The sequence below is a fragment of the Shimia sp. R11_0 genome, assembly GCF_017744035.1.
Classification (GTDB): domain Bacteria; phylum Pseudomonadota; class Alphaproteobacteria; order Rhodobacterales; family Rhodobacteraceae; genus Shimia; species Shimia marina.
The window spans coordinates 115,343-346,028 of record NZ_JAGHQY010000001.1 but is presented as its reverse complement, the minus strand read 5'-3'; the positions used below and the strand labels follow the sequence as shown (position 1 = coordinate 346,028).

Below are 230,686 nucleotides of genomic sequence, written 5' to 3'. Positions count from 1 at the left end.
TGTGACAACGCTGATTTACCTCAACACCATCACGCAGCTTGAATTGGTGCACACCCGCTTTTCAGAGCGCTCAGACTCGCTTGGCATCCTCATTCAGGAAGTGACGCTGCCCTACCTGTTTGACAACCGCCCTGCGGAACTCGACATCATCTATCAGGAGTTGATGCGCCAGCCGGATATCCTGAGCCTGAAGTTTGTGGATCCTCAAGGCTACCTTCTTGTGAACGGAGCCTCCGACGGCAACGCTCTTTTTCTGGGGCGCACCGAAGACCCGCTTGTCGAACTGGCTCTGGCCTCTGAAACCACTCAGATCGTTTCTGAAGATGATCGCATTCAGGTGGCCGTGCCCGCGCTTTATGGCAATGTGAATTACGGCACGATCCGCTTTGATCTGGATGGCAGCGCCGCCAATCGCGAAGTCGATCTGGTGCTGCGCAGAAACCTCATGTTTGGCGTTTTCTTCACGCTCACGGGCATTCTTCTCAGCGTCTGGATCTCGCGCCGCCTGACAGAGCCGCTGGCCCGCCTGAACTCCGCCACCGAACGTGCTGCCAAAGGCAACCTGAACCAATCCATCGTCATCCGCACCAATGACGAAGTGGAAAGCCTCGCAGAAAGCTTCAACCTGATGCTCGGCAACCTGCGCGCCTGGGTGAAATCTCTCGAAGACACGCAAACCAAACTCGAAGTGTCTGGGCGCGACCTGAATGCCAAGAACACAGAGCTGCAGGTGGCCGTCGAACAGGCAAAAGCCGCCGAAAAGGCAAAATCTCAGTTCCTTGCCCGCATGAGCCATGAAATCCGCACGCCGATGAATGGTGTCCTTGGCATGTCGGAACTTCTGGCCGACACAGATCTGTCCCCCAATCAGCACAGCCTGCTGGAATCCATCCACTCCTCCGGCTCAACGCTGCTGCACATCATCAATGACATTCTCGATTTTTCCAAAATCGACAGCGGCCATATGACGATCCGCGAAACCCGCTTTCGTCCCATTGACGTGATCGAAGGCCCGGCTCAGATGCTCGCTTTTCAGGCCGCACAAGCAGGCGTGGACATCCTGACACGGGTGGAACCAAATCTGCCGCTGACATTGCTTGGGGATGACGCACGTATTCAGCAGGTGATCATCAATCTGGTGGGCAATGCGCTCAAATTCACCGATGACGGCTATGTGCTGATCAATGCCACCCGCAAGCAGGAGGTCGAGGGCGAAATGCTTCAGATCGACGTCTGTGACACCGGTGTGGGCATCCCCGAAGAAAGCCTCAGCACGGTGTTTGATCAGTTCACCCAAGTCGATGGCTCCTACAGCCGCAAGCATCAGGGCACTGGCCTTGGTCTCGCAATCGCCAAAGGCTTCGTCGAACTTATGGGCGGCCGTATCTGGGTGAAATCAGAATTGGGGACAGGCACCACCTTCTCATTCAATATTCCGATCCGTACGCCTGACAGCAAGCTGCCAGAGCAACGCATTCACACGGCCGATCTGCACAACGCCAAAGTTCTGGTGCTACAGCCTGAACCGACCGCCCTGTTTGTCATGAACGAGGTGCTCTCAGAATGGAACGCACAGGTCGCCACATTCTCATCACCGCAGGATGCGTGTGCCGCCCTGCAAACCGCTCAGAGCGATGGTGCGCCTTTTGATGTCGTCCTGACGGAGACCAAATTCACCGGCTTTGAGGAAAAGAAACTGCGAACCGATCTGGATACAGCCATCGCAGGCGCGGCCACCCGCGTGATCGCCATCCGCCCAATCGAAGATGCTCTGGTAACAGAACACCACGGCGTCTGCACTTATGATGGCGAGCTGCTCAAACCTGTCCAGACAAGCAAGCTCCTTCAGGCCGTTCAGCCAGAGAATCCGGCCATCCACAACGACGCACAATCCGCAGCTGAAAACAAACGCACATCTCCTAATACCAACGCCCGTGAGACAATTGCAGAAGAATTGTCGATTGCTGGCTCAAACAAGACCATCCTGATTGTGGATGACAACAAGACAAACCGCAGGCTGATTGAAATCTTCCTCTCACGGCTGGGCATTCCTTTCCTCTCTGCCAATGACGGGCAAGAAGCTGTGGCCCAGTTTGAAAAAGCGCAGCCCGATCTGGTTTTGATGGATGTTTCCATGCCCGTCATGAACGGTTTGGATGCGACACGCGAAATCCGAAAGCTGGAAACACATTCCGGCGCGCAGCCCAGTCATATCATCGGCTTGACCGCGCATTCCGCCCCTGAGGATCGACAAGCCTGTCTCGACAGCGGGATGAATGCGCATATGGCCAAACCGATCAAACTCAATCAGTTGCGTGAGGTGCTGCGCGGCATCTGACCCAAAGTCCGGAATTTTGTTTGAAACCTCCCTCAGGTAGCGTCACTACTGTGTCAATCAAGGGGAGCGGGTGCATGTCACAGACACAGAAAACCGTCGTCGTGGTCGGCGCAGGCGTCAATGGGGCGGCCACCGCTTTGTGGCTACAGCGCGCGGGCTGTGCCGTCACCCTGATTGATCGGGACCAACCCGGCATGGCTGCCTCCTTTGGCAACGCCTGCCTGCTGGCCAGTGCGGCCATCGTGCCCAATGCCACACCCGGCCTCGCGCGCAAAGCACCCGGCTATCTGATGGATCCGAATTTCCCTCTGTTTCTGAAACCACAGCACCTGCCCCGCCTGCTGCCTTGGTTTGTGAAATTTCTCGGCCACGCCAATGACCAGGACGCCCGTCGGGTCAGTCGCGCCCTGGCGGATCTCATCGGCGACGGCGTGGACCAACACAAGTCACTTGCCCATAACACCGCCGCCGCGCGGTTCATCGTCGAAACGGACTATCTCTTTGCCTATAAAGACCGCGCCGCTTTTGAGGCAGACAGTTACGGCTGGGGCCTGCGCGCCGAAGCGGGTTTTGTGCCCGACATCGTCGAAGGCCCTGCCGTTCAGGAAATTGAACCGATCCTAAGTGCCCAAACACAGCTTCTCGCGGTGCTCAAGAACCACGGGTTCATCCTCAATCCGGCCTCCTATGTGCAGGCGTTGGTTGAAACCTTCACCGATATGGGCGGCACCTTTGTGCAGGATGAGGTGCGCGATTTTGATCTGTCTGGCGGCCGTGTCTCTGCGGTAAAAACCAAGACCGCACAATTTGGGTGTGATCACGCCGTTCTCAGCTCCGGCATCTGGTCCAAGCCTCTGATGCGCAAACTGGGCCTGACCGTCCCGCTTGAGGCTGAACGCGGCTATCACATCACCTTCAAAAACCCCTCTGTGCGCACCAACCATCCCGTCATGATCAATGCCGCCAAATTTGTGGCCACCCCGATGGATCAGGGCCTGCGCTGTGCCGGCATTGTAGAATTTGCCGATCTGTCAGAGAAAAAATCCAAGGCCCCTCTGGCCTTGCTGCGCCGCAAAGTGGCTGAAGTCTTCCCCACGCTCACAGCCGAAAGCGAAAGCGAATGGCTCGGCTTCCGCCCCACGCTGCCAGACAGCCTGCCCATGGTCGGAGAGATTGGTGAAAGTGGCGTGTTTGCCGCCTTCGGCCATCAACATATCGGCCTTACCGGCGGAGCAAAAACCGGGCGTCTGGTGGCGGATCTGATCACAGGGCGCAGCCCCAATACAGATCTCTCTCCCTTTGATCCAATGCGGTTTTCCCAAGCTTAGGCCCAAAGAAAAACGGCCCTGACCAAAGTCAGAGCCGCTTGATTTTCTGGGTAATAGAGGCCGCGCTTCAGACGGGTTTGGCCTCCGCGCTTTCAGGGGCCTCGCTGGCGTCCCCCTCCACAACATCCGCCGCTTCCGGCATCTCCTCTTCGGAGTGGTCTTCCAGTGCCCCAATGATCAGCGGCAACATGGCTGCGCTGGTCACGTTGAGCGCTTCACTCTCCGGTGGCGTGGTCCAGACCAACGTGTCAAAGCCGCCGCAATTGTCACAGACCGGCGTCCATTCCGCATAGATTGCATTACAGTTGCTGCACACCCATTGCGGCCCACGCGGCGCGCTCAGCGCCTTGGCAAGGAAGCCTTTGACCACAGCGTCATTGGCCCCTTCACCGCGCTCAATCGCCGCCATGATCGTCAACGCACGCTGTGTCGGGTCACTTTCATGCAGACCGCCCAGCGCCCGACGGGCCTCCGGGAAGTCCTCTGCCGCAATGTAAAGCTCCGCCATCAGCATCTTGGTTTCAGAATGCTCCGGCGTGTTTTTAACCAACGCTTTGAACCGTTTGATGCGCGCCTCTGGGGTTTCCTCTGGCGCGATCTCCGCAAAGGCCGCCGCCAGATCCGGATGCGGCTGCGCATCCCAGGCCTTTTTGATCAGGCGGGTCGCATTGCGCGGCTTGCCCTTTTCGATATAGCCTTTGGCGGCAATCACCGCCGCCGGGATCAAATCCGGAGACAGGCGGTTGGCTTCAATGGCCTGCTCGCGCATCTCCACTGTGGCCCCTTCGGCAATCACATCCTTGGCCTCAGACAGAGCCAGCACCGCATCCCGGCGCCGGTGCACATCGCGTGGCAAGGTGCCGTGGCGCAGCTTCGCATTGAGTGTCCCACGCGCGCCTTTCCAGTCCTTGCTCTCCGTCTGCAACCGCAGCAGCGTGTCCTGCACCTCTTCATGGCGCGGCTTGAGGGCAAAAGCCTTCTCTGCCAGCTTCAGCGCCACATCCGTCTGACCAGCCACCAGCTTCTGCTTCATCAGCCCCCGCACACCCACAAAGCGCGTGCTCTCATCCTTGAGCAGCTTTTTGTAGGTCTCTTCGGCCTTCTTGCTGTCGCCGCTCATCTCCGCAGCCTGCGCCACAATCAGATTGGTCAGCTCCGGCTTGCCCAGCTTCTTCTCGGCAATCCGGGCCTTCTCCATGGCCGCGCGCCCCTCACCAGAGGCCAGCGCCATCACACTGTCAGACAGCGCCTGATAACCCCGCTTTTCACGGTTGCGGTCAAAATACCGGCTGATCGCCGTCTCATCGCCGTTGAGAAATTTGAGCACAGCCACGAGAAAGCCAAACAGCAGGATGCCAAGCCAGACCGCCGTCACCAGCGCAATCAGCGCCAGCGCGGTCTGAAACGGGCCAAGGCTGTATTCCACACCCGCCACGGTGACCATGACACCGCCATCACTTTCCAGCAGATAAATCGAGCCATATGTCAGCCCGGCGACAATGGCGATAAACGCAATAATTTTGATCAGGGACCAGAGCATAAAACGACCCTCAGTTGTTGTTCAGGGTTTGCGCCAGATCTTCGGCGGCTTGCGCAACATCGCGACGGGTCTGCGCTTGCGCGGCCCATTCTGACATCACAGATTTTGGCCCCTCGGCCAGCGTGTCCAATTCGGCCAGTGCCGCGTCCAGATCCCCCGCTTTCAGCGCCGCTTCCGCGCGGCTGAGGATCGCATCCGTATCACTGCCTTCCCGCGCTTCCACAGAGCGCGCGCCAAATTGTGTTTTCAGGAAATTGCCCAGCTTGTTGCCGGTGCCCGCATCGACCTTATCGGCCCGCGCCTGCGCCAAGGCGGCCCGTGCCGCATCCGGATAGCTCTCAATCAGAGCCGCAAGCGTCACAATGCCCTCATCCGCGTGACTGTCTAAAACGGGGGCAACACTGCCACCCGTCACAGAGGTCAGATCCACAATCGCCGCGCGATACGGCGCGCCGCTGTCCAGCGCGGCCACGATACGCGTCACCGCTGTGCGCGCCAAAGCCACCTGTGCAGAGTGATCCGCCTTCTCCTTCAGCGCCGCAGCCGTGTCTGCCTGCTCTGCCACAAGCTCCCTAAGTGCGGCCACTTCGCGCCCATAGGCCGCCAGCGCCGCAGCACTGGCCCCTTCATCCAGCGGACGTGCCTCAATCGCGGTCAGGCGCGCTTCCAGCGCTGCCACAGCCTCTGACATGGCACTGATCTCTGCCCCAAGCCCCGTCAAAGCTGCGCCTTGCTGCGCCCCTTCGCTGCGGGCTGTCTCAGCGGCCTCCACCTGCGCGGCTTGGGCCGCCTCAAGCGCCTTCAAGGTCTCAGACATCTCGGCCATGGCTGCTTTGGTATCGGCCCCAAGGCCAAGCTGATCACCAAAATAGACAGCCCCGCCAAATCCAATGGCCGCAGCCACCACACCACCCAGCACAAGCGGCACAAAGCCGCCTTTGCGCGGTGCTGGCGTCACAGGCGCCTCCGTGCTTGGCGCAGATACCTCTAGCTCCGTTGCGACCTCAGCTTCCGGCACTGAATCGCTCTCCGGCGCATCTGTTGCGTCCTCCGGCGCCTCATCTGTCTCAACGGACAGCGCATCTTCCGCAGGTTCCGCGATTTCCAACGGATCCTCTGCAGTGGGCTCCGCCCCCTCAAGGTCTGGATCCTCCGCCTCCGCCGCGATGTCTTCTAAAATCTCGGCGTCTTCGACCTGATCGGCCTCCTCTGTCAGCTCCGCTGCCTGAACGTCAGGCTGATCCTTGAGATCTTCGCTTGGCTTGTCCGACTTATCCGTGGTCCCCACAGGTCACCCTTTCGAATCCGTTTTTTTTGCAAATGCAGCACCAATCTAGGCGAGCATCTCTTTTGTCTCAATGCGTCACCCTGCGTCTAACAGTCCCGTGATGGCATTTGTCATACTCTCTGCATCCTTCTGCGCTGCCACAATCACCTGATCACAGGGCAATCCCCCCAAAGCCTCTTTCACAGCCTCACTCATGGTAACCACAGTCAGCGGCGCGTCAAACGGGCCTTGCGCCCCAAAGAGGGCAGCAGCTCTGGGTGAGAAAAGCGGCACTATTACAGGGGATTTTTGTGATAATATTCGCAAAGCAGGTTCCGAAAGCCCGCGCGCTTCTTGTCGATAGACCACAATTTCCCGTGTATTCAGCCCCGCCGCAGTCAGGCGCTGTGCCACCGCGCCCCGTGTCACTGCACCGCAGAGATGTATCAGCGGACCTTTGGGCGCATCGGCCAGAATTCGCGCAACCAACTGATCCGCATCCCCCTTTGCCGCCACCGCAGACCAGCCTTTGGCACGCGCGGCCTCCGCCGTCGCTGGGCCAACACACCACGCAGACTGCCCAGCGCCCTCAGGTGCCACCGCCACCGCGTTACGGGATGTAAAGATCACGCCGCTGGCCCCGCTGACCTCCGCCATAAGCGCGCTTTGATTGGGCATCGGCACAATCTCCACAATCGGAGAGATCACAATGCGCGCCGTCACACCCTGTTTCCTCAGATTGGCAGCAAACCCCTCCGCATCGGCCCGTGGCCGCGTCAGCAAAATCAAAGGGGTCTCATCCACCATCAGGCCCGCCGGGATTGTTTGAACCGCCTTCTGGTGTTACCTGCCACAGAACCCCGGCGCAACGGCAAGGACATGTGGCACATGGACAGACCCCTCACCATTCTCGGCATCGAAAGCAGCTGTGACGACACCGCCGCCGCAATTCTGCGCCAACCTGAGGAAGGCCCCGCCGAGATCCTCGCCTCTGTGGTCTATGGCCAAACTGATCTGCATGCGCCCTATGGCGGCGTGGTGCCAGAGATCGCCGCCCGCGCCCATGCCGAAAAGATTGACCTCAGCATCGAGGAAGCGCTCGCCAGCTCCGGCGTGCCCCTCAAAGAGGTTGATGCCATCGCCGTGACCTCCGGGCCGGGTCTGATCGGCGGTGTGATTTCTGGCGTGATGTGCGCCAAAGGCCTTTCTGCCAGCCTCGGTGTGCCGCTGATTGGCGTAAACCATCTGGCCGGCCACGCCCTGACCCCGCGCCTCACAGATCAGGTGGCCTTTCCTTATCTGATGCTTCTGGTGTCGGGCGGACATTGTCAGTTTCTCATCGCCCATAGCGCCGAAAAATTCACCCGACTGGGCGGCACAATTGACGATGCCCCCGGCGAAGCCTTTGACAAAACCGCCCGCCTGCTGGGTCTGCCACAGCCCGGAGGCCCCTCCGTACAGTCCGAAGCGACCAAAGGGGATCCCAAACGCTTCCGCTTCCCCCGGCCGCTTCTGGATCGTCCGGGATGTGACATGTCCTTCTCCGGCCTCAAAACCGCACTCTTGCGTCAACGCGATGCTCTGATCGCCGAACAGGGCGGCCTGACCCTTCAGGATCGCGCCGATCTCTGCGCCGGATTTCAAGCCGCTGTCGTGGATGTTCTGGCCGAAAAAACCCGCCGCGCACTGGCACTCTATCTAGAGGAAGCTCCCTCAGAGCCCCTGCTTGCCGTGGCCGGAGGCGTGGCGGCAAATACCGCCATTCGTGCCGCGTTAGAGACTGTTTGTGCGCAAAACAATGTGACCTTCACCGCACCACCTTTGGCGCTCTGCACCGACAATGCCGCCATGATTGCCTATGCCGGTCTGGAGAAATACGTCGCTGGACAGATCGATGATATGTCGCTTGCCGCGCGCCCACGTTGGCCGCTGGATCAAACTGCCCCAGCCTTGCTTGGCTCTGGCAAAAAAGGAGCCAAAGCATGATTTCCGTTCTCGGCGCTGGCGCCTTTGGCACAGCACTCGCCGTGGCTTTTGCCCGTGGCGGTGATCAGGTCACGCTTTGGGCCCGCGATGCACAGGCCGCCCAAGACATGCAGAGCAAGCGTGAAAATCCCCGCCTGCCGGGGGTCACATTGCCCAAAACAGTCTCTGTTACAGCTGATTTTACCGCTTCTCTTTCCGATGTGATCCTGCTGGCCGTGCCGATGCAAAAACTGCGCGGCCTGCTGCAATCCCATCCAGAGCTGTCAGGCCGCACCCTGATCGCCTGTTGCAAGGGGGTCGAACTTGGCACACAACTTGGCCCTGTGGCAGTGATCCGCGATGTGTTGCCAAAGGCGACACCGGCCATTCTCACCGGCCCCAGTTTTGCCGCCGACATCGCCCGTGGCCTGCCCACCGCGCTGACCTTGGCCACGCCTGAAGAACATACCGGAAAAGCCCTGCAACAGAGACTGCTATCCCCTAATTTACGCATCTACCGCACCACAGATACAGTGGGGGCCGAGCTGGGCGGGGCGCTCAAAAACGTGATCGCCATCGCCTGTGGCATCGCCATTGGTGCCGGTCTCGGCGACAGCGCCCGCGCCGCACTGATGACACGCGGCTACGCCGAAATGCAGCGTATGGCGCAAGCACTTGGCGCCCAGCCAGACACGCTTGCCGGATTATCCGGTTTTGGCGACCTGACCCTGACATGTTCATCTGACCAATCGCGCAACTATCGCTTTGGCCTGTCTCTGGGGCGGGGAGAAGACTTTGACCCATCGGTGACTGTTGAAGGAGCGGCAACCGCCCGCGCCGCCCATGCCCGCGCAAAAGTGATAAATATCGACATGCCTATCACCGCAGCCGTGGTCGCAATCCTCGATGGGGGCTTGCAAATCCGCGACGCCATGGAAATGTTGCTAGCAAGACCCCCCAAGGAGGAATGACCGATGCTGATCGCCCTGATGGCCAAAGACAAACCCGGCGCGCTGGATGTGCGCAAAGCCAACCGTGACGCCCATGTTGCCTATCTGAAAGGCTCCGGCGACACCATCATGATGGCGGGCCCCTTTCTGGATGAGGCCGGAGAGATGTGCGGCTCCCTGATCATTCTCAACGTCGCAGATATGGCCGAAGCGGAGGCTTGGGCCGCAAATGACCCTTACAAAGCCGCCGGTCTGTTTGAGAGCGTCAAGCTTCAGGCTTGGAACAAGGTTCTGGGCTGATGCGCTATTGGCTGTTCAAATCCGAACCCTCCACCTGGAGCTGGGACCAGCAGGTTGCCAAAGGCGAAGTCGGGGAGGAATGGGACGGCGTGCGCAACTATCAGGCGCGCAACTTCATGCGGGACATGGCCGTGGGAGACCGCGGCTTTTTCTACCATTCTCAGAAAGAGAAATCCGTGGTGGGTGTTGTGGAGGTCTGCGCCGCAGCCCACCCCGACAGCACCACAGAGGATGATCGCTGGGACTGTGTGGATATCAAAGCCGTCGCGCCACTCAAACGCCCGGTGTCGCTGGAAATGATCAAAGCCGATCCTCGGCTCAGCGAGATGGTTCTGGTCAAAAGCGCCCGCCTCTCGGTGCAACCAGTCACCGCGGAAGAATGGCAGATCATTCTCGAACTCAGCGGTTCTCAAATCTGAAAATTCAGGCATAATTTCCCCTGCGTCATTTTAGCGGAGGGGAGAACACTTCATGGAATTTCTAGCAGTCTTTGCCGCGGCTCTGGCCTCATATGTGCTGGGCTCCATCTGGTACATGACACTTGCCAAACCCTGGATGGCGGCCTCCGGCGTGCCCACAACAGAGGATGGCAAACCCGCCAACGCCAACAATCCAATGCTCTATATCGGGGCTTTTGTCTGTGCCCTGATCGTCTCCGGCATGATGCGCCATGTCTTTGCCCTCTCTGGCTTTGACAACATTGGCGAAGGGCTCATCGCAGGCTTGGGGATTGGGCTTTTTCTGGCCACCCCCTGGATCATCACCAATTACAGCTTCGCCGGCCGTCCGCGCGCGCTCATGCTGATTGATGGGGGCTATGCCACATTGGGCTGCACAGCCATGGGTGCCGTGCACATGCTGTTCTGAGAACCGACATCTCACACAAAACGCCTTAAAAGCACAAAACGCGCCACTTACATTGGCGCGCTTGCGTCTAGGATCCATAGAGAAACATCTCCGTGATCCATATTCGGAAGGGATTTCTAATTTAACATAGGGGGCCTGTCTCCGCTCCAGCCAGACCCCCTATGCACCCCGCGTGTATCCCATACCACCACACGCGACTTTGATTCTTAGGGTCCGGCCATCCTAGCCCGACATATTATTTCTAACCGAGCCGCAGCCGATCTTGCAAATATCAAGTATCTACAATCTGACTCGAACCCGCTGCACTCTGTCAAGAAATGAAAAAAACGCCCAAGGCCAACAGGCCTCAGGCGCGCATTCTAATCCCGAAATATTTCAGAGATACTGGCCTTCTTTGCCGAAATGTTTGGTCAGCATATAATACACCACGGCCCGGTATTTGTTGCGCTCCGATTTGCCATAGGTCTCAATCACCGCATCAATCGCGCTCATCAGCTCTGGCCCGTCGCTCAAGCCCAACTTCTTGATCAGAAAATTGTTTTTGACCGTCTCAAGCTCTTCGGGCTGGGAACTCGCCACAGTTGACGCATCATCATTGTAGATCGCCGGACCACAGCCAATGGTCACTTTGGTCAACAGATCCATATCCGGCTCAATACCGCATTTGTTTTTCAGATCTTCCGCATATTTCGCGATCAGCGCGTCCCGTTTGCCCATGATTTTCTCCCAGAGTGGTGATGAAAGCATCTGATCTGTGGATCAGACCCCAGTATGACGCATAAATGAGCCATGGCAGCAAATAGCACAAAGGGAAAACCACCCCCGCTTTCCCCGCACAGCCCTATAGGCCTTCGCACATATAAAAACGGCGCCCCAATCCGGGACACCGTTTCTTTTTTCAGTCTCTAAACCAGCTTAGTAGCGGTAATGCTCTGGCTTGAACGGGCCTTCGGTGCCGACACCGATGTAGTCTGCCTGCTCTTTGCTGAGCTTGGAGAGCTTCGCGCCCACTTTCGCAAGGTGCAGAGCGGCCACTTTCTCATCCAGATGCTTGGGCAGGATGTAGACTTCGTTGTTGTACTGCTCGCCCTTGGTGAACAGCTCAATCTGCGCCAGCACCTGGTTGGTAAAGGAGGCAGACATCACAAATGAGGGGTGACCCGTAGCGTTGCCGAGGTTCAGCAGACGGCCTTCAGAGAGCAGGATCAAGCGATTGCCGGAGGGCATCTCGATCATGTCGACCTGTTCTTTGATGTTGGTCCACTTGTGGTTTTTCAGGTTGGCCACCTGAATTTCGTTGTCGAAGTGGCCGATGTTGCCAACAATCGCCATGTCCTTCATCTCGCGCATATGCTCGATGCGGATCACGTCTTTGTTGCCGGTGGTGGTGATGAAAATATCCGCGGTGGCGGCTTCATCTTCCAGCGTGGTCACTTCAAAGCCGTCCATGGCCGCCTGCAGGGCACAGATTGGGTCCACTTCGGTGACTTTCACACGGGCACCCGCGCCGCGCAGGGAGGCGGCGGAGCCTTTGCCCACATCGCCATAGCCGCAAACCACGGCCACTTTGCCTGCCATCATGGTGTCGGTGGCGCGGCGGATGCCGTCCACAAGGCTCTCTTTACAGCCGTATTTGTTGTCGAACTTCGATTTGGTGACGGAGTCATTCACGTTGATCGCCGGGAACGGCAACTCGCCACGTTTCACCAGATCATAGAGACGGTGCACACCGGTGGTGGTTTCCTCAGAAACACCTTGGATCGCGTCGCGGGTCTTGGTGAACCAGCCAGGGCTTTCCGCCATCCGCTTGGCGATCTGCTTGTGGATCACTTCCTCTTCTTCAGAGGTTGGCACGCCCAGATCTTCACCCGCTTCGGCCTTGGCACCCAGCAGAATATACAATGTGGCGTCACCACCATCATCGAGGATCATGTTGGGGCCTTCCGGGAACAGGAAGGATTTATCCAGATAATCCCAATGCTCTTCCAGAGACTGGCCCTTAATGGCAAATACAGGCACACCCGCTTTGGCAATTGCCGCCGCTGCGTGATCCTGCGTGGAGAAGATGTTGCAACTCGCCCAGCGCACATCCGCGCCCAGCGCCACCAGCGTTTCAATCAGAACAGCGGTCTGAATGGTCATATGTAGCGAGCCCACAATGCGTGCGCCCGTCAGGGGCTTGGCGTCACCGTACTCTTCACGCAGCGCCATCAGGCCCGGCATCTCAGTTTCGGCAATGTCCAGCTCTTTGCGGCCAAAATCGGCCAGAGAGATATCTTTAACGGTGTAATCGGTCGCCATAGCGCCCAGCTCCTTTGCAGGGTTTCCTTGGCGACCAGATAACACTCACACAGGGTTTCTACAACGTTGCTACCCGTCAATACCTGCTGGCCGCAGGTCCGGCGCGTGCTGAAACCAATCCGTGCCCGCCGCAAGAATACAAGACATCCCCTCCGCATTGGTCAGGATCACCGTGAACGTGCCTGTGGTATCAGAGGAAAAGATCTCCAGAATGGCCACTTTATTCCCGGAATTGCCCTGCAGCCCGGCGGCACTGCGCCCTTCTGAATAGTGGTTCTCCAGACGCTCGACCACAATCTCTCGTGGTCCACATCCATTGGCAAACGCAGGCGGCGCGGCCGCAGCCATGCCAAACAACAACGCGGTTCCTACAAGTCTCTTAAACATAGCGCTCTCCTTTCTCGCGCTGGCTCAGCCAACGAGGCCAAACCGTTGAGGTTGGAGAGGAGGACACGCGGGAGGAAGCCGTGATTACGTGCCCCCCTCGCTAAACATGTCGGTGCCCCGGCGCGCTTTTACAAAACACAGCAGATCACGTTGAATTGTGGCAGCACGTGATCCCGGCACCGCTTCAGGCTGTGCGGTGATTGTGGCGATTTTGCGGCTTCGCCCACAGGTCAGGCACAATTGCCTAATTTTTAGTCAGGCTCCCCTGACTGTTAGGTCTTTGGAAACCAATCTATAAGAAACCTTTAATTGTTAGGTTTTTGGTTATGAATTTTCCGTCACTAAGAAGCATGTTTAAATCAGCTCTTCTTGTCCCAACCGTCTTGCTTCTGGCCACGTTGATCGTTCTTGTGAACGTGATGATGTCCTCCGGTGTTGCCACCGGCTAAGCTGACTATTTTTCACCTTGGCCGAAGTCTGCGCCTGACTTGCGGCCACAGGCCATGCCTGCATTTTCAGCAAGGTCCAGCATCTTCAACAAGGCAAAGACAGCTGCCTTTTGCGCGCCACCCAAGCGCAAAAAGCCTCCCATGGCACGCTTTGGTCCGGGTATTCGCAGAACAAATCCCCGATTGTGACCATCTGCGTGCGCGGATCATACTCCAAAACAATCACATTCCCCGCCCAGGACGTCACCCCCTCCTGCCTGAACGCATGAGTGAGAAAGGCAATCAAATGTGCTGCGGTTTCCTCTGAAAATTCGATGAGCACATAATCTTCGGTAACTTTCGAAAGCATGTTCAAATTCCTTTCCATAGCCCAGCAAAGTCATTGCTCCCCACCGTTTCAATGCAGTAGCTACGACAGAGAAACATTGAAAGGCTTTCGCGTGACAAGAGCTTGGCAACGTATGCTGTCCGGGCGCAGGCTCGACCTGCTGGACCCGACCCCGGTGGACATCGAAATCGAAGACATCGCCCACGGTCTCGCCTTTGTCGCCCGCTGGAATGGGCAAACCAAGGGCGATTTCCCTTACTCTGTGGCAGAACACTCTCTCCTGGTCGAAGAAATCTACGGGCGCATGTTTAAATCCGCCACCCCGAAAACCCGGCTCACCGCGCTGCTGCATGACGCGCCGGAATATGTCATCGGCGATATGATTTCACCGGTCAAAGCCGCTGTCGGTCCCGATTACGGCAAGCTCGACGACCGGCTCACTGCGGCCATTCACATCCGCTTTGGCCTCCCCGCAGAAACCCCAAAGCGTCTGAAGTCTCAGATCAAAAAAGCCGATAAGATCTCCGCCTGGATGGAGGCCACACAGATCGCTGGCTTCTCCGTGAGCGAGGCCAACAAACTCTTTGGCACCCCAGACCCCAAAATCATCGACGGTCTCTCCATCCATCTGCGTCCACCGGTTGAGGTGCGCAAAGACTTCACCACACGTCACATCACGCTTCTTTCAAGCCTCTGAATGCCACCCCAAGGTCAGGTGCCCCTTAATGTCTCATGTCATCATTCAACAAGGCACGTCCGCAGACCTGCGTCAAACCGCTGACCTGCTCAATGACATCATTGAAATCGGCGGCACCACCGCTCTGACCACGCCCCTGTCGCGAGAGGCATTGGCAGATTGGCTGATGGCCGATCCCGATCGTGCGATCTGGCATGTTGCCATGAATGATGCGGGAGATGTCCTTGGCTTTCAATGGATTGACCGCTTCGCAGGCCTGCCACCGGAGGCCTGTGAAATCGGCACATTTGTAAAGACCGGGCGCACCGGGCTTGGCATCGGCTCCAAACTTTTTGATGCCACCAAAGCCGCCGCCCGCACCATGGGGTACCGCTGGATCAACGCTGAAATCCGCGCAGATAACGCCGGAGGTCTGGCCTATTATCAAAGCCGCAGTTTTGAAACCTATGGTCGCAAAGACGGCATTCAGCTGGAGGACGGCACAGAAGTGTCCAAAATTCTAAAACGCTACGATCTCTAGTCTCACATCGCGGGCAACACATCGCGCCGCACCAGCGCGCGCAGGGCAAAATGCGATCCAATGTTGCGCACTCCTTTGACCCGCATCAGCCGGTGTTCCAGAAACGCATCAAAAGCCTCCAGATCCGCCGCCACAACACGCAGCAGAAAATCTCGCGACCCCGTCATCAGGTAACATTCCATCACCTCCTCAAAGGCCCGCACAGCCCGCTCAAAATCGCGCACGGCTTCTGCGGATTGCTGTTCCAGCTCAACATTCACAAAAATCGTCACAGGCAGCCCAATTTTGCGCGGATCCACGCGAGCGCCATACCCCGTGATCACGCCATCATTTTGCAGCCGCTCAAGCCGCCGTGCACAGGGCGTTGGCGAGAGGCCAACTTTCTCAGCAAGGTCGCCAATCTTCATGCGCCCATCAAGCTGCAGCGCACGCACAATCTTAAGATCAATGGCATCCATAGAGATTTTCTCCAAAAATTAACCCTATTTAGGGGCTTATCTCTAAAAATAACCCATTTGGGTAGGGGTATTTGGGGAAAACCTCTCTTTGTGATGTGCCATTTTCTGCGCCACTTCACTCAGCGATTCTAAGAAGAGACCATAGGAAGAGCCATGCAAATCTCCCGCTTGCCGATCAGCAGTCACGAAACCGTATTGCGCGTTTGCGACGACACCATCGGCCTAACGGGCTTTATCGCGGTGCATTCCACCAAACTTGGGCCTGCTGCGGGCGGTCTGCGCATGCGCCGCTACACGTCAGAAGACGCGGCTCTGACCGACGCACTGCGCCTGTCTGAAGGCATGACCTATAAAAACGCCGCCGCGGGCCTGCCGCTTGGCGGTGGCAAAGCTGTGATCATGGGGGACGCAACTCAGAAGACGTCTGCCCAGCTGCTGACCTTCGCGCGCGCCATCAACACGCTTGAGGGCACATACTGGACAGCAGAAGACATGGGCATGAGCCCGGACGACATGGCTTTGCTGGCCACCGAGACCAAATTTGTCGCCGGTCTGCCCAAGGGCCCCCACGCCAGCGGAGACCCATCTCCAATCACCGCGCGCGGCATTTTCCAATCCCTCAAAATCACGGCGCAGCACCGCTTTGGATCTGCGGATCTGAAAGGGCGCAAGGTCGCCGTGCAAGGGCTCGGCCATGTCGGCACCTATCTCTGCGATCTTCTGCATAACGCTGGTGCTAAACTGATCATTGCCGACATCGAGCCCAAACGTGTCGCCAAACTGGCTAAAAAGTACGGCGCCACCATCGCCGGCCCCAATGAAATCCTTACCGTAGAAGCGGACATCTTCGCGCCCTGTGCTATTGGCGCCATCCTCAACGAAGACAGTATCGCAAAACTTCGGGTCGCTGCCATCTGTGGTGGGGCGAACAATCAATTGGCCACCCCGGAAGACGGCGCACGGTTGCACGTCCGTGGTATTCTCTATGCTCCCGATTTTGTCGCAAACGCCGGTGGCATCATCAACGTCGCCACCGAAGTGCTGGGCATCGCTGACCGCGCCGCTTACGTGGACGAAAAACTCGCCGCTGTTGAGCTCACTCTGGGGCGGATTTTTGAGCGTGCCGCCTCCCTTGACTGCAGCCCGGCCGAAGTGGCGGTGTCCATTGTAGATGAGATGCTGACGGACCGCGCAGCCTAGGCCGGCCCGATAAATGAAATGCGCCGGAGCTTCACAGCCCCGGCACAATGTTTCACGTGGAACATTACGCGATCTCAGGCACTTACTTAAGAAAGAGCTTCAACCAAGAGATCCGCCACGGCGACAGAAGAATTGGGGTTTTGTCCCGTCAGCAGGTGATCGTCCTTCTGGACAAAAGATCCCCAGTCTTCGCCTTTTTCATAAAGACCACCGCGCGCAATCAGCGTGTCTTCCAACAGCTGTGGCACCACATTGGTCAGACCAACCGCCTCTTCTTCTGAATTGGTGAAGCCGGTGACTTTGCGCCCCTTCACAATGTACTCACCGGCGGCATCCTTGGCATTTACCAAAACGATGGGACCATGACACACCGCGCCCACAGGCTTGCCTGCAGCAAAGAAGTCTTCGATCAGCCTGATCGAGTTGGCATCCTCAACAAGATCCCACATCGGGCCATGACCGCCGGGATAGAAAATCGCATCAAAGTCGCCCGCGTCCACATCTGACAGTTTCGCAGTGGTGTTCAGCGCGGCATTTGCAGCAGCGTCTGCCTCAAACCGATGTGTGTGCTCTGTCTGGAAATCCGGCACATTGCTCTTGGGGTCCAGCGGCGGCAATCCACCTTTTGGCGAAGCCAGCGTGACCTCATATCCTGCGTCCACAAATACAAAATACGGCGCCGCCAGCTCTTCCAGCCAGAAACCGGTCTTCTCTCCAGTGTCGCCCAATTGGTCATGCGAGGTCAGTGCCACAAGAATTTTCTTGGTCATTGGATGTTCCTGTCACTTTCGGAGACAACCCCTGTTGCCTCATCTGAACTGCATCTAGGGATCATTGCCCTTCTGCCTCAAGTCATGTAATCAGAAAGACATCTTTGCACAGTAGCAACAATAATCGGGAAAACTGCCTTGTCCGATTGGGATGGCATAGATGAATTTGCCATGGTGGCGCAGACCGGTAGCTTCACCACAGCGGCACAGCGCATGAAAGTCTCCACCTCGCATGTGTCGCGACGCGTGCAGGCTCTGGAAGAGCGGCTTGGCGTGAAACTTCTTGCGCGCACAACCCGCACCGTGCGTGTCACAGAGCAGGGCCGCGAATACCTCTCCCAAATTGAACATGTTCTATCGGCGTTGCAGGAGGCCAACCAAACCCTTCGTGGTGACATCGCCGAACTGTCAGGCCCGCTTCGGATCTCTGCCGCCGGCCCCTTTGCCGAACGCGAGGTCGCTCCCGTTCTACTGGATTTTGTTGAACAGCATCCCCGGATCACACTGGATATGGATTTCAACAATCGCAACGTGGATCTGGTGGCAGACGGCTATGATTTTGCACTGCGCTACGGCGTGCTCACCAACAGCAGCCTGATCGCCCGCAAGCTGGTGAACCATCGCCTCGCCTGCGTCGCATCTCCCGCCTATCTGAAGCGCCATGGCATCCCCAAGACACCGCAGGATCTCAGGCAACATTCCTGTCTGGTGACCAGCAATGACACCTGGCTGTTTCAGGATCCCGACACCAAAGCCGCCCTACCGGTCAAAGTTTCCGGACGCCTGCGCACCAATGACATCCCTATGCTGCAAGAAGCGGTCCGGCGCGGTTTTGGCATTGCCTACTCACCTATTGGAAATTTGCAGGGGTTGATTGATGCCGGCGAGGCCGAGCTTATCCTGCAACCCTACGAAGACCACAGCCGCTCTCATTGGATTGTCTATGCCGACCGTCATCTGATGCCGCGTCATGTACGCGCCGCGATTGACCATCTGCTCACGATTTTTGCTGCTCAAAGATGACAGCCCTTATAGGACTGTTGCGCAAAAGGTTAATGCAAACGGGGAAAAAGCGGCACCTCCGCGAAACAGCCGCAATGCCGACGGGATACAGACACGCCGTTTTGACCGTTTTAGAAGAGCTTAACGCGGGGAACGTTTCGCCAGAATGCGCTGCAACGTCCGCCGGTGCATGTTCAGCCGACGCGCCGTTTCACTGACATTGCGATCACAGAGTTCATAGACTCGCTGAATATGTTCCCAGCGCACACGATCGGCACTCATCGGGTTTTCAGGCGGCGGCGGGAGTTCATCTCCTGAGCTCAGAAGCGCGTTCATCACATCCGTCGCATCCGCCGGTTTGCTCAGATAATCGGTCGCCCCGATCTTCACCGCAGCCACCGCAGTGGCAATCGCACCATACCCAGTCAGAACCACCACTCGGCTGTCTGCCCGCTTCTCGCGGAGCACTTCGACAACATCCAGACCGTTGCCATCCCCCAGACGCAGATCGACCACCGCATAGGCAGGTGGGCGGGCTGTGGCAATAGCTTGACCGGCGACAACAGAACTTGCGGTTTCAACCTCAAAGCCCCGTTTTTCCATAGCTTTTGCAAGCTGTCTCAAAAACGGCTCATCATCATCAACCAAGAGAAGTGATTTATCCGGCCCAATCTCCGGCAGCGCGTTGTCCACCATATGCGTGTGTCCCATGCCAATTTTCCAAGTATTAGCGGCACAGCCTATCCGGGTCAAACCATCACCGCCTTTACATGTTTTCTACGAAGCAACCGACCCTTTGGGCCATATCTTCTGCAGAAATGTCACGACGGAAGTACTCTACAAACCCATGCCCCGGCAAAGTGAGGTAGGTGAAGGTGGAATGATCCACGAGGTAATATTCCTCATCCCCATCTTCCGGTGCCTGCTTCTTGTAGTAGGTGCGATAGGCCTGACTGGCCGCCTTGATCTGTTCCGCAGAACCTGAAAGACCAACCATCCGCGGATGCAGATAATCCGTGAATTCTTTCAATACATCTGGCGTGTCGCGCTCAGGATCGATTGTGATGAAGACTGGTGTCACCAAATCCCCTTTTCCCTCAAGAATTTCAACAGCTTCAGCATTTCGCGTCGCATCCAGAGGACACACGTCCGGACAGTATGTATATCCAAAATAAATCAAAGATGGCTCCGTCAGCACATCTTTATCCGTCACCGTCTGACCATCCTCATGCACCAGTTCAAACGCGCCCCCAATAGCGCTGGTGCCTCCGGCGACCTGACTGGTGCGGCATTGCGCAAACTGATCACCGCCGCCCGTTTCACGTCCCACAAACCACATGGCCGCAAGAGCCAAAACCGCTACGAAGGCAGCCACTGCTGCAACCATACGAACCATGTCAGACCTCATCTGTCATATTGCGAGATATCGTCCAGAGACGTATCAACTGAGGGCGAGGGTTCAAGCGGAAAGGCCTGAAAATGACGGATTTGTCAGACGCGCTGATGTTCTCAAATCGTAGAAGCAACTGGATTCGCCTGCGTACATTCATCATGCTGCGCTGGATCGCCATTGCCGGGCAAATTGTCGCGCTGCTGGTCGCGCAGTTCGGTTTCCACCTGCAGTTGGAATACGGGCTTTGCTATCTTGTTGTTGGTGTGTCCGTTATTGGCAACCTCATCGCAGTTTTTGTGTTTCCCGAAAACAAGCTTCTGACAGAGTCTGAAAACCGCTTCATGCTCTTGTTTGATGTGCTGCAACTCTGCGCACTTCTGTTTTTGACAGGAGGATTGAACAATCCGTTTTCCTTCCTTGTGGTTGCGCCTGTCACCATCGCCGCCTCTGCGCTTTCTATCCGTTCTGCCGTTACCTTGGCGGGCCTGACCGTGATGTTGATGACCATTCTGCTGGAATTTCATATTCCATTGCGCACCAGCAGCTTAGACCTGCTTCAGGTGCCAATGGTCTTCTTATTCGGCAATTGGGCCGCCATCGTCATCGCGATCTTCTTCTCCTCATTCTACTCACGCCAGGTGGTGTCCGAAATGTCCTCCATGGCCGAAGCGCTTGCCGCCACGCAGATGGCTTTGGCCCGCGAACAGAAGCTCACCGATCTGGGCGGTGTGGTGGCCGCCGCCGCGCATGAGTTGGGCACCCCGCTGGCAACGATAAAACTGACCAGCGCAGAGCTGATGGAAGAGCTCGATGACCGCCCGGAGTTGCGCGAGGATGCTGCCCTGATCCGCCAACAGGCAGATCGATGCCGAGACATCCTGCGATCTATGGGCCGCGCAGGCAAAGACGACCTTCATCTACGCAAAGCGCCCCTCTCTACAGTGGTCGAAGAAGCGGCAGAACCGCATATTGGCCGTGGTAAGCACATTATCTTTGACCATTTTGACCTGCTCGACGGGCCAGAAATACTTCGTAGACCCGAAATAATTCATGGACTGCGGAATCTTATTCAAAATGCCGTAGATTTTTCAAAGTCTACGGTCTGGGTGGAAACCGAATGGTCAGATGAGTCGATCTATCTCCGCATTATGGACGACGGTCCCGGATATCCGACACATCTCATTGGCCGAATTGGCGACCCTTTCATGCGCTATCGCAAGAGCGAAAGAGATCGCAAACGTCGTCCCGGCTATGAAGGCATGGGCCTGGGTCTCTTCATCGCCAAGACACTCTTGGAGCGTTCCGGCGCTGAGATCAGCTTTGCAAATGGTGTCAATAGCTTAGGAGAAGACTTAAGTGGCCCCAGACAACGTGGTGCGGTTGTGGAGGTGATCTGGCCAAGACAGAAAATCGATGCAGAATTCAACCCTGAGGCGCTCGGCTCCGGCGAGAACCCGTTGCACATCACTTAACCCAAAAGCGCAATATTCTTGCAAATTAAATCAAATTACTACATATAATGATCTGAGAAATTCTGAAGAACTTAATACCGTTTATTACGAATTTGGGGTCTTCCATGGTGTTTTCTTTCACCCAGCTTTTGTTTCTATTTGTTTTAGCGGGCTTGGCACTTGCAACCATTTGGCACGCATTTTTTATTTCTAATCGCATGCCCAACGCGTCGCAGAGACCGTCTGCGGCCCAAGGCAACGCACGGTTTCTGTTTCGTGCAGGCGAATTGATCGATGCCAATGCTACAGCGTTAAAAATATGCGCAGAGTTCCCTTCACCTGCTTTTGACTGGTCAGACCTCAATCAGTATCTCTCTGCCCGCTTCCCTGAATTTCCGCGCGCGCAGGGCAGCCTGCACCAACGTGATGTGACCGTATTGCAATCACAAGATCCCAGCGATGCCAGCATACTCACTCTGGATCAGTGGGACGATGTCGCTCGCGTGACGCTCAAGCAGGATGACACACCTGATGCCATAAGACGCACAGCAATCCTGCAAGCCATGTTTCAGGCCCCCAATCCGGTCTGGAAATCTGATGCCGATGGCATGGCCGTCTGGCGTAATGCTGCTTACAAGGATCTCGTTGCACATCTTGGCTACTCCCCAAAGTTGCGCCGCTTGTTTGACGTGACCAATCTGCTTCCGGGTGACCCACCAAAGCGATTGTGTGTCTCTAGTCAAAACGGCACCAAAGACCGCTGGTTCGATGTGACTGCGGTGCAGGCCGGATCGAATGTGATGTACTACGCCACAGAGGCAGATGCTCTGGTGTCTGCCTTGGACGCACAACGCAGTTTTGTGCGTATCCTCTCCAAAACTTTTGCACATCTGGCCATTGGGCTGGCCATTTTTGATCGCGATCGCCAGCTGATCCTCTTCAATCCAGCCCTCTCAAAAATGACCGACCTCGGGGCTGATTTTCTTTCAAATCACTGCGACCTTTACACGTTTTTTGACCAACTGCGCGAGCGCCATATTATGCCTGCGTCAATCTCACAAACCAATTGGCGCACTCAAATTAACACTGTGATCACAGCCTCCAAAGAAGGGCGGTATTGCGAAACTTGGACCCTTCCCTCCGGAGCAACCTATCGCATCACGGGCCGCCCCCATCCTGATGGCTCATTGGCTTTCCTATTTGAAGACATCACCTCCGAAATCAAACTCACCCGCAAATTCAGAACTGAAATCGAAAACTGCCACAATGTGATCGACACGATCGAAAGCGCTCTGGCGCTCTTTGCCAACAGCGGCCAATTGACCCTGTGTAATCAAGCCTATCGACAGCTTTGGAAATCAGATCCAGACAGCAGCTTTGCAGACTATACGCTGCATGATGCCATCGGCCATTGGCAGGAGGACTGCATGCCAAGTTCCATCTGGTCCGAGCTGTCACAACATGTATTCGCAACCGTTGACAGAAAACGCTGGGAAGCTGTGATCACACTGAAATCGCGCGCCCTTCTTAAGGTAAAGGTCATTCCAATCACGGGCGGGTTGACCGTAGTATCTTTTGACAAGGCGCCTTCCGGCTCGAATATGCAAAACACATCCCACCTGACCCTTTAATACGCGCGATCCAGCTTGCGGCTGGGCGCGCTGATTTCTACTGTGGCGCCATGACCACGCTTCACTTTTCCCGCGACCTCACGTCTCCTGAAGACACTGCCAATCTTGCGCGCAAAATTGGTGCCGTGCTCAAGGCGGGTGATGTGATTACATTGGAAGGCCCGATTGGCGCAGGCAAAACCCATTTTGCGCGCAGCCTGATCCAATCTCTGCTGACTGTGCCCGAAGATGTCCCGTCGCCAACCTTCACGCTCGTCCAAGTCTATGACGGACAGGATTGCGAAATCTGGCATGCCGATCTGTACCGGCTTAACGCCCCTGACGAGGTGGTTGAACTTGGCCTCACTGACGCCTTTGAAGACGCTATATGCCTTGTTGAATGGCCAGATCGCCTTGCCGACCTCTCCCCGCAAAACGCCCTGGCACTCTCTCTCTCCCTCCAAGAGGCAGAAGGCGCGCGCGCTGCAACGTTCACGGCCACCGATGCACGCTGGGCCGATCTGTTTGAAAGCCTCGCCGCATGACCACCCTACGCAACGAAACGCTTGACGCTTTTCTGGCAACGCTTGGCTGGTCAGATGCTCGGCGCACCCCCTTGGCAGGGGATGCCTCCAGCCGCCGCTACGAACGGCTAAAGCGCCCAAATGGCGACAAAGCCATTCTCATGGATGCGCCCCCAAATGAAAATGGCAGCGTCCAACCCTTTGTGCAGATTGCCGAACATCTTAGCGATCAGCATCTTTCGGCCCCGCGCATCTTCGGGCAGGACATCGCCAATGGCATGCTGCTGATTGAAGATCTGGGCGACGCGCTTTTTGCACGCGAAATGATGCGCGCGCCTGATCAGGAAGCCCCCCTTTACAAGACAGCAACCGAAGCCTTGATCGCCCTACACAAAGCCCCGCTGCCACCTGATATGCAGATCATGGATGCCACCACATTGGCAGAGATGATCACCCCTGTTTTTGACTTCTATATTGCCGCCCACACACCTGTCTCACCGGCTTTGCAGGAACAGATCAAACAGGCTTTCGAAAGCCTGTTCACAGCGCAGCTGCCACCGCCAGATGTTCTGATCTTGCGAGATTTTCACGCGGAAAACTTGCTGTGGTTGCCAGCGCGCGCGGGCGTCGCCCGCGTCGGACTTCTGGATTTTCAGGATGCTCTGATCGGCCATCGCGCCTATGATCTCGTGTCCATGCTGCAAGACGCGCGCCGGGATGTCGCCTCCTCAGTTGAGGCTGAAGTCAAAGCGCATTTCATCGCGCTGTCAGATGCGACAGAAGATGACTTCAACACCGCTTATCATCTGATTGGCGCTCAGCGGAACCTGCGCATTCTGGGCATCTTTGCCCGCCTGTGTATGCAGATGGGCAAAGCACAGTATGTCGATCTCATCCCACGTGTGCATGGCCATGTGCTGCACAATCTGCGCCACCCTGCCCTTGCGCCTGTCGCGCCTATCCTCATTGAGATCCTGCCTGACCCAACTCCTGAATTTCTCAAAACGTTGAAAGACAAATGCGCCACACAGCCGATACCATAATGCTCTTTGCCGCCGGTTTTGGCACACGCATGGGCGCACTGACACAGACCCGCCCCAAGCCGCTCTTGCCCGTGGCGGGGAAACCTCTGCTGGATCATACCTTGGAGCTGGCGCAAGCCATTACCCCGCGTCAGATCGTGGTCAACGCGCATTATCACGCAGATCAGATCACCGCGCATCTTGCCAACACTCCGGTTTCGGTATCGATTGAAACGCCTGAAATTCTGGAAACCGGCGGGGGCCTGCGACAGGCCTTGCCACTGTTAGGAGACTCCCCCGTCTTCACCAGCAACACCGATGCCATCTGGCGCGGCCCCAACCCCTTTGCGCTGCTGCAAGAGGCCTGGAAGCCGGACGAGATGGATGCGCTTTTGCTCTGCCTGCCACGTGCCAACGCGCTCGGCTACACGCGGGATGGGGATTTTCTGATGGATGCCGACGGTCGCCTCACCCGCGGCCCAGGTGTGGTCTACTCCGGCATTCAGATCCTGAAGACAGAGGGGCTGCATGCGATTGCCGACACCGCCTTTTCTCTCAATCTGCTCTGGGATCAGATGCGCGAAACCAAGCGTCTCTTTGGCATAACTTACCCCGGTGAGTGGTGTGATGTCGGCACGCCAGAGGGCCTTGCCTTGGCCGAAACCCTGCTGGAGTCCCCAGATGTTTAAGCCCACAGACGCCCCGCGCGTCTTTGCCCTGCCCGCAGGCGTCGACTTCCCCAAAGCGCTGGTCACAGGGCTGCAAACCCGCTTTTCGAACATGGCCCCTCAAGAAGTGGCGAGATCGCAGATCATCGTCAACACCGCCCGCATGGCACGCCGTGTGCAAATGTTGTTTAACACCGGCCCCGCCATGCTGCTGCCCCGGATTGATGTGCTGGGCAGCTTCACCAAAGTTGCAACCGCCGACCTCCCACGCCCCAGTTCCCCCATTCGCCAACGCTTTGAATTGATCCAGCTTGTCACCAGCCTGCTGGAACAACAGCCGGATCTGGCCGCGCGCGCCTCGGTCTATGATCTGGCAGACAGTCTTGCAGGTCTGTTTGATGAAATGGCCGGCGAAGGCGTGGATGTCGATACGATTGACGCGCTGGACGTGAGCGACCAATCCGGCCATTGGGCCCGCGCGCAGCAGTTCTTTTCGATTGCGCGCCATTTTCTCGACGATCTTGACAGCGACCCGGGCAAAGACGCGCTGCAACGTCATGCGGTAGAAACCATCATTGCCCGCTGGCAGGAAAACCCGCCACAGCATCCCATCATCCTCGCTGGCTCCACCGGCTCTCGCGGAACCATGCAGCTTTTGATGCAGGCCGTGGCGCGCCTGCCGCAGGGGGCGATTGTCCTGCCGGGCTATGATTTTGACATGCCAGCTGCCACATGGGCGCATCTTGGCTCCGGCATGGAAAGCGAAGATCACCCGCAATATCGCTATCACGCCATCATGCAGATGATGGATCTCACGCCGCATGACATTGAGCCATGGGACAACACACCGCCACCGGCCCCGGCGCGCAACCGGCTGGTCTCCCTCGCGCTGCGGCCCGCGCCCGTCACCGATCAATGGCTGGCAGAGGGCCCCACGCTGGGTGATCTCATCCCTGCCACGGAAAACGTGACACTGATTGAGGCCACAACACAGCGCGAAGAAGCGCTGACCATCGCAGCCCGCATGCGCAAGGCCGCAGAAGACGGTCAGACCTGCGCGCTGATCACCCCCGATCGCATGTTGACCCGTCAGGTCACCGCCGCTTTGGACCGTTGGAACATTACCCCGGATGACAGTGCGGGTCAGCCGCTTCAGCTCTCCCCTCCCGGTCGCTTCCTGCGCCATGTTGTGGCTCTGTTTCACCAGAAACTGACCTCAGAGATGCTGCTCACATTGCTTAAACACCCTCTCTGTCACAGCGCGCAGGATCGCGGCACACATCTGAGATTCACACGTGAGCTGGAGCTCCACCTGCGGCGCAAGGGCACCACATATCCGGACGCAGAAAAGCTTTTGGCATGGGCCGCTGCGGCAAAAACCGATATGTCCAACTGGATGACATGGCTGACCCGCTGTTTCTGCCACCAAGAGCGCACAGACAAACACGACATGCCAATGCTGCTTAACGCGCATATCGCCCTTGCAGAAGCCATCTCAGATGGCCCCATGCCCGAGAGTGACACCACATCAGGCGAACTCTGGAAAGAGGGCGCGGGTCGCGCCGCACAGCGCATGATCGAGGATATCAGAGAAAACGCACATGTGGTTGGTGCGATCAGCGCGACCGACTACGCGGATCTTTTCGGCGCGCTTCTGTCCCGCGGCGAAGTGCGTGACCGCGATGCCGGACACCCGCAGATCCTGATCTGGGGCACATTAGAGGCCCGTGTTCAGGGTGCAGATCTGGTCATCCTTGGCGGTTTGAACGAAGGCAGCTGGCCCGAAGCCCCCAGTCCGGATCCGTGGCTCAATCGCAAAATGCGCCATGATGCAGGTCTGCTTTTGCCCGAACGCCGCATTGGTCTCGCCGCTCATGATTTTCAGCAGGCTGTCTGTGCGCCCGAAGTCTGGATCACCCGCGCCGTGCGCTCTGATGAGGCCGAAACCGTGCCCTCACGTTGGATCAATCGCATGATCAACCTACTGGGCGGCCTGCCTGACCAAAACGGCCCTGAAGCGCTCGCAGACATGCGGGAGCGGGGCAAACTCTGGCTGGATCGGGTGCGCGCTCTGGAAACCGTGCCCACCGTTCCGGCCGCCGCGCGCCCCTCTCCGACACCGCCACCAGAGGCCCGCCCGCGGGAACTGTCCGTCACTGAAATCAAACGCCTGATCCGCGATCCCTATGCCATCTATGCCAAACGCGTGCTCCATCTACGGCCGCTGGACCCTCTGATGCGCACGCCAGACGCGCTGCTGCGCGGGATCATCGTGCATGAGGTGCTCGAAAAGCTGATCACAGAAAGCAAAGATCAGGATGCCCCGGTGACACGGGAGCGTATTTTGCAAATAACAGAGACTGTTCTGGCAGAAAACGTGCCTTGGGCCACGGCACGTGTGATGTGGATGGCCCGCATGTCGCGCGTGGCAGATCACATCGTGGATGGCGAAACCCGCCGCCGAACCCGTGGCACCCCCGAAGCCTTTGAAGCCACCACCAGCCGCAACATTGAGAGCCTTGGCTTTACCCTCACAGCAAAAGCGGATCGCATTGACCGCACGCCAAGCGGTGAGCTGATCCTCTATGATTACAAAACCGGTGCGCCACCCACCCGTGATGAACAGACCTATTTCGACAAACAGCTGCTGCTGGAGGCGGCCATGGCCGAGGAAACCGGGTTTAAAGGCATTGATCCGGCCCGCGTCGCAGATGCGATCTATATTGGTCTGGGCACAAAACCCAAAGATCAGCCTGCGCCGCTCGCTGAAACCCCAACTGCCCAGATTTGGGAAGAGTTCTCCAATCTGATCGCGCAATATCTGGAAGAGGGCAAAGGCTTCACCGCTCGGCGCGCCATGCAGTCCGAACGCGATGAAGGCACCTATGATCAACTCGCCCGTTTTGGGGAATGGGACGCCACCGATGATCCCGCGCCGGAGGTGCTGTCATGACCTTGCCGATGAATGATGCCACCCGCCGCCAGGTCACCGCCGCCCGGCCAGACGCCAGCACCTGGCTCTCCGCCAACGCGGGCTCTGGCAAAACCCGTGTGTTGACCGACCGCGTGGCCCGACTGCTGCTTGAAGGAGTGTTGCCACAGCATATCCTCTGCCTGACCTACACCAAAGCCGCCGCCTCCGAGATGCAGAACCGCCTGTTCAAACGTCTGGGCAGCTGGGCGATGAAAAGCGATGCGGATCTCTCTGCGGAGCTCGCAGAGCTGGGGGTGAGTGGCAAATCCGCCCCCGAAGATCTGCGACAGGCGCGCACGCTCTTTGCACGCGCGATCGAGACCCCTGGCGGGCTGAAAATTCAGACCATTCACTCTTTCTGCTCGTCTTTGCTGCGCCGCTTCCCGCTTGAAGCTGGCGTGTCCCCTCTGTTTTCGGAAATGGAAGATCGCGCCGCAGCACTCTTGCGCGAAGACATCGTGGAACAGATGGCAGAAGGTGCCGATGCGCCGCTTTTGAGGGATCTGGCCGAGCATTTCACAGGTGCGGATCTGGGCGACCTCACAGCCAATATCACCCGCAACGCTGACCGGCTGCGCCATGGTGCCTCATTTGACAGCCTCGCCGCCCTGCTGGATCTCCCCAGCGGATACACCAGCGCGCAGGTGCTCGCAGATGTGTTTCTGGGCGGCGAAATGGAGCTGCTTCAAACCTTGATCACGGTCCTGCGCAGCGGCGGCACCACCGACAATCGCGCCGCTGACAAACTCAGCAGGATCACCGCAGCAGATCACACCGCGCTTGATGTGCTCGAAGGGGTTCTTTTGAATGGCGCGGGTGCAAAATCCCCATTTTCAGCCAAGTTAGAGACGTTTCCAACCAAGAAGTTGCGCAGCGAAAACCCGGATCTAATCGACAAATTACAGCCGCTCATGCTGCGGGTCGAAGACACCCGTCCGCGCCGGCTTGCCCTTCGCGCGGCCCTCCGCAGCGCCGCTCTGCATGCTTTTTCCGCCCGCTTCATCGCGCTTTATGAGGAGGCCAAGCTCACGCGCGGCTGGCTGGATTTTGACGATCTGATCCTGCGCGCCCGCAACCTGCTCAATGAACCTGCTGTGGCCGAATGGGTGCTCTACCGTCTGGACGGTGGCATCGATCATATCCTCGTGGATGAAGCCCAAGACACCAGCCCGGTGCAATGGCAGGTAATCGAACGGTTGGCTCAGGAATTCACCTCCGGCACCGGCGCGCGCAGCGACATCACCCGCACCATCTTTGTGGTCGGCGATCAGAAACAGTCGATCTACAGTTTTCAGGGCGCCGATCCTGCGGAGTTTGACCGCATGCGAGAAGAGTTCGCCGCGCGCCTGAACCCAACCGGCCATCAGCTGCAAAATCTCAGCCTGGAGTATTCCTTCCGATCCTCCCCTGCGGTGCTCAATCTGGTGGACAAATGTTTTGAAACCCAGGTCGAGGCAGGCTTTCCCGCTGGCAACCGCCACATTGCCTTTAACGATGACATGCCCGGGCGCGTGGATCTCTGGCCGGTGGTGGAGCCCATGGGCAAAGCGGAGAAAGATGATTGGTTTGATCCCGTAGATCGCCTTGGTGATACCCACCACACGGTGATCTTGGCAGAGCGGGTTGCACGCCAGATCAAGCGCATGATCGCGCAAGACACCATCGCTGATGGTCGCGATGACACCGGTGCCTATACGCAACGGCCCATTCAGCCGGGGGATTTCCTGATCCTTGTGCAGCGCCGTTCTGATCTGTTTCACGAAATCATCCGCGCCTGCAAACTCGAAGGCCTGCCCATCGCGGGCGCAGACCGTCTGAAAGTTGGCGGCGAAATGGCCGTGCGCGATCTGGGCGCGCTCCTGTCGTTCCTTGCCACGCCCGAAGATGATCTCTCGCTGGCCACCATTCTGCGCTCCCCCCTGTTTGGCTGGAGCGAGCAGGCGCTGTTTGATCTGGCCCATCGCCGCAAACCGGGCAGCTATCTCTGGGCCGCTCTGCGCGATCGTGGCGCAGAATTTCCCGCCACGCTGGAGGTTCTCAATGATCTGCGGGGCCAAACCGACTTCCTGCGCCCCTATGATCTGATTGAGCGCATTCTGACCCGCCACAAGGGACGGCATCATTTCCTCGCCCGTCTCGGCGCAGAAGCCGAAGATGGCATCAACGCCTTGCTCTCTCAGGCGCTGGCCTATGAAAAATCCTCTGTGCCAAGCCTCACCGGCTTTCTGCAATGGATGGAAACCGACGATCTGGAAATCAAACGCCAGATGGACAGCGCCACCAACCGCATTCGCGTGATGACCGTGCATGGCTCCAAAGGTCTCGAAGCCCCCATCGTCATCATGCCTGACACCGGCAAGCGGCTGATCAAGACCGATACACCCATCGTGCCCGTTGAAGACACCGCACTTTGGAACATGTCCGCAGATGCCGCCCCCGCCCCTCTGGCGGAGGCGCGCAGCCAGTTGGCAGAAGCGCAGGCCGCAGAACGGCTGCGCCTGCTTTATGTGGCTTTGACCCGTGCGGAAAAATGGCTGATCGTGGCGGCGGCCGGGGATCTCGGCAAAGATGGCAACAGCTGGTATGACACCGTACGCCGCGCCATGCTGGCCTCCGCCGCCGCGCCCATGCAATTTGACGGGGGCGAAGGGCTGCGCCTGTCCCATGGCGACTGGGACGGTGCTGTGTCGGCCCCGGCCACACCACCGCAGGAGGTCACCACCACCCTGCCCGCCTTCCTGACCTGCCCAGCCGCCTTGCCTCCCGATCCCCAAACCACGCTCAGCCCCTCAGATCTGGGCGGTGCCAAAGCCTTGGCGGGCGATCAGGGTCTGGATCAAGAGGCCGCCAAGGCCCGTGGGATCTGGCTGCACAGCTTGCTGGAGCATCTGCCAGATCATTCGCAGGCCCAATGGCGCAGCGTGGCCGAGCGCCTGCTGGACGCCAGTGAAGCCGCTCCCACCACGGCGGAGTTTGAAGAGATCTTTGCAGAAGCCACGCGCAATCTCTCCAAATCAGAGCTGGCATGGATCTTTGCGCCAGAAACACTGGCAGAGGTGCCCATCACCGCCAATCTGGGCGCGCAGCGGCTCTATGGCATCATCGACCGGCTTGTGATCACAAATGAGGCAATCTGGGTGATAGATTTCAAATCCAACGCTATTCTGCCGGAAAATCCCACCCGCACACCGGAAGGTATCCTCCGTCAAATGGGCGCTTACAGCCATGCTTTGTCACAGGTTTTCAAGGATATGCCGATCCGCACGGCCATCCTCTGGACAGCCAAAGCCGAGCTGATGGAGCTGCCACACGATCTCGTGACAAAATCGTTGCAGGACGCCGCCCACCTTGACGCCCTGCCCCCGCAAACCTAGGTTCCCTCGAACCAAGACAAACCCGAGATGACCCCTCGTTCCCCTTTAGGAGACCTCCCATGGCAACTGTCGCTGTCACCGATGCCACCTTTGACGAAGAAGTAAAGAACGCCGACGTCCCTGTCGTCGTGGATTTCTGGGCCGAATGGTGTGGCCCCTGTAAGCAGATCGGTCCAGCTCTGGAAGAGCTCTCCGCTGAGCTGGACGGCAAAGTGAAAATTGCCAAAGTTGATGTGGACAGCAACCCAAATGCCGCCGCCGCTCTGGGCGTGCGCGGTATCCCTGCGCTGTTCATCTTCAAAGACGGTCAGGTGATCTCCAACCGCGCAGGTGCCGCCCCAAAGGCCGCACTGCAAAGCTGGATCGAAGACTCCCTCTAAAAGAGATACGCACGCCGATCTAGGCAAAAGCCCGGCGTGCAATGACCCGAAGGCGTTCAAAATTGATCAGGTTTTGAACGCCTTTTTTGTCGCTCATGCGGTTCCAGTCACTCAAAATCTGAATGCGCAGCAAAAACCCCACGCTCGGATCATCCGCTGGGACAAAATCATACCCTTCGAAAAAGGCCGCCAACGCCTCCGGCGGCAACACATGCCCCTTCGGAATACGGTCCAAATCAACCGCCGTTAGCGCATAGCTCAACAGAATACGGGCGATGTCATATCCAACCGGCGCATGGCTGATGGGCAGAAAATCAAATCCAGCTGTGCGGTTGCCCTCAATAAGAATGTTGTGACTGTTGAAATCCCCATGTTTCGCGGCAATCTTACTGGGACGCCCTTCATAGTCAGCCACCATATCCTGCACCTGATGCGCCAGAGCGACAAAACGTTTCTGCCCTTTGATGCGCCGTGCGCCGGTCTGCATCTGATCCGCAAGATGCAACATATGACGCGCCATGAATTTGGGTTGAAATCCGCGCGCCTGCTCAAAGGTGCCGCGGTGATAGGCTGACAACCACCGCCCTGTCTGCATCAGAATATCAGCGTGATCCTCATGGGTTTCACAAAGATCCCGCAGGGTCTCGCCGGGTTGAAACCGCATAAGGCAGGCTTTTAAGGCGCGATCTTCCACCAAAATCTCTGGCGCATGTTGCTCCGAACATGCCTGCAACGCCTGTGATGCAAGGTGATGTGCATCCAAAATACCGTTAAATTCCGTGGGGTCTTCGGGCCGAAACACCTGTTTTAAAATAACGGGGGCATGGTCTTTGGCATCATAGCGCTGCACGATATGCAGTCGGCGCTTGTCATTCTTGAACCAGCTGCGCGTTTTTGTGTAAGCGCCGCTCAAATTGCCCCGTTCTGCAAGATGGGCAAAGGTCTCCTGCGCCAGCGCGTCAATCTCCGAATTCACGTTCACCTTTGATCCTTTACCCTGTATTCCCTTGTTAATTCCCGACAGGATCCTCAAATACATCCAAAACGGAGACCTTATCCATGGATAACCAAGACTTCCCCGGTTGGCACGGCACAACCATCATTGGCGTCAAGAAAGGCGGCGAAGTGGTGATTGCAGGTGACGGACAGGTCTCTCTTGGCCAAACCGTCATCAAGGGCACGGCGCGCAAGGTACGCCGCCTGTCGCCCGGCGGCTATGACATCATCGCAGGCTTTGCCGGATCTACCGCCGATGCCTTCACCTTGCTGGAACGTCTGGAAGCCAAGCTTGAGGCGACACCGGGCCAATTAGCGCGCGCCTCTGTTGAGTTGGCCAAAGACTGGCGTACAGACAAATACCTGCAAAAACTCGAAGCCATGCTGATCGTCTCAGATGGGGCTGATATTTTTGTGATCACCGGGGCAGGGGATGTGCTGGAGCCAGAACATGACGTCACCGCCATTGGGTCGGGTGGCAACTTTGCCCTCGCCGCCGGTCGTGCCCTGATGGACAGTGATCATTCTGCCGAAGAGGTCGCGCGCAAGGCCATGGCCATCGCAAGCGACATCTGCGTCTACACCAATGGCAATCTGACGGTGGAAACCATTTCCAAATGAGCCCTGCTTTGAACGCCTTTTTTGTCACAAAGTGCCCGCGTAACGAGAGACCATAAAGTCATGATTTCCAAAGACGATCTGCGCGCTGCAGTGGGCTCTGGCCTGCTCAATGAAAAACAGGCCGCCGCACTGGCGGCGCTGGCCGATAGCCGGCGTGGCGCCCGCGAAGATCTCGCCATCGGGGATGAACCCTTTGAGCTTTTCAAAGGCTTCAACGAGATTTTCATCGTCATTGGGCTTTTGATCCTCGCCAGCGGTTGGGCCGCGCTCAACGGCATCGCCATGGCTATGGAAATCGTGAACTATAAAGCCAAAATCCTGAGCACCTCCGCCATCTCCGGCGTGATCCTCTGGCTGCTGTCGGAATATTTCATCCGCCGCCGCCGCATGGTGGCACCGGCCATCGCGCTTTCCTGTCTGTGGGCCATAAACGCTGGCACCGGCATCACCGCCTATTTTGCGCAACCCTTTATGGTGGCGCAGGAAGATTTCTCCAGCCTGCCACTGCCGCTGGGTCTGACAACGGTGGCCATGCTGCTCTACTGGCTGCGCTTTCGTGTGCCCTTTGCCATGGCGTTGATCGCACTTGGCGTCTTTGGCATCGCGCTGATGATGGGGGCCAATCAAACCGGCACCCCCACAAGTGCGGCCGATCTCTTTCTCCTGTCGGCAGGAGGCCCCTTTGCCTTCATCACTCTGGGCGTCGGTCTCGCGGTTTTCGCAGTGGCCATGTTCTTTGACATGTCCGATCCACACCGCGTCACCCGCCGCAGCGCACAGGGGTTCTGGCTGCATGTGGTGGCTGCCCCCGCTTTGGTGAACACCCTTGCACTCAGCCTGCTGGAAAGCGGCACAGCCAACGCGCACATGGCGCTCCTGGCCGTTCTGGTGCTCTTTGCTCTGATCGCCATCATCATCGACCGGCGCTCCTTCCTCATCGCGGCCATCGGCTACACTGTTGCCCTCGCAGGCACGGTGTTCGAAGGGGAGGGCACCGCCATGACCATCTTCATCCTCGGCATCTTTCTGGTGGTGCTGGGGGCCTTCTGGGCCCGCTTCCGTGCGGCCCTTCTGGCACCGCTCTCTGGCATCCTGCCACTACACCGCCTGCCACCCTCTCACTGATTGGACACAGCCATGACTGATCTCACGCCCCGCGAAATCGTTTCCGAACTGGACCGCTTCATCATTGGTCAGAACGACGCCAAACGCGCCGTCGCCGTGGCCCTGCGCAACCGCTGGCGCCGCAAACAGCTCTCGGATGACATCCGCGATGAAGTCTATCCCAAGAATATTCTGATGATCGGCCCCACCGGCGTGGGCAAAACCGAAATCTCCCGCCGTCTGGCCAAACTGGCCCGCGCACCTTTCATCAAGGTTGAGGCCACCAAATTCACCGAGGTGGGCTATGTGGGCCGCGATGTCGAACAGATCATTCGCGATCTGGTGGATGCTGCCATCATCCAGACCCGTGAGCACATGCGCGAAGACGTCAAAGTCAAAGCCCATGCCGCCGCCGAGGATCGCGTGATCGAAGCCATCGCCGGCACAGACGCTCGTGAGGCCACCCGTGAGATGTTCCGCAAGAAGCTCAAAGACGGGCTGCTGGATGACACGGAGATCGAACTTGAAGTGGCCGACACATCAAATCCTTTGGGCGGCATGTTTGACATTCCGGGGCAACCCGGCAGCCAGATGGGCATGATGAATATCGGTGATCTCTTTGGCAAAGCCATGGGCGGCCGCACCACCAAAAAACGCATGACCGTTGCCGAAAGCTACGAGGTGTTGATTTCCGATGAGGCGGACAAGCTTCTGGATGATGAAACCGTCAACGCCGCAGCATTGCAGGCTGTAGAGCAAAACGGCATTGTCTTCCTCGATGAAATCGACAAGGTCTGTGCCCGTCAGGAAGCCCGCGGCGGCGATGTTTCCCGCGAGGGGGTGCAACGTGACCTGCTGCCTCTGATTGAAGGCACCACCGTTTCCACCAAACATGGCCCCGTAAAAACCGACCATATCCTTTTCATCGCTTCCGGCGCCTTCCACATCGCCAAACCCTCTGATCTGCTGCCCGAACTGCAGGGGCGTCTGCCGATCCGCGTGGAACTGCGGGCGCTGACCGAAGAGGATTTTGTGCGTATTCTCACAGAGACCGACAACGCGCTGACCCGCCAATACACCGCTTTGATGGGCACAGAGGAGGTTGTTGTGTCCTTCACGGATGATGGCATTTCTGCTCTGGCCAAAATCGCTGCGGATGTGAACCAATCGGTCGAAAACATCGGCGCACGTCGCCTCTACACCGTGATGGAGCGCGTCTTCGAAGAGCTCAGCTTCTCCGCGCCAGACCGCTCAGGCGAGGAAATTATCGTGAACGCCAGCTTCGTGGAAACAAACCTCGGAGAACTCGCAAAATCCATGGACGTCAGCCGCTACGTGCTCTGATTTCCACTGGAGCCCGCTGTCAGAGACCGTCATAGTCCCGGCGAAACATCGACCGGGACTGTTCATGCGCATTCTGACCTTTGCTTTGCTGACTTTGACGATGGGCGGCTGCGCTGATCGCATCACGGCTCCCGTTGTCCCTCAGGCCCTCAGCAATGAGACCACACATAAAATCTACGTCGCCACCAATCGCGCACGCAATGATGCTGGTTTCTTTGGTGCAGAACGCAGTTCTGACATGACCTATTTGGATAGCGTCGTCTCTATTCCGCCCTCACATAAAACCGGCAAGCCTCCCAGCTACAGCGCAACCCCAGATCCGCAAAGGCACTTCACAATCGCAAGCGAAACCGAAGTGTCCAGGTTGTCAGAATTCGTCCAGAAGGTCTCCTCCGACGTCGAGGACCTTCCGCCGCGCGACAGGGAAATCATCCTGTTTGTCCATGGGTATCACAACACATATCAGGACAGTCTCTTTCGCACCGCGCAAATGAAAGAAGACTTCGAAGTTTCGGGCGCTATGGTGAACTTCACATGGTCCAGTGCAGGGCAGGCCCTTGGATATGCCCATGATCGCGAAAGTGTTCTGTTCTCACGCGACGACTTGGAACGCACCCTGCGCGCCTTTGCAGAACAGCAACCTCACAAGCTGCTTCTGGTCGGACACTCTTTGGGCACCATGCTCATCACCGAAACCCTGCGCCAGATCGACCGAAAGGAACCAGGCTGGACGGTGCGCAATATTGACGCGCTGGCGCTTCTGTCGCCGGACATGCCGGTCGATCTCTTCCTGCGCAATCTGGAATCCATCAAAGCACTGCCCACAGCAACAGCCATTGTGACCTCCACCAAAGACAGCGCGCTCTTTCTCTCCAGTCAAATCAACGGCACAAAACAGCGCTTGGGCCAGCTCACCGATCCCAGTGTCCTGGATGGGCTTCCGATTGCTTTGGTGGATGTGTCCAATTTCAACGACAGCGCCAGTTTCAATCATTTGACCGTAGCCGGCAGCCCCGCCTTGATCGCTCTGCTGCGTGATGCGCACGACATCGATACCCTTCTATCCCCAGAAGACTCGACCATTCTGTCTCGCAGTGCTGAGCGAATTCTGGTGACCGGCCAGACAGTCGCCATTGAGGTGGGCGCACCGCCAAACTGACCAAGGACAGGCCTGTCACCGACGTCTTAGATACACGTAATACGCTCCAGTGCCGCCGTGTTTGATATGGGCTTCGGCCACTTGCAGGATGCAGCTTTTCAAAGGGGGCAGGGCAAACCACTGCGGCACCTGATGTTTCAACACCCCGCGCCGTGTCGGAATAGGGCCGTCGTCACGCTTGGATTTGCCCTTGCCCGTAATCACCAGCACCAGCCGTTTGCCTTCACCATGCGCCCGCAGAATAAACCCTGTCAGCGCGCCATGGGCCTGATCCGCCGTCATGCCATGCAAGTCAATCTTGCCCTCTGGCACAAGCTTGCCACGTTTCATGCGGCCAAAGGCTTTCTTGTCCATCTGCACCGGCTGGCGCGCCACGCGCTCTGAAACCGTGCCCATCAAATCATGGCCGGGCAGGGGGCTTTGCGCCCGCGAGCCAACGGTAAAGGCAGGCATCACATCACGCGCAGAATGGGCTCTTGGCGTCTTCTGTGGCTTGGGTTTCGGCTTAGGAAGATCATGCGGCTTAGCGGTTGGATTGAGCCGCTCAGCGGTATCCGCAACCTTGCGCCAAAGCGCCACTTCATCCTCACTCAATTTCCGGCGTGTCACAACACAGACTCCGGCAACATCGCATAGGCGCGCTGGATGGGCAGCAGGACAATCATACGCCCTGGATCTTTGAGTTTGCCCGCTTCAAGACCAGCCGCATCGCCCGTCCCAAAGAAAATATCCGCCCGCTGCGCGCCTTTGATCGCCGAGCCTGTATCCTGTGCAATCATCAGACGACGCAAAGATGTGGCCCCATCTTTTTCCACCCACACAGGCGCGCCCAAAGGGGTAAACTTCGGATCCACGGCTACGGTGCGCATCTCGGTGATGGAGCGGTTCATCGCCCCCAGAGGGCCTTTGTGTGCGGGCACACGGCTGACTTCGCGAAAGAACACAAAGCTGTCATTGTGCCGCAACAGCTCCGCCCCAGCCGTCGGATTGCGTTTGACCCAATTCTTGATCACCTGCGCGCTGACCTGATGCGGTGCATAAACGCCGCGCCGCACCAACTCGGCCCCGACCGAACTATAATTGTGCCCGTTAGAGCCCCCATAACCCACACGCACATAGGATCCGTTGGGAAGGCGAATGCGACCAGATCCTTGAATTTGAAGGAAAAACAACTCGACGGAATCATCCACCCAGGCAATTTCTAAGCCACGTCCCTGCATCGCCCCACTGGTCTCAATCTGACGGCGTGTCAGCCACTGCCCGCTGCGGGCCTCACGCGGCATGCGGTACACAGGAAACCGATAGCGCCCACTGGGCGACAAGGCGCCGTCCAGCTCTGGCTCAAAATACCCGGTGAACAGCGCCTCTTTGCCCTCTTCTTCGATCAGCACAGGACGAAACAGCAGCTCAAAGAACTTGCGTGCATCTTTGATGCCCGTGGCCGCCGCACAAAGCGTTTGCCAATCCGGCGCATCCAGATCAGCGCACGTGTTCAAAAAGACCTGGCGGGCAGCCTCGTGATCATCTGCCGCCCAACCGTCAAGGTCTTCGAAAGAAAGAATTTTCATGGATGTTTCGGACAAGGCGGCCCCTCCGGTCAAGCAGATGAGCCCCAGATGGGCCGCGGCCAGCGCCGCCCGAAACGCCCGGATCATTCGCCCGTGACAACAAGCTGCCAGTTGGGGTCATCCGATCCCATCACGCGGGCAAAGGTCCAGACGTCCTTCTGCCGCTTGATCTGGCTCTCGCTGCCCTCAACAATGTCACCACCATTGTCACGCACCACATGGGTCAGTTCCCCAATATAGCGAACAGTGATCTCACCTTCTTTGGTGGCATCATCAAAATGCGCATCCTGCAGTGCCATTTCGCGCACGCCGATAAACTCGCTTTCCACGGTCAGCCCCTGCGTCTCGCGCATCTCCACCACTTGGGCAAAGCTGTCATAGACCTCTTCGCCAAGGAAGGGTTTGATCTCAGCAAGCTCGCCCTTCTCAAAGGCCATGAGGATCATTTCATACGCGCCACGCGCGCCTCCCAGAAAGTCACTGACACCAAAGGATTGCTCTGCCGATTTCATCTTGGCCAAAGCAATGGCCTGTGCGCTGCCTTCTTCGGCATGATCCAGAATGTCCTGATCCGGCCCCCCTTCGATCACTTCCAGATCCGGCGCCCGGCGTTGTGTCTGTGATGTGGCCTGTTCGCGCGGAGGCTCAAAGCCGTCTCGCGTGCCTAAAACATTGCGCAACCGCAAAATCAAAAACACCGCAATACCGGCAAGAACGAGGAGTTGAAGAAGGGAGGAGTTCATTTGAACCTCATGTTGGGCATGGAAACAGCGTTCTCACGCACTTATGTAAGTTACAGGCGGGGTCAAGTCTACCTCGCCAAAGGATGCATTGGAGTAAAGCTAAGATGTGGCTCTTGTTGGCCTTTGTTGCGATCCCCATGATTGAGATCGCCCTTTTCATCAGCGTTGGCGGAGCGATTGGTCTCTGGCCGACCCTCGCAATTGTACTTCTCACCGCGATTTTGGGCACGCATCTGGTGCGCAGCCAGGGTATTGCAGCCCTAGGCAGTGTCCAGAAGTCGTTCAATGAGCTGGACGACCCGACCGAGCCTCTGGCCCATGGTGCCATGATCCTCATCGCTGGTGTCCTTCTCCTCACGCCTGGATTTTTCACTGATGCTGTGGGTTTCGCCTTGCTCACGCCGCCATTCCGCAGTGCTATGTTTCATTACGCGCGCAAACGCGTGCGGGTTCAAAGTTTCACGATGGGCGGCACCCAATCCACCCATTTCCACGCAGGTCCGGGCTTTCACGCAGATCAGCGCCGAAATGCGGGCCGTTCAGATGTGATTGATGGCGAGTTTTCCGAGGTGGATCCAAAGCCGCAATCCCCAACCGATCAGATAGAGGGGGTCAAAAAGTCCACACACCCGCCTTCTGGCTGGACTAAGCATTGAGACACCCCTTTTGACCTGTTAAAGCAGGCCAAACGTTATTTTTTGGAGAGTTCCCATGGCGGAAAACGAAAACGGTGCAGCGCAGGCGCCTCAGCTTAAAATGAATGTGCTGACCCAATTTGTGCGTGACATGTCCTTTGAGAATATTCTGGCTCAAAAAGGCTCCGCCGCAAACCCACAGCCAGACGTTCAGGTTCAAGTCAACCTTGACGCTAAAAAGCGCACTGCGGACAATCAGTTTGAAGTGGCTATCAAGCTGAACATCACCTCCAAAAACAAAGAAGACGGCGGTGAGATGTTCATTCTTGAACTCGACTACGCCGGTGTCTTCCACATCGAAGGCGTGCCAGAAGATCAACTGCATCCCTTCCTTTTGATCGAATGCCCACGCATGCTCTTCCCATTCGTGCGCCGCATCGTCTCTGATGTGACACGCGATGGCGGCTTCCCACCGCTGAACCTGGAAAACATCGACTTTGTCGCGCTCTACCGCGCCGAGCTTCAGCGCCGCGCCGCAGAGCAGGGCGCACAGCCTGCAGTCAACTAAGACAGTCGGCGCTGCCCTTTGGGGCGGCGCCACTCTGGCCTAGCCCAGCTTGGCCCATAGGGCGTCTTCGCCCATCTTCTCTACAAATTCCTTATGACGTGCTTCTTCCTCCGCGGTGATCCGGCTCGGAAGCGGGGCAGGGCGCGCACTTGGGCGCCAGTCATCCTGTACCGCACCTCCGGCACTGCGTCCGGCACCACCAGAGGCCAGCACCAGATCCGGCTGGCGACCACCAATCAGCTCCAAATAGACCTCTGCCAGAATTTCGGAGTCCAACAGCGCGCCGTGCAAGGTCCGCGATGAGTTGTCGATGCCAAAACGACGGCACAGCGCATCCAACGTGGCCGGGGAGCCGGGAAATTTGGTACGCGCCATTTCCAGCGTATCCACAGCCCGCTCCATCGGGATCTGTGGCAGGTTCATCCAGCTCAGTTCGGCATTCAGGAACTTCATGTCGAATTTTGCATTGTGAATGACCAACTTGCTGTCATTGCCAATGAAATCCAAAAATCCCTGCCCATGAGCGGCAAAGACCTTCTTGTCTTTCAACGTCACCTCACCGGGCTGTGCTTCACGTGGGCTGTCGAGCAGATCCGGCCCGATCCCATGCACGCCAAAGGCCTCAGCAGGCATATTGCGCATCGGGTTGATGTAGACGTGATAGGTCTCCCCCGTTGGCAGATGATTATAGAGTTCCAGCGCCCCAATCTCGACAATCCGGTCACCTGAAAACGGATCAAACCCGGTGGTTTCCGTATCAAGTACGATTTCACGCATGATCCGCGCCCTCTTTGATGGTGTTGACGATCTTCTCCACCTGCGCACGCGCTTGGTCAAGCGTGTCCGTGTGCACCACATAGTCAGAGCGTGCGATCTTCTCTGCGATTGGCATTTGCTTCGCGAGGATCTGCTCAAACTGCGCTTCACTCATCGTGCCCCGCGCCAAAACCCGCGCACGTTGAATGTCTGGCGCAACTTTCACACAGGCCACCGCATCCATGGCACCATCCCCCCCGGTTTCAAACAAAAGCGGGATATCAAAAACCAGAATCTCCGCAGTGGCATTCTGAATGAATGCGGCACGGTCCTGCGCCACAAGAGGGTGCACAATGCGCTCGATAGTTTTCAAAACAGCCGCATCCGCACTGATCATTGCCTTCAGCCGCTCCCGCGACACGGCACCATCCTCAATCGCTTCCGGCAAGACGTCGGAAATTGGCGCAACGGCCGCCCCATCGACGCGATACAACCGATGCACCGCCGCATCCGCATCCCACACCGCACAGCCCAGATCGACAAACATCTGCGCCGTCGTGGATTTCCCCATACCAATAGAGCCCGTCAGCCCAAGCAAAAATGGGCGTCTTTTTTCGCTCATCCCAGCACCACCTGACGGGTTGCGTCATCCACCACAGGACGCCGGCCAAACCAGCGTTCAAAACCCGGCACCGCCTGATGCAGCAACATGCCCAGACCATCCACAGTGACACAACCGGCCTCCTGAGCCGTTTTCAGAAAGCTTGTGATCAGCGGCGTATAGACCAGATCTGTCACAACCGTTTCCTTGCGCAGCCCATCCATCGGAACGCGCAGTTCTGATTTCCCAGCCATGCCCAGAGAAGTCGTGTTAACAAGCGTGGCGGCTTCTTCCAGAATATTGCCAGCCTGCACCCATTCCACCACTTTGACCCGCGCCCCAAAGTCTTCGCGCAGATTGTCCGCGCGAATCCGGGTGCGATTGGTCAGCAGGATCTCCGGCGCGCCAGCATCCAGCAAAGAGGCCACAACTGCACGCGCTGCACCGCCTGCGCCCAAGACCACCGCAGGCCCGGCTGCGGCATCCCAGTCAGGCGCCCCTTGGCGCAGGTTTTCAATGAACCCATAGCCATCGGTGTTGTCACCAAGAATGCCACCATCCGAGCGGAAGATCAGCGTATTGACCGCGCCAATCAAAGTGGCCCGATCGGTGATCTGATCAACATATTGCACCACATGCTCTTTGTGCGGGATTGTGACATTGCAGCCCACAAACCCCATCTTCGGCATCATTTTTAACACATCCCCAAGCGCCTCGGCCTCAACCTCCAACGGCACATAATGTCCGGGAATGTCATAAGTCTTCAGCCAGTGCCCATGCAGCAAAGGTGATTTGGAATGGGCAATCGGGTGCCCGATCACACCAGCCAGAGGAATAGATGGCAGACTCATGTTGGTAGATCTCCCCGCAAGGTCAGATAAGACAGTATTTCCAAAAGCGGCATCCCAAGCACAGTGAAGTAGTCCCCTTCAATCTTGTCAAACAGCCGCACGCCTTCTTCTTCCAGCTTATAGCCGCCAACGGAATGGCGAATGCTGTCAAAGTTGCGCGAGAGGTAATCCTCAAGAAAGTCGTTGCTGAATTGGCGCATCTGCAAACGCACCACCCCCACATGCCGCCACAAGGGCTCGCCCCCTTGATAGATCACTGCCGCAGACAAAAGCATATGGCGATTGCCCCGCAACAAAAGAAGCTGATTGCGCGCATCTTCCACACTGGCCGGTTTGGAAAAGATCGTGCCCTGAAAATCCAGCACCTGATCACATCCAAGCACCAAAGCCTCAGGATGTTTGAGGCTCACCTTGCGCGCTTTGGCCTCGGCCAGCGCATCGGCAACATCGCGTGGGGAGGCCCCCTCCGCCTGCAAAGAACGGCGGATCATATCCTCATCCACACGCGCTTTAATGATTTCGTAACCAACATTCGATTTAGATAGGAGCTGAGCACGTATCTCGGAGCCTGACGCAAGAATCAAGGGTGCGGGCATGTGGATAAATCCGTGGAGAAGGGAGGGAACATCTTTGGAGTCCTTTCTGGAAACTTCTGCGGAAATTTGCAAGCTGGGGAAACACCCTGCCACTTCACGAAGATCCCCCGTTTTCCTGCACCGTGGATGAGGAAAACTTTTTTCAGGGGAGGAATCATCCACATACAAATCCATCCTCACAGTTATCCACACTCATAAATCTGTCATCTTTTCTCGATCCGCTTGAAAACGTTAACAACTTTTAACTTTTGTCCAAATTTCTGAAAATCCTTCCGAATTTCTATCCCCCTGTGCGTAACTCATGGGAGGATTCAATAATCCACAGGTTTTGTCCTCCCAACTAAATCATCATCCTTTTCTATATATATTTATTTTATTAGAGAGGCTCAGACAGGGCGCGCACCCAAAACCGAGGTACACTTCGCCATGGGCTACTTTCTCGTAGATATTTATCCCTACGTTCTCTCGTTCCATATCATGGCAGTGATGAGCTGGATGGCTGGTCTGTTCTATCTGCCGAGGCTCTTCGTCTATCATGCAGAAAGAGCAGAGAAGGGGGATCAGCTTGATGAAACGCTGAAGATTATGGAATTCAAACTTCAGCGCTACATCATGAGCCCAGCAAGCATTGCCACATGGCTCGCCGGTCTGACGCTTGTCTTCACCCCTGGCATTGTTGATTGGTCTTCTGTCTGGCCCTACACCAAAGCCTTTGGTGTGATTTCCATGACAGCCTATGATCACTGGCTCATGCAGATGCGCAAAAAGTTTGGTCGCAATGAAAACACGCTCACCGGTCGTCAGTACCGAATGATGAATGAGGTGCCAACGCTGCTCATGGTGATCATTGTCCTGTCCGTCGTCGTCAAATTCTAAGGGGTTTGACTCAAGCCCTCCATTTGGCTTAGAAGGAGCGCCAACTGGCCCGTCCGGGCTAAGTGTCTTCCATATAAAGAGCACATGACCTGCCCCCATTTCGGGCAGCACAGGATATTTCCATGACACAAGAAAAGCTCGCGCTTGGCGATTTGAAAGCCAAAAGCCCGAAAGATCTCTTGGCGATGGCCGAAGAGCTGGAGATCGAAAACGCCTCCACCATGCGCAAAGGTGAGATGATGTTCCAAATTCTGCGCGAACGTGCAGATGATGGATGGGAAATCTCCGGCGAAGGCGTGTTGGAAGTGCTGCAAGATGGCTTTGGCTTCCTGCGCTCTCCAGAGGCCAACTATCTTCCGGGTCCGGATGACATCTATGTCTCCCCAGATATGATCCGTCAGTACTCTCTGCGCACCGGTGACACCGTGAATGGGGTTATGACAGCCCCGGGCGATAATGAGCGTTACTTTGCCCTCACAGGTGTCTCTCAGATCAATTTTGAGGCCCCAGAGAAGGCCAAGCATAAGATCGCCTTTGACAACCTCACACCGCTCTATCCCGATGAGCGTCTGAAGATGGAGATCGAAGATCCCACCATCAAAGATCGCTCCGCTCGTGTGATCGACCTTGTGGCCCCAATTGGCAAGGGACAGCGCTCTCTGATCGTGGCGCCACCGCGCACCGGTAAAACCGTATTGCTGCAAAACATCGCGCACAGCATCGAAGCAAACCATCCGGAATGTTATTTGATCGTTCTTCTGATCGACGAACGTCCGGAAGAGGTGACAGATATGCAGCGTTCTGTGAAAGGTGAGGTGATTTCCTCAACCTTTGACGAACCCGCAACACGTCACGTTGCCGTCTCTGAAATGGTGATCGAGAAAGCCAAACGTCTTGTAGAACACAAACGAGATGTTGTGATCCTTCTGGACTCCATCACAAGACTTGGTCGCGCTTTCAACACTGTCGTGCCATCCTCTGGTAAAGTTCTGACCGGTGGTGTGGATGCCAACGCATTGCAACGTCCCAAGCGTTTCTTTGGTGCGGCCCGTAACATCGAAGAGGGCGGCTCGCTCACCATCATCTCCACTGCGTTGATCGACACCGGCTCGCGCATGGACGAGGTGATCTTCGAAGAATTCAAAGGCACCGGTAACTCTGAGATCGTGCTCGACCGTAAAGTGGCAGACAAGCGTGTCTTCCCGGCGATAGACATTCTCAAATCCGGCACCCGCAAAGAGGATCTGCTGGTCGACAAAGGCGATCTTGCGAAGACCTTTGTGCTGCGCCGCATTCTCAACCCGATGGGCACAACCGATGCTGTCGAATTCCTGCTTGGCAAACTCAAGCAGACCAAAACCAATGGCGAGTTCTTTGACTCGATGAACACCTAAGGAACGTGACATGGCCTATGTGCCTGACACAATTTTTGCCTTAGCAACGGCCCCCGGTAAAGCGGGGGTCGCTGTCGTTCGTGTGTCCGGTTCCCGCGTGGCGGAGGCGGGCAGAGCGCTCTTTGGGGCTTTGCCCAAACCCCGTTTTGCCGCTCTGAAACTTTTGAAAGATGACAAGGGCCGGCGTCTGGATCAGGCTTTGGTGCTCTATTTCGAAGAGAAAGCCAGCTTCACCGGCGAAGAGGTGCTTGAGCTGCATTTGCATGGCTCCACCGCCGTGGTGAATGCGGTGTTGCGAGAGCTGTCAGAGATGGAAGGTCTGCGCCTGGCCGAAGCGGGCGAATTTACTCGCCGCGCTTTGGAGAATGGCTGTCTTGATCTGGCGCAGGTCGAGGGCTTGGCGGATTTGATAGATGCAGAGACCGAAGCGCAACGTCGGCAAGCCTTGCGTGTTTTGTCTGGCGATCTTGGGGATCTCGCGGGCAAATGGCGCAGTGATCTGATCCGCGCCGCAGCTCTGATCGAAGCCACCATTGATTTTGCCGATGAAGATGTCCCCGTTGATGTGACCCCAGAGGTTACAGCGCTTTTGTCCGGCGTGCGCGCGGAACTCGACACAGAGATCGCCGGAGTAGACACAGCCGAACGTATCCGCACGGGATTTGAGGTTGCCATTCTTGGTGCGCCCAACGTCGGAAAATCGACTTTGCTGAATGCGCTTGCCGGGCGCGAAGCTGCGATCACCTCTGAATATGCCGGCACCACGCGCGATGTGATCGAAGTCCGTATGGAGCTGAATGGCCTGCCAGTGACTTTGCTCGACACAGCCGGATTGCGTGAAACGGATGATCATGTCGAAGGCATTGGCATTCAACGCGCGCGGGAACGGGCAGAGGCCGCAGATCTGCGTGTGTTCCTGAAATCTGAGGGCGAAGATCCAGATTTCACCCCTTTGCCCAATGATGTGATGCGATCTGCCAAGGCCGATATGCTGGCGGATCCTCAGAACGCGATTTCAGGGAAAACCGGATTTGGTGTGTCAGAGCTGGTCGCGGAGATCACAGAAAAGCTTTCGGAGCAGGCTGGCCGTTCTGGTGTGGCAACCCGTGAGCGACACCGCATTGCGATGAAACGGGCATCTGATGCGCTTGATGCTGGACGGGCCATTCTCGCTTTGGGGCCGGATCACTATGATATCGGTGCCGAAGAACTGCGCAGCGCGATTCGTGCTCTTGATTCCATCGTCGGCCATGTCGATGTAGAGAACCTGTTGGATGAGATCTTTTCGAGCTTCTGCATCGGAAAATAGATCAAACTTGAGGAGTGTTTCACGTGAAACATTTTGACGTCATTGTTGTGGGCGGCGGACATGCCGGAGCGGACGCTGCCGCCGCGGCTGCGCGTATGGGGGCCCAAACGGCGCTTATCACGCTGAAGAAATCCGGCATTGGCGTCATGTCCTGCAACCCTGCGATTGGGGGCCTTGGTAAAGGCCATCTGGTGCGTGAAGTGGATGCGCTGGACGGTGTGATGGGCCGTATCGCGGATAAGGCGGGTATTCAGTTTCGCCTTCTTAACCGCCGCAAAGGCCCCGCAGTACAAGGCCCACGCGCGCAATCTGATCGCAAGATTTACCGCACAGAGATGCTGGCAGAGATCGAAGCCACACCAAATCTGACAATTGTCGAAGGCGAAGCCACGGATTTTCGTATGGAAGGGCAGGCCGTGCGCGGCGTGATCCTTGCAGATGGCTCTGAAATTTCTGCGCATGCCGTCGTCCTGACAACAGGCACCTTTTTGCGCGGTGTCATTCACATTGGCGATGTCTCGCGTCCTGGCGGGCGGATGGGTGATGAGGCCTCCGTCAAGCTTGCCGAGCGCATCGACAGTTTTGGCCTGCCTCTGGGCCGCCTGAAAACTGGTACGCCACCGCGTTTGAACGGCAAGACCATCAAATGGGATCTGTTGGCCAGCCAGCCGGGGGATGAAGCCCCTGTTGTTTTCTCCTTCCTGAACAAAGCCCCTCTCGCGCGTCAAATTGCCTGTGGCATCACCCATACCAATCCCAAAACCCATGAGATCATTCGCGAGAACCTTGATCGCTCTGCTATGTATGGCGGCCATATCGACGGGGTTGGGCCACGGTATTGTCCATCCATCGAAGATAAAATTGTGCGCTTCGCGGATAAGGAGTCTCATCAGGTCTTTCTTGAGCCAGAAGGTCTGGATGATGACACGGTGTATCCAAACGGGATCTCCACCTCTTTGCCCGTAGATGTGCAGGAGGCCTATGTGCGCTCAATGTACGGCCTTGAAGATGTGGAAATTGTGCAGCCGGGCTATGCCATTGAGTATGACTATATTGATCCGCGCGCGCTCAATGCCGAACTTGGCGTGAAATCCGTGCCTGGTCTCTTCTTGGCCGGGCAGATCAACGGCACGACCGGATATGAAGAGGCGGCGGCACAGGGGCTGGTTGCCGGTCTCAATGCGGCCTTGTCCGCACAGGGCAGGGATCCGCATCACTTCAGTCGCTCTGACAGCTACATTGGCGTGATGGTGGATGACCTTATCACGCGCGGGGTGACAGAACCCTACCGCATGTTCACCTCACGCGCCGAGTTCCGCCTGTCGTTGCGCGCGGACAATGCGGACCAGCGATTGACGCCAATTGGGCTTGATTTGGGACTGATCGGGGAAAAACGTAAAGCTGCCTTCTCCGACAAATTGGAGAAACTCACCTCTGGCAAAGCCATGTTGGAAGAGAAAGGGTTTACGCCCAAAGAGATCAAAGCGTCTGGAATCGCGGTCAATCAGGATGGCAATCGCCGTACCGCTTTTCAGGTGCTCGCCTTCCCAGAAGTCAGCTTCGCAGATATCACAGCGCTTGATCCGCGTTTTGGGGCAATGGATGAAGAGGTTCAGCTGCAACTCGAACGTGACGCTCTCTATGCCAACTACATTGAGCGGCAAAAGCGTGACGTTGAGGCCATGCGCCGCGATGAGACACAGATCATTCCCGCTGATTTTAACTTTGATGTGATTGATGGGCTGAGCAACGAGCTCAAGACCAAACTCAACGCTGTGCGCCCCTCCAATCTGGGGCAGGCGGGGCGTATTGATGGGATGACACCTGCGGCGCTGACTTTGCTGTTGGCCAAGCTGCGTCAAGCTCAGAAAGCGAAAACTGCCTGATGTCCTGTCCAGATACCGTTAAATCACAGTTGAATGTTTCACGTGAAACATTGGATCGTTTGGAAACGCTTGCGGATCTTCTGCAAAAATGGAACCCGCGGATCAATCTGGTGTCTAAATCCACGCTGAAAGATCTTTGGACCCGGCACATTCTGGATTCCGTGCAGGTGTTGAAATCCGCGCCGGCCAATGCCAATCACTGGGTGGATATTGGCAGCGGAGGGGGCTTTCCCGGACTGGTCATCGCCCTCATGCAGCAGGAGCCAGAGGCCCCTCAGAAAGTGACATTGATCGAAAGTGATCAACGCAAATGCGCTTTTCTGCGCACGGTTTTGCGCGAAACTGGGGGGCAGGCCACGGTCATCTCTGAGCGCATTGAAAAAGCCGCGCCACAGAATGCAGATGTCCTTTCCGCCCGTGCGCTGGCCGATCTCTCTCTTCTGTTTGATTTTGCAGAGCGGCATTTGAAGGCATCCGGTCAAGCCGTGTTCCCAAAAGGCGCACGTTGGGAAAAAGAGGTCGAAACGGCTCAGAAATCGTGGTCATTTGAGTGCCAAGTGGTAAAAAGTATTACGGACCCTGAAGCGGTCATCCTGAAGGTCGGAGAGATTAAACGTGTCGGATCCCACACGCCCTAAGGGCCCCAAGATCATCGCCGTCGCCAATCAAAAAGGCGGCGTGGGCAAAACCACCACCACCATCAACCTTGCCGCCGCTCTCGCGGAGGAGGGGTGTCGTGTGCTTTTGGTGGATCTCGATCCGCAGGGCAATGCCTCCACAGGATTGGGCGTTGAGATCGAAGATCGCAATAACACGACCTATGATTTGCTGACCGGCGAAGTTGAGCTGGAAGACGTCATTCAGAAAACAGAATCTGAGAATATGATGATCGTCCCGGCAACGGTGGATCTCAGTTCGGCGGATATCGAGCTAATGTCCAACGAAAAGCGCAGCTTTCTGCTGCATGATGCCTTGCGCCAAACCGCAATGGATCCTTACGGCTTTGACTATGTCCTGATTGATTGCCCACCATCGCTGAACCTTTTGACGGTGAATGCCATGATCGCCGCGCATTCTGTTCTGATCCCACTTCAAAGTGAGTTTTTCGCGCTCGAAGGACTGTCACAGTTGATGTTGACCGTGCGCGAAGTGCGCCAAACAGCCAACTCTGGTCTGCGCGTTGAAGGCATTGTTCTGACCATGTTTGATGCGCGCAACAACCTGTCACAACAGGTGGAAGAAGACGCGCGCGACAATCTGGGGGATCTGGTGTTTGATACCAAAATCCCGCGCAATGTGCGGGTGTCAGAGGCCCCATCCTATGCGCAACCGGTGTTGGATTATGATCCAACATCCAAAGGGGCCGAGGCCTATCGTGCGCTCGCCAAAGAATTGCTTGTGAAAAATCATAAGATCGCCGCTTAAGGGAGGCTCCAAATGGCAGATAAGAAAAAACCGCGTGGCCTCGGCCGCGGCCTCAGCGCATTGATGGCGGATGTGACCGAAGAGAAAACCCGTCAGGAAGCGGGGGAAGCCCCGCGACGTGCCGATCTTGTGGTGCCAATTGAACGGATTGAGCCCAATCCGGATCAGCCAAGGCGCGACTTTACGCCGGAACAGCTCGATGATCTGGCCAATTCCATTCGGGAAAAAGGCGTCATTCAGCCGCTGATCGTTCGGAAAAAAGCGAACGACCGCTATGAAATTGTCGCCGGTGAGCGCCGTTGGCGCGCCTCTCAGATGGCAAAGCTGCATGAGCTGCCCATCATTGTCCGGGAATACGATGATACCGAAGTGCTCGAAATTGCGATCATCGAAAACATTCAGCGGGCTGATCTGAACCCAGTTGAAGAGGCGATGGGCTATCGCCAGCTGATGCAGAAGTTTGGCCACACGCAGGAGAAAGTATCAGAAGCACTTGGCAAGAGCCGCAGCCATATCGCCAATCTGATGCGCTTGCTCAATCTGCCGGATGATGTGCAGTCGATGTTGCGTGAAGGCCATCTGTCTGCCGGCCATGCGCGCGCGTTGGTGACCTCCGAAAATGCCTCTGATCTGGCACGCAAAGTTGTGAAAGACGGTCTGTCTGTGCGCCAGACAGAAAAACTGGCGAAAAAAACAGGCTCTCTCGTCGAGCAAAATAAAAAATCTCGACCAAAGACACGTAAGGACGCCGATACAGTCGCGCTAGAGGGCGATCTTTCGGCGAATTTGGGCATGAAAGTGGCCGTTGATCACGTATCCGGCGGCGAAAATGGGAAAATTACGATTACTTATCAAACACTTGATGAGTTGGATGAATTGTGCCGGATTTTGACGTCTACGAATTAGGGCGCGTCCAGATAAAAAAAAGTACCGCGCTCAAAACCACGGTCTGAATGAGCAAAACCGAGGTTTTGACCCCAACAATCAAAGAAACCCCAAAAACGGCGGCAATCGACACGGTGGCCGCCTTTTTTGCATTTGGTCGAATGGCTCCACTGCGATGCCAATCTTCAATCATGGGGCCAAAGGTTTTGTGAGACAGCAACCAATTGTGCAGCCGCTCAGAAGAGCGTGCAAAGCAGAAAGCAGCCAGCAGTAAAAATGGCACCGTTGGCAAAAGGGGCAGGACCACGCCAATCAGCGCGAGTCCCACAGAGAGCAATCCACCAAAGAGCCAAAGAATGCGCATCTATTCCACCAAGAGTTCAGCCAGGACAGAGTTCAACACCATACGCCCCTGTGGCAGCACCTTAAGCTGATGACCAGAGAGTTCAATCAGCCCAAGCTCTTGCAGCCCTTCGACACGCGCCCCGCCAAGGCCAGTGCCTGACAAAGCTTCATACCGCCTCAGATCAACCCCATCTGACAAACGCAGCCCCATCATCAGAAACTCCGCAGCTTGGTCTGGCAGATCAATCTGTTCTTTCAGGTTTTCACCAGTTCCGGCCTCCGCCGCTTCCAACCATTTGGTTGGATTGCGCCATGTTTCAATTGCATGCCGCTGGCCATATAAAGTCAGGCGCGCGTGGGCTCCGGGGCCAATCCCTGCGTAATCGCCATAGCGCCAATAGATTTGATTGTGCCGGGATTCCGATCCAACCGCCGCGTAATTGGACACCTCATAGGGCAGCATACCTGCCGCAGCACAGATCTCCTGTGTCACCTCATACATATCCGCCGCCAGATCATCTTCTGGCAATCCGCGCAGCTTGCCACGGTTATACCGGTCGCCAAAGGCCGTGCCTTGTTCAATGGTGAGTTGATAGAGAGAGAGGTGATCAATCGCCATGGAAAGCGCTTCGCGCAGCTCCGCTTGCCAATCCTGCAAGGTTTGATCCTGTCGCGCATAGATCAGGTCAAAACTCACCCGATCAAAGGTTTTCCGCGCGATATCAAAGGCCTGTTTGGCCTCATCAACTGAATGAATGCGCCCCAAACGGCGCAGGTCCGCATCATTTAACGCCTGAATGCCCATCGAAATGCGGTTCACACCACCTTGGCGAAACGCGGCGAATTTCCCTGCTTCGACAGATCCCGGGTTCGCCTCAAGCGTGATTTCCATGTCATTGGATCTGGGCCAGAGCTTGAACACGCGTTCCAGAATGGCGGCGACCACATCCGGGTCCATCAAGCTGGGGGTGCCACCACCAAAGAAAACAGTATTTAAAACCCGACCGGAGGTGAGCGCCGCCACCCGATCCAGTTCTTGCAGATAGGCGCGCATCCAACGGTTTTGATCGATTTCACGGCTCACATGGCTGTTGAAATCGCAGTAGGGGCATTTGGCCTGACAAAACGGCCAGTGAATATACAGGCCAAAGCCCCCGTTTTGCCAATCCTCAGCCAAAACAACCGGCCACAAAGGCTTTCACCGCGCGGCCGCGATGACTGATCTTGTTCTTTTCCCAGCGGTCCATTTCCGCAAAGGTCACATCATGGCCTTCGGGCACAAACATGGGATCATAGCCAAAGCCATCCTTGCCCCGCAGAGGCCAGATCAGATGGCCAGGGGCCACGCCCTCAAACACCTCATCATGCCCATCAGGCCAGGCCAGAACCAGCGTAGAGCGAAACTGTGCCAAACGGGGATGGGGGGCGTTGATTGCCTCAAGCTCATTATGCGCGCGGGTCATCGCCATGGTGAAATCACGGCCATTGCCGGTTTCCGCCCAGTCGGCCGTATACACGCCCGGCGCGCCATTGAGCGCGTCAATGGTGATGCCGCTGTCATCAGACAGGGCGGGGAGGCCGGTGGCTTTTGCCGCTGCATGCGCCTTGATACGGGCATTGCCGACAAAGGTGTCCTCGGTCTCTTCCGGCTCCGGCAAATCCATCTCGGCCGCGCCAATGACGCTCACGCCAAAGGGCTCAAGGAGATGCATCATCTCCTCAAGCTTGCCTTTGTTGTGGGTCGCCATCAGCAGCTTTTTATCCGTGAATTTACGGGTCATGCCGCAACTGCTGCCTCTTGTGCCGCCACAAGTTCGGCCACACCTTTTTCGGCCAGATCCAGCAATTCATTCATCTGTGCACGGGAATAGGTGGCGCCTTCTGCGGACATCTGCGTTTCGATCATCTGCCCATTGGCCAGCATGATGAAGTTGCCATCCACGCCGGCTTCGCTGTCTTCCGGGTAGTCCAGATCCAGCACTGGCTGACCGGCATAGATGCCGCAAGACACCGCAGCGACCGGAGAAATCAGCGGATCAGAGGTAATATCGCCTGCTTTCAGAAGTTTGTTCACCGCCAGACGCAGCGCCACCCAGCCACCGGTGATGGAGGCACAGCGCGTGCCGCCGTCGGCCTGAATGACATCACAATCAACCGTGATCTGACGCTCGCCCAGAGCCACACGATCCACACCAGCGCGCAGGCTGCGGCCGATCAGGCGCTGAATTTCTACAGTCCGGCCACCTTGCTTGCCAGAGGTGGCTTCACGGCGCATCCGCGACGAGGTGGAGCGGGGCAGCATGCCATATTCGGCGGTCACCCAGCCGAGGCCGGAGCCTTTGATAAAGGGCGGCACACGGGCTTCCAGAGAGGCGGTGCAAAGCACATGGGTGTCGCCCATCTTGATCAAACAGGAGCCTTCGGCGTGTTTCGTCACATTGGTTTCGATGGAGACTTCACGCATTTCATTGAGCTGACGGCCAGAGGGACGCATGGGCAAATTTCCTTTATTGGTTTGGGTTGGGGATACCCGCCGCGCAAGGTCGGACGCAACCCCGATTGACCTTTGCCTTTGAGGCTATTTTATTGAGAAGACAAAGGCACGGGCGAATGACAGACAGCAGCAAAATTCTTCAGGACATGAACGAGCGCAGCCGCGAGGTGTTCCGGCGCGTGGTCGAGGGCTATCTTGAAACTGGTGATCCGGTTGGCTCACGCACCCTGACACGCACGCTTTCAGAGAAAGTCAGTGCCGCGACCATCCGAAATGTGATGCAAGATCTGGAATATCTCGGCCTTCTGGACAGCCCGCATGTCTCGGCGGGGCGTGTGCCGACACAGCAGGGGTTGCGGATGTTTGTCGACGGTCTGCTGGAGGTCGGCGATCTCGACAAAGGCGATCGCCAGCGTATTGACGCCACAATGGGAGCAGGGGACGCGGATGTCTCCAACATGCTGGATCGCGTCTCCACCGCGCTGTCGGGGGTGACACAGGGGGCGTCTCTTGTGCTGGCTCCCAAACATGAGGCTCCGATCAAACATATTGAGTTTGTCTCTCTGGCCCATGATCGCGCCCTTGTTGTCTTGGTCTTTGCAGACGGACATGTCGAAAACCGTCTTTTCACACCGCCTGCTGGCCAAACCCCAAGCTCCCTGCGCGAGGCGGCCAATTTCCTCAATGCCGTCGCAGAGGGTCGCACGTTGAGCGAGTTGGGCAGCGCAGTGAAAGAAGAGATCACCAACCGCCGTCAGGAGATCGACAGCCTGGCCGCGGATTTGGTGGAAAACGGCTTCGCGCTCTGGGCAGACGAAGGTGATCAGCGGGAGCGTCTGATTGTCCGGGGCCGGGCGAATCTTCTGGGCACAGATCAGGAAGAACAGGATCTGGAGCGCATCCGCAGCCTGTTTGATGACCTCGAACGTAAACAAGACATTGCTGATTTTCTTGATTTGGCAGAGCAGGGCGACGGCGTGCGCATTTTTATTGGCTCTGAGAACAAACTTTTTTCACTTTCGGGTTCCTCTTTGGTGGTGTCTCCCTATATGAACGCTGATCGAAAGATCGTGGGTGCTGTGGGTGTGATTGGACCCAAGCGCCTGAACTATGGACGCATCGTGCCGATAGTGGATTATACGGCACAATTGGTCGGGAAGTTGATCACCGACCGCGGTTAGAGGTGACTTATGGCAGAGCCCAAAGACAATGAGTTTCTGGATGACATCGCAGAAGCCGAAGCGGAAGAATTTGCCCAGAGCCTGGATGAGCTCGCAGATGAGGCGGTAGAGCTGGATGAGCTGCGTGCCGAACGTGATGAGCTGAAAGACCGCTGGATGCGCGCGCTGGCCGATGCGGAAAACGCCCGCAAGCGTGGCGACAAAGCCCGCCGGGATGCCGAACAATATGGCGGCTCCAAGCTGGCCCGCGACATGCTGCCTGTGTTCGACAACATGAAACGCGCAGTTGAATCCATCACAGAAGAACAGAAAGCGGCCTCTTCCGCGCTGATCGAAGGCATCGAGCTGACCATGCGTGAGCTGCTGAAAACCTTCTCCAAACATGGCATCGAAGTGATCTCCCCTGAGGTGGGCGACAAGTTTGATCCAAACGTGCACGAAGCCATGTTTGAAGCGCCTGTGCCCGGCACAAAGGCCGGCGACATCATTCAGGTTTCCGCTCAGGGCTTCATGCTGCATGACCGCCTGCTGCGCCCCGCACAGGTGGGTGTGAGCTCCACCCCGGCCTAAGCAGCGGGTGACGGACAAAATAAAAAAGCCTCCGAAAAATTCGGAGGCTTTTTTCTTGCCGATCTGAAAAAGGCGCCTGTCGCGTAGACAGCGGACATCACCCGTCGGCCATATCCTTCAACTCATAAATCAGGTTCAGCGCCTCGCGCGGGCTTAGCGTGTCTGGCGAAATCTCCGCCAGTTTCTCCTGTAGCGGAGACGGACCACTCGGCGGCGCAGCCACCGGCGGTGGGGCGGCAGCAAAAAGCGGCAGATCATCAATCAACGCCTTCTGTGTCTTGCCCTCTCGCTCGCCTTTTTCCAGCGCCTCAAGAACCACACGCGCGCGTGCCACAACCGCTTTGGGCAACCCTGCGAGCTGCGCCACCTGTACGCCGTAAGAGCGATCTGCGGCCCCCTGGGTGACCTCATGCAGGAAGATCACTTCGCCTTCCCACTCACGCACAGAAACGGTGGCATTGTCCACGCCCGCCATCTTCCCGGCCAGCTGTGTCATCTCATGGTAATGCGTGGCAAACAACGCACGCGATTTGTTCACGTCATGTAGATGTTCCAATGTCGCCCAGGCAATCGACAAGCCATCATAGGTCGCGGTGCCCCGGCCAATCTCATCCAAAATCACCAGCGCGCGGTCGTCGGCCTGATTGAGGATTGCGGCGGTTTCCACCATCTCCACCATAAATGTGGAGCGTCCCCGCGCCAGATCATCACTCGCGCCCACGCGGCTGAAAAGTTGGCTCACAAGCCCGATCTTCGCCCGATCCGCAGGCACAAAACTGCCCATCTGCGCCAAGAGCGCAATCAGCGCGTTCTGCCGTAGAAAGGTCGATTTACCGGCCATGTTCGGACCGGTCAGAAGCCAGATGCTCGCCGCATCGCCCCCCGACAGATCACAGTGATTGGCCACAAAAGGATCGCCAGTCTTGCGCAGCGCCGCTTCCACAACCGGATGCCGTCCGCCCTCAATGGCAAAATCATAGCTTTCATTCACCTCTGGACGGGTCCAGTTTTCCGTTGCGGCCAGCTCTGCCAGCGCCGTCGCCAGATCAAATTCCGCCAAGGCTCGCGCGGCGGCAGCCACGGCCCCGGCACAGTCCAGAATGGCGTGTTTCAGGCTCTCGTAGAGCCGCTTTTCAATTTCCAGCGCCCGGTTTCCGGCATTCAGGATTTTGGTTTCCATCTCGCTCAGTTCCACGGTGGTAAAGCGCACCTGATTGGCCGTGGTCTGACGGTGAATAAAGGTTTCATTCAGTGGTGGTGACATCATTGCATCCGCATGTTTTGCGGTGGTCTCGATGAAATAGCCCAGCACATTGTTGTGCTTGATCTTTAGCGCGGCAATGCCCGTCTGTTCGCTGTATTGCGCCTGCATCCCGGCAATCACGCCGCGCCCCTGATCGCGCAGCTCTCGGCTTTCGTCCAGTTCCGGGTCAAATCCGGGCGCAATAAAGCCCCCATCGCGCGCCAATAGAGGCGGCTCCGCAATCAACGCATCTTCAAGCTGGGTGAGCAAAGCCTCATGCCCTTGGAGCGCCCCGCGCGCCGCCGTGAGCTCATCTGGCAATTCTCCGGCATAGGCCCGTTCTGCCAGCTCTCCGGCTTGGCCAAGCCCGTTGCGAATGGCGGCCAGATCCCGTGGCCCGCCCCGATCCAGCGACAGGCGTGATAAGGCCCGGTCCAGATCCGGCACCTTGCGCAGCGCCTCTCTGACGTCGCCGGCCTCGCTGCGATGCGCCACCATATAGGACACGCTTTCAAGCCGCCCCTGAATGGTGGCCAGCCGCAGCGACGGCGAAGACACCCGCTGCTCCAGCAGCCGCGCCCCCCCGGCGGTCACCGTCCGGTCTATCGTGGCCAAAAGCGATCCGGCCCGTCCGCCTGACAGGCTTGCGGTAAGTTCCAGATTGCGCCGCGTGGCCGCATCAATCTGCATCACACCCTGCGTGGCTTCTCGTACAGGCACCTGCAACAGCGGCAGCTTGCCCTTCTGCGTCAACTCAAGGTAATCGACAATCGCCCCAAGCGCCCCGGCTTCGGGCCGTGTGAATGTTCCAAAGGCCTCCAGCGATGAGGCTTTGAAAAGCGCAGATACACGTTTTTCCGCTGAAACAGAGTCAAAACTTCCACGTGAGACAGAGGTCAGTGGCACCCCCATATCGTCCACAATTGGGGCCAGATCCCGCTCAGATCCCTCCGCCACCAAAAGCTCACTTGGCGCCAGCCGCGCTAGTTCCGGGGCCAGCCGCACCGGTGCCAGCGGCATCACATGCAGGGCCCCGGTGGAAATATCCGCCCAGGCCAGCGCGGCTTCATCGCGCACCACGCTGTAAGCGGCCAGAAAATTATGTCGCCGCGCATCCAACAGGCTGTCTTCGGTCAGCGTGCCCGGCGTCACCAGCCGCACCACATCCCGCTTCACCACCGCTTTATAGCCGCGTTTCTTGGCTTCCGCCGGGCTTTCCAGCTGTTCACAGACCGCCACCCGAAAGCCTTTGCGGATCAGGGTCAGAAAATAGCCTTCTGCGGCATGATGGGGCACGCCACACATGGGGATATCTTCGCCACTGTGCTTGCCGCGTTTGGTGAGCGCAATATCAAGCGCCTCTGCCGCCGCCACCGCGTCGTCAAAGAACATCTCATAGAAATCACCCATCCGATAAAACAAAAGCGCATCCGGATATTGCGCTTTGATCTCCAGATACTGCGCCATCATCGGCGTGACGGTTGGCTTGTCGCCTTTCACTGCTCAGAACCCCCCAAGGTTTGGTTCTCTTCAGATAGCAAACGCTTAGGTTCTTCGAAACGTCAAATGCGAGTTGGCGCCGGGAAAACACTTACTATTTCGAGCGCAAACAAGGTCTAAGAAATAGATTTCTAACTCTTTGTTTTTTCACGTTTTACTGTGAAAACTAAAATTCCTCAATAGAATACAATTACTTAGAAGTACATGTGCTCTTGCGTAGTTATACAAAATGTAGTGTAATACCAACCGAGGCCTGCTGTTTACAGCAGACCTCGACCAGTTAGTTAGACCTAACTAAAAAGTGGCAGCTGCACCTGCCGCGGTTTCGGCCAATGACGGGTATGTTCACGAACATATTCCCGTCGGCCGAAGCGATGGCGTTCATATGAACTAACTTTGACCATCTTTCCACCTCCTACACAGTTATCCAAGTTGGTCTTGGCACCATCGCGAATTTGGTATCCGCAATCTCAATTGGTTCTGCAGGCAGGACACCAGATATGGTGTGTGTAAGTAGTGGTGTCGGCATTATACCGCGATTTGGAGCGGTGGAGTCAACTTAGAACGTAAATTAGACAAGGCATTCGCTTTGAGAGTATCATTTGTGATAATTCTGCTAGAAAGGACCTACGTGATAGCTTAAATTTTTGATTTTATGGTCAATAATCAAATCAGAGCAGACCCGATGGCGATCTACAATCTTGGCTCCATCAATGCCGATCTCTTTTATCACGTGCCCCATCTGCCGCAGGCTGGAGAAACCCTTGCCGCCAGCAGCTTCACACGTGGTCTGGGGGGCAAAGGGGCCAATATGAGCGTGGCCGCCGCTCGCGCCGGGGCCCATGCGGTGCATATTGGTGCGGTTGGCCATGATGGCCACTGGGCGCAGGAGCGGCTGATGGAGTTTGGCGTCGATACCCGCCACATCGCCGCTTTGCCTGAAACGCCAATCGGGCAGGCCATCATCATGGTGGATCAGGCGGGCGAAAACAGCATCGTGCTGCTGCGGGGAGCCAATCATGCGATCCCTCAGACCACACTGGCCGGAGCCCTTGCAGAGGCCAGCCCCGGTGACACGCTTCTGATGCAAAATGAGACCCTAAATCAGTGTAAAGCCGCAAAAATGGCGCGCGATCTTGATCTCTATATCGCCTATGCCGCCGCGCCTTTTGAGGCCGCCGCTGTCACCGAAGTTTTGCCGTTTCTTGATTTCCTGATCCTCAATGAAGTTGAAGCCACACAGTTAGAAGAAGCCACCGGACAGACACCAGAGCAACTGGGCGTGCCAGATGTCATCATCACGCTTGGCGGGAAAGGTGCGCGCTGGCTCCACAAGGGCAAAAGACAGGATTTCCCGGCGCATGTGGTCACCCCCGTCGACACCACCGGCGCGGGGGACACTTTCACCGGCTATGTGCTGGCTGCGCGCGATCGCGGGCTGCCGATGCCACAGGCCATTGCGCTTGCCATGCGCGCTGCGGCCTTGATGGTGACGCGCCAGGGCACCGCCGATGTGATCCCAGATCTTAAAGAGGTGACAGAGGCTCGGTTCTGATCCGGGTCTGTCACCGCTTCTCTTCCTCTTGATCCAAATATCCTGGGGGAGTCACAGCTTGCTGTGACGGGGGCAAAGCCCCCTGAAACATCCGCGATCAATGCCCCACAAACGGCGCGTCTTTGCCCCAGAGCTCCTGCACCCGTGCGTCCCGCCCACAGGCCTTGCGATAGCGTTTATAGGCCTCACTCTGGCGTTTCGGGCCAAAGCGGGTCAGCACAATCTTGCTGCCTTTGTAGTAGTCCTGATGATAGGCCTCCGCCGGGTAAAAGGTTTTGGCAGAAAGGATCGGGGTCACAACGGTCTGACCCAATTGCGCCTGCGCCTTCACCTTTGCGGCCTCTGCGGTGGCTTTCTGCGCAGCACCCTCCACAAAAATCGCCGTGCGATAGCTGTCTCCGCGATCACAGAACTGCCCGCCAGCATCGGTGGGATCTACTGAGCGGAAAAACATATCCAGCAATTGCCCCCGGCTGACCTGCGCCGGATCAAAGGTGATTTTCACCGCCTCATAGTGACCGGATCCGCCGCTGGTGACCTGTTTGTAGGTCGGGTTTTTGGCGCTGCCTCCGGTAAAGCCGGAGACGGCTTCAATCACCCCGGGCACGCTTTCAAAATCGCTTTCCACGCACCAGAAACAGCCGCCAGCCACCACAAGGCTCTCTTGTCCGGCAGCTTCGGCCCGCTGGCCTTCCGCCAGCCCTCCCAACAGGATCAGCACAAACAGCGCCACGGATTTCAGGTTTTGCAGTTTTGTCACGGTCAGTCTTTTCATGCGTTTCATGGGATCTCTCCTTCACGCATCAGCTTGCGCGCCAAAATGGTGCGGCTCAATCCCATGAAACCACTTGTCACGCCATGGTGAAGCGCGGTGAGCCCGCGCCCTACCGATGATTGCGCTTGCGATAGACCGGTGGCAGGCGGCGAAACACGGTGGCCACTGTCAGCCGCTGATCGGAACACAGCGTGCGGCGTCGCGCATAGATCAGATCCAGCCGCGCCTTGCGTGGCACGCAGCGACGCTCATACACCGCCTCGGTCTCTGCCGGGGTCGCACAATCCGCCAAAAGCCGCTCTTCGGTGCGATGATAGATCAATGTGGCCAGCCCGGTCACACCGGGGCGCTCTTTCAGCACCTCACCATAGAGCGCCGGAAACCGTTCCACATAGCGGCGCAGCGGCGGGCGCGGACCCACAAAGCTGATGTCGCCCTTCAGAATATTGAAAAGCTGCGGCAGTTCATCAAGCCGATAGCGGCGCATGAAATGGCCGGTCTTGGTGATGCGATGTGCCTTGTCGCCACCTGACACGCCGCTGTCGCTGTCCACATTGGACATGCTGCGAAATTTCAGAAGCATAAAGCCCCGCGTCGGGCTGCGCATGCGTTCAGAAACATAGAAAATTGGCCAGCCGTCCCGGATCAGGATCATCGCGGCGATCACGAGCATCAGCGGCCATAACACCACCAGAAGCAGCAGCACCCAGCCCAAATCCATCATGCGTCGCCCAAATGTGGTGTCTTTTCCGATCATACCTCTTCCTCACACAACATCTGCCACTGTCGGATCATCTCTTCAGGGGGCACAGTCAACCGCCGCCCGGTCAGCCGCTGCAGGCGTGTCACATTCATAGAAACTTCCGCAACTGCCGTGAAAGGCGCGGGTTGCCAGACAAAGCGATGCTGCGCCGCCTCCAGCAGCTGGTGCATCGCCACCGGATTGGCCGCGGCCACATTCAGCACCTCTGGCAGTCTTTCTGCTGACAGCGCCGCCCAGACCGCCTGCCAGAGGATTTCAGGCGTGGCATAGCTGCGCACTGGGCTCTGGCCGACCTCAAAGGCATCCAGTGTCACAGGATCCCCGCGCGTCATGGCCGCAAACAGACTGTCCGCGCCCACCACATTTGCGATCCGCAAAAGGCAGCTCTCTGGCCACTCGGCGTCCGCTTGTTTCTGCGCCAGAATGTGCTCTTCCATCGCAATTTTTGCCAGACCATAGGCGTTCACAGGGGTCAGCGCGGCCTGCTCATCACAATTGCGCCCGGGGCCGTACACTGCGCTGCTGGAGCAATGCAGCACCCGCCGCGCCCCAGAGGCGCGCGCCACCTCCAGCGCGCGCTGTGCCAGCAGGGTGTTGTCCTCAAGATTGCCCTGTCCGGGCACCACGCCCCAAAGCGCCAGAACGGCATCGGCTTGGGGAAAATCCGGCGGCAATACGCCATTGGGCACAACCAGATCAATTCCGGCACCCTCGCGGCGTGCGGCCCAAATGATCCGCCATCCTGCCTGCAGCTCTGGGGCCACGGTACAGGCCGCCCGCATCAGTCGTCCCAACTTGCCGTTTGCCCCAAGGATCAGCAGGGTCCGCGCCCTCTGGTCGTTGGCTGGCTCTGTGCAAGTTTCGGAAGTCAAAGTCATAAAACCCAATCTATTTTTCGCAGTTAGCCCGCGCATCGCGCCCTCTGTCAACTGCGGCTGATCCTTACCGCCCACAATCGTCCGAAGCATTGGAAAAAGGGGGCCATCGCGCAAAAATCCGCGTCATTTATGGCCAACAAAAAGCCCGCGAGCGGGAGGCTGCGGGCTTTCATACACTTTGGCGGGCTGTCTTAGCCGCCACCAAAACACAGGGACGAGAGTTAGCTCAGCAACTGACCCAGTTTCATCGCGGTGCCCATATCACCGGAGACTTTTAGCTTGCCCAGCATCAGCGCGGTGGTCGGTTTCAGATCCCCTGCCAGCAGCTTCACCAGATTGGCTTCGGAAATCGCCACGGTGCAATCGGTGTCGCGATCTTCCTGCGAGGCGGTCCCCTCGGCCAGAACGATCACACCAGCATCGCCGCAATCGAATTTCAGCGATCCATCAAAATTGCGCGTTTTCAGTGCATCCGCCATCTTTTCTGTAATCTCTGCAAGCATCGTATGTCCCCTAAACTGTATCTGCCAAAAAAGGATCGCAGAATCTGCGTCGCCGCAAGGGTTACGTGGCGGTCGTTACAAGAGTATTAACTTTTGCCTCAAACGCGGTCAGCCGTCCTGGCGCTCATCCTGCTGTATCCGTTCGTGCGCCAATGGCTCATCCCAGTCTTCGTCCGATACCTTAAGGTCCGCTGTGTCGCCCTCATAATGGGGCGTCATGATCTGTACACCGTTTTCATTGAACACATCGGTGATGTTCTTATGCAGATCACTCAGCAGCAGCGGCAGATAAGACCCGCGTGTTGTGAAAGCATTGATCTGATAGTTCACCGCAAAATCCATCAATCCGGTCACAAGCACAAAAGGTGCGGGAGTGTTTTTCAGGCCTTTGGTGCGCCGCGCCGCTTCCACCAGCATGGCCTCCACCTTCTTACGTGGCTCCTCATAACCAATGCCCACCGTGGTGTGCAAAAGCAGCCCCTTGCCATCTATTTTGCTGGAATAGTTGATCACCTCAGAGGACAGCAGCGTCGCATTCGGGATCGAGATCAGCTCGTTTTTGACTGACTTAAGGTAGGTCTCCATCAGCTTGATCTGCATCACATCGCCATAGTATTCGCCCACTCGAATCCGATCCCCGATGTTCATGGAGCGTTTGTAGAGCACAAACAGCCCGGCCAATACGTTTGAGATCACCGAGTTTGAACCCAGAGAGACCATCACACCGACAAGAATGGTCAGACCCTGAAAAGCGGCGGAATCTGATCCGGGAATATAGGGAAATCCAATCACAGCCGCCGTCAGGATCAGCGTGCCACGGATCAGATTATAGGTGGGCCAGATCCAGTGACGCTCAAAGGATTTAAGCTCCACAACCCCCTGATCCACACTTTCAAAAAAGAGATAGACCCCTTTGATCATCCAGCGGGTGACGGCGGCAATGATCGCCAGCGTGATCAGATTGGGCAGAAAACTCACAAACCCTTTCAACAGTCCCAGGATTGGCCCTGTCACATAGCGCAGCAAGAGCTCTGCCACAGGGCGCGTGTTTGGAAAGGAGTGCAGCACAAAAGACAGATAGTAGTAAAAGCCCGCAAACAGGGTCACATCCACCAGCAATCTGATCACAAACTTCGCAATGTCAGATACGGCGCGGCTCTGAACAATGTCTTTGGTGGCTTCCTGAATCACCCGCGTGCGCTGTTCCACGATACCGGCCACAAACTGGGGCACCCGTTTGCGCAGCCAAAGCAGCACAATACAATAGAACGCAAAAATTCCGCTCCACAGAAGCGCCGTCAGAGTGCTGTGGGAAAATGCCTCATCCGTGCGGTTGGCCCGATAATCCAGAATGGCCGCCTTGATGGCTTCGGCATGCAACGCCGCCAGCACATCCACATCCATCTTCTCAAAGACGGCATCCGCCTGAGTTGTGACAGATACCATGGTGTTGTCGGCAAAAATGGATTGCCCCAGCTCGCTGCGCTCAATGCGCATCACCACGTCTTTGGCTTCACTTCGCGTGGCAATATCGACAATCCGTTTGGCCACAAGCGCGGCCCGTTCCTCAGCCGGCAGCGCCGTGGAGCCCCGCACCGCAAACAGCGGCTCGCCATCCACTTCGACCGTCTGAATATAGGTCTCATCTGCTACAGATGGCGTTTCTGGCTCCGGCGTAGGAGCGTCCTGTGCAAAACCAAACCCTGCGGTGAGGAGCACCACCCAAATGATCCTCAACAGATGTGAGATTGTCCCCATCTTGGATGCCCTCCCGGCATTTAATGTCTCATGTTCAAAAGTCTTTTTGAAACGCTAGACGTCCACCCCCACTTCTCAAAGAAGTTTTTGCCTTCGCTGGCGGGGCCCAAGGGCGTGGAATGCTGGTCAGTTCTGTTCGCTTATCTCTTTGATACGGCGTTCAAAAGATGGATGTGTCGATAACCACGGCAGGTCCAGTTGCTCGCTCTGCAAGGTCTCAAAAAACCGCGCCAGCCCTTTGCCGTCATATCCAGCCTCTGTGGCCAGCCGCACTCCAATCCGATCCGCCTCTGCCTCATGTGCACGAGAAAATGCCAATCGCACAAAAACCTGTCCCTCAAGCGCAATGTCTTCAAGCACCGGTCCCAGATCCCCGGCGATCATCGCCAGAAGCACATAGATCGACAGTCCGCGATAAAGCTGTTTGAGCCCATGATCCTGCAATGTATGCGCCAGCTCATGCCCAATGATCCCGGCTATTACATCCTGATCAGTGCCAAATTCCTGAACAAGCTGATCGGTGACCACAATGGTCCCACCAGGCAGGGCAAATGCATTTGGCCCCATCCCTTCAACATCGCGAAACAGGAGGTCAAAACGACGGATACGCTGCTGTTTTTGGGGAACCTGTGCGACAATGTTGTCAAAAATCTTACGCACCTTCTCCTGCTCTGATGTACTCAGATTTGTCGCATCCGCCAGTACAAAATCGATGCTTTGCATCGTGCCACGATCCATATAATCGCGCAGGTTTTCCGGCGTCATATAGACCGCCACCGCCACAATCACCGTCAGCCCATATTTCCACACCAGCCAAGTGGCCATTACCGCCACCGCAACCACCGCGATCAAACGTGGTCGGACCTCTTCGAAATGGCGCAAAAGCTGATTGCGCGGGGCTTCACCAAAAATGGCCACATCTTCTGGCACCTCAATCTGTAGAAGCCAGTTGTCAGGCAAATAAATCTGACGCGGACCTTGGCCCGCTGCCTTGTCCACGGTCACCGCAGAAAGCGCACAGATCAGCAGGAACTTCCCGGTCTCAGCATCGATCAACCGCACCGTATCTGCCGTTGGGTCAACCGTGACATGCGCCTCAAAACGACGCGAGGAGCCGGGATAAAACCCGACTCCCTGAACCGTTTGCGCGCCGATCTCCATCAGATGGCAATGCCCAGATCAACACCTTCGATATCGGAATAGGCGTCGCCAATGGCCCCCTGATCCTCGATCAACTGACCGTGGAAATCATCAATCGAACCATTGGGCAACGCCTGCGTGTTGTTCGCCATATAGCGATGCAGCCGCACTTGCGCCCAGGGCAGCAGAAGACCCAGAGAGAACATGGTGATCAGCAGGTTTGTGATGATCAGGGCCAGCATGCCACCCACGGTGACTGTGGAGCTGAAAGCGTGGTTGCCAAGCTTGGTATTGGCATAGACATGGTTGCGGATCATTGCCTGATAAAGCACGGAGCCAATCACTATAGCAGGCAGCAAAATGAGATAGCCGAGCGCAAACATGGCTGGATTTACCGTGGCCGTGGATCCGCCAGCAGCCACAGCAAAGAACCCAACAAAACCACCGACAACAAACACTGCCGCTACCAGAAAGGCTTTGTAAAAGGGGCCAATAGCGCTGTCGAATTCAAAGCGCGTATTGCCAAGCGTGTGCCCGCCAATGCCATAGCGCTGCGTTGCACGCGACAGGAAGGGGAAGGTTGTATAAAGCGTGAGAGCGACCAAAATCGGCAGACCCATATAGACCCTATAGGCGCCGCCAACCTCGCCCACAAAATTGAACCGCACGTTGGACCAGCTGCTGTTGCGGGCATTAAACCGCGCGCTGCGGTAAATCAGATAGGGGAACATTACAAAAATCCCCAACGCCATAAGCGCACCGAGCGGAGGCAGCACTGTTGACACGATCGAATAGACAACAAACGCCGCAACCACAATCAGCCGCCCAATCAGGATGGTTTTGCCAGTGGCGTGATAGTCAAAATTGCGCCCGGCTACATAGGTGTTCTGATAAAAATACTTCTTTGTCCGTACCTTAGCCCATGCGGAATAGATGCCCAGGGTCACAATCGACAACAGGACATTTACAATCCAGATCCCAAAATACTCTTTCGCGCTACCGCGAAATTCAAAATTCTCAACACTATTCATCTAAACGCCTATTGATTGTTTTCACTCAACATAACGCAAGCCTTCCGCATTAGAAGGTGAAAGCTCTGTGGGCTTAAATATCTGAAACCGTGATGTAATTCCGCAACCTAATGCGGATAGTCGCCAAAGAAAAAGCCCGCCGAAATAGGCGGGCTTTTCCAAAAGCAAAATGCGTGAGGTCAGCTGTCGGTGCGTTTGTTGCGCATCGCGATCAGCTTCAGACGCAGGGCCTGCAGCTGGATGAAGCCTGCGGCGTCTTTCTGATCATAGGCGCCCGCATCATCTTCAAAGGTCACATGTTCCTCGGAATAGAGCGAATACTCAGACCAGCGGCCCACGGTGGTGGCGCTGCCTTTATAGAGTTTCACGCGCACGGTGCCGGTGACATGCTCTTGGCTCTTGTCGATCGCCGCCTGCAGCATTTCCCGCTCTGGGCTGTACCAGAAACCGTTGTAGATCAGCTCTGCATATTTCGGCATCAGCTCATCTTTCAGGTGCATCGCGCCCCGATCCATGGTGATGGACTCAATGCCACGGTGCGCCTCAAGCAGCACAGTGCCGCCCGGCGTTTCATAGATGCCGCGGGATTTCATGCCCACAAACCGGCCTTCCACGAGGTCCAGACGGCCAATGCCGTGTTTGCCGCCATATTCGTTCAGCTTGGTCAGGATGGTGGCCGGGCTCATCGCCTCGCCATTGATGCTGACCGCGTCACCTTTTTCAAAGCCGATTTCGATGAACTCAGGCTCATTGGGCGCGTCTTCAGGATGCACGGTGCGCTGATAGACGTAATCCGGTGCCGCCACAGCTGGATCTTCCAGCACCTTGCCTTCCGAAGAAGTATGCAACAGGTTCGCATCCACAGAGAAAGGCGCTTCGCCGCGTTTGTCCTTGGCGATCGGGATTTGGTGCTGTTCGGCAAAGTCGATCAGCTTGGTGCGGCTCGACAGATCCCACTCACGCCACGGCGCAATCACCTTGATGTCCGGGTTCAGCGCATAGGCCGCCAGCTCAAAGCGCACCTGATCGTTGCCTTTGCCGGTTGCCCCGTGGGCAACAGCATCGGCACCGGTTGCTTCTGCGATCTCAATCAGACGTTTGGAGATCAGCGGGCGCGCAATCGAGGTGCCCAGCAGATAGAGACCTTCATAGACCGCATTTGCGCGGAACATCGGGAACACAAAGTCGCGCACAAACTCTTCTCGGACATCTTCAATATAGATGTTCTCAGGTTTGATGCCCAGCAGCTCAGCCTTCTTGCGGGCGGGTTCAAGCTCTTCGCCCTGACCCAGATCCGCGGTGAAGGTCACCACCTCACAGCCATATTCGGTTTGCAGCCATTTCAGGATGATCGAGGTATCCAGGCCACCGGAATAGGCCAGCACAACTTTCTTCGGAGCCGACATGTCTTTTCCCTTCGTCCATATAACGCTCGCGCGATAGCGGGTTTTGTCCTCCGGGGCAAGGTGACGGGGGGCCTAGGCTTGCTTTTGTTGGGTGGGGTCTGTCAGAAGAGGGTGAAATTGATGAAAAATACTATCTTTAAGAGGTACTGGATGCAGGGGTGGAAGCTGTTCAAACACGCGCTGAACATGGTTTTGAGAAACTGGTTAGAAGCGCTCAAGATATTTTTGGTCCCCTCGCTTCTTGCTGTTCTTGGCGCAGCCGCGCTAGTGTTTATATTTGGAGTGATACTGAGAGGTGGAACAGGCGCTCAGATTCTGACGCTGTCTCTCATCGCAGCATTGTTTGTGTTTGTTTTGCTGTGGACCGTGGTCGCATGGCATCGATTTGTTGTTTTGGAGGAATATCCAACCGGTTGGATACCGCCACTTCAGTTAAATCCAATGGCTTCTTACCTATGGAATGCGTTCATCATTTCGCTTTTGGCTATGGCGGTGATCGTTTTGGTCGCATTGTTTTTCTTTGTCGCGCAGGCCGCCAATATCGTAACGCTCGTAGCGGTTCTGGCTATTCCACTGTTTATCTTTCTAGGCGTTTTGTGGTTACAGGTTTCTATTGTGCTGCCTGCCGCCGCTGTTGGAAATCCTATAAAAATCTCTCAGGCGTTCGACGCGACAAGAGGGGCCTTTTGGTCGTTCTTGGTCTTGTTGATCCTCATCGGATTGCTCCAAAGCGGAACGGAGATTTTGGTGCAAGGTTTGGAAGGCGGAAGTGAAGTTTTGGCTTTGGTCGTCAGTGTTGTCTTGTCCGCATTCTTGGGCGTGTTGAACATCAGTATCCTCACAACACTCTATGGCCACTACATCGAAGGTCGCTCCCTCGACTGATGTCACAAAATCGCTGTTTTATATGGGCTTAACGGGCTTGTCTTGCGCTACATAAACCTGCCACAAGAGCGATAATTTACAAAACACGCATCCCAAAGAGGTCTTTATGCTGGGTTGGAAACTTTTCAAACATGCGCTGCGCATGATTTTTGGCAACTGGCGCGAAGTTCTGCGCATCTTTCTGGTGCCAACCATAGTCGGCATTCTGGGCATCGTTGCGTTTATCGCAGTCTTTGCAGATCGGCTCGAAGCCTCAGGTCCCGTTGGTTCCGGTATCGGTCTGGCCATCTTTTCCGTGATGATCTTTTACGCGATCGTTGCAACATGGAGCATTGTGGCCTGGCACCGGTTTGTCCTTCTGGAGGAGATACCGCAGGGCTGGATCCCCCCTTTCAACATGGGGCGGATCTTCTCTTACTGGTGGCAAATGCTGAAGATTACGCTTTTGGCTATCGTTGTGGGCTTACCGGTTGGTGTTCTTCTGGTGTCTTTTGTAGAGGCCAGCCTGCTCATTGCCATTCTGATCGGTCTACCGGTCTATTTTCTTCTGATTGTGAGCTACATGCGCCTGTCCATTCTGCTGCCTGCCGCTGCCATCGGCGCACCGATTTCCATTGTGCAGGCCTTTGAGGCGACAAAAGGCTTTGGCGGCAGTTTCCTCCTGCTTCTGCTGTCTTTGATTGGGTTCCAGATCCTGCTTCAGCTTCCCGTCTCTCTGACGACCCTTCTGTTTGCTCCGCTATCTGCGATCTTCTCAGTTGCCGCAGCTGTGTTGGCCACTCTGCTTAATATCAGCGTGCTGACCACCTTGCATGGCCACTTCATCGAAGGCCGCTCTGTCGACTGATCTGGGCAACCGCCCCTTGCCAAAAGCGGCGGCTTGGGCCACTGAGGGCACATGAGCGAATTTCGTAAATGTGCCCGCACTGCCGAAGCCGCCATGCGCAGCGTTTTTCCCGCCACGCCTCTGCAGCTGAATGCCCACCTCTCTGCCCGCTTTGGTGCCGACATCTGGCTCAAGCGCGAAGACCTGACGCCCGTGCGCTCCTACAAGCTACGCGGTGCCTTCAATGCCATGCGCAAATGCCGCGCCACCGATCCAGATCAACGGATTTTTGTCTGCGCCAGCGCCGGCAATCACGCACAGGGCGTGGCCTTTATGTGCAAGCACTTTGATGTGCAGGGGGTGATCTTCATGCCGGTCACCACGCCGCAGCAGAAGATTTTCAAGACACAGGTCTTTGGTGGCGAGAACGTCGAAATCCGCCTTGTTGGAGACTATTTTGACGACACGCTGGCCGCCGCGCAGAGCTATTGTGCCGAGGCAGGAGCTGCCTTCCTGTCCCCCTTTGACGATGAGAATGTGATCGAAGGTCAGGCGTCTGTGGCGGTGGAAATCGAAGCCCAACTGGGCCGCGCGCCTGATCACATCATCCTCCCTGTGGGCGGCGGTGGGCTCTCCTCCGGCATCTACAGTTATTTCGGCGCGACGACGGATTACACTTTGGTGGAACCAGAAGGCGGCATGAGCCTCGCCGCGGCGCTGGATGCCACGCATCCGGTCACGCTGGCCCATGTCGACAGCTTTGTGGATGGCGCTGCGGTGGCGCGCATTGGCGACAAGACCTTCGCTCGCCTTGCGACCATGGACCCTGCGCATGTGCTCGCCGCCCCCGAGGATCGCATCTGTGCCACAATGCTGGAAATGCTGAATGTGGAGGGCATCGTTCTGGAACCCGCAGGCGCGCTGGCGGTTGACGTGCTCACCGATGTGGCGGATCAGATCAGGGGCAAAACCGTGGTCTGCGTGACCTCCGGCGGCAACTTTGATTTTGAACGCCTGCCAGAGGTGAAAGAACGCGCACAGCGCTATTCCGGTGTGAAGAAATACTTCATCCTGCGCATGCCACAGCGCCCCGGCGCGCTGCGCGATTTTCTGGAAACGCTGGGGCCCGAAGATGACATCGCCCGCTTTGAGTATCTCAAGAAATCCGCCCGCAACTTTGGGTCGGTGCTGATTGGGATCGAGACCTCAAAACCTGAGAACTTCGAAGCGCTTTTTGAACGTATCGCCGCTGCGGGGATGACGTTCACCGACATCACCAATGATGAAACGCTCGGGCAGTTTGTTTTGTAGGCCTCTGCCTTCGGGCGATGCTATGCGTATTGCAAAACACCACGCAGGCCCAAGGTCATGCATGGCGACAAAAGATTGGCAGGGGTGAGTGCTGTCAGGCAGCTGCGAGCTTCTGTGCGAACACGTCCTTGCTTTCGGCAAAGGCATCCAGAATCGCATCCACATCGACGGTGTCGGCCTTCCCTGCCGCCGCCGCCGCTTCGCCGGCCTGGCACAATTGCGAAAACGCACGGAATCCGAGGTTGAGCGCACCGCCCTTCAGGAAGTGCAGATCCGCTTCCAGATCCTCCATTTTGGGACCATCGCGCAGGCGATCAATCACTTCTTCTACCTCGTCCAAGAAGAGGTCGACGACTTCCCCGAAGTCTTCAGAGCCAATTTCTTCACGCAGCTCGTCTACTCTATCCCAGTCAATCATGGGTACTTCCTCACTATTCCGCGGCCCACATTGGCAAAAAAGTGTTAACAAATCCTATCTGATAGAATTTGAACTATCTCATTTTTACTTTTGACGGCATGTTAAGTAGCAAGATTGTAGGTATCTGTGTCAATAAGTGAAAACCATGTGTAAAGGCTCCGAAGTTTTGTCTTCCACGTCTGTTCAATCCGCTGAAACTGGCGCCCCTGAAGCCGGGGTGATCAAACGTGTGCTTCTCGTGGATGACAGCCGCGTGCAGCGGCGCATTCTCAGCCTGTCTCTCAAACGCGACGGCTATGATGTGATCGAAGCCGCCTCAGGGCAGGAAGCCTTGGATATCTGTCGCGAAGATCCGCCGGATCTGATCCTGTCTGACTGGATGATGCCCGGCATGTCCGGTCTTGAGTTCTGCCGTGCGTTCCGCGAGTTGAAGACCGAAGCCTATGGCTATTTCATCCTCCTCACGTCCAAGAGTGAAAAGACGGAAGTGGCACAGGGCTTTGATGCCGGTGCCGATGACTTCCTGACCAAGCCGGTCAACGGCTATGAGCTGCGCGCCCGGATTTCCGCCGCCGAGCGTATTCTGCGCATGCAGCGCGAGCTGACCGACAAGAACAAGATGATTTCTGAAACGCTCGATGAGCTTCAGCGTCTGTATGATTCGCTTGATAACGACCTGCTGGCCGCCAAAAAGCTGCAGCAGTCTCTTGTGCCTGAGCGGTTCCGCACTTTCGATCACGCAGCGGTCTCTTTGCTGCTGCAATCTTCCGGCCATGTCGGCGGCGATCTGGTCGGCCATTACAAAATTTCAGAAACCCGGATTGGGCTCTATGCCATCGACGTTTCCGGTCACGGAATCAGCTCTGCTCTGATCACCGCGCGGTTGGCGGGCTATCTGTCCGGCAGCTCTCCGGAAAACAATATTGCCATTCAGGTGCTGCCCGATGGCACCCACACCCACCATCCCCCGGAACAGGTGGTGGCGCGTCTTAATGAAATCATCCTCGATGAGATGGAGACCGAACATTACTTCACCATGCTGCTTGCGGATGTGAATCTGCAAACCGGTGAGGTCATCCTCTGTCAGGCCGGGCACCCGCATCCTGTGGTGCAGCGTGCCGATGGCACCATCGAACAGGACGGTCCGGGCGGTCTTCCGGTGGGGCTTATTCCGGGTGGCGAGTTTGCGCAGTTTACGCTGAAGCTCAATCCCGGTGATCGTCTGTTCCTTCTGTCTGACGGGGTCACCGAATGCCCGGATATGGGCACCGGCATGTTGGGGGAAACCGGCTTGGAAACCCTGCTGAAAGAGCTCTATCAGCATGATCTGGAAAGCACGCTACAGGCCATGGTCTGGAAGCTGGATGAATTTTCCGGTGGCAAAGGGTTCCCAGATGACGTGTCTGGTATCCTTATGGAATACAAAGACTAAATCGTTTTTCTCTGCGTGGACTTAACGTAGGAAACGGGCGGCAAAATGGCGATCTCCGGCATTGCCGAGCTGTGCCACCGCCATCTCAACATCCATCCAGACCGCGTCATGCCCCGGCTCGCTGGGCGGGCCAATGCGCAGCGTTGGTGTGGCCAGATAGATGGCACAGAGCTTTTCTGCCCAAAGGTCATAGTCCGGCATATAGGTGAACCGGCGAAAGGCACCCAGTCGGCGCGGCTTTGAAATCCGGTATCCGGTCTCCTCAAACACCTCCCGCATCAGGGCAACCACCGGGCTTTCCCCCGGATCAATGCCTCCACCGGGCAGTTGGAATTCCGGGGTTGGTGCGGCCTGATGGGTCACCAGCATCTGATCACCGCGCAGCAAAATCGCATAGGCCCCGGCCCGCAGCTTATAGTGCTCGTTTCTCTCCGGTGGCGTGCCGAAACGTGGTATCATATGTGAAACCCCTTTTTGTCGCCCTTGCTGGCCCTATATAGTCGCGGTATGGCAAGGGAAGGCCGATAAGGAAACCCCATGAAAGCTGAAAGCAAAATTGCCTGGGACGACACAGTGCTGCCGTTCCAGCTGGACAAATCTGATATTCGCGGGCGCGTGGCCCGTCTTGATGGCGTGCTCTCCGGCGTGCTCAAACAGCATGCCTACCCGGAAAAGGTCGAGGCACTGGTCGCAGAAATGGCCCTTCTGACCGCGCTGATCGGGCAAACCATCAGCCTGCGCTGGAAGCTGTCGCTGCAGGTGCAGACCAACGGGCCGGTGCGCATGATCGCCACCGATTACTATGCGCCGCAGAATGAGGGTGAGATCGCCCGCATCCGCGCCTATGCAAGCTTTGACGAAGAGCGCCTGACTGAGGGCACCCCCTTTGAGCAGCTTGGCAATGGCTATTTTGCGCTGCTGATCGACCAAGGGGATGGCATGAAACCCTATCAGGGCATCTCCGGCCTTGTGGGCGGGTCGCTTCAGGCCTCCGCTGAGGCTTATTTTGCGCAATCTGAACAGCTGGCGACGCGCTTTTCGCTGAAGTTTGGCAAGTCGATTGAGCCCGGCGTTGGTGAACATTGGCGCGCCGGCGGCATCATGTTGCAACATATGCCCAAGGCCAGCCCTGAGATCTCTGGGGAAGGGGGCAGCGGCGAAAGCGGCTATCTTCTGGCCAAAGATGTGGTCAATGAAGATGACGCAGAGAACTGGAATCGCGCCAACATCCTGCTCGACACGGTCGAAGATCTGGAAATGATCGGGCCCTCCGTGCCGCCTACCGATCTTCTGGTGCGCCTGTTCCACGAGGAAGAGCCGCGTGTCTATGATGCGCAGTCGGTGAAATTTGGTTGCACCTGCTCAGAGGAACGTGTGCGCCAGTCGCTCTCGATCTACTCGGCGCGCGACATTGAGAAAATGACCACGCCAGAGGGCCGCGTCACCGCTGACTGTCAGTTCTGTGGTGCCCATTACGATATGGATCCAACCACGGTTGGCATGCCGCCCAAAGATCGCAGCTCAGATGCCGCAGGCGTCTGATCCGCGTCACCTCCTTAAGGCCGCGCTGTCACGCGACAGCGCGGCCTCTTCTGATTTTGATCTCAATCCTGATGTTGTTCTGCCCAAAGGTCGCAAGCTGCGCCCCGCTGGCGTGCTTGTGCCAATAGAGATCAAAGCGGGCACCCCGCAGGTGATCCTCACGAAACGCGCCAGCCATCTCAAACACCATCCGGGTCAGATCGCCTTTCCCGGTGGCAAACAGGATGAGGCGGATGCAGATGTCATCGCCGCCGCTCTGCGTGAGGCGCGCGAAGAGATTGGTCTGCCCTCCGAAAACGTCGAAGTGCTCGGCACTCTGCCCACCCATGAAACGGTCACCAGTTTCCTTGTGACGCCGGTTTTAGGCCTTGTTAGAGACACATTTGACGTGATCCCGGAACCCGGTGAGGTCGAAGAGGTCTTTTCTGTCCCGCTGTCTCATGTGACCGATCCGGTGCGGTTTTCCTTGCAATCTCGCCGCTGGCAGGGACAACGACGCCACTACTATACGGTGCCCTTTGGCCCCTATTACATCTGGGGGGCCACCGCGCGCATTCTGCGCGGCCTCGCAGAACGGGTGGCAGGTCAATGAAAGTTTCCGGTGATTGGCTGACTGCGGCTCCAACTCAGGCGGTTTGCGCCATGTTAGAGACACATGGGCATCAGGCGCTTCTGGTGGGCGGTTGCGTGCGCAACGCGCTTTTGCACGTGCCGGTCAATGACATCGACATCTCCACCGATGCGCGCCCGGAACGGGTGATGGAACTTGCCAAAGCCGCCGGGCTCAACGCCATTCCCACCGGCATTGAACATGGCACTGTCACCGTCGTGGCCAAGGACATTCCGCATGAGATCACCACTTTCCGCCGCGATGTAGAAACCGATGGCCGCCGCGCTGTGGTGGCTTTCTCCGATCATGTCGAAGATGACGCCCACCGCCGTGATTTCACCATGAACGCGCTTTATGCCCGTTCTGACGGCACAGTGGTGGATCCGCTCGGCGGGTTGTCTGATCTTAAGGCGCGCCGCCTGCGCTTTATTGATAACGCCGAAGACCGCATCCGCGAAGACTACCTGCGCATTCTGCGCTACTTCCGTTTTCATGCCTATTATGGCGACCCCGCTGAGGGCATGGATCCTGAGGCGCTGGCGGCGATTGCCGCCAATACCGACGGTCTGGCGTCCCTGTCCAAAGAGCGGGTGGGCAGCGAAATGATGAAGCTTCTGGGCGCGCCCGATCCGGCCCCCGCCGTTGCCGCAATGCGCAGCACCGGTGTCTTGGGAAACCTTCTGCCCGGTGCCCATGATCGCGCGCTTGCGCCTCTGGTGCATTTGGAAAGCAGTATTGGCCTGCTCCCCGATCCCATCCGCCGTCTGACCGCACTGGGCGGTGCGGACCTGTCCGAAGCCCTGCGCCTGTCCAAGAAAGCCGCCCGTCAGCGCGACCTGCTGCACGCAGGCGTGGAAAGCACCGACACCCCCGGCGTGCTTGGCTACAGACACGGCCATGACACCGCAGTGTCCATTCTGTTGCTGCGGGCCGCCATGCTGGAACTGCCCCTGATGCCAGACGCGCTCATTGCGGCGCAACAGGGCAGCGCAGCCAGCTTTCCGATCCGTCCGGCCGATCTGATGGACCGTTTTCAGGGGGCCGCACTGGGTAAGGCGCTCAAGGCGCTTGAGGCCCAATGGATTGCTTCAGAGTTCACCCTAAGCAAAGCCGAGCTTCTGGCGGCAAGTGACCACCTTTAACTGTTGTGGATCTTCCACAGGCCCCAGGCCGCCACATGGTGCATCACACCAAAATCCCCAGCTTTGATCGCCGCGTCGATCTCCTGCGGCGTCAGTGTTTCATAGGCAAAGTCTTCCAGATCGCCGGGATCAGGCCGCGCCGCCCGGCGACAGCCCTGCGCCACATAATAATGCCCCTGACAGACCCGCGCATTGCCGTGATCCACATATGATCCCAGATGCCGCATCTGCGCAGGCGCAAGCCCGGTCTCCTCCAGCAATTCCCGCGTCGCGGCTGGCCCCGGTTCCTCGCCCGGATCCACATGTCCGGCAGGAAATCCCAGAACCTCACGCCGTGGCCCATGTTTGTACTGGCGGATCACCTCGACACGGCCATCTTCCAGAAACGGGATCACCAAAGCAAAATCCATCAGATGCACCTGATAGAAATCATCCACGATCTGGCCCGGGCGCACCTCCACCTGTTGCTGTTCAATCTCCAGAAACGGCGGACGTTTCATCAACTGCTGGGAGGACAGGATTTTCCAAGTCATCTAAAGGCATCTCTCAAATATCATGGCGCAAAATCTCACGCGCCTCAGGTTTCAGATGCCGCCTGACACACCGTTCTGTCAATGGCGCTCACGGCTCGAGCAGGGCGTGCAGATAGGCACCATAGTTGTTTTTGCCAAAAGCTTCCGCACGGGCGCGCAATTGCGCATCACTGATCCAGCCCTGTGCCCAGGCGATCTCTTCCGGGCAGCCCACCTGCTGCCCCTGACGCTCTGACAGGGTGCGCACAAAATTCCCCGCATCCAGAAGCGAAGCATGGGTGCCCGTGTCCAGCCAGGCATAGCCGCGCCCCATCTGCTCCACATGCAGCGCGCCGTCTTTCAGATACATTTCCAAGAGCGCGGTGATTTCCAGCTCGCCGCGCGCACTGGGGGTGACCTGCCGCGCGCGTTCTGGCGCGGTGCCATCCAGAAAATAAAGCCCGGTCACCGCATAAGGCGAGGGCGCTTTGCTGGGCTTTTCAACAATATGGCGCACGCTGCCGTCTTCGGCAAAATCCACCACCCCATAGCGTTCCGGATCGGCCACGCGATAGCCAAACACCGTGCCGCCCTCCGTGCGGGCATCCGCCGTGGCCAGCTGTTTGGGCAACCCATGCCCAAAGAAGATATTGTCCCCCAGAACCATGGCGCTTGGCGCCCCGTTCAGAAACTCTTCGGCCAGAAGATAGGCCTGCGCCAACCCATCGGGGCTGGGCTGTTCAATATAGGTCAGCGACAGCCCCCATTGGCTGCCATCCCCCAAGGTGCGCTGAAACTGATCCTGATCCTGCGGCGTGGTGATCACCGCAATATCGCGAATACCGGCCAACATTAAAACGCTCAGCGGGTAATAAATCATCGGCTTGTCATAGATCGGCACAAGCTGTTTGGAGACGCCAATGGTGATCGGATACAGCCGCGTGCCCGTGCCGCCGGCCAGAATAATGCCTTTACGTGCGCTCATGTCATCTCTTTCAACAATAGTGGGATCACACGATCCAATTCTGCCCCCCAATCTGGAGGCGTAATCTTAAAATCTGTCTCTATCTTGGCACAATCCAGCCGGGAATTCAGCGGGCGTTTTGCCGGTGTGGGATACTCTGTCGAAGGGATCTCCGTCACCGTGACCGGGCGCGCAGCTTTGGCGAAAATCTCGCGGGCAAACCCGGCCCAGCTCACGCTTGGGGCTCCTGCATAGTGATAGGTGCCGCGCAGCGCAGGCGTGCCACACATCTGCGTTGCCATCGTGATCAGCGCAGCGGCAATATCGCTTGCGGCGGTTGGCCCACCCACCTGATCCCCCACGATGGTGAGCGCGTCCCGCGTTTGTGAAAGGCGCAGCATGGTCTTCACAAAATTTGCGCCGGTTTCGGAAAACACCCAGGAGGTGCGCAGGATCGCATGCTGCCCACCCGCCTTGCATACGGCCTCTTCACCGGCCAGCTTGCTGCGCCCATAGGCATTGATCGGCCCGGTCTGTGCCGTTTCCTGCCACGGGCTGTGCCCCGTTCCGTCAAAAACATAATCGGATGAGATATGCAGAAACGGGATCCCTTTTTGCGCCGCGGCCTCTGCCATCTCCCCCGGCGCGCGCCCATTGATCTGCATCGCCAGCGCCAGCTCATGTTCCGCCTGATCCACGGCGGTATAGGCGGCGGCGTTGATCACCGCATCCGCATCACTCTGTGCAATCCGCGCGGCGCAGGCGCCGGGCTGTGCCAGATCCGCCTGCGCACGGGGCAGGGGTTCAATGGTGAGACTGCCTGAGGCGCGCGCGCGCAATGCCTGTGCCACCTGTCCGCTGTGACCGAAGACCAGTAGTTTCATGCGCCTCACCTTTTGTGTTTTCAAGACAGTAGCGCCTTGTCGCAAGAGTGCAATCTGCGCCGCGCGCCATCCCAAGACCTCGCAGAAAGTGTTTATTTTGCCTTAAACCTACGCAGGGTGGGGTAACGATTGGGCGCTTATCAACATGGGCGTTTTTCCACCGACGCAATACCGTTGGAATACCGACGCTTTACCGATGCGTGATTTTACCTGAGTCGATATCTTAACGCGCGGGCTTTGGGGCGCTGCCTCTGCCAGCGCCAAGACGGGTGCCAACGCCGCTGCGCTGCAACAGAGGTTGCCACCAGTCTTCATTGTCCAGATACCACTGCACGGTTTTTTCAAGCCCTTCCTCAAGCGTCACAGAAGGGCGCCAGCCCAGCTCCTTGCGCATCCGGCTCGGATCAATGGCATAGCGCAGATCATGTCCGGGGCGATCTTCAACAAAGCGAATTAGGCTGGAATAGGGTCTATTTTGTGGGCGCAGCCGATCCAATATGGCACAGATCATTTCCACCAGATCAATATTGCGCGCCTCATTCTCGCCGCCAATATTATACGTGCGCCCGATGTCCCCCTTCTGCAGTACGGTCAGAAGTGCATCGGCATGGTCTTCGACATAAAGCCAATCCCGCACATTCAACCCTTGCCCGTAAACAGGAATATCCTTTTCTGCCAATGCATTAAGGATCACCACCGGGATCAGTTTCTCAGGAAAATGATAGGGGCCATAGTTGTTTGAACAATTGGTCAGCACATAGGGCAGGCCATATGTTTCCCCCCAGGCGCGGACCATATGATCCGAGGAGGCTTTGGAGGCCGAATAAGGGCTGTTTGGCGCATAGGGCGTCTCTTCGGTAAACTGCCCTTCTGCGCCTAGGGATCCATAGACCTCATCTGTGGAAATATGGTGAAATATGAACGTGTTAGGGCGGTTTTTCTGCTCCCAATACCCACGTGCCGCCTGAAGCAAATTATAGGTGCCGAGCACATTGGTTTGCACAAAAGCTCCGGGCCCATCAATGGAACGGTCGACATGACTCTCCGCCGCCAGATGCATCACGGCATCTGGTTCGTGTGTGGCAAAAATAGTCTCTAATAAGGCTAAATTGCAGATATCGCCTTCGATAAAGTGGTACTTTGGATCCTGATCCACACTGCGCAAGTTTTCCAGACAGGCGGCATAGGTCAGCGCATCCAGATTGATCACCTCATGGCCGCGTGCGATGGCCAGTCGTACCACGGCGGATCCAATGAAGCCGGCTCCGCCTGTTACTAGTAATTTCAATAGCTTACTCCCCATTCAAATGGGCTTTTGATGTCTGAAAGCGCCGGTGCCATAGCATCCTTTTCCGATAGGATGGCCTCTTCGCGGCGCAGACCCCAGTCAATGGCAAGATCAGGATCATCAAACCGTAACGACCGATCACAGTCCGGCGCATAGTAATCGGTGCATTTATAAATGATTTCAGTGTCTTCCACCAAAGTGACAAATCCATGCGCAAAGCCCGCCGGTATCAAAATCTGCCGCCCGTTCTGAGCGCTCAATTCCACCGCAAACCAACGCCCATAGGTCGGAGAGTTCAAGCGAATGTCCACAGCCACATCCAACAACGCCCCGCGTCCGCAGCGCACTAACTTGGCCTGCGCATGTGGGGGCGCCTGAAAGTGCAGGCCCCGTACCGTGCCAGCTTTTGCAGAAAGGGAATGGTTGTCCTGCACAAACTCCAGATCAATGCCGTGATCTGACAAAGTCTTTTTGTTCCAGCTTTCGGAAAAAAAACCACGTGAATCCCCAAAGCGCCGTGGTGTGAGCACTTTCAAACCGGCAATCGCGGTCTCCTCAACATGCATGCTTGCACTTCTCCTGTAGGTTTGCGTAAATCTATCAAGAGACTGAGTTTTTGTCACTTTTTACAAAGTTTAATTAGATATACGTTTGATTGATTTTAGAGGCTTCTCTATGGAGAGCGCCTCTGCGGAGCTCCCTTATGACAGATGAAACGCACAGATTGCGCCTCGTCGCAGTGGTAGTGACCTACAACAGGCTAGAACAGCTTAAGATCACGATTACACGACTTCTGGAGTCCCCTGCGGAGCACCTTTCTGCGATTGTCGTAGCAGACAATGCCTCCAACGATGGCACGCAGGAATGGCTTGAAACAGTCTCTGACCCAAGAGTTTATATAGAACGTCTGAATAAAAACGGCGGCGGTGCGGGTGGCTTTGAGGCCGGCATGCGTCGGGCGATGCAAGACTGTGATCCGGATTGGCTTGTTGTGATGGATGACGACGGGCGTCCCAGACCTGGAGCTTTCGCGGCCTTCCATCGGCTGGATCTGTCAAAATGGGATGGCATCGCCTCTGCAGTGTATTTTCCATCTGGCGAGATTTGCGAAATGAACCGCCCATCGCGCAATCCTTTCTGGCATCGTGCTGAGTTTTTCCGCACTTTACGGGGAGGGCGCGGTGGCTTTCATCTGCGGGCCGAAGATTATGCCTCAGATCAGGGGCAACCGATTGATGTAACCTCGTTCGTAGGGTTTTTTATTTCCCGGCAAGCCGTTGAAAAAATTGGATATCCCAATCCAGATTTGTTCCTGTACGGAGATGATGGAATCTATACTCTAGGGCTCACCAACCTTGGTGGCCGAATTGGCTTTGAACCCTCCGTTCAATTCGAACACGATTGCTCTACATTCGCCGGCCAACGGGGCCGCTTCCGGCCTCTTTGGAAAGTATATTACTATCATCGGAACTTAATGCTGCTCTATCGGCTCGCAGCAGGCTGGATGTTTTGGCCTGTGCTGCTGATTATTCTGCCCAAGTGGTTTCTTAAAATCCGCACGCACGGTGGTGAGAGACGCATTTTTCTGCGCCTGATGTGGCAGGCTGTGAAAGACGGGCTGCGCAAACATACCAATGTGGAACATGATCAGGTGCTGCGCTGGGCATCACAGAAATGACGGTTATCTGTTGTTGAGGATGTCGCGATGGTAGCGCTTCACTAAAACAATACCCAAGAACAGTGTGACAATGCCAACGGTTAAAACAAATGTGATGTTTACAAATTCGGTTCGGTATGTGGGATAGAAACCCGTCCGCATGAGAGACACGACATGGGCAACCGGGTTCCACCAAAGCACATTTTGTACTGCGCTAGGCATGTTATCGATAAGAAAGAAAATCCCGGACGCAATAAACAGTGGTCGGTTAACGATGCTCCAGACTTGCGCCCAAACTGGGAACAGCCCAAACATCGCGCAGTTAAGCACCCCGACTCCCGTTCCCAACAACATCGACAACAGAACTGATATGACGATGGGGTTAAATTCTAAAATCACGCGTGTTTTTGTCACCAGAAGAATGCCAGCAATCAAAATGAACATGACCATGAGTTGGGTCAGCGCAGTCAGTATGAAACGGGCGATGACCGCGTCAGCCCAAGTGACCGCCGGATATTGGAGCAGCGACTTGGAGAACAAAAGGCTGCGCATCACATTTCCGGAAAGTGTTACATAGAGACTAAACGGTAGCACACCCGTGGCGTAGAAAAGCAAAAAACTGTTCCCCAGATCCGGGGTGCGCATCACCAGAGAAAATCCGAGTGAGAGAAGCAGAATACCGCCCAAAGGTTCCATGATCGCCCAAACATATCCGCCTGGTGATCTTCCATAGCGCGTCGACATTTCACGCAGAATCAGAGCGGAAATGGCGCGAAAAGATGCAAAGCTGCGTTTTACGCCTTGAGCGGGTCTTTGCACTGGAGGCAGGGATTGGGCTTGGTCAGCGGACATGTGAAAACATTCCTGTGCTGGCATCTGGAAAATGCAGTATGTAAGTAACGTACATAAATTTGAATAGTCATTCTTTAGAAAGCACATAATGGCAGACGGGTCCAAAGGCAAAGAGCAAAAGCGCGCTGCACAAGGGGTCGAAGGAGCCTCTAACCCTGAGCGCCTTCAAACCGATGAAAAATCAGACGGTGCAGTATCGCGACCGAATGCACCTTCCAAGCAACAGGGCGGTCAGAACCCGCATACCGCAAAACAGACTTGGCAAAAGCCGGCCCAAAATGCACAGAAACCTCAACAAGCTGGTGCAAACAAGTCGAGGCCGCAGGGTCAGCGCGCAGGCCAGGCCAAACAGGGGCAGTGGGCCAAAAAACAACAAGGGGCTTCTCAGGTTGCCACGCCTCAAAAGGTAGAGTCGCCCAAGCCAAAAGAGCAGGCAAAGTCCTACCCATACGCCGAACCGGCGGGGCTGAAGCGGCGTCACTTTGGGTTGATATTTTCCTTTTTCTTATTGGTTTTCTTGCCTTTGGCTGCAACCGTTTACTACCTTTGGGGTATTGCAGAAGATCAATATAGCTCGGTGACAGGTTTCACCGTGCGTCAGGAAGAATCCGCAGGGGCGCAGGAACTTTTGGGCGGGCTTGCGCAAATTGCCAGCACGTCAAGCTCGCGCGATGGTGATATTCTCTACGAGTTTATTTTGAGCCAGAGCATGGTGCGCAGTGTCGAGGAAAGGGTCGGGTTGCGCGAACACTATTCTAGGTATTGGGAAAAGGACCCGGTGTTCTCTCTTTGGCCAGACGCCAGCATTGAAGATCTCGAATGGTTCTGGCAGCGGATCGTCAGAATTTCTTACAACAGCAGCTCCGGTTTGATCGAACTACAGGTGCTCGCTTTTGATCCGGAAACGGCCCATGCCATTGCTTCTGTGATTGTCGATGAGAGTCAGTTGATGATCAATGCTCTCAACAATCAGGCGCGCGAAGATGCTATGCGCTATGCGCGGCGTGATCTTGATGAAGCTGTTGAGCGTTTGAAACAGGCGCGTGAAGCCATCAATGCATTCCGTACGCGGACACGCATCGTTGATCCGGATACCGATATCGAAGGCCGCATGGGTGTGCTCAACAATCTGCAGCAGCAGCTCGCAGAGGCGCTCATCGAATATGATCTGGTACGTCAGACAGCCAAGGTGACGGATCCGCGTTTGGTTCAGTCCCAACGTCGCATTGAGGTGATTCAGGAGCGGATCAAGCTTGAACGTGAGGCTTTTGCATCTGCGTCCATTGAAACGGGGGCCGGTGAGGAAGACTACCCTGATCTGATTGCAGAATATGAGGGTTTGGTTGTGGATCGTGAGTTCTCAGAAGAGACCTACCGCGCCGCGCTTGGGGCCGTAGACGTGGCGCGTGCTAAAGCAGAACGCCAGAGCCGGTACCTTGCGACTTACATCCAACCCACCATGGCGGAGACCAGTGAATATCCGCGTCGTGCCGTTATCGTGGCGCTTATGGCTCTGTTCCTCACTCTGAGTTGGGGGGTCATGGCATTGGTTTACTACGCCATTCGTGATCGCAGCTGAGAGATGTGAAACATGCTAAGGTTTGAACATCTTTCCAAGAGTTTTGACATGCGCGGTGTCAGAAACGTTGTGATCGACGATTTGAATATGGAATTGCCCAGTGGATGTGCTCTTGCGCTTCTGGGCCGCAATGGTGCGGGCAAATCCACGCTTTTGCAAATCATAGCAGGGACAATGCGGCCAACATCTGGCCGTGTGGTGAGCGATGGGTCCATCTCATGGCCTGTGGGTTTTGGCGGCTCATTTCATGGCGAACTCACCGGGGCGCAAAATGTGCGTTTCATCGCCCGTATTTACGGCGTGGATACGGATACTCTGGTGCAATTTGTTGATGACTTCACGGAGCTTGGCCGACATTTTCACATGCCGGTGCGGACCTATTCATCTGGCATGCGATCGCGTTTGACCTTTGGGGCATCGATGGGGATTCAGTTTGATACCTATCTGGTCGATGAGGTCACTGCAGTTGGGGATGCGGCGTTTCGAGCGAAAAGCAGAGAGGTGTTTGTTGAGCGCATGAAACACTCTGGCGCCATAATGGTCAGTCACGAAATGGGTCAGGTTCGCCAATTCTGTGATCGCGGCCTCGTACTGAACAACGGTCAATTGCAGTATTTTGAAGATGTTGAGGAAGCGATTGAAATGCACCTTGATCTGGTCCAGCGGGCGAGATCCAAATCTTGAGATTGCTAGGTGTTTTTAATGCGGTGTTTGATTTCTAGATTGTGGGGATTTGTCTTGGTGATGCTGCTGGTTCAATCCGGCGTTTAGGGCCTCAGTTCGAAGTGAGCCGGACCTTTTGAATTTAAGACGTACTGGGAACGACATTTGAAAATTTTGTATTACAATTGGGTCGACTACCTCGATCCAGAAAAACGCGGCGGTGGGGTGACTGTTTATCAAGCCAACGTGATGTCGTCTCTCAAGCAGAATTGCGAGGTGCAAGAGGTCTTTCTGAGCGCGGGTATTTCTTATGATCTGTTCGGAGGGAAACCGCGCTGGGAAGCGACGCAGACAGGCCCTTCTGATACGCGCCGGTATGATCTGATCAACTCCGGTGTTTTGGCACCCAGCCATCATTCTTTTGGCGATCCTTCACAGGTGGATCATGAGGCCACAACGGAGGCCTTCATAGATTTTGTGAATGCGACCGGGCCTTATGATGTGATCCATTTCAACAATCTTGAGGGTATCCCTGCCTCCGTGTTGAAGATCAAAGAAATTTGGCCCCAGACGCGCATCATACTGTCGCTTCACAACTATTACTTTGCTTGCCCACAGGTAAATTTGTGGCATCAGGAGCGTGAAACCTGTGAGGACTTTAATGCAGGGATGAACTGTGCAGATTGTCTTCATGGGCAACATAATCCTAAGCATTTGCGCATTGCGAATGGGTTGTCTTATCGGCTCAAAAAAGCGGGTCTGCACCCTGACAGTTGGACGTTCAAGTTTTGTTTTACCTGGACCATGCGGTTGGCGCGGCGCGCGGTGCGTGTGCTGCGCACGGTGCGCGGTTTGGGAAAATCGACCTCTCTTAAGCTTGAGCCCCCCCATGAAACTGCACAGGGCTTTGTGGAGCGGCGATCTCGGTTTATTGCCCTGATCAATGCACATTGTGACAGGGTGCTCTGTGTGTCCGATGCGGTGTCAGATTTGGCAAAACACTATGGAATTGCGCCACACCTGGTGCATACAAACTATATTGGCACCCGTGAAGCGCAGGAGTTTCAACGTACCAAACCCCACTCTGGTCCTGTTGCTACAGATGGTGGTTTGACGCTGGCGTATCTGGGGTACATGCGCCGGGACAAGGGGTTTTACTTTATGCTGTCCGCGCTGGAAAACCTGCCCAAAGAGACGGCACAGCGCATTCATCTGACCGTTGCGGCACGGCGCGGTGATGCGGAAACCATGCAGCGTTTACAGGCGCTGCAAACCCATCTCGCAGAGGTCACCCATATGGATGGCTATCACCATGATGATCTCGATACGCTTTTGGAAAAAGTGGATGTGGGCGTGATCCCGGTGTTGTGGCACGATAATCTGCCCCAAGTCGCGATTGAAATGCACGCGCGCCACATCCCCCTTTTGACCTCCCATATGGGTGGTGCCAAAGAGCTCGCAAATTGCCCGGACATGGTCTTTGAGGCCGGAAATGAAGCGCAGTTTCAGGACCGTTTGACCGCGCTCTTGGAAGGTCGGATCGACATGGACGCCTATTGGCGCTCTGCCATGGCCCCCAAAGACATGGCCAGCCATATGAAAGAACTGTTTGCGCACTACCAAAAGGACGCGTCATAAACGCGCCCTTTGGTTCATGGATCAAGCCGCTCTTTTACGAAGTCAATATCTGTCCAATGCGCAGAGGTATGAGCGTCATAGATGATGCTGCGTCCCTCTGAGGCCAGCGCAAGGTATTTGCGGTATTCCTCCGCATCGTTGAAATGCTGCCGCCGGGCGACTTCGGTTTTGGCCTTGCGCCGAAAATCGGCGTTGTATTTGAAGTGCGCAAAAATCAGCTCGCGCTCCGACAATTTGGCATCCCCCACATAGTGCAGCCCGGCCGACAGGCGCATCCAGGGCTGGTATTTCAGCAAGGCCAGTTTCTGCGCCACAAAAAGATTTGGGCGTGACCCCGGAATGAGCCGGTGCCGCAGGGCGCTGGTCCATGTCGGACGGTCCGAGTAGGGGCCATAGGCTGGCATGTTGGTCAAAAACGGGGTGCGGTCTGAATACCCGGCTTCCTCAAAAGGGTCTGTTTTGAATGTTGCACCTTCCAACGGGCCTTTGGGATACATGTCGAGCATGAAAATTCGCGCGGCTTCCGCCTCCGCGAACTCAGGCCGCGCCACCAGCGCAGGCAGGGTTTCTGTCTGCGTTTTCTGCCAGACCAGAAGCTCATCCGCATCCGCCACAATCGACCATTTGCCAACGCGGAACTCTGCCAACATGGCTTGTTGCCAAGCCACGCCATAGCGGGACAGCCGATAATCCGTATCCACAGAGAACACACTCACATCTGGCTGTGCGGCCAGATATTCAAGCGTCCCATCGTCAGAACAATTGTCCGCAATCAAAAAGGCACCCACGCCCAGTTTGCGGTAATGCGCCAGAAACTGCGGCAGCATGAACATTTCGTTGCGCATACAGGCCACAAGGGCCACCTCTGCGCTGCGGGCGCTATCAAGCCGTCCTTCATCTGTGACAAGCTCAAGGGCATTGCTCTGGTAGCCCAGCTGAATCTCCTGATAGGCGGGCCAGATCTTCTTGGGGGTGAGTGTGGCCTTGTTCAGTTGTGCAATGGCCTCCTGCTGGCCCAGATGCGTGTCCATATGCACCAAATGCACCGGCGCGGTTAGGCTGGCATCAAAGCCATTTTGCCATGATGCAACAGGAATTGCGTCTCTATGGGGACGACGGCGCACCGTGACCGCATAATCTTCTTCAACCACCTCAATGCCGCGCTGGGCCAGAAGATCGCCAAGCATCTTGTCTTCCATGAAAGACACTTGAATCAACTGTTGCCCTTCTGGGGAGGCCGCCGCATCAAGTGCCGCGGCCATCGCGGTGCGGCTCAGGGTGTAGCCAGATCCGCCATCTGCATAGCTTGAAGGTTCAGGGGACTTGTCCAAATCCATTTTGCCGCGTGCAGAGGCGGATTTGGCCTGGTGCCACACGCGGTCCAGCTGCCCAATACTGCGGGTCAGCCGACGTCCGAAATAGTCAAATTTGCGATAACTCAGAGAGTGGAAAAACAACGGCGCATTCATAAAGCAATCATCGTCGATTTTCAGCATATGCGTGAAATCGGTATTGTCATGCACCCAGCGAATGGTGGCCAGTGTCTTCTGTGGCAGACCTTCGTAATCATCTGGTGCATCCAGATGCACGACGTCACCGACCTGAGATCCGTCTCCATCTCCAACCATAATCACATAGGGCACGCCCAGTGCTTCAAGCAGGCTGAGCCAACCTGCGCGCAGAGCCGGAATACGTGTGTCCAAATAGGGTTTGCAGGAAAACACAGTGACAATTGTGTCAAACAGTGGATTGACGGCAAAATCTGTCTTAGCTGTGCCACTTTGCAGCGGTCTGGGCATGTCCAGAAGCGCAAGCAGCGGGGCCAGAATGCTGGCATCCACGGAGCTCTTGGCCAATGTTGTCATGGCCATTTGTACGGCTGGTGCCGCTTTGAGCGCCATGCGCCGATCCGAATCCAACATCTCAAAACGCCATTTGATCTGCCCAAGGATCTGGCCAATTTCCTCTTGCCTTATGGGGTGAGGGGCAAAGCCTGTGATCAATGCGATCCATACCGCAAAACCAAGAAAGCCAGAGCGTTCGCCAGAAAGCTGATGGCATTGCGTCATAAGATTCTGAAAGGTCTCAGGATCAATGGTATCTGCGGGCGCCGCCAACAGCGTGGCTGCGTTGCGCGCGGCATCCCGCTGCAAGCTCAGATAAGGGGTCTTGGTCTGATCTGTTGTCAGGCTCGGCAGATGGTGCGCCACAAGATCAGAGACTGCCTTTGAGACCGGTTTGCTTTGTGGCGCAGCCATATATCGAATGGCGGCCTTGGCCGCCTCTCCATGCACGGCAACGAAGTCTGACAGGCTGGGGGCAGTCTGTTCCGAGAGCGGCATGCCCGCAGAGCCAAAGATCTCCCGCCGTGTGCGAACTGCGTCGCGACACCCAACCTGCTGAAAGAACCGTAGGGCGTCATGTGCCTGCTCAGGCGCAGTTTGGTGGGCAATCACATCGGCAAATTTTTCACGTGCAACCTGAAGTTCTGCTGGCAGATCCTGAATTTCAGAAGAGGGCAGGCAGGCCCAAAACTGTCGAGACAGACCGTAGTTGCGCAGACAGAACCAGATGATGTCCTGTCGCAGATAGTCTGGTGCCAGCCCCATGTTGAAAACCAGCTGTGCAGCCGTATAGGTCAGCTCTTTGCAATGGGCACGCTCCCAATAATCGGCAGTGCGTTTGTCCACAAACTCCATAAAGGCATAGAGGATGTTTTCACGATCGGTTTCCACCATATAGGTGGCCATAAGAGCCTGCCGCACCACCCAGGCAATGGTGGGCGTGACAATCCACTGATCTGTGGGCGTTGTCAGCGACCAGAAACAATTGCGTAGCGCTTCGATGTCGTTCTGCACAAACAGGAATGGCAAGATGGCCGAGTCGTTCCATGCATGGCCATTACCTTCATAGGGTGCCGTGCCTTTGGCCTTTGCGATGGCATGGAAGGCGTGAAAATCCTGACCTTGGCGGGTAAAGAACTCCCCCAGTGCCAGTGTCACCTGTTGAGTGGCCTCCCATGACAGCGACATTTGCTCAAAAACAGAGAGCGGGTCTTCTGGCGGGATTGCGGCTTGGCTTTTTGTGAAGAGGGCCAAAGCCGCTTCAAATTCCCGCACAACCGGGTCGATGTCTTCTGCCTGCAAGGTTGCGCTGGCGGTTTCATCCGTCGGGGTGTCTGTGACCGTGTCGTCCTCATCGGCGTCATCCGCGAGGAATCCGTCCAATTGGTAGAAACTGGTGCGATCTTGCAGGATCTCCTGCGCTTGCCCTGACAGCAGGGCGAACAAATCGCCATGGCGCACGTGTTCGATGGCGGTGAAAAGCGCTGCGCTATCTGCGTGGCTCGGATGCAGGGCCATCATCGCAGAAATACGGGCCGCCATCTGCGCGCGCGTGATATTGAGTGCTGCGCCTAGCGCTTGGCCGCTCTGGTCTTGCACTTGCAGAGACAGTGCAGCGTGTTCTTCTTCGGGAACATGCCGCCACAGACGGCCGGGCAGCAACGCCTGTAGGGCATCATGACCGTCTGCCGTATGTACCTCTGTTGCAGGCAATGTGTTTCCAGATGTCAGATCGACAACTTTGTGATCTTTGGTGGCATAACCTGCCACCAAAACCAGCCTGCCATCCAATGCGAGATCTTTCTGCGGTTGTTGTGGCAAGATCAGTTCCGGACGGATGTCACCCTGCAGATCGACTTGGCGAATGGATGTGATATCGCCGATGCCTGTTGTTTTGCTGGATGGCGCCACATCGAAAGCAAAGATCTCTGCGCCATTCAGAAGCACGCGCACTTTGCGCTCAGACAGCAGGATTTCAACCGAACACCCTTCTTTTGCAAGCGTGACAGGTTCACGGGTTTCGGTTCCCCAGCCGTCATTGCCGAAGGCGTTACAAACAATCAGCTGTTCTTCAAATCGCAGCGAGACGTGGAACGGAATCAGAACACGATCCACCGCATAGAAGGAGATATTCGCATAGGGGGTATTGCGGAAGTCAGCAAAGTAGCGAAACGCGGCTGCATCTTGCAGCGGGAAAACCAGCATGGATTTCGTTTCATGCATGTTGGACAGCTGTCCTGCGGCGGCATCCAGTTCCGCCTGCCTTTCCAACAGAGAGCGGTTGCGCGGGCGCCCCATCACACGCCCAGCCAGCCCAACGGGGTCCAGCAACAGCGCAGATCCCGGACCAAAAGCGGAATCAAACCCGGCAATCTGTGGTGTGGGGCCACTCAATCCTCTGAGACTGGCCCCCAAAGAGGCGCGCCCCAAGGCGATGGCCTTGTTGATTTTGTTTCGAGATGCCAGCGACTGTCGCTCAGCCCGCATGGCACGGTCATACAGCAGGCGTTCCCATCCTTCAGGCAGCTGATCTTTCACGTTCTCGGAAAGTGCTTTGATCATCGCATCATGACCAGGCCCGACCGCGCCGCCATCAAGTGGCACTTCTGGTACTTCGATGTCACTGTGACTGCTATAAATCACATGTTTCGCCGCAAGCGCTGCATTGAGGCAGAGCGCCCAGGAGGGTCTGGCACCTTTTGTGAATGCAACGCCCTGCTCTGCGAGAAGCGCGCGGCTGAAAATACGCGCCGCGGTTTCGGGTGCCATGGATAGGGCAATTTGCGGAGACATTTTTAGTGTGCCGCTTTGGGGGGCATTACCCGCAAAGGGGCGCATATCATTGAAGCCATTATGATAAACAACACTTTCATCAGGCGCATTTGGGCGGATGTCGAAAGCGGTTACACCCATATCGGCATCGGTGCGCAGCATGTCTTCCACGCGGTGAAGCAACATGACTGACTCAAAACGCACACCGGCGTGCATCAGAATGACAAAATGCCCTTTGAGATGTGTCCAAAGTGCGCCCTGTCGCAGCAGTTTTAGCGGCAAAACACGCAGATTGGCATGGGTCTGTGCATAGTTCTGTGCATGCGCGGTGTCTGACCGGCCCTCACAGAGCAAGACGATCTCCATCGCGGGGCCAATTTGAGCCGTTAGGCAGTTCAAGGTCTGCTGAAACTGCGCGTCCAATGTGCGGCGGTAGGGAATACAGACGCTGAGAGGGGTGTCGCCTGCAATCTCAAGCGCCCAGCTGCGCCAGATCTCCGGGTCCCAATGCGCAGAGAAGGTGATGCCCTGCTCCTGCATGAACTCCGCAGAGGCCTGTGCGAACCGGCTGCGTCTTTCAGGATCCCGAATGGCAAGGCTGCGTTCAAATGTCAGACGGGTAGTGAGGCGCGCAAAGGCTTTGTCTGCGTCTGGCCGTGGCGTTGCCCGCATGACGTCGCGCAGTCCCCGTAAAACGTCAAACTGTTCAAAAACGCGCTCGCTGTCGGTTGCGGTAATCTGACCGTCACGTCCCCGCGTTTGCAAATACAACGGCTCTGGCACATGTAGCAGATGATCTGTGCGCGCCGCCACCTGCTGGAAAAATCGGTGATCTTCAAACCAGGTACCCTCCTCAAAGCGCAGCCCGTCAATCAGCGTCTTGCGGTAGATTTTGTTCCAAGCCGAGGGGAAATGCCGGATGACGTCGGTCCAGCTATCCAAAGGGTATCGCCGTACGCCGGCTGCTGTATCTGGCGTTTTGGCACCATGGATGGCTGAATGCAGCTCCCCCAAACCATCCGGATGACAGGACTGTATCGCACATGCGACCCAATCACTTTTGCTCTCCTGCAAAGCGCCCAGCAGGACTTCCAGAAAGTTTGGCGCCACACGGTCATCACTGTCAATGAAACCAATGTATTCGCCTTTTGCATGATCCAGACCGGTGTTTCTGGCGCCAGAAAGCCCCAGATTGGCTTGGCGAAAGAAATGAAAGCGCGCGTCACTCTGGCAAAACTTTTCAGCAATATCGCCGCTTTCATCTGTTGAGCCATCGTCAATCACGAGTACTTCGACGTCTGTCCAAGTCTGCGCTTGCAGGCTCTCCAAACAGGAGAGGACATGGTCGCTTACATTATAAACGGGCACAATTATGGATACTGTCGGGAGGCGTTCAGCTGTTTCAGTCATTTCAATAATTGAAAAAATCACAATTTGGGTTGATCTGAGTTGTTCCTCACAAGAGCCGCCACGTAAAGGGGCAGTCTATGATTTTGGCACCAACACTCTGACTTTTCGCGAGATCCATTGGGCGATTTAGCCATCAACGCTGCAACAAATGGCATTGCTCCGCTCAAATGGAGGGAGTTTTTCCTTTCGAAAGCCATGATGGGGGGCGAAAGCTTGCCTGCGCAATAGGCCAATGCTACCTCACTCCCTAGAGTATTACTTCAAGGATAAATTTTGTGAGCGCCCCCTACATTATTTGGACGATGCAGCGCACCGGTGGCACAACTTTGGCTGCCCTTTTGAGTGAACTGACCGAGCATCCTAAAATTGAGCATGAACCTTTCAACGTCGAGAGAACGCTGGGCTGGGTGACCCGAAACTGGCGTGAAAAGCAGGACGCCAAATTGCTTCAGGCAGATTTGCGCAGTGCTTTGGAAAAGCGTCCTGTGATCAAACACTGCTATGAACTCGTGCCCGAAGAGTTGAACAACACTCTGATGACTTATGCCACAGAACTCGGCTACAGGCATGTCATCCTCGATCGCCGCGCGGAGCAGGATCGAATCTTGTCTCTTGAACTGGCGAAACAGACCGGAGCCTGGGGCGGCAAAGGGGTGCGTGGTACCTATGATCGTGTGGAAGCCGGTGAGGTTAAGCTGCACGACATCGATACGCAGGCAGCCCTCGGACATATGGGGTATTGTCAGAAGCGCCGTCAGTTGCTGGCAGCACAATTCTCCAAAAATGGCCAGAGCCCATTTGTTGTGTATTTCGAAGACGTTTACAGTGATCCTGATGCGGGTCGCAAACGCGTTGGAGAACTGGTCTCCTTTCTGGGAATTGACCCGTCGGAACATCCGAACTACGCCGCCCAAGTGGATGAAGCCTTGCTTAAAAAGGGCCAAAATTCAGCGCGTGTGATGGATTTGGTGCCTAACATTGCGGATGTGCGCGCTAAGCTGATCGCATCGCTTCAGGAAAAACAGTTTGAGTTTGTGGCGCGCTGACACGGGCAGGAATTCTGCCTTGGGCTACAAGTTTTGGTCACAGAGCGCGCATTGCGTTCTGTGACTGTTGCCTTTTGACTACGCTTGTAGAGCGGAGAAGGGCTCGCAAAATGATAAAACAAATGGCTTTGCACCGACTTTCTCTCATGGATGCACAGCGCGCCTGCTGCGACGCTTGTTTCGAGGCTGACAAGCTTCTACAAAATTAGCATTTATGACGCGAAAGTAGAATTTATGAATATTTTGTTGGTGGGCGCTGGGCTCTCCGGAGCAGTGATCGGTCGTATTTTGGCGACTGCGGGGCATAAGATCACCATTGTCGAAAGCCGCTCCCACATTGCCGGAAACTGCCACACGGAAAGGTGTCAGCAGACCGGTGTGATGCTGCACAAATATGGGCCTCACATCTTTCACACCGACAATCAGCGGGTCTGGGATTACGTCAACAGTTTCGCGGTGTTCCGGCCCTTTCGCAATCAGGTTAAAACGACGGTGGGAGAGGCGGTTTATTCCCTGCCCATCAATCTGCACACCATCAACCAGTTTTTTGGCCGGACCTTCCGTCCAGATGAAGCGCGCCACTTCATTGAAAACACGCAGGCAGATCTCACAATTACAGATCCCCAGAGTTTTGAAGAACAGGCGCTGCGCTTTGTGGGGCCCAAGCTTTATGAGGCGTTTTTTAAGGGGTACACGGAGAAGCAATGGGGCTGCGCGCCGACGCAATTGCCTGCTGCAATTCTCAAGCGTTTGCCGCTGCGTTTCAATTATGACGACAATTATTTTGCCCACCGCTTTCAGGGTATTCCAGAGGCCGGCTACACGGAGATGGTGCGTGCGATCCTGGATCACCCCAATATCGATGTCCATTTGAATACGCCGTTTTCCAAAGAGCAGGCGAGCCGCGTGGATCATATGTTCTGGTCGGGGCCTCTGGATGGATATTTCGATGAGAAGCTAGGCCGTTTGGGATATCGCACATTGGATTTTGAGCGGTTTGATGCCGATGGGGATTGGCAGGGCTGTGCGGTGATGAACTATGGTGATCCTAGCGTTCCCTTCACCCGCATCACGGAGCACAAACATTTTGCGCCTTGGGAAACCCATGACAAGACGGTGTGCTACAGAGAATTTTCGCGTGCCTGCGCGCCGGGCGATATCCCCTATTATCCGATCCGATTGGTTCAGGAAAAGGCGTTATTATTGGAGTACGAAGCGCTTGCACAAGCTGAGGAAGGCGTCACATTTGTGGGGCGCTTGGGCACCTATCGATATTTGGACATGGATGTGACCATTGCTGAGGCCATGTCACATGCCAGTGTTTTCCTGACAGAAGGCGCTACCCGCCGGTCGAGCTGACAGCCAGGCTCAGGCCTCATTGAGCTTTCTGCGCTGGCATGAAAACACCAATGACTCCTTGGCATGAGGTGCTGCCCGCGTTGACAGCTTTGACGCAAGCGCGCATTACAGCGTGAAAGAAAAGCGTAAGACACAAAGGCGTCTCTCATGAAAATTGCAATGATTGGCACGGGCTATGTCGGATTGGTTTCCGGTGTGTGCCTGTCTGACTTCGGACATGATGTTGTCTGTGTAGACAAGGATCCTGCCAAAATTTCCATGCTGGAGCAGGGGGAGGTGCCGATTTACGAACCCGGTCTGGATGTCTTGATGGCCAAAAATGTTGCGGCGGGTCGTTTGAGTTTCACACAGGATCTTGCGACCGCCATCGATGGCGCACAGGCTGTGTTCATTGCCGTTGGAACCCCGACGCGGCGTGGTGATGGTCACGCTGATCTCACTTATGTAATGGCCGCTGCGGAGGAAATTGCCAGAGCGGCGAAAGACTATGTTGTGATCGTCACCAAATCCACGGTGCCTGTGGGCACCAATCGTCAGGTGAAGCAGGTGGTACATAAGGCCAATCCGTCGCTAGAGTTTGATGTGGCCTCCAACCCGGAATTTCTGCGTGAAGGCGCAGCAATTGACGACTTTATGAAGCCTGATCGCGTGGTGGTCGGCGTTCAAAATGACCGCGCAGCTGAGGTGATGAATGAAATCTATCGGCCGCTCTATTTGCGCGAGTTTCCTGTGGTGACCACGGATCTCGAAAGTGCGGAGATGATCAAATATGCCGCCAACGCGTTTTTGGCGACAAAAATCACCTTTATCAACGAGATTGCCGCGCTATGTGAAAAGGTCGGTGCGGATGTGAAACAGGTTTCCAAAGGCATGGGCATGGATGGGCGCATTGGGAATAAATTCCTGCATGCCGGCCCTGGCTATGGGGGCTCCTGTTTTCCGAAAGACACCAAGGCACTTGCCCGGATCGGTCAGGAGCACGCCACCCCCATGCAGATCACGGAAACCGTGATCTCCGTGAACGAAGAAATGAAACGGCGCATGATTGATAAGCTGCAGGATCTTTGCGGCGGGTCTTTCAATGGCAAAACCATCGGAGTTTTGGGGGTGACATTCAAACCCAACACCGATGACATGCGGGATGCGCCCTCTCTGACCCTTGTGCCCGCGCTCGTAGGTGGTGGGGCCAAGGTGCGTGTCACAGACCCGCAGGGGCGCCATGAAGGTGAAGCATTGCTGCCCGGGGTGCAATGGGTCGAGGATGCTTATAAGGCCGCAAAAAATGCCGACCTTCTGGTCATCTTGACGGAATGGAACGAGTTCCGAGCGCTGGATCTCAAAAAACTTGCGCGCAAGATGCAGACTCCGCGCCTTGCCGATCTGCGCAACATCTATTCTGTGCGCGATGCCAAGCGCGCAGGTTTTGAGGCCTATGACAGTATTGGGCGCAAAGGGTTTTCCTGAGCCCAAGCTCTAAGCACATCGGTAGAATCACCTAAAAACAGGCGGCGGCTGCGCCGTCTGTGCCAACAGACCGTGCTGTTAACCTGAGATGGGCCCTCTGTCTGCCTTGCTGTTGTGCGTCAGGTGCCATTGAATGAAAAAATGCGCGGTCTTGTTATTGCTTTTGTCGCAAGTCTCAAGCTAATTTGCTGCCGAATTTGTTCATCCTTTTTCGCGGTCTACCGTGAGCATTGAATTTTACGAGTCTTGGCAGTCAAATTGGGTTTGGCCCGGCGGTTGTTAGGAGATCGACATGCTTGGCATGTCTTTTTGAGAAGTGTCCATGTCCCATCTTTGTGCGCAAGCTCTCCTGAATACACTGGTCCAAATCAGGGCCGCTGATCTGCCCAAGCGGCTGGAGAACGGTCAAAAACTTGGAGACGGGATTTATTTCACGTGGGATGATGGAGGTGGATCTGTTGATATGTCTGTCTCCCGCGACCATGGTGCTCTGTTCAAAACAGAGGCGAAAATCTCTGGCACGCCGGATTGGTTCAACCTTTGCTTGGTTCTCAGGATCGGGCAGTTTCTCCCCGGCGATGTTTTGGGACTGACACTTGATTGGAAATGCTCTCAAGCGGCGCAGCAGGATATGCTCGTCAGAAGCTCTGTGCGCCAAGGTCAATTTGATGATACCAAATGGCAGGACGCCGTCCCTTGGGAGCCGAAAAGGCGGGTCGCCACGCTGATGCATACGGTTGAAAACAGCGATGGGCTGATAGGAGATGACAAGTATCACACCATCATCATCCCGCTCCCTACAAAAAATTTCACCCTTGAGTTGTTTGATTTGCAGTTCTTCGTCTTACCAAAAGCCCGCGGTTTACGCAGTGCGCCAATCCAGCTATCAAAGGCTATGTGAGCGACAAATTTTTATACGACCCGTTTGAGTTGATGTGCGCCCGTCCGGGTATTTTGTTTAGTAAAGATATAAAATCGTAGGAATTTAATGTCACTCAATTCTCAGGCCAGCCCAATTATGGACTACAAAATGTCTGCAAATTCAGTCTCTCACGACACATTGCCCATCGTCATTCTGAAGACAGAAGCGGATGCTTTAGAGGCCGTGAATACCTGCTTTGATGGTAAGCTTACTGTCTCTGAACAACAGCGGCATGACTCTCTCGGCGCTGGTCTGAAATTGCGACCCAAAGGCGCTGTTTTGGTTCCGTTGCGCACACCGAGCGCTGCGGTGACCGCTCTGCTGTCTCAGGGCATCTCCTTGCCTGAGGCACTCAATCAGTGGCGCGACCAAGGATCGGAAATTCTCAAAAGTCTGAGAACGCGGCGGCGCGATGTTACTCTTGTATCGTTGGAAGGCATGCTTTCAGGAGATCCTGCAGTTGTGGATGTGCTTCAATCGCGCTTTGGTATTGCGGTAAAACCGGCCAAAGTCGCGCCTGCGCAAGATAGTGATCTCTGGTTTGCCTCAATCGCCATCTCTCAGGACAAAGAGCTTCAGGCGCTTGCCGACAGCCTGCTGGCCTTCCTGATTGGAGCGTCGCCGCAGACACAGGCCAGCCAGACGCATGCAATGTGGCAGCAGGTGTCAAGCTGGCGCACGGCGGTTTCAGATTTGGAAGCGCGTGTCGCACAGCTTGATGAAACCGCAAAATCTGCAGAACAAGAACGCGCCCTGCTCAAAGACAACCTTGCAAAACAACTTGAGCAAACGGCACAGCACAGTGCCACGCTTGAGGCTGTGTCCGAAGAAAAGAAACTTCTTCGGGAGAGTTTGGATAGCCATCTGAGCCAACTCGCGGAGACCACCTCCAGGGCGGATGGCTTGAAGGGGGAGCGTGATCTCCTAAGAGAGAGTCTCTCAGCGCAAGCCAAAGAAGTGGCTAAGGCCTCCACAGAATCACAAGCGCTGACAGCTGAACGCGCGCTTTTGCGCGAAAGCCTTTCTGCGCAATCGGCAGAGGTTGCAAAGCTGACGGCCTCAATAGGCGATCTTGATGCGGAACGGTCATTGCTGCGCGAAAGCCTCACGTCGCAAAGCGAAGAGGTCGCCAAGCTCAGTGCATCCTTGAATGAGATCAAGCAGGAACGCGCGCTTTTGCGTGAAAATCTCGCTGGGCAGCTGGAGCAGCTTTCCGCGCGCCAACAGGCTGTTGACGTTTTGTCCGAAGAGACTGCGTTGTTGCGCGAAAGCCTTGCTGCTCAGGTGACATTGGTGACACAAGCGCATGGTGAACTGAGCGTGGTGTTGCAGGAACAGCAACTCCTGCGCAGCAGTCTGTCCGATCAACTTCAAATCACAGAGAAAAACACCAAACAAATCGAAGGTCTGCGCAAGGAGCGTGGATTGCTGCAAAAGACTGTTCAAACGCTGATGGTGGACATTCGTGCGCTTACTGAAAGCGTTACGGACAAGGAAACGCGATTGGCAGAAGCGCGTGTCAAACTGATGGAAATGCATGTTCTGAGGGCGGAGAACGAAGCACAAGATCGTCGCCTCCGTCAGGCCGAAGATCAGCGCAAAGCGCGTGAAGAAGTCCTCGGGCAGCATATGTTGGATATGCAATCTCGTATGGTGCAGCAGCACAAAGAGATAGATGCCCTTCAGGAGGAGCTTGAAGGGCACAAAAAATGGTCTGAAGAAGAGCTTGCTCGACGTGCCGAGAGTGCCAAAAAATCTGGTGAGGCACGCGATTCCGCCTTGGGGCAGGCGATGCTGCAGCTTCAAGACAGCTTCAACCGTCAGACCAAAGAGCTCGAAGCGCTCGCGCAGGAATTGGATCGTGTCTATGGATCAAACTCTTGGCGCATCACCAGCCCGATTCGCGCTGTGCGATCCAAGTTCACGAAAGGCGCTTCTTGAGGGGGAGCCGTTGACTGGTCAACTCTCAGGGAGCACCAAGGAAAGGGCGACAGTGAGCGCGTCTGTGGTCTCAAATTCAAAGATACCTGCGCCTGCGGCCATCATTCGCAGGTCCTATCTGTTTATTGATGCACAGCATGGTCTGGGAAACCGCATGCGTGCGCTTGCCTCTGCGGCCTGTATTGCGGATGCGACAGATCGGCAGCTGGTTGTGATTTGGCGCCGGGATCATCATTGTCAGGCTGATATGGTCGACGTATTTGACTATGCTGGTCCCGTTGTTGCCGATGACAGTGATGATGTGATGCGCGACAGCGCAGCCAAAGTTTACAATTACATGGAGATTGAGCCCGGCGCGCAATTTCAGGAGCCGGTTCTGCCCGATCCGCAGCGGTTTGCATCGCAACATATCTACATCAGATCCGCCTATACGTTGAACAGCCCCTACTATTCTTGGGAGCATGAAGACCGCTTTCTACACGGGTTGCGTCCTTCACAACCGGTTCTCGACCTTCTGAAGCAAGTGCCCTTTCCCTCCGATGTCTCGGCCCATATCCGTATGGCAACAGGCGATGGGTTTGATCACCTGAGTTGGGAAGCTCCCGAAAACTGGCCGGCGATCCGTCATGAGGAACTGAAGCTGTGGCGGGCGCAAAGCCATGTCTCCGCATTCATCACACGGCTGGATGCTCTCGTGGCGGAGGGTGCGTGTGACAGCTTGTTTGTGGCCTGTGATCTTCCGGAAACTTACGTGACCCTTCAGGAGCGTTATGGAGACCGTCTGCGGAACCTTCCCAGAGATCTCTATGATCGCTCCTGCGCGCAGGCACAGTACGCTCTGGCTGACATGATGCTTCTGGCGCGGTCCAAGCGCTTCCTTGCCAGCAGCGGCAGTTCATTCTCCGATGTGGCACGCCGTCTTGCACCACGGGGATGTCAGTTTGAACAAAGTGGCGTGGATTTCTGATGTCAGCCTTCGCACCGCAGAGCTTCCAAGAGATACAGCAGCTGTTTCACCTATGTGAACCCACCCGCGATTTGCATGGGTTTGTGCCTTTGCAGGATCTGTTTTCGGCCGCTCAAAAAGTCTTTGAGGCGCGGCCCGATGATGCGGGTGACATCACGGCCATCGCCAAACAGCTGTGTTGTATCTTCAACAGCAGTGCCCCCGCGCAACATGAGATGAGACGGCTTGCACGCCAGACATGGCACGCGCAAAGCAAACAGGCTGCCAATGTCCTTGCTTGGATGGCCCACCATGATTTGGCCTTGCCCTGTCCGACCACCTTGCCTCCCAGCCGCGGCCTTGCGCTTGAGGCTGACCTGCTGCACGACAGCGCTGCTTTTCTGACACAGACAAACGGGCTGTATCCTCTCAATGCAGCACAGCAACACCTTGGCTTTGACACGTCGTGGGTTCTGGACCGTCTGACCAAATCTCAGACCCGGTTTGAACAGTTTGCCAAGCAACGTCGCTCTGACACCGCCATTCTGGTGGGCAATGGACCATCTCTCAATGTCACTGATCTGGATGCACTGCAGGGGCAGGACGTGTTCATTTCCAACTATGCAACGCGCCATCAAAGTTTGTTTGAGGCCGCCTGCGGCGCGGCGGTGAGCAATATTCTGGTCGCAGAACAGGCCCCACATGTGTTTCAACTCGGCGCGCATTGGCGGTTCTTTCCTGTTTGGCTTGGCCATCTTCTGGGTGACAATGACAAAACCATCTGGCTGAACGCGCTGGGCGGCCCGATGTTCTTTTCTGAGGATCTTGCAAAGAAGGTTGCATGGCACGCAACCGTCTCATTTTTTTGGCTACAGATCCTTTATTGCGCAGGATATCGCAAAATTATCCTCATTGGAGTCGACAACAGCTATCGTCAGGATAAGACACTGAAGGAAGGCGACCTTGTGCATCAAACAACGCCTGATCTGAACCATTTTGACCCTACGTATTTTCAAGGCAAGATATGGCAGGCTGCGGACACGGATCACATGCAGGCCTCTTTCGAATTGGCCAAACAGATCTATGAAAAAGACGGACGTGAGATTGTAAACTGTACCGTTGGTGGCGCGTTGGAAGTCTTTCGTCGCGCGGATTTGAAGCAAGAATTGCAAGGGCACTAGACCAACGGGTGCCACCGTTTATTGTTACCCAAAGATTTTGAGAAAAAGCACTATGACAGAACAGACAAAAATCCCTGGCGCTCTTATTGTTCTCGGCCAGATTTCCGATAGTGCGGCCACGAACTTTCAGGCACATATGAATGGCTGGCCAGAGCAGATCATAGTGGTCTCTCCGCAAGCCAAAACCGTGGTGGAACAGGCGGGCCTTCCGGAATGGACCACCTTGATTGAGGCCCTTCCGGCCGCTGAAAGCGGTGATGTGACCCTCACAGAGTACACTTGGCCGGGGTTGTTTGGCACCGCGCGGCCCAAAGAGACGCTCAAAGCTTTGCTGCCTGGCCTGTCCGTGCGGGAAACTACCCAAACCTCGGCCACCGCAGCCCAAAAGCTTGTGTCCAGACTTGGTAAGCTCGTGGGGCCATTGCGTCTGTGGATGCACTTGCCCGGTGATGAAATCGCGGTGCTGCAAGGTTTGCACGCCGCCGGACTATTGTCTGATCTTGAACAAATCTCAATTTGTGCAGGCAGCGAAGCCTTTTTTGAAAATGCGGATCCGGCGCCGCACATTCAGAAATATCTGGAAGATGCCTTTTTTCAGCTTATGGAAACCGATGCGGAGGATCCGGATTGGCCTGTGCTCTGGCTGCGCCCCAATGTTTTGGCGGCGACATTGGCCGAGGTGCGATCAGAACTCTCTGCTTTGACGTCAAAGCAGGCCGAAACCCTCAAAGAAAACGCAGTGTTGCGTAAGCAGAGCAAGAAGCTTGAAAGCGATCTGAAGGCGAAGAGCAAATTGGCCACGGAGCGTCAACGCAAGCTCACCTCGACGGAAAAAACGGTGCAACGTCTGAACGTGAAGATTGACGAGCATAAAACCCGCACGAAAACCACTGCGGCAACACTCAAAGAGGTGTCCGCCCAACTGGACGAGCAACAGGCGCTGGGCAAGCAGCAGCACGCGGAAATTGCCGAACTGAAAAGCGCCAACAAAGATCTTGAGATCAGTGTCGACACATTGAAAAACAAGGTTTCGATCCTGCCACAGGAACTTGCAGCGCGGTTCAACGTGAAGCAGGCTGCACTGCAAAAGCGTGTAGATGACCACAAAGCAAAGCTGGCGGCTCAAGAGGCGAAACTGCATGAAACAGAGAGCAGGGCCGACAGCGCAGACAAAGCGCTTGCAGAGTTGAAGAAAACCGCTCAGGCGGCTCAGGAAACATCGGACAAGACCATAAACGATCTTCAAAGAACGCTGAAAGAGCAAAAGACGAAAGCTGATCAGTCGGTCGCAGCGGCGCAAAAGCTTCTTACGGAAGAGAAAGAAAAACACGCAGCAACGCAGACTCAGATGCAGGCCAAACAGAAAGATCTTGCCAGCCGTCTGGTTGCAGAAAAGTCCAAACTCGCAGCAACTGAGAAAGAGCTCAAGGCGCTGGATGAACTTGATGCACTGCGGTCTGAAATCGAAAAACAGAAAAAAACCATGAACCGCGTACGTCAGGCGGCGCAGGAGCGGCTTCAGACAACCGAGAAACGTTTGAAAGCAGCGCGGGACAGCGTACAGCAGGAATGTGATCTGCTGACGAAACAGCAGCAGAAGCTGCGGGCAGAGATCGACACACTGAAGCAAGCCAATATGGATCTGGAGGCCGCCAATACCGAGGCACTGAACCAGCAGAGCGCTCTGAAACGCGCGCGGGATGAGCTGCGCGATTCCGGTGATAAGCTGCAGAAAAAACTGGGAGTTGCAGAAGCGGCCTTATTGGCACAGCGCAAGAAGCTTGAAGGTCTCAAAGAAGTCGACACGTTGAACGCAAAACTTGAGGCGCAGCGCAGCTCTGCTGAGCAAGCACAGACCGAGGCTGCTCAACAGATCGCGGAACTGAGAAAGCAAGCCAAAGACGCACAGGAGGCGCTTGAGAAGCGCTGTGCCTTCCTGAAGTCGCAGTGGAACGAATCTAAAACCGAGACTGCGGCCGCAACCAAGAAGCTCGAGGAGCTGAAGCAGATTCCGGAATTGAAGGAAAAGATCGAAGAGCATCTTTTGGATGTGCGTCAGGCCCAGCAGGCCACGCTTGAAAAAGCCCGCGAAATCGAGGCAATGCAGGTGACACAGGCACAAGAACAAGAGCGTTACACTCGGTTGAACGCTGACTATCAGCTCGCGCGCCGAGACCTCACGCTTGTTCTGGAAAACCAAGGGCGGCTACAGGATGAGCTGGAGGACATGCGGGCCCGCTTTGGCGCGCTCTATGACGAAAAATCAGCGCTACAAGATCTGCTGGAACAGCTCACGCCTCAGCTTCAGGAGGCCGCCGCACATCTGCGCGACCGTGTCATCTCCTCTGACGGAGAGGACCCCCGCGTGTCCGCAGATGCCGACGATCTTGCCCATGGAGCATCCTGATGCCGCGCAAGTCCAAGAAGAAAGAGACTCGTGATCACGAGGCGCACGAAGCCCGCGCTTTGAGCAGCCTTGATAGTGCGGTGGCGCTGGTTGAACGATCAGGTCTGCCCGTGGCGGATGCCGCCCAAAGAGCCTCCTTGCCAAGCCTGCTCAGCCGCTGTGAAGCTCAGGTGCAGGCCCTTCAGGCCCAGAAAGCCTCTTATGTGCCACGCCTCCTTCGGGTCTTTCCCGGATTGGATCAGGCCCGCTCAGCATGGTGGCAAACCCATTTGCCTTCCGTCTTGCCCGTGAAGACGAGCCAGCTTGGCGGCGACATTGTTGCGGTGTCACCCGCGCTTCAGAAGCAGGTGTTGAGTGCGGCGGCTGGCAGTCTGGCCAAGGCCCTCCAGCGCGAAGGCCGCCCGCTTGTCGTCTTGGCGGAGGGCGGCGATGTTGCCCCAACTCTGGGAGGGGCCGCTCTGGTCTGCCATCCGTTGCGGGCCTATGCGCATCACTTGGGCACGACACCAAACATGCCGTTGGCATTGGATCGGTTCTGCCAGAGCCTTTTCGAAGCCGTTGCATCATCCTCTGTCACGCTCTTGAAGGCCGAAGAACTCTTTGACCTCTCAGGACAGGGGGACGCTTCGTCTGTGCGGGATTTTCTGGGGGTTCAGAGCCTGTGTAAAGCATTGGATCTGAAGGCACCAAGATTGCCACCCAGATCCAGCAGCGCGGCTACGCCCAAATATCTGGCGGCAGAAGAGGCGCAGCGCGCGTTGGCTTGCGTGACGGATGCAGATCGCAAAGAGGGTGCCTATGCCTTGCTGTGCAAGGAGCTCAATTATGATGTGGAGTGGAGCGAAGCCGCGCAGCTCAGCAAAGCCGCCGTTGCACCTCTGGTCCTTGCGCCCCGACCTGCATCGTTTGCTTTGTCTCTCCCAACGCGGTCCGAAGGCCTGCCTCAGGCGCTGGTCTCTGGATTTGTTGAGCGGGCGCAGGGCATCTACGCTACGCTCGGGGCACAAAGCAACGCACCTGAGTTTTCGCCGTTGGTGGCGGGCCTTGATCGGTGTCTGGAGGCCGGTGAGGAGGGATTTCCTGCTGCGTTTGACGCCATGGTCCATGCTCTGTCACCAGAGCATGCTGCCCTCAGCCACCTGCTGGCGGCAGCGCATTTTCAGCGGCTTCCCGGACAAAAAGAGACCAGCTTAAAGCATATTGCCAAGGCACAGGCTTTTCTGCCGGCCCACGCCCGGTGGTTGCGCGTTTTGGCGGCGTCTCTTCTGTCTGATCTGGGGTCATTGGGGGCGGCCATGCGCATGCTGATTGACGATGGTGTGCACTCTGATATTTTGCCCGCAGCGCACAATCATGGCCTCTCTGCCATTCTGAGTGATCTTTCCAGCGGAACATCCGTGGCGCAATCGCTTGAACCGGTGCGAACGATCCATCATTTCGCCTGCACCGGCGGCACTTTGATTTCCAAGTGCATTGCCGGTTTGCCGGACACGGTGGTGTTCAGCGAAATTGACCCACTTAGCGATATTTTGATGCCATCAACCCGCTTTACCCCCACGGATCTCTTGCGGCCGCTGCGCCAGTCGCCGCAGCCTGTGTCGGATGAGGTGGTGGTCAAGAGCTTCCAGCGCACGCTGCGGACGATCCGCAATGAGCTTTTCAATACCGGTCAGAATCTCGTGCTGCGCGATCATGCCCATTCCTGCTTCTGCACACAGCAAGATCCCAATGCACGGCCAACGCTGCGGGAAATGGTGGCAGAAGAGCTGCCGGTTCTTTCCGTGGTCACGGTGCGCCACCCGCTTGACTCCTTTCTTTCGTTGGAAGCGGCTGGATGGGGGGCAAAGTTCCTCGAGCCTTTCACGCTCGAAGAATACGCGCGCCGCTATGTGACATTTTTGGAGCGCTACAAAGATGTGCCGGTGGTGCTTTACGAAGATTTTGTCAACCAGCCACAGACAGCTTTGCGCAAGATCTGCGATGTTCTGAATTTGCCCTTTGCTCCTGATGCAATTGAAGGGCGGGAACAGGTTCATCTGAGCGGTGACAGCGGTCGACACACCAAAGACATCAGCACACGTGCGCGCCGCAAGATATCCAAGCAGGTGGCAAGCCAACGTGAGAACAGCCAAGTCTACCACGATTTGTGCAGAAGATTCGGCTACACGCCCTAGGCTCTTTCGCAAGCGCAGCATTTTCCTAGGGCACCTGTGATGCTTGCCTTGTTTTTTGGGCGCACACCTCCTCATTCGCTTAACCATTTTCATGAAGAAATGGCGATTTTTTTTGTCAAGCGGAGTATTTTTTTGGCAGGGGGTCGTGCTCGGGTAGACAGTACCAAACGAACGGTACTAAAGTCCGCACGAATCCGTTAACCAGATTATAATAAAATTCACAAAATTCTCGACTTCACTTCGGTCGCCACCTTATTTCTCTGGGTGAAAATATATTTCGAATGTGATGTTTTGATACCGAAGAGGCTTGATATGATTGCAAGCATTGTCATTAGAACGCTGAACGAAGCCCGTCATCTGGATGATCTTCTGGTGATGATCGCGCGTCAAAAAACCGACTTTGATGTGGAAACTGTTTTGATCGATTCCGGGTCGACGGACGGTACGCTCCAGATCGCCGAAAATCATGGATGCCGCATCACGCACATCACAAAGGCAGAGTTCTCTTTTGGGCGCTCACTCAACTGGGGCTGTGATCATGCCACCGGCGACATGCTGATCCTGATTTCGGGTCACTGCGTTCCAACGGATGAGCATTGGCTGCAGAACCTGTGTCAGCCTCTGATCGACGGTACGGTGTCCTATACATACGGGCGTCAAATTGGCGATGACGACAGCTACTATTCAGAGCGTCGGATCTTCGCAAAATACTTCCCGGACACCTCTCAGGTGCCGCAGGAGGGGTTTTTCTGTAACAACGCCAACTCTGCGGTTTTGCGGAGCGCGTGGGAAAACTACCGTTTTGACGAAGAGCTGACCGGCCTCGAAGACATGGAACTGGCCAAACGCATGACAGCGGATGGTCACAAGGTGGGGTATGTCGCTGAGGCCCCTGTTTTCCACCATCATAGCGAAACCTGGCAATCTGTCCGACGTCGTTTTGAGCGCGAAGCCATTGCGCTGCGGGACATCATGCCAGAAGTGCACCTGTCCCGTCTGGACGTGCTGCGCTGTGTGGTCTCAAGCACTTTCGGAGATTGGCGTTCTGCCGCCCGAAACGGAATTACATCGACATCTCGGATAGATATGCTGCGGTATCGTTGGAACCAATATGTCGGTTCCTACAAGGGCAACCACGAGCACAGGCTCCTGTCCCAAGATTTGAAACAGCAATATTTTTACCCTCAGGTTATTGAAAAGGCAGATAAAGATGAGTGGCTCCAACCGTTGTATCGCACTCCTCCCCATGAAAGCAAACAGCCAGAGGGTTAAGGGTAAGAACTTCCGCGTTCTGCATGACAAACCGCTGTTTCGCTGGGTATTGGACAGTCTGCTGGCCTTGGATGAGATTGATCAGGTGGTCATCAATACCGATGCACGTGAGATCCTGGCGGAGAACGGCTTGGTGGAAAGTGATCGTGTGAAGATCCGCGACCGCAAGCCAGAGCTGTGCGGGGATACCGTGTCCATGAACCGCATCTTGGCCGATGACATCGCGGCCGAGCCTGCAGCCACCTACCTGATGACTCATACGACCAATCCGATGCTGACGCCAGAAACCATCCGGGGGGCGATCACGGCATATGACAAAGGTCTGGCCGCTGGCACTGCAGATTCCCTGTTCACGGTGAACAAAATTCAAACCCGTTTTTACCGCGCTGATGGCAGCCCGGTGAATCACGATCCAGACAATCTGATCCAGACACAGGATTTGGAACCTTGGTTTGAAGAGAACTCCAACCTGTTCATCTTCTCTGCCGAAAGCTTTGCCTCCACCGATGCGCGCATTGGCAAAAAGCCGATCCTCTTTGAGATGGGCAAGATGGAAGCCGTGGATATTGATACCCCCGAAGATTGGTTGCTGGCCGAAGCCTGTGCCCGCATCCGCATGACTGAGAAAGTTGCTGCAGAATGAAAGACGTCCTCGTAACCTGCCCTCCAATGCTGGGTCAGATTGATCTGTTTTACGACTATGCCGCCGAGCGTGGGCTGAGGCTGCACCCGGCGCAGGTCACTCAGATTCTGAGCGAAGATGAACTTTGTGAACAACTACCAAATTATGACGGTTGGATCATTGGTGATGACCCTGCCACCCGCCGCGTGTTTGAAACGGCGCAAAAGGGTCGTCTGACCGCTGCGGTGAAATGGGGTATCGGTGTCGACAATGTCGATTTTGACGCCTGTAAGGATCTGGGTATTCCGATCATCAACACGCCGATGATGTTTGGCTCCGAAGTGGCGGATGTTGCGATCGGCTTTGTGATTGGTCTGGCGCGGGAACTTTTCCTGATTGATCGCGGCGTGCGTGCGGGCAATTGGCCCAAACCTGCTGGGATCAGCTTGATCAACCGTCGTGTTGGCGTGATTGGTCTGGGTGATATCGGGCGCAATGTCGCCACCCGTCTGCAGGCCCTCGGCATGACTGTTGTGGCCTATGACCCTGGTGTCGAAGGGGATGCTGGCATTCCCGGGCTTGAGCGCGCGGCGTGGCCGGAAGCGGTTGAGGATCTGGACTTTCTGGTCTTCACCTGTGCCCTGAACAAACACAATTTCCACATGCTGGACGCTGATGTTCTGTCCAAATGCAAAGCAGGGGTACGTGTGGTCAATGTGGCGCGTGGGCCTTTGATTGACGAAGCGGCGCTGGTGTCAGCGTTGCAATCTGGCCATGTGCATTCCGCAGCCTTGGATGTTTTTGAAGTTGAACCCCTGCCGATGGACAGCCCGATCCGTGGCATGGAACGCTGCATTCTGGGCACGCACAATGGCTCCAATACCGTGGATGCGGTGATCCGCGCCACGCACACTGCTATCGACCGGCTCGCCGGATTCTATTGATCTGTCTCCATTCCGCCTTTTCCTCCAGAGGTTCCCATGAATTTGTACGAAGCAACCACGAAAGAACTCGAAGAGATCTATGACGACCGGCTGTCCAAGCTGCCGTCTCGTGCTCCGATTTACACCGCGACCGAGCGGGTGCCGATGATTGATCGTATCCGCGGTGCAGAGCACGTGGATCAGATTTACAAAAAAGACTTGGATGCGATCTATCGCCCCAAGCTGCGTGAGCTGAAAGAAAAGTACAAAGATCACAAACGTTGCTTCCTGATCGGCAACGGGCCCAGCCTGAACGAAACCGATCTCAGCATGCTTAAGGACGAAGTCACCTTTGCCGTGAACGGCTTCTTCCTGAAGGCAAAGGATCTCGACTGGAAGCCGACATTCTATCTGGTGGAAGACCATCTTGTGGCAGAGGATCGCGCGCCTTGGATCAATGAATTCAAAGGCTCGACCAAATTGTTCCCAGCCTATTTGGGTTACGCTTTCCCTGCGGCGGAAGACACGATTTTCTACAATCACCGCCCGCGCAAAAGCTATCCTGACGGCTATGACTTCTCAATGGAAGCGGACAAGATCACCTACACCGGTTGTACCGTGACCTTCTCCATGATGCAGATCGCGGCCTATCTGGGTTTTGAAGAGATTTACCTGATCGGCGTGGATGCCAGCTATGACATTCCCGCTGACGCACAGGAAGGTCAGGACTACGCCGTGGGTGTTCTGGATATGAAGTCCGATGACACCAACCACTTTGATCCGGATTATTTCGGCAAGGGCTTCCGCTGGCACGATCCGCAAGTGGAGAAAATGGTTGAAGCGTACTCTGAGGCTCGTCGTACCTTGGAAGGCACCGGCCAGACGATCTATAACGCCACCGTCGGGGGCATGCTGGAGGTGTTTGAACGCCGCAGCTTCCACTCGATTTTCCCAGAGGCCAAGTCTCCTGAGGTTGTGGCAGCAGAAAATGAAGCCAAGCAGCTGGCCAAAACGCCGCGCATGCTGGTGATTGATATGACCGCCATGGGCAATGGCACTGCAACCGGTGAAATCAAATCCACCCTGTTTGCGGGCTGGCCAAGCGAACAGATCCTGCAAGTTGCCAAACATGGCAAAGATCAGATGGCTCTGGTGACCATGGGAGAGGATGATACCTATCCGGCAAAGGTGTCCACCGCAGAAGAAGTGACCGCTGCGATTGATGCCTTCGATCCTGAGGTCATCATGTACCGTCAGGTGCCCAATACGTCAGAGCTGCACGCCTTTGCCATGCAGACCATCGCGCGCCTGAATGTGCCGCTTGTGACCTGGCTTATGGATGACTGGCCTGCAGAGATGGAGCGCAACGACCCAGAGCAATGGGCTGTGCATGGGCCTGACCTGATCAAGCTTCTGGAGCAATCCGCCGTGCGCCTCTCGATCTGCGATGCGATGTCTAAAGCCTTTGAAGAGCGTTATGGCCACCCGTTCAAAGCCTACGCCAACGGCGTCAACCCTGTGGACTGGGCTGAGCTGCGCCATCAGGAAGGCAAACAGCTGCGTGTGCGCTATGCCGGTGGTCTGGCGCCCAACATGACGCTGGACAGCGTGTTGCGTGTGGCCGAAGCCGTGGAAAACCTCGCAAAAAAAGGCAAACCGGTTTCCTTTGAGATCAACACGCAGAAATGGTGGCACCGCGATCACGGTGACAAGTTTGACAAGTTCAAATTCACGCGTATCGAAACGACCAATCGCCCTACCGAGGAGTATCGCGAATGGTTGCGTGAGGCGGATGCGGTGGTCATCGCTTATAACTTCAACGAAGAGACCCGCCGCTACGTGCAGTACAGCATGGCCAATAAGACGCCTGAATGTCTGGCTTCTGGTGCTGTCGTTTTTGCACATGGTCCAGCGGATTTCGCGACCATTGCCTATCTTGAATCGACCGATGCCGCGGCTGTTGTGACGAAGCCCGAAGTTTCTGCTCTGGAGACGGAGTTGGTGAGCTTGCTGGACAACCCTGGGAAGCGCAATCAGCTTGCAGAAAAAGCGCGTCAAATTGCTTTCCGTGATCGCAATGTTGTGAAACTGCGCGATGCGCTGCGCGCCAGTATTGCCCAAGCGGTGGCCGGTGTGCCGCAAGTATCCGAATTTATCAAAAAACCAGTGGCCGCACCCATTTCTGGTATCGACGAAGATCTGTTCGACGCGCCACTGCACACGCCTGACTCTCTCGAGTTCATGCAGTTGCTGGCCAAAAAGGCAGGCGCAAAATCGGATCCTTTGCTGTTGAAAATTGCAGCAGCGAACCTCTTGTTGGCACCGAAAGACACCTTGTCCGTGCTCGGCTCTTCGCAGGTGCGCGCCGCAGTGGATAAAGTCCTGTCAGGCCTGCCGGCCAACAACCCAGACAAAACCCATTTCCTCCGCGTTGAGAGTTTTGTGGCTGCGCGTTTGGGGGCCAGCAAAACTGGCAAACATGCGGCTGAATGAGAATTTCAAAATCCGAATTGTAGAAGTAGACATTACATGACCAAAAAAGCTCTTATCACCGGCGTGACCGGCCAAGACGGCTCCTATCTGGCTGAGTTCCTGCTGGAAAAAGGCTATGAGGTGCATGGCATCAAGCGCCGTGCCTCCCTGTTCAACACCGGCCGTGTGGATCACATCTATCAGGATCCGCATGTCGATAACGCCAATTTCAAACTGCACTATGGCGATCTGACCGATACCTCAAACCTCACGCGGATCCTGCGCGAAGTGGAGCCGGATGAGGTCTATAACCTTGGGGCGCAGTCCCATGTTGCGGTCAGCTTTGAAGCGCCGGAATATACCGCGGATGTGGATGGCATCGGCACGCTGCGCCTGCTGGAGGCCATTCGCTTTCTCGGGCTGGAAAAGAAAACACGCTTCTATCAGGCGTCGACCTCTGAACTCTACGGTCTGGTGCAGGAAATCCCACAGCGGGAGACAACCCCGTTCTACCCGCGTTCGCCTTACGCGGTGGCCAAGCTTTACAGCTACTGGATCACCGTCAACTACCGTGAGGCTTATGGCATGTATGCCTGTAATGGCATCCTGTTCAACCACGAGAGCCCGCGCCGCGGCGAAACCTTCGTGACGCGCAAAATCACCCGTGGTCTGGCCAATATTGCACAGGGTCTGGAGCCTTGCCTCTATATGGGCAACATCGACAGCCTGCGCGACTGGGGCCATGCCAAGGACTACGTGCGCATGCAGTGGATGATGCTGCAACAGGATGCGGCCGAAGATTTTGTGATCGCCACCGGTGTGCAGTATTCTGTGCGGGAGTTCATCGCCTGGTCAGCACAGGAACTGGGCGTGACGCTTGAGTTCACGGGCAGCGGCACAGAAGAGATTGCCACTGTGGCTGCGATTGAAGGGGACAATGCACCGGCGCTGAAAGTGGGCGACGTGATCATGCGCATCGACCCCCGCTATTTCCGCCCGGCAGAGGTGGAAACCCTTTTGGGCGACCCGGCCAATGCCAAACAGAAATTGGGCTGGGAGCCAGAGATCACGGTGCAGGAAATGTGCGCCGAGATGGTGCGCGAGGATTTGCAGGTCGCAAAACGCCACGCGTTGTTGAAAGAGCATGGCATGGAAGTGCCTGTATCTATCGAAGGCTAACCTCGCCGTTGGCAATACTATTTGTAACATTGGTCTTTTTGAAAAAAGGATAAAGACATGGCTACAGCAGCAGTTAAAAGCGTACCAGAAGGCACAGAAACCGAAGCATGGCGTGAAATGAGCGCCCGCGTGGCATGGCTTTTCTGGCTGACAAAGCGCCGCGCAGAACTTCCTGCGGACAAAGAAACCGAGGCGGCAATCTGGGATGTCGAGGCAGAAGATTTTCGTGCCTATGTCCGTAAATCCCTGCGTAAGTTGCACAAGGAAGGCATTACCATTGATGCCGTATCAGGTGGTGCAGCTCTGTCTGAAGATGATGAAGCATGGGGTCAGACAACAGGGCGTGTTGCTTGGATTCTTTGGCTGACAGATCGTCGTGCTACCGCCGTCGCGGACAAGGAAGCTGAAGCTTCTGATTGGCAAGCAGCTTCAAAGGAATATCGTAAACTGGTTCGTGAAACCCTTCGCAAACTTGCTAAAGAAGAGATCGGTATCGTTTGAGCCAAAGATGTTTCCTAGTCTTGTTGTGACTAGATTTTCATAAAAAGCGTGCGGTTGGAGATTTCTAACCCACGCAAAATATTAAGGAATTTGGATGCTTATCCTGAACAATGGTGTGCCCAAAAGCGGCTCGACATGGATGCAAAACATCCTGCGTAACTACTTAAACCCATCATACCCTTCAGAAGCTTGGGCAAATAGTTGGAAGAACCCTTCTGTCGATCCTGATAAACTTGCCGGATATTTTGAAAGCGGCGAGTGGGCGGGTACGACTACTTTGCTCAAGACACATATCGAAAATTCTTCCAAATATGATTTTTTGAAGTCTGACGATGTTAGGGTAGTCGTTACACACCGTCGTCTGACAGATTCAGTAGTTTCTTGGTTCCACCATCAGCTTCGAAATAAAACAACAAGCTTAGATGAAAAAGCGGAATGGCTTGATACGAAGGGTAGACAATTTGCCCTGCGGGCGGTCCGCCATAAATTGTCTTGGTCCGATCAACACAACGCCTTGTTGGTCAACTACGAGGATATGGTTAAAGATGCTGTGCCTTTGGTTGAAGAGGTGACAAAGTTCATCGGATCTCCTTGTTCTTTGTTTGATGCGATCAATCTGGTTGAAAAAACGCAGGTGCGTATTTCAAGCAAGAAGAGCTTGCAAGAAGGCCAGCACGTTAGAACCGGTGGTTTGAGCGTCGCCAAAGAAGAGCTGCCAGAGGCTTATTTGAAAGAGCTGGAAGCGCTTCAAGAGGTTGTAGAAGCTGGAAGTTTCACCCCAGAAATTGCAAAGGCTTTTCGTGAAGGCAAGCTGGAACAAGCCGTTTGATACGGCTTGCTTTGACCTAGATTTGGCGAAGTAAATGACAAAAAAAATCTACATCGCAGGCCATCGTGGCATGGTCGGAGGCGCTATTCTGCGCCAGTTGCAGGCCCGGAAGGATGCAGGGGAAGATCTCACGCTGATCACCCGCACCCACGCAGAGCTTGATCTCACCGATCAGCGGGCTGTGCGCGGCTTTATGCAGGATGAAAAGCCCGACGTGGTGATCCTCGCGGCGGCCAAGGTGGGTGGTATCCATGCCAACAACACCTACCCGGCAGAGTTCATCTACGAAAACCTGATGATGGAATGCAATGTCATCCATCAGGCCTATGCCTGCGGTGTGAAAAAGCTTCTGCAACTGGGCAGTTCCTGCATCTATCCCAAGGCTGTGCCGCAGCCGATGAAAGAAGATGCGCTGCTCACTGGCACGTTGGAGCCCACCAATGAGCCTTATGCGGTGGCGAAAATTGCCGGCATCAAGCTCTGTGAAAGCTACAACCGCCAATATGGCGTGGATTACCGCTCTGTCATGCCCACCAACCTCTATGGGCCGGGGGACAATTTCCACCCTGAAAACTCCCATGTCATGCCCGCCCTGATCCGGCGCTTTCATGAGGCGGCGCAATCCGGTCAGGAAGAGGTGGTCATGTGGGGCACGGGCAAACCCATGCGCGAATTCCTGCATGTGGATGATATGGCCGCGGCCAGCCTCTTTGTGCTGGAGCTCGACAAAGCCATCTATGAAGCCAATACCGATCCAATGCTCAGCCACATCAACGTCGGCACTGGCACCGATATCTCCATCGGGGATCTGGGACGTATGATTGCCGAAGTGACCGGATATAAAGGCAAGATCACGCAGGATCTCACCAAGCCGGACGGCACCATGAAGAAATTGATGGATGTCAGCCGACTGGCCGATATGGGCTGGACAGCGAGCGTGGCGTTGGAGGACGGTGTGAAAGAGACCTACCGCTGGTTCCTTGATAACCAGGATTCGTTTCGCGGATAATTTTACCCAAGGACAATTTTAGTATGTCACAGATCATTCATCCCCTGTTGCTTTGCGGTGGTTCCGGCACACGTCTCTGGCCGCTCAGCCGCAAGAGCTACCCCAAACAATTTGCCCAGCTCACCGGCGAAGACAGCCTGTTTCAAGCCTCGGCGGAGCGCCTGTCTGGCCCCGGTTTTGCCGCCCCTCTGGTGATCACCGGGTCCGACTTCCGGTTTATCGTGATTGAACAGCTGGCGGCGAAATCCATTGCCGCCTCTGCGACCTTGATTGAGCCCGAGGGCCGCAACACCGCGCCAGCCATCCTCGCGGCTGCTCTGGTGCTGGAGGCCCGCGAGGCGGGGGCTCTGATGCTGGTGGCCCCGTCTGACCACGTGATCCCCGACAGCACCCGGTTCCGCGATGCGGTTCAGGCCGCCGCCGAAACCGCCGCCAGCGGTCAGCTGGTAACCTTTGGTATCAAACCAGATCGTGCCGAAACCGGTTATGGCTGGCTGGAGCTGAGTCAGAGCCCGGAGGCCGATTTTGCCCCGGTGGCACAACCGCTTAAGAGCTTTGTGGAAAAGCCTGACGCCGCCAAAGCCGAAACCTTGCTTGCCGGGGGGCAGCACCTTTGGAATGCCGGGATCTTCCTCTTTGCCACGGATGCGCTGATTGCGGCTTTTGAGGCCCATGCACCTGAGATGCTGGCGCAGGCCCGCGCAGCAGTGGACGCCGCCGAAGAAGATCTCAGCTTCACCCGTCTGGATCCAGAGGCATGGAGTCAGATGGAGGATATCTCCATCGACTACGCTGTCATGGAGAAAGCCGATAATCTCTCTGTGGTGCCTTACGGCGGTGCATGGTCTGATCTGGGCGGCTGGGATGCGGTCTGGATGGAAAGTGGCCCGGATGACAACGGCGTTGTGCTCAGCGGTCCGGCCACCTCGATTGAATGTGAAAACACCCTTCTGCGCGCCGAAGACAGCAGCCAGCAGCTGGTGGGCATTGGTCTTGAGGATGTGATCGCCGTGGCCATGCCCGATGCCGTTCTTGTCGCCCACAAAGACCGGGCGCAGGACGTGAAGAAGGCGGTTTCTGCGCTGAAGGAAAAAGGCGCGGCGCAGGCGGAAATTTTGCCGCGCGATTTCCGCCCTTGGGGCTGGTTTGAAAGCCTCGTGGTTGGTGACCGCTTTCAGGTGAAGCGCATTCATGTGCATCCGGGTGCGGCCTTGAGCCTGCAAAGCCACCACCACCGTGCGGAGCACTGGATTGTGGTTGAGGGCACGGCCAAGGTTACCGTGGACGATGAAATCAAACTGGTCAGTGAAAATCAGTCTGTCTACATCCCGCTGGGGGCTGTGCACCGCATGGAGAACCCGGGCAAAGTACCCATGGTGCTGATCGAAGTGCAGACCGGCAGCTACCTCGGCGAAGATGACATCATCCGCTACGAAGATGTCTATGCCCGCGGGCAGGGTGCCAAAGGCTAAACTGCCTTTGCATAAGCGTGTAGTAAGGCGGCCTATTCTGGGTCGCCTTTTTCACTGTCGGGCGTCGGATTATTTGAAAATCTCAGGTCAATCCAACGCGCGGCAGGGATGTCCTTGGCAGCACCAGCCACCCAAGCGCCCTCCCAACGCACCGCACTTGTATGAATGTCCAGACAGCGCAACGTGGCGTCATACCGGGTTTGTACAAAGACCAGACGATTGCCATTGGCATCTTGCGGCACCTCAATTTGCCAGCCGACCCCCGCCAGGGGGGGAACATTGCGCAGCTGGTAGTGACCCACATCGGGTTTCTCAAAAGTTGCCTCCAGCGGGTCTGCCGGGGCCTCAATGCCGGTGTCAGACAGGCGCAGAATTGGGCTGGCTTCTTTCAGAAAACCATTGGCATCCACGGTTGTGTTTCTATTCTGCCAGATCCGTGACCAGCTATTCCACCCGTCTGCGGCCCGGGCACGAAAATAGACATCTCCCAAATGGCTGATGGCCATCTGCAACATTCCACCAAAGCTGGAACTGGGAATGCGTGTGAAATGGATCATCATTCCAGCACCGCTGGGTGCGCCAATTGTGGCGGAACCATAGCGCCAGAACCCTTGGATCTGAAGATCATCTAATGAATCTTCGGGCGGCAGCGCAGCGCTTTGATCATGCAGACCAAGGCCAAAGGCCCCGACAGTCATCAAACGCTCTGCTGTGGTGTCTGAGGGGGTGTCCTGTACCGCAGATCCTGTGATGCTGCCCGTAACACTCAGGCCGCTTGGCGCCTGCACCTGCCCATTGGTCGGGTCAAATCGCAGGCCGGTTTTCCAGTTTGTGCCATCGGCGCTCACTTTGATGGCAAACGCATCGTCCCCAGTGGTGCCCATTTCGGCCCGACCGGACCAGCCGGTCTGAAACAGCAGAGAGGCCGTGTCCTCGGTCAGAGCTTTGTTGAGTTTGAGCTGGTGCCCGCCGCCCTCTGGCGCATGGCTGAACAGGCTGGCGGCGGCGGCCAGAGACAGGCGATTGGTTGCATCAAAGCTTGTCTTGATGCCCAAACCTTCCAGATTGTCGGTGTGCGGGGGCAGGGGCTGCCAGCTGTTGCCCGCCCAAAGCAGCAGGGTGTTCGACCCACGGCTCAGCGCGCGACAGCCAGCCACCAGAGGTGTGAATTGCCAGAATTCACCGTCCCGTATGGCCAGCGAATGCGGTTGGCCCGCCCAATCGCCGGTCGGTGCCGCGCCGGTTGCCCAGATCTGCCCGTCCTCCGGGGCCACAGGCGGTGTATCAGCGTCAAATCCCTCAATCACAAGCTGGACCCAAAGATCCAGCAGACGCAGCGCTTCGTTATGGGTGACGTGTTTTTGAGCCTGGCTTGCTGCGAGAAAGGGCAGGGACAGGCGCGCGGAGGTCTCGGACATGGCTTTCTTCCCAAAGATGTGGACTCTGGGCCCAGATCATTGAGTGCCTTGTTTGCCATTCTCAAAAGGCTCCGTGCGCCCAAAACCTGATACAGGCAACACATGGGTGCATCGGGCAGATTAGTCTTCAGCCGCATCCGTTTTGGCGGGAGAGAAGAACACGCTGAGATCTTCCAACGCCAATTCAAAATCTTGCGTTGGCAGGTTGATGACAAGCGTATGAAACGCCTTCCCACCAGCGGCAAAAGCGCTGTCAGACAGGCGATTGAGCGCGACCGAGACACGCTTGCCCTTGTTCAGGACCAGCTCTTCATCAAAAATCGTGTCCTCTGTTTCTCCATCACGCACGCTGCGGATGAACAGCGGCAGCGTCTTTGCGCCGGTCCCGCTCATACTGGCCACAACGCCCAGCACCGTATCCGCGGAAATCTCTGCCTCGTCGAGCACCAGATTGAGGGTCAACCACCGTGGTGTCCCTTTGACACTACCGTCAATGCGCATAAGCATATTTGGTCTCGGGCGACTTAGGGTAAAAGTGATGTCGCAGTCTTTGGTGTCCCAACTAAAGTAAATGCCGGGGATCAAAGGCTCTCCCGATTGCGCAGTGTTTGGCAAATCGGTTTTGCGCAGCGTTCCAATTTTCTTTGCGATGAGTTTTTCAAGAGGGGTCGACACGCGGATATCCTTGCAAAAAATCTATGGATCAATGCCGTCAGGTATGCCGCGAAACCCTGGACGTGTCGAGCATCTGATAAGCTTGGTTCAGGTATAAAAGCACTGTTGCACAAAGAAAAACCGGCCGTCGCAAAGAACGGCCGGTTGGCTGAGCGCCTATGCGCTTCTGCTTTTAAATGATGTCAATCAACCAATGCTGGAAGAAGCCCGCATCGCCATCAAGAGTGAGCGTTTGACCGCCGTCAAAGGTCAGAACAAAGTCCCCGCCCACATTGCTGCCAAAGTTGGACAAGACCTCGCTTGCCGTCAGTGCGCCATGGGATCCGGTCCACAATGCATCATCCAGTTGCAGACGGTCTCCTGTTCCGGGCGTCAGATCAAACAGCGTATTGGAACTGCCCGCATCGGTACCGAAGACAAAAGTATCGGCACCCAAACCGCCAGTGGCTTGATCACTACCCGGACCAAATTCGATCCGGTCGTTGCCGCCACCACCCGTCATGGTGTCATCACCCCAACCACCATTCAGCGTGTCATGGCCAAAGCCACCGTTCAGGTCATCATGGCCGCTGCCGCCACTGATGTTGTCACGGCTTCCGCCGCCGTCGAGCACGTCATTTCCACCGCCGCCCAAAATGGTGTCGTTGCCACCTTCACCGTAGATGGTGTCGTTGTTGCTACCTCCATCCAGATAGTCGCTCCATCCGCCACCATTGATGAAGTCATCACCAAGGCCACCGGTGATCGAGTCGATACCGTTTTCACCCAAGATGCTGTCTGCGCCATCTTCGCCTTCAATGGTATCGTTGTTGTTGCCGCCGCGAATGGTGTCGTCCCCGTCCCCACCTCTTAGAGAGTCGTTGCCGTTGCCACCAAAGAGACGGTCGTCATCGTCGCCGCCGGAGGCCGTGTCATCACCATTGCCGCCAAACAGAACGTCATTGCCATTGCCGCCCCAAAGTTGGTCATTGCCGCTGTTGCCACCAAGGCTATCGTTGCCGTTGCCGCCAAAAATCGTGTCTTGCCCGGCATTTGCAAACAGTCGGTCAAACCCGCCTCCACCTTCAAGCAGGTCGTCACCAAAACCGGAAATCAGCACATTGCCTGCGTTGTTGCCGGTCAGGTGAGTATCATTGCCGCCAATCACGGTGACGTTCTCAACATTGACCAGCGTGTCGCGCAGGTTGGGGTTGCCGACCACGCCACTGTCGCCGGTGTCCAGATTCACTTCCACCACGGCATTGGGGTCGAGGCCAAAGTTAGACAGCCGGATTTCGACCAGGTCGATCCCCTCGCCACCATCGAAATAGTCCGTACCGCTGCCCATGCGCCAGATGTCATTGCCGGCTCCGCCATACATCCTGTCATCGCCCAGACCACCAAGGAACAGATCGTTTCCGTCCCCGCCGTCAAGCGTGTCATTGCCTGAGAAGCCGTTCATGGTGTCATTGCCGCCGCGGCCTTCAAAGCGGTTGTCAGACCCGTTGCCCAGCATGCGGTCATTGCCCTCACGAGAGCCACGCACCTCTTCGACATTGCTGATTGAATGATTGAACGCCAATCCATCCCACATGCCGGTTGCCGTGCCGGCAAACAGGTTAAACTCGACGGATTCTACGCCACGACGGTCATAGCGCAGCACGTCCCAGCCACCGCCTGCGTCCAGACTGTCGGTGCCCGCCCCAAGGATGAAACGTTCGTTGCGATCACTGCCGACAACGGTGTCGTTGTTGTTATCCGTCTCAATTTCAATCCGTGCGTCGGAGTTTGCGTCATGGTTGATGGTGTCAGTACCGCCAAGACCATCTTGAATAACACCGGTGTTGAGGTTCACGTTCACACCGGTAGTGCCATCATAAAACGCGAGGCGAACAATACTACCATCGGTGATGTTGAAGGTATCGTCCCCTTCACCCCCAAACAGTCCAATCCAGGTGCGATCGTCCAGATTGATGTTGAACACATCATTTGATGCGGTGCCATCAAACCATACGCCGTCCCCGGTGTCGTAGTTCACGGCCCGGAACAGATCGATATAGGTGTCGGTGCCAAGTCCGCCTTTGTCCACGGAGGCTGCAGCCCATTCTGCATCGATATTGACCGTGATCGGCCCGGCCAGATCTTCGTAGTTGAAATAGTAGAAGCTGCCGTCAGTACTACCGGTCAGCACAATGTAATCGTCTCCTGCAGAAGCGACCACGGAGTCTTCGCCGTCATTGCGACCCGTGTAGATCAGATCGTTTCCGGCCGTGCCACTCAGCTCATCTGAACTGTCAGTGCCCAGAATTTGGTTATCTGCGAGCGTGGTGGTGTTGGGCAGGCTTGCAAAAGGAATATTGGCGCCCGGAGCAAAGGGTCCGCTGGTGATGGCACCCACGTTGGTGATTGTATTTTCGAAAGCCTCGAAATCTGCAATGCTTGCAATTGAGGGCAATGGCGTGCCCCCAAGACGCACAACGATGGAAACATCTTCATCGTCGCCAATGAACTCAAGCACCATGACCTGCGTGGTGTTGCCCGCGCCCCAGGACACTTCACCGATAAACGCTTCCAGCGTGGTGTCCGTTGTGAACTCATCAAAACTGATGCCGCTGATCGCAGTCAGGAGGTCATTGGAGTTGATATCCACCTCTGGCAAGTCGCCGGGGTTTGGGTTGAGCACTGTGTAGGAGAAGCTTGTCTGGCTGTCAGGAACCGCCACGGTCAGATCGAGCGCGTTGAAGCCAGTGATCGGGTCACCCTGTGTGGTTGCGTCTCTGACAATAACATAGCTCGAGATACGATGGATGGTCATGAATGCCCCCTAGTAAAGTTCTAATAAAATCTTAACCAACCTATAAGGCATATTACCGTTACGGCAATCCATTCTCAGCGCAACAATGGGTATAATCCAGTCAGTACACTGAAACAAAAAGCTATTTTCTTTGGGGGAAACGCCACTTTTGACAGGCAGGAGCGGTAGCATAGACCGCGCTGAGTGCAGAAAATCCACGAGTCAACACGCCGCAAATGGGCTCGCGAAGCCTATGAATTGGCAGGGCGCAAAAGGATCGGCGCGGCTCATGCGCCGCCGCGCCAGAAACGTCAACAGGTCAAACGATGTCAATCAACTCAAAATGATCAAAGCTGCGATAATACTCTAGCGTGAGCACATTGCCGCTGCCGAAATCCAAAGTAAACTCTCCCCATCCGACAGAAGAAGCGCTGCCAAAAATGGTGATCACCTGCTCTGCGGTCAGCGTGCCATAGGTGTCGCGCCAAAGCGCATCATCCAGTTCCAGCCGATCACCCTCTGAGATGGTGAAATCCTGGATCCGGTTTGAGGCACCGCCGCCGCGTCCAAAGACAAAAACATCGGCCCCTGATCCGCCAAAGGCCGCGTCATTGCCAGGCCCCATTACCAGGCGATCATTGCCCCCGCCGCCGGAAATGAAGTCATCTCCAATTCCGCCAAACAGCGTGTCATTACCGCTTTCCCCAAACAGGGAATCTGCGCCTGTACCGCCGTAAAGCGCGTCGTTTTGGCGACCGCCGTAGAGGGTATCATTGCCCGTGCCACCAAACAGGCTGTCATTCCCCAGGCCTCCGTTCATCTGGTCATTGCCGGTGCCTCCGTTGAGTTGATCGCCCCAGCCACCGCCATTGAGATAGTCGTCGCCGTCCCCCCCGTTCAGCGTGTCTTGGCCATTTTCGCCAAGCAGGTCGTCATCCCCATCCTCTCCTTCGATCAGATCATTCCCGCGGCCACCGCGTAGGATGTCATATTCAGCCCCACCGCGCAGAACGTCATGGCCATCTCCGCCATAAAGAGAGTCCGTTTCACTGCCGCCATTCAGGGTATCGTTTCCGATCCCGCCATAAAGCCGGTCATTGCCCTGACCACCGGCGAGTGTGTCATTGCCTGCCCCTCCAAACAAGCGATCCTGACCGGCGCCGCCCCAAAGGGCATCATTGCCATTCATGCCGCCAATCGTGTCGTTGCCCGCATCTCCCATGACGGTGTCATTGCCGTTGTTTGCCCAGATCCGGTCAAACCCGCCGCCGCCACGCACCGAGTCATTGCCAGAGCCCGTGGACACGATGTTGCCGGTGTAGTCCCCAAAGACAAAAACGTCGTTTGATCCATGAAATCGGATATTTTCCACCGATGTCAGCGCGGCTCCATGAGAGGAGGCCCCCATTTGAATGCCACCGTTGAGCCCAATCACGGCTTGCACCACATCGGTGGCGCCCATGCCGAAGTTGTCCATTTCGACAATCACAAGGTCTGTCCCGGCACCGCCGTCAAACATGTCCAACCCCCGGCCCATCTGCCAGGTGTCATTGCCGGCGTCGCCAAACATGCTGTCATCCCCGTTTGATCCGACAAACAGGTCATTGCCATCCCCACCGATCAGCGTGTCATCACCCCCGGCGCCAAAGAGCGTGTCATTGCCAGCAAAACCCTCAAGACGGTTGTTGTTCGCATCACCAGCCAGCCTGCTGCCATGTGTGAGGCTGCCAGCAACATCTTCGATTCCGCCGAGAGTGAGGGAAAACGACTGACCAAAATACTGCCCGGTCGCAATGCCCGTGGTCAGATTGACAAAGAGATCTGATACATCTGCGGAGTTCGCCAGCAGGCTGTCGCGCCCGCCCCATCCGCGCAAAGTGTCGTTGCCTCCACTCACCACGAAACCCTCGTCACGCGCGCTTCCCGTGATGTTGTCTGCGTAGCGTGATCCCAAAACACTCAGGGTTACGCTATGACCGGCAGAGAAGTTGACCCGGTCTGTGCCGCCATCCCCGTCCTGTATCACGCCCGTGTTCAAACGAGCTGTGATCCCGAAAAGCGCCTGCCCATACTCCAGCGTAATGGTGCCGCTGCCGGAAAGGTTGAAGACATCATCGCCCCTCCGCCCGCCCAAAGACAGCCATGAGGCTGCGTTGAGGTTGATGTTGAACACATCATCAAACCGGGTGCCATCAACCATGGCCCGATTGCCATGACCTGTGTCCATCGCCCGAAAAAAATCGATCAGATTCTGCGATATGGTCGGGCTCAAATCCACGGTCGAGTGCTGTTCCGCCTGATCTAAGTTGACGGTGATACCTGCTGCCAGTCGGCTGTACTCAAGCCAGGAAAACGTCCCATCTTCGGTATTCACATAGGAAATCACGTCGTTGCCAAAGCTGCCAAGAACATGTGTCCCATCCGCAAGGATCATATCATCCCGGCCGGTCCCTTCCAACGTGGTGACGCCGGGTTGGTTGGTGATATGGGTCGTATCATGCCTGTCTAAATATGGCAGATCGTCATAAAGGATCTGCGTCAAAGGGGCGAAAGGTCCGCTGTTAATCGCATCTCGACTGGTGATAGAGCTTTCAAAAGCGATCCAATCGGCCACAGATGTGATATCCGGCAAAGGGGCGCCGCCCAAGTATATGTAAGTGCTTGTGAGAGTCGCGCCCTGTCTAGCCTCGTAGACTAAGACTTGCGATGTGCCGCCCGACCAGGTGATTTCGCCCAGCCGTGGCTGGACATAGGACGCCCCGTTTTCTCTGATGTCGTCGGAAGACTGACTGCCAAACGCGATAAACTCTGTAACGCTTTCTGGAGAAATGAAGGGCAGCTCTCCGGGGGACGGGTTGGTCGGTAAATAGACGATGTAATCGCGCCCCTCCGACAATCCAAATGTCACTTCGGTCGTCTCAACCGACCGCACTGGGTTCCTGGTGGAAATAAGGTTCTCGGTCACCGTAAAGCCGGCGAAAACATATACAGTCATACTCAAACTCAAAGTTTTGAAAAAATATGAGCAATACCTAAGCGTGTCTTCGCGATCGGAGCAAATTGAATTTGGAGACGGAGGCTTTTTTCAGCCCAGGGTAGAATTGAGGGCTGCTTAAAAGTCAGGTTTTCCGTAGATTTTCGTCGAAAAAGGAGCGATCTCGGGTGAGGTCGCTCCTTTTTGTAGAGGTAAACAGATGCTGTCTTAGAAAATGTCCAGAGCGCTTTCCAGACCAACAGTTGTGCCCAGACCGCTCAGGGTGATCGACTGCCCGCCATCAAAGGTCAGTACAAGATCGCCGTCAACATTGCTGCCAAAAGTGGACAGCACGTCTTCCGCCGTAAGTGCGCCATGTCCACTCAACCAAAGAGCATCATCCAGCCGCAAGCGATCACCTTGTGCTGTGTTGAAGTTGTTGACGATGTTGGAGCTTCCCACAAAGCTGCCAAACACAAATGTGTCCGCACCCCAGCCGCCGTCGCCAATGTCATTGCCGGATCCAAAGATCAGCGTGTCATTGCCGCTGCCGCCATAAAGGGTGTCATTGCCCTCTTCTCCAAGCAGCGTGTCATGCCCGTTGTCGCCATAGAGCAGGTCGTTATCCAAACCACCTAGAAGTTGGTCGTTGTGGTTGCCGCCGCGCAGGCTGTCATCACCGACACCACCGCCCAGCGTGTCATTGCCAACGTCCCCAAGAAGCGTGTCATTGCCTGCGTCGCCTTCCAATACGTCGTTCCAGCCACCACCGAGTAGGGAGTCTGCGCCGCCGCCGCCGTAGAGCGTGTCAAATCCGTTGTCCCCATACAGGGTATCATTGCCGTCGTCGCCAAATACCGTGTCGTTGCCGTTGCCACCACGTACAAAATCGTTGTCGTCGCCGCCCTGCAGGCTGTCATTGCCGTTGCCACCAAACAGGCTGTCATTTCCCTCGCCGCCCTGCGCGGTGTCATTGTCATTGCCGCCAAAGATGCGGTCGTTCCCTGCGCCACCCAGCAGAGAGTCGTTGCCGTCTCCACCGCCCAGAGTGTCTCGCCCGGCCTCGCCCAATACCGTGTCATCACCAGCACCAGCCCAGACTTTGTCCCAGCCACCACCGGCAGAGATATTGTCATTGCCGCCGTTGGCATTCACCACATTTGCAGTCCAGTTGCCGACAATGACGTCATTGCCGTCGCCGGTGGTCAGGCGTTCAATCACCGTGCCGCGTGCGATACCAAGGTTGCCAGTCAGCCCATTGACATCGGAGAATGTGCCAGGGGTCAGGTCAATGCGAGAATCCGTGTTGTAGGGGCGCAGATTCAACAGATCGTTGCCGCCATTGTCCACAATCGTCAGGGCAACGGGACCACCGTTATAAATGGAGGTGTCCCCAGAACCATCCAGTGCAGCAAAGGCATCATCAAGATAGTTGCCCAGATTAGCGCCCGCGCCCCAAACGGTATTGCCATCGGTTCTTGTGGATGCGCCGTAGAGGTTTTGAGCTGCAACAATATCCGCCATCATCGCCGTCAGCAGGCGAGCGTAGCTGGCATCCACTGTCGTGTTTTCGGATTGGCTGAAATAGGACATGATCGACATTTGCCAGCTGTCATTGCTGAAGGTCTCATCCACACCATAGGTGGCAGAGCCATTATAGCCGCCCTGATGGCCAAGCCCGATGGCATGGCCGATTTCATGCACATAGGTCTGGAAAGAATAGCTTCCCAATGTCGTGCCATATGAAGACAGCCATCCAGTACCAACGTTGACACTTGAGGAGGTGATAAAGCCGCCGACGACTGTGGACCGCGCATAGGCCCCGCGAGCCTCGTCATCAAAGGTGATGTCTGCTGCACCGCTGGTTTCCCGGAAATCAAGGTTGGCCACCATCTCCCAGGCTTGGAACGCCCAGCGGGCAAGTTGTTGGCCTTCTGCAGTCAGCCCCGTGATATTGACGGAGATGACGTTGTCAGAGCTAGTGTCCCAATGACGCTCGCTTCCCCAATAGCCTTCGGTGAGGAAGTCGGCCAATTCATCTACTGTGCCGGGGCTTGGTGGTGCGGCGGCTTCGACAGACATCTCATAAGTGCCTTGCCCGCCATCGTTATAAGACCCTGCGGCGATATAATATGTGCCGGTATAATTGGCTGAGAAACGAAGCAGAGATTCTAGCCCTCCCGCGACATCATCGTTTTCATCAATCAGGTTGCCTGATGAATCATAGAGACGCAGATAGGGGTCATTCAACGTGCCGCTGTTTGAAGGTGCACCTGCCAGATTGATTTCGTACCACGTGTCAGCCGTCAATTCGATGGCCACCCAATCCCGATCGCCAACCCGATCAAGCGTGCCGTTGAAGGTGTCGCCTACAGAAATTGTATAGTTGGTGCCAACGCCGGCTACAGCGTCGTTGCCTTCCGTGATCAGAGCCTGCACGGGTCCCTCGCCTGGGTGCCGGTTTGGATCAAATGTCGCTGTTGCTGCACACATAATACACATGATGCATTCATCTCCTTCAAATCACGTCCCGCATACACGGGGGACCTAAATATTCAAACGTGTTCAATTTGTGTCATTTGCCAAGAATTTGGCATTTGCCTTGATCAGTTCATCCGTAAATTGACGATACATTCCTGGTCGGATCGCACTGTCCATCACGGTGAGCTCAACTTCTGGTCCGGAAGACGGCGGTTGCTGTTGTGTGCGCCACTCCAAAGTGCCAATCAGCCGATCATCTGTGGCGTCCCGCATGACCAATGTCACATGCAGGTCTTCAGGCCGGATCGTATCATCACCTGTGCTTTGTTGGACCACGTGCTTCGGTGCCGCCTGCGTCAAAGACGTGATAAGCGCGGGACACAAATGGTCTCCGTGGCCGGGCACATCTGGACAAGATACAACAATCACCGGTTTTGTTTGTGACATGGCTTCTGCCCTCATAGAGAGGTTCATCATTGGGGCACCCAACAGGCTTAAGACAAACGTCATGTGGAATATGGGCTTGTTCACATCATTGCCTTTCAAACTCCCCCGCAAAACGCAGGGAATGTCTTCAACTCAATTGGCCGCCGCATCACAGTTTCGCTAACAAAATGTTAATGAGAGTTTGGCAGAATTATGCAAGTCCGGAAACCCTGCGACATGCGCACGATGGGCGAGTTTTTGCGAGTCAGGTCTTCTCGCCATTGGTGTGTGCCCGCTGCTTGATCAGCGTCATCCGGCAACGGGGGTCGTACGGGCTGTTTTTGATTTTGACAGAGTGAAAACAACACTGCCGCGATACCTCCGGGATACAGACGCAATACTGACGTGCAAAAACGTGGTTAATCAGAGGTTGACTGGCGCGCAACACTGCGCCAGCATGGACACAACTCAAACATGAGAAGGAGTGCAAAATGTTTCGTGGGATCTGGTTTTCATAACCACATCTGACTGCTGTGGCAGCCTGATGTGGCCTGTCATTTCATTTTGCATCTATGACCTTTTTCAGGACTTTCCATGTTCAAGTTTTTCGAGACCCTTGTTGACCCTTATTGCGACTATGATGAAGTCGACGCCCCGCCCACAAAGCTGTGGCCCTTCATGCGTGAATATGCGCGCCCCTTCCGTAAAGTCTTTGTAATTACGGCAATAATCTCTGTTATCGTTGCTGCTGTTGAGATCGGTTTGATCGCCTATATGGGGCGGATTGTAGATCTGTTGTCGGGGGATCCGACGCAGGTCTGGGCCGATCATGCGGGCGAATTCATCGCTGTTGTGCTGTTTGTCTTGTTCCTGCGCCCTGCGCTTCAGGCGCTGGACGTGCTGTTGCTGAACAATACGGTGCTGCCAAACTTCGGCACGCTGATCCGCTGGCGCGCCCATAAACATGTTTTGCGTCAATCGGTTGGCTGGTTTGAGAATGATTTTGCAGGCCGCATTGCCAACCGCATCATGCAGACCCCTCCCGCCGCAGGTGAAGCGGTTTTTCAGGTGTTTGACGCCATCACCTTCTCCATCGCCTATGTGGTTGGCGCAGCGGTGCTTTTGGCGGATGCCGACCCGCGTTTGGTGCTGCCGATGCTGGGGTGGCTGCTGCTCTATGGAGGCCTTGTTCGATGGACGGTCAAACACGTCGGCCCGGCGTCCCAAAAATCCTCTGATGCCCGCTCCCAAGTGACCGGCCGCGTGGTGGATGCCTATACAAATATTCATTCTGTAAAGCTCTTTGCGCACAACAAAAGAGAGCTGGAATACGCGAAGGAAGCCATTGAATTTTCACGTGAAACTTTCCAGCAGGAAATGCGGATCTTCACGCTGATGGATGTGATGCTGGTGACGTTGAACGGCGTGCTGATTGTCAGCGTGGTGGGCTGGTCAATTTGGCTGTGGATGCAGGGGCAGGCCAGCGTTGGTGTGGTCGCTGCCGCAACGGCACTAAGCTTGCGGCTCAACGCCATGACCGGTTGGATCATGTGGGCGCTGACGTCGTTCTTCCGTCAACTTGGCGTGGTTGCCGAAGGTATGGAAACCATTGCGCAACCGATTGATCTTGTGGATGAAAAATCGGCCAAACCGCTAGAGTTCGAATTCGGTGAAATCAAACTTGAGTCGCTGTCACACCACTATGGGCGCGGTAGCGGGGGCTTGGACAAGATCTCTCTCACCATTTCCCCGGGTGAAAAGGTGGGTTTGATCGGGCGTTCTGGTGCCGGTAAATCCACATTGGTGAAACTGCTCTTGCGGTTCTACGATGCTGAAAGCGGTCGTATTCTTATTGATGGTCAGGATGTTAGCGAGATCACACAGGATAGCCTGCGCGATGCCATTGGGATGGTGCAACAGGACAGCTCGTTGCTGCACCGCTCTGTTCGGGACAATCTGCTATACGGTCGGCCGGACGCCAGTGAAGAGGAAATGATCGCCGCCGCGCAAAAGGCGGAAGCACATGATTTCATTCTGGATCTTGAAGATCCGCAGGGCCGCAAAGGTTATGATGCCCACGTTGGGGAGCGCGGTGTGAAACTCTCTGGCGGTCAGCGTCAGCGGATCACTCTGGCACGAGTGATTCTCAAGGATGCGCCGATTCTGCTGCTTGACGAGGCCACCAGCGCGCTCGACAGTGAAGTAGAAGCCGCCATTCAAAGCACGCTTTATGGCATGATGGCTGGCAAAACCGTCATCGCCATTGCACACCGCCTGTCAACAATTGCCGAGATGGATCGGATTTTGGTTTTGGATCAAGGGTCTATCGTAGAGCAGGGCACACACGCCGAGCTTCTGGAACTGGGTGGCCAATACGCCGGGTTCTGGGCACGGCAATCTGGTGGTTTCCTGAATGCAGATGAGGCTGCGGAGTAAAGCCTGTCAGGGTTTGACCTCATGCCCCGCGCCCGCTAGGGGTCGGGCATGAGCCAGATCACCATCCAGCGATTGGGCCTGCACGGCGATGGCATTGCCGACGGTCCACTCTTTGCCCCATTGACCCTCCCTGCCGAAACCATCGAAGGGGAGGTTGAAGGCAATCGTTTGAAAAACATACGGATTGTCGAGCCTTCGGAGCATCGTGTCAAAGCGCCTTGCCGTCACTTTAAATCCTGTGGTGGATGCCAACTGCAACATGCTGCAGATGACTTTTTGGCGGGTTGGAAGGTGGAGATTGTGCGTCAGGCGCTTGCCGCGCAGGGTGTTGAGACAGACTTGAAACCGATCATCACTTCCCCGCCGTGCTCGCGACGGCGTGCCGTGCTTTCTGCCCGGCGGACCAAAAAAGGTGCATTGGTGGGGTTTCATGCGCGAGCATCTGACCTCATCGTTGATGTGCCAGATTGCCAGCTTTTGCACCCGGATATGATGCCGGCTTTGGACATCGTGGCAGAGCTGTGCCAGATCGCAGGCTCCCGTAAGGGTGAAATCAGCGCCACGGTCAGCCTGTCAGAAGCCGGACTTGATCTGGCTGTACGGGGCGGCAAGCCACTGGAGGGTCCGCTTTTGGCGCGTCTCGCTCAGGAGACGGAACGCTTTGGTTTGGCGCGGCTTTCATGGGATGGAGAAGTCATCGCCACACGGACGCCGCCCTATCAGAAGTTTGGGGAAGCCCGTGTTGTCCCCCCTCCCGGCGCTTTCCTTCAGGCCACCAAAGACGGTGAAGTGGCGCTCTTGGCTGCTGTGCAGGAGGCGATCACCGGCGGAAAATCCGGGATCGATCTTTTCGCGGGATGCGGCACCTTCACGTTGCCCATGGCGCGTTATGCTCAGATGCATGGCATTGAGGGGGAAAAAACCATGGTGAGGGCGCTGGATGCAGGCTGGCGTTCTGCGCAAGGGCTTAAGAAGGTCACGGCAGAAGCGCGTGATCTCTTTCGAAATCCAGTGATTGCTGAGGATCTGCGATACGACTTTGCGATCATTGATCCTCCAAGAGCGGGTGCCGAGGCACAGATTGCAGAGTTGGCACGCTCTAAGATCTCTGAAATTGCCTATGTGTCTTGCAACCCAGTGACGTTCGCACGTGATGCAATCACGCTCATAAACGCCGGATACGCTCTGGACTGGGTGCAGACCGTGGATCAATTTCGCTGGTCTTCACATATTGAACTGGCATCACGGTTCGTTCGGCACTAAAGCGCATCACACAGCCGTGAAAGACACGGCTCGGACAGATCTGATAAGCTGCGCGCAGAGGCAGATATAAACATACATCAAGGAATCACGGAATGCGTTGGTTTACCGCATTTTTGATCGCCGTTATGGCGTTCACGCTGGCATCATGTTCCAGTAAATTTATAACGTATAATGGTCCAGAGGTGACGCGCGTTGCAGTCTTCAAGGAAGACCGCAAGATGTATTTGCTGCACCATAAAAAGGTGTTGAAATCCTATGATGTTGATTTGGGTTTTGCACCGCTTGGACATAAGCAGGTCGAGGGGGATGGCCGGACACCGGAGGGCGACTATTTCATTGACCGTCGCAACCCCAACAGCAAGTTTTACCTGTCGATAGGGATTTCTTATCCCAATGCCGCAGACCGGGCCTATGCGGCATCCATCGGCCAACCTCCGGGCGGTGATATCTTCATCCACGGACGCCCAAAGGCGTTTCAGAACGGCAAGGACGACTGGACAGCGGGCTGTATCGCTGTGACGGATAAAGAAATGCGCGAGATATACGCCATGGTCAAAAACGGCACAGTGATCTCAATCTACCCTTAAAACTGAGCGAGTTGGACGTCAGGTTGTGCGCCAATTTGACGTCCCATTACCAGCGTCCACCAAATCTTGCCGTTGTCTTCTTGAAACCAGGCAAACCCCATATCTTGAGCCTCTGGGTCGAGGATCACAGCGCGGGTATCGCTTTGCTCCATCCAGGCTGCTAGCGTTTCGACTTCTGTTTCATATGTTTCACTGATGGTTTCGCCGGTCAAAATACCAGTGTAGCCAACACGGGCCACACGATCGAGCGGAGACGAGCCATCCGATCCAAAGTGCCATGGCCGGTTTTGCAAAGACATGTCACGGGCATGTGTCGCGGCGGCAGCGTTCAGTTGCGCGTTCAATTCAACGGTTTGGGCACCGGAGGCCTGACGAAGGGCATTGATGGAATCCAGTACGCGAAACTGAACGCGCGCAGTGCTGCCTGAAGAGATCTTATACTGTTTAGCGCCCGACGCACCGCCACCTGGGCCACAGGCCACCAAACCAAGAGTTGCCACCAGCAAAAGAGCAATTGCACGCATTTGAATACTGTCCCACCTTTTTGTTGGCCCACTCCTACCCGTCAGACGTTGCCATGAAAACCCACATCGATGTGACATATGCCTAATGAGCGGGGATTGGTTTGCGACTGCGGCATTCCCGCAATATGATAGCGTCGCCTGTTAGATTTGGTTTCTGGAGAGAATGATGATGGTGAAACGGTCCAAGACCTTAGGCCGCCGAGCCTTTTTGGCGAGCGGCGCAGCTTTTTTGAGTGCGCCTGCACTTGCACAAACCGAATCTGACACCACAGAGGTCGAAGGCGATCTGGATGAGCGTGTGGTACGCAACATTTCCAGCTTCCGGTCTTTGGATTGGGCACCTTACTTCGACAATCTCGACAATGGCGCAGTGCTGGTAGACGTGACGTCGCGTGCGCTGCATTTTTGGTCAGAAGATGAGGCGATTTACAAACTCTATCCGACCTCTGTTCCATTGACCGAAGATTTGACACGCCTAGGTAGAACTAAGATTGTACGTAAAGTGGAAGGCCCCAGCTGGCGTCCGACGCCTTCTATGAAGGAACGCAATCCAGAGTGGCCTGATTTTGTCGGGCCGGGTCCTGATAACCCATTGGGAACGCATGCACTCTATTTGAGTTGGACCTATTATCGCATTCATGGGACGCATGACACTCGTAAGATTGGGCGGCGGTCGTCAAATGGCTGTATCGGTTTGTACAATGAACACATTGCGGAATTGTTTTCATTGACAAAAGTGGGCACGCAAGTGTTGCTTATTTGACGACATTCTGCTCTCGATAGGCCTTAATTGGCAAACTTAGCTTTGCAATCACAGAGATTTACTGTTTAGACGTGGACTACGAGGTAAGTCTTGGGTGCTTGTCATCGCCCTCATTGTAATGGTGGCAAGCGAATTCTGGAGGATACTATGAAAAAACTCGTTCTCGCTGCTGCTCTGACTGCTGCTGCTTCCACTGCATTTGCTGGCGGCCTGGCCGATCCAGTTGTTGAACCTGTTGTTATCGAAGAAGCCGCTGGCGGTTCCGGTAACGACGTGTGGGTTCCACTGCTGCTGTTGGTTGTTGTGGCTGCTGCTGCATCCGCAAGCTGATATATACAGCATTTGAATTGCGAAAAGGCGGGGTTTTCCCCGCCTTTTTGTGTTGTCAGCTTGTCTGATCACACTGTTGTCTTGCGCAGACGGTTTCCCCTGCGCAAGAGCGCCTTTGGCATATAAATCTGGATTACTTGATCCAGCCGCCCATGTTTTCGTCAATGATATTACAGAGCGCCTCAATGTGAAGGGCATCATCGTTGAGGCAGGGAATATACAAAAAGTCTTCCCCGCCGGCTTCTTCGAAGCTTTCTTTGATCTCTTCGTTGATTTCTTCCAACGTTTCGATGCAGTCGGCTGAGAAGGCAGGTGCAATCACGGCAATACTCTTTTTGCCATCTTCCTCAGCCAGGCGGGCCACTTCATCCACAGTGTAAGGGCGTAGCCAATCTTCGGGGCCAAACTGTGATTGGAACGTGGTGCAAAGATCTGTGTCTTTCCAGCCGAGGCGCTCTTTGAGTAACCGCGTGGTTTTCTGACACTGACAGTGGTACGGGTCTCCCTCCATCAGGTAACGCTTGGGCATGCCGTGGTAAGAGACCACCAGAAGTTCTGGCTTTTTCTCCTGCGCTGCGTAGGCGCGCTCCACAGATTGCGCCAGCGCTTCAACATAGGCCGGATGGTCGAAATATGCCGGTACGGTGCGTGCTGCGGGCTGCCACTTCTCTTTCATCAGGGCCCGGAAAAACTGATCATTCGCAGTTGCTGATGTGGCGCCTGCATATTGCGGGTAAAGCGGGAAGAACACGATCCGTTCACAGCCTGCTTCGACCATCTCGCGCACTTTGGACTCTGTGGAAGGGTTGCCGTACCGCATGCAGAAATCAACCATCACCTGATCCCCATGACGGTCCTGCATGGTTTCTGCGATTTTGGCTGTCTGATCTTTTGTGATCACCATGAGTGGGCTTTCGCCGCGCTCCTTGTCCCAAATCGATTCATAGGCTTTCCCGCTGGAAAAGGGTCGCTTTGTCAAAATGATCAGTTGCAACAGAGGCTGCCACTTCCAAGATGGGTAGTCGATCACCCGTTTGTCAGAGAGAAATTCGTTCAGATATCGGCGCATAGGCCAATAGCTGTAGTCGTCAGGCGTACCAAGGTTGGCGAGCAAGATACCGGTCTTGCCGCGCGCAACTTTGGGGTGATCCGCTGGGGCATGAGCCGGGCATGTGGCGTGAGACATTGGGTTGGTCCGATTCGAATTGGTCACTTAGGAAGTTTGATTTCAGGGGCGCCGAGTGCATCTGCAAGACGGCTTGTGGCGGATCCGGGGCGCAGCGGCTGTTGCTGGCTGGCATCAGGGCTCCAGCCGGTGAGATAAATCATCTCAAAGGTTGCAGGGATACGACCGTTTTCCATGAAGCTGTCTACGTAGATTTCGCTGGCGCGGATCATGATTGCGCGCCGTGTTAGGCTTTTTAGTCGCGCATGTAGGGCATTGTTTTCCCCCATCATGCGCAAGTCTTTCATGAGTGCCCAGGGCGTTTCATATGTCACCTTGAGAGGTACGGCATCGGCAACAGGCAAGGCCAGTCCTGCGCGCTGCAGCAAAGCCCCCATATCTCGAATTTCTGCCATTGGGGCGATGCGCGGTGACAAGCCGCCGGTGATTTCCACCTCTGCCTGCGCCAGAGAGGCGCGCAATTCATGGAGTGTTTGGCCGCCAAAAGCCACGGCGAGGAAAAATCCATCATTGATCAGTGCGCGCTGACATTGGATCACTTGGCCCACAGGATCATCCGCCCAGTGTAACCCTATCGCATGGATGACCAGATCGTATGATTTTTCCTTCAGTTTCAGTGTGTCGGTGTCCGGCACGCAAAGGGCTTCGGGGAAGGCCTCGCCCCAAACCGTTGGAAAGCCCGACACGATGGCGGGCTTTGTAAAGGTTCTATTAACCAGACTTAAGCGATGCTGAATTTCATCAATCGCGGCCTCGTGCAGAAACATACCTGCGGTCAAATCCGCCCGCGCACGGTTGCGTTCCAAGGATTTTCGATCTGTGAGTTTAGGGGTGTTCTGCATGTTGCGGACAATAGGCATGTGAAGGCCAAGTTTCAAACTGCCTTGCGGCTTTTGTTCCCGCCGCGTTGTGTCGCATGTGGAGCGCTGGTTGAAAGCGATTTTGCCCTATGTGCAGACTGTTGGCTGGAGGTGACATTTCTCGGTGGGGATGTGTGCGATGCCTGTGGCGCACCGGTGATTGATGGTGCTTCGGAGATCTCTCCATTGTGCGACAGCTGTCTTTATGATCGTCCGCCTTGGTCAAAAGGTCGGGCTGCATTTATGTATGGTGGCGTGGGGCGCAGTCTGGTTCTCGCTCTGAAGCATGGAGATCGCACAGATATCGTGCGGCCCGCTGCCAAGTGGCTGGCAGGCGCTGCTCAGCCGCTTTTGAAGCCCAATACGCTTGTGGCGCCGGTGCCTTTGCACCGATGGCGTTATTTGCGGCGGCGGTATAATCAAGCAGCGCTTGTGGCGGAGGCAGTGGCTCGGCATCTCTCGCTGCCGTATTGTCCTGATCTATTGCTACGTGTCAGAGGCTTGGGCAGTTTGGAAGGGTTGGGAGCCGCCGCGCGCAGGCAAAAGCTATCTGGGGCCATCTGTGCCAATCCGAAACATGCTGAAATGCTACACAAGGCCTCGGTTTTGTTGGTGGATGATGTTTTGACCACGGGGGCGACGTTGAAAGCGGCAACCGAGGCTTGCCTCAATGCAAATGCCAAAGATGTGTGTGTTGCCACGCTGGCACGCGTTGCAAAGGATACCTAAATGGCAGACAACGAAGCAAAGCACAAAGGATCTGAGATGCAGCCCGTTGAAATTTATACCAGCCCGCTTTGTGGCTTTTGCCACGCCGCCAAACGTTTGCTCGCGCAAAAGAACGTGACCTTCACGGAGATCGACGTGCTGCGCAATCCTGATCGCAAACCGGAAATGATGGCACGCGCCAATGGCGGGCACACGGTGCCGCAGATTTTCATTGGTGAAACCCATGTTGGTGGGTGTGACGATCTGTATGCGTTGGAGCGTGACGGCAAGCTTGACGCACTGTTGGCGGTTTAAATCAGATGCGTGCAGCTCTTTTGCAAATGACCTCCTCTGACTTGCCGGAAGACAATCTTCAGCAGGCCAGAGGCATGCTTCTTGAGGCCAAAGAAGCGGGGGCGGATTTTGCCTTTTTGCCGGAAGTGATGAATTGCCTTTCCACAAGCCGGTCCCATCAGAAGGCGGTGCTGCAAACGGAAGAAGATGATGCCACATTAAAAGCGTTGCAGGCGCTGTGCGCGGAATTGGAAATCTGGCTGCTTGTCGGTAGCTTGGGCTTGAAAACAGAAGATGCAGATGGGCGTTTCGCCAACCGCTCCTTTGTGGTGTCTGACAAAGGCGAGATTGTTGCACGCTACGACAAGATTCACATGTTTGATGTGGATGTGACACCTGAGGAAACCTATCGGGAGTCAGATGGGTATCGTCCGGGCGACCGGGCGGTTGTCGCGCAAACACCCTTTGGCGCAATTGGCATGAGTATCTGTTACGATGTGCGCTTTGGTGGGCTCCATCGCACACTGGCGCAACATGGCGCGGAGATTTTAACCGTGCCCGCCGCGTTCTCTCACGTGACGGGGCGCGCCCATTGGGAAACCTTGCTGCGGGCACGTGCGATTGAGACAGGCTGTTTTGTGATTGCGCCCGCTCAAACGGGACAGCACCCTACAACACGTGGTCAATCACGCCGCACACATGGGCATTCTATGGTCATTGCGCCTTGGGGAGAGGTTTTGGCCGATGCCGGAGAGGCAAAGGGTGTAACACTTGTTGATGTCGACCTGTCTTTGGTTCAGAAAGCGCGCAGGCAAGTGCCTTCACTGCAACATGATCGAGATTTTGACGGGCCCTGAATGAACGACAAGAGCGGATTGGCCATCACCCTGTTTGGTGAGATTCTGATGGTGGATCAGCTTGCCCGCTCCCGCTTGTCAAAGGTCTTACCCAAGGGCATGGAGCTGTCGCATTTTTCTGTGCTCAACCATCTGGATCGCTCCAATGCAGAACGCAGTCCTGCGCAGTTGGCCAAAACCTTCCATCTCACGCGGGGCGCGATGACGAACACTCTGCACAAGCTTGAAACAGCGGGCTATGTGCACATCCGTCCTGATTGGGATGACGCACGCCGCAAAATGGTTGCCATCAGCCCGGCCGGGCGACAGGCGCGGGATGCTGCGCTCGCAAGTATGGCGCCGATCATCAATGATATGGTCAGTAAACTGGGAGATGATCGGGTGCGCGCTGCACTCCCGATCTTGCGTGAATTGCGCCTCAAGCTCGAAGAGACGCATTAAGAGTTGTCTAAGATTTGATGCTGGCGGTGACGTAGTTCACGCTCAGATCGCGATCAGAAATTGACCAGCGCCAGCTGATCGGGTTGAACACAAACCCCTTGCGGTCAACAGGGGACAGCCCTGATTTCTCAATGAGTGCAAAAAGTTCGTCTGGCGTGATGAATTTACTCCATTCATGCGTGCCCTTGGGCAGCCAACGCATCACGAATTCCGCACCGACAATCGCCACAGCGAAGCTCTTCGGGTTTCGGTTGATGGTTGAGCATATGTGAAGCCCACCAGGTTTCAGGAGCTCTTGGCAGGCCGTGAGATAACTCAGCGGGTCGGCCACATGTTCAACCACTTCCATATTCAGAACCACGTCGAACTGTTCGCCATTTGCGGCCATATCTTCCGCAGTGGTGTGGCGATAGTCGATTGTGAGCTCAGACTGCTCCGCATGCAGACGGGCCACGGGCAGATTGCCTCCTGCAGCATCCGCGCCGACAACATCAGCCCCCAGTCGCGCCATTGGTTCCGACAAGAGGCCGCCACCGCAGCCGATATCAAGGATGCGCAGGCCCTGGAAAGGCAAGTCAGCAGACAGGTCGCGATTGAACTCTGCCGCGATTTGGGTCGTAATATAATGCAATCGGCATGGGTTCAGCATGTGAAGCGGTTTGAATTTGCCGTTTGGATCCCACCACTCCGCAGCCATGGCTTCGAATTTTGCCACTTCTGCAGGGTCTACAGTTGTATTGGTGGCTTGCATTTTGAACTCTCCATGCTCATTTGGGCGTCGCAACCAATATAGGTAGGACATGGATAAAAACTCGGGCCAAAAGCGCGCAGTGCACTACCTTTACCCTCCGGTCGAACCCTTTGACCAGAGGATGCTGGACGTAGGCGACGGGCATAGCATTTACGTCGAACAATCGGGAAATCCAAATGGATTGCCGGTTGTCGTGGTGCATGGGGGCCCGGGTGGCGGCAGCAGCCCGCCCATGCGTCGTTATTTTGACCCCAAAGTCTATCGTATTGTCCTCTTTGATCAGCGCGGTTGCGGGCACTCCCGCCCTCATGCAGGGGTGGACCACAACACCAGTTGGCACCTTGTGGCGGATATGGAACGTATTCGTACTACGCTGGACATTGACGAATGGATCGTCTTTGGCGGCAGTTGGGGGGCAACACTGTCGTTGCTATATGCGCAATCCCATCCGCAACAGACGGTATGTCTCGTGTTGCGCGGGGTGTTTCTGATGACCAAGCGTGAGTTGGATTGGTTCTATGGCGGCGGGGCAGGATATTTTTGGCCAGATCAATGGGCACGCTTTGCCGATCTTGTCCCTGAAGAAGAGCAGGATGATCTGATTGAGGCTTATCACCACCGCTTGTTTTGCGGGGATCGTGCGACAGAGATTAAATATGCGCGCGCCTGGGCCAGTTGGGAAAATGCGCTGGCTTCCGTGTATTCAAACGGTGCCGGAGGCGAACCACCAGCAGAATATGCGCGCGCGTTTTCTAGGTTGGAGAACCATTATTTCCGCAACAAAGGTTTCCTGAAACAGGATGGCCATATTCTGAAGAACATGGCGGTGCTGCAGGATATTCCCGGCTACATCGTTCAGGGGCGCTATGACATGATCTGTCCGCCCAAGGCGGCGCATGATCTGGCAAAAGCCTGGGGAAAAATGGCGGACTTACGCATGATCCGCAATGCGGGCCACGCTTTGTCAGAGCCCGGTATCAGCGCAGAACTCGTGCGCATCATGGATGAATTGGCCCGTATTTAGTAAAACGGCTGGACATTGCTGGCTTGAGCGCGTCTGATCGACGTCCAGATTCATGGAGTGTGCCTGTGTCACGCATCAGTCGACGTAGCCTTTTGACTTCCGGTGCCGCCGCAGGTGTGCTTGCGGCGTCTGGGATGTCTGTGGCGGCGCACATGCCCAAATCTGGTGGAATGCTCCGTGCCGTTTTATCCGGTGGTCGTCCAAATGACACTTGGGACACGCGCAGCCATGACAGCCTCTTTATGATGGCTGCGGCCCATGGGGCCGTTTTTGATTGTCTCACGGAAATTGGGCCAGATGGCGCGCTGCGCGGAGAGCTGGCGGAAAGTTGGGATGCCAGCGCGGATGCGCAAACCTGGACATTCACCCTGCGCAAGGGTGTGACGTTTCACAACGGAAAGCCCTTTGTGGCTGAGGATGTTGTGCGTTCATTCGCGCTGCATATGGGGGACCAGAGCCGATCTCCTGCGGCACCCTTGTTGCGCGATGTCACAGAGATAAAGGTGCTGACGCAACATCAGCTTCAATTTGTTCTCTCGGCGCCCAACGCGGATTTCCCATACCTTCTGTCGGATTACCATCTGGTGATCTACCCTGCAGGCTATGTTGAGCTGGCTATGCAGAACGGTATTGGGACCGGTCTTTATCGTGTGCGTGAATTTCGCGCAGGTGACACGCTGCATGCGGAGCGTGTGACGGCGCACTACAAAGACGCTAAGGCAGGTTTCTTTGACGATATTGTGTTGCACAACTCCAGCGACCCAGCCGAACGCACCCATATGTTGCTGGAAGGCACGGTGGATGTTGTTGGGCAGCTTCCTCCGGCGCATGCGCGTCAATGTGATGATTTGAGCGGGGTGTCATTGCAGGCGCTTCAGGGTAATCAGCATTACAGCTTTGCCCTTCAGGATGGCCTGCCTGCTTGGGGGCAAACACTGGTGCGTCGTGCAGTTAAGCTGGGACTGGACCGAAATAAATTCGTCTCAGGCCCGCTGGCTGGTTTTGGTCAGGTTGGAGCCGACTCACCTATTGGTCCGGCCAATCCCTTCTTTGGCGACCCTGTCTCTACCGTTGCCTATGATCCAGAGCAGGCGCGCGCTTTGTTTGCGCGTGCCGGCGTGGATCGTTTGGCGCTCAGCGTTGCGCCTTCAAGCTCGCAAAACGCTGCGTTGATGGTGTCGGAGTTTCGTTCTCAATTGGCTGCGCTGGGCGTTGTGGTTGATGTGGTCTCGGCGGCTGGCCAAGTGGCAGTGCAGGCCGCCGCAGGGCGCGCCACCGAAGATTGGGCCATGTCGACCTATTTGGCGCCTGGGGCGCTCTGGAATCACTCTCGCTGGCAAGATGCGCAGTTTGAGAGTGTGCTGCGAGCTGCGCGTTCGGAGTTGGATGCTACGAAGCGTCGCGCACATTACGGTGATCTCCAAAGGCTTGTGCAGCAAAGAAGTGGCTTGGTTGTTCCGGCGTTTGCCAAACATCTTCAGGCGGTTCGGTCCAGTGTTTCCACGCCTCAAACCATTGGTGCGCAGTATGGGTTGGACAATGCGCGCTTTGCGGAGCGTTGGTGGCGCACCTAGGGCCAATGCGATTGGGCCTTGCAGACTCAGGCCCTTCGACGTATATGCATCCCAACAGCGGCGTGTTTTGAAGCTTCAGAGCGCACCACCGGGAAAGATCGACGGGCCGCGGGCCCGTTTTTTTGTGTTTGGAACACGTCTATGAGTGACCTGATTGCCAAAGCGGCGATTGACCGCAAGCTGGCGGATATTGTGACCCCTGTCATCGAAGACATGGGCTTTGAACTGGTGCGTCTGCGCCTGATGGGTAGCAAGACTCACACTTTGCAGATTATGGCGGAGCGTCCCGGCGGTGGCATCGAAGTGGATGAGTGCGCCCAGATCTCCAATGCGATCAGCGCTATTCTGGATGTGGAAGACCCACTGGTGGATTCCTACACTCTGGAAGTGGGCAGCCCGGGAGTGGATCGTCCGCTCACCCGCTTGAAGGACTTTGAAGCCTATGAGGGCTATGAGGCCAAAATCGAAACAAGTGAGTTGATCGATGGGCGCAAGCGTTTCAAAGGCGTGCTTGCAGGCATCGAAGGCGAAGACGTTCTGATCAATATTGAAAATCAGGGCGAAACCGTCACGGTTGGCCTGAGTTTTGACTGGCTGGCGGATGCCAAACTGGTGCTGACTGATGAATTGATCAAGGAAATGCTCAAGGCGCGCAAGGAAGCGGGCATTTTGAACGAAGACGAATTTGACGACATCGAGACCGGCGAGGATACGTCCGGCGAGTCCGAGGAGTAAAGACTATGGCAATCACTTCTGCAAACCAGCTTGAGCTGCTTCAAACGGCCGAAGCGGTCGCACGCGAAAAGATGATCGACCCGGGTCTCGTGGTTGAGGCGATGGAAGAGTCGCTCGCCCGCGCTGCCAAGAGCCGCTATGGCGCGGAGATGGACATTCGCGTTTCTATTGACCGCCGCACCGGGAAGGCAACTTTCACGCGTGTGCGCACGGTTGTTGAGGACGAACTGCTGGAGAACTATCAGGCGGAATTCACCGTAGAGCAGGCCAAGCAATACATGGAAAACCCCGAAGTGGGCGATGTGTTTGTGGAAGAAGTGCCGCCGGTTGAGATGGGTCGTATCGCGGCGCAATCTGCCAAACAGGTGATTTTGCAGAAAGTCCGCGAAGCCGAGCGTGATCGCCAATACGAAGAATTCAAAGATCGCGCAGGCAGCATCATCAACGGCTCTGTAAAGCGCGAAGAGTTTGGCAATGTGATTGTTGATCTGGGCGGTGCCGAAGCTGTGTTGCGTCGCAATGACAAGATTGGCCGTGAAAGCTACCGTTCCGGTGATCGTGTGCGCGCTTACATCAAAGAGGTGCGTCGTGAACCACGCGGCCATCAGATTTTCCTGAGTCGCACGGCGCCCGAGTTCATGGCTGAGCTCTTTAAAATGGAAGTGCCAGAAATCTATGATGGTATTATCGACATTAAGGCTGTTGCACGTGATCCGGGCTCTCGTGCCAAGATCGCCGTGATCTCCCACGATGGCTCTATTGATCCAGTGGGTGCCTGTGTGGGTATGCGTGGATCGCGCGTACAGGCGGTTGTAAACGAGCTTCAGGGTGAAAAGATCGACATCATCCCATGGAATGAAGATCAGCCAACCTTCCTGGTGAACGCGCTGCAACCGGCAGAAGTGTCCAAGGTTGTGCTTGACGAAGAAGCGGGCAAAATCGAAGTTGTGGTGCCGGATGAGCAGCTGTCTCTGGCGATTGGTCGCCGTGGTCAGAACGTGCGTCTTGCCAGCCAGTTGACCGCTCTGGACATCGACATCATGACGGAAGCCGAAGAATCCGAGCGTCGTCAGAAAGAATTCGAAGAGCGCACCAAGCTGTTCATGGATACTCTGGACCTTGATGAGTTCTTTGCACAGCTTCTGGTTTCCGAAGGGTTTACCAACCTTGAGGAAGTTGCTTACGTCGAAGTCGATGAACTTTTGGTCATTGACGGCGTGGACGAAGGCACTGCCAATGAGCTGCAGGCGCGCGCCCGTGACTACATCGATGCACAGAACAAAGCGGCTCTGGATGCGGCCCGTGCGCTTGGTGTACAGGACAGCCTGGTTGCATTTGAGGGTCTGACACCCCAGATGATCGAAGCGCTCGCCAAAGATGGCGTTTTGAATCTCGAAGATTTTGCGACCTGTGCCGATTGGGAGCTTGCCGGTGGCTGGACCTCCGTAAATGGCGAGCGTGTGAAGGATGACGGGGTGCTTGAGCCTTTCGGCATCAGCCTGGAAGAAGCGCAGGATATGGTCATGACCGCACGTATCGTGTTGGGTTGGGTTGATCCTGATGAGCTTCAGGCCGAAGAAGACGGCGAAGAGGGTGCTTCTGAGGAGGCTGAGGCCTGATCTCAGGTCTCAGAGGAAACGCGATGAGCCGCGGTGGCCGTCCCGGCAAAAAGGGAGACAAGCCAGAGCGCAAGTGCATCGTCACCGGCGCTGTGGCCCCCAAAGAAGGGTTGATCCGTTTTGTGGTTGGCCCGGAAGGACAGGTTGTGCCGGACGTAACCGGCAAGCTGCCCGGTCGAGGAATGTGGGTCACAGCCTCAGCTGATGCGCTCGCAAAGGCAGGAAAGAAAGGTGTGTTTGCCCGTGCTGCCAAGCAGCAGGTCACTGTGCCGGAAGATTTGGTCGCAGAGGTGTCTCGCCAATTGGGGCGCCGCACCGTTGATTTGATCAGCCTGGCGCGAAAGTCGGGCGAGGCCGTGACGGGCTTTGAAAAAGTAAAGGACTGGCTGACCAAAGATGTGGCCGAAGTCCTGCTGCAGGCGAGCGATGGCTCTGAACGTGGCAAAACGAAACTGAGGCCTCCCTATGGGGGTCACCACATAGATTGGCTCACTGCCGCCGAGTTGGGTTTGGCATTTGGGCGACAAACTGTGATACATGGAGCGCTTGCGTCTGGCGGACTCACAAATCGTGTTGTAGAGGAAGCCCTAAGATTAAAAGGCGTACGGGAAAATACGGTGGCATCGGCCTCCGGGAAGGACAAGACAGCCAGATGAGCGATAACGACGGTAAAAAAACCTTGGGTCTGCGCGGTGGCAACCGCCCTGGCAACGTGACGCAGAGCTTCAGCCACGGACGCAAGAAAAATGTCGTGGTGGAAACCAAGCGCAAGCGCGTTGTGGTGCCCAAACCCGGTGCGGCGAAAACGGGCGGCGGCTCTCCCAAAGCCGGTGGTGATCCTAACCGTCGGCCAGCTGGCATTTCAGATGCAGAAATGGAGCGCCGCCTGAAGGCGCTGCAGGCCGCGAAGGCGCGCGAAGCTGAGGACGCTGCAAAGCGTGAGGCGGAAGAAAAAGCCCGTGCCGAGGCGCGTGAGCGTCGCCGTCTGGAAGCGGAAGCCAAAGAGCGCGAACAGCGTGAAGCCGAAGAGCGTGCACGCAAAAAGGCCGAAGACGAAGAGCGTAAGAAAAAAGAGGCCGAAGAGGCCGCGAAACGCGCAGCTGCCGAAGCTGCCGCACCCAAGAAAGAAGCTGCGCCGCAAGGCCGTGGTGCGCCAACCAACAAACCTGCGCCACAGCCGACACAGCGTAAGGCTGACCGCGAGCGCGAACAGCGTGGCGGTCGGGGCAAGGGGCGTGATGACGGTCGCCGTTCTGGTAAGCTGACATTGGGTCAGGCTACCGGTGGTGAGAACAATCGTCACCGCTCCATGGCTGCGATGAAGCGCAAGCAAGAGCGCGCGCGCCAGAAAGCCATGGGCGGCGCGGTTGAGCGCGAAAAGGTTGTGCGTGATGTGCAGCTTCCAGAGGCGATCATGGTCTCTGAGCTTGCCAACCGTATGGCCGAGCGTGTTGCTGACGTTGTGAAAGAGCTCATGAAAATGGGCATGATGGTCACGCAGAACCAGACCATTGATGCGGATACTGCTGAACTCATCATCGAAGAGTTTGGCCACAAGGTTGTGCGCGTTTCCGATGCAGACGTGGAAGATGTGATCTCCGATGTTGAAGACAAAGACGAAGATTTGCAGTCCCGTCCGCCGGTGATCACCATCATGGGCCACGTGGACCACGGCAAAACCTCGCTCCTGGATGCGATTCGCGATGCCAAGGTTGTGTCCGGCGAAGCAGGCGGCATCACCCAGCACATCGGTGCCTATCAGGTGAAAACCGATGATGGCGTGACCCTGTCGTTCCTTGATACTCCGGGCCACGCGGCCTTCACCTCCATGCGCTCGCGTGGTGCACAGGTGACGGATATTGTTGTTCTGGTTGTTGCCGCAGACGATTCCGTCATGCCGCAGACCATTGAGGCGATCAACCACGCCAAGGCGGCCGAAGTGCCGATGATCGTGGCGATCAACAAGATCGACAAACCAGCCGCAGATCCCAACAAAGTGCGCGCGGAGCTTCTGCAGCATGAAGTGATCGTGGAAGCGATGTCTGGTGAAGTGCAGGATGTGGAAGTGTCTGCACACACGGGCCAAGGTCTGGATGAATTGCTGGAATCCATTGCGCTGCAGGCTGAGATCCTTGAGCTGAAAGCGAACCCAGATCGTGCGGCACAGGGTGCTGTGATCGAAGCGCAGTTGGATGTGGGCCGTGGCCCAGTGGCGACCGTTCTTGTTCAGAAAGGCACGCTGCGCCAAGGCGATATCTTCGTTGTGGGTGAGCAATACGGTAAGGTCCGTGCGCTGATCAACGATAAGGGTGAGCGCGTCAAAGAAGCTGGCCCGTCCGTGCCTGTTGAGGTGCTGGGTCTGAACGGCACACCGGAAGCAGGCGACGTTCTGAACGTGACCGAGACCGAAGCGCAGGCGCGTGAGATCGCGGAATACCGTGCTCAGGTTGCCAAGGACAAGCGCGCAGCCGCGGGTGCAGCGACCACGCTTGAACAACTGATGCAGAAGGCCAAGGAAGACGAAAACGTCGCCGAGTTGCCGATCCTTGTGAAAGCTGACGTGCAGGGTTCCGCTGAAGCGATTGTTCAGGCGATGGAAAAAATCGGGAACAACGAAGTTCGCGTGCGCGTGCTGCACTCCGGTGTGGGTGCGATCACCGAGACGGATGTTGGGCTGGCCGAAGCCAGTGGCGCACCGATCATGGGCTTTAATGTCCGTGCAAACGCCTCCGCCCGTAATACTGCCAACCAAAAAGGTGTGGAGATCCGCTACTATTCGGTGATCTATGACCTTGTGGATGATGTGAAAGCGGCGGCCTCTGGTCTGCTGTCTGCGGAAATCCGCGAGAACTTCATCGGTTATGCGAACATCAAAGAAGTGTTCAAAGTGACCGGTGTTGGCAAGGTGGCTGGTTGTCTTGTGACCGAGGGCGTTGCGCGTCGTTCCGCAGGTGTACGTCTGCTGCGCGACAACGTGGTGATCCACGAAGGTACTCTGAAGACACTGAAACGCTTCAAGGACGAAGTGCCTGAAGTTCAGTCCGGTCAGGAATGTGGTATGGCATTTGAAAACTACGATGACATCCGTCCAAATGATGTGATCGAGATTTTCGAACGCGAAGAAGTGACTCGTACGCTGGATTGATCCAGCGTACGCGCCGCGCGCCGTGTGAGAACTCCCATAGAAAAAGGGCCGCCTGTTCAGGGCGGCCCTTTTTTCTTGCTCGTGTCGCTGTGATTAAGAAATCGGCTTACCGGAGTAAACTTTGTCACCCACGCGGATGGATACACGTCCATCAGGAAGGTTCTTTACGACCGGACCTTGGATCGAAACACAGCTGCCTACAGTGATAGTCTTAAGCATGTCAAAAATCCCCATTTGATTGACATCCAATACACATCGGTTTGGTTAATTTTTCGTGCACAACTTCTGTCATGCATATGTCATATTAACGTGCGCTATTAAAAAAAGAAGGTATTCTTTCGTATAGCGCACGCTTTTTCCGCTCAAAAATAGGTGTTTTGCGCGTTTTTTGCGTCAAACCCAATCTCTAATCATCGGAATCAATGGAATGTCGGCGGGCGGCATTTCATAATCCTTTAAATTTTGAGCACGGACCCATTTGAGAGTCTGACCTTCCTTCGCTTGGGGAATACCCTGCCATTTGCGACAAGCAAATAGCGGCATCAGGAGGTGAAAGTCCTCATATGAGTGTGATGCAAAGGTCAGGGGAGCCAGGCAGCTCTCCCAGGTGTCGATCCCGAGTTCCTCTTGCAATTCCCGGATCAGCGCGGTCTCGGGCGTTTCTCCGGCTTCAACTTTGCCTCCCGGAAATTCCCATAGACCTGCCATGGATTTGCCTTCTGGGCGCTGTGCCAGAAGGATGCGCCCTTCTGGATCAATCAGGGTGACAGCGGCGACAAGTACAGTTTTCACGAGCGATAATCCGCGTTGATGGTGATATATCCATGGGTAAGATCGCAGGTCCACACGGTGTCCTCCGCATCCCCGAGACCCAAATCAACATGAATGAGCAGCTCTTGCTGCGTCATGTAGTTTGCCCCATCCTCTTCCTTATAGGTGGGAGAGACCCAGCCCTGCTCCGCCACCAGAATGTCGCCAAAGCGAATGCTTAGAAGGTCACGGTCTGCTGCGGCACCGGACTTACCGATGGCCATGACAACACGGCCCCAGTTGGGGTCCTCGCCTGCAACGGCTGTTTTGACCAAAGGCGAATTCGCGATGGCCATGGCGTGTACCCGCGCATCATCTGCGGAGGCTGCGCCGGTGACGCGGACTTCAACAAATTTGGTCGCGCCTTCTCCGTCGCGCACAACCAGATGCGCCAGTTCTTGCATAACGTCGTGCAAGGCTTGCTTAAATGGCGCGTTGTCCGCTGTGACATTGACACCGGAGCCACCGGTTGCAGCGACCAATAGCGTGTCTGATGTGGAGGTATCGCTGTCGACCGTGATGGCGTTGAAAGTGCTCTGGTTGAGCTCTGACACCAGGGATTGCAAATCTACACGCTGCATGGTCGCATCCGTGAAGATATAGACTAACATGGTCGCCATATCTGGGGCGATCATACCAGACCCTTTGGCAATGCCAGCGATTTTCACAGGCTTACCATCCACCTCAATGGTGCGTGTTGCGCCCTTGGCAAAAGTGTCTGTGGTGCGAATGGCCTCAGCCGCCTGATCAATGGCGGTTGGGTCCAGTTGCGCCTTCAGAGCCTCCAATTTGGCTGTGATCCGATCATGTGGCAGAGGCTCGCCAATCACCCCGGTTGAGGAGGAGAAGACACGGCCTTCTGGCACATCAAGACATGCAGCAACCGCATTGGTCACCACTTTGGTGGCCGTGGCTCCATTCTTGCCGGTAAAGGCGTTGGCATTGCCCGCGTTCACAACAATCGCGGCCCCAGTAGCGCTGTCATGTCCAATTTTCTCCTGACAATCCAGTACAGCGGCTGAGCGGGTTGCGGAACGGGTGAAGACACCGGCCACGGCTGTGCCGGGGGCGAGCTGCGCCAACATAACGTCTTTGCGATCCGCGTATTTCACCCCGGCTGCCACAGCGGCAAAAGAGACCCCTTCAATCACTGGGAGATCCGGAAACGCCTCAGGAGCGAGCGGGGAGACATGCGTAATTTCACCCATGGCTTAGTTCTGCTCTTGGCTTGGGAAGAGAAGGTCTTTGCGCAGAAGCAGGCTTGGATCCACCGCATCGGCGCCAGATTGATCCACTTCGGCGGCCGCGGCCTGTTTGGCAATGAAGGCTTGAACGGCCGTGCGTTGTGCGTTGTTCAAAAGCTCCTGACGGGCTTCTTCAAAAGTGGGGGCTTCGCTTTTGCGCGCATCGTTCAGGATGATCAGATGCCACCCAAATTGTGTTTGCACGGGCTGTGAAATTTCGCCAACGGCCAGTTCGGCAACCGCGTCTTCAAAAGGTTTCACCATCTGGCCCGCACCGAACCAACCCAGGCTGCCGCCGGACGCGCCCGAAGGGCCGGTAGATTTCACTTTGGCGGTCTCAGCAAAGTCCGCTCCGTCGGTTAGCTCCTTGCGGATGTCCTTGGCTTCTTCTTCGGTTGGCACGAGAATGTGACTGGCATTGTATTCGTCCTCGCCGACAAAGCCGCTGAACTTTGCGTCATATGCGGCCTGCAAGTCTTCGTCGCTCACCTCATTGCCGGCAACAAAGGCTTCCAGCGCTTCTGAGGCCAACAAAGTGCGACGTTCGTTATTCAAGGCGATTTCAACATGCTGAGGCACTTCGCCATTGAGGCTTTGTGCGAGTGCTGTCTGTTGCACCAGCTGGTCAAGGATGCTGCTGAACAGTGTGTCAACGGGTAACTGCTGATACTGCGGCTGCAGCCCCGCATGAACAGAGATCATATCGCCCAGAGTGATCACTTCACCGTTCACGGTGGCCATCACTGTGTCCAAGGACGGGGTGTCCTGAGCAGAGACGGGGAGGGCGAAGCACAGAGCGGCCGCAGTTGCGCACAAGAAATTGAGGTGTTTTGACATCGAATTGTCCTTGGCTTGTGCCGCATCCTATGGCGGCGTTGACACTGTTCCTGACGCCCCTTACATCGCTTTGAGATCAAGGCAAACAGGCTGTTTTCTCGTTTCTAGGAGTACTGGGCCGAGACAGCAAGAATTAGCCTCGCAAGAAAGCGTCAACGAAGGACAAGTTATATGCTGGGTTTCGGAAAAATCGCCAAAAAGGTTTTTGGCACGCCTAATGATCGCAAGGTCAAGGCGACGCGTCCGATCGTTGAAAAAATCAATGCGCTGGAGCCAGAGTTTCAGAAGCTCTCCGACGATGACATCAAAGCCAAAACGCAAGAGCTTGCTGAGCGCGCAAAGGGCGGTGAGTCCCTTGATGCCCTTTTGCCGGAAGCTTTTGCCAACTGCCGCGAAGCTGCCAAGCGTGCGTTGGGATTGCGGGCCTTTGATGTGCAGCTGATGGGCGGCATCTTCCTGCATCAGGGTAACATCTCCGAAATGAAGACCGGCGAAGGCAAAACGCTTGTTGCGACCTTCCCGGCTTACCTTAATGCGCTGACCGGCAAAGGTGTGCATGTCGTCACCGTAAATGACTATCTGGCGCGTCGTGACGCCGAGTGGATGAGTAATGTGTTTGCGGCTCTTGGGATGACAACCGGTGTTGTTTACCCGCAGCAGCCCGAAGATGAGAAACGCGCGGCCTATGCCTGTGATGTGACCTATGCGACCAACAATGAGCTTGGGTTTGATTATCTGCGTGACAATATGAAGGGCGAACTCAAGGATATGGCCCAACGCGACCATAATTTTGCGATTGTGGATGAGGTGGACAGTATCCTGATCGACGAAGCCCGGACGCCTTTGATCATTTCTGGTCCATCTCAGGATCGTACAGACCTTTACGTTGCGATTGATAAGCTGATCCCGGATGTGCAGGACGATCACTATTCGCTTGATGAAAAGAGCCGCAATGTGACTTTCACGGATGAGGGCAATGAGTTTCTTGAAGAACACTTGAAAGCCCGTGGCCTGCTCGAAGGCGAACAGAGCCTGTATGACCCTGAAAGCACAACGATCGTGCACCACGTGAACCAAGGCCTGCGGGCGCATAAGCTGTTTACACGTGACAAGGACTACATCGTGCGCGACGGTCAGATCGTTCTGATCGACGAATTTACTGGCCGCATGATGGCAGGTCGCCGTTTGTCTGATGGGTTGCATCAGGCGATTGAAGCCAAGGAAGGCTGTCAGATTCAGCCGGAGAACGTGACGCTGGCGCAGGTGACGTTCCAGAACTACTTCCGCCTCTATGACAAGTTGGGTGGCATGACAGGGACGGCTGCGACGGAGGCTGAGGAATTTCAAGAAATCTATGGCCTTGGTGTGGTTGAAGTGCCAACCAATCGTGGTGTGGCTCGGATCGACGAAGATGATGCGGTCTACCGCACGGCGCGTGAAAAGTTTGACGCTATCGTGGAAACCATCAAAGAGGCGCATGCCAAAGGCCAGCCGATCCTCGTGGGGACCACATCGATTGAAAAGTCCGAATTCCTGTCTGGGCTGTTGGACAAGGCAGGTGTGACACACAACGTCCTGAACGCGCGCCAGCACGAACAGGAAGCGCAGATTGTTGCAGATGCAGGCAAATTGGGCGCGGTGACCATCGCCACCAACATGGCCGGCCGCGGGACCGACATTAAGCTTGGCGGTAACGTTGAATTCAAGGTGCTGGAGGCCATCGCAGCCGCGCCTGAAGGGGATCACGCGGCGATCCGTGAACAGATCGAAGCGCAGCACAAAGATGATGAAGAGGCTGTAAAACAGGCTGGCGGTTTGTTTGTTCTGGCAACAGAGCGTCATGAAAGCCGCCGGATTGACAACCAGCTCCGGGGCCGCTCCGGTCGTCAGGGAGACCCTGGTCGCTCTTCCTTCTTCCTGAGCCTTGAAGATGATTTGATGCGCATCTTTGGTTCTGACCGTCTGGACAAAGTGCTCTCCTCTCTTGGCATGAAAGAGGGGGAAGCGATTGTGCACCCATGGGTGAACAAGTCTCTGGAACGCGCGCAGGCGAAAGTCGAGGGGCGCAACTTCGACATCCGCAAACAGCTTCTGAAGTTTGACGATGTGATGAATGAGCAGCGTAAAGTGGTCTTTTCTCAGCGTCGCGACATCATGGAAGCAGCAGATCTTTCCGACATTGTGCAGGATATGCGCCATGACGTGATTGATGAGCTGGTGGAGCGTCACCTGCCGCCCAAAACCTATGCGGATCAGTGGGACACAGAAGGCCTTTATGCGGCTGTGATCGAGCATCTGAGCATTGATGTGCCAGTCATCGAATGGGCCGCAGAAGAAGGGGCTGACGACGACAGCGTGCGGGAACGGCTTGAAAAAGCTGCCGATGAAATGATGGCGGCCAAGGCAACAAGCTTTGGCCCAGATGCCATGCGCATGATCGAAAAGCAGGTTCTTCTGCAGACGATTGACAGTAAATGGCGGGAGCACCTTCTGACGCTGGAGCATCTGCGCTCTGTGGTGGGGTTCCGTGGCTATGCGCAGCGCGATCCGCTCAATGAATATAAAAACGAATCCTTCCAGCTTTTTGAAAGCATGCTCGACAGCCTTCGGATCGATGTGACCACAACTTTGTCACGTGTGCGTCCGATTTCTGAAGATGAGCAAAAACAGCTCGCGCTGGAAATGGCCCAACGTCAACAAGCGCAAATGGAGTCCATGCAGGCCACTGCGCCCGCACAGGAAGCTGCGGCACCTGCTGGCGAAGCGCGCGAAGGGTTTGATGAGAACGATCCGAGCACTTGGGGCAACCCGGGGCGCAACGAAGCTTGCCCATGCGGATCAGGCAAGAAGTTCAAACACTGTCATGGCAAACTCGCCTGAGTGCAGCCCAAAACGAACAGAGAATGATCCAAAGGGTGCCTTATCGGCGCCCTTTTTCTTTGGGACCTTGCCATGAAAGAGCCGTGCGTGGGGCAAGGAGAAACGATGAAGGATCTACGAAACGCATACCGCAGATATGCCTTGGCTTTCGCCACATCCTCTGCCGCAATTTGCATCGGCTTTGCCATGCAAACCAGCGAAGCTGCTATTCTGGTAGAAGAGGAGGCTGAAGCCCCGCGTTCAGGCAGAACGCCTTTACGCTTGCCACAGGACATGAATGTGCCGGTTTTGGGAGGCGTCAGCACGCTGCCTATCATGCCAAAGGAGCGTGGTCATGGCGCCTCACTGCCGAGCAGACCGGTATTGGTTGCCGTCGCTGATGATAAGCCGGGTGGGTTTTTGCCAGCAGAAGAGCACACGCCGCGCCTTGGTTGCACTGTCTCGCTGCAGACGGAGACAACCGCTGGTGCATTGGTGGCGCTCACGGCGCTTGCACCCTGTCACGGCGGGGAACTGGCGTTGATCGAACATGCGGGCCTGCGGTTTCATGTTGAGACACCCCAGGATGGCTCTTTGCAGCTGATGGTACCCGCGCTGTCAGAAACGGCTAATTTTTCAGTTTCTTATCCGAATGGTGATGGTGCATTTGCCTCTGCTGAGGTGGAGTCGCTGCCGTTTTACGACAGGGTGGTGCTGCAATGGCAGGGAGCGCGTGGCCCAGAGCTGCATGCGCGTGAATTTGGGGCTGACTACGGTGAGCTTGGTCATGTCTGGCGGGAGGCACCGCGTGACCTCAGTGCGCTTGCAGGAGGGGCGGGTGGCTTTTTGATGCGCTTTGAGGCGGTTGGCATGCTGTCAGCAGCACAGGCAGAGGTCTATACGTTTCCCACCGGGCTTGCGAATGCCCGGGGTGACATTGCGATCAGCATTGAAACCGAAGTCACACAGGGCAACTGCGGGCAGGATATGGCGCTGTCTAGCATGACTTTGCATCAGGGTAACCTGCACGCGCCCCGCGAGCTGCGCATGCAGATGCCAGATTGCGATGCGGTTGGTGAATTTCTGCTGTTGAAAAACCTCGTGGAAGACCTGACAATCGCGCAAAAATAACCGGCGGTCAGGACTCTCAGATGTTTCAGCTTCGTGCGGCGGTATTCGCCGCACTTTTCCTTTTGTTTGGCGTGCTCTCAGCGATGGCGCAGGATGTGCTTCTCAAATCGCATGATGGTGAAGTGGAAATTTCCGGTACCCTGCTTGGGTTTGACGGTGAGTTCTATCGTGTTGAGACCGTTTACGGAGAGCTTACCGTAGATGGCTCAGGTGTTTTCTGCGAAGGTCCGGGTTGTCCCAGTCTTTTGAATTTTGTCGCCGATGTGTCGATTTCCGGCTCCGCCACGATGGCCGACATCTTGCTCCCGGCGTTGCTGGAAGCTTTTGCACGCAATGAAGGTTATGTTGTCCAGCGAGAGCCAGAGAGCCTTCAGCGTTTCACATATGTGCTTTCCGGTAAAGACGGTCAGGTCCTGGCCCGATTTCATTTTCATGCCAGCAATGCGGACGAAGGGTTTGCTGACTTACTGGCGGATGAAGCTGATATCGTCATGTCCCTGCGCGAAATCCGCCCGAAGGAATCTGAGTTGGGATATGAGGCCGGGCTGGGTGATATGTCCGATGCCAACAGAAGCCGGGTGCTGGCGCTTGATGGGATGGTGCCGATTGTATCGGCGGGACACCCGGTTTCAGCGATCTCGCTGCAGCAACTTGCCGAAGTGTTCGCAGGAAAAATTCAGAACTGGCAGGCGCTTGGCGGGGCGGATGCCCCAATCACCCTGCATATGATGGACACACAGTCTGGCTTTGCCCAGGCGGTGGAAGATCAGTTGATGAAGCGTGCCAATCTGACCACGGTTGAGACGGCGCTGCGTCATGGGCGCAATGATGCGCTGGTTGCAGCTGTGGAGCGGGATCCCTTTGCGATTGGGATTGCCTCTTATGCCGATACGGGCAACGCCAAACATTTGACGCTGGCAGGCAGCTGTGGGTTCTCTCTGGCGGCGTCGCGTCGGACGATCAAAACAGAGGACTATCCGCTTAACGCTCCGATGTTTCTATATTTTCCAGCGCGGAGGTTGCCAAAGATTGCGCGCGATTTTCTGGCATATACCCGCAGTGCTTCGGCACAGATTGTGATCCGGCGGGCGGGATTTGTGGATCAAACAGCCGAAGAGATTGCGATCAACCTACAGGGCGATCGTTTTGCCAATGCCATTTCCAGCGCAGGCGAAGAGGTTCCTCTTGAAACCCTACAGCGATTGACCACGACGCTGTCTGGAATGAAGCGCCTGTCCACCTCGTTCCGTTTCCAAACCGGTTCGAGCCGACTGGATGCGCAATCTCGCTCCAATGTTCAACAATTGGCTCGGGCGTTTGAGGGAGGCATTTATGATGCGCGCACCCTTTATTTTGTTGGGTTTTCTGATGGGGATGGCCCTGCGGACACCAATCAGAAGATTGCCCTGCGTCGGGCGGAGGCTGTGAAATCGGCGGTTTTGGCGGCGGCAGAAACAGCCAATCCAGAGCGGATCGATATTCAAGTGCATGCCTTTGGAGAAGCAATGCCCATGGCCTGTGATGATACGGCCTGGGGGCGGCAGGTGAACCGGCGGGTGGAGATTTGGGTGCGGTGAGCTACAGCAGGCCCTCGGCATTAAAGCTCAGTTCGCGAGATTTTCCAATGATTATATGGTCATGCAGCGTCAGCGAGAGGGCATGGCAGGCTGCGTTGATCTGATGCGTCATGGCAATGTCTGCCTCTGACGGGGTCGGATCACCAGAGGGGTGATTGTGGACGATGATCAGGGCGCTGGCATTGAGTTCAAGCGCACGTTTGGCCACCTCTCTGGGGTAAACAGGCACATGGTTTACCGTCCCGCGCGCCTGTTCTTCATCTGCGATCAGAGTGTTTTTTGTGTCTAAAAACAAAACCCTGAACTGTTCTGTGTCACGGTGTGACATGGTGGTGTGGCAGTAGGTCAGCAGGCTGTCCCAGTCAGACAGAATGCGCCGGTTTATGACTTTGGCGCGGGCCAGCCTGTGAGCGGCGGCTTCGACAATCTTCAACTCACAGACAACGGCCTCCCCCACGCCCTTGATCGCAGTGAGGCGTGTCCTGGGCGCGCTGATCACCGCATTGAAATCTCCAAATGTTTCCAAAAGTTTATGGGCCAAGGGTTTGACGTCTTGGCGTGGAATGGCCCGGAACAGCAGCAATTCTAGCATTTCGTAATCAGGAAGCGCCTGCGCGCCGCCAGAAAGAAACCGGGCACGCAGGCGCTTACGATGATCAGCAAGATAGGAAGGCACCTTGCCAGATGTGAGTGGTGCGACAGGGGCCTCATCCGCCTCAAAAAGCGGAAGCCGGCCTTCCTCAACGTCGCGGGCTTTGATCATTGGTTAAGCCTGCTTAAAAATCATGAACGAAAGGTTAATCCATGTGCGGAAAAGTTAAGATCAGGGATATTTTCCGGAAATGGCACGTCGGTAACCGGGCGGTATCGCGTCGGTAACACGGAGGTGTGTTTCGCGTTAACGTTTCGGCGGCCAAACAACGTTCCAAAGGGCACAATCAGGCGCGCACCAACGCTGGTGATAAAGAGGTTTGATGCCTTGGGCTGGGGCATTGCGCCTTGAAGCCCCATTCGAAACCCGATAGCGTCCCCGTCGTCAACATGGTTGACGACGCAGGCCAAGCGCCCACGCACCCCATCCATCGCAACTTTTGGATATCTGTGAGGATCTGGCGTGGCAATTTCAGAAGTATACAAAGATTTTCAGGTTGGTGTGGACGAGCCGGGAGTGATCCGGCTTGCCGAGGCACTTGCCTTGGCAGCACCCAAAGCACGCGTGATTAAAGGGCGTGATCAGGATACGCCTGATGCCCTTTTGACAGGGCGTTACACATCCCTTGAAGTGGCGCGTGATGTGCATTTCTTTTCTTGTGACATGGTGTTTGACACGATGTTTCAGACCAGTGGTCAGCTGCCGCCATCGCTTTGGTTGGGCGCACTGTTCAGTGGGACATGGCGGACGCAAATTGGGGGGCAGGCGCTTGATCTGTCTCCGGATGGCACGCCGCGGTTCATCATCAATAACGGCCATACTCAATATTTGGATCAACCTGTCGCCCGCGATCGTGTGCGCATGGTGTCATTCCTGATTGGTGAAAGTTTCTTTGAACGGGCGGCGCAGGATGACCCGAGTGGTCGACTGGCGGGGCTGTATCACCATTTTCGGAATGATCTACATATCCACAGTGCGCCGGAGTCACGTAGCATTCGCGAAAATCTGCTTCGGCTTCTCAACAATCCTTACCGCGGAACGACATCGGTGATCTTTGTGGAAAGCCTGATCATGGCGTCGCTGTTTGATCTCGCAGAGCAGTTTCCCGGCACGGTCTCTGCAGAGACAAAGGATCGTCGCATGATCGCCTATGAAGCCAAAGCGATGATTGATGAAGCGCCTGAACAGTTCACCTCGATCCTGTCATTGGCGCAAACCCTCGGTAGCAATGAGACCACGCTGCAGCGTCAGTTTCGCAAAGCTTTTGACACAACGATTTTTGAATATGTGCTGCGCAGACGGATGACTTGTGCCCAGATGCTTGTGCGCGATGGCCATTTGTCTATTTCAGAAATCTCCTATCGGGTTGGCTACAACAGCCCAGCAAATTTCTCGACAGCCTATAAGCGCTTTTTCGGGTTCAGCCCGGCGCAACACCGTCAGGGGCGAACCAACTAAGGGCCGATCCGATCGAAATCTTATAGAATTGGTCGGAATTCAAAAGCCAAAGCCTGTTTCGCAAAATCCTTGTCCGTCGCGGCGCGGGGATGCGCGGTGCTAGACGAAGCCGGTAAGAGCCGATGCACCGACGGAGGCTCATTTCCAAAAGATCGGCCGCGCAGAGTGCTGGGGCACTCAGGTCAGGCCGTCGCTCCGGGCAATATGGGATGACAGCCACTATGACACATCATTTTAGTTCTTCGCGCGCACCTTCGCGGTTTTATGCGGCGCTGCTGCAGTCCACCGCAGTGGCGCTCTTTCTGGCACCTGCGCCATTGCTGGCGCAGGACGTGACCTTTGAAGATGATGAAACATTCTCATTGGGAGAGATTGTTGTTTCTGCGCGCCGCGTTGAAGAGCGGCTGGACGAAACGCCAGTGCCTGTGAGCGTGGTCACTGAAGAGGAGATGGGCACAGGCCGGACAGACCGTTTGGGGGATCTCACCAAGGCAACGCCGAATATTATGGTGTCTGATGGCGATGGTGCGTCCTTCGTTATTCGTGGCGTAGGGTCTCAGTCAGTGCAGGGTCTGGGCAGCGAAGTGGGCGTGGGGCTGTTTGCGGATGAGGTTTACCTCGGCAGTGCCTATGCAGCGCCAATTTATCTGGATGATTTGGAGCGCGCTGAAGTGGTGCGCGGCAGTCAGGCGACCCTATATGGTCGCAACACCATTGGCGGCGCGATCAATCTGGTCAGCCGAGAGCCCGGTGAGGTTTTGGCGGGAGAGGCCGAGGTCTCTGTCGGGTCGGACGGATATTTTCGTTTGCGTGGTGGGCTGGACACCCCGTTGTCCGAAGATGGGCGCTGGCTCAGCCGCACGTTCCTGAGCCTGACAAAACAGCCTGATGGCATCAGCAACCTGCCAACGGGTGAGGATGATCTCGGCATTAAGGCGTTCAGCGGAAGGTTTACGCTGATGGGGCAATTGACCGAGCGTACTGAGCTGAAATTCACCCTGGATGGGGAAAATGTGGATGACGATGGCAAGAGCGGCTGGGCACCGCTGGACCTTGCGCTCAATCACCAATCGGATCTGGATTATCCGGCCCATCGTGACAATAAACGCTATGGCAGCATGCTGCGGTTGGATCATGACATGGATTTTGCCACGCTGACCTCGATCACCGCTGTGCGTGGCTTTGATCAGGATTGGGCATTGGATGGGGATTTCACATCCGGTCCTTATGATCCCGCCAACGGCGCCTATGAGTTGCAGCAGGGGCAAATTCAGGACCAGACGCAGTTTACACAAGAATTTCGGCTGACCTCCAACAATCAAGGTGATCTGCGGGCCGGGGAAATCAGCTGGAACGCCGGACTGTTCTTTATGAAAGAGGATTATGACGGCTATCAGTTTTATGAACTGGCCAGCGTGCCGTCGGACATGACAAGCCGCAACATCCTGAAACTGGATGGCAAGAGTGTCGCGGCCTTCGGGAACATCACCTATCAGGCCAGCGAGCGGTTGGGGCTGACGCTGGGGGGGCGTTACACCTATGAAAGCAAGAAGGGTGATCTGGAGGTGGCCAGCGCCTCTGGCACCAATTTCTACGGCACGCCCACATCGGGCAGAGCGGATGTGGATTTCACAAACTTCAGCCCCGAGCTGAGCGTGGACTACCGTCTGGGCAATGGCGGGCTGCTTTATGCGCGGGCGGCGTCCGGGTTCAAGTCTGGCGGGATCTCGCAGTTCTTTGATGCCAATGGCGATGTGAACACCTTTGAGCCGGAAACCTCTGACACATATGAAGTTGGGGTGAAAACACCGGTGTTCAACGAGGCGGGCTGGCTTGAGGTGAACTTGTTCCACACTGATTGGCAGGACCAGCACGCCAATGTGTTTATCTCCGACTTCCAACGGGTCACGGCCAATGCCTCTTCGGCAACGTCCCAGGGCCTGGAAATTGCCTTCCGCACGGATCTTTCTTCGGATCTCTCCTTGGGTGCCAGCTATGGGTATCTGGACGCAACCTATGATGATTTTGTCTATACCTATTTCTCTTCGAGCACCGGATCGAACCAGACGGTTGATTACTCTGGCAATGACATCCCGCTTGCGCCGAAGCATTCGGCCAGCCTGACGCTGGACTGGGAGCGTCCGATGGCCAATGGGCTCAGCCTGATTGCCAATGGCTCGTATTCCTATCGCAGTGATTATTCCTTTGATCCTGTAGGCGCTTATCGACAGCCGGACAGCCATATCGTGGACGCCTCTATTGGTGTGCGCGGTGACAACTGGGAGGCCAGCCTCTGGGCGACAAACCTCTTGGATGAGGAAATCCTGAGCGACTACTTCCTGTTTGGTGGCAACAATTTCGGCATCGCCACACCAGGGCGCAAGTTCGGCATCACGCTTAAGAGCATGTGGTGAGGTCGCAGAGCATGGATCAGGGGCAAGTCTCTGTAGAAGCTGCGCCCAAGACCGGGTTCCTGTCCAGTCTCTCGCTGGTCACAGGCGCCCTGCGGGCGGAGCGGGGGCGGATGGCAGGCTCCATTGCACTGGCGACGGTGTCGGTGCTGATGGAGATGTTGCCCATCCTTGCGGTCTACAAGTTGATTGCCATGGTTGCAGAGGGGGCGCAGACCAGCGCCTCTTTTCTGTGGTTGGCGGGGGGCATGAGTGTTGCGATTGCGTTGGGCTACGCCTGTTTCGGGTTGGCCACGCGGCAGTCGCATATCATTGCTTTCAACCTGATCTATGACCTGCGGATGCGACTGGCCAATCATCTGGCACGGCTGACGCTGGATCGGGTGTCTGGCATGGGCAGCGGCGAGGCCAAACAGACTATCATAACGGAGCCGGAAAAGCTGGAGTTGATGGTGGCCCATGCCATCCCGGAAGGGGCCAGCGCAATGATCACCTGGCTGGTGATGAGCTGTTGGCTGTTTTACGTGGACTGGCGGATGGCACTGGCCGCGATTGCCCTGACGCCGATTGCCTTTATTTGTATGAGTATTGCCATCCGGCTGTCTTACAAATCCGTGGAAGAGGTGCAGCGCAGCAATCTGGAAATGAACGCCGCCATGGCCGAATTCATGGCCGGGCTGCCGGTGGTGAAAATGTTCAACGCCACGCTCGACAGTCAGGCCAGCATCAGCCGCGCCATCATTCGGCTTTCGGATGTGCAGAGCGCCATGGGGCGCGCATTTGTGCCGATGGGGGGCTCTTTCTATGCGCTGATCCTCGCCAATATCACGGTGATCCTGACGGTGGGCGTCTGGTTGATGCATTCGGGTGAGATTGATCTGACCACGCTGCTGTTCTTTGTGATTTTGGGGGCAAACTACTCTACGCCTCTGATGCGGTTGTTTGATCTGTTTCATCACTTTGCACATATCTCCATCACCGCGGTCACGGCGCAGCGCCTGCTGGATCAGGCCCCACAGCATGACAGTGGCGACGCGCGCGCGCTGGACGGCCATCGGGTGCAGTTTGACGGCGCGGAAGCCTCTTATGTCACGCAAACCGTGCTGCATGACATCTGCATGACCGCAGAAGCGGGCACCACCACAGCATTGGTGGGGCCGTCGGGTTCTGGCAAAAGCACGCTGGCCCGACTTATTCCCCGACTGTTGGAAATTGACCGGGGCAGCATTGCGATTGCTGGGCGCAATACTCAGGATATTGGCCTGTCACGGCTGATGGCGGACACAGCCATGGTGTTTCAGGATCCCTTCCTGTTCACCGATACAGTGGCCGCCAATATTCGCTATGGCGATCCGGAGGCCAGCGATGCGGAGGTGCGCGCGGCGGCGGAGGCGGCGCAGGCGCATGGATTCATCACAGCCCTGCCGCAGGGCTATGACACGGTGATCGGGCAGGGACAGCAACTGCTGTCCGGCGGGGAGCGTCAGCGGATCGCCATTGCGCGGGCCATGCTTAAGAAGGCTCCCATTGTTATTCTGGACGAAGCCACGGCCTTTACCGATCCGGACAATGAGACCGAAATTCAGGCCGCAATCAGCGCACTGACGCAGGACAAAACCCTGATCGTGATTGCGCATCGGCTGCACACGATCACCCATGCCGACAATATCGTGGTGCTGGATCAGGGGCGCATCGTGGCACAGGGGAGGCATGCGACGTTGCTGACGCAGGAGGGGCTCTATGCGCAGATGTGGCGTGACTACACGGATGCTGGTGCAACCATATTGATCGGAGGGGCGCAGAATGGCTGAGCGTATGTCTGAGTTGACCACCTTGGTGCGCGTCTGGCGTTTGGCAGGAGAGCTGCGTCGGCCACTGGCTTTGTCTGTGCTGTTTCGATTTTGTCAGTCTCTGTCATTAGGACTGGCCTATGGTGCGGTGATCTGGGTGATCACGGGTTTGATTGCGGGACAGACGATGACTGTGGCCTGGGCCTGGCAGGTGACCGGGCTGATGGGGCTGTCGCTTGTGGGACAACTGGCGTTTTCTTTTCTCTCGGTGGCACGTGCCTGGGACGCGTCGTTTCAGGTGGGATGCAACCTGCGCCTGACTCTTTTGGCGCATTTGGCCAAGTTGCCCATGGGTTTCCATCTGTCGCGACACAAGGGCGACAGTCTGACGTTGCTGACCGCCGATATCGCGATGATCGAAAGCTTTCTATCAGACGGGCTGGCCAAGGTCATTCAAGCGCTTTCGTTGCCATTTCTGGCCTTGCTGTTCATGGCGACGCGTGACTGGGCTCTGGCGTTGACCATGTTTGTGAGCATCTGCATCGCGGTGCCCCTGTCCCTCTATCTGCGCCACCGCTTTGGCAATATCGGGCTGGAACGTCAGATCATTCAGGCTGAGGCCGGAGGTGTGATGGTGGAGTATATGCAGGGCATTGATGTGATCCGCAGCTACAACCGTATGGCGCAGGGGCAGGCTCTGTTTCGCGCCGCGCTGGATAGGTTTCGGGAAATCTCCATCAAGATGGTGCTGACGCTGGTGGCCCCGATGTTGAGCTTTGCTGCAGTGATCATGCTGGGCATGCCTCTGGTGGTGGCTGTTGCGGGGCTGCGTTTGGCGGAGGCATCGCATGCGGAGTTGATCACGGCGCTGGTGTTGATGTTTTCGGTGTATGGTCCGCTGGTTGGGCTGGTGGCAGTGTTTGAGCGCATCCGGATTGCCGAGGCCTCTCTGGAACGGCTGGAAACGGCGCTGGCGGCGGCGCCATTGGCGCAACGCGCCGAGGTGCAGGTGCCTGTGGACGGATCCGTGAAATTTGAGGCCGTGCAGTTTGGCTATGATGCAGACTCGCCGGTGCTCAAGGATGTCAATTTCGAAGTGCCGCCCCGTTCGATGACGGCAATTGTCGGCCCCTCCGGCTCGGGCAAGTCGACGATCCTCAATCTGATTGCCCGGTTCTGGGATGTCAGCGATGGCGCCATCCATCTGGGCGGTGCCGATCTGCGCCATATGGCTGTGCCGGATCACAGCGCTTTGGTCAGTATGGTGTTTCAGGATGTTTATCTGTTTGGCGGCTCCATCCGAGACAATATTGCGGCTGGGCGTGATGGGGCCACACAGGCGGAGATTGAAGCTGCAGCCCGGTCGGCGCAGGCGCATGATTTCATCACCGCGCTGCCCAATGGCTATGACACGGATGTGGGCGAAGGGGGCGCGCGTCTTTCGGGGGGGGAGCGCCAGCGTATCTCCATCGCCCGCGCCATTCTGAAAAACGCACCGATCATCCTGCTTGATGAGGTGACGGCGGCGCTGGATCCCAGCAATGACCTTGCGATTCAGCGTGCTCTGTCCGCGCTGATTGCGGAGAAAACTCTGATTGTCGTGGCCCATAAGCTCACCACGATCCGCGCTGCGGATCAGATTTTGGTGCTGCAGGCGGGCGAGATTGCCGAGCGGGGCGACCATGACAGCCTGATGGCGCAGGGCGGTCTCTATGCCCGGATGATTGATCGTAAAACCAATGCTGCCGACTGGCGCATGAACTGAGGACCAAACGCATGCTGAAACGCACTTCTTTCTTGTCACTTTTGCCTGTCATGTTCTGCATGGCGCTGCCCGCAGGGGCGGACAGCTTCCCTGTGACGGTAACGGATGACCGCGGGGAACAGGTTTCCTTTGAACATCAGCCAGAGCGCGTTGTGGCGCTTTGGACACCGGCGGCGGATCTTATGGTGGCCTTAGGGCGGCCCGTCACTGGTGTGACAACCTATGAGGCCAAGATGCCGGTATATCTGGGAGATGCATTGGATGGGGTGATGGATCTTGGCGATATAACGGCACCCAATCTGGAGATGCTGGCGAGCTCTGATATTGATCTGACGATTGGCATGACCTCCTACAATGCGCCCTATGCGGAGCAGATTGAGCACTTCAGCCGTTTTTTGACGTTTGATTCCTATCGTCTGGAGGATGCGTTGAAATCCGTGCTGACGTTGGGCACGGCGCTGGGTGCGCAGGCGGAGACCCAGAAGCTTGATGAAGCCTTTTCTGCCCTGATGCAGGAGTATGGCGCGCGTGCGCCCAAGGAGGGGCGTGAGGTTATGGTGATCTGGTCCTTTCAAGACACGCTTTATGGGTATCAGGATGGTCTGACCGCCACGGACATCATCGGAGCGCTTGGCACCGTAAATCCTCTGGGAATGTTGGCCGATCGCGAAAGCCCGGATACCGGTTTCATCGTGCTGGAGACCGAAGACCTTCTGGCGCATGATCCTGATGCCATCCTGATGTTCATCTCTCATGGCGGTACCCCGAAATACAGCCCGGCCTATGAGCGCCTCAAAGCTTATAAGAATGGGCAGTTTTACAGTGTGGGATATCAGTATTCACAACCCTCCGGTCCAATTGCCCGGGAGCTGGTTCTGCGGGAGGCGGCACATCTGATCTATCCGGAGGTGTTTGATGCGCCGGACATGCCTGAGGTTGCCCGTGCGGTGCCGGTGACGTTTGAGGGCCAATGACCACCTCTAAAGGGATCCCTCCCTATGTGCTTGTTTCGGCGCTGTTGGCCCTTATGGGGCTCGGCGCCGCGATCAGCCTGTCTTGGGGGGCGCATGACACGGGGCTGGCGCAGGCGCTGGGCCACCTCTGGCAGGATGATGGCAGCAACAGCGCCTTTTCCGTGCGGGCCCTGCGCCTGCCACGGGTGCTTTGTGCGCTGGGAGTGGGCGCGGCGCTGGCCTTGTCTGGAGCGATCATACAGGTGGTCACGCGCAACCCGCTGGGCGATCCGGGGCTGACAGGTGTGTCTGGCGGGGCCGCTTTTGGCGTGGCGCTTGCACTGACCTTTCTGTCGACCAAGCCGGACCTGATCGTGCTCTGTGGTATCGGCGGGGGGATGCTGGCGGCGACGCTGACACTGTGCATTGCTGGTGCGCCGGGGCAGGCCCATGGGCCGGGGCGGCTGATTTTGGGCGGCGTTTCTGTGTCGGTCTTTTTCATCGCGGCGACCGGTGTGGTGATGGTGCTGGAGCGGTCTTCGATGCAGACGCTGTATTTCTGGATGATCGGCGGTTTTATCAACCGCGGCTGGGCGGAGTTTGTGATGTTTTGGCCCTGGGCTCTGGTCGGGACACTGGCAGCTGTGGTGAGTGCGCCTGTGCTACGTTTGTTGCTGTTTGAAGATGATATGGCCGCTGCCATGGGGCTGAATGCGGGCCGATGGCGGATATTGGTCGGGTCTATCTCGGTTGTTTTGGCCGCCTGTGCTGTGGCCGTGGCAGGGCCAATCGGCTTTGTCGGATTTGTGGCACCTCATCTGGTTCGGCTGTGTCTGAAGGATCGCAGCCGTACGTTTGTCTGGATGGGGCTCACCATGCTGGTCGGGGCCACCTTGGTGGTCTGGGCAGATACGCTGGCGCGGGTGGTGTTTCATGGGCGTGCGCCAGCAGGGGTGGTGCTTTCAGTGATTGGCGGGCTGATTTTTCTGACCCTTCTGCCACGGGTGGAGCGCAGCTCATGAGATTGTCTCCTGCATTTCCCACGGTCCGCATGCTGTTTCTGGTGGTGCTGACAATGCTGGCTGCTGTCGCCTCATTGCGGTTTGGTGCCGTGTCTGTTGCCTGGTCCTCACTCTTGGATCTTCTGACTGCGGAACCGGAGCCCGAGGCACTGATTGTGATGACCTATCGTGCCCCGCGCACGTTGGCTGCGGTTGTTGTGGGGCTATATCTCGGCTGCGCCGGGATGGTGTTTCAGACAGTGCTGCGCAACCCCTTGGCAGATCCCACCTTGTTTGGCGTGTCTGGCGGAGCTGGTCTGGCTGTGGTGGGCGCACTTTCTCTGGCGCTGGCCTTTGTGCCGGGAGCAGACGCGGCCTCGGGTGGCATGTCTTACCTTCCGATGGCGGTGGTGCCGGTTATTGCCCTGATCGGGGCTTTTGCGGCCACGGCACTGGTATTGGCGCTGAGCGGTGGCTTCGCCCCTCACAGCAGGTTCTCTCCGGTGCGTATGATTCTGACAGGTGTGATTGTTTCGGCGGTGCTCAACGCGATTGTCATGGCACTGGTGCTGAGCCTGTCAGAATCCAGAACCGAGCTGGCGATCCTCTGGTTGTCCGGATCGCTCTATGGGCGCAGTTTTGACAATATTTTGCCGACCTTGCCCTGGGGCCTGTTGGGGCTTGGGGTGATCTGGGGGCTGCGCAGCCATTTGTCCGTGTTGCGATTTGATGTGTATACGGCCCGCGGGCTGGGCATCGCACCAGGCCGCAGTTCTCTGCTGTTGTTGGCGGCCGCAGCAGGGCTGGCGGCCAATGCAGTCGCGGTGGCGGGCACGGTGGGGTTTGTCGGATTGATCGTGCCGCATATCGCGCGAAGAATTTTGGGACCGGATGTGGGTGCCAATCTGATGGGCTGCGGGGTGATTGGTGCGCTTCTGGTCTGCAGTGCAGATGTATTGGGGCGCAGCGTCGCGCCCCCTTTGGAAGTGCCCGTGGGGATGATGACAAGCTTGCTCGGCGCTCCGGTGCTGGCTGTGCTGATTAGGCGCATGAATAAGGGGACGCAGCATGCTTGAGGCGCGCAAACTGTCGGTGGGCTATGGCGGGCGTAAAGTTCTGAGTGACATTGATCTGCGGCTCAACGAAGGGGAGATCTGTGCCCTGATTGGAGCCAACGGCTGTGGCAAATCCACATTGCTGCGCGCTATGGCAGGGCTCCAGCCGATCAGCGCCGGATCTGTGCTGCTGTCGGAGCGGAACATGGCAAAGACACCTCGGCGTGCGGTTGCGCGGCAGATTGCTTTGATGACACAATCTCCGACCGGGCCGGACGGGCTGACGGTGGCGCAGATTGTGGCGCATGGGCTGTTTGCCCGTCGTGGCATGTTCGGCAGATCTGATACGATGCTGGATCAGCACGTGGTGTCAGAAGCTTTGGATCAGACTGGGCTGCTGAGTTTTGCGGATCGTCCTTTTGATGCGCTGTCCGGTGGAGAGCGACAAAGGGTTTGGATCGCGCTGGCCCTCGCGCAGCAGCCGCGCTTGTTGATGCTGGATGAGCCGACGTCTTATCTTGATATGGGACATCAGCATGAGGTGCTGAGCCTGTTGCGGGATCTGAAGGATCAGCGTGGGATCGGTATTGTTATGGTGTTGCACGACATCAATCACGCCAGTTGGTTTGCCGATCGCATTGTCGCACTGAAGGATCAGCGGATCGTGGCAGATGGGGATCCCGCGGATGTGGTCACTGCGGATCTGGTGCTGTCTTTGTTTGGTGCACGCGTCACGGTGATGCAGGATCGAGGCGGTGTACATCCTTATTGCATGGCACAGGGCAGGCTGGATTGATGGGGTCCTCTGAGAGAGCGTGACCCCGCCTGTTGACGCTGCGGTCGAGAAAAGTCCCTTGTGGCGGATGTAGGAAGCTGGGATGGTTGCGTAAATTCTCATGTATTTGACAGGACACAATATGAAGTCTTTCATGACCGCCCTTCTGGCAGGGGCTTTGATCGCCGGTGCCGCCGGGGCGCAGACGATTGACCGGATCAAAGAAACCGGAATGCTCAAATTGGGATATCGCACCGATGCGGCGCCGCTGTCCTTTGCGACAGAGGATGGCAATCCGAACGGGTATACACCCAATGTCTGTGTGGAAGTGGCGCAGGGGATTGTTCAGATCTTGAAGATCGAAAATCTTGATGTGGAATTTGTGCCGGTCACGACCGAAGATCGCTTTGAGAAAGTGGCCAGCGGCGAAATTGATCTCTTGTGCGGGGCATCCACCATTACGTTGGCACGGCGCAATCTGGTGGATTTCTCCATTCCTGTGTTTGCGGATGGCACCTCTGTGCTCTTGCCGTTGAACGGATCTGAGAGCTTTGCGGATCTGGCAGGCAAGAAGCTGGGCGTGCGTACGGGTACCACCACAGAAGCTGCGCTGACCGCGACGCTGACGGCCACTGCAATTTTTGCGGAAGTGGTGCGTTTTGATGATCATGCCTCTGCGATGAAGGCGATGGAAAGTGGGAAACTGGATGCCTATTTCGCCGATCAATCTATTCTGGCGGGGCTTTGGCTGAATAGTCCGGAGCAACAGAACCTGCGGATGGGCCAAAACCTTTTGAGCATCGAGCAGCACGGGCTGGCCATGGCGCGTGGCGATGCGGATTTTCGGCTTTTGGTGGACTCAATCCTGTCGCAGCTCTATACACAGGGCGTGATGCAGCGGATCTTCGGTGCCACCATGCCGGGCATTCAGCCGGGTGAAATTCTGCGCGCAATGTTCACGCTGGCGCCGCAACCACAGTAAAATAGTGGGTTCGGTTGGCCGCGAAGCGCGCGGGCCGAACCCTGCAGATTTCTCCCTGAAAATCGTTTGAGACAGACCACCTGAGGTCCAAAGCGCCTGCGCTGGCGCAATAGATATGGGCATTGGCCCAATCAATCATAATTTCCTTAAGTTTTATACATTTAGCTGCACGCGGGGTGCGTTAACAAAGGTTAATATAGCGCTTAGGTTGCACAGCTTAGGGGTGCATAAAAACGCATAACGGTTGAGTCACAGCAGCCCAAAGAAAAGTCTACAACAAAGCGTAATTTGATTTCAGGAGAGGACGATCGTCACATGGACCATCATTCAGGCCACACCAATCACCACCTGCGCCACAATTATGATTTCAACAATACAGAGCTTTCTGTGTCGGGCGCCGATCAAGACGAAGTTCTTGTCGATGGTTCTCAGAATGATGTGCTGTCGGGGGGCGCGGGCAATGATCACCTTGGAACCTATCTGGGCGCGGATGTGCTTGATGGCGGGGAAGGCAATGACATTTTGGAGTCGCGTTCGGACGCAGGTGAACCCATCCCGGCACAGGGGATCGCTGCGCGGGGCACTTTACAGGGCGATGAGGATGCTGAGGGGCGGGTGCATGGCTACTTCCTGCCCACACAGACCAATGACACGCTGACCGGTGGCGATGGGGCGGATCTGTTCTACTTCCGTGGCGATATTGATGCGCGGCTCAACATTGTGGAGAAACACACACGGGCCAGCGGCGTGATCAACTGGAAAGGGGTCACCGGTGAAAACGACAACACGCATGATCACTGGGTGGAATCGATTGGCGATGACATCATCACCGATTTCAATGCCGCCGAGGGAGACCGCATCACCATCGAAGCCCATACGGTGGCTGTGGCATTCACGCAGATTGATGCGGATGGAGATGGTCAGGTGGACGACACGCTGATCACCCTGACCAGCGATCAGGGCGGCACCGCCGCAGATCCCAATGGTGCCCATGATCAGGATGCTCTGGGCACGATCACGGTTTTGAATGCCGATGCTGATGTGGTCGCGGCGCACACCACAACCCATGCGCATGCCTTGCATGGTGATGCGCACACGCTGGCAGAATTCGTGGCCTCCAACTCTGTGGCGCAGGGGCTGGCGGTGAATGTCAGCGGTGGATCCGCAGAGGATCGCATTCTGGGCGGTATCACCGATGACACGATCAATGGTGGCGGTGGCCATGACACGCTGGCCGGAGCAGGCGGCGATGATGTGATTTCCGGCGATGATGGAAATGATCTGATTGATGGCGGCAGCGGCAATGACACGTTGCTGGGTGGCTATGGGCGCGATCAGATATCTGGCGGGGCCGGGCAGGATGAGATCAGCGGTGGCGGGGATCACGATGTGCTCAGCGGCGGCTCGGGCAGCGATCTTCTGGCTGGCGAGGGTGGCAACGACACGCTGGATGGCGGTAGCGGCAGCGACACGCTGAGCGGCGGCCACGGCCAAGATCAGATCGAGGGCGGGAATGGCCGGGATGCTATTCTTGGCGGTGGCGATCATGATCTGCTGAGCGGAGGCTCTGGTTCTGATCGCATTGATGGCGAGAATGGCAATGACACGATCCTTGGCGGCACAGGTTCAGATGTTCTGAGCGGTGGACAAGGGCGCGATGTCATTTCAGGTGGCAATGGCCGGGATGCCATATCTGGCGGCGGCGATCATGACGCTCTGAGCGGTGGCTCTGGCAATGATACGATTGCCGGGGATAACGGCAATGACAGCATTGATGGGGGCACAGGCTCAGATGTGTTGACCGGTGGCTACGGGCGCGATCAGATCGCTGGTGGCTCTGGTCATGACACAATTGATGGCGGAGATGACCATGACATCCTGTCTGGTGGAATAGGCCGTGACCAAATCAATGGTGGTAATGGCAACGATGTGATTGACGGTGGCACAAATGCCGATGTCCTGACCGGCGGCCATGGCCGTGATCAGATCGACGGCGGCGATGGCAATGACCAGATCGATGGCGGTGGAGACCATGACCTCATGAGAGGCGGCAATGGACACGACCAAATGAATGGTGAGGCGGGCAACGACACGATTGATGGCGGTGCTGGCAATGATGTTCTGACCGGAGGCCATGGTCGAGATCAGATCCGCGATGGCGGCGGCAATGATCTTTTGGATGGCGGCGGCGATCATGACCTGTTGTCGTCCTTTCTCGGGGCGGACACGCTCTTGGGCGGCGATGGTAATGACCGTTTGGAGTCCCGCTCGGATGCAGGCGAGCCTGTGCCTGCCCAGACCGGCGATGCGGATGATCGCGTCAATCAGGATTTCAATCCCAGTGGCACGGATGATGTCATGACCGGGGGAATGGGGGCGGATACCTTCTATTTCCGGCTCGACATCAATGCCCGCGAAGAGATTGCCGCGTTGCACACCGATGACACTGGGCGCATCCACTGGCATGGCGTGGCCGGAGAGAATGACAACGTGCATGATCACTGGGTTGAAGGCATCGGCAATGATGTGATCACCGACTTTGACGCGCGCAATGACACAATTCTGATTGAAGGTCATACGGTTGCTGCGAGCTTCGCTTTGATTGACGCAGACAATGATGGCGATGTGGATGACACCCTCATCACTCTGATCAGCGATCAGGGGGGCACTGTCGCTAATCCCAATGGGGCCCATGATCAAGATTTCCTTGGCACCATCACCGTGTTGAATGGGGCTTTGGAGGCGGGCGATGTGACCGTTGATGCCGGCGTGCACTACGGTGCCTTTGATACGCTTGCTGAGTTGCAGGACGGCTGGATGTAGGGGGCGCCCCTCAATATTTGGCATTCTGGTGCTGTTTTGGAGTAAGATAATGGGCCTTCATGGGCCCATTTTCGCGTTTAGAGGACGGATGTAGATCCCAGCGGTCCCCACTGAGATTTCACGCCAAGGCCCAACTATCTGTGACACCAAAACCTAACTCAATGTTATTTTGATGGACGTGAGTATAATGCTTTAAAGGTGTCTGAGGCTGTGACAGTGTGCGGCCGAGAAACACAATGAAATTTGCTGAGCCTTGAAAAATTTACTTTCCAGACTGACCGCTGGTGCCATTGTCCTGTTTGCACAGATCGTGACTGCGTTCCGGGCCATTTGGGACGGGGTTGATCCTGTCCCTGTGCAACGCGTTTATTATGCAAATCACACCAGCAATGGTGACTTTGTGCTGATCTGGGCCGCGTTGCCGCTGCGCCTGCGCCAACAGACGCGCCCGGTGGCCGGGAGCGATTATTGGCTGTCTTCCAAGCTGAAGCGTTTCATTGGCCGGGATGTGTTCAACGCGGTGCTGATTGATCGCAATCAGAACACCCGGCAGGAGGATCCTATCGAGCAAATGGCACAGGCGGTCCGGGAGGGCAGTTCTCTGATCCTGTTTCCCGAAGGCACACGCAATGTGAGCGAGGAGGATCTTCTGCCGTTTAAGCCGGGGATTTTCCATCTTGCCAACAGCTGCCCGGATGTGGATTTCGTGCCGGTCTGGATTGAAAACCTCAACCATGTGATGCCCAAGGGCGAAATTTTGCCGCTGCCGTTGCTGTGTACGGTGCGCTTTGGGGCCGCGCTGCGGCGTCATGAGGGGGAAGAAAAGGCCCAATTTCTGGAGCGCAGCCGCGCCGCGCTTCTGGCACTGAAAGATCAGGAGGCGCCATCATGACCATGACCGCACCATTTGAATTTCTGCTGCTGCTTTGCGGCGTGCTCTGCGTGCTGATCCTTGCCTCCACCGTGGCCTATGTGCTGCGCCAGCGGCAGGGGCCTGAGGTGGTGAACCCGGTGATTGAAAACCTGCAGGCCCGGATCAATGCCTGGTGGGCCATGGTGGCGCTTTTGTCACTGGCGATGCTGTTCGGGCGTGCTGGTGCGGTGATCCTGTTTGCGCTGCTGTCCTTTGCCGCGATGCGGGAGTTTTTGACCCTAACCAGCAAGTCACGCGCCGATCATTATGCGCTGGCGGTGTCGTTTTTTGTGGTGCTGCCGGTGCAGTATTATCTGATCTGGATTGATTGGTATGGGCTCTATTCGATTTTCATCCCGGTCTATGCCTTCCTGTTTCTGCCGATCATTTCAGTCCTGCGGGGGGAGACGGATCAGTTCTTGTCTCGGGTGTCTGAAACTCAATGGGGTTTGATGATCTGTGTGTTTGCCGCCAGCCATGTGCCTGCGTTGTTGTCTCTGAACATTCCGGGGTTTGAGGGGCGTTCGATCCTGTTGATCGCCTTTCTGGTGGTTGTCGTGCAGGGATCGGATGTATTGCAATATGTGTTTGGGAAGCTGTTTGGGCGGCGCAAGATTGCGCCAAGCCTGTCGCCCTCCAAAACCTGGGAAGGGTTTCTGGGCGGCGTGATCTCTGCCAGCCTTCTGGGGGCGACGCTTTATTGGATGACGCCCTTTGCGCCCTGGCAGGCGTTTTTGATCGCCTTCGTGATCACCATCATGGGCTTCTTTGGCGGTTTGGTCATGTCGGCCATCAAGCGTGACAAAGGGGTGAAAGACTGGGGCCATCTAATCGCCGGGCACGGTGGTTTTGTGGATCGGCTTGATTCCGTTGTTTTTTCTGCGCCGATCTTCTTCCATATCGTGCGCTATTTCTGGTCAACCGTATGAGCATTTTACAAAACAAAGCCCTGCATTCCGTAAGTGGGTTTCTGGTGATGGGCGGATGGGCTGTCTTTGCCAATCGCCATCACGGAGTTTCGCAAGCACTGCTGGCTGGTGTGGTTCAAGGCGCGATCACGGCCGTCATCACGCTGTTGCTGAAGCGCATTGTGGAGGAGGTGTTTGTGCGAACCAGCGGATGGGTTCGGTTTGTTCTGCCAGCGGCCTTGGCCTTTCTGGTCTCTGTTGTCGTGCTCACGGTTTTGCACAAGATGGCAGGTACGCCCGAACTGCTGATGACCCTTGTGGTGCCCAATACGGTCTCCACGCTCTATGCCCTTCTTTATACAATCACATTGAGCCGCCATGCCTGATCGTCGTCCCATTGCCAGCCGCAATTCTAAAATCGCGGGGCAGATCGCCCGGATGTTGTCTGTGCGGGGTGTGTCGCCCAATCTGATTTCTCAGGCCTCAATGGTGTTTGCTGCCCTCGCTGGCACAAGCTTTGCGCTTACTGCAATCACCGACGGCGGCTGGCAGGTGGCTTGTCTGATCGCGGCGGCGCTTGGCTGTCAGATGCGGCTGTTGTGCAATCTGTTTGACGGCATGGTGGCCGTTGAAGGGGGGCATGGGCAGCCGGATGGCCCGTTCTGGAATGAAGCACCTGACCGTGTTTCGGACACGGTGATTTTTGTGGGGCTGGGCATTGGCGCAGGGCTTCCTGCGTTGGGGTGGGCCGCAGCGGCGCTGGCGATTGGCACCGCCTATCTGCGCGAATTGGGCAGTGCGCAGGGGCTGGCAGCGGATTTTTGCGGGCCCATGGCCAAGCCGCAGCGTATGGCGGTGATCACCGGTGCAGCGCTGTTGGACATTGCGGCAGGAGGGCTTTGGGATCTGTCGATCCTGCCGGTGACCCTGTGGGCTGTTGCTGGGGGCACGGCGATTACTGTGGTGCGGCGCAGTTACAATATGATTGCGGCGCTCCAAGCGCGGTGACGCCAAGAAAAATGGGCCCAGATGGGCCCATTTCAACATAGATAACAAAGGGTGGACTGGGTTGCTTAGCCCTTCATGCTGTCCCAGAAGCCTTTGACAGAGCTGAAGAAGCTGCTGCTTTCAGGGTTGTTTTCCTCGGACAGATCTTCGAACTCGCGCAGGATCTCTTTCTGACGGCTGGTGAGATTGACCGGGGTTTCCACCGCCAGTTCGATCATCATGTCACCTTGTCCACCGCCGCGCAGGGCGGGCATGCCCTTGGAGCGCAGGCGCATCTGGCGGCCAGATTGTGAGCCTGCAGGGATCTTCACGCGGGAACGGCCACCGTCGATGGTGGGCACTTCGATGTCCCCGCCAAGCGCGGCGCTCGCCATGGAGACGGGCACGCGGCAGTAGAGGTTCACGCCGTCACGCTCAAAGATCTTATGCGGGCTGACTTCGATGAAGATGTAGAGATCACCGGATGGGCCACCGCGCATGCCCGCTTCGCCTTCGCCAGCGAGTCGGATGCGGGTGCCGGTTTCCACCCCGGCGGGAATGTTCACCGAGAGGGCCCGATCTTTTTCGATCCGGCCCTGACCGCCACATTTCTTACAGGGGTTTTTGATGATCTGACCAAGGCCCGAGCAGGTCGGACAGGTGCGTTCCACCGTGAAGAAGCCCTGCTGCGCGCGCACCTTGCCCATGCCCGAACAGGTTGGGCAGGTTGTGGGCTCGGCCCCACCTTCGGCCCCGGATCCATCACAGCTGTCACAGCCGACGGAGGTGGGGACATTGATGGTTTTCTGCAGGCCGGAGAACGCTTCTTCCAGCGTCACACGCAGGTTGTAGCGCAGGTCGGCCCCGCGAGAGGCACGTTGACGACCGCCGCCGCCGCGGCCACCGCCGCCCATGAAGTCGCCAAACAGGTCGTCAAAGACATCGGAAAACGCAGAGGCAAAATCACCTTGACCGGGATGACCACCGCGCGGGCCACCGCCGCCCATACCGCCCTCAAAGGCCGCGTGTCCAAAGCGGTCATAGGCCGCTTTCTTCTCCGCATCCTTGAGGATTTCATAAGCTTCGTTGGCCTCTTTGAACTGGCCCTCTGCTTCGGGGTTGTCCGCATTGCGGTCGGGGTGCAGCTCTTTGGCCTTCTTGCGATAGGCTTTTTTGATTTCGTCCGCCGAAGCCCCTTTGCTGACGCCAAGCACCTCGTAGAAGTCACGTTTTGCCATGGGTTACTCCTTTGGTCGGAATGAAAAGGGCCGATCCGGAAAGCGGACCGGCCCGATTTTCAACTCCGGGAGCGCTGTGATCAGCGCTTGTTGTCGTCCAGATCTTCGAAGTCGGCGTCAACGATATCATCGTCAGCGGCCGGGCCTTCGTCCATGTCAGGCATGTCTGCGCCACCGGCCTCATCCTGGCTGGCTTTGTAGATCGCTTCGCCCAGACGCATCGCCACTTCCATGACGTTCTGGATGCCGGACTTCAGCTTCTCAGCTGTGATATCGTCTTTTTCCAGATCGTCTTTCAGCGCGGCCACGGCCAGCTCGATCGCCTCAACAGTGGATGGATCCACCTTTTCGCCGTGCTCTGCCACCTGTTTTTCGGTGTCATGCACGAGGCTTTCGGCCTGGTTGCGCGCTTCGATCAGCTCGCGACGCTCTTTGTCGGCCTCGGCGTTCTCTTCGGCGTCCTGAACCATCTTCTCGATGTCCGCATCAGACAGACCACCGGAAGCTTGGATGGTGATCTTCTGCTCTTTGCCGGTGCCTTTGTCCGCCGCGCCCACAGACACGATGCCGTTGGCGTCGATGTCAAAGGTCACTTCGATTTGTGGCATGCCGCGTGGCGCCGGTGGGATATCTTCGAGGTTGAATTGGCCGAGGATCTTGTTGTCCGCCGCCATCTCACGCTCACCCTGGAAGACGCGGATCGTCACAGCGTTCTGATTGTCTTCGGCTGTGGAGAAGATCTGAGACTTCTTGGTTGGGATGGTGGTGTTGCGGTCGATCAGACGGGTGAACACGCCGCCGAGGGTTTCAATACCCAGAGACAGTGGGGTCACGTCCAGCAGAACAACGTCTTTCACGTCGCCTTGCAGAACACCGGCCTGAATGGCGGCACCCATGGCCACAACTTCGTCAGGGTTCACACCTTTGTGTGGCTCCTTGCCGAAGAATTTGGTCACCTCTGCGATCACCTTTGGCATACGGGTCATACCACCCACGAGAACAACTTCGTCGATCTCGTTGGCGGACAGGCCCGCGTCTTTCAGCGCGGCGGCACAAGGCTTGAGCGAGGCTTTGATCAGGTCATTCACCAGGCTTTCCAGCTTGGCACGGGTCAGTTTGATAACCATGTGCAGCGGGGTGCCGGTGGCCGGATCCATAGAGATAAACGGCTGGTTGATCTCGGTTTGGGAAGAGGAGGACAGCTCGATCTTGGCTTTCTCTGCCGCTTCTTTCAGACGTTGCAGCGCCATTTTGTCTTTGGTCAGGTCGACCTTGTGCTCTTTTTTGAACTCATCCGCGAGGTAGTTCACGATGCGCATGTCGAAGTCTTCACCACCGAGGAAGGTGTCACCGTTGGTGGATTTCACTTCAAACAGGCCGTCGTCGATTTCTAGGATGGTCACGTCGAAGGTACCGCCGCCAAGGTCATAGACCGCGATGGTTTGAGTGTCTTCTTTGTCCAGACCATAGGCCAGCGCGGCTGCGGTTGGTTCGTTGATGATGCGCAGCACTTCGAGGCCCGCGATCTTGCCCGCGTCTTTGGTCGCCTGACGCTGTGCGTCGTTGAAATACGCAGGAACGGTGATCACGGCCTGTGTCACGTCTTCGCCGAGGTAGCTCTCAGCGGTTTCTTTCATCTTGCCGAGGATGAAAGCGGAGATCTGGGATGGGGAGTATTTCTCACCCTTGGCTTCGACCCAAGCGTCACCATTGCCGCCGTTGATCACGGAGAATGGCATGTTTTTGAGGTCTTTGGACAGCGCTGCGTCATCCTTGCGACGACCGATCAGACGCTTCACACCAAAGATGGTGTTTTCTGGGTTGGTGACGGCCTGGCGTTTTGCCGGCTGGCCCACAAGGCGCTCGTCATCGGTCAGCGCGACGATGGACGGCGTGGTGCGCGCGCCTTCGGCGTTTTCGATGACTTTTGGCTGAGAGCCATCCATGATGGCAACACAGGAGTTGGTTGTACCGAGATCGATACCAATCACTTTGCTCATTTTTGATCCCTTCTACTTAAGGCGATAATTCAAGGCAGGACCCGTTATGGCGCCCACGCCCCGATCCATTGGGCACATCAGCGGTGAGCTGAAATGCGCTTCGCAGCGTATATAGGGAGCATGAAAAAAGCCTGCAAGCTTCTCGGTTGGGGGATTGTGGCGGATTCGCTACATTTTATGAGGCATTTTATTGATGGGGGCCGGGAAACTGACGGAAGCGTTAAAAATTGCGGGTTTTGAGATCTTCAAAGGCTGTCTGAGCAGCGCGGATCAGCGCGCCTGGGTGGCGGATCTGCGTGCGGTGGCGCAGGTCGCGCCGATGCGACATCCGGTGACTCGCAGTGGCAAGCAGATGAGCGTGAAAATGACCAGCGCCGGGCGTCTTGGCTGGATCAGCGACCGGCGGGGTTATCGCTATGAGCCGCACCATCCTGATGGCATGGGGTGGCCCCCGATCCCGGCGCGGATTTTGAGCCTCTGGCAGGAACTCACGGGGCTTGCGCGACAGCCGGATTGTTGTCTGATCAATTTTTACGGCGAGGGCGCGCGTATGGGACTGCATCAGGATCGGGATGAGGGGGATTTTTCTTATCCGGTTCTCTCGGTCTCGCTGGGGGATGATGGTCTGTTCCGCATGGGAAGTGTGGAACGCGGCGGCAAGACGCAGTCGGTTTGGCTCAATTCCGGGGATGTGGTGTTGATGGGTGGCGCGGCGCGGCTGGCCTATCACGGGGTGGACCGGATCCGCTTCAAATCTTCGTCGCTTCTGCCAGAGGGCGGCCGGATCAACATCACACTCAGAGTGGCGGAGCCGAGCTGAGGTCAGTTACTGTTGCGGGGATCTTTTGGAGCGCGTCACGGGGCGATGCTGCAACAGCCTGACAGCAGCGCAGATGTGCCATCTCTGTTCAGAAGCAGATCCGCCTCCAGGCCAAACAGGCGGTCTGACATGCCATCAGAGCATTCCGCCCGTTTGATCATGGCAAGGGTTGGTCCAAATTGCAGGGCGAAGCGGTCGGTGAGGTTCGCGCTGCGAATGCGTTTCCCCAAATCTGAGGTCTGGTGGTGCTCGTCCGGAGAGGTGTAGCGGAGCGGCTGACCTTCGCTGAGCTTTGCAGACCAAAAGGGCTCCGTGCCAAAGCAGTGCAGGGCTTTGCCCGGGTTTGCGCTGCGTGTGAGGTAGCGTGCAGAGACCCAGCCATGTCCCTCCCCGATGTTGATGCGCGCCCATGTGCCGCCGTCATTTTGTGCGGTCACTTCGATGTCACGTGCATCATTGGGCAGGGTGCCAATCTGTGCGGCGCTGGCATTGGGAAGGCGGCGGATGTTGAGCGTGTCATCGACCTCCACACCGACGACGTCATAGAGCGCGGGCAGCGGGTCTGCCCAAAGCGACAGTGGCCAAAGGCAGAGCGCAATGATGATCCGGATCACCGGCGGGCACTCCAGCTGAGGGAGGCGTGTTTGCGGGTGTAAAACTCGCCCATCAGGCCAATCATCAAGAGCACGATCCCCAGGACAATGGGATAGGTAACAGAAGAGTTGCGCGGCACATAGTTGATGAAGGCAAAGCCGCGTGCCTGATCGATGGCGTGAAACAGCGGGTTCCAGTCAAACATCGCCAGCATGAAGGGCGGCAGGGTGTTGGCGACAAACATTTTGCCCGAGGCAATCATATTGGCGCGTGAATAGACCGTGTTGGCGATTTGCACAAAGGTCGGAAACCAGGGTTTGAGCGCCAGAAAGACCGTGCCGATGGCCAGACCGGTGAACCAGGCCACGAGAATCATGCCAAAGGTCGCCATCGGTTGGTCGATCACAAAGGGCGTAAAGGCCACATGGTAGATGAACAGAATGGCAAACAGCGACAGCACCTGAATATAGAGCGTTCCCAGCGCGGCAGACATGATGGCGATGATCGTGTTCATCGGCGCGTGTTTCATCATCGGGGAGGAGGGCCCCTCTGCGCCAACCACGGCCCCCATCGTTTTGGTGTGGGTCATGAAGAGAAAGACGCCGGACATGATGTAAATCATGAAGTCGCCCCGCAGGGCAGCACCACGTAGGTCCAGCACGCTGAACATGACATAAAAGGCCATCACAAAGACAATGGATTGCAGCATGTTCATGACAATGGACATCAGCGCATTGCCATGGGATTTACGCACGCTCCGCACAATCGAGTGGTAGACCAACTCGAAGATGTTGAGCGCAGAAGCAAGAGTCGTTTTGGGAGCGGTTTGCTGAAACATTGCCTATTCTACATGTCTATGTTCAATCCATGGCATGGAAATCTTGCTGTTCCCTTACACAGCGAGCATAAGGGGCGCGTCCCTGTTAGACAACAAACGTCATTTGGAGAAATGATTTGGATTATACAACACTGATCCCCGTTATGCGTGAGCTGGCAATTTTGGCCGGCGAGAAGATCATGGAAATTTACGAAGCAGATGATTTTGACGTCAAAGTCAAAAGCGATGACAGCCCGGTGACTGCGGCAGATGAGGCGGCGGATGCGCTGATCTCTGCCGGTCTGCGGGCGGCCTTTCCGGATGTGATGCTGGTGACTGAGGAACAATCCGACAGCCACAAGGCCAAAGGTGATACCTTCCTGATCGTGGATCCGCTGGATGGCACCAAAGAATTCATCCACCGCCGCGGCGATTTCACCGTCAACATCGCTTATGTGGAAAATGGTGTGCCGCAGCGCGGTGTGGTCTATGCTCCGGCGCGCAACCGCATGTTCTTCACACAGGAAGACGGTCAGGCGGTTGAGGAAACCGGGATGTTTGACCCCAAGAAAGTGGGCACCATCACGCCGATCAATGTGGCCGACAGCGACAATGCCGCGCTGTTTGTGGTGGCCTCAAAATCTCACCGCGATCAGGCCACCGATGACTACATCAACAAATACAACGTCAAAGACATGAAGAGCGCAGGCAGCTCCCTGAAGTTCTGTCTCGTGGCGACCGGCGAAGCGGATATCTATCCGCGTGTGGGCCGCACCATGGAGTGGGACACTGCTGCGGGTCATGCTGTGTTGCTTGGCGCCGGTGGTCAGGTGGTCCGTTTTGATGATCACAGCCCGCTGGTCTATGGCAAAGAAGACTTCGCCAACCCGTTCTTCATCGCCTATGCGCCAAAAGTGGACCTGAAAGAAGCTTGATGTCTGTCCTGATCGTCATCCCGGCCCGTTATGCCTCGTCCCGTTATCCGGGCAAACCTCTGGCCACCTTGAAAGGCGCCAGCGGCGATGTGAAAAGCCTTGTGCAACGCAGCTGGGAAGCGGCCTGTGCCGTTTCGGGCGTGGACCGGGTGGTTGTGGCCACGGATGATGATCGTATCAAGACAGCCTGCGAAGCCTTTGGCGCAGAGGTGGTGATGACCTCGCCAGAATGCGCCAATGGCACCGAACGCTGTGCCGAGGCCTTTGATGTTCTGGGCGGCGGCTATGACATCGTTGTCAATCTTCAGGGCGACGCGCCTCTGACCCCGGCCTGGTTTGTCGAAGATCTGGTGAGCGGCCTGCGTCAGGACACTGCTGCAGAGGTGGCCACGCCGGTGCTGCGCTGTGATGGCCGCGCGCTGAACGGCTTTCTGGAGGACCGCAAGGCCGGGCGTGTGGGCGGCACCACGGCCGTGTTTACCACCGCGCATCACGCGCTTTATTTCTCCAAAGAGGTGGTGCCTTTCACCTCTGAAACCTATGCGGATGACGATGACACCCCCGTGTTTCACCACGTGGGTGTCTATGCCTATCGCCCTGCGGCGCTGGGCGCTTATGCGGGCTGGAAGGCTGGGCCACTGGAACAGCTTGAAGGGCTGGAACAGCTGCGGTTCATGGAGCACGGGCGACAGGTGCTCTGTGTTGAGGTCGAGGCGCGTGGGCGTCAGTTCTGGGAGCTCAACAACCCTGAGGATGTGCCACGTATTGAGGCCATGATGGCGGAGATGGGCACTCCATGACACCGCCCCCACTCGCACATCCCACGGTCAGTGTGGTGGTGGTGAGTCGGGGACGGCCGGACGCCTTGCGGCGTGCGCTGGTGGGGGTGTCGCAGCTGTCTTACCCTGCGTTTGAAGTGGTGGTTGTCACCGATCAGGAAGGGCAGGCCGCGCTGTCTGCCTTGTCCTTTGCGGACCAGATCAAAGTTGCGCCCTATGAGTTGGCCAATATCTCTGCGGCGCGCAACCGTGGCATTGCCTTGGCTGCTGGCGAGATTGTCGCCTTTCTGGATGACGATGCGGTGCCGGAGACGGGCTGGTTGCAGCATCTTATGGCGCCATTTGCCCGTGCGGATGTGGCGGCAGTAGGTGGGTTTGTGCGCGGGCGCAATGGCATCAGCTTTCAATGGCGCGCCCAAACTGTGGATGGGAGCGGCCAGACGACGCCGCTGGATATTACCGGGTCAGAGGCGGTGGTGCTGACGCCGGAAGGCGGGCGGGGGATCAAAACAGAGGGCACCAATATGGCGGTGCGCCGGTCGGTTTTGGCGGCGCTGGGCGGGTTTGATCCGGCGCTGCATTATTATCTGGACGAGACGGATCTCAATCTGCGGCTGGCGCAGGCCGGTTATAAAACCGCCATCGCGCCTCTGGCAGAGGTGCACCACGGGTTCTCCGCCAATCGCTGGCGCACAGAGGCGCGGGTGCCGCGTGATCTTTCCGAAATTGCCGCGAGCATGGCGGTGTTTCTGGGCAAACATTGCGACGCGGCACAGGTGGAAACGGTCTGGTCGCGGTTTCGGGAGGGGCAGCGGCGGCGCCTTTTAACCCATATGGTTGCGGGGCAGATGATGCCCGGCGATGTGAGGCGGCTGCTGCGCGGTCTGGATCAGGGCTTTGCGGAAGGTCAGGCCCGCATGACGGGGCAGATGCCCGTGATTGGCCCGTCTCCAGAGGCGTTTCGCCCCTTTGCGGCCGAGTCGGGGGCTCAGGTGATCATTGCCGGGCGCTATTGGCGGCGGCGCGCGCTTCTGGCTGCGGCGGCGCAGGCTGTCGCGCAGGGGCAGCGGCCTTCCGTTTTCATTTTTTCGCGCACAGCGCTTTTTCATACTGTGCGCTTTCACCCAAAAGGCTATTGGGTACAGATTGGCGGGCTGTTTGGGCGCTCAGAACGGCGTCAGAAACTGTTCCGCCTCAGCGGGTTTTCCGCACGTCTGAAGCAGGAAGTCGCGCGTATCAGAGCACAGAGATTGCTGACGGAAACTGCGCCAGAAATGGCTGGGTGCGTCACGAAACAGGAAGGTCAAAAGCAATGACACAAGAGCAGCGCACAGCCTTGGTGACAGGCACCGCCGGGTTCATTGGATTTCACACCGCACAGCGGCTGTTGCAGGAGGGTTGGCGTGTGGTCGGTCTGGATGCGATGACCGACTACTATGATGTCACTCTGAAAGAGCGCCGCCACAGCATTCTGAAACAACACGTAGGGTTCACGGCTGTGGAAGACCGGCTTGAGGGCGAGGGCGTGCTGATGGCGCTTTTTGCGGAGCACAGACCGGATGTGGTGATCCATTTGGCGGCGCAGGCCGGGGTGCGGTATTCCATTGATGCGCCGCGTTCCTATGTTGAGGCCAATCTGGTGGGCACCTTTGAATTGCTGGAGGCCGCACGCGCCTATCCGCCGCAGCATATGCTGCTGGCCTCCACCAGCTCGGCTTATGGGGCCAATACGGAGATGCCCTATGCGGAAGTTCATAAGGCCGACAGCCAGATGTCCTTTTATGCCGCGACCAAAAAGGCCAATGAGGTCATGGCGCATTCCTATGCGCATCTTTATCACCTGCCGACCACCATGTTCCGGTTCTTCACGGTTTATGGCCCTTGGGGGCGCCCGGATATGGCGTTGTTCAAATTCACCAAAGCGATTTTGGAAGGTAGTCCGATCGACATCTACAATCACGGCGATATGAGCCGGGATTTCACCTATATTGATGATCTGGTGACCGGGATTGTGAATTTGATTGCGGCGGTGCCGGAGGCATCAGAGGCGCGGGATGTGGTGCGGACGGGGGACAGCCTGAGCCCTGTTGCGCCATGGCGTGTGGTGAATATCGGCAATGGCCAACCGGTGCAGTTGATGGCTTTTGTGAAAGCCATTGAGAGTGCCTTGGGGCAAGAGGCTGAGAAGAACTTCATGGATATGCAACCCGGCGACGTGCCGGCCACATGGGCGGATGCGCAGCTGCTGGAACAGTTGACTGGCACAATCCCTCAGACACCGGTCGAAGAGGGCGTGGCCAGATTTGTGGCCTGGTATCGGGATTACTACGCAGTGTGATCTGACCCACCGACAGATGGGCACGGATGGGCGGGGGTTAACCTTCGCCCACCACGCTGAGTGTCGGTTTATTGACATCAGGATAGGAGACTGCATCCGCCGCGATACAGCGTGTCAGGGTTGCGTTGAGCAGCTCTTCATCGCGGGTGTCGATGGCGCGGCGCAGATCCTGAAGCGCACCTGCGACGGCAAGGCGTGAGATCTGGTTTTCCTGTGCGCGCATGATTTTGGGGTGGGGCGTGGTCAGCATGTCACTGCCAATCAGCAGTTCTTCATGCATTTTCTCGCCTTCCTTCAGGCCCGTGAAGACAATGGCAATGTCACCGTTTGGATTTTGCTCATCACGCACGCTGTGTCCGGCGGCTTCGATCATTTTGCGCGCCATGGCATAGATGGACACCGGCTGGCCCATATCCAGCACAAAGACGTCGCCGCCACGAGAAAACGTACCGGCCAGCAGCACGAGGCGCACGGCCTCATCCACGGTCATGAAATAGCGGGTGACGTCCTTGTTGGTCACCGTCACAGGCCCCATTTCGCGGATCTGTTGTTGAAACAGGGGAATGACAGAGCCTGAGGAGCCCAGCACATTGCCAAAACGGACCATGGAGAATTTGGTGTGTTCCGAGCGTGTGGCGAGATCCTGAATCAAGAGTTCTGCCAGACGTTTGGAGCTGCCCATCATGGAGGTGGGGCGCACGGCCTTGTCGGTGGAGACCAGAATAAACCGCTCTACCCCGGCGCGGCGGGCCTCTTCAGCAACCACGCGTGTGCCGATCACATTGTTACGCACGCCTTCGAACATGTTTTCCTGCACAAGGCCGACATGTTTGTAGGCGGCGGCGTGAAACACCACGTCAATATCATAGGTGGTCAGCGCGTCTGCGACGAGTTCCGGGTGTTCCACAGAGCCCAGAACCGAAGAGAATTTCGTGTTGGGGTGGCTTTCCCGCAGGGATTTTGAGACCTGATAAAGTGCAAACTCGCTGTGATCGAGCAATACCAGTTCCGCTGGTTTACAGCGTGCCAGCTGACGGCAGAGCTCGCCTCCGATTGAGCCACCTGCACCGGTCACCAGAATGCGACGGCCATGGTAGGTCGATTTCGTTTCCGGCAGTTCGTCTTTTACGGCATCCCGGCCCAGCAGGCTGTTGAGCGCGACGGGGGCGGCGGCGGTGGATTCTTCACCGCGCAGCACAATGTCGGCAAAGGAGGGCAGGGCCAGCACTTCACAGCCCAGGCCAGACAGCCGTTTGGCCAGTCGCATCCGCACGGATTGATCCGCCGAAGGCATCGCCAAAATGATGCGCTCAATGCCAATGCGGCGCACCAGCATGGGAATTTTGTTGGGGGAATGCACGCGCAGCCCCAGAATGGTGAGCTTTTGCAGATTGGTGTCATCATCTGCAAAGCAGGCGGCGGCAAATTCATCGTCGGTTTGCAGGGCGGCGGCCAATTGTTGACCAGTCTGTCCGGCCCCATAGATAAGAACGCGGCGACGCATCACCTGTTTGGCATAGGTGCGCTGGACGATTTTCAGCATCACGATCCGGCTGGCGATGGACAGCAGCATGAACAGACCGCCAGCTTGCACCAGCGTATAGGCCTGCATCTGCTGTGCGCCCAACAGCACGCCAAGCGCGAGGCCTGTCAGAACAAAGGCCACCGCCACCATGAACGTGCTGGTGATATCGTCCATCCCGTAGGTGTTCAGTTTGATGCGATTGAGACCCAGAAGATGGATCACACCGCCCGCCACCAGAAGAAGTGGGGGCAGATACCACAGGGCTGTGAGGAAGCTGTGCGATTCGTTGGAGAGGCCGAGAGACAAGAAGAGCGCGACTGCGATCATCATCAGATCAACAGTCAGCAGGACTAGAGCTTTGCGCTCATGAGAGAGCGTAGTTAATAATTTGTAAAACATAATCTTTTCTCACCCAGACAACGCCGGAATGGCAAAACCAGTTACTATCTGCGCTCTAAAACAACGGGCATTCTTGCCCAGGAGACCTAACAGTGAAATCGAAGAATGCTCAGTTCATGAGCACGGTCATCTGGGCATATGTTAGCGCAGGCACAATTCTATTAAAATCAGTTTTTAAATGCTTTCCAGTTCTTGGTATAGGAAACGTAGATGTTGGTTAACGTGGCGCAGGGTCCTGCGTATTTTTATAATGTGATTGAGTGTTTTATAGTCGATTTTTGAAATTTAACACAGTTTGGGGCCGTCATGTGGTTAATTGCGCACGGTCCCGGAAGAAATTTTTGGGGGACAGTTGCTGATGCCGGGTGCGCGCAACTACAAACTTATTACACCAACGAGGCAGATTTGACATGCGGGTTCGATTGACTTGGATAGTAGCGGTGCTTGCACTTGCGAGCGTTACGGCCTGCTCTTTGCCGCGCGGTGGGCCGATTGCCTCTGAGATTGTGGGTGATCAGAAAGTCCCCGAAGATATTATGGTGCAGCCGGTCACGCGGGCCTCTGTGGCACAGATTTCCAAATGGCCGAAGTCTGGCTGGCATGGGCATTACCACTGGTTTGCGCGCACGCCCGGTCCTCAGAGCCGGCTGATCAAACCCGGTGATCAGGTCACGCTGACGGTGTGGGACAATCAGGACAACTCGCTTTTGCTGGGTCCGACGGATCGGTCGGTGCCGCTGCGCCCTGTTGAGGTGACCGATGCCGGGACGATTTTTGTGCCTTACGTGAATGACATCATGGTGGCCGGGCTGACGCCCTATCAGGCCCGTGAGAAAATTCAGGGCCAATTGTCGCCGATTGCGCCCTCTGCTCAGGTGCAGATTGACGTGACCAGCGGCCCTCAGAACTCCGTTGATGTGGTCACAGGTGTGGCCCAGCCGGGGCGTCTGCAGCTGACGGATCGGAATGTGTCGATTCTGTCGGTGATTGCGCAGGTCGGTGGCGTTCAGGACAGTGTGGAAAACCCGCTGGTGCGCCTGCAGCGCAATGGCAAGTCTTATGAAATACCGCTCGACAGCCTTTTGAAGGACCCACAGAAAAATGTGATCGTTAACGGCGGTGATCAGATCATCGTCGAAGAAGACGAACGCTATTACATCGCGTTTGGCGCCACGTTGCAGGAACAGCAGGTCTACTTCAATGAAGAGACCATCACGGCAACCGAAGCTGTGGCCCAACTTGGTGGATTGGATCCTCAAAGGGCGAACCCGCAGGGAGTGTTCGTTCTGCGGCGCTATGATCAGGACGCGATTCGCAGCGATGGGACTGGCCCCAAGCAGTCGCATGTGATCTTTGCGCTCGACCTGACGCAGGCAGACAGCTTGTTTGGCGCAAGCAAATTTGAGATTCAGCCCGGCGATATCGTGGTGGCCAGTGAATCTGCGGTCAAACCGGCGCAGGCTGTGATCGCACTGGTTGGATCACTGTTCGCGATTTCCAATGCCTTCAACTGATCAATGCAGCGGAAGTTTGCCTAGGGAATGCCCAGCAAGGATGGAGAATGTGCAGTCTTGTCAAATTCTTCATCCGGCGCATGTGGTATTTGAAAAGCGATCATGGTATCGCGCTAGTGTGAATTTGATTTAGAGTATTTGCCTTCATTCTTTGTAAGTTGATGGTACAAGCGTTGAAAAAATTGAAAGAGAGCTGCGCATGCAACGAAAGGTGACCAAAGCCATTTTTCCGGTTGCTGGGATGGGAACAAGGTTCTTGCCTGCCACCAAATCGGTGCCGAAGGAAATCATGACATTGGTGGATCGCCCGTTGATCCAATACGCGATTGATGAGGCCCGTGAGGCCGGGATCACCGAGTTTATTTTTGTCACGTCGCGGGGCAAAAGCGCGCTGGAAGATTACTTCGATCACGCGCCTCAGCTTGAGCAGACATTGCGCGAAAAGGGTAAGACGGCCCTGTTGGAAGAGCTGGAAGCCACCAACATGGAAAGCGGCACCATTGCTTATATCCGTCAACACCGTGCGCTTGGCCTTGGCCATGCTGTGGCCTGTGCCAGCCGTCTGGTGGCGGATGAGCCTTTTGCCGTGATTCTCCCGGATGACGTGATCGCCGGTGAACCCGGCTGTCTGAAGCAGATGGTGGATGCCTATCAGGATACTGGCGGCTGTATGGTCGCAGCGATGGAAGTGCCGCATGAGAAGGCCTCATCTTACGGGGTACTGGATGTGCAGGAAGACATGGGTGCGTTGGTCTCGGTAAAGGGTATGGTCGAGAAGCCACCCGCAGGCGAGGCGCCCTCCAATCTGGCGGTAATTGGCCGTTACATCCTGACGCCGGATATCTTCCAGAACCTCGCGGATCAGCGCGAAGGCGCAGGTGGCGAAATTCAGCTGACTGATGCGATTGCGACCGAGATTGCCAAAGATCAGGGCGTATATGGCTATCGCTTCCAGGGGCAGCGGTACGATTGCGGCTCCAAAGCGGGCTTCTTGCAGGCGACCGTGGCCTTTGGCCTGGCGCGTGATGAGCTGCGTGATGAGCTGTCCACCTATCTTGAAGAGCTGGTCGCCTCGCGACGGGCCGCTGAATAAGCGCCAGACGCAACCCATTAGGAGAGACCAACGTGCAACACGTGATTGTCACCGGCGGCGCTGGCTATATTGGCTCGCATGCCTGCAAGGCGCTGGCCAAGGCCGGGTTTGTGCCGGTTACCTATGATAACCTTGTCACGGGCTGGGAAGATGCGGTCAAATTTGGCCCGTTTGAGAAAGGCGATCTGCTGGATCGCGCCCGTCTGGATGAGGTCTTTGCCAAATATGATCCCATCGCCGTGATGCATTTTGCGGCCTTGTCGCAAGTGGGCGAAAGCATGAAAGAGCCGGGCAAATACTGGCTCAACAATGTGGGTGGCTCGCTCAACCTGATCGAAGCGACGGTGGATGCGGGGGTGCGCAATTTTGTGTTTTCCTCCACCTGTGCCACCTATGGCGACCATGACAATGTGACCCTTGATGAAGAGGTCGAGCAGCTGCCGATCAACGCCTATGGCGCGTCCAAACGGGCGATTGAGGATATGCTGCGCGATTTTGAAGGGGCGAGCGGCCTGCAGTCGGTGATCTTCCGCTACTTCAATGTGGCGGGCGGAGATCCAGACGCAGAGGTGGGTGAGTTCCACCGGCCGGAAACCCATCTGATTCCTCTGATGCTGGATGCGATTGATGGCAAACGCGACGCGCTGACCATTTTTGGCACGGATTACGACACGCCTGATGGCACCTGTATTCGTGACTATGTGCATGTCTGCGATCTGGTGGATGCGCATGTGTTGGGCCTGGAGCGTCTGCTGAATGGTGGTGGCAGTCGGATTTTCAATCTCGGCACTGGCACCGGTTTCTCTGTGCGTGAAGTGATTGATCAGTCCCGGGCGGTCACCAACCGCGAGGTTCCCTATAATGAGGGCGATCGTCGGCCCGGTGATTGTACCAAACTGGTCTCAGGCTCGACACGGGCGAGTAAAGAGCTAGGGTGGGAGCCAAAGCGCTCAACTATGGACCTGATGATTGCCGATGCATGGAAGTGGCATCAGAACGGGCACTACGACAAGTAGGCCCGACGCCCTTACCGAAAATCCCCCAACGGCCCGTCTGTTGGAAATGACCCGCGTCCTTGCTTTGCAGGGACGCCGCCCCTCTGGCGTGGACCGGGTCTGTCTCGCCTATCTGCGCGCCATTGTGGCGGATGAGCTGCCCTGCTTTGGTCTGGTGCGCACGTGGCTGGGCTATATCCTGCTTGATCGCAAGGGCATGCAGGCGGTGCTGGCCTGTTTGGAGGGGGAGGCGCCCTGGCCTGCACCGGATCTCCTCTCCCGACTGCGCCACGGTGCGGGGGATCGGCGACAGGTCACAGACACACTGGTGCGACGCCATGCAATCGCCCGCGCGCGTCCTCGGTTCCTAAAGTATATCTTACGGCGGCACCTGCCTGCGGGGGTGGCCTATATCAATGTGGATCAAACCCAGCTGACAGATCGTGTGCTCGCGGCGGTAAAATCCGTGCCTGAGGCGCGCGTGACGGTGTTTTTGCATGACACCATCCCGCTGGACCACCCGCATTACCAGACGCCTGAGGCTGTGGATAAGCTGGCCGCGATCCTGCGGCGGTGCAGCGCTCAGGCGGATCAGATCCTGACCAACTCAGAGGCTTCTGCGGCCGGCATTCGCAAACATATGGCCAAGCTGGGACCGGTGCCGCCGATCACGGTGGCGCATCTTGGCTTGGAGGCAGATTTTTTCGATTTTGTGGACAATGCGCAGGGGCTGGAGATTGCGGCGCCTTACTTTGTCTGCATTGGCACGATTGAGCCGCGCAAGAATATCCCTTTTCTGCTCTCGCTCTGGGAGCAGATGGCGCGCAGCGCAGACCCGGAGAAAATGCCTCGACTGGTGATTTGTGGGCGACGTGGATGGGAAAGCCAGCGGGTGCTGGATCGTTTGGACAATACCCCGCTGCGCGGGAAATTTGTATTGGAATTCAATGAGCTTAGTGATTCGGCGTTGGCGGCGACGCTGGCCGGATCGCAGGGGCTTTTGTTTCCCAGCCGCGCGGAAGGTTTTGGTTTGCCCCCGCTGGAGGCCGCTGCACTGGGGATTCCGGTGGTTTCCGATAACCTTCCGGTTATGCAGGAAGTTCTTGCGGATTATCCCATTTACGCAAGCGTTTCAGATGTTTATTCATGGGAAACAATCGTTTGGTCTCTGGTCGCGGCGGATCCCGCCGCAGGGTCAACGGATCCTGATCTGCGCAAGCCTGTGTGCCCTCCGACGTGGGAGGCCCATTTCAACGCGGTCTTAAGGGTCACGTGATACCTCTTTGGTCCGGAGCCTTTGGGGATACAAGAAGGTCAAGGACACCAGGTGAGCGCGTTGCAATCATATCGGCTTCGGGTCAGACGCCGCTATCGGCTTGCGCGGGCGATCCGCAAGCGCCGTGAGCTGCGCAATATGGTCGACCGCACCGGTCAGATCAGATCCAGCGATCTTCTGGTGTTTTCCACACTGCGTAACGAGCTGATCCGGCTGCCTTATTTTCTGGAGTATTACCGCAACAAGGGCATCAATCATTTCCTGATTGTGGACAACGATAGTGATGATGGTTCGCTTGAGTATCTGATGGAACAGCCGGATGTGTCGGTCTGGCACACCCGCAAAAGCTACAAGCGCTCTAAGTTTGGGGTGGATTGGCTCAATTGGCTGCAATTTCGCTATGGGCACAATCACTGGTGTCTGGTGGTCGATCCGGATGAGTTCTTCATCTATCCCTTCTGTGACACGCGCCCGATCCGCGCGTTGACGGACTGGCTGGATGCCAGTTCGATCAAATCGTTCAGTGCGATGCTGTTGGACATGTATCCACGGGGCCCGATCACGGAACAGCCTTATCAATCCGGGCAGGATCCGCTTGAGATTGCCTGTTGGTTTGACGCGGGCAACTATACGGCCACGAAGAACCCGGTTTATGGCAACCTGTGGATTCAGGGCGGGCCACGCTCTCGGGTGTTCTTTCCCAATGAGCCGGAGCTTGCACCCGCACTCAATAAGATCCCGCTGGTGAAATGGAACCGGCGATATTGCTATGCCAGCTCGACGCATATGTTGTTGCCGCGGGGGCTCAATCAGGTCTTTGATGAATGGGGCGGTGAGAAAGCCTCCGGCCTTCTGCTGCATGCCAAGTTTCTGGATACGTTCACCGCCAAGGCAGAAGAAGAGTTACAGCGCAACGAGCATTACTCGGCCAGCGTGGAATATAAGGCCTATGCCGAACACCTGCGCCACAGCCCGGAACTGTGGTGTAAATGGAGCGAAAAATACATCAACTGGCGTCAGCTTGAGATTCTGGGCCTGATGTCCAAGGGGAACTGGGCATGAGTGTCGGGATCCTGATGCTGGTGCACACGGCCTTTGGGCGGGCTGAACAGGTGGCGCGCCACTGGGTGGCCTACGGCTGTCCTGTGGTGATCCATGTGGACGCCACGGTGAAGTCCAAGCAATACAAGAAATTTGTACGCGCTTTGGCGGATGTGCCCGACGTGCGCTTCTGCAAGCGGCACAAATGTGAATGGGGCGGATGGGGGCTTGTGGCCGCCTCACAATCCGCAGGAGAGATGATGTTGGCGGACTTCCCGGAGGTGCGCCATGTCTACCTGTCCTCAGGCTCCTGTCTGCCACTGCGCCCGGTGCAGGAATTGAAAGATTATCTTGCCGCCCGCCCGCGCACGGATTTCATTGAGAGCGCGACCACGGCAGATGTGCCCTGGACAGTGGGCGGATTGGATCATGAACGCTTCACGCTGCATTTTCCCTTCTCTTGGAAGCGGCACCGCTATCTCTTTGACAAATGGGTCGACATTCAGCGGTTTCTGCGGGTCAAGCGGCGCATTCCCAATGGGATCGTGCCGCATATGGGCAGCCAGTGGTGGTGTCTGACACGCCAAACCCTTTCCGCGATCCTCCAAGACCCTGAGCGAGAGAGTTTTGATGCGTTTTTCAAGCGCGTGTGGATTCCCGATGAAAGCTATTTTCAAACGCTGGCGCGGGTGTATTCCAGCAATATCGAAAGTCGCTCCCTGACGCTCAGCAAGTTTGATTTTCAGGGCAAGCCCCATATTTTCTATGACGATCACCTGCAGTTGCTGCGGCGATCCGATTGTTTTGTGGCGCGCAAGATCTGGCCCCATGCCAATAAGCTGTACAATGGCTTCCTGCGCAGCCCCGAAGGGGCCATCAAGATGAGCGAGCCCAATCCGGCCAAGATCGACCGGATCTTTGCCAAGGCGGTAGAGCGGCGCACCAAGGGGCGCACGGGCCTCTATATGCAAAGCCGGCACCCCAATGAAGGTTGGGAAAACGGCATGACCTTTGGGCGCTATTCCGTGTTTCACGGCTTTGCTGAGCTGTTTGAGGATTTCGAACCCTGGCTGTCGCGGGCCACGGGGGCACGGGTGCATGGCCATCTGTTTGCACCGGAGCGCGCGGAGTTTGAAGGGGGGCAGCGGGTGATCAATGGCGCGCTGAGCGATGCGCCCAAGAACCGGGATTACAATTCGATTGCTTTTCTCACCAATCTGATCTGGAACACGCGTGGTGAGCGTCAGTGCTTTCAGGTTGGGCCGCGCGATGAAGGGGCGCCGGTGTGGTTTTTCGCAAAAGATCCCAATGCGCAGGTGTCGGTGATCAGCGGTGCCTGGGCGATTCCCCTGTTCAAATCCAACCTCAATTTTGCGGATATTCGTAAAGAGGCGGCGCGGCTTCAAAAGCTGGAGAATGATCAGCTCTTTGCCCTGCGCAGCCCCTATGCCAAGGCGCGGGTGCGTATCTGGACCTTGGCGGAATTCATTGAATCGCCGATGGAACCCTTGCAGACCATCATTGATGAGATCGGCCCGGATAAGGCCCGCCGACTGGGCGAGGCGCCGCGCATGACGGATTTGACCGGCTTTGGGCAGTTTCTACAGAATTTGAAAAATCAGGGGATGCATCCCTATTTGATGGGAGATTTTCCTGTGTCTCATGGTGAGACCGATCAGAAAAAACCACCCCGCAAACCTTATTTGGTGCAGTAATTACGTATGACCAAAGCGTTTGACTATTTTGTGGTGTTTGCAGAGATGCGCACCGGTTCCAATTTTCTTGAGGCAAATATCAATCGGTTTGACGGCCTGAGCTGTCACGGCGAAGCCTTCAACCCTTATTTCATCGGCTATCCAAACAAAGACGCGCTGTTGGACATCACGCTTGAGCAGCGCACAGAAGATCCTCATCGCCTGATCACAGCGCTGAAAGCCACCGAGGGGCTGTCAGGCTTTCGGTTTTTTCACGATCATGAACCCCGCGTGTTGGAGACCATCCTGTCTGATCCACGCTGCGCCAAGATCGTACTGACGCGCAATCCGCTGGACAGCTATGTCAGTTGGAAGATCGCACGCGCTACGGGCCAGTGGAAATTGACCGACGTGCGTCGCCGCAAAGACAGCAAGGTGCGGTTTGATGGGCCCGAGTTCAAACAGCATGTCGAAGAGTTGCAGGATTTTCAGGTCACCTTGATGCGGGCCCTGCAGGTCAGCGGGCAAACGGCGTTCTATGTGGCCTATGAAGATCTGCATGATTTGGACGTGATGAATGGGCTGGCGCGGTTTCTGGGCCATGCCGGCACGCTTGACGCGCTGGATGACAAGATGAAGCGGCAAAACCCAAGCCCGCTGTCAGACAAAGTGTCCAATTTTGGCGACGTGTCGCTGGCGCTGGCCGATATGGATCGTTTCAATCTGACGCGCACGCCGAACTTTGAGCCGCGTCGGGGCGCAGCTGTGCCCAGCTATGTGGCCTGTGCGGTTGCGCCTTTGCTGTATCTGCCGATGCGGTCTGGCCCGCAGGAGACGGTGACACAGTGGATGGCGGCGCTGGACCATGTTGCGCATGATGGGCTGATCCATGATTTCAGTCAGAAGACCCTGCGCCAGTGGAAAAAAGCGCATAAAGGGCATCGCAGCTTTACCGTGGTGCGCCATCCGGTGGTGCGGGCCCATGCGGCTTTCTGTGACTGTCTGCTGGCGGCAGAGGAGGGCGTGTATAAGAAGATCCGCCGGATGCTGCGGCGGATTTACAAGATGCCCATGCCAAGAGATCTGCCGGGGCCAGACTATGGCGTAGAGGAGCATCGCGCCGCCTTTGTGGCCTATCTGGAGTTTGTGAAGGCGAATCTCGCGGGGCAAACCAGCATTCGCCAAGATGCCCATTGGGTGAGCCAATCCACCGCCATGCAGGGATTCGCGGATCTGGCTTTGCCGGATATGATTCTGCGGGAAGAAGAACTGGTGAGCTATCTTCCGGCCTTGGCGATGCAGGTGGGGCGTCTGGATGCGCCGGATCCGGAGGAGGTGGCACCACGGCATCCGGTCTCGCTTGAGGCCATCTACGATGAAGAGATCGAGCGCATGGTGCAGGACATCTACAAACGGGATTATATCGCCTTTGGCTATGACAGCTGGAAATGAAAACGCGCCGCGAGGGGGATCCTGCGGCGCGTAATTTTTGACCTGAGCCCTGATTTCAGTCGGCCTGTTTCAGGCGGCTTGAACCTTGTCGGCCTCTGTCAGGATCATGAACAGCTTGGCCGGATCTGGATTGGCTCGCAGTTTGGCACAGATGGCCGACTCCCGCAGTTGGCGTGACACGCGGGCCAAAGCTTTGAGGTGTTCGACGCCGGCGGCTTCTGGCGCAAAAAGCGCAAAAGCCACATCGATTGGCTGACGGTCTACAGAATTGAAATCCACAGGTTTTTCCAACAGGATAAACGCGCCGACCACCCGGTCCAGCCCGTCAAACCGCGCATGTGGCAAAGCTACTCCGTGCCCCACACCTGTGGGGCCGAGGTTTTCACGTTCTTGCAGGGCTTCCACAACCGGTTGGGCAGGAAGCCCATAGGCGGATTCCGCCAGGTCGCCAAATTCCTGAAGCAAACGCTTCTTGCTTGAGGCGGCTGTGATAACACGTACCGCCTCTGGCTTGAGGATCGTAGAAAGGTCCATCTTGCCTGTGTCTCCGGAGTGCGCGGTCTGTGCGCAATCGCTTATGCCTGCGGATCAATCCAGCCTATGTTGCCATCTTCCCGGCGATAGACCACGTTCAATCCGTCTTTACTTTCATTCTTGAAGACCAGTACCGGCGATCCCGCGAGTTCCATCTGCATCACCGCTTCACCAACGCTCAGAGATGGGATTTTGGTTTCCATCTCTGCGACGATGACAGGTTGCAGCGTATCTGGCTCGGCCTCATGTTCTTCAGCTTCAGGCGCGAGGATATACGAGGATGCCCCCAAAAGTTCAACCGGATCCTGACGTTCCTTATGGTGATCCTTAAGCCGACGCTTGTAACGGCGCAGCTGTTTGTCCATTTTTTCTGCACATCCGTCAAAAGCGGCATAAATTTCAGTAGAATGCGCTTTGGCTTGCGCGGTCAGGCCGGTGGACAGGTGGACAGTCGCTTCGCACATGTATTCATGGGCGTGTTTTGAAAACGTGACGGTCGCGTCGGTCGGGCGGCCTGCGTATTTTTCCAACACACTGCCAAGCTCTGTTTTGACATGTGTCTGCAGCGCGTCGCCAACGTCGATCTGTTTTCCGGTAATCTGATAGCGCATCCTGTCTCCTTTTCGATGACATGTCGGACCACGAGCTTGAACTGCCCGTTATCAGTTAGGTCCGAATGCTGGAATTGGACATCTGAGCTCCTTGCGAGTGATCCGGCCTTGGTGAGAAGGCCGCCATCATCACAGCGGGGAGTCGATCAAATGTCATACCTGTATTTGAGTAGCACAGGAGTTAAGAGTCAATGACCGAGCGTAAGTTTGTGCGATTTTCCGCAGACCGGCAGACAGGGGTAAGCGTTGCGCACGTGCTTGGCGAGGTTCAGGAAATGCGAAAGTTCTCGCCCAGATAAACCCGCCGCACATTTTCGTTCTCCACCACCTCTTCAGGGGTGCCCGACATCAGCACTTTGCCGTCATGAAGGATATAGGCGCGATCCACGATTTCGAGGGTCTCACGCACATTGTGGTCGGTGATCAGAACACCGATGCCGCGTTTCTTCAGATCCGCGACCAGATGGCGGATATCGCCCACTGAAATCGGATCCACCCCGGCAAAAGGCTCATCCAGCAACAGGTATTTTGGATCTGCTGCGAGGCACCGTGCAATCTCCACGCGACGACGCTCCCCGCCGGAGAGAGCCAGCGCAGGGGCGCGGCGCAGGTGTTCGATGGAGAACTCTGACAGCAACTCTTCAAGGCGCTCACGGCGTTTGTGGCGGTCCCTGTGGGTGATGTCGAGAATGGCGGTGATGTTGTCTTCAACCGACAGGCCGCGGAAAATCGACATTTCCTGCGGCAGATAGCCAATGCCCAATTTGGCGCGGCGGTACATCGGCAGCGTGGTCACATCGCGCCCATCAATGGACACGCGCCCGCCTTCGGGCACCAGCAGTCCCGCCACGGCATAAAATGTAGTGGTTTTGCCGGAGCCATTTGGGCCTAAGAGAGCGACCACTTCGCCGCGCTGCAATTCCATGCTGAAATCCCGGATCACAACCCGCTTGCGATAGGCTTTGCGCAGGCTTTCCACGTGCAGGCCGGAGCTGCCTGTTGTGACAGAGAGATCAGGTTTGGACATGGTTACTCAGATTTCAGAACGGTTTTCACACGACCGACCAACTGGGCGGTGTTATTGTTGAGGTTCAGGATCATTTTGTCAGCGGAAATGGTGGTCGCAGCCTGAAGCACAGTCACATTGCCTGTCATCACCACATTGCCACTTTCGATGCTATACACCGCCTCATCGGCTTCAGCCGCATCGGTGCCCTGCACCAAAAGCACATTGCCGGCCGCCACCAGCCGTTCAATGGCCTGATTGTCGTCGGTGTAATGCACATTGACCTGATCCGCAGTCATGCGCATGTCGCCCTGTGAAATATCGACCTTGCCCTCAAATACGGCGCTGCCGTCTGATTGGTTGACCGACAGGCTTTCTGCGGTGACTTCCACCGGCAGGCCCGTGTCCTGTTCGGATTTGCCAAAGCCCAGCTGCAAACCCTGCGCTGTGCCTGCAACCGGCGTTAAGGCCAGCAAAATCATCATCAACAGTCGGAACAATGGCACAGGTCACCTCTTGGTCTTTGTGGGCGTGTATACCAATTGCACGCCTTTTGTGAAAAACAAATATATTTCATTGTTTTCCCCGGAGGGCCGCAGCGCCATGCGCCCTGCCGTCAGCGTGCCCAGCGCGCTTTCGGCCCGCACGTCGCCTGCGGTGTCTGCGCGGGCATCGGTCAGGCCGAAGGTCATCTCGTCGGTCAGAATGGTGAAGCCATTGCTGGTGAGGATTTCCACATCCCCTTCCAGAATCACCTCCTCAAAGCTGCCGTCCATATCGCCTGCTTCGGCACGGATGGTCACTTCGGTGCCATCCTGCGTTGTCAGTAGCGCGCCGATCTGATCGGCAATGATGCGCGATGAGTCTTCTTGGTCAGGCCGGGCTGTGGCCGAGGTCACAGTGATGTCGTGGCCCTGTTCGGTGCGGCCGGAAAAATAGGGTGCGGTGATCTGGCGGTCGCGCAGACGCTTTTCCAGTTCCACGTCAGCAAAAGGAATGGCGCTTTCCAGATCCACTTCCTGAGAGACGAGAAACAGGGTCGACAGAATGCCAAGCGCCGCCAGCGGCAGGATCACCTTCAGCCCGGCGACCAGATTGGAATATGTCAGCCGCCGCCGCATCCCGCTCAGCCCAGACCCGCCCGCAGGCAATCATGGATGTGCAGCAGGCCCACCGGCTTGCCGCCTTGCTCTGCATCCACCACAAACAGACAGGTGATCTGACGCTGGTTCATGATGCCCACGGCCTCCTCGGCCATGGCACCGGGGGCGATGGTCATCGGGGCCGCCGTCATGACCTGATCTGTGGTCTGCTGCAGAATGCCGTCCATCTTACGGCGCAGATCCCCATCGGTGATGATCCCGGTCAGGGCGCCATTGGCATTGGTGATGCCAACCACGCCAAACCCTTTATCACTGATCTCGTCCAGCGCGGCGGGCATCGCCGTGTTCTCTGCGATCAACGGAACTTTGGCACCGGTGTGCATCAGATCTTGCACCAGCGTGAGCTGCGCCCCAAGTTTGCCACCGGGGTGGAAGGCACGAAAGTTCTCTGGTGTGAAGCGGCGATGTTCCATCAGAGCCACCGCCAGCGCATCCCCAAGGGCCAGCGTCATGGTGGTGGTCGTGGTGGGCACCACGCCGGTGCCGCAGGCCTCTTCCGCTTTGGGCAGGATCAGAGCCACATCACTTTGGGTGATGAGCGTGCTTTCCGGGCGGCTTGCCACGCCAATCAGTGGAATGTTGAAGCGCCGCGTATGTGCCACCAGATCGGCCAGCTCCGGGGTTTCACCGCTGTTGGATAGAACCAGCGCCACATCTCCTTTGGCCACCATGCCCAGATCGCCGTGGCTGGCCTCTGCGGGATGTACAAACTGTGCCGGTGTGCCGGTGGAGGCAAAGGTTGCGGCGATCTTGCGGGCAATATGCCCGGATTTCCCCATGCCAGAGACAATCACCCGCCCCTTGGCATGCAGCAGCAGCGACACCGCCTCGCCGATGTTCTGTCCGAGGCTGTCTGCCAGCGCACCGAGGGCGTTTTGTTCAATGGAAATCACCCGGCGAGCGGTTTCGAGAAAGGTCTGCTTGTCTGCGTCTGTCATGAGGTCTTCCGTGGTCCATCTGACTTAGAAAGCGGTGAGGGAGGGTTAGTGGGCAAAGATGTCCTGTTCAGGCCAGCCTGCAAGATCGAGCTGCGCGCGTGTGGGCAGGAAATCAAAACAGGACTGCGCCATGTCGGTGCGGCCTTCGCGGGCCAGACGCAGGTCGAGTTTTTCCTTCAGCGCATGCAGGTAGAGCACATCGGAGGCGGCATAGTCGAGCTGCGCCTCGGTCAGGGTTTCCGCCCCCCAGTCGCTCATCTGCTGCTGTTTGGAAACATCCACGCCCACCAGCTCTTGCAGCAGGTTTTTCAACCCGTGGCGATCGGTATAGGTGCGCACCAGTTTGGACGCGATTTTGGTGCAATAGACCGGCGCAGTCAGCGCGCCAAAGGCGTTGTACATCGCGGCAATGTCAAAACGGCCAAAGTGGAACAGCTTCAACACATCCGGATCGGTCAGCATTTTCTCCAGATTGGGCGCGCTGGTCTGACCTTTGGCCACCTGCACCAGATGGGCGTTGCCATCCCCGCCTGACATCTGAATCACGCACAGCCGGTCGCGATGCGGATTGAGCCCCATGGTTTCACAGTCGATGGCCACAACCGGGCCCAGATCGAGCCCATCGGGCAGGTCATTCTGATAGAGAAAATTCGCCATTTTTGCCTCAGCTTTCCGGATGACACGCACTTACGGTCTTCCATGGGATGTTTCAATGTTTTGCGGGTCTCTGAGCCATATCGGCCAAAGACTGCCAAATGACCAACATGAGAGGCAGGTGATGCCTTTACGAAGGTTTTGTGACATCTTACATGGCTGAGATGGATTATCGAGCACCCCTTTCCGTTGATGATGAGCTGAAAATGCTCGTGGAAACCCGCGCGCGTGAGGCGGGGCCGCGTGTGGAGAAGATGCAGGCGGAGGGCAAAATCTTTTGGATCAAACGTCCGGAAATCCTTGGCCTGCGCTACCGTCTTCAGAAGGGAAACCCGCAAAAAGCCTTTGCGCGTGAGCGTCTGGCCTATCAGGAGATGAACGCTGCGGGTGCCCCGGTGCCACAGGTCGTTGCGGATGGCGATGATTTTCTGGTGTTGCCGGATTGCGGCCCCGATCTGCGCGCGCGGCTCAATCAAGATCGGGCGGCGGGGGAGCTTCAGGACCTGTTGATGAATGCCAGTGGCGCTTTGGGTGCGTTTCACAGTCTTGGGTTTGCCCATGGGCGGCCAAGCCCCAAGGATATGTGTCTGGTGGGTGGGCATGTGCTCTTGCTGGATTTTGAGCGCTACACGCCGCGCAACAACACCCCCAACGGGCAGGCGCGCGATCTGGTGGTCTTTGCCTTCAATGTTGCGGCGCATTCTCCCAAAGTGCGCGACAGCCTGAATGAGGCCATGCGGGTCTATCGGGAGGGTGCCCCGGAGGGGATCTGGCCGCTGGCACAGCGCTGGTGCCGTCGTATGAAATGGGCGGACTGGCTGACCAGGCCCATTCAGAACCGCAAGGATGGCCGCTCCAAAGAGTTCAGCGCCATCCCTGTGGTGATGGATCTCTTCCTGACGTCGCGCTGAACAGGCCTTAATGCGATTGGAGCGCTGCTATTTGAGGGCGCGCGCCAGAAAGGCTTGCGTGTCTGGGTGTTGGGGCGCGTCAAAAAGTGCCTCCGGGGCACCTTCTTCGATCACTTTGCCGTCCTTGAGGAAGCAGACCTTATCTGCGGCTTCGCGAGCAAACGCCATCTCATGGGTGGCCAGAACCATGGTCATGCCGCTGTCTTTCAGCAGGCGCAGCACGTCCAGCACTTCGCCCACCAACTGCGGATCCAGCGCCGAGGTGATTTCGTCAAACAGCATGACTTCGGGTTTCATGGCCAAGGCGCGCACGATGGCGACGCGCTGTTGCTGGCCGCCTGACAGCTGATCGGGGTAGTGCCCCATGCGCTCCTTGAGGCCAAAGCGCTCAAACAGCTCCGTCACCTCCGGCAGCAGCGCACTGCGGCTTTTGCGATAGACCCGCCGCGGGGCCAGCATCACATTCTCCACTGCCGTCATATGCGGAAACAGATTGAAGCTTTGAAACACCATGCCAATGCGGCGACGCACGGGCTGAGGATCCAGTCCGGGCAGCGAAATATCTTTGCCATCCAGCAGAATTTCGCCATCCTCGATGGGTTCCAACAGGTTGATACAGCGCAAGAGCGTGGATTTGCCCGCGCCGGAGGCCCCGATCAGACAGACCATCTGCCCTTCTTCAATGGTGAGGTCGATGCCGTCACAGACCACGTTCTCGCCAAAGCGTTTCTCCACGCCATGCAAAGCCAGTTTGGGCATCAGGAACGCTCCCGGTTCTGTTTGGCGATCAGGTAATCCGCATAGCGGGTCGCGGGGATGGTGACCGCAAGAAAGATCACAGCCGCCCCCACATAGGGGGTGAAATTCGCCATCAGCGATTTGAACACCCCGGCCTGACGGAAAATTTCCACAGGCCCGATGAAGCTCAGCAGGGCCACGTCTTTTTGTAGCGCGATCAGCATGTTCATCTGCGCCGGGATCACGCGGCGTATCGCCTGCGGCAAGATCACAAAGCGCATGCTGTCGCCATCCGACAGGCCCAGCGATGCGGCGGCGGCGCGCTGGCTCTTGTGTACGCTTTCAATGCCGGAGCGGAAGATTTCCGCAACATAGGCGGCATAGGTCAGAATGAGCGCCAGCGAGCCCCAGATATAGGGCGAATTCCAGGGTCGGGGCAGGCCAAGGCCGGGCACGCCAAAGCCGATCAGATAGACGGTCAGCACAACGGGCACGCCACGAAAGATGTCGGTATAGGCCGCTCCCAGAATGCGCAGCGGAAACAGCGCGGGGTTGCGGGTGTCCCGTGCCAGCGCGATGAGCAGGCCCAGCACGGTGATGGCTGGCGCACACCACAGGAAAATCGCGATGTCGAGCTTGAAGGCGTCCAGCAGCTTTGGGAAGGTTTTGACAAAGACCTCCCAGTTGAAAAAGCTGGCTTTGACCCGATCCCAGCCCGGGGCCATCGGCACCAGCAGGAAAATCGCCAGAAAGACCGCCGCAGTGCTGCTGGCGGCCACGCGCAGGGCGCGGCGGCGCAGGCGGTCTTCGTGGATCTGGCGGCGGGTTTTGCCCGCCGCTTTGTCGTGTGTCATGTTATTTAATGAGCGGAACGCCTGTGGTCTGCTGCAACCACTGGGCTTCGATCTCCGCCAGTTTCCCAGTTTCCGTCAGCGAGTCGATAGCCGCATCCACACAGGCCTTCAAGGGGTTGCCCTCTTCCATCAACATGCCGAAACGATCCGGGTTTTCGGTGCGGTCTGCGGGGAACTGGCCAATCACCTTGGAGCCCTCCACCACCACGGCACTCAGATAAAGCGCGGTGGGCAGGTCAAACAGCGCCGCGTCGATCTGCCCGGCCTGCATGGCGGCTGTCACATCGGCGTTGTCTCCATACAAAAGCGGCTGGCTGCTGGGGGCGATGGTCTCCATCAGGACGGGCACCGCCGTGGTGCCGCCCATGGCGCCCCAGACAAGCCCCTGCAGGGCGGCGATGCTGGTGTCAGTATCGGCAACAGAGCCAGCGGCGAGAATCGCCATGGGGGCGGCATAATAGGGTGCGGAGAAATCCACCATCTTCTCGCGGTCTTCGGTGATGGAGAACTGTTGTAAGTTCAGGTCAAAATCTTTCGGACCGGGCTGAATCGCCTGATCAAAGGATGAGCGCACCCAGGTGACGCTGTCTGCGGCAAAGCCCATTTCGGCGGCTACGGCATAGGCCACGGCGGCTTCAAAGCCCTCACCGCTTTCCGGTGCGTTGTCCAGCACCCATGGGAAATAGGCGGGGTTGCCGGTGGCGATGGTCAGTGCGCCATCGGTCAGGGTTTTGCCATCGGCGCAATGGCCATCGGCAAAGGCGGCGGTTGCGGACAGTGCAGCGAGTGCGGTTGCGGCGAGTAGGTGTTTGGACATTGCGGCCCCCTCCAGGTTGATGTCTTGCGGCAAAACCTAGGGGGCAGAGGCTGGAAATGTCCAGCACAACCATGTGGATAGAATGGGAAACAGCGCTTCCTGCCTGATTGTGGGGCGCCGCGCGCGCCTGCAACACGGGCTTTCACAGCGCGCGATCGCCATGCGAATCACACAGCGTAAGCAGCGCATTTGCATCTCGATTTTTGGGGAAAACCAATGGTGCCCAGAAGAGGACTCGAACCTCCACGTCCATACGGACACTAGCACCTGAAGCTAGCGCGTCTACCAATTCCGCCATCTGGGCACGGGTTGGTGAGGCAGGCGTTTAAGCCTAGGGGCGGGGGGTGTCAACGCGATTCCGAATTTTTTTCAAACTTTTTTCGCGGCTCTCGGTGAGGGAGATCGCAGCATTGGCGCTAATCCACCAATTTGTCAGGGCTTTCTTGTCGCGGACGCACCTTTGATGCTTGTTCTGGGCGGCTCTGAGCGGTATTTCAGCGGGGACTAGGCAACAGCGGAGGCTTCCCATGTCCAAACTCGTCACCATCTTTGGCGGATCCGGTTTTGTGGGGCGTCACATTGCGCGGCGCATGGCAAAAGAAGGCTGGTTGGTGCGGGTGGCTGTCCGGCGCCCAAATGAAGCGATGTTCGTAAAGCCTTATGGTGCCGTCGGTCAGGTGGAGCCCGTGTTCTGCAACATCCGCGACGATGCCTCGGTGCAGGCGGTGATGCAGGGTTCTGATGCGGTGGTGAACTGCGTGGGTATTCTGGCAGATCGCGGCAAGAACACCTTTGAGGCTGTTCAGAACGAAGGCGCAGAGCGGATTGCACGGATCGCCGCAGCCGAAGGGGTTGCCACGATGGTGCATCTCTCCGCACTTGGCGCCTCTGAGGAGAGCAAAAGCAAATATGCGCGCTCCAAGGCACAGGGCGAAGCCGCCGTGTTGCAGCATATGCCCAATGCGATGATCCTGCGCCCTTCGGTGATTTTTGGTCAGGATGATGAATTCTTCAATCGGTTTGCCAGCATGGCGCGCCTTGGCCCGTTCCTGCCGATCATGGGCGGCGAGACCAAATTTCAGCCGGTCTATGTCGATGATGTGGCGCAGGCCGCTGTCATGGGCATTATGGGGGAGGCCAGCGGTCTTTTTGAGCTGGGTGGTCCGGAGGTGAAATCCCTGCGCGGCTGGATTGATGAAATGCTCACGGTGATCCACCGCCGCAAGATTGTGATCAATCTGCCGTTCTTTGTGGGGCGTCTGATGGCCTTTGGCTTTGGCCTTTTGCAGAAGCTGACCTTGGGGCTGTGGCACAATTCGGTGATCACCTCCGATCAGCTGATCCTGCTGCGCAGCGACAATGTGGTGTCTGATGCGGCCAAAGGTTTTGAGGCGCTGGGCATTCGGCCTTTGGCGCCTGAAGCGATCATGGCGGATTACCTGTGGCGCTTCCGCCCGTCAGGCCAATATGACGCCATCAAGGATTCGGCGCGCAATCTGAAGATGTGAACCAGACAGGCCAGAGTAAAACAAAGCCCCGCAGAAACAGTCTGCGGGGCTTTTTTCTTGAAGACAGCGCGCGGCACCGATCTTGGGTCAGCGCGGGGTCTGCTCTTTCAGAAGCTTTTCGATATCCGCCAGCCGAGCCAGCACTTCGTCGCGATAGTTGCCGGTTTCGGCTTCCGCTTCGACGTGGTGCGCATCCTGCATGGAGTTCACCACCAGACCCACCACCAGATTGAGCACAACAAATGTGGTCAGCAGGATAAACGGCACAAAGAACATCCACGCATAAGGGAACACTTCCATCACCGGGCGCACGATGCCCATGGACCAGCTTTCCAGTGTCATGATTTGAAACAGCGAGTAGCCGGATTTCCCCAGCGTGCCGAACCACTCGGGGAAGGCATTGCCAAAGAGTTTGGTGGCCATCACCGCTCCAATATAGAACACCAGCGCCATCAACAGGAAAACCGAGCCCATGCCGGGCAGGGCATTGATCAGCCCCTCGATCACCCGCCGCAGCGAGGGCGCGACAGAGACCACGCGCAAAAGGCGCAGGATACGCAGCGCCCTGAGCACCGCCAGCCCCTGTGCCGCTGGCACAAGCGCGATACCGACAATCACAAAATCAAAGATGTTCCAGCCATCGCTGAAAAACCGTCCGCGCTGCACATAAAGTTTGGCGATGATCTCAAAGACAAAGACCGCAAGGCATAGGGTGTCTAGTGCGATCAGCAGCGGGCCAATGGCCTCCATCAGCGGTTTTGAAGTTTCCATTCCCAGAATGATGGCGTTGAACAGGATCACGCCAAGAATGGTGTTACGAAAGGCCGGGCGCGCGATGAAGGCGCCAATTTTGTCCCGAAGGCTCATGAAATATGTCTCGCGGTTGCGCGTTGGAATGTGGCTCACGGGCCTTCATATGGGAGGGCCCCGGTGTTTCGCAACCCGCGGCCCAAATTCGGCAGGGATCAGCCTAGGGCTTCCAGCCGGGTGGTCCAAACAGGCGTCCGCGCAGTTCGCGGGCGGATTTGGCCCGTTTGATGTCGCGCCACAAAGCCGGCATTTCTGAAAACCAGACTTTGACGGGGTTCTGGCTGTCAAAATCCGTGGTCAGCCCATAGCGTGGGCGCTCCTCTTCCACCTGAAAGCTGCCAAAGAGTCGGTCCCAGAGGATCAGGATGCCGCCATAATTCTTATCCAGATATTTGGCGTCACAGCCATGGTGCACCCGGTGGTGGCTTGGGGTGTTGAGCACCCACTCCAGCGGGCCAAGCTTGCCGATCAGTTCCGTGTGCAGCCATGTCTGATAGGCCTGCACCAGAATGACGGAGCCGAGCACCACATCCGGGCTGAACCCGGCCAGCACCATGGGCAGATGCGCGATGAAAGACCACAGGCTTTCCAGCGGGCCAAAGCGCACGGCGGTGACAATGTTATAGTCCCGGCTGGAGTGGTGCACAGCGTGCTGTGTCCACAACAGGCGCACACGATGGGCGATGCGATGCTCCCAGTAGTAGGTCAGATCCGCCAGCAGAATAGCGGCGATCAGCCATGGCCAGCTTGTGGGCAGATGCCATGTGACGATTTCTGCGCTGAAGATGTAGAGCCCAAAGTAGAGCGCCGTCATCATCGTGGTTTCCAGCAAAAGATAGGGCACCTGCGTGGAGGCACTGGCCAGCATCTCCAGCCAGGTTTTGCCTTTCAGATTGCCCTTGAACCAGGCTTCGGCGATTTCGATCACAAGGATCGCCCCGCCGATCAGCAGGAACACTTCGTCCACTTGCATGGCCAGGGTGATAAAGCTTTCCGGGATCATGATTGTCCTCCTGACAGTCCAGATTGCAGCGTGCGCCACATCAGCTCCGCAGCCTCCGTGGCGGTGACATTGCCGTCGCGCACCACGGCCCAGGCGGCGTAGGTGAGCGTCTCATAGGCCTGCACAATCCATGCGGTGGGCACGGCACGGTCAAATCCACCCTCGTCTTTGGCGGCCTCGATGGCCTCGGCGAGTTCGTCAAGTTGTTGGGTGTAGGCGGCCAGCACTTCGGGCACATGATCCAGCGGCTCATTGGCCAGAAACATCTGGCGGTCGGCCAATGGAATCATCGCATCCAGACTGCGCCGCAGGGCTTCTGTGTGGCTTGAGGCATCCTGCGTGGCTGCCTCAATGGCCGTATCCAGCTCTTTCATTGCGGTGAGCGCCAACGCAGCCATCAGTTCCTCGCGTCCCTTGAAGTGACGGTGCAGCGTCGCGCGACCGATGCCGGCTTCATCTGCCACGTCTTGCAGGGTTGCGGTGGGGGTTGCAGCGAAAACGCGGAAGCCCGCCTCTAGAATACGGTTATGTGTTTTTCTCATCATGAGACAAAGATGTCTCATTTTTGCGCGGAATCAAGAGGCGGTCGCGAGAAAGCGCAATTTTCGGGTCGCCGGGGCGGTGCCTCGTGCCTACTGTGCCCGCAACACAGGAGCCCCAAATGACCGATATGACTGAAGGCTACCATTATCACGTGATGCGGCGCGCGATTGCTTTGATTGACGAGGCAGAGGGTGCGACCCTCTCTCTTCAGGATCTGGCCAGCGCCATGGAGATGAGCCCGGCGCATTTTCAGCGGCTCTTCACTCGGTGGGCTGGGGTGTCGCCCAAACGCTTTCAGCAATATCTGACGCTGGGCCATGCCAAGGCGCTTTTGCAGGAGCGGTTCACCACGCTAGATACGGCCAATGCGGTGGGCCTGTCGGGTTCCGGGCGGCTGCATGATCTGTTCCTGCGCTGGGAGGCCATGAGCCCGGGAGACTATGCCAAACGTGGCGCTGGGCTCACCATCTATTGGGGCTGGTTTGACAGCCCCTTTGGCCTGTCGCTTGTGACTGGCACGGAGAAAGGCATCTGCGGCATTGCCTTCGCGGCGGAAACAGGAGAGGCCGCTGCCTTTGAAGACCTCATGTCGCGCTGGCCGCAGGCGAATTTTGTCGAAGATCCCATGTTTCTGCGCCCTTGGGTGTTGGCCGCCTATCAGGCGCAGCAGGTGGATCACAGCAAGGTGCCGGTCTATATGATCGGTTCGGCCCTGCAGATCAAAGTCTGGGAGGCCTTGATGCGGATCCCCTCGGGAGAGGTCACCACCTATTCGGAGATTGCCCGTGTCATTGGCAACCCGCGCGCGGTGCGGGCGGTGGGCACAGCGGTGGGGCGCAACCCTGTGAGCTGGCTGATTCCCTGTCACCGGGCCATGCGCAAATCCGGGGGGCTGGGGGGCTATCACTGGGGCGTGCCGGTCAAACGCGCGATGTTGGCTTATGAATCGGCCCGCGCAGAGGCCTGAGCCCTCGTTTCGGCGTCAAATTGCCGATATGTGAGGGGCTGTGACTTGGGCGCATGCCGTGCTTGGCGTATAAATCAGACAAAAGCCGGACCACCGGCATAGAGATTTGAGGCGAGACCATGAAAAAAATCACTCTGTCCATCTGCGCGCTGTCGACCCTTGCGCTGACCGCCTGTACCGATCCGGCCTATGTGGCGGGATCCTCTGAAGAGCGTGATGCCTATCGCCAGACCAAAGGCGGTGCGGTTCTTGGCGGCATCATCGGCGCGGGGCTGGCTGTGGCCACTGACAACAATGCGCTGGCGGGAGCAGCCATCGGGGCAGGTGCTGGCGCGCTGATTGGCAATCAGCTCGATAAGCAGGAAGCGGAGCTGCGCGCGCAGCTTGATGAGGATGTACGCATTGAAAACACCGGTGACCGCCTGATCCTGACCATGCCACAGGACATTTTGTTTGATGTGGACAGTTTTGCCGTCAACGCCAGCCTGAAAGATGACCTGGCCAAAGTGGCGCGTAGCCTTGACGCCTATCCTGACACCACTGTGCAGGTGCTGGGCCATACCGACAACACCGGGGCCGCCAGCTACAACCAGACGCTGTCAGAGCGCCGCGCCAATGCGGTGGCGGATGTGCTTTTGGACAATGGCGTCGCCTTTGGCCGCATTCAGGCCATCGGTCGGGGTGAGGATCAGCCAATTGCTTCCAACCTCGACGAAGAGGGCCGCCGTCAGAACCGTCGGGTGGAAATCGTCATCCTGCCCAATGCGTAATATCTGCGTAGATGCACAGACCTTGTGGAAAGGCGTCGCTTGTGTGCGGCGCCTTTTGCTTTAGCTTGAGGGTATGGCGAACAAGGAGATGTGATCATGCCCCATAAACTGCTTGGTATTTCCGGCGCATTGCGCGCGGGCTCCACCAACAAGATGCTGCTGCGTGAAGCGGCGCGGCTCTATGGGGCTGCGGACTATGTGGAGGCGGATCTGAATCTGCCCCTCTATGACGGGGATCTGGAAAGCGAGAGCGGCCTGCCCGAAGCTGTGAACACCCTTGTGGCACAGATTGCGGAGGCGGATGCGCTGCTGATCTCCACGCCGGAATATAACGCGGGTGTCACCGGCGCGTTGAAAAACGCCTTGGATTGGATCAGCCGCCACTCTGAGAAGCCGATGGTGGGCAAACCCACCGCGCTGATGAGCGCGGCGGCGGGCCGCGCAGGTGGCGTGCGGGCGCAGATGATGCTGCGTGATTGCCTCGTAGCCTTCCGCCCCCGCATTGCGCTTGGCTCTGAATTTGGTCTGGCCAACAGCAGCAACGAGTTTGATGCGGAGGGTCGCCTGACCAGCGCGCATTACACCGCCTCCCTGACCGCCTTGATGGAGGCGCTCAAAGAAGACGTCGGGCAGAACCAGTAAGGATCAGAGCGAGGCTTCAGGGCGGAAGGCGTCGGGTACGGCGTCTTTGCCCTCAAGCACCAGATCCGCCATCACTTCCCCCGCTTTTGGTGCCATGCCAAAGCCGATTTTAAAGCCGCCATTGGCAATGAACTCTCCGCTGCGCGTGGGGTGCGTGCCCAGTATCGGCGCGCGGCTTTTGGCACGCGGGCGCACCCCGGCCCAGCGCTCAATCACCTCTGCCTCTTTTAGCGCAGGCACAGCCGCATAGGCGCGCGCCAGCACATCATCAAGCTGCGCATCGGTGCTGGTCGGATCCTCAAAGTCGCGCTCGCTGGTGGAGCCAATCGCCACAGTGCCATCCGCATGCGGCACGATATGCACCGCATCGGCAAAGAGCTGCGGCGCCTGCGATTGGTCCAGCCGCAACAGCGCCGCCTGACCTTTGACTCCATTGCCAACAGCTTTGCCCATCTCGTCTGACAGCACCAGCAAGCCTTCATACCCCGTGGCCCAGACCACTTTGCCCTGAGGCATGCCGTCTTTGGTGATCTCTGCACCCTTGGCGATGAGGGCGGCGGCCAGCGCGGCACAGGCGCGGCGCGGGAACATACGGCCCGTCAATGTGTCGTGGATCAGCCAGCCGGTGGGGCTGACCGGGGCCCAGTCGCCAAGACTGTCCTGTGGCACAATCTCCCAGAGGGCTTTGCCTTGCCAAAGTTCCTTGGCGCTTTCCGCACGGGCCGTGGCAAGGGTGAGCGCGTGTTCGTCGCGGATCGGCTGAATGCGCCCGGTGCGGCCATAGCCAGCACTCACGCCACCTGCCGCTTCCACCTCGGCCCACCAACCCTCCGCCATGATCAGGCTGTCAAACTGAAAGGCCTTTTTGACGTTCCAGTTCTCCGGCGTGTGCGGCGCCAATGCGCCCACCAGACCGCCGCTTGCGCCAGCACCCACGCCATTGGGATCCATCACCCGCACCCTGGCTCCGCGTTTCGCGCAGGCCCAGGCCACCGAGAGCCCAAAGGCCCCCGCGCCCATCACGGTCACATCCACCATCGTGATCTCCCATTGCCAATGGAACAGTTTATGGTCAAATGCCGCCTGAACCTCCAAAAGGCAATGCACCATGCGCAAAGAGCAGGCGGACCTTGAGTGGCGTGATGAGGCCATTCCCGTATCCACACGGTTTGATGATCCCTATTTCAGCCTCGACAATGGGCTGGCGGAAACCCGGCATGTGTTTCTTGCTGGCAATGATCTGCCCGCGCGCTTTGCCCCGGGGTTTCACATTGCCGAGCTGGGTTTTGGCACCGGGCTAAACCTGTTGACGGTCTGGAAAGCCTGGGAGGAGGCGGGCATGGACAGCCCGCTGCGCTTCACCTCCTTTGAGGCGTTCCCCATGCGGGCGGATGAAATGGCGCGCGCGCTTGCGGCCTTTCCAGAGGTTGCGCCCTATGCCGCGCGGCTGGTGGCAGCCTATGCAGAGGACCCCCGCCTACGCAGTCTGGAGGGGATCTCTGCTGAGGTGGTGATCGGCGATGCGCGCGAGACCCTGCCGCAGCAGAGCTTTGCTGCGGATGCCTGGTTTCTTGACGGGTTTTCCCCAGCCAAAAACCCAGAGCTCTGGAATGCCGCGTTGATGGCACAGGTGGGGCGGCATACCCGCGCGGGCGGCACAGCCGCCACCTATACAGCGGCAGGCTTTGTGCGCCGGGGGCTGGAAGCCGCTGGATTTGACGTGACCCGCGTGCCGGGATTTGGCCGCAAGCGCCATATGACCCGCTGCACCATGCCGTCAGACATGCCGTCCCCATGACACAAAACGCTCCGTCGCAGGCGAACAACCGCCTTGGCATTTTGCTGATGACAGTGACCACTTTGGTCTTTGCCCTCCAAGACGGCGTTTCCCGTCATCTGGCAGGGGAATATAACACCTATCTGGTGGTGATGATCCGCTACTGGTTCTTTGCCCTGTTTGTGCTGGCGCTCTCGTCACGACAGAGCGGTGGATTGCGGCAGGTCATGCAGACCAACCACCTCTGGCTGCAACTGGGGCGCGGAGCGCTTCTGGCGCTGGAGATTTGTGTGACGGTTTATGCCTTCACATTGCTGGGGCTGACCGAAAGCCATGCAATCTTCATTTGCTATCCGCTGATCATCGCTGCGCTCTCCGGGCCTGTGCTGGGGGAAAAAGTTGGCTGGCGGCGCTGGCTGGCGATTGGCATTGGGGCGATGGGTGTGATGATCATTCTGCAACCCGGCTCTGGGGTGTTCAGCCCGGTCGCGGTGGTGCCCCTGATTGGGGCGCTGATGTTTGCGCTTTATGGCCTGATGACCCGCTATGTCGCCCGTGGTGACACGGCCCAGACCAGCTTCTTTTACACCGGCATCGTGGGCTGCGTGATGATGACGGCGATTGGGGTGTTTTTCTGGGAACCCATTGCAGGGGGTGATTGGCTCTGGATGGCGCTTTTGTGTTGCTCCGGTGTCTTTGGGCACGGGCTCCTTATTCGCACCTATGATGTCGCCGAAGCCAGCGCGGTGCAGCCCTTTGCCTATCTGCAACTGCCCTTTGCGGCGGCGCTCGGCATGGTGGCCTTTGGGGAAACCTTGCGCAGCAACGTGGCGATTGGCGCTGCGATCGTGCTTGGCGCGGGGCTCTTCACATGGTGGCGGGAGCGGCAGGCGCGTTGAGCTCTGTGGGCATCCGCGCGCCGTGCTTTATCTGGGGCCTTATCGGGGGCGGATTGTGCGCCCGGTGATTTCACGGCTGAACGGCACGGGATGGGGATCCTGTCCAAGGCGTGCGCGATAGACTGGCAGGCTCTCAGAGACCCGCATCACATAGTTGCGGGTTTCATTGAACGGGATCATTTCAATCCAGTCGATCATCGCCTCCACCGCGCCGCCGCGCGGATCACCATTATTGGCCATCCAGCGCGTTGGGCGACGGGGCCCGGCGTTATAAGCGGCTGCAATCATGATGATATTGCCGTCAAACTGCTCTGCCAGATCGGCGAGAAAGGCACTGCCAAGGCGCGCGTTATATTTTGGATCTCTGGTCAGGTTGCCCAGCACATAGACTTCGCCGATGTCCTTGGAGACATCCCGCGCCGTGCCCGGCATCAGCTGCATCAAGCCGCGCGCACCGGCGTGGCTCACCACCACCGGATCAAATTCACTTTCGCGACGCGCAATGGCCAGCGACAGCTCATCCGGCACAGGCAGCTTTTGCTCCACCAGCGGATGCAGCGGATAATAAGGCCCCGGCAGGGTCACCCCCATGCGCACCATCTGTTTGCCCAGCATCACCGCCACATGCGGCTGTCCCAGATCCAGTGCCATCTGCCCCATCTGCCCCAGCGCCATACGATCCTGCGATTCGCTCAGATGCACCCAGAAACGTTCGGCCAGATCCAGCTCCCCTGCGGTCAGCAGGCTGCGGGCGGCCTGATGTACGCTGCTCTCTGTCCAGGCGGCCTTGCGCCAGTCCGGGAAGATCTCTGTGCCACTCAGCGCGCGGTCATAGGCAATACCCGCTTTTTCTGCGGCCAGCAGTCCATAAAAACTGGTCTGATGGGCGCCGCCCGCCACATAGGCCTGCTGGGCGGTCTCAGCATCGCCCATGGCCTCATAGGCGCGGCCCATCCAATAGCCTGCGCGGCCCAGAGAAATCGGGGTTTCCACACTGCGGGCAAAATTCAGAAAATGCGCTGCAGCCTCTTCCGGTCGGTTGAGAAACCGCAGGGCCACATAGCCCGCAAGCCATTCACAATCGGCATAGGCATAGCCCGCCTCCGGCGTGAGCCGGTGGGTTGAGGCCAGCGCATAGGCGGTTTTGTAGTTGCCCGCCCGCATCTGGCTGCGCATCAGTGACCGTCGGCGCGGGGCCCATTCTTCCGCCACACCCAATGTGTTTGCCCGGCTGCGGGCCAGAACAAGCTCAATCGCGCTGTCGTCACGGTCCTTGCGGTGGCGCCAGACAAACCGCTCATGGGCCAGCCCGGCATCCTCCTGCAGATCCGCAGGCACTGCCGCAATCAGCCCATCCACACCGTTGACCATGGCGCGCAGCCCCAGCCGCGCCTTGGCCAGCGCCACCCAGCCTTCAGAGACATGGGGGTACATGGCCTCAGAATTGCTTTCCCAGGCTTTCCACAACATCGCATCCAGTCGCGCGGTGTGGTGGGGCGCAAGCAGATCGCCATAGCGGCGCAGATAAAGCGCATGGGTCTGATCCGACATCGGCAGCGTGCGCCATGCCAGCACCACAGAGGCCTGCGCCGCGCCGGTTTCGCCCGCTTTTTCCAGAACCTTTGCCTGCGCCAGCGTGCCTTCAGCGGTCTGGGCATTGCCATGCACAAAAAACGACAGCGCCGTTTCATGGGAGACGTCTTCAAAGGCAGGTTCGGATTGCTTGCGCAGATAGGGCAGGCCGGGCCAGTCCGCACGCCGGTTGAGAAAGGCCACCACGTCTTCTGCAGAGCCTTCTCCAGCGCGCAGCCGGTGCCATTCTATGATGTCCTTGGTGACGGGATCGCTCTGGCGCACGGCGCGGGTGGCACCGCTCCAATCCTTGGCACGCACCGAAGACATGGCGCTGCGCAGGGCGTCGCGATCCTGCGCGCTTGCCGGCAGGGCCATGCACAAGGCCACAAACAGTGTCAGAAAAAGACGCAACATGGCTTGCAATTTCCTATGCCAGACAGGATAGAAACCGCAAGATACGCCGCGCACCCTGTGTTCTCAACTCACAATCTTGGCAAGTTGGCAACTTCCCGCTAGGGTCCGCGCGGTTTTGATAGATCGGGCAATTCCGCCCAGCTGCGCATAAAAAAGGAGCGTGCCATGTTCAAAGGGTCTTACCCCGCACTCGTCACGCCGTTTACGAACGGCGAGCTGGATTTGGAAACGCTCAAGAAACTGGTGGAATGGCACATTGGCGAAGGTACCAATGGCTTTGTGCCGGTGGGCACCACCGGTGAAAGCCCCACCCTGAGCCATGCCGAGCATGAAGCGGTGGTGGAAGAAGTGGTGCGTGCCTCTGCGGGCCGTGTGCCGGTGATTGCCGGGGCGGGCTCTAATAACACGCTCGAAGCGATCGGGCTGGCCCAGCATGCGGAAAAAGTGGGGGCGGACGCGATTCTGGTTGTGACGCCTTACTACAACAAACCTACTCAACGTGGGCTGATTGCGCATTTCACCGCCATCCATGATTGCTGCTCATTGCCGATCATCATCTACAACATCCCGGGCCGCTCTGTGGTGGATATGACCCCTGAGACCATGGGCGAACTTGCCAAGCTGGAGCGCATCGTGGGTGTGAAAGACGCCACTGGCGATCTGGCCCGCGTGAGCCAGCAACGCGCCACCTGTGGAGCCGATTTCATCCAGCTCTCCGGCGAAGACGCCACTGCGCTGGGGTTCAATGCCCATGGCGGCGTCGGCTGCATCTCTGTCACCGCCAATGTGGCGCCTAAACTTTGCGCCGAATTCCAGGCCGCCATGCTGGCGGGCGACTACGCCAAAGCGCTGGAGTATCAGGACAAGTTGATGCCGCTGCATGAGGCGATTTTTGTAGAGCCGGGCCTTGTGGGGGCAAAATACGCCCTGTCGCGCCTGGGTTTGTGCAACGAAGAAGTCCGCCTGCCCCTAACCGGCCTGTCGGATGCGACCAAAACGCAGATCGAAGCTGCCATGGCCCATGCCGGGCTGATCTAAGGCCGCTCCTTCCTATGGTTTCAAAGGGGCTCCCGCCCCAAAGAGAAGCGCCCAGCGGGCGCTTCTTTTGTGTTGGGCGTGGCTCAGCTGCCGCTGAGCCTGTGGCGCGCCTTTTCTGGCCTTCCTCTTGATAAAAATATCCCGGGGTGAATTGCGCGACAGCGCAAGAGGGGCTGGCCCCTCTCAGCTGTGTGTGCACTTACAGCGTCATGCTGACCATCATCATTGCGCCGGTGGCCAGTCCACCAACCAGCACGCCCCCAATCAACCAGGCCCAGGGGCGCGGCATTTCGGCAGGGGGTGTCTCCGACTGCGCAATCAGGGCGGCTTCGACAATGCCGGGCAGCCGTGGCCCAAAGCGCGCCAGAACCTTGGCGGTTTTCACCAGATCACCCAGAACCGCCCGCGGGCCAATGCTGTCGCGGATGTAGCTGGTGACCACCGGTTTCGCCACATCCCAGATGTTCACACGAGAATCCAGCGAGCGCGCCACGCCTTCGACCACCACCATGGTGCGTTGCAGCAGGATCAGCTCGGTGCGGGTTTCCATGCCAAAGCGCTCGGTCACCTCAAACAGATAGTTGAGCAGCCGCCCCATGGAGATGTGATCGGCATCCATGCCAAAGATCGGCTCCCCCACCGCACGCAGCGCGCGGGCAAATTCATCCACATCCTGATCCGCTGGCACATAGCCCGCCTCAAAATGCACTTCCGCCACGCGTTTATAGTCGCGCTGAATGAAGCCAAACAGGATCTCGGCATAGACCCGGCGGGTGTATTCATCAATGTGGCCCATGATGCCAAAATCATAGGCGATGATATCGCCGCTGGCGGCGACCTTCATATTCCCCTGATGCATATCCGCATGGAAAAACCCGTCGCGCAGCGCATGATTGAGAAACAGTTCCAGCACCCGCGCGCCCAGTTTCTGACGATCATGACCTGCTGCATCCAGCGCGGTATTGTCGCCAATCGGCGTGCCCTCGGCCCAGCCCAGCGTCATCACGCGTTTGGCGGAGTAAGCCCAGTTGACCGTGGGCACCTGAAATCCGTCATCCTCTGCGGTATTGGCGGCAAACTCGCTGGCCGATGCGGCTTCAAGGCGCAGATCCAGCTCCCCGGTCACCACGCCGTCAAAATGCTCAATCACCTCAATCGGGCGCAGGCGACGCGAGGCCGGAGAGAGCGCAGCAATCATATTGGCGGCAAAGTAGAAGGCATCCACATCCTTGCGGAAGGCCCGCTCAATACCCGGCCGTAGCACTTTGACAGCGACCTCTTCGCCGGTGCTCGCCAGTCGGGCGCGGTGCACCTGTGCAATGGAGGCTGCGGCGACAGGTTCGGAAAACTCGGAGAAGACCGCATCCGCATCCAGCCCCAATTCGCGCGCGACTTCTGCTTTGGCTTCAGCCACAGAAAACGGTGGCAGCTTATCCTGCAACACCCGCAGTTGCGTGGCCAGATCCGCGCCCACCACATCAGGTCGGGTGGAGAGTACCTGGCCAAATTTGATGTAGGCCGGACCCAGAGCCGTCAGTGCGCGGGGCAGGGGCGGCACATCTGTGTCGCCTTTGATGGCCAGCCATTGAAACGGCCAGGCCAGCGTGCGCAGCACAATGCGCACGTGACGCGGCGCTTCAAAGGCGTCAAGCACCGCTTCCATGGCACCCGCACGTTCCAACGTGGCCCCGGTGCGGATCAGGCGAATGAGATTATGCGGCCCTCTCACAGCTTCCAGCCCGAATGCAGCGCGGCAATGCCCATGGTCAGATTGCGGTATTTCGCATTCTCAAATCCGGCGGCTTTCACCATATCAAGGAAGGTCTCCTGATCGGGGAATTTGCGGATCGATTCGACCAGATACTGATAGCTGTCACGGTCGTTTGCGATCACCTGCCCCATGCGCGGGATGATGTTGAAGGAATAGAGGTCATAGACCTTTTGCATCATGTCATTGGGGATCTGGGAAAACTCCAGCACCATCAGGCGTCCACCCGGTTTGAGCACGCGAAACGCCTCATTCAACGCTTCCTGTGGGCGGGTTACATTGCGAATGCCAAAGCTGATTGTGTAGACATCAAAAGTGTTGTCCTCAAACGGCAGCGCCATGGCGTCGCCCACAACCCAATCAAGGCTCTCGGCCATATCATCGGCCTCCGCCCGCTTGCGGCCTTCCACCAGCATCGGCTCGGTCAGATCGCAGACGGTCGCATGGCCAGATCCGGCGCGATTGAGGAACTTGAAGGACACATCGCCGGTGCCACCGGCCACATCCAACAGTTTTTGCCCCGGGCGCGGCGCGAGCCAATCCATCATCGCGTCTTTCCAGATGCGGTGAATGCCCATGGACATGACATCATTCATCACATCGTATTTGGAGGCTACCGAGCCAAAAACGCCCTGCACACGGCCCGCTTTTTCGCTTTCCGGTACGGTTTCAAATCCGAAATGGGTGGTGTTGTCGTTGTTCGCCATCACGCGCAATCCTCTTGGTTGCTCCTTACATATAGGGCGTGCCGAAAGGGTACAATGCGTCGAATTGGTGAGGGGATAAAAGGGTCGTGTCCGGCCTCGGGAGGAAGCAAAGCGCCCTCCTATGGGGGAGGTCTGGCGCGGCCCGCTGTGCGGGCCAAGAAGGTGACTTGCTTACCACTGCACAAATTGCGCATTGTCCTGAGCAGCCAAAGGACTCACATCATCATGCCCGAACTCCCCGAAGTCGAAACCGTCCGCCGTGGTCTGCAACCGGCCATGGAAGGCGCGGTGATTGCCAAGGCGGCGGTGAACCGCCCCGACCTGCGCTGGCCGTTTCCGGAGCGGATGGCCGCGCGGCTGACCGGGGCGAAGGTGCTACAGCTGCGACGGCGGTCCAAATACATTCTTGCTGATCTTGATCGGGGGGAGACCTTGCTAATCCATCTGGGCATGTCCGGACGCATGACCGTCTCCGGGGATCCGCTTGGGCAGTTTGTGCATGATCATCCGCAGGCCCAGAAACACGATCATGTGGTCTTTGACATGGACAATGGCGCGCGGGTGACCTTCAATGATCCGCGCCGCTTTGGTGCGATGGATCTGCTGACAACAGAGACCGCAGAGAGCCACCCTCTGCTGGCCAAGATCGGCCCTGAGCCTCTGGGCAATGATTTTCATGAAGCCTATCTGGTGGCGCAGCTTGCGGGGCGCAACACGCCGATCAAATCGGCGCTTCTGGATCAGCGGATTGTGGCGGGGCTGGGCAATATCTATGTTTGCGAAGCTCTGTTTCGCGCAGGGATAGCGCCAAAACGCAAGGCAGGGGCGATTTCCAACGCGCGGGTACAGTCCCTTGTGCCGATAATTCGTAAGGTGTTGCAGGAGGCCATTGAAGCAGGCGGCAGTTCGTTGCGTGACTTTCGTCAGGCCGATGGAGAACTGGGATATTTTCAACACACCTTTGACGTCTACGGACGGGAGGGAGAACCCTGTAAAACCCCCGAATGCACAAGCAAAATCAGCCGAATCACCCAATCGGGGCGCTCGTCTTTCTACTGTGGGCAATGTCAAAGATAGCTTGATCCCTTTTCATCAAATGGTAAGGAATCAGCCCTGACCGGAACAATGAAAGCATAGATCATGGCTTTTGAGACGATCATCGTCGACATCGAGGACCACGTGGCCCTCATCAAGCTCAACCGCCCCGACGCGCTGAACGCGCTCAGCCAACAGCTGATCGGAGAGCTCCAGGAAGCTCTGGAAAGTGCGGATGCCAATGATAAGGTGCGCTGCATCGTCATCACCGGCTCAGAAAAAGCCTTTGCCGCAGGGGCCGACATCAAAGAGATGTCCACGATGAGCTTCGCCGAAGTGAACCTGTCGAACCTGTTTGCCGATTTCGGGGACCGTATTCAGGACATCCGCAAGCCTGTGATCGCCGCCGTTTCCGGTTACGCGCTGGGCGGTGGGTGCGAACTGGCCATGGCCTGTGACTTCATCATCGCCTCTGAGACTGCCAAATTTGGTCAGCCAGAAATCAATCTCGGTGTGATTGCGGGCATTGGTGGCAGCCAGCGCCTGACCCGCGCTGTGGGCAAAGCCAAGTCGATGGACATGAACCTGACTGGCCGATTCATGGATGCCGCCGAAGCTGAGCGTTCCGGCCTTGTCAGCCGCGTTGTGCCTGCCAAAAAGCTGATGGAAGAAGCCATGAGCGCGGCACATAAGATTGCGGAGAAATCCCTGATCGCATCGCGCACAGCCAAAGAGGCAGTGAACCGCAGCTTTGAAACCACGCTGCGCGAAGGCCTGCTGTTTGAGCGCCGCGCCTTCCATTCGCTCTTTGCGACCGAAGATCAGAAAGAAGGCATGGCCGCCTTTGCCGAGAAGCGTGAGCCACAGTTCCGCGATCGCTGAACGACGCGCCTGTCTTTTATTCTGTCTGTTACAAAGCCCCCGCTCTGTCGGGGGCTTTTTGTTGGGTGCGGCATCTCGGAGCGTTGACCTTGATCACGAAGAGGCGCAAACCCAAGTAAACCAGTCAGAATAGAGTCGCCTGATGTATCGCCTAAGTGCCATTGCATGTGTTGTCTGTGTTGCGTCCTTTGCCGCCGCGCAGGAGGAAATAAAGACGCTGGAAGCGCTGGGGGAGCGGTTGTTTTTTGACGAAAATCTCTCCGCCAATCGTACGCAGTCCTGCGCCACCTGTCATGATCCGGAGTATGGTTTTGCCGATCCTCGTGGCATGGCCTCCATTGGCGATGATGGCGAGTCTCTGGGGGATCGCAATGCGCCGACCGCGTCTTATGCGGCGTTTATCCCCGCGTTTCATCGAGGTGATGATGGGGTCTGGCTTGGCGGACAGTTTTGGGATGGGCGCGCGCCCAAGCTCGAAGATCAGGCAGGTGGCCCGCCGCTTAACCCCATTGAAATGGGGATGACAGACGCCGCTGCGGTGGTTGCGCGCCTGAACGAAGATCCGGTCTATCAGCAGGCATTCTCAGATTTGTTTGAGGCAGAGGTTCTGGAGGATGTCTCTGCGGGCTACACCGCCATGACGGCGGCCTTGGCCGCGTTTGAGCGCACAGAGGTTTTTGCACCTTTTGACAGCAAGTATGACCGTTTCTTGCGGGGCGAGGCGACCCTCACCAGTGAAGAAGAGCTGGGCCGGGTGCTGTTTTTTTCCGAGCAGTTCACCAACTGCAACCTGTGTCATCAGGTCGGTACAAGCGCGATGGACCCGCGCGAGACCTTCACCAACCACGAATTTCACAACATCGGCATTCCTGAGAACACGGCCCTGCGCGCCATGAATGGCGTCGCGCCGGGCACGGTTGACGCGGGGCTGGCCGCGAACCCGGCGGTGCAGGACGATCCGATGCAGCTTGGCAAGTTCAGGACGCCAACTTTGCGCAATGTCGCTGTCACCGGCCCCTATATGCACAATGGTGTGTTTGAGGATCTGCGCACGGTTGTGTTGTTTTACAACCGTTTCAACACCCGTAGCGAAGCCCGCCAGATCAATCCGGAAACCGGGGAACGTTTTGGATCTCCGGCTGTGCCGCAGACCTTGGCGGTGAAAGAGCTGACCCATGGTCCGGCGCTGGATGATCGCCGCGTGGATGCGATTGTCGCCTTCCTGAAAACCCTGACGGATGCGCGCTACGAACATCTATTGGAAGAGTGACTTTGTCACACAAACTACCCCAAGGGAAACGACCCTCTCCAACGGGAGGGAGACATCACGTCGCAGCTCAAAGCATAGTAAAACAATAAGGATTGACGATCCTGATAAAATTGGTCAGTGATGCAGTAGATCTGACCTTGAAGGACAATTCAATGACACGTGCATTTCTGACAACAACCGCTGCCGCTCTGGCGCTGGCAGCCCCGGCATTTGCCGCTGAAAAAGCCGATGTTCTGACCAACTATGCCAACATCGCCGCTGCAAAATATGAAGACAGCCTGACCACTGCAAAGACCCTGCAGGCGGCTGTAAATGCGCTGGTTGAAGCGCCATCTGCTGAGGCGCTGCAAAACGCCAAAGACGCATGGCTGGCTTCCCGCGTGCCTTACCAGCAGACCGAAGTTTACCGCTTTGGCAACGCCATCGTGGACGATTGGGAAGGCAAAGTGAACGCATGGCCGCTGGACGAAGGTCTGATCGACTATGTGGAAGCGGCCTATGGTGGCCCAACCGACGAAAACCCGCTGGCCGCTCTGAACGTGGTTGCCAACGCCTCTTTTGACATCTCCGGCACCACCGTGGACGCCGCAGAAATCACTCCTGAGCTGCTCGAAGGCACCCTGCATGAAGCAGATGGCATCGAAAGCAACGTGGCCACCGGCTACCACGCAATCGAGTTCCTGCTCTGGGGTCAGGACACCAACGGTCACGCGCATGGCGCAGGCGACCGTGCCTGGACTGATTTCGCATCCGGCGACGACTGCACCGGTGGCAACTGTGACCGCCGCGCACAATATCTGAAGGCAGCAACCGACCTGCTGGTGTCCGACCTTGAGTGGATGGCTGCGCAGTGGGCCGAAGGCGGCGAAGCCCGCACCACCGTGACCGGCGATGAAGACGCAGGCATCGTGGCCATCCTGACCGGCATGGGCTCCCTGTCTTACGGTGAGCAAGCGGGTGAGCGTATGCGCCTTGGCCTGCTGCTGAACGATCCAGAAGAAGAGCATGACTGCTTCTCTGACAACACCCACAACAGCCACTACTACGATGGTCTGGGCATCCAGAACGTCTACCTTGGCGAATATGTGCGTGTAGACGGCTCCCTCGTGTCTGGCGCATCCCTGTCTGATCTCGTGGCCGCCGCAGACGCGGATCTGGACGCAGAGCTGAAAGGCAAACTCTCCGCCACCATGATGGGTCTGGGCCGCATCAAGACAGCCGCTGAATCCGGCTTCTCCTACGACCAGATGCTGGAGCGCGGCAACGCCGCAGGCGAAGCGCTGGTGATGGGCGGCGTCAACGGTCTGGTTGATCAAACCAAGTCCATCGAAGCCGCTGTGGCTGCGCTGGGTCTGGACCAACTGGCGTTCGAAGGCTCCGACAGCCTCGACAATCCGGACGCTGTGTTCGAATAATAGAACCCAACACGGGGGCGGGATTGTCCCGCCCCTTCTTCTTTCTGTAGCGACGATGCCAGCCATTTCATTCCCCTCAGCCACAGGCCTCGCAACCGGACTTCTGATTGCTCTTTCTGCGTCATCGGCGCAGGCGTTGGATGACCGTCACCTGAATTTCACCCCCCGCACGGACGCAGAAACCGCCCGGATCAAGGCCGTTACCGCCTTTCCAACGGATTTCTCCGCACCACAGAAGTTTGAAGCACGCCCGGGGGGGGCGGCCACGGCACCGGTGCGTCGGGACAATCTGGTGTTTGACCAGCCCTCCGCGAATCTCCCGTCGGAGGCAGGGCTGGATTTTCGCCTTGGGGAGGCGATGTTTGACAAACTCTGGGTCTCTTCCCCCTCTTCCACATTGGCCTCGGATGGTTTGGGGCCTTTGTTCAACGCCCGCGCCTGTCAAAGCTGCCATATGCGGGGCGGGCGCGGCCATGCGCCTGAAACGCCCGAAGATGACGCGATTTCTTTTGCGTTAAAGCTCTCCATTCCCGGCACAGAGGGCGATCAGATCCATGAGATCGCCGAGTTCCTCGCCACCCGGCCGGAACCAAACTATGGCACGCAGTTTCAAGATTTCAGCCTGCCGGGCCATCCCGCCGAAGCGCGGATTGAAGTGACCTATGAGACGGTAGAGGTGGCCCTGGCCGGAGGCGAAAACGTCACCCTGCGCCGCCCCACCGTCACGCCCAGGGATCTGGCCTATGGGCCCTTGCATGCCGATGTGATGTTCTCCGCCCGCGTTGCGCCGCAGATGATCGGTCTGGGTCTGCTGGAGGCGATTCCCGCTGCTGACATTCTGGCCAATGCCGATCCGGACGATCTGGATGGGGACGGTATTTCCGGGCGCGCCAATATTGTCTGGTCACGCGAGTTTCAGCGCCCGATGCTGGGCCGCTTTGGTCTGAAAGCGGGCTCCCCGACCCTGCGTCAGCAAACCGCTGGTGCTTTTTCTACAGATATCGGTATCTCCACCTCTCTGTTTCCGGCAGGCCACGGCAATTGCACCCCGTTGCAAGAGGCCTGTGTGGCGGGCCCTCATGGCGACAAAGACGTGCGCGTCTTTGAGGTGGATGACGCTGGTTTGGATATCACCACCTTTTACACCGCCAATCTGGCAGTGCCGGCGCGCCGTGATGTGGATGATCCACAGGTGTTGCGGGGCAAGCAGCTGTTCTTTGACACCGGATGCGCCAGCTGCCACCAGCCCAGCTATGTGACCCATCGTCTGCCTGATCAGCCTGCGCAGAGCTTTCAATTGATCTGGCCCTATACGGATATGTTGTTGCACGACATGGGCGAGGGGCTGGCGGATCATCGCCCCGAAGCCCGCGCCACGGGACGTGAATGGCGCACGCCGCCGCTTTGGGGGGTGGGGCTGACCGAACGCGTGTCGGGCCACAACACCTTTCTGCATGATGGCCGCGCCGAATCCCTGCTTGAGGCGGTGCTCTGGCATGGGGGAGAAGCAGAGCCTATGAAAGAGCAGGTTGTGCAGATGTCCCCCGAAGACCGCGCCGCCCTGATCCGTTTCCTGGAGAGTCTCTGACCCATGCGTTTCCTTTTGATGACTGCCGCCCTCGTGACTGCCCCGCTGCTGGCCCCGCCAGTTTTGGCACAGGACGCGGCCACGCTTGTAGAAGGCGCGCTGGCGCAACATGTGCTGCCCGGCTTTCAGACATTTGCCGCGCGCACCGAAGCTCTGACCGCTGCGGCCCAGTCTGACTGTCAGCCACAGTCTGCCGAATTGCGCGCCGCATTTCATGAGGGATTTGATGCTTGGATGGCGGTCAGCCATCTGCGCTTTGGCCCCTCCGAGGTTGATGAACGTGCCTTTGCGTTGGCCTTCTGGCCAGACACCAAAGGGTTCACGCCCAAATCCCTGACCAAGCTTATCACCACAGAGGATCCCGTCATTGCGGAGCCTGAGGCTTTTGGCGAAGTGTCAATTGCCGCGCGCGGCTTCTTTGCCATGGAGTATCTGCTCTATGATGACTCCATCGCCACGCTGGGGGATGCGCAATACCACTGCGCTCTGGTGCAGGCGGTGGCCGCTGACATCGACCGTCAGGCGCAGGCCATTCTTGCTGATTGGCAGGGCGGCTATGCCACCACCATGCAAAGCCCATCTGATGCGGCGGAATATGCCACCGATCTTGCGGCTGTGGCACAGCTCTTTAAAGCCTTGGACACAGGGCTCCAGTTCAATGAAGAGGCCCGTCTGGGCCGCCCGCTGGGCAGCTTTGAAAAGCCCCGCCCACGCCGTGCAGAGGCCCGTCGCTCTGGGCGCAGCCTGCGCAATATCACCGTATCCCTGACTGCTCTCGAAGAACTATCCCAGGCGCTTGCCGCGCAAACACCGGGTGTTGCTGAGCGGCTGGAGGCCGCTTTTGCCGTGGCCTTTGAACAGACAGAGGTATTGGCGGAAGATCCCGTCTTTGCAGGCGTTGCGGAGATGCAGGGGCGTTTCAAGGTGGAAATCCTGCAACAGTATATTGGCAACATCCGAGACATCGTCACACAGGAGCTGGGCCCGGCGCTGGATGTGACCGCAGGTTTCAACGCGCTGGACGGGGATTAAGATGACCACAAGGCGCCGCCTGCTCGCCGGTCTGGCCGCCAGCAGCCTGATGCCGTCGCTGGGCTGGAGCAGCGTGGGCACGCCTGATTTTCTTTCTGCCGCCCGGCGCGCGGATGGCCAGTTTGTGCTCGCAGGGCTGACGCGAAAGGGGGATGTCACCTTCACGATTGCACTGCCTGCGCGCGGTCATGCGGCGGCAGCCCACCCCGACCGTGCCGAAGCGGTGGCCTTTGCCCGCCGTCCGGGCACATTTGCGGTGGTTCTGGACTGTCGCGATGGCACGGTTCTGGCGCGTCTCACCGCCCCGGCCGAGCGCCACTTCTATGGCCATGGCGCCTTCTCTGCGGATGGTAAGCGACTCTATACCTCTGAAAATGACTATGAGGCGGGGCTGGGCATCATTGGTGTCTGGGACGTCGAGGCGGGCTATCGCCGTATCGGCGAGTTTGCCTCCGGCGGTGTTGGCCCGCATGATATCAAGCTGATGCCAGATGGGCGCAGTCTGGTTGTGGCCAATGGCGGTATTGAAACCCATCCTGATATGGGGCGCACCAAACTCAACCTGCCGGTCATGCAGCCCTCGCTCAGCTATCTGTCATTGGACGGCGATCTGCTCGAAGATGTCACCCTGCCTTGGGCGCAGCACAAGAACTCCATCCGCCATCTGGCGCTGCATGCGGATGGCACCGTGGCTTTTGCCATGCAATGGCAGGGCGCGCTCAAAGACAGCCCCCCGCTTTTGGGCCTGCATCAGCGCGGCACCCCGCCCCGCCTGCTGAGCGTGTCTCAAGACAGCGACCGCAGGCTGAATGGCTATGCTGGCAGCGTCTCGCTCTCCGGGGATGGGGCACAGGTGGCGATCACTTCCCCACGCGGAGGCATCTTACATGTGTTTGATGTCACCTCTGGCGCGGCGGTTGCAGTGCATGAGGCCACAGATGTCTGTGGTATTGGCGGCGTGGGACAGGGGTTTGTCTATACCACCGGGGGCGGCCTCGTTGGCACGCTAAATGGCGCGCTGCAGCGGCATGATCTGCAATGGGACAATCACCTGATTGCGGTGTCCGCCTGACGTCTGCTGCGCCCTCAGCAAATTGAATATCTCCTCATGACCTATGGTGACCATGTCACCGTCGTTGCACCAATGCGCATGTCATAACCTCCCCATGCTCACAGGAACCGGGCGATGGAGGCGCATATGACAGACCAAGCGCGTTCAAGAGAGGGGATGTCCCTGCGGCGTGCCGTGCTGGATGCTGGCGGAATTGAAAAATGCGGCGCGGATGGGGACGTCGCTTTCCGCTGGCAGGGACATCCTCGCGCCTTTGTTCTGGTGACACAGGGCAAACTCACGGTGCATTTCCGCACCAAAGGGCGCGGTGTGCCCTGGGCAGAATGCCGCGCTGCGGTGATGCAGGATTGCATGCCCGTGACGGCCGCGCTCCTGTCGGAGCGGGAGATCACTGTGCGGGCAAGATGCACCGGGGTCACCTCCTGGCTGGAACTCTCCCCGCACAGTCTTGTGCTATTGGTGCATGGAGATATGGCGTTTCGCCGGGCGCTTTTTGCGACACATGCCAAACGTCTGCCCACCTTTTTTGCCCGCGCCTCTGCCAAAAGCGCTGTCAGCCTCGACAGCCGCCTTGCCGATTGGCTGCTGATTCACGCAGACGCCGGAGAAGTGATTGCAACTCACGGGCAAATTGCCGAAGATCTGCTCACCGCGCGGGAGGTTGTCTCACGCAGATTACGGTCCTTCGCCACAAAAGGCTGGATCACCCAGAAACGGGGACGCATTGTTGTGGACACGCCCACGGCGCTCACCGAGGTTAAATAAACCGCTCCAGAGGCAGGGCGCGGCATGGCAGACATGAATATTGATCAAGAGATACCGCCGCTCCGATGAGCCATGACACAGAGGGCGCGGCCCGCAATGACCGGCAACGCGCAAAAGATCGCATTATTACCCCTGTAAAGCGTCCCTTGACCGTTGCGGGATGGCTGTCCGTTCTGGCGGGCGCCCTGTGGCCGATACAGGCCGCAGCCATCGCATGGGCTGTCTCTGAGTGGGTGGACGGCGCGTCTGCGGTGCAGGTTGCGCTCACGGTGGCCAGTGTCTTTTTGGCCTGTGCGCTGTTGCGGGCGTTCCTGGAACACCGCTCTGGCGCGCTGCTCTTTGCGGCGGCCAATGCAACCATCCGCCGTGAGCGTGCGCATCTGATTGACCGCGAAGCCCGCGCGCGGACCTCGGCGGGATCGGCGCAAATTGCGGCCCTTCTGGTTCAAAAACTGCCGCTGATGCAGCCTTGGATCACCCGCTACCACGTGGCCATGATGCGCGTGTCCACCTTGCCGTTTCTCTATCTTCTGCTGGCCTTCTCGCAATCCTGGGCCGTGGGGGTGACTCTTCTGATCGCCGGACCATTGATCCCTGTGTTTATGGCGCTGGTTGGCATGGCGGCAGAAGAGGCCTCCAAAAAGCAGATGCAGGACATCGCCTCCATGAACGACATGGTCATGGATCGTCTTTCCGCCATGCTCGACATCCGCCTTCTGGGGGCCACAGACCGCGCGGCGCAGGATTTTGCCACCCGTGCCGACAGCCTGCGCGTGCGTACGATGGAGGTGCTGAAGGTGGCCTTTCTCTCCTCCACAGTGCTGGAGCTGTTTGCGGCGCTGGGTGTGGCGATGGTGGCTGTCTTTGTGGGTTTCACCCTATTGGGGGAGATCGGCTTTGGCGCTTGGAGCGACGGGCTGACATTGGGCGAAGGCCTGTTTCTCCTATTGATCGCACCAGAGTTTTTTCAGCCCCTGAGAGATCTTGCTGCCGCCTGGCATGACCGTGCGGCAGGCTATGCTGTTGTGGCTGATCTGGATGCGCTGGATGCGGCAGAGCGTGTGGCCATGCTGGGACAGGCTGCGCCATCTGAGCCCCTCTCCGGGCCCCTCGCGCTCTGCACCGAAGGGGCGGTTGTGGCGCTGTCGGGCAAAGATGTGCGCATACCGGACTTTACCCTGTCTGAAGGGCAGAGCTTGGCCTTGGTCGGGCCCAGCGGAGTTGGCAAATCCACAGCCCTGGCCGCCATCGCCGGGCTGGCCCCGCTGCGCGCGGGTACCATTTTGGTCAATGGCCAGCTCCTGACAGAGGATACCGCCGATGCTTGGCGCGCTGGGCTGGCCGTGGTGCCGCAAAAGCCACATTTTGCAGATGAAACTCTGGCGGAGTGGCTGGATCCGAAAGCCATTGGTACAGACCCCAGCGCGGCTTTGACCATGGCAGGGGCCAGCGAAATTGTACGCCGCCTGCCTGAGGGGCTGCACAGCCGCCTCGGGGAAACGGGCGGCGGTGTTTCCGGCGGGGAGGCGCGGCGTCTGCTTTTGGCGCGGGCCCTGCTGAGTGGCGCATCCCTCCTGCTGGCGGATGAGCCGACCGCAGATCTTGATGAGGCAACCGCAGACACGATCATTGCAGCACTTCTGGCATTCCGGACCGCAGGTGGTACGCTGCTCATCGCCACCCATGATCCGCGTCTGATCGCCGCCATGGACACCCATGTTGAGGTGATGGCATGAGACATATCCTGCAAATCGCAAGGCTGCTTGTGCAGGCCGATCGCCGGGCCATGGGGCGCGGGGCGCTCTTGTCGATTGCTGTTCTTCTGATGGGCGTCAGCCTGTTGGGATTGTCGGGCTGGTTCATCACCGCCACCGGGCTTGCGGGGCTGGCTGGTATGGGCATTGCCTTTGATGTGTTTCGCCCCTCTGCCGGAGTGCGGTTTCTTGCGTTGGGTCGGGCGGCTGCGCGTTATGGCGAGCGCCTGCTGACCCATGACGCCACGCTACGGGCGCTGGCTGCGTTTCGGGTGGAGCTCTTGCGCAGCTATGCGCGCAGCAATGCCCGTGCACTTGCCAATCTGCGCAGCGAAGGCGCGCTCACCCGGATCATTGCCGATGTGGATGCGCTGGATGGGGTGATCCTGCGTCTTGTGCTGCCGATTGTGGCGGTGCTGGTCACCCATATCCTTGTTTTTGGTGTCCTTTCTTGGCTTGTGGGCTGGTCTGTCGCGCTCAGCATCTTGGGGCTCTATCTTGTGGCGGGCGGTGCGATCCTGCTGCGTCTGGGGCATGCGACAGTGGCGCCGTCCCGCAGGCTTGAAGAGGTGGAGCAACGCCTGCGGCGGGGTGCAATTGACATGATCCGGGACCGCGACGCGCTTATTCTCTCTGCCACCTTGCCCCGCAAAGAGGCGGGCTTGCACCGTCTGGATCAGGAGGCCCGCGCCAAAGCCGCCGATCTGGACCGGGCAGAGCGCGGGGCGGGATTTTGGATTTCCCTGCTTGTGGCAACTGCGGCCATGGCGGCTTTTGTGGCTGGGGCGGTTTTGCTGGATCAGGGGGCCATTGATGCTGCCAGCGCGGTGATCGGGCTGTTTGTGGCGCTCGCCCTGGCTGAGGCCTTGTTACAGCTGCGCCGGGGCGTGTCTGATCTGGGTCGCGTTCAAAGCGCCGCAGAACGTCTTGCGCCACAATTGCAATCCGTTCGCTCCCCAACGGGCGCTCAGACATCGGATGTGGCCTCTTGCCAGACACTGGGGACCGGACCGCTCCTGTCCATCCACCATCCTAAGCTGCGGGCCGATTTCCACGCGGGAGAGGCCGTCGCGCTGTCGGGGCCTTCCGGTGTGGGCAAAACAATGCTGCTCATGGAGATCGCAGGGCTGCAGACCGGCACATCTGTGAAAGTGCACGGCAGGCCACCGGTGGGTTACGCAGAAGACAGCCTGCGCGCGATGGTTTCCATGTTGCCGCAACGCTGTGCATTGGTGGCGGGAACTGTCCGTGACAACTTGTCACTCAGCGGATCCTTTAGCGATGCAGAGCTGTGGCAGGCGTTGGATCAGGTGGCGCTGGCCGAAGATCTGCGGCAGCGTGACGGGCTGGATACCACGCTCGGAGAAGGTGGCGCTGGCCTTTCCGGAGGACAGTCAAAGCGACTGGCGATTGCGCGTAACATATTGATTAAAAGTGATATCCTTCTCCTTGATGAACCCACGGAAGGTTTGGATGCGGCCACGGCTGAGGCGGTGCTTTATGGGGTGAGGGCGGCGGTGCCGGAGGCGTTGATCATTGCCGTCATGCACAGTGGTGCGCAGCATCCGGTCTTCACAAGGCGGGTTGGACTTTCATGCTGACTTGGTGATGATGTCACCGACTGCATTTGTTGCAAAAGTATATTAGCAAAGCATCATTTATCGTGGAGCCCGACTCAGGCCGGAACTGACCTTGCCGGACGCCGCACATTCTTAAGGAGTCTTAGGATGGAGCTAGATGTCGTCGAACTGTCGCGCCTGCAATTCGCGATGACAGCCATGTACCATTTTCTATTCGTGCCACTGACCCTCGGTCTGTCGATCATCGTTGCCATTATGGAGACCGTCTATGTGATGACGGGCCGCCCCATATGGCGGCAGATGACCAAATTCTGGGGCACGCTTTTTGGCATCAACTTTGTGCTGGGTGTCGCCACCGGCATCACCATGGAGTTTCAGTTCGGGATGAACTGGGCCTACTACAGCCACTATGTCGGCGACATTTTCGGGGCGCCTTTGGCCATTGAAGGGCTGATGGCCTTTTTCCTTGAAGCAACCTTTGTGGGGCTGTTCTTCTTTGGCTGGGACAAGCTGACCCGGCTTCAGCACCTCGTGGTTGCCTGGCTCGTGGCGATTGGCTCCAACTTCTCTGCACTCTGGATTTTGATCGCCAATGGCTGGATGCAGCATCCGGTTGGGGCCGAATTCAACCCAGATACCATGCGCATGGAGATGACCTCCTTCTTTGATGTGCTCTTCAACGAAGTGGCGCAGGCTAAATTTGTTCACACCGTCTCCGCAGGCTATGTCACAGCCTCTTTCTTCGTGCTCGGGGTTTCCGCGTGGTACCTGCTCAAAGGACGCCACATCGAATTGGCCAAACGGTCCATCACCATTGCGGCCTCCTTTGGTCTCGCCGCCTCGCTGTCGGTTGTGCTTCTGGGGGACGAAAGCGGCTATGCCGCCAGCCACACGCAGCGCATGAAACTGGCTGCGATTGAGGCTATGTGGGAAACCCATGATGCGCCTGCGCCCTTCACGGTCGTCGGCTTCCCGGATCAGGAGGCGCGTGAAACCCATTTTGCCGTGGAAATCCCGTGGGTGATGGGGCTGATCGGCACCCGCTCTCTGACGGAAGAGATTCCGGGCATCAATGAACTGGTGGCCCAGTCGGAAGAAAACATCCGGCGTGGGATCATCGCCTATGACGCTTTGATGACCATTCAGGCAGAGCGCGAAAACACCCCGGAGGTGGCCCGCACAGTCTTTGAAGAAACCAAAGAGGATCTGGGCTATGGCTTCCTTTTGTTGCGCTATCTCGATGATCCGCGCGAGGCGACAGACGCTCAGATTGTGAAGGCGGCCTGGGACACAGTGCCAACCGTCTGGCCGCTGTTCTGGGCTTTCCGCATCATGGTTGGCCTTGGGGTGATGTTTATCGCGGTCATGGGGTTCTTCTTTTATCGGTCAAGCTTCAAAGGCCAAAGCTATCCACGCTGGGCGCTCTGGGCGGCGGTAGCGATCATTCCAACGCCCTGGATTGCGGCCGAGATGGGCTGGTTTGTTGCCGAATATGGCCGTCAGCCCTGGACCGTGGAGGGCATCTTGCCCACGGCCATGTCGGCCAGCCATCTGAGCGTGGCGGATCTCTTGATCACGCTGACTGGCTTTATCGCCTTTTATACCGTGCTCTTCATCATCGAGATGGGTCTGATGCTGAAATACATCCGCAAGGGGCCCTATCTCGATGTGGCAGAAACCGAAGCCTGGCAGGCCCGCCATGAACACCGCCTGCGCACGCATGATGGGCGTGGCCCCTTTGCTCCGGCCGGTGCCAGCGCGGCCTCTGCGCTGGACACTCCTCCCAATGCAACTCCTGCGGAGTAAGTCTGATGATCCTGTTTGAACTTGTCGATTACGAAATCCTGCGTGTGATCTGGTGGCTCCTGCTCGGGGTGCTGCTCACCGGCTT

205 protein-coding genes and 1 tRNA gene (2 of these 206 cut by a window edge) are annotated in these 230,686 nt (G+C 56.9%); 128 read left to right on the top strand and 78 right to left on the bottom strand.

The features are described from left to right. Positions 1-2,338 carry the 3' portion of a response regulator gene (locus J7382_RS01500; protein WP_209066634.1) on the top strand. It extends 113 nt beyond the left edge of the window, so 2,338 of the gene's 2,451 nt are visible here — the last part of the coding sequence; the start codon falls outside the window, past its left edge; the stop codon is at positions 2,336-2,338. A gap of 74 nt (positions 2,339-2,412) precedes the next feature. Next, a complete protein-coding gene (locus tag J7382_RS01495) occupies positions 2,413-3,666 on the top strand; it encodes an FAD-dependent oxidoreductase (RefSeq protein WP_209066632.1) in 1,254 nt (417 codons plus the stop codon). Between the two features lie 67 nt (positions 3,667-3,733). Here the strand turns inward: J7382_RS01495 and J7382_RS01490 are convergent, their stop codons facing one another. From J7382_RS01490 to J7382_RS01480, 3 genes are all read right to left on the bottom strand, one after another. Then, the gene (locus tag J7382_RS01490) at positions 3,734-5,206 is read right to left on the bottom strand and encodes a heme biosynthesis HemY N-terminal domain-containing protein (RefSeq protein ID WP_209066630.1); all 1,473 of its coding nucleotides are present in this window, start codon (positions 5,204-5,206) and stop codon (positions 3,734-3,736) included. Between the two features lie 10 nt (positions 5,207-5,216). Continuing rightward, positions 5,217-6,494, bottom strand: a complete 1,278-nt coding sequence (locus J7382_RS20195) for a mitofilin family membrane protein (protein WP_209066628.1) — start codon at positions 6,492-6,494, stop codon at positions 5,217-5,219. 75 nt (positions 6,495-6,569) lie between these two features. Further along, complete coding sequence (locus J7382_RS01480) at positions 6,570-7,280, bottom strand: uroporphyrinogen-III synthase (protein ID WP_209066626.1); 711 nt, start codon at positions 7,278-7,280, stop codon at positions 6,570-6,572. Positions 7,281-7,361: 81 nt separating this feature from the next. Between J7382_RS01480 and tsaD the strand changes: the two genes are divergently transcribed. From tsaD to J7382_RS01455, 5 genes are read left to right on the top strand one after another with little or no spacing between them, the layout of a single operon-like run. Continuing rightward, the gene (gene tsaD / locus J7382_RS01475; protein WP_209066624.1) at positions 7,362-8,459 is read left to right on the top strand and encodes a tRNA (adenosine(37)-N6)-threonylcarbamoyltransferase complex transferase subunit TsaD; all 1,098 of its coding nucleotides are present in this window, start codon (positions 7,362-7,364) and stop codon (positions 8,457-8,459) included. Next, positions 8,456-9,409: an NAD(P)H-dependent glycerol-3-phosphate dehydrogenase gene (locus tag J7382_RS01470; RefSeq protein ID WP_209066622.1), complete on the top strand. Its 954-nt coding sequence runs from the start codon at positions 8,456-8,458 to the stop codon at positions 9,407-9,409. Before tsaD ends, J7382_RS01470 begins: the two co-directional genes overlap by 4 nt. Before the next feature lie 3 nt (positions 9,410-9,412). Further along, positions 9,413-9,688, top strand: a complete 276-nt coding sequence (locus J7382_RS01465; RefSeq protein WP_209066620.1) for a YciI family protein — start codon at positions 9,413-9,415, stop codon at positions 9,686-9,688. Next, the gene (locus J7382_RS01460) at positions 9,688-10,107 is read left to right on the top strand and encodes an EVE domain-containing protein (RefSeq protein WP_209066618.1); all 420 of its coding nucleotides are present in this window, start codon (positions 9,688-9,690) and stop codon (positions 10,105-10,107) included. The genes J7382_RS01465 and J7382_RS01460 overlap by 1 nt, the downstream gene beginning before the upstream one ends. A 52-nt stretch (positions 10,108-10,159) precedes the next feature. After that, positions 10,160-10,555 (top strand): DUF1761 domain-containing protein, encoded by a 396-nt coding sequence (locus J7382_RS01455; protein WP_209066616.1) that lies wholly within the window; start codon positions 10,160-10,162, stop codon positions 10,553-10,555. 375 nt (positions 10,556-10,930) lie between these two features. Here J7382_RS01455 and J7382_RS01450 read toward each other — a convergent pair whose 3' ends face one another. The 4 genes from J7382_RS01450 to J7382_RS01435 all read right to left on the bottom strand — a co-directional run bounded on the left by J7382_RS01450 (position 10,931) and on the right by J7382_RS01435 (position 14,041). Then, positions 10,931-11,272 (bottom strand): DUF2853 family protein, encoded by a 342-nt coding sequence (locus J7382_RS01450; protein WP_209066615.1) that lies wholly within the window; start codon positions 11,270-11,272, stop codon positions 10,931-10,933. 198 nt (positions 11,273-11,470) lie between these two features. Then, complete coding sequence (ahcY, locus tag J7382_RS01445; RefSeq protein WP_209066614.1) at positions 11,471-12,856, bottom strand: adenosylhomocysteinase; 1,386 nt, start codon at positions 12,854-12,856, stop codon at positions 11,471-11,473. Between the two features lie 69 nt (positions 12,857-12,925). Further along, positions 12,926-13,243, bottom strand: a complete 318-nt coding sequence (locus J7382_RS01440) for a hypothetical protein (protein ID WP_209066613.1) — start codon at positions 13,241-13,243, stop codon at positions 12,926-12,928. 534 nt (positions 13,244-13,777) lie between these two features. Continuing rightward, entirely contained in the window at positions 13,778-14,041 is a 264-nt protein-coding gene (locus J7382_RS01435; RefSeq protein WP_209066612.1) for a hypothetical protein, read from the bottom strand. Positions 14,042-14,153: 112 nt separating this feature from the next. Here J7382_RS01435 and J7382_RS01430 point away from each other — a divergent pair, with 112 nt between their 5' ends. Continuing rightward, positions 14,154-14,717 (top strand): HD family hydrolase, encoded by a 564-nt coding sequence (locus J7382_RS01430; RefSeq protein ID WP_058238742.1) that lies wholly within the window; start codon positions 14,154-14,156, stop codon positions 14,715-14,717. 28 nt (positions 14,718-14,745) lie between these two features. Further along, positions 14,746-15,237 (top strand): GNAT family N-acetyltransferase, encoded by a 492-nt coding sequence (locus J7382_RS01425; RefSeq protein WP_209066611.1) that lies wholly within the window; start codon positions 14,746-14,748, stop codon positions 15,235-15,237. Positions 15,238-15,239: 2 nt separating this feature from the next. On the opposite strand, the gene J7382_RS01420 is transcribed toward J7382_RS01425, so the two are convergent. After that, the gene (locus J7382_RS01420) at positions 15,240-15,695 is read right to left on the bottom strand and encodes an Lrp/AsnC family transcriptional regulator (protein WP_209066610.1); all 456 of its coding nucleotides are present in this window, start codon (positions 15,693-15,695) and stop codon (positions 15,240-15,242) included. A gap of 153 nt (positions 15,696-15,848) precedes the next feature. Here J7382_RS01420 and J7382_RS01415 point away from each other — a divergent pair, with 153 nt between their 5' ends. Beyond that, a complete protein-coding gene (locus J7382_RS01415) occupies positions 15,849-16,895 on the top strand; it encodes a Glu/Leu/Phe/Val dehydrogenase (RefSeq protein WP_209066608.1) in 1,047 nt (348 codons plus the stop codon). Positions 16,896-16,981: 86 nt separating this feature from the next. On the opposite strand, the gene J7382_RS01410 is transcribed toward J7382_RS01415, so the two are convergent. Beyond that, the gene (locus tag J7382_RS01410; protein WP_209066606.1) at positions 16,982-17,665 is read right to left on the bottom strand and encodes a type 1 glutamine amidotransferase domain-containing protein; all 684 of its coding nucleotides are present in this window, start codon (positions 17,663-17,665) and stop codon (positions 16,982-16,984) included. A gap of 138 nt (positions 17,666-17,803) precedes the next feature. Here J7382_RS01410 and J7382_RS01405 point away from each other — a divergent pair, with 138 nt between their 5' ends. Further along, entirely contained in the window at positions 17,804-18,688 is an 885-nt protein-coding gene (locus J7382_RS01405; RefSeq protein WP_247744775.1) for a LysR family transcriptional regulator, read from the top strand. 120 nt (positions 18,689-18,808) lie between these two features. Here the strand turns inward: J7382_RS01405 and J7382_RS01400 are convergent, their stop codons facing one another. Both J7382_RS01400 and J7382_RS01395 read right to left on the bottom strand, forming a co-directional pair. Next, positions 18,809-19,363 (bottom strand): ActR/PrrA/RegA family redox response regulator transcription factor, encoded by a 555-nt coding sequence (locus J7382_RS01400; RefSeq protein WP_058239005.1) that lies wholly within the window; start codon positions 19,361-19,363, stop codon positions 18,809-18,811. Between the two features lie 70 nt (positions 19,364-19,433). Next, entirely contained in the window at positions 19,434-20,063 is a 630-nt protein-coding gene (locus tag J7382_RS01395) for an SCO family protein (RefSeq protein ID WP_209066604.1), read from the bottom strand. Between the two features lie 83 nt (positions 20,064-20,146). On the opposite strand from J7382_RS01395, the gene J7382_RS01390 reads away from it, so the two are divergent. The 8 genes from J7382_RS01390 (at position 20,147) to trxA (ending at position 32,063) form a co-directional block, all read left to right on the top strand. Then, a complete protein-coding gene (locus J7382_RS01390; protein WP_209066602.1) occupies positions 20,147-21,532 on the top strand; it encodes a sensor histidine kinase RegB in 1,386 nt (461 codons plus the stop codon). Positions 21,533-21,636: 104 nt separating this feature from the next. Continuing rightward, positions 21,637-23,142: a PAS-domain containing protein gene (locus J7382_RS01385; protein WP_209066600.1), complete on the top strand. Its 1,506-nt coding sequence runs from the start codon at positions 21,637-21,639 to the stop codon at positions 23,140-23,142. A 50-nt stretch (positions 23,143-23,192) separates the two neighbouring features. After that, positions 23,193-23,666, top strand: coding sequence for a tRNA (adenosine(37)-N6)-threonylcarbamoyltransferase complex ATPase subunit type 1 TsaE (gene tsaE / locus J7382_RS01380; protein WP_209066598.1), 474 nt, complete (start codon positions 23,193-23,195; stop codon positions 23,664-23,666). Beyond that, positions 23,663-24,688: a phosphotransferase gene (locus tag J7382_RS01375; RefSeq protein WP_209066597.1), complete on the top strand. Its 1,026-nt coding sequence runs from the start codon at positions 23,663-23,665 to the stop codon at positions 24,686-24,688. The genes tsaE and J7382_RS01375 overlap by 4 nt, the downstream gene beginning before the upstream one ends. Beyond that, positions 24,664-25,356, top strand: a complete 693-nt coding sequence (locus J7382_RS01370) for a nucleotidyltransferase family protein (RefSeq protein ID WP_209066595.1) — start codon at positions 24,664-24,666, stop codon at positions 25,354-25,356. The genes J7382_RS01375 and J7382_RS01370 overlap by 25 nt, the downstream gene beginning before the upstream one ends. Next, positions 25,349-28,288 carry a double-strand break repair protein AddB gene (addB, locus tag J7382_RS01365; protein ID WP_209066593.1) on the top strand — a complete coding sequence of 980 codons (2,940 nt, stop codon included), beginning with the start codon at positions 25,349-25,351 and terminating at the stop codon, positions 28,286-28,288. The genes J7382_RS01370 and addB overlap by 8 nt, the downstream gene beginning before the upstream one ends. Continuing rightward, positions 28,285-31,683 carry a double-strand break repair helicase AddA gene (addA, locus tag J7382_RS01360; protein WP_209066591.1) on the top strand — a complete coding sequence of 1,133 codons (3,399 nt, stop codon included), beginning with the start codon at positions 28,285-28,287 and terminating at the stop codon, positions 31,681-31,683. Before addB ends, addA begins: the two co-directional genes overlap by 4 nt. A gap of 59 nt (positions 31,684-31,742) precedes the next feature. Then, the gene (gene trxA / locus J7382_RS01355; RefSeq protein WP_058238755.1) at positions 31,743-32,063 is read left to right on the top strand and encodes a thioredoxin; all 321 of its coding nucleotides are present in this window, start codon (positions 31,743-31,745) and stop codon (positions 32,061-32,063) included. A 19-nt stretch (positions 32,064-32,082) separates the two neighbouring features. Here the strand turns inward: trxA and J7382_RS01350 are convergent, their stop codons facing one another. Further along, complete coding sequence (locus J7382_RS01350; RefSeq protein WP_209066589.1) at positions 32,083-33,045, bottom strand: phosphotransferase; 963 nt, start codon at positions 33,043-33,045, stop codon at positions 32,083-32,085. A gap of 77 nt (positions 33,046-33,122) precedes the next feature. On the opposite strand from J7382_RS01350, the gene hslV reads away from it, so the two are divergent. The 4 genes from hslV (at position 33,123) to J7382_RS01330 (ending at position 37,287) form a co-directional block, all read left to right on the top strand. After that, positions 33,123-33,680, top strand: a complete 558-nt coding sequence (gene hslV / locus J7382_RS01345; protein ID WP_058238757.1) for an ATP-dependent protease subunit HslV — start codon at positions 33,123-33,125, stop codon at positions 33,678-33,680. Positions 33,681-33,740: 60 nt separating this feature from the next. Beyond that, positions 33,741-34,805, top strand: coding sequence for a hypothetical protein (locus tag J7382_RS01340; RefSeq protein WP_209066587.1), 1,065 nt, complete (start codon positions 33,741-33,743; stop codon positions 34,803-34,805). Positions 34,806-34,817: 12 nt separating this feature from the next. Further along, positions 34,818-36,128 (top strand): ATP-dependent protease ATPase subunit HslU, encoded by a 1,311-nt coding sequence (hslU, locus tag J7382_RS01335; RefSeq protein WP_209066586.1) that lies wholly within the window; start codon positions 34,818-34,820, stop codon positions 36,126-36,128. Between the two features lie 64 nt (positions 36,129-36,192). Beyond that, positions 36,193-37,287, top strand: coding sequence for an alpha/beta fold hydrolase (locus J7382_RS01330; RefSeq protein WP_209066585.1), 1,095 nt, complete (start codon positions 36,193-36,195; stop codon positions 37,285-37,287). A 15-nt stretch (positions 37,288-37,302) separates the two neighbouring features. Here J7382_RS01330 and J7382_RS01325 read toward each other — a convergent pair whose 3' ends face one another. The 3 genes from J7382_RS01325 to J7382_RS01315 are packed head-to-tail and all read right to left on the bottom strand — an operon-like array spanning position 37,303 to position 39,598. Next, positions 37,303-37,896 carry a Smr/MutS family protein gene (locus tag J7382_RS01325; protein ID WP_209066584.1) on the bottom strand — a complete coding sequence of 198 codons (594 nt, stop codon included), beginning with the start codon at positions 37,894-37,896 and terminating at the stop codon, positions 37,303-37,305. Further along, positions 37,893-38,942: an MltA domain-containing protein gene (locus tag J7382_RS01320; protein WP_209066583.1), complete on the bottom strand. Its 1,050-nt coding sequence runs from the start codon at positions 38,940-38,942 to the stop codon at positions 37,893-37,895. Before J7382_RS01320 ends, J7382_RS01325 begins: the two co-directional genes overlap by 4 nt. Continuing rightward, positions 38,939-39,598, bottom strand: a complete 660-nt coding sequence (locus tag J7382_RS01315; RefSeq protein ID WP_209066582.1) for a Tim44/TimA family putative adaptor protein — start codon at positions 39,596-39,598, stop codon at positions 38,939-38,941. Before J7382_RS01315 ends, J7382_RS01320 begins: the two co-directional genes overlap by 4 nt. Positions 39,599-39,702: 104 nt before the next feature. Here J7382_RS01315 and J7382_RS01310 point away from each other — a divergent pair, with 104 nt between their 5' ends. Together J7382_RS01310 and secB are read left to right on the top strand one after the other, a co-directional pair. After that, positions 39,703-40,254 carry an FxsA family protein gene (locus tag J7382_RS01310; RefSeq protein WP_209066581.1) on the top strand — a complete coding sequence of 184 codons (552 nt, stop codon included), beginning with the start codon at positions 39,703-39,705 and terminating at the stop codon, positions 40,252-40,254. Between the two features lie 55 nt (positions 40,255-40,309). Continuing rightward, on the top strand, positions 40,310-40,801 hold the full coding sequence (secB, locus tag J7382_RS01305) for a protein-export chaperone SecB (protein ID WP_209066580.1): 492 nt from the start codon (positions 40,310-40,312) through the stop codon (positions 40,799-40,801). 39 nt (positions 40,802-40,840) lie between these two features. Here secB and dnaQ read toward each other — a convergent pair whose 3' ends face one another. From dnaQ to J7382_RS01285, 4 genes are read right to left on the bottom strand one after another with little or no spacing between them, the layout of a single operon-like run. Further along, complete coding sequence (gene dnaQ / locus J7382_RS01300; protein WP_209066578.1) at positions 40,841-41,578, bottom strand: DNA polymerase III subunit epsilon; 738 nt, start codon at positions 41,576-41,578, stop codon at positions 40,841-40,843. Beyond that, entirely contained in the window at positions 41,571-42,179 is a 609-nt protein-coding gene (gene coaE / locus J7382_RS01295) for a dephospho-CoA kinase (protein WP_209066576.1), read from the bottom strand. The genes dnaQ and coaE overlap by 8 nt, the downstream gene beginning before the upstream one ends. Beyond that, positions 42,176-43,009 carry a shikimate dehydrogenase gene (locus J7382_RS01290; protein ID WP_209066574.1) on the bottom strand — a complete coding sequence of 278 codons (834 nt, stop codon included), beginning with the start codon at positions 43,007-43,009 and terminating at the stop codon, positions 42,176-42,178. The genes coaE and J7382_RS01290 overlap by 4 nt, the downstream gene beginning before the upstream one ends. Next, entirely contained in the window at positions 43,006-43,605 is a 600-nt protein-coding gene (locus J7382_RS01285) for a Maf family protein (RefSeq protein WP_209066572.1), read from the bottom strand. Before J7382_RS01285 ends, J7382_RS01290 begins: the two co-directional genes overlap by 4 nt. Before the next feature lie 426 nt (positions 43,606-44,031). Here J7382_RS01285 and J7382_RS01280 point away from each other — a divergent pair, with 426 nt between their 5' ends. The 7 genes from J7382_RS01280 to J7382_RS01250 all read left to right on the top strand — a co-directional run bounded on the left by J7382_RS01280 (position 44,032) and on the right by J7382_RS01250 (position 51,401). After that, on the top strand, positions 44,032-44,481 hold the full coding sequence (locus tag J7382_RS01280) for a CopD family protein (protein ID WP_209066571.1): 450 nt from the start codon (positions 44,032-44,034) through the stop codon (positions 44,479-44,481). 122 nt (positions 44,482-44,603) lie between these two features. Then, entirely contained in the window at positions 44,604-45,875 is a 1,272-nt protein-coding gene (gene rho, locus J7382_RS01275; RefSeq protein WP_209066570.1) for a transcription termination factor Rho, read from the top strand. A 10-nt stretch (positions 45,876-45,885) separates the two neighbouring features. Next, a complete protein-coding gene (gene mnmE, locus J7382_RS01270; protein WP_209066569.1) occupies positions 45,886-47,184 on the top strand; it encodes a tRNA uridine-5-carboxymethylaminomethyl(34) synthesis GTPase MnmE in 1,299 nt (432 codons plus the stop codon). 23 nt (positions 47,185-47,207) lie between these two features. Continuing rightward, entirely contained in the window at positions 47,208-49,070 is a 1,863-nt protein-coding gene (gene mnmG / locus J7382_RS01265; protein ID WP_209066568.1) for a tRNA uridine-5-carboxymethylaminomethyl(34) synthesis enzyme MnmG, read from the top strand. Beyond that, positions 49,070-49,708, top strand: a complete 639-nt coding sequence (rsmG, locus tag J7382_RS01260; RefSeq protein WP_209066567.1) for a 16S rRNA (guanine(527)-N(7))-methyltransferase RsmG — start codon at positions 49,070-49,072, stop codon at positions 49,706-49,708. The genes mnmG and rsmG overlap by 1 nt, the downstream gene beginning before the upstream one ends. Further along, positions 49,686-50,495 carry a ParA family protein gene (locus J7382_RS01255; RefSeq protein WP_209066565.1) on the top strand — a complete coding sequence of 270 codons (810 nt, stop codon included), beginning with the start codon at positions 49,686-49,688 and terminating at the stop codon, positions 50,493-50,495. Before rsmG ends, J7382_RS01255 begins: the two co-directional genes overlap by 23 nt. Positions 50,496-50,507: 12 nt before the next feature. Continuing rightward, on the top strand, positions 50,508-51,401 hold the full coding sequence (locus tag J7382_RS01250) for a ParB/RepB/Spo0J family partition protein (protein WP_209066563.1): 894 nt from the start codon (positions 50,508-50,510) through the stop codon (positions 51,399-51,401). Here J7382_RS01250 and J7382_RS01245 read toward each other — a convergent pair. From J7382_RS01245 to rph, 4 genes are read right to left on the bottom strand one after another with little or no spacing between them, the layout of a single operon-like run. After that, entirely contained in the window at positions 51,391-51,744 is a 354-nt protein-coding gene (locus J7382_RS01245; RefSeq protein ID WP_209066561.1) for a YbaN family protein, read from the bottom strand. The genes J7382_RS01250 and J7382_RS01245 overlap by 11 nt on opposite strands. Then, a complete protein-coding gene (gene hemW, locus J7382_RS01240; RefSeq protein WP_209067541.1) occupies positions 51,745-52,902 on the bottom strand; it encodes a radical SAM family heme chaperone HemW in 1,158 nt (385 codons plus the stop codon). It lies immediately after the preceding gene. Further along, a complete protein-coding gene (rdgB, locus tag J7382_RS01235; protein ID WP_209066559.1) occupies positions 52,895-53,506 on the bottom strand; it encodes an RdgB/HAM1 family non-canonical purine NTP pyrophosphatase in 612 nt (203 codons plus the stop codon). The genes hemW and rdgB overlap by 8 nt, the downstream gene beginning before the upstream one ends. Further along, positions 53,503-54,219, bottom strand: coding sequence for a ribonuclease PH (gene rph, locus J7382_RS01230; RefSeq protein WP_058238779.1), 717 nt, complete (start codon positions 54,217-54,219; stop codon positions 53,503-53,505). The genes rdgB and rph overlap by 4 nt, the downstream gene beginning before the upstream one ends. Positions 54,220-54,335: 116 nt before the next feature. Between rph and hrcA the strand changes: the two genes are divergently transcribed. Continuing rightward, complete coding sequence (gene hrcA / locus J7382_RS01225; protein ID WP_209066557.1) at positions 54,336-55,400, top strand: heat-inducible transcriptional repressor HrcA; 1,065 nt, start codon at positions 54,336-54,338, stop codon at positions 55,398-55,400. Positions 55,401-55,409: 9 nt separating this feature from the next. Continuing rightward, the gene (locus J7382_RS01220; RefSeq protein ID WP_209066555.1) at positions 55,410-55,970 is read left to right on the top strand and encodes a nucleotide exchange factor GrpE; all 561 of its coding nucleotides are present in this window, start codon (positions 55,410-55,412) and stop codon (positions 55,968-55,970) included. A 97-nt stretch (positions 55,971-56,067) separates the two neighbouring features. Here J7382_RS01220 and mutS read toward each other — a convergent pair whose 3' ends face one another. Then, a complete protein-coding gene (mutS, locus tag J7382_RS01215; RefSeq protein WP_209067539.1) occupies positions 56,068-58,683 on the bottom strand; it encodes a DNA mismatch repair protein MutS in 2,616 nt (871 codons plus the stop codon). A gap of 715 nt (positions 58,684-59,398) precedes the next feature. On the opposite strand from mutS, the gene J7382_RS01210 reads away from it, so the two are divergent. Then, positions 59,399-60,268, top strand: a complete 870-nt coding sequence (locus tag J7382_RS01210; protein WP_209066553.1) for a ribokinase — start codon at positions 59,399-59,401, stop codon at positions 60,266-60,268. Between the two features lie 97 nt (positions 60,269-60,365). Here J7382_RS01210 and msrA read toward each other — a convergent pair whose 3' ends face one another. The 8 genes from msrA to J7382_RS01170 form a co-directional block, all read right to left on the bottom strand. Beyond that, positions 60,366-61,052, bottom strand: a complete 687-nt coding sequence (gene msrA, locus J7382_RS01205) for a peptide-methionine (S)-S-oxide reductase MsrA (RefSeq protein WP_247744773.1) — start codon at positions 61,050-61,052, stop codon at positions 60,366-60,368. Positions 61,053-61,152: 100 nt separating this feature from the next. Next, positions 61,153-61,800: a sugar transferase gene (locus J7382_RS01200; protein ID WP_209066551.1), complete on the bottom strand. Its 648-nt coding sequence runs from the start codon at positions 61,798-61,800 to the stop codon at positions 61,153-61,155. After that, positions 61,797-62,684, bottom strand: coding sequence for an NAD(P)-dependent oxidoreductase (locus J7382_RS01195; RefSeq protein ID WP_209066549.1), 888 nt, complete (start codon positions 62,682-62,684; stop codon positions 61,797-61,799). Before J7382_RS01195 ends, J7382_RS01200 begins: the two co-directional genes overlap by 4 nt. 221 nt (positions 62,685-62,905) lie before the next feature. Then, complete coding sequence (locus tag J7382_RS01190; protein ID WP_058238785.1) at positions 62,906-63,187, bottom strand: SCP2 sterol-binding domain-containing protein; 282 nt, start codon at positions 63,185-63,187, stop codon at positions 62,906-62,908. A 108-nt stretch (positions 63,188-63,295) separates the two neighbouring features. Beyond that, the gene (locus J7382_RS01185; RefSeq protein WP_209066548.1) at positions 63,296-64,945 is read right to left on the bottom strand and encodes a mechanosensitive ion channel domain-containing protein; all 1,650 of its coding nucleotides are present in this window, start codon (positions 64,943-64,945) and stop codon (positions 63,296-63,298) included. Between the two features lie 126 nt (positions 64,946-65,071). Further along, on the bottom strand, positions 65,072-66,106 hold the full coding sequence (locus J7382_RS01180) for a M48 family metallopeptidase (RefSeq protein ID WP_209066547.1): 1,035 nt from the start codon (positions 66,104-66,106) through the stop codon (positions 65,072-65,074). Further along, positions 66,106-67,116, bottom strand: a complete 1,011-nt coding sequence (locus tag J7382_RS01175; protein ID WP_209066546.1) for a YjgN family protein — start codon at positions 67,114-67,116, stop codon at positions 66,106-66,108. The genes J7382_RS01180 and J7382_RS01175 overlap by 1 nt, the downstream gene beginning before the upstream one ends. Positions 67,117-67,295: 179 nt before the next feature. Then, positions 67,296-68,522, bottom strand: coding sequence for an argininosuccinate synthase (locus J7382_RS01170; RefSeq protein WP_058238786.1), 1,227 nt, complete (start codon positions 68,520-68,522; stop codon positions 67,296-67,298). Positions 68,523-68,642: 120 nt separating this feature from the next. On the opposite strand from J7382_RS01170, the gene J7382_RS01165 reads away from it, so the two are divergent. The 3 genes from J7382_RS01165 to ilvA all read left to right on the top strand — a co-directional run bounded on the left by J7382_RS01165 (position 68,643) and on the right by ilvA (position 71,544). Continuing rightward, positions 68,643-69,407, top strand: a complete 765-nt coding sequence (locus J7382_RS01165) for a hypothetical protein (RefSeq protein ID WP_209066545.1) — start codon at positions 68,643-68,645, stop codon at positions 69,405-69,407. A 106-nt stretch (positions 69,408-69,513) separates the two neighbouring features. Further along, on the top strand, positions 69,514-70,254 hold the full coding sequence (locus tag J7382_RS01160) for a hypothetical protein (protein ID WP_209066544.1): 741 nt from the start codon (positions 69,514-69,516) through the stop codon (positions 70,252-70,254). A 51-nt stretch (positions 70,255-70,305) separates the two neighbouring features. After that, positions 70,306-71,544, top strand: coding sequence for a threonine ammonia-lyase IlvA (gene ilvA, locus J7382_RS01155; RefSeq protein ID WP_209066543.1), 1,239 nt, complete (start codon positions 70,306-70,308; stop codon positions 71,542-71,544). Between the two features lie 94 nt (positions 71,545-71,638). On the opposite strand, the gene J7382_RS01150 is transcribed toward ilvA, so the two are convergent. Next, positions 71,639-71,962 carry an Hpt domain-containing protein gene (locus J7382_RS01150; RefSeq protein WP_058238790.1) on the bottom strand — a complete coding sequence of 108 codons (324 nt, stop codon included), beginning with the start codon at positions 71,960-71,962 and terminating at the stop codon, positions 71,639-71,641. Positions 71,963-72,107: 145 nt separating this feature from the next. Between J7382_RS01150 and J7382_RS01145 the strand changes: the two genes are divergently transcribed. Then, positions 72,108-73,394: a SpoIIE family protein phosphatase gene (locus tag J7382_RS01145; RefSeq protein ID WP_209066542.1), complete on the top strand. Its 1,287-nt coding sequence runs from the start codon at positions 72,108-72,110 to the stop codon at positions 73,392-73,394. Positions 73,395-73,415: 21 nt separating this feature from the next. On the opposite strand, the gene J7382_RS01140 is transcribed toward J7382_RS01145, so the two are convergent. Next, positions 73,416-73,853 carry an NUDIX hydrolase gene (locus tag J7382_RS01140; RefSeq protein WP_209066541.1) on the bottom strand — a complete coding sequence of 146 codons (438 nt, stop codon included), beginning with the start codon at positions 73,851-73,853 and terminating at the stop codon, positions 73,416-73,418. Between the two features lie 78 nt (positions 73,854-73,931). On the opposite strand from J7382_RS01140, the gene J7382_RS01135 reads away from it, so the two are divergent. From J7382_RS01135 to J7382_RS01125, 3 genes are read left to right on the top strand one after another with little or no spacing between them, the layout of a single operon-like run. Beyond that, positions 73,932-74,936, top strand: coding sequence for an Hsp33 family molecular chaperone HslO (locus tag J7382_RS01135; RefSeq protein WP_058238792.1), 1,005 nt, complete (start codon positions 73,932-73,934; stop codon positions 74,934-74,936). Then, positions 74,920-75,528, top strand: a complete 609-nt coding sequence (locus J7382_RS01130; RefSeq protein WP_209066540.1) for a CoA pyrophosphatase — start codon at positions 74,920-74,922, stop codon at positions 75,526-75,528. The genes J7382_RS01135 and J7382_RS01130 overlap by 17 nt, the downstream gene beginning before the upstream one ends. Further along, entirely contained in the window at positions 75,525-76,688 is a 1,164-nt protein-coding gene (locus J7382_RS01125) for a CCA tRNA nucleotidyltransferase (RefSeq protein ID WP_209066539.1), read from the top strand. Before J7382_RS01130 ends, J7382_RS01125 begins: the two co-directional genes overlap by 4 nt. On the opposite strand, the gene J7382_RS01120 is transcribed toward J7382_RS01125, so the two are convergent. The 5 genes from J7382_RS01120 to rfbC all read right to left on the bottom strand — a co-directional run bounded on the left by J7382_RS01120 (position 76,685) and on the right by rfbC (position 80,902). Further along, positions 76,685-77,221, bottom strand: a complete 537-nt coding sequence (locus J7382_RS01120) for an NUDIX hydrolase (protein WP_058238795.1) — start codon at positions 77,219-77,221, stop codon at positions 76,685-76,687. The two genes, J7382_RS01125 and J7382_RS01120, sit on opposite strands and share 4 nt — an antisense overlap. 88 nt (positions 77,222-77,309) lie before the next feature. Beyond that, a complete protein-coding gene (gene rfbA, locus J7382_RS01115) occupies positions 77,310-78,185 on the bottom strand; it encodes a glucose-1-phosphate thymidylyltransferase RfbA (protein ID WP_209066537.1) in 876 nt (291 codons plus the stop codon). After that, positions 78,182-79,048: a dTDP-4-dehydrorhamnose reductase gene (gene rfbD / locus J7382_RS01110; protein ID WP_209066536.1), complete on the bottom strand. Its 867-nt coding sequence runs from the start codon at positions 79,046-79,048 to the stop codon at positions 78,182-78,184. Before rfbD ends, rfbA begins: the two co-directional genes overlap by 4 nt. Before the next feature lie 223 nt (positions 79,049-79,271). Beyond that, positions 79,272-80,336 carry a dTDP-glucose 4,6-dehydratase gene (gene rfbB / locus J7382_RS01105; protein WP_209066535.1) on the bottom strand — a complete coding sequence of 355 codons (1,065 nt, stop codon included), beginning with the start codon at positions 80,334-80,336 and terminating at the stop codon, positions 79,272-79,274. Continuing rightward, positions 80,333-80,902, bottom strand: coding sequence for a dTDP-4-dehydrorhamnose 3,5-epimerase (rfbC, locus tag J7382_RS01100; RefSeq protein WP_209066534.1), 570 nt, complete (start codon positions 80,900-80,902; stop codon positions 80,333-80,335). Before rfbC ends, rfbB begins: the two co-directional genes overlap by 4 nt. A gap of 137 nt (positions 80,903-81,039) precedes the next feature. On the opposite strand from rfbC, the gene J7382_RS01095 reads away from it, so the two are divergent. After that, positions 81,040-82,014, top strand: coding sequence for a glycosyltransferase (locus tag J7382_RS01095; protein WP_209066533.1), 975 nt, complete (start codon positions 81,040-81,042; stop codon positions 82,012-82,014). 3 nt (positions 82,015-82,017) lie between these two features. On the opposite strand, the gene J7382_RS01090 is transcribed toward J7382_RS01095, so the two are convergent. After that, on the bottom strand, positions 82,018-82,845 hold the full coding sequence (locus J7382_RS01090) for an ABC transporter permease (RefSeq protein ID WP_209066531.1): 828 nt from the start codon (positions 82,843-82,845) through the stop codon (positions 82,018-82,020). Positions 82,846-83,368: 523 nt separating this feature from the next. Between J7382_RS01090 and J7382_RS01085 the strand changes: the two genes are divergently transcribed. From J7382_RS01085 to J7382_RS01075, 3 genes are all read left to right on the top strand, one after another. Then, a complete protein-coding gene (locus J7382_RS01085) occupies positions 83,369-84,424 on the top strand; it encodes a sugar transporter (protein WP_209066529.1) in 1,056 nt (351 codons plus the stop codon). A 12-nt stretch (positions 84,425-84,436) separates the two neighbouring features. Then, positions 84,437-85,108 (top strand): ABC transporter ATP-binding protein, encoded by a 672-nt coding sequence (locus tag J7382_RS01080; RefSeq protein ID WP_209066528.1) that lies wholly within the window; start codon positions 84,437-84,439, stop codon positions 85,106-85,108. Positions 85,109-85,252: 144 nt separating this feature from the next. Continuing rightward, a complete protein-coding gene (locus J7382_RS01075) occupies positions 85,253-86,725 on the top strand; it encodes a glycosyltransferase (RefSeq protein ID WP_209066527.1) in 1,473 nt (490 codons plus the stop codon). Between the two features lie 14 nt (positions 86,726-86,739). Here the strand turns inward: J7382_RS01075 and J7382_RS01070 are convergent, their stop codons facing one another. Beyond that, positions 86,740-92,751, bottom strand: a complete 6,012-nt coding sequence (locus tag J7382_RS01070) for a glycosyltransferase (RefSeq protein ID WP_247744772.1) — start codon at positions 92,749-92,751, stop codon at positions 86,740-86,742. A 275-nt stretch (positions 92,752-93,026) separates the two neighbouring features. Between J7382_RS01070 and J7382_RS01065 the strand changes: the two genes are divergently transcribed. The 18 genes from J7382_RS01065 to J7382_RS00980 all read left to right on the top strand — a co-directional run bounded on the left by J7382_RS01065 (position 93,027) and on the right by J7382_RS00980 (position 116,470). Further along, positions 93,027-93,797 carry a hypothetical protein gene (locus J7382_RS01065; protein WP_209066525.1) on the top strand — a complete coding sequence of 257 codons (771 nt, stop codon included), beginning with the start codon at positions 93,027-93,029 and terminating at the stop codon, positions 93,795-93,797. Positions 93,798-94,031: 234 nt separating this feature from the next. After that, entirely contained in the window at positions 94,032-95,156 is a 1,125-nt protein-coding gene (gene glf / locus J7382_RS01060; RefSeq protein WP_209066524.1) for a UDP-galactopyranose mutase, read from the top strand. Positions 95,157-95,303: 147 nt separating this feature from the next. Continuing rightward, positions 95,304-96,620 (top strand): UDP-glucose/GDP-mannose dehydrogenase family protein, encoded by a 1,317-nt coding sequence (locus J7382_RS01055; protein ID WP_209066523.1) that lies wholly within the window; start codon positions 95,304-95,306, stop codon positions 96,618-96,620. 322 nt (positions 96,621-96,942) lie between these two features. After that, positions 96,943-97,521, top strand: a complete 579-nt coding sequence (locus tag J7382_RS01050; protein ID WP_209066522.1) for a hypothetical protein — start codon at positions 96,943-96,945, stop codon at positions 97,519-97,521. Between the two features lie 129 nt (positions 97,522-97,650). Continuing rightward, positions 97,651-99,483, top strand: coding sequence for a hypothetical protein (locus tag J7382_RS01045; protein WP_209066521.1), 1,833 nt, complete (start codon positions 97,651-97,653; stop codon positions 99,481-99,483). Between the two features lie 52 nt (positions 99,484-99,535). Then, a complete protein-coding gene (locus J7382_RS01040; RefSeq protein WP_209066520.1) occupies positions 99,536-100,450 on the top strand; it encodes a hypothetical protein in 915 nt (304 codons plus the stop codon). Beyond that, the gene (locus tag J7382_RS01035) at positions 100,450-101,610 is read left to right on the top strand and encodes a hypothetical protein (protein ID WP_209066519.1); all 1,161 of its coding nucleotides are present in this window, start codon (positions 100,450-100,452) and stop codon (positions 101,608-101,610) included. The genes J7382_RS01040 and J7382_RS01035 overlap by 1 nt, the downstream gene beginning before the upstream one ends. A 52-nt stretch (positions 101,611-101,662) precedes the next feature. Next, positions 101,663-104,017 (top strand): hypothetical protein, encoded by a 2,355-nt coding sequence (locus tag J7382_RS01030; protein WP_209066518.1) that lies wholly within the window; start codon positions 101,663-101,665, stop codon positions 104,015-104,017. Continuing rightward, positions 104,017-106,191 (top strand): sulfotransferase, encoded by a 2,175-nt coding sequence (locus J7382_RS01025; protein ID WP_209066517.1) that lies wholly within the window; start codon positions 104,017-104,019, stop codon positions 106,189-106,191. Before J7382_RS01030 ends, J7382_RS01025 begins: the two co-directional genes overlap by 1 nt. A gap of 312 nt (positions 106,192-106,503) precedes the next feature. Continuing rightward, positions 106,504-107,463 (top strand): glycosyltransferase family 2 protein, encoded by a 960-nt coding sequence (locus J7382_RS01020; RefSeq protein ID WP_209066515.1) that lies wholly within the window; start codon positions 106,504-106,506, stop codon positions 107,461-107,463. Continuing rightward, positions 107,438-108,106, top strand: coding sequence for an acylneuraminate cytidylyltransferase family protein (locus J7382_RS01015; RefSeq protein ID WP_209066514.1), 669 nt, complete (start codon positions 107,438-107,440; stop codon positions 108,104-108,106). Before J7382_RS01020 ends, J7382_RS01015 begins: the two co-directional genes overlap by 26 nt. Further along, positions 108,103-109,029, top strand: a complete 927-nt coding sequence (locus J7382_RS01010; RefSeq protein ID WP_247744771.1) for a phosphoglycerate dehydrogenase — start codon at positions 108,103-108,105, stop codon at positions 109,027-109,029. Before J7382_RS01015 ends, J7382_RS01010 begins: the two co-directional genes overlap by 4 nt. A gap of 36 nt (positions 109,030-109,065) precedes the next feature. Then, on the top strand, positions 109,066-111,501 hold the full coding sequence (locus J7382_RS01005; RefSeq protein WP_209066513.1) for a 6-hydroxymethylpterin diphosphokinase MptE-like protein: 2,436 nt from the start codon (positions 109,066-109,068) through the stop codon (positions 111,499-111,501). A 36-nt stretch (positions 111,502-111,537) separates the two neighbouring features. Beyond that, the gene (gmd, locus tag J7382_RS01000; protein ID WP_209066512.1) at positions 111,538-112,659 is read left to right on the top strand and encodes a GDP-mannose 4,6-dehydratase; all 1,122 of its coding nucleotides are present in this window, start codon (positions 111,538-111,540) and stop codon (positions 112,657-112,659) included. A 57-nt stretch (positions 112,660-112,716) separates the two neighbouring features. Continuing rightward, positions 112,717-113,160, top strand: coding sequence for a hypothetical protein (locus J7382_RS00995; protein ID WP_209066511.1), 444 nt, complete (start codon positions 112,717-112,719; stop codon positions 113,158-113,160). A gap of 94 nt (positions 113,161-113,254) precedes the next feature. Continuing rightward, positions 113,255-113,989 (top strand): sulfotransferase domain-containing protein, encoded by a 735-nt coding sequence (locus J7382_RS00990; protein ID WP_209066510.1) that lies wholly within the window; start codon positions 113,255-113,257, stop codon positions 113,987-113,989. Between the two features lie 34 nt (positions 113,990-114,023). Continuing rightward, positions 114,024-114,998 carry a GDP-L-fucose synthase gene (locus J7382_RS00985; RefSeq protein ID WP_209066509.1) on the top strand — a complete coding sequence of 325 codons (975 nt, stop codon included), beginning with the start codon at positions 114,024-114,026 and terminating at the stop codon, positions 114,996-114,998. Positions 114,999-115,021: 23 nt separating this feature from the next. Next, positions 115,022-116,470, top strand: coding sequence for a mannose-1-phosphate guanylyltransferase/mannose-6-phosphate isomerase (locus J7382_RS00980; RefSeq protein ID WP_209066507.1), 1,449 nt, complete (start codon positions 115,022-115,024; stop codon positions 116,468-116,470). Positions 116,471-116,502: 32 nt separating this feature from the next. Here the strand turns inward: J7382_RS00980 and J7382_RS00975 are convergent, their stop codons facing one another. From J7382_RS00975 to J7382_RS00950, 6 genes are all read right to left on the bottom strand, one after another. Beyond that, the gene (locus J7382_RS00975) at positions 116,503-117,888 is read right to left on the bottom strand and encodes a DUF2793 domain-containing protein (RefSeq protein WP_209066505.1); all 1,386 of its coding nucleotides are present in this window, start codon (positions 117,886-117,888) and stop codon (positions 116,503-116,505) included. Positions 117,889-118,008: 120 nt separating this feature from the next. After that, a complete protein-coding gene (locus J7382_RS00970) occupies positions 118,009-118,563 on the bottom strand; it encodes a hypothetical protein (protein WP_209066503.1) in 555 nt (184 codons plus the stop codon). A gap of 172 nt (positions 118,564-118,735) precedes the next feature. After that, the gene (locus J7382_RS00965) at positions 118,736-121,357 is read right to left on the bottom strand and encodes a calcium-binding protein (protein WP_209066501.1); all 2,622 of its coding nucleotides are present in this window, start codon (positions 121,355-121,357) and stop codon (positions 118,736-118,738) included. A gap of 298 nt (positions 121,358-121,655) precedes the next feature. After that, positions 121,656-124,331 (bottom strand): calcium-binding protein, encoded by a 2,676-nt coding sequence (locus tag J7382_RS00960; protein ID WP_209066499.1) that lies wholly within the window; start codon positions 124,329-124,331, stop codon positions 121,656-121,658. A 207-nt stretch (positions 124,332-124,538) separates the two neighbouring features. Continuing rightward, entirely contained in the window at positions 124,539-126,749 is a 2,211-nt protein-coding gene (locus tag J7382_RS00955; protein ID WP_209066498.1) for a M10 family metallopeptidase C-terminal domain-containing protein, read from the bottom strand. A 126-nt stretch (positions 126,750-126,875) separates the two neighbouring features. Further along, positions 126,876-127,238: a hypothetical protein gene (locus tag J7382_RS00950; RefSeq protein WP_209066497.1), complete on the bottom strand. Its 363-nt coding sequence runs from the start codon at positions 127,236-127,238 to the stop codon at positions 126,876-126,878. 573 nt (positions 127,239-127,811) lie between these two features. Here J7382_RS00950 and J7382_RS00945 point away from each other — a divergent pair. The 3 genes from J7382_RS00945 to J7382_RS00935 all read left to right on the top strand — a co-directional run bounded on the left by J7382_RS00945 (position 127,812) and on the right by J7382_RS00935 (position 131,503). Beyond that, a complete protein-coding gene (locus tag J7382_RS00945; protein ID WP_209066496.1) occupies positions 127,812-129,653 on the top strand; it encodes an ABC transporter ATP-binding protein in 1,842 nt (613 codons plus the stop codon). A gap of 48 nt (positions 129,654-129,701) precedes the next feature. Then, entirely contained in the window at positions 129,702-130,916 is a 1,215-nt protein-coding gene (locus J7382_RS00940; protein WP_209066495.1) for a class I SAM-dependent RNA methyltransferase, read from the top strand. Positions 130,917-131,008: 92 nt separating this feature from the next. Next, a complete protein-coding gene (locus J7382_RS00935; protein ID WP_209066494.1) occupies positions 131,009-131,503 on the top strand; it encodes a L,D-transpeptidase family protein in 495 nt (164 codons plus the stop codon). On the opposite strand, the gene J7382_RS00930 is transcribed toward J7382_RS00935, so the two are convergent. Next, on the bottom strand, positions 131,500-132,027 hold the full coding sequence (locus J7382_RS00930; RefSeq protein ID WP_209066492.1) for a CAP domain-containing protein: 528 nt from the start codon (positions 132,025-132,027) through the stop codon (positions 131,500-131,502). The two genes, J7382_RS00935 and J7382_RS00930, sit on opposite strands and share 4 nt — an antisense overlap. A 169-nt stretch (positions 132,028-132,196) precedes the next feature. Here J7382_RS00930 and J7382_RS00925 point away from each other — a divergent pair, with 169 nt between their 5' ends. Next, positions 132,197-132,790 carry a L,D-transpeptidase gene (locus tag J7382_RS00925; RefSeq protein WP_209067532.1) on the top strand — a complete coding sequence of 198 codons (594 nt, stop codon included), beginning with the start codon at positions 132,197-132,199 and terminating at the stop codon, positions 132,788-132,790. Positions 132,791-132,937: 147 nt separating this feature from the next. After that, positions 132,938-133,120: a hypothetical protein gene (locus J7382_RS00920; RefSeq protein WP_209066490.1), complete on the top strand. Its 183-nt coding sequence runs from the start codon at positions 132,938-132,940 to the stop codon at positions 133,118-133,120. Between the two features lie 133 nt (positions 133,121-133,253). Here the strand turns inward: J7382_RS00920 and hemH are convergent, their stop codons facing one another. Both hemH and J7382_RS00910 read right to left on the bottom strand, forming a co-directional pair. Continuing rightward, entirely contained in the window at positions 133,254-134,306 is a 1,053-nt protein-coding gene (gene hemH, locus J7382_RS00915; RefSeq protein ID WP_058238833.1) for a ferrochelatase, read from the bottom strand. A gap of 23 nt (positions 134,307-134,329) precedes the next feature. Further along, positions 134,330-135,166, bottom strand: coding sequence for an SAM-dependent methyltransferase (locus tag J7382_RS00910; protein WP_247744770.1), 837 nt, complete (start codon positions 135,164-135,166; stop codon positions 134,330-134,332). On the opposite strand from J7382_RS00910, the gene J7382_RS00905 reads away from it, so the two are divergent. From J7382_RS00905 to J7382_RS00890, 4 genes are read left to right on the top strand one after another with little or no spacing between them, the layout of a single operon-like run. Continuing rightward, the gene (locus J7382_RS00905) at positions 135,167-135,895 is read left to right on the top strand and encodes a ComF family protein (protein ID WP_348539987.1); all 729 of its coding nucleotides are present in this window, start codon (positions 135,167-135,169) and stop codon (positions 135,893-135,895) included. It begins immediately after the preceding gene. A gap of 36 nt (positions 135,896-135,931) precedes the next feature. Beyond that, positions 135,932-136,189, top strand: coding sequence for a glutaredoxin 3 (gene grxC, locus J7382_RS00900; RefSeq protein ID WP_209067529.1), 258 nt, complete (start codon positions 135,932-135,934; stop codon positions 136,187-136,189). A gap of 5 nt (positions 136,190-136,194) precedes the next feature. Continuing rightward, on the top strand, positions 136,195-137,025 hold the full coding sequence (locus tag J7382_RS00895; RefSeq protein WP_209066485.1) for a carbon-nitrogen hydrolase family protein: 831 nt from the start codon (positions 136,195-136,197) through the stop codon (positions 137,023-137,025). Continuing rightward, complete coding sequence (locus J7382_RS00890; protein WP_058238835.1) at positions 137,026-137,466, top strand: MarR family transcriptional regulator; 441 nt, start codon at positions 137,026-137,028, stop codon at positions 137,464-137,466. Between the two features lie 7 nt (positions 137,467-137,473). Here the strand turns inward: J7382_RS00890 and ubiG are convergent, their stop codons facing one another. Then, a complete protein-coding gene (gene ubiG, locus J7382_RS00885; protein ID WP_209066483.1) occupies positions 137,474-138,217 on the bottom strand; it encodes a bifunctional 2-polyprenyl-6-hydroxyphenol methylase/3-demethylubiquinol 3-O-methyltransferase UbiG in 744 nt (247 codons plus the stop codon). 49 nt (positions 138,218-138,266) lie between these two features. Here ubiG and pip point away from each other — a divergent pair, with 49 nt between their 5' ends. From pip to infB, 6 genes are all read left to right on the top strand, one after another. After that, positions 138,267-139,241, top strand: coding sequence for a prolyl aminopeptidase (gene pip, locus J7382_RS00880; RefSeq protein ID WP_209066482.1), 975 nt, complete (start codon positions 138,267-138,269; stop codon positions 139,239-139,241). A 65-nt stretch (positions 139,242-139,306) separates the two neighbouring features. Further along, positions 139,307-140,815, top strand: a complete 1,509-nt coding sequence (locus J7382_RS00875; protein ID WP_209066481.1) for an ABC transporter substrate-binding protein — start codon at positions 139,307-139,309, stop codon at positions 140,813-140,815. A 141-nt stretch (positions 140,816-140,956) separates the two neighbouring features. Continuing rightward, positions 140,957-141,550, top strand: coding sequence for a ribosome maturation factor RimP (gene rimP / locus J7382_RS00870; protein WP_209066480.1), 594 nt, complete (start codon positions 140,957-140,959; stop codon positions 141,548-141,550). Between the two features lie 5 nt (positions 141,551-141,555). Then, entirely contained in the window at positions 141,556-143,169 is a 1,614-nt protein-coding gene (gene nusA / locus J7382_RS00865) for a transcription termination factor NusA (protein WP_209066479.1), read from the top strand. Between the two features lie 23 nt (positions 143,170-143,192). Then, entirely contained in the window at positions 143,193-143,825 is a 633-nt protein-coding gene (locus J7382_RS00860; RefSeq protein ID WP_209066478.1) for an RNA-binding protein, read from the top strand. Continuing rightward, entirely contained in the window at positions 143,822-146,314 is a 2,493-nt protein-coding gene (gene infB / locus J7382_RS00855; RefSeq protein ID WP_209066476.1) for a translation initiation factor IF-2, read from the top strand. Before J7382_RS00860 ends, infB begins: the two co-directional genes overlap by 4 nt. Before the next feature lie 393 nt (positions 146,315-146,707). Here the strand turns inward: infB and mutT are convergent, their stop codons facing one another. The 3 genes from mutT to J7382_RS00840 are packed head-to-tail and all read right to left on the bottom strand — an operon-like array spanning position 146,708 to position 149,109. Continuing rightward, positions 146,708-147,106 (bottom strand): 8-oxo-dGTP diphosphatase MutT, encoded by a 399-nt coding sequence (mutT, locus tag J7382_RS00850; protein ID WP_209066474.1) that lies wholly within the window; start codon positions 147,104-147,106, stop codon positions 146,708-146,710. After that, the gene (gene argJ / locus J7382_RS00845) at positions 147,103-148,332 is read right to left on the bottom strand and encodes a bifunctional glutamate N-acetyltransferase/amino-acid acetyltransferase ArgJ (RefSeq protein ID WP_209066472.1); all 1,230 of its coding nucleotides are present in this window, start codon (positions 148,330-148,332) and stop codon (positions 147,103-147,105) included. The genes mutT and argJ overlap by 4 nt, the downstream gene beginning before the upstream one ends. A 3-nt stretch (positions 148,333-148,335) precedes the next feature. After that, positions 148,336-149,109 (bottom strand): peptidylprolyl isomerase, encoded by a 774-nt coding sequence (locus J7382_RS00840; RefSeq protein ID WP_247744769.1) that lies wholly within the window; start codon positions 149,107-149,109, stop codon positions 148,336-148,338. Between the two features lie 267 nt (positions 149,110-149,376). Between J7382_RS00840 and secA the strand changes: the two genes are divergently transcribed. From secA to J7382_RS00825, 3 genes are all read left to right on the top strand, one after another. Continuing rightward, positions 149,377-152,085 carry a preprotein translocase subunit SecA gene (gene secA / locus J7382_RS00835; RefSeq protein WP_209066468.1) on the top strand — a complete coding sequence of 903 codons (2,709 nt, stop codon included), beginning with the start codon at positions 149,377-149,379 and terminating at the stop codon, positions 152,083-152,085. 105 nt (positions 152,086-152,190) lie between these two features. Continuing rightward, positions 152,191-153,195: a translocase gene (locus J7382_RS00830; RefSeq protein ID WP_209066467.1), complete on the top strand. Its 1,005-nt coding sequence runs from the start codon at positions 152,191-152,193 to the stop codon at positions 153,193-153,195. A 20-nt stretch (positions 153,196-153,215) separates the two neighbouring features. After that, entirely contained in the window at positions 153,216-154,772 is a 1,557-nt protein-coding gene (locus J7382_RS00825) for a phosphate ABC transporter substrate-binding/OmpA family protein (protein WP_209066466.1), read from the top strand. Position 154,773: 1 nt separating this feature from the next. On the opposite strand, the gene radC is transcribed toward J7382_RS00825, so the two are convergent. After that, complete coding sequence (gene radC, locus J7382_RS00820) at positions 154,774-155,535, bottom strand: DNA repair protein RadC (protein WP_209066465.1); 762 nt, start codon at positions 155,533-155,535, stop codon at positions 154,774-154,776. 351 nt (positions 155,536-155,886) lie between these two features. Between radC and J7382_RS20190 the strand changes: the two genes are divergently transcribed. From J7382_RS20190 to J7382_RS00750, 14 genes are all read left to right on the top strand, one after another. Then, on the top strand, positions 155,887-156,882 hold the full coding sequence (locus J7382_RS20190; RefSeq protein ID WP_209066464.1) for a helix-turn-helix transcriptional regulator: 996 nt from the start codon (positions 155,887-155,889) through the stop codon (positions 156,880-156,882). Positions 156,883-157,103: 221 nt separating this feature from the next. Next, positions 157,104-159,296: a TonB-dependent receptor gene (locus J7382_RS00810; RefSeq protein ID WP_209066463.1), complete on the top strand. Its 2,193-nt coding sequence runs from the start codon at positions 157,104-157,106 to the stop codon at positions 159,294-159,296. Then, a complete protein-coding gene (locus J7382_RS00805; protein ID WP_209066461.1) occupies positions 159,293-161,104 on the top strand; it encodes an ABC transporter ATP-binding protein in 1,812 nt (603 codons plus the stop codon). The genes J7382_RS00810 and J7382_RS00805 overlap by 4 nt, the downstream gene beginning before the upstream one ends. Further along, complete coding sequence (locus J7382_RS00800) at positions 161,097-162,848, top strand: ABC transporter ATP-binding protein (RefSeq protein ID WP_209066460.1); 1,752 nt, start codon at positions 161,097-161,099, stop codon at positions 162,846-162,848. The genes J7382_RS00805 and J7382_RS00800 overlap by 8 nt, the downstream gene beginning before the upstream one ends. Positions 162,849-162,859: 11 nt before the next feature. Beyond that, entirely contained in the window at positions 162,860-163,822 is a 963-nt protein-coding gene (locus tag J7382_RS00795; protein WP_209066459.1) for an ABC transporter substrate-binding protein, read from the top strand. Then, positions 163,819-164,823: an iron ABC transporter permease gene (locus J7382_RS00790; RefSeq protein ID WP_209066458.1), complete on the top strand. Its 1,005-nt coding sequence runs from the start codon at positions 163,819-163,821 to the stop codon at positions 164,821-164,823. The genes J7382_RS00795 and J7382_RS00790 overlap by 4 nt, the downstream gene beginning before the upstream one ends. Then, complete coding sequence (locus J7382_RS00785; RefSeq protein WP_209066457.1) at positions 164,820-165,878, top strand: iron ABC transporter permease; 1,059 nt, start codon at positions 164,820-164,822, stop codon at positions 165,876-165,878. Before J7382_RS00790 ends, J7382_RS00785 begins: the two co-directional genes overlap by 4 nt. Continuing rightward, positions 165,871-166,653: an ABC transporter ATP-binding protein gene (locus J7382_RS00780; RefSeq protein WP_209066456.1), complete on the top strand. Its 783-nt coding sequence runs from the start codon at positions 165,871-165,873 to the stop codon at positions 166,651-166,653. The genes J7382_RS00785 and J7382_RS00780 overlap by 8 nt, the downstream gene beginning before the upstream one ends. A gap of 121 nt (positions 166,654-166,774) precedes the next feature. Next, positions 166,775-167,614, top strand: coding sequence for an amino acid ABC transporter substrate-binding protein (locus J7382_RS00775; RefSeq protein ID WP_209066455.1), 840 nt, complete (start codon positions 166,775-166,777; stop codon positions 167,612-167,614). Positions 167,615-167,929: 315 nt separating this feature from the next. Beyond that, on the top strand, positions 167,930-170,437 hold the full coding sequence (locus tag J7382_RS00770; protein WP_209066453.1) for a calcium-binding protein: 2,508 nt from the start codon (positions 167,930-167,932) through the stop codon (positions 170,435-170,437). Positions 170,438-170,690: 253 nt separating this feature from the next. Next, the gene (locus tag J7382_RS00765; RefSeq protein WP_209066451.1) at positions 170,691-171,329 is read left to right on the top strand and encodes a lysophospholipid acyltransferase family protein; all 639 of its coding nucleotides are present in this window, start codon (positions 170,691-170,693) and stop codon (positions 171,327-171,329) included. Beyond that, entirely contained in the window at positions 171,326-172,279 is a 954-nt protein-coding gene (locus tag J7382_RS00760) for a phosphatidate cytidylyltransferase (RefSeq protein ID WP_247744768.1), read from the top strand. The genes J7382_RS00765 and J7382_RS00760 overlap by 4 nt, the downstream gene beginning before the upstream one ends. Then, a complete protein-coding gene (locus tag J7382_RS00755) occupies positions 172,276-172,644 on the top strand; it encodes a hypothetical protein (protein WP_209066449.1) in 369 nt (122 codons plus the stop codon). Before J7382_RS00760 ends, J7382_RS00755 begins: the two co-directional genes overlap by 4 nt. After that, positions 172,637-173,266: a CDP-alcohol phosphatidyltransferase family protein gene (locus J7382_RS00750; protein WP_209066448.1), complete on the top strand. Its 630-nt coding sequence runs from the start codon at positions 172,637-172,639 to the stop codon at positions 173,264-173,266. The genes J7382_RS00755 and J7382_RS00750 overlap by 8 nt, the downstream gene beginning before the upstream one ends. Before the next feature lie 65 nt (positions 173,267-173,331). Here the strand turns inward: J7382_RS00750 and dnaJ are convergent, their stop codons facing one another. Both dnaJ and dnaK read right to left on the bottom strand, forming a co-directional pair. Then, positions 173,332-174,483: a molecular chaperone DnaJ gene (gene dnaJ / locus J7382_RS00745; protein ID WP_209066447.1), complete on the bottom strand. Its 1,152-nt coding sequence runs from the start codon at positions 174,481-174,483 to the stop codon at positions 173,332-173,334. 80 nt (positions 174,484-174,563) lie between these two features. Continuing rightward, the gene (gene dnaK / locus J7382_RS00740; protein ID WP_209066446.1) at positions 174,564-176,483 is read right to left on the bottom strand and encodes a molecular chaperone DnaK; all 1,920 of its coding nucleotides are present in this window, start codon (positions 176,481-176,483) and stop codon (positions 174,564-174,566) included. Positions 176,484-176,676: 193 nt separating this feature from the next. Between dnaK and J7382_RS00735 the strand changes: the two genes are divergently transcribed. Further along, positions 176,677-177,303, top strand: coding sequence for an alpha-ketoglutarate-dependent dioxygenase AlkB (locus J7382_RS00735; protein WP_209066445.1), 627 nt, complete (start codon positions 176,677-176,679; stop codon positions 177,301-177,303). A 35-nt stretch (positions 177,304-177,338) separates the two neighbouring features. Here the strand turns inward: J7382_RS00735 and J7382_RS00730 are convergent, their stop codons facing one another. Next, complete coding sequence (locus tag J7382_RS00730) at positions 177,339-177,917, bottom strand: SH3 domain-containing protein (protein ID WP_209066444.1); 579 nt, start codon at positions 177,915-177,917, stop codon at positions 177,339-177,341. After that, the gene (locus tag J7382_RS00725) at positions 177,914-178,735 is read right to left on the bottom strand and encodes an ABC transporter permease (RefSeq protein WP_209066443.1); all 822 of its coding nucleotides are present in this window, start codon (positions 178,733-178,735) and stop codon (positions 177,914-177,916) included. Before J7382_RS00725 ends, J7382_RS00730 begins: the two co-directional genes overlap by 4 nt. A 116-nt stretch (positions 178,736-178,851) precedes the next feature. Between J7382_RS00725 and cysQ the strand changes: the two genes are divergently transcribed. The 4 genes from cysQ to J7382_RS00705 are packed head-to-tail and all read left to right on the top strand — an operon-like array spanning position 178,852 to position 182,766. Then, a complete protein-coding gene (gene cysQ, locus J7382_RS00720) occupies positions 178,852-179,649 on the top strand; it encodes a 3'(2'),5'-bisphosphate nucleotidase CysQ (RefSeq protein WP_209066442.1) in 798 nt (265 codons plus the stop codon). Beyond that, positions 179,649-180,449 (top strand): manno-octulosonate cytidylyltransferase, encoded by an 801-nt coding sequence (locus tag J7382_RS00715; RefSeq protein ID WP_058238856.1) that lies wholly within the window; start codon positions 179,649-179,651, stop codon positions 180,447-180,449. The genes cysQ and J7382_RS00715 overlap by 1 nt, the downstream gene beginning before the upstream one ends. Next, on the top strand, positions 180,446-181,744 hold the full coding sequence (locus tag J7382_RS00710; RefSeq protein WP_209066441.1) for a glycosyltransferase: 1,299 nt from the start codon (positions 180,446-180,448) through the stop codon (positions 181,742-181,744). The genes J7382_RS00715 and J7382_RS00710 overlap by 4 nt, the downstream gene beginning before the upstream one ends. After that, a complete protein-coding gene (locus tag J7382_RS00705; protein ID WP_209066440.1) occupies positions 181,741-182,766 on the top strand; it encodes an SDR family NAD(P)-dependent oxidoreductase in 1,026 nt (341 codons plus the stop codon). Before J7382_RS00710 ends, J7382_RS00705 begins: the two co-directional genes overlap by 4 nt. 37 nt (positions 182,767-182,803) lie before the next feature. On the opposite strand, the gene J7382_RS00700 is transcribed toward J7382_RS00705, so the two are convergent. Further along, the gene (locus tag J7382_RS00700; protein ID WP_209066439.1) at positions 182,804-184,690 is read right to left on the bottom strand and encodes a nucleoside-diphosphate sugar epimerase/dehydratase; all 1,887 of its coding nucleotides are present in this window, start codon (positions 184,688-184,690) and stop codon (positions 182,804-182,806) included. 440 nt (positions 184,691-185,130) lie between these two features. On the opposite strand from J7382_RS00700, the gene J7382_RS00695 reads away from it, so the two are divergent. The 7 genes from J7382_RS00695 to J7382_RS00665 all read left to right on the top strand — a co-directional run bounded on the left by J7382_RS00695 (position 185,131) and on the right by J7382_RS00665 (position 193,755). Then, positions 185,131-186,204 (top strand): polysaccharide biosynthesis/export family protein, encoded by a 1,074-nt coding sequence (locus tag J7382_RS00695; protein WP_209066438.1) that lies wholly within the window; start codon positions 185,131-185,133, stop codon positions 186,202-186,204. A gap of 199 nt (positions 186,205-186,403) precedes the next feature. Further along, on the top strand, positions 186,404-187,297 hold the full coding sequence (galU, locus tag J7382_RS00690; RefSeq protein ID WP_209066437.1) for a UTP--glucose-1-phosphate uridylyltransferase GalU: 894 nt from the start codon (positions 186,404-186,406) through the stop codon (positions 187,295-187,297). A gap of 32 nt (positions 187,298-187,329) precedes the next feature. Beyond that, positions 187,330-188,313 carry a UDP-glucose 4-epimerase GalE gene (gene galE, locus J7382_RS00685; protein WP_209066435.1) on the top strand — a complete coding sequence of 328 codons (984 nt, stop codon included), beginning with the start codon at positions 187,330-187,332 and terminating at the stop codon, positions 188,311-188,313. 46 nt (positions 188,314-188,359) lie between these two features. Further along, positions 188,360-189,568, top strand: coding sequence for a glycosyltransferase family 1 protein (locus J7382_RS00680; RefSeq protein ID WP_209066433.1), 1,209 nt, complete (start codon positions 188,360-188,362; stop codon positions 189,566-189,568). Positions 189,569-189,619: 51 nt separating this feature from the next. Further along, the gene (locus J7382_RS00675) at positions 189,620-190,630 is read left to right on the top strand and encodes a glycosyltransferase family 2 protein (RefSeq protein ID WP_348539984.1); all 1,011 of its coding nucleotides are present in this window, start codon (positions 189,620-189,622) and stop codon (positions 190,628-190,630) included. Further along, positions 190,627-192,324: a beta-1,6-N-acetylglucosaminyltransferase gene (locus tag J7382_RS00670; protein WP_209066432.1), complete on the top strand. Its 1,698-nt coding sequence runs from the start codon at positions 190,627-190,629 to the stop codon at positions 192,322-192,324. The genes J7382_RS00675 and J7382_RS00670 overlap by 4 nt, the downstream gene beginning before the upstream one ends. Before the next feature lie 6 nt (positions 192,325-192,330). Beyond that, entirely contained in the window at positions 192,331-193,755 is a 1,425-nt protein-coding gene (locus tag J7382_RS00665; protein ID WP_209066430.1) for a sulfotransferase family 2 domain-containing protein, read from the top strand. Positions 193,756-193,824: 69 nt separating this feature from the next. Here the strand turns inward: J7382_RS00665 and J7382_RS00660 are convergent, their stop codons facing one another. The 7 genes from J7382_RS00660 to J7382_RS00630 form a co-directional block, all read right to left on the bottom strand. Next, positions 193,825-194,289, bottom strand: coding sequence for a PTS sugar transporter subunit IIA (locus J7382_RS00660; RefSeq protein ID WP_209066429.1), 465 nt, complete (start codon positions 194,287-194,289; stop codon positions 193,825-193,827). Positions 194,290-194,330: 41 nt separating this feature from the next. Beyond that, a complete protein-coding gene (raiA, locus tag J7382_RS00655) occupies positions 194,331-194,900 on the bottom strand; it encodes a ribosome-associated translation inhibitor RaiA (RefSeq protein ID WP_209066428.1) in 570 nt (189 codons plus the stop codon). A 268-nt stretch (positions 194,901-195,168) separates the two neighbouring features. Next, entirely contained in the window at positions 195,169-195,927 is a 759-nt protein-coding gene (gene lptB / locus J7382_RS00650) for an LPS export ABC transporter ATP-binding protein (protein ID WP_058238869.1), read from the bottom strand. Between the two features lie 2 nt (positions 195,928-195,929). Further along, entirely contained in the window at positions 195,930-196,412 is a 483-nt protein-coding gene (gene lptA / locus J7382_RS00645; RefSeq protein ID WP_223229149.1) for a lipopolysaccharide transport periplasmic protein LptA, read from the bottom strand. A 3-nt stretch (positions 196,413-196,415) separates the two neighbouring features. Continuing rightward, on the bottom strand, positions 196,416-197,027 hold the full coding sequence (gene lptC / locus J7382_RS00640) for an LPS export ABC transporter periplasmic protein LptC (protein WP_209066427.1): 612 nt from the start codon (positions 197,025-197,027) through the stop codon (positions 196,416-196,418). Positions 197,028-197,032: 5 nt separating this feature from the next. Next, positions 197,033-198,007: a KpsF/GutQ family sugar-phosphate isomerase gene (locus tag J7382_RS00635; protein ID WP_209066426.1), complete on the bottom strand. Its 975-nt coding sequence runs from the start codon at positions 198,005-198,007 to the stop codon at positions 197,033-197,035. A 45-nt stretch (positions 198,008-198,052) separates the two neighbouring features. Next, on the bottom strand, positions 198,053-198,664 hold the full coding sequence (locus tag J7382_RS00630; RefSeq protein ID WP_209066425.1) for a ribonuclease D: 612 nt from the start codon (positions 198,662-198,664) through the stop codon (positions 198,053-198,055). A gap of 152 nt (positions 198,665-198,816) precedes the next feature. Here J7382_RS00630 and J7382_RS00625 point away from each other — a divergent pair, with 152 nt between their 5' ends. Next, a complete protein-coding gene (locus tag J7382_RS00625) occupies positions 198,817-199,572 on the top strand; it encodes a hypothetical protein (RefSeq protein WP_209066424.1) in 756 nt (251 codons plus the stop codon). 27 nt (positions 199,573-199,599) lie between these two features. Here J7382_RS00625 and J7382_RS00620 read toward each other — a convergent pair whose 3' ends face one another. From J7382_RS00620 to J7382_RS00605, 4 genes are all read right to left on the bottom strand, one after another. Continuing rightward, the gene (locus J7382_RS00620; protein WP_209066422.1) at positions 199,600-200,331 is read right to left on the bottom strand and encodes an amino acid ABC transporter ATP-binding protein; all 732 of its coding nucleotides are present in this window, start codon (positions 200,329-200,331) and stop codon (positions 199,600-199,602) included. After that, positions 200,331-201,164 (bottom strand): amino acid ABC transporter permease, encoded by an 834-nt coding sequence (locus J7382_RS00615; protein WP_058238875.1) that lies wholly within the window; start codon positions 201,162-201,164, stop codon positions 200,331-200,333. Before J7382_RS00615 ends, J7382_RS00620 begins: the two co-directional genes overlap by 1 nt. Before the next feature lies 1 nt (position 201,165). After that, entirely contained in the window at positions 201,166-201,981 is an 816-nt protein-coding gene (locus J7382_RS00610) for an ABC transporter substrate-binding protein (protein WP_209066420.1), read from the bottom strand. Between the two features lie 217 nt (positions 201,982-202,198). Next, positions 202,199-202,285, bottom strand: a tRNA-Leu gene (locus J7382_RS00605). A 223-nt stretch (positions 202,286-202,508) separates the two neighbouring features. Here J7382_RS00605 and J7382_RS00600 point away from each other — a divergent pair. Continuing rightward, entirely contained in the window at positions 202,509-203,489 is a 981-nt protein-coding gene (locus J7382_RS00600; protein WP_209066419.1) for a complex I NDUFA9 subunit family protein, read from the top strand. Between the two features lie 87 nt (positions 203,490-203,576). Here the strand turns inward: J7382_RS00600 and J7382_RS00595 are convergent, their stop codons facing one another. The 3 genes from J7382_RS00595 to J7382_RS00585 form a co-directional block, all read right to left on the bottom strand. Beyond that, the gene (locus J7382_RS00595; RefSeq protein WP_209066417.1) at positions 203,577-204,356 is read right to left on the bottom strand and encodes an ion transporter; all 780 of its coding nucleotides are present in this window, start codon (positions 204,354-204,356) and stop codon (positions 203,577-203,579) included. Between the two features lie 103 nt (positions 204,357-204,459). Beyond that, complete coding sequence (locus J7382_RS00590) at positions 204,460-205,302, bottom strand: sterol desaturase family protein (protein ID WP_209066416.1); 843 nt, start codon at positions 205,300-205,302, stop codon at positions 204,460-204,462. After that, the gene (locus J7382_RS00585; protein ID WP_058238879.1) at positions 205,299-205,847 is read right to left on the bottom strand and encodes a TetR/AcrR family transcriptional regulator; all 549 of its coding nucleotides are present in this window, start codon (positions 205,845-205,847) and stop codon (positions 205,299-205,301) included. The genes J7382_RS00590 and J7382_RS00585 overlap by 4 nt, the downstream gene beginning before the upstream one ends. Before the next feature lie 116 nt (positions 205,848-205,963). Here J7382_RS00585 and J7382_RS00580 point away from each other — a divergent pair, with 116 nt between their 5' ends. From J7382_RS00580 to J7382_RS00570, 3 genes are all read left to right on the top strand, one after another. Next, entirely contained in the window at positions 205,964-206,812 is an 849-nt protein-coding gene (locus tag J7382_RS00580; protein ID WP_058238880.1) for a bifunctional helix-turn-helix domain-containing protein/methylated-DNA--[protein]-cysteine S-methyltransferase, read from the top strand. A gap of 119 nt (positions 206,813-206,931) precedes the next feature. After that, positions 206,932-207,582 carry an OmpA family protein gene (locus J7382_RS00575; RefSeq protein ID WP_209066415.1) on the top strand — a complete coding sequence of 217 codons (651 nt, stop codon included), beginning with the start codon at positions 206,932-206,934 and terminating at the stop codon, positions 207,580-207,582. A 96-nt stretch (positions 207,583-207,678) separates the two neighbouring features. Beyond that, a complete protein-coding gene (locus tag J7382_RS00570) occupies positions 207,679-208,224 on the top strand; it encodes an NAD(P)H-dependent oxidoreductase (protein ID WP_209066414.1) in 546 nt (181 codons plus the stop codon). 3 nt (positions 208,225-208,227) lie between these two features. Here the strand turns inward: J7382_RS00570 and J7382_RS00565 are convergent, their stop codons facing one another. Next, complete coding sequence (locus tag J7382_RS00565) at positions 208,228-209,262, bottom strand: FAD-dependent oxidoreductase (protein WP_209066413.1); 1,035 nt, start codon at positions 209,260-209,262, stop codon at positions 208,228-208,230. A gap of 70 nt (positions 209,263-209,332) precedes the next feature. Here J7382_RS00565 and mnmD point away from each other — a divergent pair, with 70 nt between their 5' ends. Beyond that, positions 209,333-210,022: a tRNA (5-methylaminomethyl-2-thiouridine)(34)-methyltransferase MnmD gene (gene mnmD, locus J7382_RS00560; protein WP_209066412.1), complete on the top strand. Its 690-nt coding sequence runs from the start codon at positions 209,333-209,335 to the stop codon at positions 210,020-210,022. Further along, positions 210,019-210,900, top strand: a complete 882-nt coding sequence (locus J7382_RS00555; protein ID WP_209066411.1) for a DMT family transporter — start codon at positions 210,019-210,021, stop codon at positions 210,898-210,900. The genes mnmD and J7382_RS00555 overlap by 4 nt, the downstream gene beginning before the upstream one ends. Positions 210,901-210,939: 39 nt before the next feature. Here J7382_RS00555 and J7382_RS00550 read toward each other — a convergent pair whose 3' ends face one another. Beyond that, entirely contained in the window at positions 210,940-212,889 is a 1,950-nt protein-coding gene (locus J7382_RS00550) for a lytic transglycosylase domain-containing protein (RefSeq protein ID WP_209066409.1), read from the bottom strand. Positions 212,890-213,054: 165 nt separating this feature from the next. Between J7382_RS00550 and dapA the strand changes: the two genes are divergently transcribed. Then, positions 213,055-213,927: a 4-hydroxy-tetrahydrodipicolinate synthase gene (gene dapA, locus J7382_RS00545; RefSeq protein WP_209066408.1), complete on the top strand. Its 873-nt coding sequence runs from the start codon at positions 213,055-213,057 to the stop codon at positions 213,925-213,927. 199 nt (positions 213,928-214,126) lie between these two features. Here dapA and ubiB read toward each other — a convergent pair whose 3' ends face one another. Continuing rightward, the gene (gene ubiB, locus J7382_RS00540; protein ID WP_209066407.1) at positions 214,127-215,656 is read right to left on the bottom strand and encodes a 2-polyprenylphenol 6-hydroxylase; all 1,530 of its coding nucleotides are present in this window, start codon (positions 215,654-215,656) and stop codon (positions 214,127-214,129) included. Beyond that, complete coding sequence (gene ubiE / locus J7382_RS00535) at positions 215,653-216,402, bottom strand: bifunctional demethylmenaquinone methyltransferase/2-methoxy-6-polyprenyl-1,4-benzoquinol methylase UbiE (protein WP_058238888.1); 750 nt, start codon at positions 216,400-216,402, stop codon at positions 215,653-215,655. The genes ubiB and ubiE overlap by 4 nt, the downstream gene beginning before the upstream one ends. Positions 216,403-216,627: 225 nt before the next feature. Here ubiE and mutM point away from each other — a divergent pair, with 225 nt between their 5' ends. The 12 genes from mutM to cydB all read left to right on the top strand — a co-directional run. Next, the gene (gene mutM / locus J7382_RS00530) at positions 216,628-217,479 is read left to right on the top strand and encodes a bifunctional DNA-formamidopyrimidine glycosylase/DNA-(apurinic or apyrimidinic site) lyase (RefSeq protein ID WP_209066406.1); all 852 of its coding nucleotides are present in this window, start codon (positions 216,628-216,630) and stop codon (positions 217,477-217,479) included. 63 nt (positions 217,480-217,542) lie between these two features. Beyond that, positions 217,543-218,319 (top strand): enoyl-CoA hydratase, encoded by a 777-nt coding sequence (locus tag J7382_RS00525; RefSeq protein ID WP_209066405.1) that lies wholly within the window; start codon positions 217,543-217,545, stop codon positions 218,317-218,319. A 142-nt stretch (positions 218,320-218,461) separates the two neighbouring features. After that, a complete protein-coding gene (locus J7382_RS00520; RefSeq protein ID WP_209066401.1) occupies positions 218,462-219,589 on the top strand; it encodes a cytochrome c peroxidase in 1,128 nt (375 codons plus the stop codon). Between the two features lie 152 nt (positions 219,590-219,741). Continuing rightward, positions 219,742-221,004 carry an imelysin family protein gene (locus tag J7382_RS00515; protein ID WP_209066400.1) on the top strand — a complete coding sequence of 421 codons (1,263 nt, stop codon included), beginning with the start codon at positions 219,742-219,744 and terminating at the stop codon, positions 221,002-221,004. Positions 221,005-221,059: 55 nt separating this feature from the next. Further along, a complete protein-coding gene (locus J7382_RS00510) occupies positions 221,060-222,592 on the top strand; it encodes a di-heme oxidoredictase family protein (RefSeq protein WP_209066399.1) in 1,533 nt (510 codons plus the stop codon). Between the two features lie 3 nt (positions 222,593-222,595). Beyond that, a complete protein-coding gene (locus J7382_RS00505) occupies positions 222,596-223,624 on the top strand; it encodes an imelysin family protein (protein ID WP_209066398.1) in 1,029 nt (342 codons plus the stop codon). A 1-nt stretch (position 223,625) separates the two neighbouring features. Further along, positions 223,626-224,696, top strand: a complete 1,071-nt coding sequence (locus J7382_RS00500) for a DUF1513 domain-containing protein (protein ID WP_209066397.1) — start codon at positions 223,626-223,628, stop codon at positions 224,694-224,696. Positions 224,697-224,822: 126 nt separating this feature from the next. Beyond that, a complete protein-coding gene (locus J7382_RS00495; protein ID WP_158500668.1) occupies positions 224,823-225,461 on the top strand; it encodes a helix-turn-helix domain-containing protein in 639 nt (212 codons plus the stop codon). Between the two features lie 65 nt (positions 225,462-225,526). Then, positions 225,527-227,197 (top strand): ATP-binding cassette domain-containing protein, encoded by a 1,671-nt coding sequence (locus J7382_RS00490; protein WP_209066396.1) that lies wholly within the window; start codon positions 225,527-225,529, stop codon positions 227,195-227,197. Beyond that, the gene (locus J7382_RS00485) at positions 227,194-228,816 is read left to right on the top strand and encodes an ATP-binding cassette domain-containing protein (protein ID WP_209066395.1); all 1,623 of its coding nucleotides are present in this window, start codon (positions 227,194-227,196) and stop codon (positions 228,814-228,816) included. Before J7382_RS00490 ends, J7382_RS00485 begins: the two co-directional genes overlap by 4 nt. A 126-nt stretch (positions 228,817-228,942) precedes the next feature. Further along, the gene (locus J7382_RS00480) at positions 228,943-230,601 is read left to right on the top strand and encodes a cytochrome ubiquinol oxidase subunit I (RefSeq protein WP_209066394.1); all 1,659 of its coding nucleotides are present in this window, start codon (positions 228,943-228,945) and stop codon (positions 230,599-230,601) included. A gap of 5 nt (positions 230,602-230,606) precedes the next feature. Continuing rightward, positions 230,607-230,686 carry the 5' portion of a cytochrome d ubiquinol oxidase subunit II gene (gene cydB / locus J7382_RS00475; RefSeq protein WP_209066393.1) on the top strand. 1,084 nt of this gene lie beyond the right edge of the window, so the window shows 80 of its 1,164 coding nt (coding positions 1-80); it begins with the start codon at positions 230,607-230,609; the stop codon falls past the right edge of the window.

What these genes read in the sequence shown, in the direction of transcription:
- J7382_RS01375 (WP_209066597.1), top strand. Translation starts at nt 23,663, where the DNA reads ATGACCACCCTACGCAACGAAACGCTTGACGCTTTTCTGGCAACGCTT.
- J7382_RS01170 (WP_058238786.1), bottom strand. Translation starts at nt 68,522, where the DNA reads ATGTCGGCTCCGAAGAAAGTTGTGCTGGCCTATTCCGGTGGCCTGGAT.
- J7382_RS00595 (WP_209066417.1), bottom strand. Translation starts at nt 204,356, where the DNA reads ATGAGCCTTCGGGACAAAATTGGCGCCTTCATCGCGCGCCCGGCCTTT.
- J7382_RS00930 (WP_209066492.1), bottom strand. Translation starts at nt 132,027, where the DNA reads ATGCGTGCAATTGCTCTTTTGCTGGTGGCAACTCTTGGTTTGGTGGCC.
- J7382_RS00490 (WP_209066396.1), top strand. Translation starts at nt 225,527, where the DNA reads ATGAGCCATGACACAGAGGGCGCGGCCCGCAATGACCGGCAACGCGCA.
- J7382_RS01145 (WP_209066542.1), top strand. Translation starts at nt 72,108, where the DNA reads ATGTGTAAAGGCTCCGAAGTTTTGTCTTCCACGTCTGTTCAATCCGCT.
- J7382_RS01200 (WP_209066551.1), bottom strand. Translation starts at nt 61,800, where the DNA reads ATGATCGGAAAAGACACCACATTTGGGCGACGCATGATGGATTTGGGC.
- J7382_RS00965 (WP_209066501.1), bottom strand. Translation starts at nt 121,357, where the DNA reads ATGACCATCCATCGTATCTCGAGCTATGTTATTGTCAGAGACGCAACC.
- ahcY (WP_209066614.1), bottom strand. Translation starts at nt 12,856, where the DNA reads ATGGCGACCGATTACACCGTTAAAGATATCTCTCTGGCCGATTTTGGC.
- J7382_RS00555 (WP_209066411.1), top strand. Translation starts at nt 210,019, where the DNA reads ATGACACAAAACGCTCCGTCGCAGGCGAACAACCGCCTTGGCATTTTG.
- J7382_RS00990 (WP_209066510.1), top strand. Translation starts at nt 113,255, where the DNA reads ATGCTTATCCTGAACAATGGTGTGCCCAAAAGCGGCTCGACATGGATG.
- J7382_RS00665 (WP_209066430.1), top strand. Translation starts at nt 192,331, where the DNA reads ATGACCAAAGCGTTTGACTATTTTGTGGTGTTTGCAGAGATGCGCACC.
- msrA (WP_247744773.1), bottom strand. Translation starts at nt 61,052, where the DNA reads ATGAAACGCATGAAAAGACTGACCGTGACAAAACTGCAAAACCTGAAA.
- J7382_RS01315 (WP_209066582.1), bottom strand. Translation starts at nt 39,598, where the DNA reads ATGAACTCCTCCCTTCTTCAACTCCTCGTTCTTGCCGGTATTGCGGTG.
- J7382_RS01450 (WP_209066615.1), bottom strand. Translation starts at nt 11,272, where the DNA reads ATGGGCAAACGGGACGCGCTGATCGCGAAATATGCGGAAGATCTGAAA.
- J7382_RS01465 (WP_209066620.1), top strand. Translation starts at nt 9,413, where the DNA reads ATGCTGATCGCCCTGATGGCCAAAGACAAACCCGGCGCGCTGGATGTG.
- ubiG (WP_209066483.1), bottom strand. Translation starts at nt 138,217, where the DNA reads ATGCAAGCCACCAATACAACTGTAGACCCTGCAGAAGTGGCAAAATTC.
- J7382_RS00505 (WP_209066398.1), top strand. Translation starts at nt 222,596, where the DNA reads ATGCGTTTCCTTTTGATGACTGCCGCCCTCGTGACTGCCCCGCTGCTG.
- J7382_RS01370 (WP_209066595.1), top strand. Translation starts at nt 24,664, where the DNA reads ATGCGCCACACAGCCGATACCATAATGCTCTTTGCCGCCGGTTTTGGC.
- J7382_RS00525 (WP_209066405.1), top strand. Translation starts at nt 217,543, where the DNA reads ATGGCTTTTGAGACGATCATCGTCGACATCGAGGACCACGTGGCCCTC.
- J7382_RS01420 (WP_209066610.1), bottom strand. Translation starts at nt 15,695, where the DNA reads ATGGATGCCATTGATCTTAAGATTGTGCGTGCGCTGCAGCTTGATGGG.
- J7382_RS01435 (WP_209066612.1), bottom strand. Translation starts at nt 14,041, where the DNA reads ATGCTTTCGAAAGTTACCGAAGATTATGTGCTCATCGAATTTTCAGAG.
- J7382_RS00515 (WP_209066400.1), top strand. Translation starts at nt 219,742, where the DNA reads ATGACACGTGCATTTCTGACAACAACCGCTGCCGCTCTGGCGCTGGCA.
- pip (WP_209066482.1), top strand. Translation starts at nt 138,267, where the DNA reads ATGGATAAAAACTCGGGCCAAAAGCGCGCAGTGCACTACCTTTACCCT.
- J7382_RS00895 (WP_209066485.1), top strand. Translation starts at nt 136,195, where the DNA reads ATGCGTGCAGCTCTTTTGCAAATGACCTCCTCTGACTTGCCGGAAGAC.
- J7382_RS00760 (WP_247744768.1), top strand. Translation starts at nt 171,326, where the DNA reads ATGACCATGACCGCACCATTTGAATTTCTGCTGCTGCTTTGCGGCGTG.
- J7382_RS01005 (WP_209066513.1), top strand. Translation starts at nt 109,066, where the DNA reads ATGAATTTGTACGAAGCAACCACGAAAGAACTCGAAGAGATCTATGAC.
- addA (WP_209066591.1), top strand. Translation starts at nt 28,285, where the DNA reads ATGACCTTGCCGATGAATGATGCCACCCGCCGCCAGGTCACCGCCGCC.
- J7382_RS00995 (WP_209066511.1), top strand. Translation starts at nt 112,717, where the DNA reads ATGGCTACAGCAGCAGTTAAAAGCGTACCAGAAGGCACAGAAACCGAA.
- J7382_RS00485 (WP_209066395.1), top strand. Translation starts at nt 227,194, where the DNA reads ATGAGACATATCCTGCAAATCGCAAGGCTGCTTGTGCAGGCCGATCGC.
- J7382_RS01320 (WP_209066583.1), bottom strand. Translation starts at nt 38,942, where the DNA reads ATGATCCGGGCGTTTCGGGCGGCGCTGGCCGCGGCCCATCTGGGGCTC.
- J7382_RS01245 (WP_209066561.1), bottom strand. Translation starts at nt 51,744, where the DNA reads ATGCGCATTCTTTGGCTCTTTGGTGGATTGCTCTCTGTGGGACTCGCG.
- J7382_RS00615 (WP_058238875.1), bottom strand. Translation starts at nt 201,164, where the DNA reads ATGACACACGACAAAGCGGCGGGCAAAACCCGCCGCCAGATCCACGAA.
- J7382_RS00910 (WP_247744770.1), bottom strand. Translation starts at nt 135,166, where the DNA reads ATGCCTATTGTCCGCAACATGCAGAACACCCCTAAACTCACAGATCGA.
- J7382_RS00705 (WP_209066440.1), top strand. Translation starts at nt 181,741, where the DNA reads ATGACACAAGAGCAGCGCACAGCCTTGGTGACAGGCACCGCCGGGTTC.
- J7382_RS00510 (WP_209066399.1), top strand. Translation starts at nt 221,060, where the DNA reads ATGCCAGCCATTTCATTCCCCTCAGCCACAGGCCTCGCAACCGGACTT.
- J7382_RS00985 (WP_209066509.1), top strand. Translation starts at nt 114,024, where the DNA reads ATGACAAAAAAAATCTACATCGCAGGCCATCGTGGCATGGTCGGAGGC.
- J7382_RS00945 (WP_209066496.1), top strand. Translation starts at nt 127,812, where the DNA reads ATGTTCAAGTTTTTCGAGACCCTTGTTGACCCTTATTGCGACTATGAT.
- J7382_RS01015 (WP_209066514.1), top strand. Translation starts at nt 107,438, where the DNA reads ATGAAAGCAAACAGCCAGAGGGTTAAGGGTAAGAACTTCCGCGTTCTG.
- raiA (WP_209066428.1), bottom strand. Translation starts at nt 194,900, where the DNA reads ATGCGCTATCAGATTACCGGAAAACAGATCGACGTTGGCGACGCGCTG.
- J7382_RS00495 (WP_158500668.1), top strand. Translation starts at nt 224,823, where the DNA reads ATGACAGACCAAGCGCGTTCAAGAGAGGGGATGTCCCTGCGGCGTGCC.
- J7382_RS01055 (WP_209066523.1), top strand. Translation starts at nt 95,304, where the DNA reads ATGAAAATTGCAATGATTGGCACGGGCTATGTCGGATTGGTTTCCGGT.
- J7382_RS00935 (WP_209066494.1), top strand. Translation starts at nt 131,009, where the DNA reads ATGCGTTGGTTTACCGCATTTTTGATCGCCGTTATGGCGTTCACGCTG.
- J7382_RS01400 (WP_058239005.1), bottom strand. Translation starts at nt 19,363, where the DNA reads ATGGTGGACAACGCGCTGCCGGAGATTGGGCCGGATAAATCACTTCTC.
- J7382_RS01035 (WP_209066519.1), top strand. Translation starts at nt 100,450, where the DNA reads ATGTCAGCCTTCGCACCGCAGAGCTTCCAAGAGATACAGCAGCTGTTT.
- J7382_RS01210 (WP_209066553.1), top strand. Translation starts at nt 59,399, where the DNA reads ATGGCGATCTACAATCTTGGCTCCATCAATGCCGATCTCTTTTATCAC.
- J7382_RS00770 (WP_209066453.1), top strand. Translation starts at nt 167,930, where the DNA reads ATGGACCATCATTCAGGCCACACCAATCACCACCTGCGCCACAATTAT.
- J7382_RS01220 (WP_209066555.1), top strand. Translation starts at nt 55,410, where the DNA reads ATGGCAGAGCCCAAAGACAATGAGTTTCTGGATGACATCGCAGAAGCC.
- J7382_RS01425 (WP_209066611.1), top strand. Translation starts at nt 14,746, where the DNA reads ATGTCTCATGTCATCATTCAACAAGGCACGTCCGCAGACCTGCGTCAA.
- J7382_RS00610 (WP_209066420.1), bottom strand. Translation starts at nt 201,981, where the DNA reads ATGTCCAAACACCTACTCGCCGCAACCGCACTCGCTGCACTGTCCGCA.
- J7382_RS01310 (WP_209066581.1), top strand. Translation starts at nt 39,703, where the DNA reads ATGTGGCTCTTGTTGGCCTTTGTTGCGATCCCCATGATTGAGATCGCC.
- J7382_RS00680 (WP_209066433.1), top strand. Translation starts at nt 188,360, where the DNA reads ATGACCCGCGTCCTTGCTTTGCAGGGACGCCGCCCCTCTGGCGTGGAC.
- mutM (WP_209066406.1), top strand. Translation starts at nt 216,628, where the DNA reads ATGCCCGAACTCCCCGAAGTCGAAACCGTCCGCCGTGGTCTGCAACCG.
- dnaQ (WP_209066578.1), bottom strand. Translation starts at nt 41,578, where the DNA reads ATGCGTGAAATCGTACTTGATACGGAAACCACCGGGTTTGATCCGTTT.
- rsmG (WP_209066567.1), top strand. Translation starts at nt 49,070, where the DNA reads ATGTCCTGTCCAGATACCGTTAAATCACAGTTGAATGTTTCACGTGAA.
- J7382_RS00890 (WP_058238835.1), top strand. Translation starts at nt 137,026, where the DNA reads ATGAACGACAAGAGCGGATTGGCCATCACCCTGTTTGGTGAGATTCTG.
- J7382_RS00565 (WP_209066413.1), bottom strand. Translation starts at nt 209,262, where the DNA reads ATGGTGGATGTGACCGTGATGGGCGCGGGGGCCTTTGGGCTCTCGGTG.
- rph (WP_058238779.1), bottom strand. Translation starts at nt 54,219, where the DNA reads ATGCGTCCCTCTGGCCGTCAGCTCAATGAAATGCGTGAAGTCTCCATC.
- gmd (WP_209066512.1), top strand. Translation starts at nt 111,538, where the DNA reads ATGACCAAAAAAGCTCTTATCACCGGCGTGACCGGCCAAGACGGCTCC.
- tsaD (WP_209066624.1), top strand. Translation starts at nt 7,362, where the DNA reads ATGGACAGACCCCTCACCATTCTCGGCATCGAAAGCAGCTGTGACGAC.
- mutS (WP_209067539.1), bottom strand. Translation starts at nt 58,683, where the DNA reads ATGATGGCGCAGTATCTGGAGATCAAAGCGCAATATCCGGATGCGCTT.
- radC (WP_209066465.1), bottom strand. Translation starts at nt 155,535, where the DNA reads ATGATCAAAGCCCGCGACGTTGAGGAAGGCCGGCTTCCGCTTTTTGAG.
- J7382_RS01385 (WP_209066600.1), top strand. Translation starts at nt 21,637, where the DNA reads ATGGTGTTTTCTTTCACCCAGCTTTTGTTTCTATTTGTTTTAGCGGGC.
- secA (WP_209066468.1), top strand. Translation starts at nt 149,377, where the DNA reads ATGCTGGGTTTCGGAAAAATCGCCAAAAAGGTTTTTGGCACGCCTAAT.
- J7382_RS01290 (WP_209066574.1), bottom strand. Translation starts at nt 43,009, where the DNA reads ATGAGTCTGCCATCTATTCCTCTGGCTGGTGTGATCGGGCACCCGATT.
- J7382_RS01460 (WP_209066618.1), top strand. Translation starts at nt 9,688, where the DNA reads ATGCGCTATTGGCTGTTCAAATCCGAACCCTCCACCTGGAGCTGGGAC.
- J7382_RS00860 (WP_209066478.1), top strand. Translation starts at nt 143,193, where the DNA reads ATGAGCCGCGGTGGCCGTCCCGGCAAAAAGGGAGACAAGCCAGAGCGC.
- mnmE (WP_209066569.1), top strand. Translation starts at nt 45,886, where the DNA reads ATGGCCTATGTGCCTGACACAATTTTTGCCTTAGCAACGGCCCCCGGT.
- hslV (WP_058238757.1), top strand. Translation starts at nt 33,123, where the DNA reads ATGGATAACCAAGACTTCCCCGGTTGGCACGGCACAACCATCATTGGC.
- J7382_RS01340 (WP_209066587.1), top strand. Translation starts at nt 33,741, where the DNA reads ATGATTTCCAAAGACGATCTGCGCGCTGCAGTGGGCTCTGGCCTGCTC.
- hslU (WP_209066586.1), top strand. Translation starts at nt 34,818, where the DNA reads ATGACTGATCTCACGCCCCGCGAAATCGTTTCCGAACTGGACCGCTTC.
- nusA (WP_209066479.1), top strand. Translation starts at nt 141,556, where the DNA reads ATGGCAATCACTTCTGCAAACCAGCTTGAGCTGCTTCAAACGGCCGAA.
- tsaE (WP_209066598.1), top strand. Translation starts at nt 23,193, where the DNA reads ATGACCACGCTTCACTTTTCCCGCGACCTCACGTCTCCTGAAGACACT.
- J7382_RS01390 (WP_209066602.1), top strand. Translation starts at nt 20,147, where the DNA reads ATGACGGATTTGTCAGACGCGCTGATGTTCTCAAATCGTAGAAGCAAC.
- J7382_RS01090 (WP_209066531.1), bottom strand. Translation starts at nt 82,845, where the DNA reads ATGTCCGCTGACCAAGCCCAATCCCTGCCTCCAGTGCAAAGACCCGCT.
- J7382_RS01455 (WP_209066616.1), top strand. Translation starts at nt 10,160, where the DNA reads ATGGAATTTCTAGCAGTCTTTGCCGCGGCTCTGGCCTCATATGTGCTG.
- J7382_RS01415 (WP_209066608.1), top strand. Translation starts at nt 15,849, where the DNA reads ATGCAAATCTCCCGCTTGCCGATCAGCAGTCACGAAACCGTATTGCGC.
- J7382_RS01175 (WP_209066546.1), bottom strand. Translation starts at nt 67,116, where the DNA reads ATGAATAGTGTTGAGAATTTTGAATTTCGCGGTAGCGCGAAAGAGTAT.
- J7382_RS00795 (WP_209066459.1), top strand. Translation starts at nt 162,860, where the DNA reads ATGCTGAAACGCACTTCTTTCTTGTCACTTTTGCCTGTCATGTTCTGC.
- J7382_RS00520 (WP_209066401.1), top strand. Translation starts at nt 218,462, where the DNA reads ATGTATCGCCTAAGTGCCATTGCATGTGTTGTCTGTGTTGCGTCCTTT.
- dnaJ (WP_209066447.1), bottom strand. Translation starts at nt 174,483, where the DNA reads ATGGCAAAACGTGACTTCTACGAGGTGCTTGGCGTCAGCAAAGGGGCT.
- J7382_RS00800 (WP_209066460.1), top strand. Translation starts at nt 161,097, where the DNA reads ATGGCTGAGCGTATGTCTGAGTTGACCACCTTGGTGCGCGTCTGGCGT.
- J7382_RS01280 (WP_209066571.1), top strand. Translation starts at nt 44,032, where the DNA reads ATGGGCTACTTTCTCGTAGATATTTATCCCTACGTTCTCTCGTTCCAT.
- J7382_RS00660 (WP_209066429.1), bottom strand. Translation starts at nt 194,289, where the DNA reads ATGGACCTTTCTACGATCCTCAAGCCAGAGGCGGTACGTGTTATCACA.
- J7382_RS00710 (WP_209066441.1), top strand. Translation starts at nt 180,446, where the DNA reads ATGACACCGCCCCCACTCGCACATCCCACGGTCAGTGTGGTGGTGGTG.
- J7382_RS00575 (WP_209066415.1), top strand. Translation starts at nt 206,932, where the DNA reads ATGAAAAAAATCACTCTGTCCATCTGCGCGCTGTCGACCCTTGCGCTG.
- rdgB (WP_209066559.1), bottom strand. Translation starts at nt 53,506, where the DNA reads ATGACCCGTAAATTCACGGATAAAAAGCTGCTGATGGCGACCCACAAC.
- J7382_RS00980 (WP_209066507.1), top strand. Translation starts at nt 115,022, where the DNA reads ATGTCACAGATCATTCATCCCCTGTTGCTTTGCGGTGGTTCCGGCACA.
- J7382_RS01495 (WP_209066632.1), top strand. Translation starts at nt 2,413, where the DNA reads ATGTCACAGACACAGAAAACCGTCGTCGTGGTCGGCGCAGGCGTCAAT.
- J7382_RS00715 (WP_058238856.1), top strand. Translation starts at nt 179,649, where the DNA reads ATGTCTGTCCTGATCGTCATCCCGGCCCGTTATGCCTCGTCCCGTTAT.
- ilvA (WP_209066543.1), top strand. Translation starts at nt 70,306, where the DNA reads ATGAGCGAATTTCGTAAATGTGCCCGCACTGCCGAAGCCGCCATGCGC.
- J7382_RS00840 (WP_247744769.1), bottom strand. Translation starts at nt 149,109, where the DNA reads ATGGCCACCGTGAACGGTGAAGTGATCACTCTGGGCGATATGATCTCT.
- J7382_RS00550 (WP_209066409.1), bottom strand. Translation starts at nt 212,889, where the DNA reads ATGTTGCGTCTTTTTCTGACACTGTTTGTGGCCTTGTGCATGGCCCTG.
- lptC (WP_209066427.1), bottom strand. Translation starts at nt 197,027, where the DNA reads ATGCGGCGGCGGCTGACATATTCCAATCTGGTCGCCGGGCTGAAGGTG.
- ubiE (WP_058238888.1), bottom strand. Translation starts at nt 216,402, where the DNA reads ATGGCGAACAACGACAACACCACCCATTTCGGATTTGAAACCGTACCG.
- lptB (WP_058238869.1), bottom strand. Translation starts at nt 195,927, where the DNA reads ATGTCCAAACCTGATCTCTCTGTCACAACAGGCAGCTCCGGCCTGCAC.
- J7382_RS00480 (WP_209066394.1), top strand. Translation starts at nt 228,943, where the DNA reads ATGGAGCTAGATGTCGTCGAACTGTCGCGCCTGCAATTCGCGATGACA.
- coaE (WP_209066576.1), bottom strand. Translation starts at nt 42,179, where the DNA reads ATGAGCGAAAAAAGACGCCCATTTTTGCTTGGGCTGACGGGCTCTATT.
- dapA (WP_209066408.1), top strand. Translation starts at nt 213,055, where the DNA reads ATGTTCAAAGGGTCTTACCCCGCACTCGTCACGCCGTTTACGAACGGC.
- J7382_RS01135 (WP_058238792.1), top strand. Translation starts at nt 73,932, where the DNA reads ATGAAAGCTGAAAGCAAAATTGCCTGGGACGACACAGTGCTGCCGTTC.
- J7382_RS01050 (WP_209066522.1), top strand. Translation starts at nt 96,943, where the DNA reads ATGTCCCATCTTTGTGCGCAAGCTCTCCTGAATACACTGGTCCAAATC.
- J7382_RS00570 (WP_209066414.1), top strand. Translation starts at nt 207,679, where the DNA reads ATGCCCCATAAACTGCTTGGTATTTCCGGCGCATTGCGCGCGGGCTCC.
- J7382_RS01180 (WP_209066547.1), bottom strand. Translation starts at nt 66,106, where the DNA reads ATGGAGATCGGCGCGCAAACGGTTCAGGGAGTCGGGTTTTATCCCGGC.
- J7382_RS01010 (WP_247744771.1), top strand. Translation starts at nt 108,103, where the DNA reads ATGAAAGACGTCCTCGTAACCTGCCCTCCAATGCTGGGTCAGATTGAT.
- J7382_RS00825 (WP_209066466.1), top strand. Translation starts at nt 153,216, where the DNA reads ATGTTTCAGCTTCGTGCGGCGGTATTCGCCGCACTTTTCCTTTTGTTT.
- J7382_RS01440 (WP_209066613.1), bottom strand. Translation starts at nt 13,243, where the DNA reads ATGTTTAAGAGACTTGTAGGAACCGCGTTGTTGTTTGGCATGGCTGCG.
- J7382_RS01165 (WP_209066545.1), top strand. Translation starts at nt 68,643, where the DNA reads ATGAAAAATACTATCTTTAAGAGGTACTGGATGCAGGGGTGGAAGCTG.
- J7382_RS00670 (WP_209066432.1), top strand. Translation starts at nt 190,627, where the DNA reads ATGAGTGTCGGGATCCTGATGCTGGTGCACACGGCCTTTGGGCGGGCT.
- rfbA (WP_209066537.1), bottom strand. Translation starts at nt 78,185, where the DNA reads ATGAGCGCACGTAAAGGCATTATTCTGGCCGGCGGCACGGGCACGCGG.
- J7382_RS01160 (WP_209066544.1), top strand. Translation starts at nt 69,514, where the DNA reads ATGCTGGGTTGGAAACTTTTCAAACATGCGCTGCGCATGATTTTTGGC.
- J7382_RS01490 (WP_209066630.1), bottom strand. Translation starts at nt 5,206, where the DNA reads ATGCTCTGGTCCCTGATCAAAATTATTGCGTTTATCGCCATTGTCGCC.
- J7382_RS00810 (WP_209066463.1), top strand. Translation starts at nt 157,104, where the DNA reads ATGACACATCATTTTAGTTCTTCGCGCGCACCTTCGCGGTTTTATGCG.
- rfbD (WP_209066536.1), bottom strand. Translation starts at nt 79,048, where the DNA reads ATGAAACTACTGGTCTTCGGTCACAGCGGACAGGTGGCACAGGCATTG.
- J7382_RS00585 (WP_058238879.1), bottom strand. Translation starts at nt 205,847, where the DNA reads ATGATGAGAAAAACACATAACCGTATTCTAGAGGCGGGCTTCCGCGTT.
- J7382_RS00755 (WP_209066449.1), top strand. Translation starts at nt 172,276, where the DNA reads ATGAGCATTTTACAAAACAAAGCCCTGCATTCCGTAAGTGGGTTTCTG.
- J7382_RS01410 (WP_209066606.1), bottom strand. Translation starts at nt 17,665, where the DNA reads ATGACCAAGAAAATTCTTGTGGCACTGACCTCGCATGACCAATTGGGC.
- dnaK (WP_209066446.1), bottom strand. Translation starts at nt 176,483, where the DNA reads ATGAGCAAAGTGATTGGTATCGATCTCGGTACAACCAACTCCTGTGTT.
- J7382_RS00620 (WP_209066422.1), bottom strand. Translation starts at nt 200,331, where the DNA reads ATGCCCAAACTGGCTTTGCATGGCGTGGAGAAACGCTTTGGCGAGAAC.
- J7382_RS00630 (WP_209066425.1), bottom strand. Translation starts at nt 198,664, where the DNA reads ATGGCGAATTTTCTCTATCAGAATGACCTGCCCGATGGGCTCGATCTG.
- rfbC (WP_209066534.1), bottom strand. Translation starts at nt 80,902, where the DNA reads ATGCATGTTGAGGAGACCGCGATTGCCGGTTTGAAAGTGCTCACACCA.
- J7382_RS01470 (WP_209066622.1), top strand. Translation starts at nt 8,456, where the DNA reads ATGATTTCCGTTCTCGGCGCTGGCGCCTTTGGCACAGCACTCGCCGTG.
- glf (WP_209066524.1), top strand. Translation starts at nt 94,032, where the DNA reads ATGAATATTTTGTTGGTGGGCGCTGGGCTCTCCGGAGCAGTGATCGGT.
- J7382_RS01140 (WP_209066541.1), bottom strand. Translation starts at nt 73,853, where the DNA reads ATGATACCACGTTTCGGCACGCCACCGGAGAGAAACGAGCACTATAAG.
- J7382_RS00780 (WP_209066456.1), top strand. Translation starts at nt 165,871, where the DNA reads ATGCTTGAGGCGCGCAAACTGTCGGTGGGCTATGGCGGGCGTAAAGTT.
- J7382_RS00940 (WP_209066495.1), top strand. Translation starts at nt 129,702, where the DNA reads ATGAGCCAGATCACCATCCAGCGATTGGGCCTGCACGGCGATGGCATT.
- J7382_RS00950 (WP_209066497.1), bottom strand. Translation starts at nt 127,238, where the DNA reads ATGTCACAAACAAAACCGGTGATTGTTGTATCTTGTCCAGATGTGCCC.
- J7382_RS01395 (WP_209066604.1), bottom strand. Translation starts at nt 20,063, where the DNA reads ATGGTTCGTATGGTTGCAGCAGTGGCTGCCTTCGTAGCGGTTTTGGCT.
- secB (WP_209066580.1), top strand. Translation starts at nt 40,310, where the DNA reads ATGGCGGAAAACGAAAACGGTGCAGCGCAGGCGCCTCAGCTTAAAATG.
- J7382_RS00785 (WP_209066457.1), top strand. Translation starts at nt 164,820, where the DNA reads ATGAGATTGTCTCCTGCATTTCCCACGGTCCGCATGCTGTTTCTGGTG.
- J7382_RS01020 (WP_209066515.1), top strand. Translation starts at nt 106,504, where the DNA reads ATGATTGCAAGCATTGTCATTAGAACGCTGAACGAAGCCCGTCATCTG.
- argJ (WP_209066472.1), bottom strand. Translation starts at nt 148,332, where the DNA reads ATGGGTGAAATTACGCATGTCTCCCCGCTCGCTCCTGAGGCGTTTCCG.
- galU (WP_209066437.1), top strand. Translation starts at nt 186,404, where the DNA reads ATGCAACGAAAGGTGACCAAAGCCATTTTTCCGGTTGCTGGGATGGGA.
- J7382_RS01070 (WP_247744772.1), bottom strand. Translation starts at nt 92,751, where the DNA reads ATGACTGAAACAGCTGAACGCCTCCCGACAGTATCCATAATTGTGCCC.
- J7382_RS00775 (WP_209066455.1), top strand. Translation starts at nt 166,775, where the DNA reads ATGAAGTCTTTCATGACCGCCCTTCTGGCAGGGGCTTTGATCGCCGGT.
- J7382_RS01190 (WP_058238785.1), bottom strand. Translation starts at nt 63,187, where the DNA reads ATGCTTGCAGAGATTACAGAAAAGATGGCGGATGCACTGAAAACGCGC.
- J7382_RS00590 (WP_209066416.1), bottom strand. Translation starts at nt 205,302, where the DNA reads ATGATCCCGGAAAGCTTTATCACCCTGGCCATGCAAGTGGACGAAGTG.
- J7382_RS01030 (WP_209066518.1), top strand. Translation starts at nt 101,663, where the DNA reads ATGACAGAACAGACAAAAATCCCTGGCGCTCTTATTGTTCTCGGCCAG.
- J7382_RS01125 (WP_209066539.1), top strand. Translation starts at nt 75,525, where the DNA reads ATGAAAGTTTCCGGTGATTGGCTGACTGCGGCTCCAACTCAGGCGGTT.
- J7382_RS00960 (WP_209066499.1), bottom strand. Translation starts at nt 124,331, where the DNA reads ATGACTGTATATGTTTTCGCCGGCTTTACGGTGACCGAGAACCTTATT.
- hrcA (WP_209066557.1), top strand. Translation starts at nt 54,336, where the DNA reads ATGACAGACAGCAGCAAAATTCTTCAGGACATGAACGAGCGCAGCCGC.
- grxC (WP_209067529.1), top strand. Translation starts at nt 135,932, where the DNA reads ATGCAGCCCGTTGAAATTTATACCAGCCCGCTTTGTGGCTTTTGCCAC.
- J7382_RS01095 (WP_209066533.1), top strand. Translation starts at nt 81,040, where the DNA reads ATGACAGATGAAACGCACAGATTGCGCCTCGTCGCAGTGGTAGTGACC.
- J7382_RS01285 (WP_209066572.1), bottom strand. Translation starts at nt 43,605, where the DNA reads ATGCCCGCACCCTTGATTCTTGCGTCAGGCTCCGAGATACGTGCTCAG.
- hemH (WP_058238833.1), bottom strand. Translation starts at nt 134,306, where the DNA reads ATGTCTCACGCCACATGCCCGGCTCATGCCCCAGCGGATCACCCCAAA.
- J7382_RS00580 (WP_058238880.1), top strand. Translation starts at nt 205,964, where the DNA reads ATGACCGATATGACTGAAGGCTACCATTATCACGTGATGCGGCGCGCG.
- J7382_RS00830 (WP_209066467.1), top strand. Translation starts at nt 152,191, where the DNA reads ATGAAGGATCTACGAAACGCATACCGCAGATATGCCTTGGCTTTCGCC.
- J7382_RS00600 (WP_209066419.1), top strand. Translation starts at nt 202,509, where the DNA reads ATGTCCAAACTCGTCACCATCTTTGGCGGATCCGGTTTTGTGGGGCGT.
- rimP (WP_209066480.1), top strand. Translation starts at nt 140,957, where the DNA reads ATGAGTGACCTGATTGCCAAAGCGGCGATTGACCGCAAGCTGGCGGAT.
- infB (WP_209066476.1), top strand. Translation starts at nt 143,822, where the DNA reads ATGAGCGATAACGACGGTAAAAAAACCTTGGGTCTGCGCGGTGGCAAC.
- J7382_RS01080 (WP_209066528.1), top strand. Translation starts at nt 84,437, where the DNA reads ATGCTAAGGTTTGAACATCTTTCCAAGAGTTTTGACATGCGCGGTGTC.
- J7382_RS01130 (WP_209066540.1), top strand. Translation starts at nt 74,920, where the DNA reads ATGCCGCAGGCGTCTGATCCGCGTCACCTCCTTAAGGCCGCGCTGTCA.
- addB (WP_209066593.1), top strand. Translation starts at nt 25,349, where the DNA reads ATGTTTAAGCCCACAGACGCCCCGCGCGTCTTTGCCCTGCCCGCAGGC.
- J7382_RS00925 (WP_209067532.1), top strand. Translation starts at nt 132,197, where the DNA reads ATGGTGAAACGGTCCAAGACCTTAGGCCGCCGAGCCTTTTTGGCGAGC.
- J7382_RS00920 (WP_209066490.1), top strand. Translation starts at nt 132,938, where the DNA reads ATGAAAAAACTCGTTCTCGCTGCTGCTCTGACTGCTGCTGCTTCCACT.
- rho (WP_209066570.1), top strand. Translation starts at nt 44,604, where the DNA reads ATGACACAAGAAAAGCTCGCGCTTGGCGATTTGAAAGCCAAAAGCCCG.
- J7382_RS00635 (WP_209066426.1), bottom strand. Translation starts at nt 198,007, where the DNA reads ATGACAGACGCAGACAAGCAGACCTTTCTCGAAACCGCTCGCCGGGTG.
- J7382_RS00725 (WP_209066443.1), bottom strand. Translation starts at nt 178,735, where the DNA reads ATGTTTCAGCAAACCGCTCCCAAAACGACTCTTGCTTCTGCGCTCAAC.
- J7382_RS01330 (WP_209066585.1), top strand. Translation starts at nt 36,193, where the DNA reads ATGCGCATTCTGACCTTTGCTTTGCTGACTTTGACGATGGGCGGCTGC.
- J7382_RS01480 (WP_209066626.1), bottom strand. Translation starts at nt 7,280, where the DNA reads ATGGTGGATGAGACCCCTTTGATTTTGCTGACGCGGCCACGGGCCGAT.
- J7382_RS01150 (WP_058238790.1), bottom strand. Translation starts at nt 71,962, where the DNA reads ATGATTGACTGGGATAGAGTAGACGAGCTGCGTGAAGAAATTGGCTCT.
- mnmD (WP_209066412.1), top strand. Translation starts at nt 209,333, where the DNA reads ATGCGCAAAGAGCAGGCGGACCTTGAGTGGCGTGATGAGGCCATTCCC.
- J7382_RS01185 (WP_209066548.1), bottom strand. Translation starts at nt 64,945, where the DNA reads ATGGGGACAATCTCACATCTGTTGAGGATCATTTGGGTGGTGCTCCTC.
- J7382_RS00700 (WP_209066439.1), bottom strand. Translation starts at nt 184,690, where the DNA reads ATGTTTTACAAATTATTAACTACGCTCTCTCATGAGCGCAAAGCTCTA.
- J7382_RS00790 (WP_209066458.1), top strand. Translation starts at nt 163,819, where the DNA reads ATGACCACCTCTAAAGGGATCCCTCCCTATGTGCTTGTTTCGGCGCTG.
- J7382_RS01430 (WP_058238742.1), top strand. Translation starts at nt 14,154, where the DNA reads ATGCTGTCCGGGCGCAGGCTCGACCTGCTGGACCCGACCCCGGTGGAC.
- J7382_RS00750 (WP_209066448.1), top strand. Translation starts at nt 172,637, where the DNA reads ATGCCTGATCGTCGTCCCATTGCCAGCCGCAATTCTAAAATCGCGGGG.
- J7382_RS01045 (WP_209066521.1), top strand. Translation starts at nt 97,651, where the DNA reads ATGTCTGCAAATTCAGTCTCTCACGACACATTGCCCATCGTCATTCTG.
- trxA (WP_058238755.1), top strand. Translation starts at nt 31,743, where the DNA reads ATGGCAACTGTCGCTGTCACCGATGCCACCTTTGACGAAGAAGTAAAG.
- J7382_RS00625 (WP_209066424.1), top strand. Translation starts at nt 198,817, where the DNA reads ATGGCTGAGATGGATTATCGAGCACCCCTTTCCGTTGATGATGAGCTG.
- J7382_RS01120 (WP_058238795.1), bottom strand. Translation starts at nt 77,221, where the DNA reads ATGACTTGGAAAATCCTGTCCTCCCAGCAGTTGATGAAACGTCCGCCG.
- J7382_RS01025 (WP_209066517.1), top strand. Translation starts at nt 104,017, where the DNA reads ATGCCGCGCAAGTCCAAGAAGAAAGAGACTCGTGATCACGAGGCGCAC.
- J7382_RS00735 (WP_209066445.1), top strand. Translation starts at nt 176,677, where the DNA reads ATGGGGGCCGGGAAACTGACGGAAGCGTTAAAAATTGCGGGTTTTGAG.
- J7382_RS00500 (WP_209066397.1), top strand. Translation starts at nt 223,626, where the DNA reads ATGACCACAAGGCGCCGCCTGCTCGCCGGTCTGGCCGCCAGCAGCCTG.
- J7382_RS01250 (WP_209066563.1), top strand. Translation starts at nt 50,508, where the DNA reads ATGGCAGATAAGAAAAAACCGCGTGGCCTCGGCCGCGGCCTCAGCGCA.
- J7382_RS01195 (WP_209066549.1), bottom strand. Translation starts at nt 62,684, where the DNA reads ATGACTTTGACTTCCGAAACTTGCACAGAGCCAGCCAACGACCAGAGG.
- J7382_RS00975 (WP_209066505.1), bottom strand. Translation starts at nt 117,888, where the DNA reads ATGTCCGAGACCTCCGCGCGCCTGTCCCTGCCCTTTCTCGCAGCAAGC.